Raw genomic sequence first — 230,686 nt, forward strand, 5'->3', positions numbered from 1 at the left:
TCAGCTTGGGCAGCTCCTCCTCAAACCGCGCCGGAAGCTCGGCGATCTGGGCAACACTGCTTGCCGGGCCGATTGCAGGTCCCGCAGCATAATCTGCGGCATCACCGCCTCCATAGCCGATGCTGCCGGCAGCCAGCACCGGCCTCTCGCCTCCCCGGCTCCATTCTCCGGTTATGCCGGTTCCGTCTCCTTGCTCCTGCATATATGATCCAGGCAGACCGCCGCCTCCGTGATCCCGCCGCTCGTTCCGGCGCTTGAGCAGCTTTTTGACCACATCAAGAAGGTAGCCGTAATCAATCGGTTTCGTCACATAATCGGCCGCGCCAAGCCGGATCGCTTTGCGGGCGAATTCAAAATCGTCGTGCGCGCTCAGGAAAACGATACCCGTATCCGGATGGCTGATGCGGATATGTTCCGCCATTTCCAATCCGTCCATCAGCGGCATCACGATATCGCTGATGACTACATCCGGAGCCTGTCGTTCGAACAGCTCAAGCGCTTCTTCGCCGTTGTCCACGGCCGCCAGCACCTCGATGCCGTGCTCGTGCCAAGCAATATTTTCGCACAAACCCATCTTTGTTATTTGGTTGTCTTCGACGATCACGATTTTATTCAATGGACAACACTCCCCTGGTCAAACTTGCCGTATTCGGAATCGTAACGGTGATCCTAGTGCCCGCGCCCGGGGCGCTGTCGGCCTGCAGCCCATACGCGTTCCCGAAATAAAGCTTCAGCCGGGCATTGACGTTGCCCAGGCCATAACCGCCGTCCGCCGCAAACGTGCCGCTATCGATCGTTTTCGCCACCCCTTCCAAAGTGCGGCTGTCCATGCCGACTCCATCATCCGATACGGCGATACGCATGATCTCGCCGTCCATGCTGCCGGTGATGCGAATAATTCCTTTTCCGCGTTTGTTGCGGATACCGTGATAGATGCAATTTTCCACGATGGGCTGCAGCGTAAACTTCATGATCAGACAGCGGTCCATGCTTTTATCCACGTCGATCTCCCATTCGATTTTATTGCCGTAATGCATTTTTTGGATGTGCAAATATTGCGCGATCATCTCCAGCTCCTGCCGCACCGTAATACGGTCCGCCCCTTTGCTTAAAGCAAGCCGAAAAAACTTCGACAACGACAGCAGCATATCGCTGGCCAATTCGTTGCGGCGGCCGTCCAGACAACTTTTGATCGAATCAAGCGTGTTGTACAAAAAATGCGGGTTGATCTGCGATTGCAGCGCTTCGAGTTTGGCCTGCGTTTCGTTCAGCCTGACCCGGTACACCTGCTCGATGAGACCGCGGATCCGGCGAACCATCCTGTTATACGTATAAATCAAACGGTCCATTTCATCCCCTTCGTGGGAAACCGCTTTCAATTCTACCTCCTCCAGATGCGCTTCGTCGCCTTCCTTCCAGCGGCTCGCATCCATGCCTTTCAGCAGCAGCTTCAGCCTGCGGGTCAAGCTGTGGGCCAGAAGAAAGCTGACAAGCGCAACGACAGCCAGCATAGCAACGGCTCCCCAAACGATCGAATCACGTATGGCCCGGCTTTCTTTCAGCAGCTGATTAAGCGGAATTTCGGAGACGATGCGCCAGCCGCTAAGCGGGATACGCCGGATGATGTTCAGGCTTCCGCCGGTTTTGTAGGCTCCGTCGGCATATTGACTGAGCGGCTGCGGCAGCGGGCTGCTCCATGCCGTGCGAAACCGCTGCGGCTCGGCGCCAAACGCGATCCGCCCCTCTTCGTCAATTACGATTGTGCGCCGTCCTTCCTCCATGCCGATGCTTTGCGTCAAGGCGGTCAGCTCGGATTCCTCTAGATCGATGAACAGCACCGCGGAAATCTCGTCATAATCCAGCGGATTATTGATGATTTGGTATGCCGAAACAAGCCGGTTCCCCTTCTCGTCGGTCAGCGCCTTCCAGTGGAGTCCATACGGTTCGGCCAATACGTTGCCAAAATCGCTGGTTGCAAGCAACTGCTGCAAGGAATACACGTTGGTATCGAGATAACTTCGGTTCATATAAAGCCGGATATGGAAAAACGAATACGTGCGCTGCAGCTTATCCATAAAGCTGTTCAGCTCCTCGTAGTCGCGGATTGCCTCATACAGCGGCTTGCCGGCATCAGGCATATTGGCCTTCCGGAACTCCTCGCTGCCAATGATAAGCCCGGCCGCGTCCGCAGCCTGCTGAAGCCGCTTGGAAATATTTAATTCATTCTGCTGCAGCGTCTGCGACATCGAATGAGTAATCTTGTCCTCCAACACGCCGACAAACTGCGAATAAGCAAAAAAAGCGACCACAACAATTGGAACTACGGAAGTGACAGCCAGGCTTAACAACAGCTTGTTCCGGTAATTGATATTAAGACGTAAGCGCTTAAACATAATCTCCCTCCCTTTTTTAGGAAACGCGCGCAGCTCAAATTATAAGTCCGGCCACAAGGTTAAACAATACGGCTAAAGTTAAAATCTTGAAATAATCCACCTTTTCTAGAAATTGTCTAACTTGCTCTACTAGAAAAAGACAACTAATATATGAACTGTAATGTAAGCGGATACATTACAGCAAGCGCTGTTGGACACTTGATTTCATTTGCCACTCATTCTAAAAACAAGGGAGTTTTGGCCATGTATTCTTTTAAAAAATATTGCTTAAAAAAATCCGGTACCTTCCTGTCTGCCGCCGTACTGCTGTTGAGCATGTTCTCCTTGCTGCTCATTCCTGCGCCGCTTCAAGCGGCCGCTCTTTCCGGCAAAACGACGGTGTACAATCTCGGTACAGGTTACTACAACCTGCGCACGGTTGATATTGAAAAATATGATTCGAACAATCTGGTCGTTGCTTGGCGCAACCAATACAGCAGCTCCAAAGGCGATATGGGCGACATTATGTATGCCTACTCCAGCGACGGCGGATCCACATGGAGCGCGGCGCAAACGATGGTCCAGCATGATGCGACCTGGGCCTACGGGAACGTCATTCTGTACCAGGACAGAGGCATGATCTATGCCTTTGTCGGCCGCGTGCCGGCGACGGCGTCCAGCTCGGAAACACAGAAACTGATCGCTTTTAAAAGCACCGACAAAGGCGTTACTTGGTCCAGCCATACGCTGACTCTAGGTTATACGGGTACAACCATCGGCGGCGGCAAAATTGTCAAACATAGCGGCGTTTATTTGATGCCGTTCCATACAAACGACGGCACGCGGATACACGGCGTTCTGAAATCGACGGACTTGTCGTCGTGGAGCCTTGCGGGTACGATTCCGAATTCGTCGGGCGCATTTTTGCAGGAAGGTTTTATCGCCGAAGACCAGGACAATGCCAGCAATCTGGTCATCAAGATGCGCGCCGCTTCCGGCGGTTACGTGTACAGCTCCTCCAGCACGGATAACGGCACAACCTGGTCCAATGCCGTTCAGGACACCAACATCCCCAATTACAATGCAAAAGGCTTCTTCGCCAAAGACAGCAACGGGCAGTATATAACGATTTACAATACGGCCTCCGACCGGAACACGCTTTATTTTAAAACAAAAAAACCGGGAGCAAGCTGGACCACGGGGCAGCTGTTTGCCGACGACAGCGGCTGGGATACGTATACGATGGCGATTGAATACAGCCCGGGGAAATTTTATGCGGCATGGGAAAACAGCCTGAACAAGGTAATGTTCCAAAAAATCGACCTCGATGCGACAGCACCGCTCGTCGATACGCAGTGGGATTCGACCGGCGGCTGGTCGATCAGCAATGACGGCGGCACCGTGGAAATCAATCCGGCCGGGCAGCTGCACCTGCTTAACCAGCAGGCGACCGTCTCCAAAATCTATACGGGTACAGCTCCAGCCTCTGCTCCGTTCACATTGGAATTCCGCGCCCAGGTTGCCGATTATACCGTAAACGATCCGACGACGGCCGTCAGTCTAGGCGCTAAGGTCGCTACCGGATCGAGACGGCTGATGATCGCCCTGCAGGCCGACGGCGTGTATTCGATGACCAGCAGCACGGCGGGCTGGAGCAAAGTGTACAGCATGACCGGCGATACCGGCTGGCATACGTGGAAAATTGCCGTAGACAGCAGCTGGAATGCGACGCTGTACAAAGACGGCGGGGCAGCGCTGGCCACTTGGCAAATTCAGACGAATACCGTCGCCGCCACAACCGAACATTGGGTCACGGGCACAACGTCCAATGCGGCCGAAGCGCGGGTCGATTGGACCAAATTGACCGCGGAGTAAGTTTCTTCATAAGTATGGCATAAACGGGTTGAGGCATCTGCTTCAACCCGTTTCTTTACGCCGGCGGAAGCCGGTTGCCTTCTTTTTCAAAATCTGCGGCCAAGCTTGGAAAATTGAATAGATCTCTTCTCGTAGAACCATTTGCTTATAAGCCTCTCGACTAAAAATATGAACTTTGTGTGAATTATTTTATAAAAATAATAGCTAAATAGGCATTGACAAATTTTAGTAGGCGATTATAAGATAGGGGTGTCGATAGTGAGTGCACACATTGTCGACTTTCTGAAGATGAGGTACTGTTTGTTAGCGCTGATCAGTCACCTCGGGCCGCAGAAATTTTTTTTACATCTTGAATGATAATGATTATCATTATCTATACAGAGCGCTTTTTCTGTGGCATCTTACACTCAGGAAAGTGGGGTGAAGCTAGCCGGTTCGTTCGTTTGGTTCGTTGTTTATTTATTCGAGACAATTGTCGCAGCTTATTCGTACCCGTTGTCGTACTACAAAAAAACAAAAAACCAAGGAGTGTGTCCAAATGAGATTGTCCATGAAAAAGTCGTTATCTTTGTTGCTGCTGGTGTTCGTACTTGCGCTTGCCTTTGCCGTTCCGGCCATGGCCGCAAGCAAATCTTATGAATTTTATTATGGCGGGAGCTCCACTTCTCCTTACAATTCGCATGTTAACGGTTATATCGTAGGTTCGGCCGATGTGACAGGAACAACCGTTACTATCACGCTGTCCGGAGACAATTACGGTGATTTACAAGCCGATGATGGCTCCGCCACTTTTGTAACTGCCTCCAAATCGTTTAATGGCAGCGGTGATTCGGTGTTCACTTTCACAAACTCCAACCCTACGAGTGATATCAATACATTGCTTTATGTGGATGCAGGTCCTCATTCGACGACTTACCCACTTACGATTCACTGGAACTAAGCCTGCTTCGGCAGTGCTGTAAAGATTAACCTAAGCCAAGGCGAAAAGTGGTTGTATCCCAACCGCTTTTCGTTTTGGCGTTTATGTTGGTCCAAGAGCGAATTTAAGAAGGAGTGTACTTAAAGTTGAAAAGCAACGTAAAGCAGTCCATCGCCGTATGGCTTGCATTAGCACTGTTTGTGTCTTCTTTTTTGTCTTCGTTTCAAATTGGCATCGGAACAGCCGAAGCTGCAGATGGGCTTAACAATGGCGAATATCCGGTCGGCTATCGATACTTAAAGGACGGAACTAACGATTCTTCCGCCGCATACTCTTATTTGTACGTAGAGAACTCAGGCAAGCTGATCGTGCAGGACGGGAGCTTCAAGCTCCAACATCAGATCCAGCCTAAATACTATAAATATTTCCAATACTTCGGCTTTCGCAAAGCGGGAGCGAGCAAAGCGGTCATTAACAGCGCGACCCAGCAGATTCAGGGTATGGACGGTTACCAGCAGGTCCCTGTTCAAGACGCTACCGACGGTTCGGGCAATAAAGTCGCAACGATCGATGTGGAGGCACTTACCCAGAACCCGGATTTGCTGATGCATATCGTGATCAAAGACGATCCGGACTACTCGCCGGGATTTGTATACGATTACTGGTACAATGTACAGCTGTCGATTGATCTCAGCACCCTGCCCGGCTTCGAGGGCAATAACTGTAATCCAGGTGCAGATACGCCTATGGCGATCACGCTGCCGCAGCTTCAAACACTTGTTGCCGATGCCAAGTCGGTCACAGCAAGCACTTATGAAGGCACCCAATTGGGGGCGTATCCAATCGGGTCCAGGCAACCTCTGCTTGACAAAATTACGATGGCGGATAATCTGATCGCCTCAAGCAACGTGAATTCTGAGTTGATCAAAGAGGTATACAATGCGCTGAACAGCGCCCTGAATAAGTATAAATACAGCATTAATTCCGTAGTCGATAAGCAAGCCCTTCGTGAGTTCCTGCCTATTGCTATGGAGGATTTCGCCAATATGCACGGAGCCGGATATGCAGAATGCAAGGAAGGATTTTCCTATCCTCCTGTCACGCCCGGGGAGTATGCTTCATTTAGCACACTAAAAGATTCCTGGCAAAAGAATATCATCAACGCACAAGACGTCCTGACGACTGTGCAAGCAAGTGAGTCGGATGTAACAAAAGCATTCAATAGGCTTAAAGACTATCAAGCAAGTAAATACATCTTTACCGAAAATCCCGTTAAAATCATTCCTTTGGATTCATTGAATCCAACAACCGTACCGTCGCAAAATGCACCGGAGCTCTCCCGCACTTCCGTATTTATCAATAAAGTAGACGGTCTCGACCCCCTAAGGGCCAATTTGACCTTCATCGGCGTTACCCCGGAAGAGCTGGTTAAATCCGAGCCCGACAAGTTATCCAAAAACAACGGAGCAAGCTTCTCCATCACGGGTCTGGATTATAACAATGAGTATTACCGAGCGATTCCGGTTCTGAAAAGCTCCGATACGCAAAAGAAAACGTACCAAGTTAATATCCGCAGGGCCGGTATTCAGGATCAATATTGGAATGGCCAATCCTACATCAGCTACAAGCTGAACGGCGTTACCAAAGAAATCTACATCAGCTACAACGGTAATCAGTTGGATGCTCTGACTCGTGCGGCGGATAATGCCCAAACGATACTTCAGCAAGCGACGGCCCAGCCCGGATTTGAGGCTGCCTACCAAACGGCCAAAACTTCGCTGCAAGCGAAGATTGACGCCGCCAGGTCGACCGCAGCCAACTTGGCAGCTACCCGTCCGCAAATCACCACAGCAAGCACGGCATTGTCCGATGCGCTGACCGCTTTTAAAGTAACGGTCACGTATCCGCTGTACTTCTCGGCCGTGGACGCCACGAAGGACACTTTTTCCAGCATGGAAAGCTACTTCCTGAAGCCTGCCGTCATCTCTACGGTCGGCAGCGTGACCTACTCGACCTATGCGTCCTTTACCGTCAAGAGCAGCTCGATCGTGAAGGAATTCAAAGTCAAGACAGGCGGACAATTGACAGATACCCAGGTTGTCAGCCAAGATACGGCGGCAGATACCCGGGTCGTCAAATTCAAGGTGGATGATCCGGCAGCGCTTGTCGATGCTTCGGTGCACATTTCCATACCGGCGCAAAATTATGACATGACGCACAGCATCCGCTTGAACTTTAACGGCGTGGACAACAGCGCGTTGTCCCAGGCCATTTCCAGCGCCAACACGTTATACCGTGCAGCTGTCGTCGGCACGCAGCCGGGACAATATCCGCAAGCGGCCAAAGATGCGCTGCAAGCTGCTATTAACGCTGCAGGCCTGGAGGCTACCCGCTTAAACGGCACAAGCGCTTTGTCCGCAACTGCGCTGCAAACGCTGCAGCAAGCCGTTAACACGTTTAAGGCTTCCGTCTTAACGCAATCGGATGAGCTTACGGACGGCAACTACACGATTCCTTTTACCATTTACAAAAAAGGCACCGATGAAACGTCGGTTATGTTCGATTACGTCGACAAAAACAGCGGGAAATTAACCGTAGCCGGCGGCAAAAAATACGTCTCGTTTACGCTCAAACAAAGCGAGGAAACCAAATCGTTCAAAACGGAAGTAAACGGTGTCCTGACGGAAACGGAAATCGTCAGCTCCGATACTGCCGCCAACACACGGATTGTGCGCTTTGAAGTTCCCGATTTGAAATCACGTTTGAACGGCTGGGTCAAAATTTACTGGCTGCTGCCTCCGCCGATCGGCTTGTACGACCATGAATACGACGTCGAGCTTGGCTTTGGCACACCGGTACCGGCAGGCGTCGATAAAAGCGAACTCTCCGGCCAAATTCAAACCGCGGAAGCGAAACTGGCCGCAGCTGTTGAAGGGAGTGCGGTTGGGCAATATGCCACAGGTTCCAAAGCCGTTCTGCAAACTGCGATCGATCAGGCCAAAACGGTAGCCAACAACACGGCAGCCACTCAGCTCATCGTCAACGACGCGGTTGTGGTTTTGAAGAAGGCGATCGCCATTTTCCTGGCAACCGTCATTTTGGAAAATAACAACTACACCTTAAGTTTGCCGTCCACGATTACCGACGCCACCGGCACACCGCTGACGAATTTCGTCTCCTCCAATGCCGGTCTGAAAGTAAGCAACGGCAAGCAAGTTGCAAGCTTTACCCTAGTAAATGGAACTACGCTGAAGAAAGTCCAAGTGAAAAAAGCGGACGGCAGCCGTGAAGACGTGCAGCTTACCGCAGCAGCCAAGCAATCCGGTCTTGTGCGGGTATTAAGCACGGATTCGACGATCTCTTTTGAGGTGGCCGATCGTACAGCCGTTTATGTGCTCACTTTGCTCGACGCCCAGCAAACGGAACGCGCCTTTGAGATCGGATTTTCCGAGCTTACACCGGTTCCGGTTACGAACCCTGGAACAGGCACCTATACCGGCTCCAGTTCCAGCTCGGGCGGAGGCGGAGGCGTCATCATCAAAACGCTTGCCGAAACGCTGAAAGAGGGCATCTATTCGATCGAATATGCGCTGTATGCCAAAGACACCATGCAGACGTCTCCGGCTAACGAATATGTCAAACATCCAGCCAAGCTGGAAGTGAAGAACGGCAGAAGTTATGCCGTCGTCACGTTGTCCAGCAGTGCGGTATCCAGTGTCAAATTGGTAGGTTCCGACGGTTCGTTAAACGATCCGGAAGTCGTCTCCAGCAACCCTGGAAACAATGAAAAAACGATTCGTTTCGAAGTCAAATATGCCGCTAACCGAGTGACAGCCCAATTCGCGTTGATCGTTGCCGGCAAATATGACGGCAAAACATTTGATGCCGACTTTGCTTTTGATGCCAGCAGCGCCCAGTTGGTCGAAGCGCCTGCCACCCAAACGCCAAATGGGCAGCCTGCAAGCAGCAGCTTTGCCGACACTCAAAATCATTGGGCCAAAACCGGCATCGAACGCGCCGTAGCGCTTGGACTTGTTAATGGCTATGAGGACGGCCGGTTCCGTCCCGATGCCGCCATCAACCGGGCCGAATTTACAGCGCTGCTGAACAGAGTGCTGAAACTGGAGCAAAGCTCGGCTCCGCTCAGCTTCTCCGATGCGGACCGCATTCCGGATTGGGTGAAACCGCTCCTCGCACCGGTCGTGCAAGCAGGCATCATCAACGGCTATGAAGACGGCACATTCCGGGCAGATTACAAAATCACCCGGGCAGAGCTGGCCGTTACCATCGTACGTGCGCTGAAGCTGGATGTAAGTGCAGATGCGCAAGTTTCCTTCTCGGACGCGGACAGCATTCCGCAATGGGCCAAAGCGGAAATTGCGGCTGCGCATAAGCAAGGCTTGATCAGCGGACGGGACAACAACCTGTTCGCCCCGAACGACAGCGCTACGCGTGCTGAAGCGATCACTCTGATTCTGGCGCTGCAAAGCAAGCTGGAACAGAAGTAAACTGCAAGCGGGATTAAGTAAGAGGCCCGAAGATGCCGGTATCCGGTATTTTCGGGCTTTTTGCAATGATTATACAAAATTACCCATATATGTATTGACGTAATATATGATAATGATTATCATTATCTATGTACAAAAATATGAGATTATAAAGGAGCCTGCTTAAAGTTGAAGAACTCTATGAAACAATCCATGGCAATATGGCTTTCACTGGCCTTATTTCTATCTCTGCTATTACTGCCCTCACTATCTTTCCCTAGCGGGATCGCAGAAGCAGCCGCTGCACAAGACGCGCTTCAGCAAACTGCGGATACGTCCAAATCATCCGCCAGTGCCAAGGCGGGAGAACTGGTTGACGGGCAATATACAATCGGTTTCACCATTTACAAGAAGGGCAGCGACGAGCCGTCGGTCATGTATGATTACGTCGACAGAAACAGCGGTAAACTTACCGTCAGTGGCGGTAAAAAATACGTCTCGTTCCTGCTGAAGCAAAGCGCGGAAACCAAATCGTTTAAAACACAGGTAAAAGGAACACTGGTAGAAACGGAAACGGTTAGCACGGATACAACCGCAAACGCACGTGTTGTCCGCTTTGAGGTCGACGATTTGCAAGCCCGCTTGAAGGGCTGGGTTAAAGTGTATTGGCAGCTGCCTCCACCGATCGGTTTGTATGACCATGAATATGACGTGGACTTGGGTTTTGGCGTGCCGGTGCCCGCAGCGGCAGATAAAGCGCAGCCGGCCAGCCCAGCTAAAGAAACGGAAGGCAAACCGACGGCATCCAACGGAGGAAACTTGAGCAATACGCCGTCTGCGAATGCCAATACTTCCGGTACGCCGCTGGCAGGCTCCGCTTCCTCCGAAGAACCTAACGGCAGCAATTTCACAGATCTTCAAAATCATTGGGCCAAAGATAACATTGGGCGCGCCGTGGGGCTCGGACTCGTCAATGGTTACGAAGATGGCGGATTCCATCCGAATACGACCATCAACCGCGGAGAGTTCTCAGCGCTGCTGAGCAGAGCGTTAAAGCTGGAGCAAGACCCGAACGCGCTGAGCTTCTCGGATGCGGACCGCATTCCGGCATGGGTGAAACCGCTCCTGACGCCGGTAGTCCAGGCGGGAATCGTAAACGGATACGAAGACGGCACGTTCCGGGCCGATCACAATATCACCCGGGCGGAGCTGGCTGTCACCATCGTACGCGCTCTGAAGCTGGATGTAGACACCGACGCACAAGTTACCTTCTCCGACGCGGGCAGCATCCCGCAATGGGCCAAAGCGGAAGTGGCCGCTGCGTATAAGCAAGGCTTGATCAGCGGACGGGACAACAATACGTTTGCCCCGAACGATAACGCTACGCGCGCCGAAGCCGTCACGCTGATCTTGGCGCTGCATGACAAATTGCAGAAGTAAGCAGCGGAAACATTAAGTTTACTTTCGCGTGAAACGGTAGTCATTACAAAACGCCTTTAATACCGCATCCTATGCGGACTAAAGGCGTTTTTTCGTTTCTAGAGCCATCGCATCACTCTTTCTCCGCAAGCAGTTGCAGAAGCGCCGCCGGTATTTGGCCCAGCCCGATTTGCCGTTCTACAGCTCCGATCTCATAAGCGACCTTGGGAATGCCGTATACAACGGAGGTTCTCTCATCTTGCCCGACCGTTCGCGCTCCCTGCTTCCTCATCGCCAGCAGCCCATTGGCCCCATCGCTGCCCATTCCGGTCAGCAGCACGCCAACCGCCTGTTTTCCCGATGCAGCCGCCACCGATTGGAACATCACGTCAATGGACGGGCAATGTCCATTCACCCGCTCCCCCGTGTAACATTCCACTTGCAAATGCTGGCCCCACCGCTTCACCTCCATATGCCGGTCTCCGGGCGCAATCAATACTTGACCGGGTATGATGAAGTCACCGGACTGCGCCTCCTTTACCGATAAAGGTAACGTATCGTTTAAGCGTTCGGCGAAAATCCGCGAAAATACCGCGGGAATATGCTGCACGATCACGATGCCCGGGAAGGATTTCGGCAGCTTATGAAGGATCCGGGAGATCGCCTCCGTACCTCCCGTCGATGCTCCAATTGCGACAACCTTAAAAGAGCTGGCCGCAGATGGCCGTATATCGCCCGCTAACGCGGCGCCCTCTCCTTTTTTCCCGGGATCGGCATTTGCTCCGGCGGCGATTTTGACTTTACCGATCAGCTCGGCCAGGAAATCGGACAAGCGATGGGCGGCGGGTTTGGCCACGAATTCAACGGCCCCGGCCTGCAGCGCCTCCAAAGCGGCTTCCCCCACCGTACTGACCACGATAACCGGAATCGGATATTGGGGCAGCAGCCGGCTGATAAACTCAATGCCGTTCATCAACGGCATCTCGATATCGCAGATCATGACATCCGGCTCCCACTGCACTATTTTATCCCTTGCCTCAAACGGATTTTCCGCAGTCGCCACCACTTGGATCGAAGGATCGGCAGACAATCCCATCGCCATGAACTCACGGTAAACAAAAGAGTCATCAACGACCAGCACCTTTATTTCGCCGCTTCTTTGAACGTAAGGCATATCAATCCGGCTCCTTTCGGTAAAAATGGCGGGTTGCACATATTGAAACGAGGATTCACCACACGGAATCGATTCGGAATGACCGATAAACTTCTATTTTTTATTATATGAAACTTCATGATTAGCAATTGTATGCCTGTACTCTATGAATCGCCCTTTTAGCGCGCTAACTTCTCGCGCAATTCTCGTAGAAAGGCAAGCAGTTCCGGCCGCATTTTCTGCAGGTCGTCCGCTGCAAGCGGGGCGCACAAATAGTAGCCTTGCACCTCGTCGCAGCCAAGCTGCGATAATATGGCGAGCTGCTCTTGCGTCTCGACCCCTTTGGCTACCGTTTGCAAACCAAGACTGTGCGCCATCGCGATAATCGCCCGAACGACCGCAATAGTCCCCCCCTTGTCGGAAAGGTTGTGAATATAGTCGCGGCCGATTTCGATCGCTTGAACCGGCACTTTCTTCATGCATTCTACGGAAAACACGTTTTTCGTCAGATTGGCCAGTGTTATGGCGATCCCGCCCTGACGAAGTTCCGTCAGCCGCTCCACTCGCATCACCGGATTAACTGCATCCCAGTCCGTCTGAATCTCTACAGCCATGCTGGGAACGGACAAGCCGCTTTGCGCCAGCAGTCCCTGCAATTTGTCCGAAAGCGAGGTGTCGTCAAGCTGTTCATTCCATAAATTGACCGACATATGCAGCGGCCCCCAGCCTAGATCGCTCCACATTTTAAGCTGAACCGCCGCTTGCTCAAAAATCCAAAACCCTACCGCAGGAACAAGCCCGGCCTTCACGATTTGCGTCAAAAAGAAGGAGGGCGACAGCAAGCCGTACTCCGGATGTTCCCACCGGAGCAAAACCTCCACTCCGGTCAGCGTATAATCGTTCAGCCGGATCCGGGGCTGAAAGATCAGCTTAAACTGGCCGTTATCTAATGCCGCTTGAAGCATGCCTTCCCCCATAGCGGATGCCCGTTCCGCAGCGGTTCCCCCACCGCTCAAGTGTTCCGGAACGGATGAATCGGCACCGGCATCCAGTATGAAAATGTGTACCGCCGGTTCGCCGTCCAGTAGAATTCGTTGACCTTCCAGCGTCACCTGCAGCAAATTCCATTCACAGGTGTGGATCGTCAGCCGGATGACTGCTGCCGATTTATTTTTAACCATATTGTCCATCCATAATTTATACGGAGTCTGGGATGACTTCGTAATCCATCGCGACAGCGGCTTCTGCAGCACGATATCGGGATAAGATACCTCCAGCAGCTGCAGTGCTTTGTGATTCGCCTTTATGATCATATCGCCCCGGCAGAGCAAATAACCAAGAGGCAGCCCTTCCACGAATTTTTCCGAGAGCCCCCGCGTTTCTTCGAGTTTGGCTTCCGCCCGCTTTTTACCCGATATGTCGCTGAAGCATGCCAGATATATAGGCGGATCTTCCCCCGATAACCGCACAACGGACAGTTCAGCCGGCAAACGTCCCCCGGGTGCCAAGCGCAATTGGACCTCATAGAAACGGTTGGTCATAGCCTCCAAGCCCGCTTGCTCCAATGCCGCCGTATCGGCATATTTGGCGTCTCCCGGTATGGCGGTAATCAACTCAAACAACGAGTGGCCGACCAATTGTTCCTGAGCGTAACCTGTTGTCCGCTCCGCCGCTATATTGCAGCCGGTAATCGTCCCCTTCTGATCGAGCAGCAAAAAGGCGTGCATCGTCGATTCCAGAATCGAGCGGTGGAAAGCCTGCCGGCTCGCGGTACGCCGGTCGGTAAAACAAGAGCTGATCAGCACCATCTTCAAAATGACAAATGCCGAGACGGCCACCAGCAAAGCTAGCAGAGATTGATCAATATGCGGCAGCGTACTAACACCCGATGCGCCGTCTTTGGCGGGATAATAAGAGGCCGCCGCCATCCCGGCATAATGCATGCCGGTAATGGCGATACCCATGACCATCCCGCTTGCCAGCTTGCGGACAAGCTCCGCTTTCGCATGCGATTCGCGGAACCGGAAAGCCAACATCAGCGCGACAACCGAAGCGAGCACGGCGATCAGAATGGAGACACAGAACAGCAGCGGGTCGTAGGTTACTTGCACTTCTTCGATGGCCGACATGCCGATATAGTGCATGCCGCTGATCGCGCCGCCCATCACCATGCTGCCGGCCAGCAGCTGGTAGCTTCTTATTTCATGGCGGCTGGCTATATAGATGGCAAGCAGAGACGAACCGATGGCAAATAAAATCGACAATATCACCTGGACTACTTTGTAGGTGACGCTTATCGGAAATTGCATGGCGAGCATCCCGACAAAATGCATACCCCAAATCCCGATGCCCATCGATACCGCACCGCAGCCCAGCCATATTTTCCGGTTCCCTTTGGCGGAATGCGTCACTCGTCCGGACATGTCCAATGCGGTGTATGAAGCCGTTACGGCAATCAGATACGACAACACAACCAAATACATATTGTACGAAACGTGCATTGCGTCGTGGATCATCCGCCATCACCCGATTTCTTCTCTTGATCCCGACCGGCAGCCGCTTTGGCCTTTTCCGCCCCGTAGAAGGGCAGCTTCTGCAGACTTTGAATGAGCTGAATCGCCGTATCAACCGCCTCCTTGGCAAAGCTGACTTCGTCGCTGTGCAGTTTGGACATATCCGGCCACTTGATATCTTCCGTTAAATGGCGCAGCACGATCTCCCGGCCCGGGATGTCTTCCGACTCCTGGTAAAACAACACGACCAGCATATATTTGTCAAAAATCGATTTTACCTTAATCAAATAGGTGGATGTATCTACAAAATGCTGATATTGCTTAAGAAACCAGGCGCTCAAAAACTCAATAAACAGAAACAAAAAAGAGCAGGAAGCGATCCCGTACACCATCTGTGTTTTGAATTCGCCGAGTGCCAGAGCTAATACTTGCCATAAGGCGATCGTGCAAACGTAAAATACGATGCCGAATTGCGCATATTTCGTTCCTTTGTCCAGCAGTACGGACGCTTTTTGATTGGCTAAGGAAGCCTTCTGCTCGAACAATTGCTTCATTTCCATAAAATACAGCTGAAAGCTGAGCGCGGACGGCGGAATTTCGGCCGGTTCCTGCTCGGAGGGGATACCGGTATAGCCGCCGGAAACGCCGGTATCCTGCGGTTTGATGATGTTGGCTCTGTCGAGATCAATAAAGGTTTGTGACGGTTGGCCCCACTGAAACAAGGGCGGAAGCCAATAATACGTCGTCCATAAAGCAATAGCGATGCCAAGCAAACTTAACGATTTGTCTTTCATATAACTATAAAATTGCTCCGGCCCGTAACCTTCGACCGATAATAAAATAAGCAAAAAGGAACATATGAAAAAGACAACGATTTTAAACGTAAATCTCCACGTTTTTTTTAATTGCTCCTGCGACGGGTCCGACGTTTTCATAGAGTTGCCCCCTTTCTCTCATTTATTTCTATAAGATATGCAGCAAACTTTGAGATGGTCCTTCCTATAGACCGCTATCGCTGCGGTTTCCGGCATAAGGCACGGGCAATTTCCCTTGACGCTGGATTACTAGAGTCGGGGCCGACTCTATGAAAATAGATGCACCAACCGCAGCGGAAATATGAAGGGACTTGGAAGAAAGCTTCTTCGGAAGCTTTCCCCAAGTCCCTTGACTTCTATATTTATAGAATCCGAACATGCGTCCGGGCGTCGCATTGAGGCGATCGAACTCGCGATGGGCCATGAGGTCTCTTATGCCCCGCCTTGATGCGGGTAACCGAGCTTTTGAAAATACGCCTCGTTGAATTTGACGCTCGGATGGTCCGGGACATGCATTTTGCACAATTCATGGTGAAGATACGCTTTATCACGTTTCCCCAGGCGGTCGTAGCAGACGCACAGCTGCAGATGCGGCAGCCACGTCCACGCCGCATGATCGATGGCCCCCCATGAATTCTCGGGTAACTTCAGCATCGTTGCCGTCTGATACCAATGAATCGCGACCTCCCAATTGCCCGCTTGCTGAAACCAATCCCCCAGCTTGCAGCAAAGCTCGGCGCGCGGCTTGTCGTAAGTAAGCGCTCTGAGCAGCGAAGCGAGCTGCTTCTCCTTCTCCTCCAGATGGGCATAACAGTCGGCCAGCTTGTAGCAGCCGTTGATGTTGTCCTCCACCCAGCCTTGCTTGCCTGACAGAAACCGTTCATACATGCCGGCCGCTTCGGCGTAATGTCCGTGATCGCGCAATTCGTTGGCAAAATAATATTGATCTCTGGGCGAGAACGGTACCCCCGCCTTTTGCTGATTGCGGTATATATCCAAGTTTCTGCTTGTATGCGGAACGTCCTTTCTATGCGTCACGGCAATGGCGCTGTCCATAATGCGTCCGCCAACAGCCAAATATTCATGAACGATGCCGTGCCAGCGGAATCCGCAGGAACGTTTCACCAGACGGTTGCGGCGGAGGCTGGAGGTTACTTTGCCGGAAGCGTCAAACGACAGGTGATAATGCATCGTCACGCTGTCATAGTCAAAATCCGGGGTCGCCTTCAGCTCGCGCAGCAGCACGCGGTCCTTTTCTTCCAGAACGTCATCGGCGTCAAGCCAAAAAATGTATTCCATCGTCGCTTGATCAAAGGCATAATTGCGGGCCGCCGCAAAGTTGTGAATCCATTCGAAATCAAATAGGCGGGCGTTAAAAGACGCTGCAATTTCTTTGGTCCGGTCGGTGGAGCCGGTGTCCACGATCACGATTTCGTCGACCAGATCGTGTACGGAGCCAAGGCATCGTCCCAAGCTGTTCTCTTCGTTTTTGACGATCAAGCACAAGCTGATCGTTATCATGAAGATCATCTCTCCTTTTGAACGAAAAATCTGTAGTAATCCAAAATATTCGCTTCAAACATATTGTGATCGGGCGGCGAATACAATACCCTGAATCCGGCATTGGGGAGGACGTGTATCCATGACAGACAACATCCGGTTGTCCTTATGCATGATCGTCAAAGATGAAGCGAAGCGGATTGCGGACTGTCTGCAAAGCGCAAGACAGCTTGTCGATGAAATCGTCGTTGTCGATACCGGCTCAACGGACGATACACCGGCCATCTGCGAGTCGCTGGGAGCGCGGGTTCTCTCCTATCCGTGGCACGACAGCTTCTGCGATGCGCGCAATTTCGGACTGGCGCAAGCCGGCGGCGAATGGGCGATGTGGCTTGATGCCGATGAGCGATTGAATCCGGCAGAACACACTCTTATCCGGCAGGCATTGGACGACCCGATCTTTGATGTCATATCCCTCTCCATTATTAATTATTACGGGGACAACCTTGAGCAGGTAAACGTCAATCATGCGCACATTATGCCGCAAGCGCGATTATTCCGTCTGGGGAGAGGCATCCGCTTCGCCGGCGATATTCACGAGACTGTGACGCTGCCGCCCGATTACGACACTTCACGTATTAAAAAGCTGGATGCCTCCGTTCATCACTACGGATATATGGAGCCCATCATCCGGGAAAAAGCAAAACATGAGCGAAATACATCCCTGCTGCTGAAGCAGGTGGAACAACCCGACCACAATCCATGGTTCGATTATCATTTGGCGGCGGAATATTACCGAGTGAGCAGTTGGCAAACGGCATTGGATTATGTAAACCGTTCGATCCTCGGCTTTTTGCAAAACGGATCCTTGCCGCCTTCCCTGCTGTATAAGCTGAAGTATGACACTTTGCTGCGCTGCGGAAGCATCCGCAGCGCCTGGCCCGGCATCCTGCGGGCGATTCAGCTTTATCCCGATTATGTGGATCTGCACTTTTATAAAGGCATCATTCTGATGCACATGGACATGGCCGCCGAAGCGCTGGCCGTGTTTGAACATTGTCTGGAGCTCGGCGAACAGCCCACCAGCTACCTCAGGCTGAAGGGACTGGGCAGCTTCTATGCCTTGCATTATATCGGCCGCTGCTTGGAACGGCTCGGACGGCAAGCAGAAGCGCAGCTGTATTATGCCAAATCGGGTCTCGAGCCGGAGGACATTTTTTCCGTAGTTGCAGCCGCAGCGGATATGCCGGATTCCTCTTCCGATTAGTTCCTGTATCGCTAAGAAGGCCAAAGGCTCCCGCCTCCATGAAGGAAAGCCGGAGCCTTTGCATGTGTCAAATCAGATTTTATGTCCGTGTCCGCAGCGAAGAATAATGACGAGCAGAATATACAGCACAAGAATAATGCCTGCAGAACCCCAGCCGCCATGATGCGGATGGCAATGATGATGGTGGTGTTTCGGTTTTTCATACAAATTGATTTGTTCGTAGCTGGCGGAAACGTTAATCGGCATCGTAGTCGGATAAGTTGCAGCCGGCGACGTCATCATCGGGGCTTGCATGTTAGGATGCATATTGGGCTGCATATTGGGCTGCATGTTGGGCTGCACATTAGACATATAAGGCATTGCCATCGGTTGATACTTTTCCATAAAACGGGACACCTCCATTAATATTGACCCTGTCTGCTCAGGGTTCATGTGTTTATTAACACACCAACAGTCTATGGAAATGCACCTATACCGACCACGGTAAACACCCATACGAATGAAAAAATGGACGTTTGCCCTCCGCTTGTCTGCGGCATAAGCCGTAACCAAACGGAAAGGACGAGGCCTTTGTCATGGACAAGCGGCGGGCGAGCTGCGCACTTGCACGGCATTCGTGCGTATTTGACAAGCATGGATTACGCGTGTAATATAACTAGTGTATTACATATGTAATCAATACAATAAAGGAGGCAGACCTGTGAGCCATATTCCCCAAATATCCGATGCGGAGTGGGAAGTCATGAAAGTGTTATGGTCCAAAACATCATGCACGGCAAACGAAGTCATTGAAGCTTTGGAACATCAAACCGATTGGAAGCCAAAAACCGTAAGAACGCTTCTGAACCGGTTGGTTCATAAGCAAGCCATTTCTTTTTCGCAGGAAAACAGGGTGTATACTTATTACCCGCTGGTGTCCGAAGACGAATGCGTGAAGTCCGAAACGGAGTCCTTTCTGAAGCGAATTTACGGTGGCGCCTTTAAACCGCTGCTCGTTAACTTTTTAAAAGAAGAACGGCTTTCGCCGGAAGAAATTAAAGAGTTAAAAAACATATTGGACGACAAATCGAAATGAGCGCAGCCGAATCAACTGCGGAAATGAGAGGGCGATTATGAACCGGTTAGCGGAGCTGCTTATCAGCCTCTTCCATTGGGTCTGCTCGGTCTCGGTTATGGCGGCCGTTCTGGCGGTGTTGATTATCGTCATGCAGCGCATGTTAAGGCATCGGTTGAAACCGAGATGGCATTATCTGCTGTGGATCTTATTGATGTTTAAATTAATGCTGCCATGGGGGCCGGAGAGCGAACTCAGCATCTACAATTGGATCGGGTTTACGGAGCCGGCACATCCCGCTCACTCGGCTGTTTCGTTTCAGGCGGAACCACTTGCGGACGATGTCCCGCTCCCGGACACCACCCTCGGCTTCATTTACCGGCACTTATTTGTCATATGGCTCGCCGGGGTATGTATATTGGGAAGCTACACCATTTGGGTCAATGGAAAGTTTGCTCGCACAATGAGGCAAGAAACGACGGCGATCACCGATGCCAGTGTCATTCAACTGTTTGATCAGTGCAAAAAACGGATGGCGATTCACAGGCACATTGTACTTGCCGAATCCAGCTCGCTCACTACGCCAACTCTCTTCGGATGGCTGAAACCTAGATTAATTTTGCCTACTAAAGTTGTTAGTCTGCTGGACGACAATCAACTACAGCATGTATTCCTGCACGAGCTTGCGCACTGCAGGCGAAACGATATCGCCGTCAACTGGATGATGCACATATTGTTGATCGTTCATTGGTTTAATCCGGTGCTTTGGTACGCTTACCGGAGGATGCGGGAGGACCAAGAGATCGCCAGCGACGCGCTTGCGCTCAGCTGCCTTTCTCCCGGCCAAAGCCGGGCATACGGACTTACGCTCATTACATTGCTGGAAAACCTCTCGTCCCCCATCCCAACTGCCGGCAGCGTGAATCTTACGGGAAACAAATCGCAACTGCAAAGGAGAATTCACATGATCAAACAGTTTAAAACAAATTCGTATCGCTGGTCGTTTCTCGGTATGGCGGCAATCATTTTCATCAGCGGCTGCACGTTGACAAGCCCCAAATCCGATCAAACGGCCACGCAATATGCAAGCGAAAAAACGTCCGAAGGTAAAACGGAAGAGTCCGCTTCCGCTGCCAAGGAACAAACAGCACTGACTGGCGATTCGGCAAAACAGACGGCTTCCGCCGATGGACAGCCGTCAAACCCGGGCGGTTCGGACAGTGCTTCGGTTTCCGCCGGCACGCAGCAAACGGCATCGTCTGACGCGCCAAAACCGGCCGCTCCCACGGAGACTCAGTCAGTCGCTTCTAGCGAATCGCCGCAACCGGTACCCGCTCAAGCCGCACCGCAGGCAGCTCCAGACAACGTGAAGAAGCCGCAGCTTGTTCCGCAGGATTCGAGCGTGAAGAAACCCGCTCCTGTTCCGCAGCAGCAAAATTCGGACAACGTGAAGGTATCGGCGCAACTGCATGCTGACGGGTCGCCGCAACCGGCGCCACCTGCTTCGGCACCGGCACCCGTACCGGCGCTGACTCCAGCGCCAGTGCCGGCAAACGATTCTTCCAAGCCTGCACAGTCCTCCATCAAGCTGCAAGTTTCGGAAGGAACTTCAATCACCGAGTCTTCGACCCTAAGAGTGCAGCATGTGCCATCGGACAATTCTCAGTATGCAGCGCCTGCCGTTAAAGTACTGCCGGCGTCTTCCGAGCATGCTGCGAGTCAGGAACCCTCCACTTTGATCGTCCGCAAGCAAGGGGACGGATATGAGGTTACGCCCGTACTCGTCCCTTCGGCGGAACAATAATGGGCAGGCGCCTCCAACCCCACTTGCATAGTGGTTTTGGAGGCGCCTTTGCACATCATTTGGAAATAACACTCTCTAGCAGCTATTCTTTGTGTATAGCCCTTAACCTCTTACCAGTTCCAAGCGTCGAGGCCGAGCAGCTTTCTGCCCAGGGCAGTCAATTCAGGGTCCTCCGGCGTATGGGTAAGCTCCCAACCGCGAGGATCTTTCGGAAACGGGTTAAATTTGTTGGACTGCTGGTGCATCGACGTTTTGTTCTTCAAGCTTTCGAACGCAAGTCTTCTCCGCTCCTCAAACATTTCTTCTTTCGCCGGGAACATCGTAATGTACTGCGCAAGACGGGGACGTTCGAACATATTTTCCCCGTTGCCGTGAGCAACCAAGACGTCCCACAGCAGCAGATCCCCTGCTTCGCCGGGAATAACCTTCACTTCGTGCCCCGTATAATCCGGATTGATCGAATTGCGGTCCGCCGGCTGATTTTTAATCCACTGCTCAAAATCCTTATAGATGCTCGGCACGCAGCGGAAACCGCCTTGATGGATATTTGTATCCTCCAAAAACAAGACGCCTTGCAAAGGACGCGGACGCGGCAGCGGGAACGTCAGGTTGGTTGTGTCCGTATCCCAGTGAATGAAGCTGGCGTTCAACTCGGGTTTGTCGTCCCGTTTCGGCGGCTTCATGTTCACCCGGTCCACTGTGACCCACAGCTTTTCCTCCTCCAGCAGCTCGGCAAACGCTTGATACAACCGTGGGAACTGGCGGTTATCCCAAAGCGACGGGTGATGGATAAAAGGAATCATGCCCCGCTGCTGATCATGCCACAATTCGTCCATACCGGCCGGCGGCGTATACCAGCCTTCCCGGTTCTCCGGATCCTTGCCCATAAACTCCCAGATCGCTTTTACAGTACGCTCGCAGTTTTCTTTTGGCACCGCATTTTTAATCAAGATATATCCATTTTCTTTAAAAAATGCTTTCATTTCCTCTGTAATCACTGCCATCTCTAATTTCCTCCCTGTATCCGAATAGGAATGGTGTTTACCCTTTTACCGCACCGCTTGTTGTACCGGTTGCGATATATTTCTGTACAAAAAATCCGATAATAATCATCGGCACCATCGTAATGGTGGCGGCGGCGCTGCTTTTGCCCCAATCGACGGAAATCGCGCCAACGAAGGTGGAGATGCCGACAGGCAGCGTATACGTATCCATGCTGGTCAGCTGCATCGAGAACAACAGCTCGTTCCAGGAATACTGCATGGCCAAAATAAACGCGGCAGCCATGCCCGGCAATACGATCGGAACGATGATTTTCCAAAAGGTCTGCATGGGAGAGCAGCCGTCAATTTTGGCCGCATCGCTCAGTTCATGAGGCACATCGCGAATAAATCCCATCATCAGCCAAATAATAAAAGGCAGATTCAAGGCGGCATGCGCGATCACCGGCCCGGCCAGCGTACCCAACAGACCCGATGCTCTAACCAAGGTGAAAAGCGGCAGCAGCATCGAGATCGCCGGCACCAGCTTTCCTAATAGAAAGCCGTTAGCAATTGCATTGGACCACCTTGAGTTGAAACCAACCAAGCCGTAAGCCGCCAAGGTGCCAAAAATAATAGCGATCAGCGTAGAGACAATAGCGACAAAAGCGCTGTTGCTGAAATATGAAGAGAAATCGCCCTTAAGAAACGCATTGACATAATTGACAAGTGTAGGCGTAAAAAACACCTTTGGCGTGGTCGTAAAAATATCCATTTCCGTTTTAAACGAATTGGTGATCACAAGCAGGATCGGGACAACGGTCCAGATGGTGAACAGACCTAACGCCAATGTTTTGAATCCGCGTCCGAGCCAGCGGTTCAGCATGTATGATTCCTCCTTTACCCTGCCTTGCCGGAAGCGGAGTTTTTCATCAACGAGCCAAAAATCAGCAGCAGGCCAACCAGCGTAATAACCGACACGGCCATCGCGTAGCCCATCTCGTTGTTTTCAAAAGCTTGCTTGTAGGCGTAAATGCTAAGCGACGACGTCGAGTTGGCGGGGCCGCCGCCGGTCAGCGCAAAGATGATGTCGAACACGCGGAATGCGTCCGTGCCCCGGATCAGCGTAATGACAACAATGACCTTGGATAACATCGGCAGCGTAATTTTCGTCAGTGTCTGCAATGCTCCCGCTCCGTCAATCTTGGCCGCCTCATACAAGTCGTGCGGAATGGACGTTAGTCCGGCAGAGACGACAAGGATCAAGAAAGGAGTGGCGTGCCAGGCGTCGGCGAGCACGATGCTGAATAACGCCGTGCTTGTTTTCTGCAGCCCGCCGAACGATTCCAGACCAAACCACGACAATACGTAATAAACAAGTCCATACGTCGGATCATACATATACCGCCAGATCAAACCTACGATGACGTGAGAAATCAGCAGCGGCATCGTAAATAAAGCTCTCATGACATTGGCCAGCTTGGCCGGAATTGTCGTCAGTAAGATGGCAATGCCAATCCCCAGCAACAATTCCAGGAATAACGCCAAACCCATAAACAAAAACGTATTCCACAAAGAGCGCAATGCCGTAGCGTCTTTGAAAAACCGGATATAATTATCGAAAAAGACGAAAACTGCTTTGGATTCCTGTCCCAAACCGTATTGAAAGAAGCTCATGTACATTGCGTATACAAGAGGCACAATCATCGCCACAAACACGATAACTGCCGCCGGCAGGACCAGAAATCCGGCCAGGAAACTGGCTTCATTTTTTTTCATCAAGCGGCGTTGCTGATGGTTCATCACTGCGGTTCCGCCTTGGGGTTTTTCCACTTTTACTCCCCCGTATGTCATTTTTAGAATTGTGAAGCCAGATCTTGCTGTACTCTCTCCAAAATTTCCTTAGGATCGGCGCCCGAAGTAATGATGCTCGACATACCGTTGCCCAGCGCTTCGACCAGCTTCGGCGCATTCGGCTGAAGCGGCGATGTGATGCCGTCTTTTAAAGCCGCTCCGACGGCCGGCAGCCAAGGCGCTTTCGACACAAGCTCCTGATCGTTAAACAGAGACTGGCGCAAGCTGATGTGGCTGGCGTTTTTGAGGCTCATCTTTTTCTCCGTTTCCTTGCTGGTCAGCCATGCCGCCAACTGGAACGCTTCTTTAGGATGTTTGCTGTCCTGCGGTAAACACCAGCTCCATACGTTAATTAAGCCGGCCGGGCTTTTCTTATATGGCAGCGGCGCGTACCCCAGCTTGCCGGCAACCTTCGACTTGGTTGGATCCTCCAGCTGCGAGAACAATCCCGACTGTGTAATGCCCAGCGGTATTTGCCCGAACTGCAAAGCTTTTGTAACTTCATCCCACCACCAGGTTGTGCTGCCCTTCATCGAATACGAAGCAAGCGTTTTCCAGAACTGCATCGTTTCGATGTTGGCCGGCGTCGCCAAATCGAGCTTGCCGGATGCATTGAAATAGTCCGATCCGTTGGTGCGTTTAAGAATCGTAAAGATGCTGACGCTGGCGCTGCCCTGCTTGCCGGGAATGCCGATGCCCGTTCCTTTGTCAAAAAACTGCTTCGCTACCTTCAGCGTATCGTCCCACGTTTGCGGCGGCTGCAATCCTTCCGCTTGCAGCATCTCCTTGTTGTAGACAAGCAGCGGCATTTGCTCGAAGTTCGGCAAACCGTATAACTTATTGTCTACAGTAAACGCTTTAATCGCGCTTGGATTCAAATCGGCCGCGTCGTATTTGCTGCCGGCTTCTTTCACCAGATCGTCCAGCGGGGTCAGAAATCCCGATTTGACGTATTCCCCAATCCACGATTCCTGGGCCCAGATCAAGTCGTATTGCCCCGTTTTGCCCGACATATTCAGCGTTTGCTTAGGCTTCAATTGACCGAAATCGATCGCATCCATCTTCACCTTGATGCCGGTTTCCTTCTCGAATTCCTTCAGCAGCTCGGCCTGGTCGTCAGCGTGCGGCCCCGCCCATCTGGAGATCGTCAGCGTCACATCGCTTTTTGGCGCTTCCGCCGGTTTGGCAGCTTCCTTCGGCGCTTCCTTGGCGGCGCTTGGCGCAGCCGCTCCGCCGTTTGCCCCGGATGCCGCCGGTTTGCTATCCCCGCCGCCGGCGCAGCCCGACAGCAGCAGCAAGGCGGAAAGGGAGCCCACAATCATTTGCTTTGTTTTCTTCATATAACATCCTCCCGAAACGTATGGTTTTGTTCGTTCAACAACGTCCTGAAGTAACCGGCAAACTCCCGAAGCATGTCTTTTGTCGCAAATTCACCGCTGTAATCTTCGAGGCCCAGATACCCTTTATAACCGGCCGCCTGCAAATCGCCTACGAGCCGAGGCCAAGGAACGCAGCCTTTGCGCAAGCCCGCCCATTCAGCTCTCCAGACAACGCCGTCCGCCGCATTGTCCACCCGGTTCCAGCTCACATTTTTCACATGAACGTGAGCAAGATAAGGCCCCATGATATCAATCCCCATCGTGAAGTCCTCGTACCCTTCATAGATCATGTTACCCGGGTCATATAAAATGCCGATATAACCGGGATCGAATCCGTCGCATAATCTGCGGGCCGCCGAAGCACTGCTGACGATCGTATTATGGTGAATCTCCACAATGCCTTTAACTCCGTAATTGCGGCATATTACTTCCGATTTGCGCAAATATTCCCGCGTTTGCTCAAACAGCTTGGCATACGGTTCGGTTCCGTCGTACAGCGGTACGCCCAAGCGGATGAAAGAAGCGTCCATAAAGCTGGCGGCCCGCAGAAGCCGTTCGGTGGTCACGAGATCACCGGCCGTCATATTCGGCAGAACGCCGACCGAGGTAATATTCGCTTCTTCCGCAGCCAATCTGTACTCGAACCATTTCGTCTTTTCGGAAGCGATCGGGATGGAGCAGCGGTTGTTTCTCCAGAAAGACGGCGCCTCGTTCAGCGCATCCGGGGGAACATCGGCGAACCGCCATTCAATGCCGTCTATGCCCGCTTCCTTTACTGCTGAAATCGTCTCATCCAATGTTAAGTCCGGCGTCGATGCTGTGAATACAGACAACTTCATTCATGCTTCCCCTTCCCATTCGGCTCGATCCAAGGCTTATGCCCCTAATTTTCATGAGCTTTAGCAGCAGACTGTATTAAAGAGTGCTAAATCTATAGCCAAACATCACCCCCTTGTTGAAATCAACTTTTTTTTAGAGCAAGGAAAGTTTAACTATATTAAAGCGCTAAAGCGCTTATTAAACTTTCTGCTCGCAAGAAAAGCTCCCGCTAGGACACGAATGTACCTCACCGAAAGGGCTTCGATCAGAAGCTTTTCTTATTTTTTCAAAAATGCGTCGATTTGCTTCTGCTTTTCGGCGATGATCTTGTCTACGCCGGCTTTTTTCAGCTTATCGATAAACTCGTTGTATTTAGCATCCTGCTGCGCATCGGTTCCCGAACCGCTTTCCAGCGTTTTGCGGTATTCCACCACGATCGTATTCACCTTGGATATTTCCGTTTTTACCGGATCGGGATTAAAATCAAAACCGGCAATGACCGATTTCGTAAAATTGTTCGGGTCGGTGCTCATCTGGATGAATTTCTTGTCCGTGGCCGTGGCCGATGCCGGAATGCGGGCATTGGACCAAGGCGTCACCATCCACCATAAATTTTGAAACACTTTGGACGGATCGGCGCCTTCCGGATATTTGAACTGCTTATCGCCTACGGGAACAAAATCCTTTCCCTGAATTCCGTATAGGTACAGGTCTCTTATTTCCTTATCTTTATACAGCACATTCAAAAACATCAGCACCCGCTCGGCGTTGCGGGAAGATGGCGTAATCACGATAAAATTGCCGGCTTTAAACGAGCTGACCATCTTGAAGCCTTCGCCTTCAATGGATACATAGTCCAGTCTCGCGCCGGGATCAAGCTTGGCCCGTCCGGCGCTGTTCTCGCCCATGTACCCTTCCGGGGCATTGCTGATGTAACCGAGGCTTTTCGTGTCGGAGATCAGCTCCGACTGCAGCGACGCTTTGCTGAACAGCGAATCTTTGTCGATCAGCCCCTCGTCCCACCAGCGTCTTTTTAACTTGAGAAAATCTTTGTACTGCTGCGTCTCGAATTGGTTAATCACAACCGGCTCGTTGTTCAGCAGAAAACCTGGTGAATTAAAATCGTAGCTGGGCACATATTCACGCTGCGTACCGAGAAAAGCCATCGCTTTATAATCGCCGGTATATTCGCCGTTGTACCTGATGCCCACCCTGCCGCTCGCCCGCTCGGACGCCAACGCTTTTTTCAAAAATGCCTCCACCTGCTGCAGCGAACCGAGGTTGCTTGCATTGTAGCCGTATTTCTCGGCGATATCGGCCCGGAAGTTAAAACCTTGCGGGTACTCAATCGGCCCCGGAATTGGAATCCCATACAACTTCCCGTTGTATTTGTTGGTATGGATATATTCGGGGGTAAGCCCCTTATATAAGTCGGGAGCGTACCGTTCAATCAAATCGGTGACATCCCGCGCCCCCATCCGGTTCAAAATCTGCGAATAGTTCTGCCAATATCCGTTATAGAAGAAATCGTAGTCTTCGCCGGCAGCCATTTTGACAAGCAGCTGGTTATTGTAGCTGCTCCAAGGGATGTACTCGATATCCAGCGCCGCATGAATGGATGCGGAGAGCTTCTCATTCAGCGCCTTCATCACTTCATTGTAACGAGGCGGCGTCTCGCCGGGTAAAACAAGCTTAAGCGTGACATCGCCGTTTCGCTTCCCGCCCGCCGCGGCTTCATTCAGTGCCGCCTGATTGCCGTCACTGCCGGGCAAGGATAAGGGACTGCTGCAGGCTGAGAGCAGGAGCAGCAGCGCTGTGAATAAAGGCAACCATGAAGCCAATTTCTTTCTGTTCACAAAGTTCCCTCCTGAAGACATTTGTGGGATGGGTTCTCGGGTGTTATCGTAGCTTTTTCGTGGCGAAAAATATACTTCAAAATATGATTATTCCTCAGAAATCCGTAAATCCGCGGTTTTTGTAGTAACTTAAGCTGCCGCATGATTAAAAAAAAACCAAGCTGCGAGGCCTGGTTCATTTGGCATTATTTTGTCTTCGGTAGGCGTTGGGCGTCAGCCCGTATTCCTTCTTAAACACATAATAAAAATAGTTGCTGGAATTGAAGCCGGCGGCATGTGCAATCGACTGGATGAGCATATCCGATTGCTCGATCAGTTCTTTGGCTTTTTGCAGCCGCTTGCGGTTGATATAGTCGTGAACGGATACCGACGTCTGTTCTTTAAACAACACATTCATATAACTGACCGAATATTTTAAATGATCCGCCACGTCGGCGGCCGAAAATTCCACCCGTGTATAGTTCTCGTCGATAAACGCCAAGGCACCGGCGACCATTTCGCTTGATTTGGTTTTTTTACCGTTGTCCTGCACATTTGCCGCATTCTGCACCACTCCATCGATCCAGACGGCGATTTCTTCCACAGATTCGAGCTTGATCAATTGGCCGTACAATTCCTGGTAAGACAGATCCGGCAGCGGATTGCCTTTGGCCGCGGGCGATAAGCTTTTGAGCACATTGATCGCCACTTCGCTGGCCGTTGCAATCATATCCCGGTACGGGTAGCCCTCCAGCCCGTAAAGCAAACTTTCGATAGCGGGTTTCACCTTATCCAGTTTCCCCAAATTCAGCTCATTGATGATCGCTTTTTCCTTATCGTGGGGATATTCCGGTTTCTCCGGCTGCCGCAAGCTGACGTAATCCAGAATGGAGCCGGCTCCGCGGTATATGCGGTGATGCGTAGCCGCCAGCGCCCCTTCATACGAATATTCGGCTTCATACAGTGTCTCCACCGATTCGCCGATGCCAATCGTTACGCTAACATTCAAATATTGCACGAAATTGGACTGTACCTCGGTTAATACCTCTCTTAAATGCTGCAGATCGTCCTCCCATTGATTCACAATAACCGCCACATGATCCGCGGCGATATTAACCGGCAGGCAGCGGTAAGTCTTCTCGATCGTTTCTTCCGCAATATTGCACATCGCATACCGGATTAAATATCGGCTTTCGCTGTCGAAAAGCTCCTCGAAGCGGCTGTAATGATCGATCCGAAACACGATGACCGCAGCTTGCTTGTCCGTTTCCAGCTGAATATGATGTTCCTTGATCTGCTCGTCAAACCGGCTTCGGCTGTCATGATAACCAAGCAGCAGGCTTTTCAAAAATTGCTCCTTAAGCAATACCTGCGTCCGGTGCGAGAAGTTTTCCAGCGATTCGTTCTCGACCACCACCTTGGAGAAGGCCCGCTTGACGATTTCAATATCCCCTTCCATCTCAAGGCCCGTCAGCCCGTTGGTCTGGCGTTTGACCAGTTGGATGAGCGACCGAATCGGAGAATAGATGACCCGCGATAAAATAACGGATATGATCAGACTGGCGACAAGCAGCACGGAAGTGCTGATTAACGTAATGTTTTTAATGTTGATCAAGCTTTTGAACATCTCGGTGTACGGGTAGATGCTCACATAATGGAATCCGGTGCTCTCCATGGTCGTTTTCTGGAAAGACACGACGTATTTGTTGCCGTTGACGCTTTCGATGAAAGAACCGCTCAATTCCGCGTTTTGCTCAATCCGGTCAAAGTAGGCGAATTTGCCGTCTTTATCGGTAAACAAGCTGGTGGAAGGTTTGGTCACGAATTCCCCGTCGTTCTGAACGATAAACATCTGGTTTAACGGGTCGTTCACCATCTGATCGATCAGCGCCTGGAATTTATGGCTGTTGATATTAATTACCATTGCTCCTTGAATCTCTTTGGAACTGGAGGATGGTTCGGTAATAATCAGCGACAGCAGCGGCCCGTCCGAATCGTTCCCCGGGGGCCCTTTGCGCAATATGTATTGAATTTTCGGGGAAGTGTACCGGTACCCGCTTAATATTTCCGTCATCTCGGTATCCGTAAAGTCGCGAACTCTCATATTCGCGTATTTGGTGGAAATGACGACATTTTGCTGCATATTGTACAAATAAATCGACTGCACGATCGGATTGAGCTGCAGCGTCATGTTGAGCCGCGTGCCGATGTTGCTTTGCGTGAATGTGTCGGTTTCGTCGTGCGAGAACATCGCCGCAAAAATGATATCGTTATAATAGAGGTCGTAGCCGATTTTCACTGTGGAAGTGTACAAGTAGTTGGAAATATTTTGCGTCTGAAACAGCATGTTGTGGGATAAATCTTGAATTTCCCGCTCCAAAATATGCTGCGATTTATAATAAAACAGCCCGAACACCAAATAAACATTCAGGATGTTCAATATGATAAACGAAACCAGCAGCTTCATATATGTATTTTTTCTTATGGACAGCGAGGTACGCGAGATTCCTAACGACTTCATACGCCGGACGGGTCCTTTCTCGTGAGCAGCGTTTGATGGGTGCTGGTATATATTTTAGCATGAAATCCCGCCGAGGTTCGAACTTTTCATTACACCCTCTCTGTCCGAGAAGAGCGAGCTCCCAAAAGAAATCAAGCAAGAGCTGCGAGAATTCCGCGACAATTCACCCTATCTTAATATATAAAATTCCGATATAATAGAGTCATGCTCGTCAACCAATTTTTGGGAGGGTATGATAATGGGTGGAACAAATGACAATAAGCGAATCTTCGTATTTACCGGCCCGGACGGTTCCGGAAGAAAAACGGTCGCCCAGAAGGTTGGGGCGCTTTGCGGTCTGCACAGAGTGATTTCCTATACCACCCGTCCCCCTCGATCCTACGAGAAAGACGGGGTAGATTACCATTTTATAACCCTGGAGCAGTTTACTGAGGCAGAACAAAACGGTGAATTTGTCGAATCCCTTGAAATTGAAGGCGTGCATTATGGCATCAAGTCCCGGGAAATCGACGTGATGTTTCAGCAGCAGCAGTTCGTATACCTTATCCTGAACCGCCAAGGCTCTGAGCTGGTCAAACAAGCTTTCGGCGACAAGGTCGTCCGGATCATGATTTATGCGGATCGAAACAAGGTGATGAGCCGTTTGTTGGAACGCGGAGATACAACGGAAGTTGTTTACAAAAATTTAGATCGTTACGAAGAAGAATTGAGCTATTTAAAAGAATGCGATGCTCATGTGGAAAACTATGAGTTGGACGAAACCGTCGACGAAGTAGCCGAAATCATAAAAACATATATTTAATCCTGCGGATTTAGCATATACAGGTATACGACAAGAAGGTGCCCCATCAGTCATGAACATGATTGTGGGACACCTTTTTTGCGATTGACCGAACTGCTAGCGGCAGAAGTATTTCCGAACGAACGGGCCATGTCCCCTATTCTGTATCAGAAGATCCTGCAGCCTGCTTCGGTTCTATATAAAACGCCACGCCTTCCGGCTCGTTGGCGGCCCGCACCTGCATCCCGTGATGCTCGGCTATTTGCTTCACAATAGCCAGGCCTAGGCCAAACTGGCCGTCTCCGCCGGATCGGAACGGCTCGAACAAGCTTTCGGCGATCGCTTCATCGAGATGCGGGCCGTCGTTGCTGATGCGTATCACCGGCAAAAGGCCTTCAGCCGTGCCCGTCTGCGCGGCGATCTGAATATGTCCGGCGGCATACCGCAGCTGATTGTCCAAAATATTTTCCATCATCACCTTCCATTGCTCGGCGTCGCCGCGCAGCCGGATATCCGGGTCCAGCGTCATTTCCCAACCGATCTCGGGCCGCCGGTAACGCAATCTGTCCACTGTGTCCTCGATAATTTCATTTAAATGAAACGGTTGAAACGGCTTTTCGCGGGCGGTCAAGTAATTCAGCTTATTGAGCAGCAGCAAGTCGCGGATCCGTTTTTCCAGCCGTTCGCCTTCTTTCATGATGACACTGACGCTTTCATGCAAAGTGCCTTTCGGGAAAATCCCGTCATAGATGGACTGCGCATAACTGCGGATGACCATGACCGGCGTCTTCAGCTCATGCGACGTATGCTGCAGAAAAAATTGCTGCGCCCGGTCCTGCCTGACCAGCCGCTGCCGCATCGATTCGATCGCTTTGGCCAAACGGCCGATTTCGTCTTTGCGTTTCGTTTCGAAAGGCTCATGCCACTCCCGCTCCGCCAGCTTGCCCACATGCCGTTCCATCTGCACAAGCGGCCGCGTAAAATAACGCGCCAATCCCAAGCAAGGAAGCCAGCTGAGCACGATCAGCCCGACCATCAGCAGCATCAGCCGGTAAAACATCGTCATCACCAAATCATTGCGGTAATTGCCCCATGCGTAAGACACAATGTAACTCGGCTCGTTCTGAATAAGCTCCTTGCGAATGACATAAAAAATACTTCTGTCATCGATGCTGAGCGTATATTTTTTGAGCGGCACCACTTGGGCCAAAGCATCTTGTTCCATCGCTTGGACAAAAGGCCGCTCGATCGAAGTGGCCGCTGTCAAAGTCGACATCGCGGTTGTCGTTTGCGCATCCGTGCTGCCGCTAATCATAAAATGCTGAATCGCCGGTCCTTCCGGCGCGCTGATCCGGGTAGCTAGAGCAAGCGCAGCCGGTTTCCCGGCAACGGCTATCGCCTGATCTTCTTTTTGATCCGCCGGCATCGTAATGAGTTGTTTCATGGAAATCGTAGTTGGTATCGTAGGAGTAAATGAGCTCATTTCCGTGATGGTGGAGGCTGCAGTTGCGCCTGTATTCGATGACGTTGTGGATGCCAGATCGGGCGGACCGACCACCGTTACTGCAGCAGCGGGAATAGAGACACGAAGCGCCGGCATAGCCGGTGCGGTCTGATCCACCCGCAGCCCCCTTTGCGTATCCAGCAAAATATCGTAAATCTGCTCGGTAAAAAAACCTTTTAACGTCCACGGCAGAAGTACGGCCAGCAGCGTAAAAATGAGCAGCGTCAACGCTGCAAATGCCCCCCACAACTTGACCGCAAGCGGCCATTGTCCGACTCGAGTTCTCATGCCTTCACCATCCTATATCCAAATCCGTACACGGTTTCCAAGCGCAGCTCCGGCAGCTTGCGCCGCAGCCTGCGCACCAGGTCGTCGACAACGCGGTCCGAGCCGTAATAATCAATCCCCCACACAGCCGCAAGCACCTGCTCCCGCTCAAGAATTTGTCCGCTATGGGAAACGAAAAAAACAAGCAGCTCAAATTCTTTGCTCGTCAGATCGAGCTTATTCCCGTCGCCGTCTTCGACGATACGCGCCTGCTCGTCAATCACATAGGTTCCCGCAGTCAGTTTGCTGCGGCGATCTTGAACGGCCGCGGCGGCTGCGCTGCCGTATACCCGCTCCAGCAGCTTGCGGGAACGGATGACAAGCTCGCGCGGCAGAAACGGCTTGGCCAAATAATCGTCGCTCCCCATCTCAAGCCCGACAATACGATCGATATCGGCATCGCGCGCCGAGATGAAAATAACCGGCTGCAGCGGATCCGCCGCTTTGATTTCTCTCATCAGCTGAAACCCGTCCACTCCGGGAAGCATGATGTCGAGGACCCACAAGTCCGGTCGCTCCGCAATCGCGGCTTGCGCCGACGAACCGTCGCGGAACGCACGCACGTGCCACCCCTCTTTTTCCAAATATGCGGCCAATACGCCGTTTAAATGTTCCTCATCTTCCACTAAAAAAATGCGATACATGAAGGTCCTCCCGTTACATCCCGCGATCCTGCGATATGGAAAAGGCGGACACGGTTCGCGGCTAGCGAACCGTTCCCACCTGATATATGATCTTTTTTCGGAATCTTATTGCTTGGCGGCTTCGGTTTGCTGTGCCGCCGCTTGAGCGGCTTTCATTTTTTGGCTTACATCGCGAAGCTGCTCCGTCTCTTGCTTATAGTCCGTCAACAGCAGCGGCAGCAAGCTCTTGATCGTTGCCGCATCGTCGGCGTCTACGGCCTCGGCCAGCTGCTGCTGGCGCTTAAACGATTCCGGCAGCTCCACTTTCATTATATCATCCGCTTTTATCCCCTCAACAGGAAGTGCTTGGGCAATATCTTTCAGTTCGGCGCCATCTTTTATAATGCGTACCTTGAGTGCGGGAACGGTTTCCGTTGAAGCCCCTTGACCATTAGGCGTTTCTCCCTCTTTCGGAGGCAGCGTCTGCTCAAAACGGACGATTTGGCTAAATGGGACGTTGTCCTTCGCTTCAGCTCCGTCTGCATCTTCGCTGCCCGTTACGGTTATCATTTGGGCTTTGCTGCCGATCTCGGCTCTCTTGGTAATCATGACAGCGCTGGTGATCTGCGGCTTAGGCATGTCCGCTTCTACTTGCTTGCGCTCATCCAGCGCTTGTTTCCACGCTGCCGACGTCTCCGGGGCGTAGGTCGCGGAAAGCAGCTTCCAGTAATTGCGCTGCAGCGCAGGTTGAATCAGCATCGCCGGTGCCGCAGCAGCTGCCGTCAATTTGACGGCCGGCTGACTTGTCGTTACAACTGCAGCAGGTGTGGTTGTTGCCTGATCCGCAGCCGTATCCGCGGCAAAAGCGCTGCCCGCACCTCCGATGGCCATTGTCAACATAGCGGTAAGCAGACTGGTTTGAGTTAAACGGCGTTTCCATTGTTTTTTCATGATTGAAAAACTCCTTCCGGTTTATGTAGTTCCAGGGGTGTCATCCCCTACAACCTTACTGTACCGAAAGATTGTGGACATCTTATCGCAACATTGTGGGAAATTGTGTGATGCACGGGAGGATGGAGAGGGCGGTTGCCCGCAATTAGATTTGCAGCAGAGCGATTCATCGCACGAACAATACAACAAACATACGTTCGCAAACCCATTTTAATTGCAATTGGATGAATGCTCTATATCAAGCTTACGACATAACCATAATCTATTAGTAAAGCTGGTCCTGAAGTTTCAAAAATAGCTTATCGCCAAAATCAAAACCAATGCGAGGTGAACCATTTGTTTTCCAAACTGCTGTCTATGGACCACAGCCCCGTCGCGGAGATCTACACTCCGGATTCCATTCTAAGCCACAGTAAAATAACTTTTCGCAATACCGAATTAACCAAAGGCAAAATTCGATACAGCACTTGTACGGATGTCGCATGGATCAACAAGGACCGCTATCTGGCCGTTTTAAATTACGCAGCTGAATCGCTGCATATCTATGCGTTTGATCGATTAAAACATACCGCTTCGCCAATCCAATCTCTGAACAATCAGAACGGTATGCAATTACATGAACCGGACAAGTTTGCGTTTTCGCCTAATGGATTATACATGGCCGTTACAAATAATAAGGCGGGATCTTCATCCGTCAACCTGTACCAGATGGATCCTCGCTCAAGCTTAGTTCATCCGGTTCCGTTTGGCGTCATTAAAGCTTCGGATTATCGTTTTCACGGAGTTGCTTTTTCAAATAATTCCCAGTATATGGTAAGTACTGTTACGAGCGATCAAGGGCTCATCTATCTTCACAAACTTATCCCCCAAGCGCATGGCGCTGTCAAGCCGGAGCTCGAGCAAACGGTTCAGAACGGATATTTCCCTTTAAAACCCAAATCGATAAACTTCTCTCAGGACGGATCGCTTATGGTCGTTTGTTTCAGCAGCACTCCGGGCAAGGAATCGCCGACCAGTAACGGCGGGATAGCCATTTATTCATTTGATCAACAAAATGGAATCGTTGGCACGGAGCCGCTGTGCGAGCTCATCGGCAACCCCGAAATGGCTTTTACCGATGACGTTGCTTTCTCTTGTGATGCCGCATCTTCGTATATTGCTATGACATCCCAGGCGAACGATTCCATCGTTTTTTATCCATTCGATAGAAAAGCCAATCAGATCAACCCCCAATTCTTCGCTCTTTCCAATCCGCAAGCGAAGATCAGCTTCCCGCACGGTCTAGCGTTGTCATCCGACAACCAATATCTTGCGGTTTCAAATTATGGCGATGATAAAGTAACCGTTTATTCATTGAACGGGGAAGCAAAACGTCAAGGGTAACATAGGGCATGGAATCATAACCGTCTTTATGTAACTGACGAGCGGCGCTCTTTTTTACATAAAGAGAGGTTATCGCTTTCGATTCCGAATGATTATGACATGTTGGACAATTGCAATAACAATGGAAACAATGCGAAAAGAGGCGGTGGGTTCGGTTAGTAACAAGAAAAACCGCCAGGATTTCACCCGCCGGCCCTTCATGAATAATTAAGTGTCTGTAATGAGACAACTGTCTCTGGTGGTTGAAGAATTTGGACTAGGACATTCAAATCGGATGTCCTTTGTAAGGTTGGTAATTGTTTACTTTTACCAAGTAAAAGTGGTATATTTAATATAGACAACACTAGACAACACTAGACAACACTAGACAACTTTGAACAAAATAATTTTCATAATATGACTTACATTCCCCATGATTTCCTCTATTCTTTTCCTATGGAGGTGTCCCATGGGAAAAGATAAGGAGGAGAAAGAAATGGCTGCTCCAGCTATGCCGATAGAACATATCCAAATCGAGATGTCAGAAAAAGATTATAATGATTTCGTTGAATTTGCAACGAAAAAAAAGACTTCTTTTACTCCTGAACAGCAAAAGATTAGAGATAGATTTAAAAAGTTTGAACAAAACCGTAACAAAAAGAAATAGGCTGTATGAATGAATTTTTGGATGTTACACCACTACATTTTGGTAAAATTAGTCGAGAATATTTAACTTTAATAAAAGATTTTGATTGCGGTAAAGAAGTGGTTAATAATTTTCTTAAAATAGAAGCCTTAAAACTTCATGAACTAAGAAAAGTAATTACCCATCTGGCTTTTGATGAAAATCAAAATTTAGTCGGGTATTTTTCTTTGTTTAATGAGTCGGTAACTATTGTGAAAAGCAAGAGAGAACAACAAAATTGGGATGACATAAGAAGTGAAAAGAGTATATTTCCAGCCATAAGACTCCACTTCTTAGGAGTTAACAAAGATTACCAAGGCCGTGGTTATGGAGAACAGTTGCTATTTGAAGCTATCGCTATTGTTAAATCAATCTCAACTGATAGTGGATGTAATTTCATTACTTTAGAGACTCAATCAGACACAATTCAATTTTATATAGATCGAATGTTTGTGCGCTTGAAACAATCTGACCATGACCATTCATATAATGATATGTGTTTAAGATTCGATTGGTATTATTAAGAATTAAGAATTAATGATTATAGGTCACCCAAATGGGTGACCTTTTGTATATTTATATTATGTCAGCGCAATATCGCTTCAATCTGCTCCAGTTCCTCCGGCTCCAGCTTCAGCCGGTTCAGCACGCCCACATTGTCTTCGATCTGGCTGACCTTGCTGGCGCCGATCAGCACCGAAGCAACCCGCTCCTTGCGCAGCACCCAGGCCAGCGCCAGCTGAGCCAACGTTTGCCCGCGGCTTTCGGCAAGCTCGTTCAGCAGGCGGATTTTGAGCAGCTTTTCCTCGGTGATGTCGTTTTCCTTCAAGAAAGGGCTGTTCGAGCTGGCCGCGCGGGAATCCACTGGGATTCCGTTCAAGTATCGGTTCGTCAGCATCCCTTGGGCCAGCGGACTAAAAGCGATGCAGCCCGCTCCGCCTGCTTCCAGCTCGTCCAGCAGACCGTCCTCGACCCAGCGGTTGAACATCGAATACGTCGCTTGGTGGATAAGCAGCGGCGTGCCCAGCGATTTCAAAATCTCGATCGCCTGCTTGGTCTGCTCCGCCGTATAATTGGATATTCCCACATACAGCGCTTTGCCTTGCCGTACGATTTGGTCCAATGTGCCCATTGTCTCTTCCATCGGCGTGTTCGGGTCCGGCCGGTGCGAATAGAAAATATCGACATAGTCCAGACCCATTCGTTTCAAGCTTTGATCGAGACTGGAAATCAAATATTTCTTCGATCCCCACTCACCGTAAGGTCCCGGCCACATGTAATATCCGGCTTTGGTGGATACGATCAGCTCATCGCGGTAAGCAGCCAAGTCTGACTTCAAAATTTTACCAAATGTTTCTTCTGCTGACCCGGCACTAGGTCCATAGTTGTTAGCCAGGTCGAAATGCGTGATCCCCAAATCGAAGGAACGGTGAATCATCGCTTTTGCGTTGGACAGCGTGTCCACATCCCCGAAATTGTGCCACATGCCCAGCGAAACGGCTGGCAGCTTAAGTCCAGAGCGGCCGCAGCGGTTATACACCATAGAATCGTAACGCTGCTCGCTTGCTTGATATATCGTCATGTTGAATAACCCCCTAAAAATTGTAAAATAAATCCATATCCATCGTTAAAAGGCCCCGAGTTCGACAACCGCCATGTGACTCCAGGATTTGCGCTCATAGGCGTATCGCTGGAACTGACGTTTGAGATAGGAACGTATAATTCCGCTTCCTGACTCGGGCAACCTCACATCCGCCCTCGGATGCGCACCTATCGGCATCCTTATCTCCGGCTATCCCTTCAGCCCTGTCGTGCTAATCCCCTCCACGATGTATTTCTGGAAAATAAAAAACACGGCAAAAACCGGCAGCAAACTCAGCGTCGACATCGCAAACATCGCACCCCAGTCCGTTTTCATCGTCGGATCGGAGAAGTTTTTGATCGCCAGCGATACGGTGGCAAGCTTGGGCGAGTTCAAGTACAGCAGCGGGCTGAAGAAATCGTCCCATGTCCAATAAAACTTAAAGATCGAAACCGTAATAATCGGTGGAACAAGCAGCGGCACCATAATGCGGAAAAAAATTTGGTATTTGCCGCAGCCGTCGATATACGCCGATTCGTCAAGCTCCCTCGGAATACCGCGCAGAAACTGAATAATCAGGAAGATAAAAAACGCTCCGCCAAAAAAAGCCGGCACGATCAACGGCAGAAACGTATTAATCCAGCCCATCTTGTGGAAAAATATGTACTGCGGAATCATCAGCACCTCGCCCGGCAGCATCATCGTCAGCATCATACAGCCGAACCAGAACGGCGCCCACTTGAACCGGATGCGGGCGAAGCCGTAAGCGACCATCGTGGATGAAATGACCGTCCCGATCACCGAAAGAATCGTAATAATAAACGAGTTTTTGAAGAAAACCGCAAACGAAATGCCGGCAAATCCTTTAAATCCGTTCACATAATTATCGAAGTTCCATTTGCTCGGAATCAGCTGATGCGAGTTGACGAAAATATCCGCCGTATCCTTGAAGGAGCTGGACAGCATCCACAGCAGCGGATAGACCATCACAAAGGCGAATGCCGTGACCAGAACATGAACGATGACCGATTTGGAATTTTTGAATGTTTTAACAGCGCCGCTCATGCCCTAGTCTCCCTTCGATTCGTAATACACCCAGTGCTTGGAGCTTTTGAACACAATCGCGGTAAAAAACGCAATCGTCACCAGCAGCATCCACGCCATCGCCGAGCCATACCCCATCTCATAGTAGCGAAACGATTTCTCGTACAAGTACAGCACATAAAACAAGGTTTTATCGAACGGCCCCCCGCCGGTTACGATCATGCCTTCGGTAAACACCTTAAACCCGTTGATAATGCCCATGACCAGGTTAAAAAAGATGACCGGCGTCAGCAGGGGCAGCGTAATATTTTTGAATTTATACCACGCATTTGCCCCGTCCACTTGGGCCGCTTCATAAAGTCCGGCGGGAATTTGCTTGAGTCCGGCGAGAAAGATCAGCATCGAAGACCCGAACTGCCATACGGACAACACGACAAGCGACATCAGCGCGGTAGACGGATGTGTGATCCAGGACACCTTCTCCGTAAATCCGAAGAAAGCTTCCAGAAAGGAGTTGAAGGCACCCGTAGCGCCGAACAGCTGACGCCACATGACCGATACAGCCACGCTGCCTCCGATCAAGGTCGGCAAATAATAGGTTGCTCTGAAAAATCCGAGGAACTTCAATTTCATATTCAGCAGCAGCGCAACGGCCAGCGCAAAGGCAAGACGCAGCGGAATGGCGGTAAATACGAAGATCAGAGTGGCTTTGACGGATATCCAATACCGTGTATCTTCGGTGAACATTTCCTTGAAATTGTCGAGGCCGACCCATTCGGGAGGAGTTAAAATATCGTATTTCGTAAAAGCCAGATACAGCGAGACGCCGATCGGAATAATGGAAAAGGCCAGAAACCCAAACAGCCACGGGAAAATAAATACATATCCCGCCATATGGTCGGATTTCCAAAACGGTTTACTGCCGGCTCTGCTCAAGTTTCATCACCTCGGGTTATGTCATGGGATAAGCCTGTAAGGTTGCAGGCTTATCCCCGCTGCAATTATTTTTTCTTGGCTAATGCCGCGTTTGCTTCTTTCCTGAACTTCTCGGCGGCTTTGTCCGGCGTAATTTTTTCATAGAACACTTCTGCGCGAATATTGGTGAAAATCTTGGAAACTTCCGCACCCGCTACCGGCGCCGGAGGATCGATCGTGCTGGAATGCTTCTCCACTATCTGCAGGTACTGGGAAACCCGTTTTTGCGTATCGCTGAACGTGCTTTGCATGCCTGCGATCAGTTTCGGATGATAGGGCATCCCGAAGTAAGCGTTTAACGATTTGGCGGCGTCGAGGTTATTCGTAAAGAACTCGATGAATTTGGCCGCTTCTTCCGGGTGCTTGGACGAAGCCGCGATGCTGTGGAAGAAGGAAGGTTTCATATACATTCCCTTGCCGTCGCCCGATCCCGGGTACATCGCCATGCCCATCGGTTTTTTCAGCTGAGTTTCCATGATATCGGCGTGGTTGCTCCAATAACCGAATCCGCCGAATGCCGCTTGGCCTTTAGGGAACGGTCCGTCTTCCAGGCCTCTGACCTCCAGCTCCACGCCCATCGGGCTGATCGTACCGGCCTTCTGCCATTTCAGCTGCATGTTCATGAAATCCGTGAACAACTTATCGTCATCGTAACCAATAGCATCTTGGGCTTGGTTGTACAAGGATTTTCCATGTTGTCTGAGCCATACTTCAAAATGACTCTGCATCAGGTGCGTATCGCCGTAAATGTTCAGCTTGTCTTTCGCCGTCTGCAGATCCTTCTCGTATTGATCCCACGTATAGTCCGGTCCCGGCGCTTTGATACCGGCTTTCTCCAGCTTCTCCGGATCGTAGAACATGACCAGCGCATTGTTGCCAATATTGATGCCGTAGTTTTTCCCGTTGATGATGCCGCCTTTCATGTTGACCTCGGCCACTCCGGTCATGTCGATCGTTTTGTTGGCGATAAAGTCGTCGAGTGGTCTGAGGATGCCTTTATTAACGTAGTTCTGAATCTGCGAATAATCGACGCGGACAATGTCCGGCAGGCTGTTTGAGGCGGCTTGAACGTTGATTTTGTCATTATAGGCGTCGCCTGCATAATATTCGGCTTCGATTTTAATGTTTGGATTCGCTTTCTGGAATAATTCGATGACCGCATTGTTTTTATCGACGGTCAATTGGGAACCGGCCCAATACGTCATTCTCAAAGTAACGGGTTCGTTTTTTTTCGCAGCGGTGCTTGGGGGGGCGGCGGCCGCAGGCTGCTGGCTTTTGGAGTCGGCGGCTGAGGGGGCGGGACCTTGCGAGCAACCGGCAAGCGCACCCGAAACGGTCATGAAAGAGGCTAACATCAACAATGGAATTTTTCGCATAACGACACTCCCAATATGAAATTTTTGATGCCAATTCGCTGTTCTTCCTTCATTTTAGCGGCTGCCCTTGGGGATGATAATGTAAAAAACAGATGCATTTTACCCGAAAATCAGGAATGAAGTTCTTGTTTCGCCATCGTTTTATACTCCATCGGCGTAAATCCCGTATATTTTTTGAAAATATTGCTGAAATACTGCGGATCATGCCCAAAGCCGGTCTGCTCGGCGATTTCGTACACCTTGGCATGGGCGTAATGGATCATCAGCTCTTTCGCCCACTCAATGCGGACCCGCGTCACATATTGCGAAAATTTCTCGCCCGTTTCCTTGCGGAACAGTTTCCCCAAATAATCGACGTTCATAAAAAAGAAATTTTTGGCCAGCCACTGCAGACTCAGCTCTTCATTCCCCAGATGATCGTGAATTTGCTGAACCATGCTGTGAACGAGCATGCGGTTTTTCTTTGAATAAATCTCATAATTTTCCTTCGTAATGACATGCGATACGTTAAATACGTATTTATGAATGTCTTCCAGTGTTTTCATCTGCAGAATGGGCACGATTTTGGCGATATTTTCATTGATTTTATCCGGCATCGTTTGCCTGACGATCGTCGTAATCAGCTCGATGCAGAAGCTGATCGCCACATGAATCTCGCAGCGCTGCTCCCTGAGCCGTTCGAAGAACAACGCCAGCTCGTCTTTCAAATCCTCGGCATTGCCGATTTTAATCGCCATCACGATACTGCTGTAATTCATGTTGATCGTGTCGAGACTGGACGAAGATGTCTCCAAATCAACTTCATCGCTTGTAATAATGCTGCTTTCGCCGAGATAAAACCGGTATTTCAAATACTGCTGCGCATCCTCGTACACTTTGGGAAGCTCTTCAAACGTGCATGGATCGCTGATTGACAACGTCAAGTCGATCTTATAGCGGCTCTCGAATTCGTATTTGATCCGGCTGGTCAGCTGAATGATATCCTGCACGTCCATGTCCTCGACCAAAATAATAAACTTATCCCCGACAATCGTGCTGAGCATGATGTTGCGTTCCTGCATCAGCTCTTCCGAAATGTTCTTGAGCGCATACAATTCAATAAACTCAAAGGCCGCCTCCAGTTGAAAGAGGATCAGCCTGATTTTCTCGTCATGGATGTGCAGCATGTGCTTGTAGTGGTCCATCTCGTATTTGAAAAAGCTGCGGTTCAGCAGACAGTCCCGCAGCAGCTGCTCTTTCACCTTAGGCAGCGCCTCCGCAAGCTGATCTTCCATATGCTGGTACAAGTCCGCTTGGTTCCGCTCTCCGTCCAGCCCGGCAATGACCTGCCGCAGCACTTCGGTGATATCCGTTTCGTCACATGGCTTCAGCAGATAATGCTTGACGCCGTATTGCATCGCTTTGCTGGCGAATTCGAATTCGCCGTGTCCCGACAGCACGATGAACTTCGTATCGGGGCGCAGCTGCAGCGTCAGCTTAATCAGCTCCAGACCGTCCATCTTCGGCATCTTGATATCTGTGATGATGATATCCGGACGCAGCTCCGGCAACTGCTCGTAAGCCGACAGCCCGTCCGCAGCGCAGCCGGTATAAGTCAGACCAAGCCGCTCCCAATCGATCAGCCTGGAAATCCCCTCGCGGATCACCCGCTCGTCATCCACCAGAAGCACTCTGTAACTTCTGTTGCGCAAAATCGCCCACCTCACCTGTCTGTGTTTATCCGCATTTATGCCGGAGTGCTCATGTAAGGAACAGAGATTTTAATTACAGTGCCCGAAGCCGTTCCGTTTTCGATGGCAATGCCGTAGGATTCTCCAAACAAAATTTTCAGCCGTTCATGGATGCTCTTCAGTCCGATCCCCGTTCCTTCGGCGCTAATCTCGTTAATCTCAAGCTTCTTCAAATAATCGGTATCCATGCCGGGGCCCGTATCTTCGACCACAATGACCAGCCGGTCCGGACGCTCTTCCGCGCGAATCGCAATTTCGCAAAACTCCGCAGCGGGCTCCACCGCGTATTTGATGCAGTTCTCCACGATCGGCTGCAAAATAATACACGGTATGTACAAATCCTGCAGATGCTTAGGTATATCCACCCGGTAAATAAGCCGCTCTTCGAAACGGAATTTCTGGATGTAAATATAATTGTAGAGATTGGCGACCTCTTCTTTAATTGTGATGAATTCTTTATCGTTGACGGTGCTCCGCAGCAGGTTGCCCAGCGCCTTAACCATTCCGGAAATTTGCAATTGTCCGTTCATCCGCGCCAGCCAATTGATCGAATCCAGCGTATTGTACAAAAAATGCGGATTCAGCTTGGCCTTCAGCATATGGTACTCGGCATCTTTCAGCATCAGCTGCTTTAAATAATTTTCCTTAATCAAGGTATCCAGCCTATCGATCATTTTGTCAAAGTTACGGCTCAATTGGCCGATTTCATCCCGATTCTCGGGAAATTCCAGCTTATCCAGCTCGAAATTCCCTTTTTCCACGATAGCCATCTTTTTGGTCAGCTTTTCGATCGGCAAGGTAATGCTTCTGGAGAACTGCAATCCGATAATTAAAATAAACACCAATACCACCGCATATAAAGCGAGCAGCACAACCTTCATAATCATCGTATCTTTAAAAATGGTCCCGTATGGCACCAGGTAGATGAACGTCCAGCCCGTGTAATTCAAATTGAAATGCGCCGCCAAATATTTGGCTTGATGCAGTGTGATCAAGCTGTAGTTGGGCTCGTCATGAATGTGCAGGTCCTGCACGCGAATCGCATTTTTCGGAGGATAAATCACGCTCCCCTCGCTTTCGATCAGCAAGGTGGAAGCGTAATTATCGCTGGCGTCCGTGGATGATTTAATGATTTTATCGGCAAAAGTACGGATAACCAAAGTACCAAGCGGCTCCATGCTTGTTTCGGCAATTTCGCGGATTTGGCGCAGCGAATAAAACGAATCTCCCGGTTCGGTGCCGCCCACCCAAATGCCGGCCCCTTGATATTTCGCCGCCTTATCCCGCATGTTCAGCATATCACTTGCGCTCAGGCCGTTAACGTTCAAACCGACGCCATGGGAACCGTTATGCGTATCCAACACCGTGATGGAAGCGATCGCGTAATCGGATAAATGATAAGACATCAGCTTTTTGATCAATTCATTGGAGGAGGAGTAGGACTCGTACGTTTCCGGCGACGTCTTGATCGTGCGCAAATATTTTTGAACATCGGCGTCGGACATGATGGACAGCGATAACTTATCGATGTTCAGCAGCCGTTCCTCGATGCGTTGTGAAAACAGATGCAGCTTGCCCGTCGCTTCCCGGTAAATCAGTTGATCGTACAGCGATTGCGTCAGCTGAACGAACAGCCAGCCCAGAAAGCTGGTCATAAATGCGCCCAAAATGACAAATATGAGCAGTTTGTGTTTGATTTTTAAGTTTCTCACCGTCATCACCCTGCAGTATTATACCATAGACGCACATCGACCAAGTGTTGTGCCGGAGCTGGAAATCCGCACCGTTTATCCCGACTTGCTGAACTTCTGCCGGCTTGGGAAGAAGGACTGGATGCTGTCCGCATCTTCAATCAGATCGGCCGGATCTTCCAAACCGATATTTAACCGGATCAGACTGACCGGATGTTCCGGTGTGGAATCGGGCGTCGGTCCGACGACAAGCGCCAAGCTTTCGTACCCGCCAAAGCTAAGCCCGATGCGAAAGTAACGCAGCTGGTCCACCCAATCTTTGGCCTGATCCACGGTTCCATTCACCTCAATGGACATGAGGCTGCCGTAGCCGCTCATCTGCCTGACGGCCAATTCGTGCTGCGGATGCCCGGGCAGCCCCGGAAAGTTCACTTTGCGGATGCAGGGCACCTTGCTGAAATATTCGGCCATCGTCGTGGCCGACCCGCTCAGCCGCTCCATGCGAAGCGGCAAAGTGCGCATGCCCCGCAGCAGCAATGAAGCGGAATGCGGCGTCATCACGCCGCCCAGCAGCTGATGATCGATCCGGCTAAGCTTATCGATCAGCTCGGCCGAACCGATGACCGCGCCGCCCAGCACATCGCTGTGGCCTCCGACATATTTGGTCAGCGAATGAACGACCAAATCGATGCCCAGCTTCAGCGGATTTTGGAAGCAAGGCGAAGCCCAGGTGTTATCGATGATCGTCATAATCTTCCGCGATTGCGCAAGCTTGACGCAAGCCGATAAATCCTGCAGCTGAAAATAATAGCTGGTCGGGCTTTCCAAGTAAATTAGCGATGTATTCTCGCGAATGGCCTCCGTTATGCTCTCCATCGAGGTGCCGTCCACATAGGTGATTTCTACCCCGTAACGATGCAGAAAAAATTCTAGAAACTCCCGTGTCCCGAAATACACTTGATCGACGCAAACGATATGATCCCCTGCGCGCACAACAGATAAAATCGCTGCCGAAATCGCCGCCATGCCGGATGCGAAGCATTGGGCTTTTTCGCCGTATTCAAGTGCCGCTACCCGTTTCTCCAATTCCTGCACCGTCGGATTTCCCATCCGGCTGTACTTGAAGGAATGACCGGGCTCGTCGCACCGCGCGTAAGAAAACAGCGTATTCTGGTAGATCGGAATGGTCACCGCTCCCTGATGCCTCTCATCGTGCCGATCGTGGGCTACTAACGTATAAGGCAAAGGGTTCTTTGGCAGGTTCATAATAAACGCCCCTTTCTCTTCTGACTGGTATGGATGATGCCATCATGCTGTCCGCCGCCATTAAGCTTGCTTCAGGGCGTTCACAACCCAGCCGATCCGCTGGCGGTCAATGTCGCCGGGAAGCGAGCAATCGGCGCCCAATATCATTCCCGTCGTATCTTGAGCGGCGATCAGCTCATTGGTGAAACGTTCCACTTCGTCCTTGGAGCCGCTGTACAATACGCTGTTTTTGGTGTTGTCGAATCCGCCGATTACCGTTTTACCGCCAAAAAACTCCCTGCCTTCCTTGAGGCCCAGACCTTCCACGTAGATCGCCCAGTTAAAAGCTTTCGCCGGGTAATCCTGCCAGCATTCCAGCCTGTTCTTGATCCCCGCCCATCCGCACAAATGTGCCATGTTGTTGTCGCTGAATTCATTGGCGTGCTCCAGCACATATTTGTCGCTAGGCGTAATCCAGCTGCGGTATTCGTCATAGCTGAAGCGGTCCATCTCGCCGCCCTGCAGGCAATAATACACACCTGTGCATTTTCCTTCGGTGATCAAAAGCTCCGACAGCATGGCCTGATCCTGGGCAATCACATTCAGCGCATACATGACCGCTTCCGGATCTTCTTTTAAGTGCCGCATCACCAGCTCGTCCGAAGTCCCAAAACGGATGCAGGAGAACGGCGCGAACACATTATAGAACGTGCAGCATTCCCCGTTCAGCTGCGCATTGATCCCTTTCGCCCGCTCCACCTGCCCGCGGATGTACGGGTGATCGGGGCCAAGCGGCTTCAGCTTGCGCCAGTCGGCTGCTTCTTGAATTTCCACGGCAATCGGGAATTCGAAATATCCGTCGCACATGATTTTAATAAAATCGATATCGCTGTTCTTATAATACTGCACGTGCGCGTCGATGCAGGCCTGGCCTTTCGCCTCATCCCCGGAAAAATGGAACCAGAAACCAACCGGAACCTTGTCGACAGCCTGATTGTTCATCGCGTTTAATACTCTCGTTTTTTTATCCATAGTAGTCACCGATCCTTTGTCAAATTCATTTTGTATGCTTGCTGCTGCAAGTGTACTACCTCAAGCTCCAAATAAATATAAAAAAAGGAGACATTTTCGTGGGAAAAACCGAAATCATGAGGGAACAGCCGGACAGCCGGCTTTATATAAACTTTGTAAAGTTTTTGTAAATATTTAGATTGACTTTGGAAATAGGCACCCATATAATGATAACGATTATCATTTGCATTATAATAGAAGAAAGAGGGGTCTTTATGTCTTCATACAAGAGAACATCCTTTGGTTTACCCATCTTGCTAGCCCTCCTGCTTGTCCTTAGCGCTTGCGGCGGGTACAAAAGCGACACCGCCAAGGAAGCTGCAGGTAGCAGCAAACCTGCGGAGCAAAGCGCCGCCGCGGAAACGAAAAGCGCAGCAACTCCGGCCCCCGCGCCGGCAGCTCCCACACCGGCAGCCGCTCCGGCGGATGCGAAGAAACGGACGATTACCCACACTTTGGGACAAACGGAAGTTCCGGCAGCGCCGACCCGGGTTATTGCTTTAACGCAGCATTTTACCGACCATCTCGTTTCTCTGGGCATTGTTCCTGTCGGTTCCGCCGTTCGGGAAGCGGGAGACTTCGAACCGTACATCGCTTCGCAGCTGAAAGGAAGCGAGTCCATCGGCCAAGCGGCTGCCCCGAACCTGGAGAAGGTGCTGCAGCTGAAACCCGATCTGATTATCGGGACGGAGAAATATCATGTGAAATCGTACGAAGCTTTGGGCAAGATTGCGCCAACGATCATTTACGGCGAGAAGGATATGGAGGGCGATTGGCCTAAAGTGTTCTTGAGCATCGGGGAAGCTGTGGGCAAAGCCGATTTGGCCAAGCAGAAGCTGCAGGAATTCAACGACAAAACAAAATCGTTAAAAGAGAAACTTGCGGCGAAAGTTGGAGATAAAACGGTTGTCTTCTTTAAAGTGTCGGATAAAGATACAAGAATACTCGGGAACAAAAGCCCGTTTGGCAAAATCGCCTACGAGCAGTTGGGGCTGAAATATCCGGCCGGATTGCCGGATGAAACCAACGAGGTGAAGATCGCGCTGGAGAAACTGCCGGAGATCAATCCCGACTACATTTTCCTGATGGACATCAATGTGCCGGAATATGTCGACAAGATGAACCAAACCATTCAGACTCCGCTGTGGAAAAGCTTGCGGGCCGTGCAGGACAAACACATGTATATGGAGCCTTACCGTTCTACAGGAACCGGATTCAGCTTGACCTTGTACAATATGATGGTTGATGCCGTGGGCAAGGAGCTGCTCAGCCCATGAGCCGGGGAACCGTCACCGGCGGCGGCAGCCCCCATGCAGCTGTACCCTTACAGAAAAGAAGGCTGAGTCCTTCTTTTCTTATTTTCATATCGGTTATGTTTATCGCAGCTGGGCTTGCCGTATCGCTTGCGGTAGGCGCTGCCAACATCAGCTTAACGACAATCTGGGAAGCGGCGGCGCATTACGATCCATTGAAGGTGCAGCATTTTACCGTACTCTCCGTGCGTCTGCCACGTTCCATCACCGCAGTGATTGTCGGCGCGTGCTTTGGCATATCGGGAGCTATCATGCAAGGCATGACGCGTAATCCCCTTGCCAGTCCGAGCATTATGGGCGTATCCGCCGGCGCCGGATTTGCGCTTGTGGTGGCTATGGCCTTTTATCCGGGCTTTACGTATCACGAGATGATCCTGGTCTCCCTGCTTGGCGCGGCGCTGGGGACGATGATTGTATACGGCATCGGTACAGGATCTTCCACGATATTTTCGACCGGACAATACAGCCATGTCAGATTCGCCTTAGCCGGAGCCGCAGTGACGGCGATGCTGCATGCCTTGTCCCACGGCCTTCAAATCTATTACGGCATCTCGATGCAGGTCATGTACTGGTACGCCGCGGGCATCGCCGGCGTAAAATGGGACGATGTGCTGGCTATCGCTCCGTGGGCGCTGGCCGGCATCGTTTCGGCGCTGCTGCTTGGACGCAGCATCTCCATGCTGAGTCTGGGGGACGAAGTAGCCGCAGGCTTAGGGAATCGCGTGAAGCGGGTCAAGTTATTCGGCGCGCTGACCGTTTTTGCGCTGACGGGGTCCGCTGTCGCTGTGGCCGGTCCGATCGGCTTTATCGGCCTCATTGTCCCTCATCTCACGCGCTTCCTGATCGGACTGGATTACCGGTATGTCATCCCGTGCTCCGGTCTCCTCGGCGGCGCTCTTCTGTTGACCGCCGATACGGTATCGCGCCTTGTCAATCCGCCGCAGGAAACGCCGGTCGGCGTCCTGACCACCATGCTGGGCGTGCCTTTCTTTCTTTATTTGGCGCGGAAGGAGAGGAGCTCGAACTTATGAGAAAATCGGCTTCTTTGTCTTTGGCGGGCAATAACCGAACGGCGGCCGGCGTTTTTACCGTCTTATTGCTTATTTTGTGCGCGGCAATGCTCATCAGTCTGAACTCAGGACTTATTCGCTTAAGTCCGCTTGAGGTCGCCAAAACCTTATTTGGATTCGGAAGCAGCGACTCTTCGATTGTGCTATACCATCTGCGGCTCCCGAGAATCCTCATCGCGGCGCTTGTCGGCGCGGCCTTTGCCGTATCCGGCTCTCTGATGCAGGGAATATCGCAGAATAGCCTGGCTGATCCGGGCATACTCGGCATCAATGCAGGCGCCGGGCTGGCGGTTGTATTGTACATTGCATTTTTTTACCGCAAAATCCAGCATGCTCCCGTATTTATGCTTCCGATGGTGGCGCTCATAGGAGCCATAGCCGCGGCGATTCTTGTCTTTGCCTTGTCTTACCGGCACGGCAAAATCGTTCCCGTTCGTCTCGCGCTTGTCGGCATCGCTACAGGCTCGGGAATCAGCGCTTGCATGCTGTTTCTGACGTACCGGATGAACGCGTACAATTACGATTTTGTGAAAATTTGGATGTCCGGCAGCGTATGGGGCAGCAACTGGACTTATGTATGGGTTTCCTTGGTATGGATCGGCGTACTTGTCCCTTATGCCATCTACAAATCGAACAGGTTGAACCTGCTGGAGCTTGGAGAGGAACTCGCCATCGGGGCAGGGGTTTCCGTACAGCGTGAACGCATCGTGCTGATGGCAGTGGCCGCCGGGCTAGCCGGAACCGCCGTCGCTGTAGCGGGAAGTATCGGCTTCGTCGGACTGATCGCCCCCCACCTGGCGAGAAGAACGGTCAGCCTGAATTATAAAATGTCGCTGCCCGCCTCCGCGATCATCGGCGCCATACTCGTCGTGCTCTCCGACACTCTTGGCCGGGTGATCGTCCAGCCCACGGAAATTCCGGTCGGCATCATTGTCGCCGCGTTAGGCGGTCCTTATTTCCTTTATTTATTAGCGAGGAAGCAAAAGTGAAGTGAACCTCATTCACTCCTCCGCGCATCCCAAAAGCCGCCGGTTCACGGATCGTGATTTCGGCGGCTTACTCCTACTAAAGGGCATTGTTTTGCAAACTCGAATTCTACGAGATCAGGCTGATTTTCTCCAACGTTTCCTGCTTCAGCTGATCCAGCAGCTTCGCTTTCTTCTTCTCACTGAGCCTCTGCCGTTTGACCAAAAGCTCCAGCTCATACAACGCCACATCTTTCAGCGTCTCTTTATCGGTATCCAGAAAGTAAAAGTAGTCCTCATTCATCTGGTCCCGGTGCCCGTTTACGATAAACTTTCCGTTTTTGCGGCTTAAAAGCAGGCGGTCATCGTTGCCGTTAATATCGATATGTGCCAAAACTTCAATCTCCAGTATGTAATCTTTAATGTATTTATTTTCCGCTTCAAAAAAAGATTTTCCTGTTTCCTCCATAATATTCAGAATCAAACCTTCCGTTTCTATGCTTGCATATTTCATATAACCGCTCCTTATTCCGAAATTGGCAACGCGGGTGCTGCCGTTGCTGTGCAAGCCTCACTCACGCATGTTGTGTCTGCCCGCCTCTGTCCAAATTTTATACTCCTTCGACAAATTTCACCAGAAAAACTTCGGAACATGTCATATCCTATTCATATATGATTCCCGGGAGGCGCTGTATTGAAAGTCATCGGATTTTTCCCTTTGTTTCAAACGCGGAGTACAGAAATCAATCTGATCAAAAACATGCTGGTCAAAGCAGGTTTCATCTATGCGGCCACCGCACGAACGGTGCAGGAGGTTAAGCCAATATTGGGGGACCATCCGGACGTCAAGGTCATCGCACTTCACGGCTTCAACAGCAGCGGGTGGAGCCAAATCGATAAGCTGCGTCTTACTATGCTGATATCCAGTCATCATCTGAAATGGGTTCACACGGGGCCTGACGACGGCTGCGATATGCAAAAACTCATCGCCGTCAAAGAAGAGCTGGCCTGGGAAGAGGCGGGACAACAGTAAAGTCCGGGAGGGCATAGTCACATTTTTTTGTACTCTTGGGGTGAGATGCCGTAATGTTTAGCGAACAGTTTGCTGAAATGGCTTGTGCTGTAAAAACCAACCTTTCTTGTCACATCGTGCACCGATAAGTCGCTCTCCATAAGCAGCCGTTTCGCCTCTTTCATTCTTAAATCGGATACATATTCAACAAATCGGCTGCCCGTTTCCTTATGAAAGAGAGCGCTCAAATAATTAGGGCTGATGCCAAACAGATCAGCCACCTTGGCGACGCTGATGTCTTCCGTGTAATAAGTGTTGGCGTAAGCAACGATAGAGCGGATCAGCTGGCTTCGTTCGGTTTGGGAGCCAAGCAAACGTCTGCAAAAATCAAGCAATTCGTTTTTGAAACGGGAGTACCCGGCATCCGGCTGGGCGAAAATGCCCAAGGTGGAGCGTAAAAATAAGCTTGCTGCCCGAATTGCCTGCGGGTTACTATGCATTTGGCCGGCTTCTGCCAGCGAGAACAAGTTTTCGGCCACGCGGTTAAACTCCACGTAACTTTGAGCCGCATGGCAGCGGGTCAACTCGACAAGCAGCTTGGAAACAGGCAAATAATCCGGCTTGTCCCGCACGATAACTTCCAGAAATGATTGTGAATATTCAGCGGCAGTACCAAGCAAAGCCCTTAAACAAGTTAACTTCAATAACTCCTCATAAGCTGTAGTAAACAACCGTATTGGAACCATACGGCCGGAGACCCATGTGACCGCTGCCGCCCCCTGTTTCTGACGCCAGGCTGCCGTCATATTTCGGATTTCAGACAAGCAAGCGGACAACTTGTCATTGCCTGCATCGCCAGCTGGCCGGCTGCCAAATACAAGCAGCCATTCGTTATCACGCGGCTTCAGCACTGCCATGTGAACATGGCGGCTCATGAAAGGGGCGGCGCATAGTCTCGCTTGCTCCAGCCAATCTTCGGAAGCCAGCCGGTTAGTCCCCTGGATACCGTCAAAAGAGACGGCCGCGAGCTGGCAGTTCATTCCGTCCGGCGGCAAAGGCTCGCCTGCGACAGTCGCCGTTGCTGCAATCATCTCAGCGATCTGCAGTGAAAAAAGCCGGTTTCTTTCGGCGGCTCGGCGGGCCAGCAGCAGCTCTATATTGTGCATCACCGTTTGGAGCTGCTCAAAACTAGCCGGCTTGAGCAAATATTCGTTGATACGCAGTGCAACCGCTTTGCGGGCATAATCAAATTCCGAGAAACCCGTCAAGATCACAAACTCGGTTTGCGGCGAAGTCTTCATGCCCTGCTCGATGGCGTCCAGACCGCTGAGGCGGGGCATCTTAATATCCACGAAAGCAACGTCGGGCTGCAGCACTTCCAGCAGCCTCAGCATGTCCAAACCGTCGGTCGCTTCCTCAATCCGCAGTTCCGGAATATTCAGCTTCTCCAGATTGTACCGGATTGACTGCCGGATCAGATGCTCGTCATCCGCTATGAGTATGTCCATGAAAGTTGGCCTCCGGTATTATGATGGCAATACGTGTCCCCGCCCCCGGGGCGCTCTCAAGCTCAAACCTGCTGTCGGGAAAACAAAGCTGCAGCCGTTCTCGTGTATTGGTCAGTCCGATTTGCCCGTATTCCTGCAGCTGTTCCGGATCAAACCCGATTCCGTCATCTTCGATCACAATCCGCACAAACGGCACTCCGGCTTCCACCACGGTATCCGCCGATATCGTCAGCCTGCATGGCCGGCTGAGCGGCTCAATTCCGTGAATAATTGCATTTTCGGCCAAAGGCTGCAGCAGCAGCTTAGGCACTTTATGCAAACGGATGCCGTCTTCGCACGACACATGAACTTGTAGTCGCTCCCCGAATCGGAGCTGCTGGAGAGAACCGTATTTTTCAATAAGGGTCAGCTCTTCCTCCAGGGTCGTCATGTCCGGGTGATTCAAAATGTACCGCAGCAGCAAGGTCAAATCGATGATCGACTTCTCCAGCAGCTCCCGCTCGCCGATCTGATTCAGCGCAACAAACCCACCCAGCATGTTGTACAAGAAATGGGGCTGGATTTGCGACTGGAGCGCTTTGTATTCGGAGTTCCGCTGCTTCAGCTTAAGCACGTATTCGACCTCGATTTTCTGCTTCAATTCTTCGATCATCGAATTCAGCGACCTGCCGATCACATCGAATTCATCTGTCGTTCGGGAGCGGTAACGGGCCGAAAAGTCGCCCTGCTCGATCTTGCCCATCGTTTTAATAATATCCTTGACCGGCCCCATCACTTTGCGTGACAACCCTTGATAAAACAAAAACGCAACAACAAGGCATACGATATACAACAAGGCGGAGTTGACATAAATCCACAGCGTCTTTTTTTCCAGAGCGGAATAAGAGAGCAGCACGACAAGCTCCCAATTATAGGGCGCCACCGTTCGCCGGATGACCATATAGGACTGGCCGCCGTCGCTTACAACCGAACGATTGTCGGGCATAGTCCGAAATAACGCCGGCGATACGTCATGATTGGCGTAGACGAAATGACGTTCTTCATCCAGCAGTACGATGTGCGACGGGACATGAAAATCGATATCCTGGAACATTTTCTGCAGTACAACGGTGTTGGCATCCGCTATAATGACGCTAATAGGCTGGCGCGACGGGATATCCCGGATCGTGCGCGCCACGGAGAAGACGGTTTCCCCTTTGGTGCGCGTGAAGTAATCCTGCTTATGGGGGTTGACGAACACGGCGTTCCCGGCAGCCTCAATCGCTTTGCGGTACCAATCGGTTTCGGCAAATTCATAATTGTCCGCCACATCGTTTAACGGATTATTAGTGGAATAAAACAAAGGCTTATTATCCGCGACAATCAAGGTACTCATAATATCCTTGCGTGTGTTCCTGACAAAACGCAGCTGGGAATCCAGCATATTGGTAATGCTGAGCACCTGGTATCTGCTCAGACTTTCATAGGATTCTGACGCCTTGACCTTCAACGCATAAATAAAATCGTCATTGTAATAAGGAATAAGGGTCAGCTGGTCCAACTCGTTTAAGTAACTGGAGAGGCTCTGCGATAAAGAAATCAGCGTATTATCGATAAGAATGCCGGTATCTTCGCTAGTTCTCTCGATATAAAAGCGCGCCCCGATATACGTAGTGAGCATAAGCGGCAGCAAAGTGCTCGCTACAAAAATCAGCACGAGTTTCATATTCAGCGGCCGGTATAACCCGAAGACCAAACCCTTCATAACTGAATCAACCTTTCCGCAAGCGGATACAGAGCCTCTTGTGAGACATATTCGCCTCTTGTGACACGTATTCGACATGGGAATGGGACTTCCTTCTTCAGCCCTTGGGCCGGAAGCCGGATCATAGAAATCAGCAGGAGAAGTGTAGTTTTGAGCGTAATGAAGCCGCTTTTCATCCGTTATACTGGCCTTGTGAACAAATACAAATCAAAGGAGATCAACATTTTATGGGCAAAATGACAAAGCTTGGCGTTATCGGTTTGACAGCGCTTTTGGCAGCGGCCTGCTCGAACGGAGGAAGCGGCAATCAGGCGGCTCCCTCCCCCGCGGGCGGAGCTGGGACAGGAGCTGCTGCCGCGAAGGAAACCAAGGAAGTCAAACTGACGATGATGACCAATGCCACCGGGACGACGTTTGACGCCATTCAAGCGGTAATTGACGGTTTTACCAAAGAAAACCCGAATATCAAGGTCGACTTCAGCACCCAAGGCAAAGACTATGAGCAGCTGATGAAAGCCAAAATGGCCTCCAACGACTTGCCGGACTTATTCGCCACACACGGCTGGTCCGTGAACCGTTACAGCGAGTATTTGCGCCCGCTCAACGATCAGCCCTGGTTCGGCAGTCTGACGGATACGATTAAACCGACCATTTCCGATAAGAAAGGCAATGTCTTTGTGCTTCCGCTGAATATCGACCAATCAGGCATCGTTTACAATAAAAAGGTGCTGAAAGACCTCAATCTGGAAGTACCCAAGACGTGGCAAGAGCTGCTGGCGGCGTGCAAGATCATCAAAAACGCCAATATCACCCCCATCTATATCGGCGGCAAAGACACCACCAAGCTGGCGGGTTTCTTTAATAAGCTGGCCCCTACCGTGCTCATATCGGATAAATCGCACAATTACGGCGACTCTCTCAAGGACGGCAGCTTCGACTGGAGCAAGTGGAATACGGTTTCGCAACAGCTGGCCGATTTGAAGAAGGAAGGTTACCTGAACAAAGATGTCGTCACAGCCGATCCTTTGAGCGCAGCGGAGAAGCTGGCTACCGGCAAAGCGGCCTTCCTGATGGAGAACAATGCCATTGTCGCCGAAGCCAAGAAGATCAATCCTGACGCCCAGATCGGCATGATGCCGGTACCCGCCTTCCATCCAGGAGACGAACCGATCTTAAACGGCGGCGAACGCGAAGCGTTTGGCGTATGGAAGCAATCGAAAAATACCGAAGCGGCGCTGCAATTGCTCAATTATATGGCCAAAAGCGAAAATATCGCCAAAGTAGCGGCAGCAACAGGGATGCCGGCAGGTCTCAAAAACGTTAAATACGACCTGGGCTCGCTGACCGAAGATTACACCAAATACAGCAATTTGCGGACGATTCCGGTATTTGATCGGGAGTTTCTGCCCAATGGCATGTGGAGCACGCTGAAAATCATCGGTCCTGCTATTCTCACGGGCGATATGACCGTAGAGGATTCATCCAGAATGATGAGCGACGACTACAAGAAGCTGCGCTCGCAAAAATAATGCGGCCGGCAAACACCCTATTTTCAGGCAGGAGAGTGCAATGAGACGCGGAATCCAACGTTTTCTACATTCGGATCAAGGTTTGTCCCTGATGTATGCACCCGCTTTATGTTTGTTTCTGCTGTTTGTCGCCTACCCGCTCCTTTCGGGCATCCATATTTCCTTCACCAACTGGAACGGCTATTCGCAAAAGTACGCATACATCGGATTTGAGAATTACAGCAAGCTTATGGCGGATCCGAGATTCAAAAAGGCGCTGCTGAATACGCTGGTGTACGGCTTTGGCAGCGCGCTGCTGCAAAATATGTTTGGCGTCCTGTACGCGCTGCTGCTCAACATGAAATTCGGCAGCCGCATGCTGGTGCGCACCGTCATTTATATGCCGGTTATCGTGGCACAATTGATCATGGGCTACATCTTTTATTTCCTCGTGCAATATGACGGCGGAGCCTTTAACGATCTGCTTGCCGCGATTGGTCTTGAGCCGGTGGACTGGATGGCCGAAGGCCGGCGAGCGGTCTGGATCATCACCGCCATCAATGCTTTTCAGTTCGTCGGCACCTCCATGATTATTTATTTGGCCGGCATTCAAGGAATCCCCCCTTCGCTGCAAGAAGCCGCCACAATTGACGGCGCCGGCGCCTGGGGACGGCTGCGCCGCATTACGCTGCCGCTGCTGATCCCCGCGATTACGACCAGCTTTATGCTCAATCTGATCGGCGGACTGGAGCTGTTCGCCGTCGTCATCTCGCTGACCTCCGGAGGGCCGGGATTTGAGTCGCATTCGATGTCATCTTTGATCAATTACTTTTATTTTGAAAATCAGAATGCCGGTTATGCAGCTGCGATAGGCCTGATTACGTTCATCCTGGTCCTGACTGTAAGCTGGGTGATGATGAACGTATTCAGAAAGCGGGAGGTGGAATATTGATGACCGCACGTTATGCAGGTTTGCTGAAAAACACAGCCGGACTTCTTATCGCCGCCGCCCATTTCGTGCCCTTCTATATCCTAATCGTGATGGCGCTGAAGAAAAACAACGACTTCTCCTCCCGCTGGGCATTCCCGGATTACATCTATCTCGACAACTTCCGGCTGGCGTTCGGCGGCGGCAAGCTGATGCAGGCGATGTTCAACAGCCTGATTGTGACGGTATGTTCGGTTGCGCTTGTGGCGTTGCTTGGGGCGATGGCGGCTTATCCGTTCGCGCGCGTCAAGACCAGGTTTAATCTCGCCATACTGAGTCTGATTATGGCCGTCATGATGGTTCCCAAGCTGACAGTCCTAGTTCCCTTGTATAAACTGGTCAGCGGGCTGGGGGGCGTGAGCACCTATTGGGGCATCGTGCTGCTGATTACGACTTATAAGCTGCCGGCCTGCATTTTCCTGTATTCGAATTTTATTTCCACGATCCCCCGGGCGCTGGATGAGGCGGCAACGATCGACGGCTGCAGCAAATTCAGCGTGTTCTACCGTATCCTGCTGCCCTCGATGATGCCGGTGACAGCTACCGTCATTATTATGAACAGCGTGTCGATCTGGAATGATTATTCGTTTTCGTTATACTTCATGCAGTCGCCACTTAAACGAACGGTGACACTGGCAATTTCGTCGTTTTTCAGCCAAAACAACACCAATTTAAACGCTGCCGCCGCCGCTGCTTTGCTGGCCATCGTCCCGGCCACGGTGCTGTATTTGTCGCTGCAGAAGCATTTTGTCAAAGGTATGGTGGACGGCTCGGTCAAATAGCAGGCTGGGCCGCTTCACCTCCTCATGTTAAATGAAAAGAAAGGTGGCTTCCCGTTCTCATGGACCATGCAAACACAAACCATCCCCTGACCGGCGGCACGCAAGCTGACCATAGTCAAGCTCAGACACTCCCTTCAGAAGCCGTAGGGCAGAGGCGAGCGTTCACCAAAGCGGTCGGCCGTAAATTTCACGAAGACGGCTCTGTCCGCTATTTCCCGGGAAACACCATCATCTGTCCGATCGGCCCGGACAATGAGGTCTACGCCAAACTCGTGAAGGCGGCCGAACGATTCGGCCAGCTAAGCTGCGCTCCCTGCTTTACGATGCTGCCCTCTTCAAGTTATCACATGACGGTCATTCAGGGCGTGTGCGAGGAAGACCGCAAGCCCCAGCTGTGGTCCAGCTTTCTGCCGCTGGATGTGCCGCTGGAGGCAGCAGACCGCTTTTTCAGAGAAAAGTGGCAGGCGGTACGCGTACCCGACGGATTTGCCATGACATTTGACTATTTGCATACGGACGGGGTGGCCTTGACCGTCAACCTGCAGCCGAATACCGCCGCCGACGCTCAGAGTTTAAGGCGCTTCCGCGACGAGGTTTCAGAGCAGTTCGGGCTGCGGTTTCCCGATCATGACGTTTACCGCTTCCACATTTCTCTTGGCTACCGCATTGCGGAGTTAACCGGTCGGGAAGAAGAGGAACTGCTCCGGTTCAAGCAGCATATGGAAGCGGAGTGGAGCGAGCAGTTTGGCGTATACCGTTCGGCGCCGCCGCAGCTGGTTTTTTTCAAAGATATGTTTAAATTCGCCGAGACCCGCTAGCAGAGAGTAAGAAAAACTTCTGATCGAAGCCCTTTCGATGGAGTACATTCGTGTCTTAGCGGAAGCTTTTCTTGCGAGCAGAAAGTTTAATTCGCGCTTTAGCGCTTTTAATATAGTTAAACTTTCTTTACTCTAAAAAAAGATTGCCTTCCGTCTGGCCTGTTAGGCCAAACAAGAGGCAATCTTTTTATTGCTCTGGCTTGCGGTTTTCCCGGGATCCTTTTTCCAGCTCAAGGTTGCGCATGCAACACGCCGCTAATCCCGCTCCACCTGAATATAATATGAGGTATCCGGATCCGCTATTACATTTCCGCCCAATTGTTCGACAATAAATCGGACAGGCACAAACAGTGTACCTTCGATATTTTCAACAGAACCGCCCATATCGACCGGCTGGCCATTGACTAGCGCAGTTTTGCTGTCCTGCTTGAACGTCCATTTGTTCGCTCCGACTTGCAGCGTCAACGTTCCGTCGCTTGTCTCTTCCATATTGGAAGCATAACCCAGCTTCGCGGCCAACATTTTTACCGGCGCATAAGCCATATTGTCAGAAATGTATCCGAACGGGAAAGCTTCCTCTAAAGATTCTCCCGAATCTTTGATTATTTCCAGCATGCTTGCCATATCCTCTTTTCTGTCCAGACTGACCGAAAAACTTTTCTTCGTCAGCTTCAGCTCGTATTTTAAATAGCGGAACAAATCGGACTTCTCATCCACTTGATCAAGCAATCGTTCCGGCGTATCCAGGTCATAAAGCATGACGCTTCCCTTTCCTTCGATGAGATCGGGCTGCACATTTTGGTCAATCTGTCCACGTTGGAAAGACAATGTGAACTTCCCGCTCTTCACTCCTTGATTCATACCCGGTTCATTTGCCCCGGTTACCTGCATCTCCAGTGCCCGCAGCACTTGGTTGGAATCCGCCGTTAACGAAATGTCTGTGCGGATACCGTCAAGATACCGTGCTTCCGATTCGTCCGCCCATGTCAACGCAAGGTAAGAGAGAATCGCTTTTTCCACACCATAAATGCCTTCCGAGGACATTTGTTTGTCCTCCAGCAGCTGTTTGAAGCTGTATGGCGTATCGTCAGCTTGTTCTGCAAAATAATCGTAAAGCACTGCGGCCATTTTTCTTAAACCTGGGTCATCAAGAGCGACGTTGCGCAGATGTGTCTTAATCAGCTGCTTTAGTTCTGCATCGTCCAGACTGAAGGCAACTTGGGTACCCACATAACCGTTATCATTTGTCCGGACGGTAAGCCCTTTTGGCGCAGGCAGGTTAGAGATGTTGAGTTTGACAAATTCCTGCCAAAGCTTTGTCAGGTCAGATTCCGTCTCGCCTGTAAAATAACCGGAGAGCAGTCCGATAAAAGGCACGTTATAAACCATTCTCGGCACCTTGACCAGATTGGCAATCCCTTTGTCGAGCACGAGCGGATGTTTGGCTCCTTCAATCTGTACAATTGCCGTTTCACCGCTTGAATAAAAATCAAATGGAATTTTCAGATTCCCTTTCTCCAAGAAACCTTTGACGGACCATCCCCCGGCTGCGTTATTCACCTTGATTGATGTAAGCGATAACTTCAAGCCGTTCAAATACCGGTAAATATCCAGATCTTTAACTTCATACGAACTAAGCTCGCTGACTGCCTTTTCGTCCATTTCAAACTCAAAACCGAAAGTCAGCTTCCCTTCGTATGATTTTAAATTGAACTCTTTTTCGGCCAATTTGCCGGGCTCCAGCTCACCCAGCGATGCGCAGCCGGAGAAAATCAATACGACGATGAGCAGCATTGCAACAAACCTGATTTTCATTTTTTTATTCACCTCCCCGCCATTGTAACAAACAACCATCAGAAAATTTGTCGTTTATTGTCGCTCTGTATATTTCATCATGATGGAGCTAAAACGATGCCCCGTTTACGAACCGGGAATGAAATAGTTCCCATCCCGTAAATCCTAAAAACGATTGATACAAAATCCGAACCGGGTCCGTCTTATATATAGCTGCAGCTGAAAGGAGGACAATCGATTGGAATCACAACAAACGACAGATTTTTTTCGCGAGGTGTTCTATATACATTACCCCACCGTGCGCCGCAAGCTGTTTGGGCTTGTACGCGACGAGGCGATTGCCGAGGATTTAGCTCAGGAGGTATTTCTGCGTCTGTACCGGAATCCGCCGGATGAACCGGCGTCGATGGGGGCTTGGCTGCACCGGGTGCTGACCAGGATCGCCTACGATTACTTGAACAAAAAGGCCCGCGAGCGGATGCTCCAGGAGAAGCAGACGCTTAATATGCTGGTTACCGGCGGAAGCGAACAGCCGTCCAACGAACAAGTTTTGATGAGGCAGCTGGACCAAGAGGAAGTCCGTGAGTGGCTGGAGGAGCTTCCCGAACGAGATCGTAAAGCGCTGATGCTGCGTTATTCGGGGTATAGCTACGCGGAGATTGCAGAGCAGCTGCAGGTGCGGCCGCCGCTTGTCGGCACACTGCTGCACCGGGCGACCGAACGTCTGAGAAGGCACGCCGAAGCTCAGACGCATGCGCAGCGGTAGCCGCTGCCGAGATCTGCAACAGTGGCTGTAAATAGTGCGGATTTACAGAATAGGAGGAATTTCGATGACCGAAACTAATCATAAAAACGAATTGGAACGGACTGACGCCGCTTGGGCCAAGCTGCAGCAAAAGTTGAAGCTGGAGCCCGAGCAGCCGCAATGGGCCCAGTGGTCGGAGACGTATTCGGCCGACGCCGCGCTTACCGGCAGCAACCGGGTCCGCGAAGCCGAGGAGAGTACCGCTTCCGCCGGGTCCATGCTCAGCTCGGATGCGCCCGCCGCGGCTGACGAGGCCGATCCGGCTGCACGCTACGGAACAGCAGCAGACAGCCGGGCTGACAGGAGCGCGAACCGCTCCGGCGCGTTCGGCAGCTGGCTGCGCAAACGCAAGAGATGGATCGCCGCGGTTGCGGCGGTGGCCGTAGTCGCCGTAACCGTCGCCACACCGACGGGCAACCAAGCGCTGGCCGCCATCTTGAACAGCTTCCGGATGCAGCAGCTTACCGTTGTGCAGCAGAACGACTTGCAAACGCTGCTCAACAGCGCTTTCGGAGACGGCAAAGAACGCGAAGCAATCAACAAATTCGGCACCTTCACGAATGTATCGGGTAAATCGATGCCGGAAGTCGAAGCAAGCGAAGCAGCCAAGGTCGTCGGCCACAAAGTGATTTTCCCCAAAGAATACAATATGAAGAAGGTGTACATCTCGCCGTCCAACAGCATCACGTTTAGAATGAACGTGGACGAAGTCAACAAAACGATGAAACGGCTCGGAGCCAAAAAGCTGCTCCCTGAATCTGTAGACGGCAAGCCGATTACATTAGAGATGGGGCCAATGGTCCACCTTTACGTCTTACAAGGCTCCGACGAAAAAAGAGACGTTCCCATTCCGGGTTATTCGTTCTCGCAAACGCCGGTCCCGACCGTCACGGTCGATCCTTCCATCCCCGTATCGGAAGCGCTTGACGCCGTGCTGCAATTCCCGCTGCTGCCCGAAGGTCTGAAGGAAAACTTGAAGACCGCAAGCGTCCTGCAGGGAGGATCCATTCCGCTGCCTATCATCGAGAATGGGCAAGTGGAAAAAGTCAAGCTGGCAGGCGTAGACGTCATCATCACCACTAACACCTACGATCGCGGCGTGGAAGGTCAACGCGCCTATTATTCGGCAACCTGGGTGAAAGACGGGCAGCTGTACAGACTGGACGGCAGCAACGCGCTGACCGACCGGCAAGCTGTCGTCAACAAAGCGACGGAGTTGATTCAATCTTGAGTTCCGCAAACATGATCGAAGCACACGGGTTAAGCAAAGATTACGGCAACGGCCGCGGCTGCCGCGGCATCACGCTTACCGTCGGAACAGGGGAAGCCTTTGGCTTCCTCGGTCCGAACGGAGCCGGCAAAAGCACGTTTGTCAAAATGCTCGTCGGACTCATCCGGCCGACAGGCGGACACGCAACAATCATGGGTGAGCCGATCGGTTCCATTGAAGCGCGCCGGCATATCGGCTATTTGCCGGAGCTGTACCGGTACCAGGAGTGGCTCAGCGGCGCGGAAGTCGTACAACTTCATGCCAAGCTGTGCGGCATCGGCCCGGCGGTTGCGGCAAAAAGGGTGCCCGAGCTGCTTGATCGAGTCGGTATCGGCCTCCGCGGCCGCGACCGGGTCAAGCATTACTCCAAAGGAATGCAGCAGCGGCTGGGACTCGCTTGCGCGATCGTGAACGATCCGAAGCTGGTATTTCTTGACGAACCCGCTTCGGCCCTTGATCCGATCGGGCGCATGGAAGTGCGCAACCTGCTGCACGAGCTGCGCAAACAAGGCACTACGATTTTCCTTAACTCGCACCTGCTGGAAGATGTCGAGCTGCTGTGCGATCGCGTAGCCTTGTTAAATAACGGAAACATTCTGCAGACCGGAACCGTATCGGACGTATTGCAGGAGAAAACCCGCTGGCACCTCCGTGTCGGCGGGTTAACGCCGTTTTTATTGGCGTGGCTCCAAGATATGGCAGCCAGTCCGATTGCAGTCGCGTTGCTCTCCGTTCCGGCGGGAAGCGATTCGGTATGGCTGGAAGCGGAGCTTGAGGACGACGAACAGATCGGCTGGCTGAACAGCCTTATAATCGAACAAGGCATGACGTTGTACGAGGTCAAACCAGCGAAAACAAGGCTGAATGAATGGTTTATGAGCGCGGTATCCGGACTCAGCCACAGGGGGGAACGCGCATGATGACGATCATCGGAATGACCTGGAGAGAGCTGCTGCGCAAGCGGGTTATGTTGTTGACGCTGCTGCTGACGGTCGTTTTTTTGCTTGCTTTCTGGTTTGTCGCCCAAACGCTGGGAGAACGTCTGAAAAGCTCGGCAAGGGATATGACAAGCACATCTTATTTGATCGACAGCTTTCAGACCGGCAGTGTGACGCTGACGCTCGGCTTTTTCTTTGGTTCTTTTGTTATTGCCTTTTTGTCCATATTCAGCTCTTTTTCCGTCGTCTCCGGTGAAGCGGAACAAGGTGTGCTGCAGGCGCTGCTGCCCCGGCCGCTGCCGCGCTGGCGTTGGTATATGGGGCGTTGGGTCGGCTATGTCAGCTTGGGTGTCGGTTATGCGCTGCTGCTGTTCGCCGCCATCCTTGTCATTACCAAAATCCATTCCAGCATTCCTTCCGATCCGGTATCATTAATCAAATCGTTCCTGCTTTTCGCTTTTTCCATACCGATGCTGGTATCGGCTTCCATGCTTGGTTCCTGCGTGTTTTCCGCGCTTGGCAACGGGGTGTTCATGACCATGCTGTACGGCGCCGGTTGGCTCGGCGGTATGATCGAGAAAGTGGGCACCATCTTGCACTTGGAAGAAAAAGCGATCAAACCCCTGCTTACGATTGCCGGCCTGATGTCCTTGGTGATGCCGTCCGAATCGGTCCAGCACCGCATGCTCGCGGAAATGTTCGCTTTATCCGAAATGCAGGATATCGTCAATGTGAATCAAGGTCTCGGACCCTTCAGCATAGGACTGATACCGTCCAATACCTTCCTGATTTATGCAGGCTGTTATACGGCAGCCGCATTAGTCATCGGCCTCCTGGTATTCCGCAGGAAAGATTTTTAACCGGAAATGAGGTGCTTTTCATATGGATAAAAAAGTGCTGGTCGTCGACGACGAGAGGTCCATCTCCAGCGCAGTCGTCTATGCCTTGGGTCGTGAAGGTTTTCAGGTCGAAACCGCAGCGAACGGAGAAGAGGCACTTATTGCCGCAGAGCGCTTCAGGCCGCATGTTCTCGTACTGGACGTCATGATGCCGGGCTTAAGCGGCTATGACGTATGCCGAAAGCTTGAGCATCGCAAGGGACTTGGAATTTTGCTGCTCACAGCCAAAAACGATATCGTTGACAAAGTTCTCGGTCTAGAGCTCGGCGCCGACGATTATATGACGAAGCCTTTCGATATACGAGAACTGGTGGCAAGAGTGCGCGCATTGGCTCGCCGTATAGAGAAAAGCCCGGACACGGGGACAGCCGATTCACTCGTCCTCGGCGCTTTGACGATTCAGCCGTCCAGCCGCCAAGCGGCAGTTCATGGCGAGCGGCTTCTACTAACTCCGAAAGAATTCGATCTGCTGTATCTCCTTGTCTCCCACCCTGAACGGGTATACACCAGGGAAGAGCTGCTGGAGCTCGTATGGGGCATCAATTATGCCGGAGGCACGCGAACGGTGGACATTCACATGCAGCGTATCCGCAAAAAATCGGGTCGGAACACCAGCAGCTTTTGCACACCGTTTACGGCATCGGCTATAAGGCAGGCCGGGGAGAATCCATATGAAACGGCGCTTTCATTTTAACTTAAACATCAAGTTTTCACTGCTGCTTGCGGTTCTGCTGCTGTTTACAGTCAGCGTATTAAGCATGCTTGTGCTTCGAGGCATCCGCGAAAACCAACGTGCCGGATTGGAGCGCGAAATGGCCGAACTGACAGGCCGGGCTGAAATGACGGTAAAGACAAGCTATCTCACGGGCGAACCCATCGCCTTGAAGCAATTTATGAAAAACCGCGGCATGGAGCTTGCTTATAAGCTGGGACAAGCAAGCGGGCTGCATATCAAGCTGTACGATGAGACCGGGACGGAGATCGGCAATTCGATGCCGATGGTGACTTCGCCGGAGTTTAGCGACGCCCGTCAGTACGCCCTGCAGCAAAAAATCGCTTATGTCGAAATGCAGGACACATTATATTACATCGCGCCGCTCCTGGTTAACCACAACATGGCCGGAGTTGTCGAGTTTCAGAAGCCCATCGGCGAGCTTAACGATTTTTACCGTCAGACGCAGCGTTTATTTATGCTGTTCGGCGCGGCGGTGCTGACTGTCAGCTTTATAATCGGGTTCCTCTATGTACACCGGCAGTCCAAAGCCATCGTGGCCCTAAATCATGCCGCGGGCGAGATCGGCAGCGGCCGTTATATTACACATGCGCCGCTGAAACGCAGCGACGAATTAGGAACGCTCAGCGAAGGCGTATACCGGATGAGCCGAGAAATAGAGAGCAGCATACAAGCGCTGGAATCGGAGAAAGCCAAGCTGATGGCAGCCGTTGGGAAATTGAAAGATCTGGAGCAGCAGCAAAGGCAATTTATTAACAATGTAAGCCACGAGCTGAAAACTCCGCTCACCGCAATCCTCGCTTACGCCGATCTGCTGGCGCTGTACGGGGATGATCCCGCCCTGCTCTGGCAAGCTCAGGAAAATATTCATAAAGAAGCTTCGCGCCTTTACGAGCTGGTGGAGAAAACGCTGCAGCTTACCAAGCTGGAAACGTACGCTTTCGAATATCAAGTTGAAGCGGTGGCGCTCGATGAACTGCTCCGCGACCTGTGTGCCCGGCTCCAAGCCAAAGCCGAAAAATTCGGGCTGACCATGCGCTTGAGCGCGCTTGCGGCGACGGTATGGGCGGAACGTGAAAGCCTTATTCATATTTTCGTGAATTTACTCGACAATGCGATCAAATACAACAAACCCGGAGGTTATGTGGATGTCGGATTAACAGCTTCGCAGGACCGGGCGGTTATCCGCATTGCCGACACCGGTATCGGCATTCCGGAAGAAGCCAGATCGCGTATCTTCGAGCCATTTTATACGGTGGATAAAAACCGTTCGCGCGAAACCGGCGGCACCGGCCTGGGGCTTGCACTGGTCAATGAATGGGTGGAGAAGCAGCGGGGCAGGATTATTTTAAATAGATCCGACGAGACGGGCAGCGAATTTGAAGTTACCTTTCCTTTGTATAAGAACAGCAGCGAGGATAAATAGTTTACAACTTAGAAACAATTCGATATATTGCCGAAATCTCCGGAAGTTAAGCTGATGTTATCGATATGAATTCAACTTCGAAGGAGACCTGCATCATGACTACTTGGTTGAGATTATGGAGTCTGGTCACGTTGGCGCTAATAACCGGGCTGACAGGCTGCCAAGAAAGCACGGAAAACGACGGAAAACGCACAACGATCCAAAAACCCGATCATACGGTTACGGTGATTGATCCCCCTGCTTCCTCGTCATCTTCATCAACCGGCAAGTCCGTCACCATGGATAAGATGGAACGGCTTGACGGGGTGTACGCGCTGGATTGGCTGAACGAGCGGCAGCTGCTAATCTCCAAAGAAAATCCGGACACGGCCCTTATCGATTCCGAGAACGGCAAGAAACGGCCGTTCCAAATCTACATCAGGGATATTGCCACCGGCCAGGATAAGCTGCTTAAGGGGAGTCAGAACCTGGTGGAATCCGGCCCTATCGTTTCACCTGACGGGAAACATGTGTTTCTGCACGAAAGCAGGACGTTTGAAATGGATGGAAACAGCGGGGTTCTCGTCGATGTGGTCAAAGGGGGCAGCCGGATCGTTACCCCTAACGATCGGGGCGGCCTGGAATTGGGGACATGGACTGACAGCGATCACTTTATCGTGCCAAACGGCCGCGGCTCCATTCTGGACGCCGGCACCGACGGACAAGATAACGTTCTGCTCACGTTAGACGAGTCTGCGGCGATTTCCTATGCGGCTAAATTAGGCCAGCGGCTTTATTACGTCACAAACGATACTTTGTCGTTGTACCGGCTTGATGATAAAACAACAGCTCATGTGGAAAACAATGTATGGCGTTTATCTGCGTCTCCGAATGGGAGCCAACTGGCCGTTGTAAAAAATACGGGGCAAACGGAACGCACGCTGCTGCTGCTTGATGCCGCCGATCCGGCGAAGCGTGCCATCCTTGGGATTGCGACGCAGTTTTACGCCTTCGACTGGTCTCCTGACGGGGCATATATCGCTTTCTCCGTTTACAGCAAAGAGAAAGACGGCTTGAACGGCGTATATGTCGTAAACGCCAAAACCGGCAAGATGGACCAGTTGGGTGATTTTCAGGAAACCGGATCTTTAGCCTGGAGCCCTTCGGGCAAGCAAATTATGGTGTCCTCCTCTGTTTTTGCAGACAATCAAATGAAATACGCCACCTATCTTCTGGATCTTAAATAGACGGCGCATGTCATGTAAAATAATTCAAAAAAAGCACGAAAGAACCCCCGGGTAACGCTTGTTTTAAGCGTTTGCCGAGGGTTCTTGCCGTTACACGTACGGATTGTTTTCTCGTTCGAAACCGATGGTTGTTTTTGCCCCATGGCCCGGATAAACCGTGACATCGTCGTCCAGCTCGAACAGCTTATCCTGGATTGAATCAAGCAGATCGTTCATGTTGCCGCCCGGAAGGTCGGTACGACCGACCGACATCTTAAACAAGACGTCGCCGCCGAACAGGTGCTTCTCGTACAGGAAGCTGACACTGCCCGGCGAGTGGCCGGGCGTGTGCATGACCTTCAGCTTTACGCCGAGGAAGTCCAGCACCTGACCTTCATCCAGCGCATATTCGGCCGGTTCAGCCACGATCGGTTCACCCAACTCGGGCCAACGCGCCGAGCCGTTCTTCTTCGGATTCGTCAGCCAGTCGGCCTCCAGGTCGTGGATATATACCGAGCAGCCCTTCAGCTTGCGGATCTCTTCCACGCCGCCGATGTGATCGAAATGCGCATGTGTCAGCAAAATCGCCTCGATCTGCATGTCCGCAATCCGGCGGACAAGCGATCCGGGCTTCATGCCCGGATCGATGATGATGCCTCTATTCTCTTCCGGCCGCGACAGCAGGTAAGCGTTTGTTTGCAGCGGTCCCAGCGAGAACGTTTCGATTTTTAACATGTTGTAATGGCGCCTCCGCTCTTAGAAAGAGGACAGCAGTTCGCGCAGCTCGGATGTAATAGTCGCGTGATAACCTGCCCCATCGCCGTATTGGCGGCCCATTTCCTGACGCGCTACAGCGATTTTATCTTGGTAATCCGCCGCGTTGCGGTCCGGATTTTCCTGTTTGAATTGGGTCATGACCGCTTGCACGTTAGCCGGGCGAGGTCCCCAATGACCAAGCACATGGCCGCCGAAGTCGGTGAAAATAACAATCGGAATCGCTTCGCCGCCCATGGTCAAAAACTGCGCCATTACGTCAGGATGCTCTTCTTTGATCAATACCTCGGTAGGAATACCGGAAATCTCCAACGCGCGGAACACAACCGGCACGTTGCGCACCACGTCACCGCACCAATCGGCGCAAAGAATAAGGCAGCGCAAATCATCGCGGTTGTTCAGCGATTCGAAGAACTCCTTGTCGCTTTCGCTTGCCCATTCGAAGCCGTTGTACCATTCTTCGAATTTCTCTTTATTTTTCGTCATCCCATCGATGAATTGCTGCGGAGTAATGCCGGTTTTAATTTTCGCCGCCAAACTAGTGCTCATATGTAACGCCTCCTATAAGTTTTTCCCGCAACCCTGCCAATAAGTGCAATGTGCAGGTATTCCGTGCCGAACACACGGACTTAAGCGTCTATTCCTATTTTACCTGAAAAAACGCCTTCCTCCAAGTAGCCCGGGTATGCCTATATCCCTTTATTTGCTGCTGCGGCCGTGCTCCAAGATGAGCTTGGCAATCGCCGCAACCTGCTGCGGAGACAACGTCTTCTTTGGCTTGTACGTTTTGATAAAATGTGCCAGTCGGTCCAGCTTGACCGTAGCAAACGCCGGGCTTTTGCCGACAATATGGCTGTCCGGGTTCGTGAAACAGATGACGCCGACGATATCGGCCTGTTGCTTATGTTCGCGCAGCAGCTCCTTAAGCACAAATTCGTGCCGGTACAGTTGAGCCGTCGGATCGCCCTTGTGGCCTTCCTTAGAGCGCTCCAGCCCCTGCTCGGTAAAGCGGATTTCGCCCGACCAGTTTTTCGAATCGATATGAAACACGCCGTTCGGACCAACAACGATATGATCGAACTCCTGAGAGCTGCCCCCGGCCTGCACATGGCGGCTGTTCAGCACCTTGTATTCGCTGCCGATGAATTTCAATTGATGAGCGGTATTTCTTTCGCCTTCATTGCCGGCTGCTTTAGCGGCCGAGCTTTTGCCCCGGCGGAACAACTTGTAGATCAAATAAATCAGGGTCAGCGCAACGGAAGCCCAAATAATCGGCTGCACGTAAGGACGTGCGATTTCATCGACTTGTTCCCAGTTGGCGCCCAACGTTTTGCCGAGATAAACAAACAGCACCGCCCAAGGAATCGTCCCCAGCGTCGTATACAACGTGAACCGCCATAGCGGCATACGAGCTAACCCTGCGGGAATGGAGATCGCCTGCCGGACCACCGGAATAAACCGTGCGGTAAACACCATGCCCGCGCCGTACCGGTTAAACCAGCCCTCGGCGATGTTGACAAAATGCGGCTTCACGCCCAAAAATTTGCCGTATTTCTCGATCACCGGCCGGCCGCCGTATCTTCCGATCCAGTAAAGGATTAACTGCTGGGCAATGCAGCCGATGGTGCCAAACAGCACGGCCCCCAATAAAGTAATGTTGCCCTGGGAGACCAAATAACCCCCGTACGACAGCACAAGTTCGCTCGGAATGACCTCCAGCATCAAACCAAGCAATATCCCCCAATAACCGAGCCCTTCGATAAACGTTAATGCCGCATGAATAAGTTCTTTTAACATGTGATAGGATGCTCCCTCGCATTCTTGATCGCATAGTTGGCCTGTACGCAGCCTTCTGTATTCTACCATATTCAGGAGCATTCCGACAGTTTGCCGCGCCGTTTACCCGAAATGCCGCCTGACTCTCCATTTTCGTGTCATGGCTGGCCAAGCCCGCGCATACACTTGTACCAAAATATGTACAAGGCGGGATGATAATGAATAAAGTGCTGATTATTACGAAAAAACATCTGTACCTGACGATTATGCTTGCCGTGCTGGCCGCGGGCACAATCGCTTACTTCGAAAGCGGGAACATGATTAAGGCGGCCACAGGCGCGGCAGGAGAACCCCGGACCATTCAGCTCGTCACGGGCGAGTTCAAATCCACAACGGCGGACGGCAAGAACATCGAAGCTTACCGCTGGGATCCGGGAACGATTTATGTGAAAAAAGGAGAGAAGATCAATTTAAGCATTTACGGCGTCAATGGGGACAGCCATCCTTTTGTCATCGAAGGGCTGAACGTGAAAGGTGAAGTAAAGAAAGGAAAAGAAACGATTGTCTCCTTTAAAGCCGATAAAGAAGGCGTGTACCGGATCATCTGTCTGACTCATCCCGATATCGCCCATAACGGCCCGATGGTCGGCTACATTGTCGTTGATTAGGGAGAGCAATTCGTCAAATGACGGCAGCGAACTGCTAGGGGCCAATACGGCATTCTCCGCATACCTTAGGGTAGGAAGGAGAATGGCCCATGAATCCGTTACATCAGCAAAAGCACGCCCCGGAATATCCGACAGCCCGCAAAATACGGCGCACCTGCAACAAAGAACTTTATCGCACCATCAAGCGGTTGAACAAATATATCGCCCCCGAGCTTGTGGAGCAAGCGGAGAAGCTGTATTTCAAAAAAGTCGCGCTTAATGTCCAGTGGATCTCTGAAAACAGCAGCAACCGCAAGCTGCTGTCCGATTGGTGGGAGGAGCACGTCGGTCCCGATATCGCCGAACTCTGGCAGGTGGAACCGTCCGCGCTCAGCAAGGCGTTTCGCGATGCATTCGGCGGCTGAATCAAGCTCGGGCGGGGTTCTATCGACGCCGGCTGCAGCAGCATAGACCGGCCAGTCTCGACTGTACCTTGCGCACCCTAGACGGCGAGGTTTGATCGTCCCTTACACACCTAGGAGTCTGTCCGACGGATTGATTTTCGTGAATATTTATTCGAGCGCCATCGTCCATACGCGCAAACAAACAAGCGCTCCTAGCGGCTCCCTGCACCAGGCAGCCGTTTGAAGCGCTTGTTCGCTGTTAATACACTTGAGGGAATATGTCCGCACCGGTTTCGCCGTTGAGCGGCGTCACGTCAAGCAGACGATCCGCTGCTTTCGCCCGACCGTACATCGTCAAGCAGGCTGCAGCGGCAGCCGGATATCGACCGTCGTGCCGGTTCCGGGAATACTGTGCAGCCGGATGCCGTATTGCTCGCCGCATAGATACTGGATGCGCCGGTGCACATTCAGCACGCCGATACGTTCGCTGGCCGCACGCGCTTCCTTGCGGGACATTTCCCTGCGGATTTCTTCAAGCCGCTCCGTTTCAATTCCCGGACCGGTATCGGATATGCGCACCACAAAGACGTCGTCGGCCTCGCGGCTGGCCGTAATGTGGATGACGGTTTTGTCGGCGCTTGGCTCAATGCCGTGAATCACGCAATTTTCCACGATCGGCTGCAGCGAGAAACGTACGATCGGCTGGGTCAACGCCCAATCCGGTATGTCGATTTCGTATTCGACTTTTTCCTCGAATCGGTATTTCTGGATCCGCATATACAGCTCGCAGACGCTGATTTCACTTTGCAGCGGCACGGTTTTGGACGTTTCCTTAATATTGAAGCGCAGCAGCTTGGCCAGCGAAAAAGCCATATCCGCGATATGGTCCATGTCGCGCTCCAGCGCCATGCCGCGAATCGTCTCCAGCGAATTGTACAGGAAGTGCGGATTGATCTGGGACTGCAGCATCTTCAGCTCGATTTCCTTCTGATTCAGCGACAGCTCCGTTTCTTTTAACCGCGAAAAATACACCTCGTCCAGCAGTTCCTTCAGTCTGACGACCATCTCGTTGAAGCCGTGCGTCAGCATGCCGATCTCATCTTGCGATTCCACGGCGAGACGGCTGCTGAACTCGCCCATCTGCACCCGCTTCATCAGCGAATGAAGGTTGCGGATCCGGCGAATCAGCCCCGAAGCAAACACGGCGCCAAGCACATACGCCGTCAGCAGCGCCACCGCCGTCGTCCAGAAGATCGTCTTGCCGATGTAGCTGATGCCGCCCATCAGATCGCTGTAAGGTCTCGTGGTGAGCAGCGTCCAACCCAAGAAGAAGGAATGGCTGTAAGACACAAAATCTTTCTGGTCCGTAAGCAGCGAACCGCTCTGCTGGTGCACCAGCGTGTCGAGCTGGTCGAAATCGGCCATTTCCCCCAGCATGTTCAGATCGGGGTGATACACATAATGGCCCTCCCGGTCCAATATGATCATGCTGCCATCCTCGCCGACCGTCACTTTTTCCGCCAGCTCCTGAAACCTTTTATAATTCACGTCCAAAATCAGCATGCCGATCGGCTCCAGCGTAAATGGGCTGACCAGCCGCCTGACAATGGAAAGCACCGGTTCCGGACGATCCGCGTATTTGACAAACCGGCTGATCAGAATCGGATCGCCGTTCACCGGCACCGACTTGTACCAATACTCGTCGCTCAATTCGCTGACCGGCTCAATGCCATTGACCCCAATCGTGTCTACGGTTTGAATATTGTCTAGCGTAATGGTAATCGCAGTGATGTCCGATCTGGAGTAAGACGCATTTTGCAGCATCTGCTGAATTTCCGCGCGGATGCCGCTCTGCTGCACTTCTTCTTGTGTCTGCATATGCAAAAACCGGATCATGTCCGGGTGGTTGACCATTTTAAGCATCAAAATTTCCAAGTCGTTGACATAATACTCGATGTGAGCTTTGACCTGCTCGATGATCTGCAGGCTGTACTGCTGCGCTTCCTTCTCCATTACATTGGCTGAACGCTGATAAGATATCGCTCCGACCACCAGCATCGGAATCATGATAAATAAAGCGGAAAAAACAAACAGCTTAATCGCCAGCGACTGGTCGTTAAGTAGCAATAATCTGAACAACTTGCGAAGTATCGGCCTGCTGACTGCCTTCATCCGGTTCCCTCCACCCGCTCCGCGGACATTAAAGCGCTCCCATAAATGATGTTTATTGGGATCCGTTTAATTCCTTGCTTTGTCGATTGCATCCAGCACATCCTTATAATCCTCGCGGTAACTGTCAATGATCGGCTTCACCGCATCCTGCCACGGCTTCAAATCTTTCACTTCCGTCACGGCGACACCTGCCGACCTCATCCGCTGCTCCGACTTCTTCTCAAATGAAGTCCACTGCTCCCGCTGGTAATCGACCGATTCCGCCGCCGCCTGTTTGATGACCTTTTTGTCTTCGGGGGAAAGCTTTTCCCATGTCACCTTGCTGATGAGCAGCACTTCCGGCACACGCTGATGCCCGTCCAAAATCAGATTCGGCGCGGCTTGAAAATGCTTGGAGGTATCGTAGCTCGGCCAATTGTTCTCCGCCGCTTCCACCGTTCCCGCCTTCAGCGCTCCCAATACATCGCCGTAAGACAACGGAGTGGCGCTGGCGCCTAGCGCGGTAATCAACGCGATATTGACTTTATTTTGCTGGACGCGAATCTTTTGCCCTTTCAAATCTTCCGGGCTGCGCAGGGGCTTGCTCGAGTAGAAATGGCGCGCGCCGGAATCATAATAAGCCAAGCCCAGCATCATGGAAGCGCTTAACCCTTCCAGCAGTTTATTGCCGTCCGCGCTGCTCAAAAAGTTCCACTCATGCTGCGCATTATCGAATATATACGGCAGGCTGAATACGCCGAATGCTTTATTAAACTCGGCAAGAGGCCCCGAGCTGACGCGGGAGAATTCAATTGCTCCGAGCTGAACCTGTTCGAGCACCTGCTTCTCCTCGCCGAGCTGGGAGTTGGGAAACACATCGATTTTAATGCGGCCGTTCGACTTCTGGCTGACTAACTCAGCGAACTTCTTATCGCCAAGCGTTGTCGGATAATCGGGAGGATGCGTCTCCGCCAAACGGAATGTAAAAGCCGATCGTTTCTCCGGCACCTTCCCTCCGGACGTCGTGGCAATATGCGGTTTAGCGCTGCCTCCGCAAGCGGATAAACCGGCTGCCACCGCCATGGCGGCTGCAAGAAAACCGATCACGGTGCGGAACCTTTTTTTCATTGCGTTTGTCCCCTTATGTCGGATTTTGCTACCGTTTTTGTTATTTTAAGTATAAATCAATCCGGCTGCAACGCAATAGGACATTGCTGCAAACGCCTAAAAAATAAGCTATTGAAGCCTGTGTACACATGAAGCATAATGAAGATTAGTCTGCTGCATCTTGGGTCCCATTGGCCGCAAATGACAAGTACGAGACTCCAGGAGGACGCCGATGCGCCGGATTATTTTATTTTATGTACCTATGGGAATTTCTTCGATGCTGGCCGGTTTGACGCATATTATCATTAACGGCGTGCTGGCCCGAGCGGAGCATCCGGAAGCGGCAATCAGCAGTTATGCGGTGGCGCTCAGCTTATCGTTTCTGCTTGATCTGCCGATGAATGCGCTGCGTCAAACGTCAAGCCGTTATGCCCTTGACCGCGTGTCGTTTCGGAGCGTCGCCCGGCTAACCTGCTGGGTTGCCGGCAGTCTGCTTGCGGCAAGCGCAATCATCGCCTTCACCCCCGCCGGAGCGGCGATCTTCCGCTATTTGTTTGGGGTGAGAGAGGAATTGCTGGCCCCTACCGTGCAAGTTTATCAGGTGCTTGCGATCATGTACGGAATCACTTCGCTGCGCAGCTTGTTTCAAGGCGTGATCATCAACCGGTTGAGAACCGGCTGGATGACGATCGGAATGGCGGTGCGGGTTGTGGTTATGCTTGCAATGTCATGGTATTTTGTCCGCAACGGGGTTCCGGATGACGGGCGAATCGGAGCATTGATTTTTATGGTGGGCTTGCTGATCGAATGCGCCGTAGCGGTCACCGAAGGGCGCTCTCTGCGTAAAAAGCTGCCGGAACGCCAAGAGCTGCATTATGTGGAAAATATACGCGAACTGCTGCCTTTTTATGTGCCGCTGCTGTACTCATCGTTAGCGACGGCAGTGCTGCAGCCTTCGATTCAAATATCGCTCAACTTAAGCGCCAATCCGACGTTATCCGTCGCTTCTTATGCGGTCGCCATTCAGCTGTCCAACATGGTCGCATGGTTCTGCTCGTCCGTACACCAGATCGTCATTCATTTCTATATGAAGGAACGGCGCAATGTGCTGATTATCGTTAGCGTATTGTCGCTGTTTTCCCCTGTTCTGCTGCTTGCGGTTTCCACGGATGCCGGAGGCAATCTGATTCTCGGGCCGGTTCTCGGCATGAAAGGAGCGCTGATGGAGGATGTGAAGATGCTGCTGCGTTTTTTTGCGGTGCAAAGTTTGCTGTTTCCATGGCTCGACTTTCTGACCGGCATATCGATGCTGAAGGGCAGGACCAAAGCGGCGATGATCGGCAAAATCAGCTCGGTAGCGCTATCGATCGCCATTCTGATCGCGGCCGTCTGGATGTCGCCGCAGCTGAACGGCAGATTAGCCGGGCTGGCTATAGCGGCTGCCGCTCCGGTGGAACTGCTTATCGTCTTCTGGACGCTGCGCAGAATGGACAAGCCGGCAAGGATGTGGGCCAGAGGGTAACGCAAGCGGCCCCTCTGGCCTCACTCACTTGCGGCTTAATTCGGCAATCCGGTCGGAATTGTAAACCGTCACGCCCCGGCTTGCCTGTTTGGCAGCACGGATCATACCCCGCGCCACCGCCGCGGCCTGTATAGGCTTGTACCGGCGGAGCGGCCCTATAAACAGAAACGGCAGCGCGCGCAGCACATACCCGGCAGCGATCTCTCCGATACGCCGCTCGTTCCGTTCCCCAAGCAGAAACGAAGGTCTGAAAATATGCAGCGAAGGCAATTGCAGTTTGCGCAGCGCTTCTTCAACTTCACCCTTAACGCGGTTGTAAAAAATCGACGAGCCGGAGCTGGCCCCCATCGCCGTAACGAGCAAATAACAAGATGCGCCGTACTTTTTGGCCCATTCGCCCAGCATCAGCGGGTACTCCAGATCGACCTTGCGGAACTGTTCCCTTGTCTTGGCCTGCTTGATCGTTGTGCCCAAGGCGCAGAACAGATGGGCTCCGCGCAGCAGATCCTTCAGCTCCGATTCCAGCTTATCCCGCTGCCAATCGGTAACAAGCTGCGTCAGCCTAGGGCTGGCGCTGTCGAGTGGACGCCTGACGATAGCGATCACGCGGTCATACCCCGAATTCTGGAGCAGCAGCCGCACCAGTTCGTTTCCGACAAGTCCCGTTGCCCCCGCCACGATAGCCGTACGTTTCATATCAGCCACTCCTTCATTGATTATAAGCGCAAGTTCAAAAAGCCGGCTTTTTGAACTACCCCTTTAATGAAATGTTTTGCTGCGGTTGTTCCTTTTTCCAGCCCGTTTGAAGTTCCTTAAACAGCCCGGTATAGCGCGTCGCCCACCAGAATCCGGCCACAGCGGCGGCGCTTAAGATCGCACACAACCCGAATGCGGAAGCGAACCCCAGCTTGGAGGCGTACCAGCCGCCAAGCACAGCGCCGAATATTTTACTGATCCCAAGCAAGGTGACCGCGTTCATCATCTGCCCGCTGGCCTTCAGCTCCTTCATGACATATTGGTTGACGTATTCGGCGAGGCACAAGTAGAACAATATATACGTTCCCCCATGAATCACCCACATCACCAGCACCGTTTGCGGCGTCAGCGCCGTCGCATACAGCAGCCAGCGCACCACGTGAATAAGCCCTGAGAACAGCAATATATTGATCATCCCGAAACGTCTGAATATCCGGTCGAAAAACAGCATGAACGGAAATTGGCTGAATGAACCGATCGCCAGCCCCAGTCCGATGACTTCCATGCTGATTCCCTGCTGCTGGCTGTATATCGCATGGAACGAAAAGAAGAACCCCAGCGTTGTCGAGCAAATAAACGTATAGATGTACAGCGCCATCAGCGTGCGGTCCTTAAAAAGCTCGACCAGCTTGACCTTCTTTCGCCCGCTTTGGTGCCCTTCCACCTTCGGCAGCAAAAACGTGTTGGCGAACGCTGCCAGCATGACCAGCGACGTTACGAGAAAGATGCTGTGAATATCGCGCGCAAAAATCCAACCTGCCACCCCGGTCATAATGGCATAACCGACTGAACCAAACGTGCGCACCCCGGAAAATTTCACGATGCCCTTGGACGACAGCTCCAGCGTAATGGCATCGCTGAGCGGATTGATGGCCACTTGAAAGAAGCTGAACACCGACATGCCAAGCAAGATAAGCCAGAAGCCGCTGCCGGAAAGCTGAACCAGCCAGACGCTTAAGGCCGACATCAGCGTACAGATGACGAGCACCCGGTTTTTGTAAGGCGAGCGGTCGCTGATTATGCCCCATAACGGCTGCGCGACAAGGCCGATAACCGCTCCAATCGAAGTGAGAATGCCGATTTGCAAATTGCCGAGGCCAATTTCGGTGAAATACAAGCTGATATAAGAGAAAAAGGCTCCGGTGCTCATATAAATCAAAGCGTAAAATAACGATGTGTACCCCATTGTTTTGCTCATTCCGGCAAACCTCCCATTCCTCCTTATTATTCCACCTTCTGCCAGCCATGCCAAGACGATATTCAGTAAAAAATGGTTTTTCTCTCCTCAGCGGTTAATCCGTACAGCAGCAGTGCCCTACGGCCTACGGCAAAAAGCCCTTGCTGAGACCGCGAGGGCAGCGAGGGCTTTTGTCCGAAACAAACATCGTTATGTACATGTGTAAAGCCGTAAGTATGCCAAGTTACTCCAACTGCAGTCCGGCGAACGTTTCTACAATATCCGGATCAAAGCTGATCCCCGCTTCGCTCACCACATAAGCCAGAGCATCGTTTTCCGTCCACATATCCTTATACGGTCTCCGGCTGACCAAAGCATCGTATACGTCAAGCACCGTAACAATACGCGCCTCCAGCGGAATTTGCTCTTTGGCTAGACCATACGGATAACCGGTGCCGTTCCATTTTTCATGATGATGCAAAATAATGTTGTGTGCCGTCGCCCAGTCCTGGGCCAGCCACGATTCGTTCATTTCTCCCGTTACCTTGGCCAGAATGTCGGCCCCGATCTGCGGATGAGTGTTGATAATCATCCGTTCATACGACGCCAGCGGACCCGGTTTATATAAAATTCCTTCGGGAATGCCGGATTTCCCGATATCGTGCAAAATGCTCGCATGGGTGATCGCCTGCATGTAATCGGTCGTCAGCTTTAACCCGCAGCGCTGATTATGAGCATAGACGAGCTGCTCGGTCCACCGCTGGACACGCATCAGATGCTGCTCAATGCCGGGATCGCGGATTTCACAAGACATCGCCAGCATCTTGAGCAGGGCGCCCTGTAAACGGTCTTTTCCGTCTTCGTCGATATACACGCCTTCATTCAACTGCTCCAGCTCGCGGAATACGCCGACGTAATACGTCTGATCGCCGATCAAAAACGGCGTAATCGTAATCGACGAATGCCAGATGTCATTGCTTTTTTTGCGGTTTACGAAAATCCCCGACCAAGCTTTTCCCCGGGACAACGACTCCTTCATTTTCTGAAACGATCTGAGCGGAGTATGTTTGGTCCGCAGCAGGCCGGCAGCGCGGCCGATCACTTCCTCGCGGTTATAGCCGGTCACACGTTGGTATGCCGCGTTTACCTCAAGGATGACGTGACGGCAATCGGTTATCACTACTGCGTCCGACAGCTGCAAAAACGGTCGCAACGGTTCTATCATCGGTGTCTCTCCCCTCTGTTTCGTCAGGTATATTTTACATGTCCTTAAAAACAGGCAACTGTGATAAAGGTCACAACGCAATAAAACCGCCATCTTTATCCCCAAGCAAAGGAAAAAGAAAGCGGTTACGGTGCGTTCCTGCAACCATACAGATCAATGACTATCCCTGCTTCGGCTCAAAATACTCCAGCCGCTCTCCGTCCGGCCCAAAGAAAAATGCGATTTTTACGCCGTCCAGAATGACACGCGGCGTCTCGTCAAGCAGCTTCACGCCAAGACCTTTCAGCCGCTCCACTTCCGCTTCGATATCGCTGACCGTAAACGCGATATGATGGACCTTGCCGTTATCCGGCTTGTCGCTTGAACCACGTCCGATGAGTTCAATCTCAATATTGTCCGAGCCCTCGAACGACATAAAACCAAGCTCCACTCCGTCCTCCAGACGTGCGCGGTGAACAAGCTTAAGTCCGATCACCTCGGAATAAAACCGCACCGAAGCGTCCATGTCATTGACAAACAGGCCGATATGCTCCAGCTTGTGAATCATTGTGCACTCATCCTCTCCACAATTTGGTTGTCCATTTCCGAGCATATCATGGACATCGCCTCATCGCAATCGATTTTAGCTCTTATATGGAAATCATTTGAACAAATCGACAATTGTCGACAACATGGCCCTGCTGTATAATGTAAAGGCATGTTTTCTAACCGGGAGTTGACCTTTTAGATGGATATTTTTCAATTGCCAAACCTCGATATGCTGTTATTTCTCGTCGCTGTTGGTTTTGTTGCCGCTTTTATCGATTCGGTGGTTGGCGGCGGCGGATTGATTGCCCTGCCTGCCTTATTGCTGACTGGACTTTCGCCCACCATGGTGCTTGGTACCAATAAGCTCGGCGGCACGCTGTCGTCGTTGACCAGCACCGTGAGTTTTTTATTTTCCGGCAAAATCAATCTGAAGCTGGTGCTCGCATTGTTCCCGCTGTCTTTCATCGGTTCGGGACTCGGCGCTTACGCCGTCAAACAGATGCCTTCCGAATTTTTGAAGCCGCTGGTTGTCGTACTGCTTGTGGTCGTAACCATCTACACTTTGCTGAAAAAAAACTGGGGCAAGGAATCCCGCTACACCGTGATGACCGGCTGGAAAAAGACGATTGTTGCCCTGCTGTCCTTTGCCATCGGCTTTTACGACGGTTTTTTCGGACCGGGCACAGGCTCGTTCCTACTCTTTATGTTCTTGTTTCTTGGCTTTGACTTCGTCGGCGCGTCCGCTAATGCCAAGGTGCTTAATTTCGCCAGCAATGTTTCCAGCCTGCTGATGTTTTTCCTGCTCGGCTCGGTACATATCGGCTACGGCTTGCCGCTGGGCATCGCTATGATCGTCGGTGCGCTCATCGGCACCCAAGTCGCCATCCGCAAAGGCTCGCGGTACGTCAAGCCGCTGTTTATCGTGGTTACGCTGCTGCTGGTCGGCAAGCAGATTTACGATTTGCTGCACACCGCGCTTGCTTGAGTTATGCGCTTTGATCAGCGCCTTGTTTGCATTATGCAGCTGCTGTCCGGTCAAAAAAAAGCGCCTATTCCAATCAGCTCGGAATAGGCTCGTGTATAACCCCGGCATGAGCCGACGTTTGTTACATAGACGGCATGGTTAACCGACGTTTGGCGGCGGACTTCATAATTAGCCCGCAAGCGGCACACGAATCGCAGCCAGATCTGCCGCCAGACAGCTGCGTTTCAGCCGCCGGCCCTCTCCGGAATCCGCTCGCCCGACGCCGCGCAGCCCGGCCCAATCAGCTGGTTATGCACATAATCGGCGGCTTCGAGGCCTGCCTCCGCAAGCAATCTGACCGCCACGCCGCCTTGATCCCACAGAGACGCCTCACGAATCGCCGCTTCGGCTGCCGCTGTCCAGCAGCCAATCGCAACGGTGCGGCCATCGGGAGTGGCTACCCAGGCTGCTGCGCCATCTTTTTGGCGAGCGTCTTCGCCGGATGCATTCAGCACAAAATCAGGCGTCGACCAGCTCAGCTCGCTGACATGGACCAGATCCCCGCATTCGAATCCGGTCTGCCGCTTCGTTTCCAGAAACACCTGTTCAAGCGCCCCAAGAAAGGCGATTTCCCCCCGCAGCTCCTTATCCGCAGCAGATACCGCAACGGTAATGGAAAACTCGTTCTCCCAGCAGCTTGGCGCGATGCGAATATCGCAAACGGCCTCGTCATAACCGCAGCGGGAGATCAGCGGTTGCTCCAACCGGTCCCCGTTGAGCGTCGTTAACGCCCAGAACGTGTGCCCGCTCTCTTTGAGAACCGACGTGCTCCCGAACAAGCTTTTGGCCAGCACCGCCGACTCCGTACAGTCTACCGCGATTTTGCATGGCACTTCCCACAGTCCTTCCCGCGTAGCGATTTGCACGGCGGCCCTACGTGTTCCTGCTTGCCTGCTTTCCGCAACGTCCATGTTGTCTGTTCCCTCAATCACACCGGCAGACTTCTCCGCCATTTCCGCTTCCGTCAGCAGCCTTACCGGAACAACCTCAAAGATGACATCGATACCCCGTTCACGAACCCATCTGTCCGCCAGCAGCTGCACCCATACCGGATCCAGAAAATCGCCTTGCGCCCCTCCGTGCCGCTTCAGCAGTTCCAGCCAAGTACGGACGACCGGATGACGCGCAGCCAGCTCGGCCGCAGCGGGAAACGGCAGGCGGCACAATCCAAGCTCCTGCATCAGGGATCCGCCTTCCGCCACAATGACGACCTTATGTCCGCGTTCGGCAAGCGAACAAGCATGAAAAACCGCTCCAATCCCTCCGCCCACAACCGCAACATCATATTGTCCTGTTCTCATCGCGCCGCACATCCTTTCTCTGTATGCTCAGCAAGATGAATTTTCATGCGTTCGATGCCGGCAGCAATGGCCAATCTGACATATTGCCGGGGATCGTTCAAATACGGCCGGCACAGCTCGATACCGCCAGGGTGCCCCGCCGCCGCCATAATAAGCCCGACCCAGCTGGCCATATTCCAGCGGATCGACGTCGTCACAAGATCGCCCTGCGCCGTATAATCGCCGCCCACGCCGGGACACTCGAACCAGCGCTGCAGCCGTTCCGTCAGGTCCAGCTGCTGCTCGCGGGACAACTCTCCGCACCGTTCATACAAATATTGCAGCAGCAATGTATTAAAGCTTGCCGAGTGGTTCTCCTCCAACGCCGCGAGGACATCAGTATACGCATCCTTGCAGCGCAGCAGTCGAAGCACGATAACGGCCGCAACCCACTTCGGATACGGCTTCAAATGCTGCGGACGGTCATCCTCCCGGCTTCGCAGCATACGCAGCAGGAACGGAACCGCCGTTTCGCTGCCCAGCAAACCAAGCGCGAAGGCCGCCGACCTGCGGCAGGCGTATTCCCCCTTGCCGTTCATCAGGCCAAGCAGCGGCGCTTCCGCCGGCTTGCCTAACTGAACCAGCCACCAGATCGCGAAGCCTTCTTCCTTCGCGCCTATATAAGCTGCCAGCTTTTGCGCCAAACGTTCCGCTTCAGCCGGGCTCATTTTACACAAGTATTCCCTGCTGATCGGCACCCCTGCAAGCTCGCCATGCTGAAACGTCAAATTGGCCGTTTCCGTGCGGGTCAAATCGTGCGGCTTCAGCACGCCGCGTTCCACAAGCCTGCGCTGCAGCTCGGCCACGGGCAGCTGTCTTGGCTCCAGCCCGCGGGCGGCGCTTATCGCGGCCGCCACCCCCGCCGCTTCGCCGACCTTTTGCATATCCCGCTGCATGCGAACTCCCATCGACACCTCGCGGTCGACAGACAACGCGCGGCTTGCCACCAGCATGCCGCTAACTCCTTTCGGCAGCAGGCTGCGGTAGGGGATATCGCACCAATATGAACCTTTGACGAACATATCAAGCACGACCAGCCAAATTTGTGCAAAATCGGATTCGTTGCCCAAATCTTTGGCATGCGTATCATAATGAGAGCACGCCCGCGATACCACATCGTCAAAGTGCCGATCATACAGGAAATCGTCCATGTTCATGACGTAATCGCCGGTAATATGCCGCCCTTCCCGCACGCCTAATTTCGGAGCCGCCGACAACAGATGCTGGCCTGAACCGGGACCTTCCGTCAAATACTTGGCAAGATGCGCGCGGCCTTCCATATAAGCGGCGCTCACGTCGAGCACGCTGGAGGAATGCACCCACCCCGCGTCAAAGTTGAGCTGCCCGAGCTGCAGCTTGCCCGTTCTCGGATGCTTCGCTACCGTCCGTGGGGTAAGCGAGTACAAGTGGCATATTCCGTCGAACTCCCGGCCAACCGTAAAATTCGCTCCGGCCGCTGCCGCGATATCTCCATCCGCCGAGCAATCGATCGTTACTTTAGCCCGGATGTCCACCACCCCGGCCGGACCGGCGGCAACAACTCCGGCCACCTGGCCGTCTTCGACCCAAACATCAAATGCCGTATGCCGGAGCAACACGCGAACGCCGTGCTCCTTCAGCATTTCGCTGTACACCGATCGTTTGGCTTCGGGGTGTGAAAGCGAGTCGCGTCCGCCAAATACCGCTTGCCGGGCCATGACCTTTTTGTCCACCAGATCCTGAAGCCCGCCGCGTGAACCGTAATGATAGCTGCTGATATTCGAACGTGTAGCGACTCCGCCGACCGCCGCGTCCATCTCCACCACAATGACGGACGCGCCTTCCTGAGCGGCGGCGATCGCCGCATTGCAGCCCGCGGTTCCCCCGCCTACGACAAGCACATCTGCGGATAACTGCTCTTTTGCCGGTATCATATGGATCAGCCTCCTAGAGAAGAAGGGGAGCCTTCACTTCCCTCCCATCATCGATTACTGGAACAGCTTTTTCTCCTTCAGCTGATTTTCCGCCGAAGTCATAAACGCATTAAACTTAAACGTCGTATCGAGTTCCTTCGTGAAGCTGTCGTATTCGGTTAGCGGCCGTTTTCCGAACAGGAACTTGATCGTTTCTTCCTTGACGTATCGGTCGGCATCCGCCTTGTTAAATCCGGCCGGATACTCGTAAATTGCGCCGTTCAGCATCTTGATCCGCGGCTGGTCGATCGCAAACTGCACATCCTTGCTGATATATGCGAATTTGGTTTTTAAGTATTCAAGCTCGTTCCGGCCGGCCAGCTGGTAAATCCAGAAGTTGGTGCCCTCTGTATCCAGCGCAGGCAATGCGGTCAGCTTGCCGCCATCCATCTTGTAATGCTTGTTCTCTACGCCGTAGCTGACAAGCCGCAGCCCTTCTTCCGTTGCGGTGTAATTAAATACGTCGATAATTTTTTGCAGCTTGGCCGGGTCCTTCTCGACCGACTTCGATACCATGAAATAAGCAGGACCTTTCGTATAGTCGAAACCTCCGGCGAATTTGCCTCCCGGACCGACGGGCGAATCAAACTGCACCCATTCGGCATTCGGATTGATGCTTTTGTATTTGTCATACGATGTCTTGCGGGAAATATTGTTCCAGCCTTTAAAAATAATGCCGGCCTTGCCCTGAAACGCTTTGTCGACGTCGGCATTGTTTTTGTTCGTGATGATCTCAGGATCGATCAGCCCTTCGTCAAGCAGCTTCTTCGCGTACGCAATCGCATCTTTCGCTTGCGGGTCGGTGGCTCCGCTGACGAGTTTTCCGTTTTTGACATAAAGCGCGTCGGGCGCCCCTACCCCAAATGCGCCGAATATGGAGGAAAATGCCTCGAACTCGAAGCCGGTGATCCCAAAAGTATCCTTTTTGCCGTTGCCGTCCGGGTCCTGCTCCACAAACGCCTTCGCCACCGTGTACAACTCGTCGAGATTGGTCGGCGCTTTCAGATTCAACTTCGTCAGCCAGTCCTGCCGGACCCAAAATGACGAGAACGGCACATCCGCATCCCGTACAATCGCATATTGTTTGCCTTGCAGCTTGCCCCTGTCGAAATCGGCTTGGCCTTGAAAATCGCTGACCGGCTTCAGCTTGGCGACATAAGGAGTTAAATCCAGCACCAGACCTTTATCGACAAACGCCTTCAGCTTGGAGGTCGAATCCACCTCGAATGCGTCGGGGAAATTGCCCGCTGCCAGACGTACGTTCAGCTGATTCTCGTAATCGTTCATCGCGACCGTCGACAACGTCAGATCAACGCCCAGCTTTTTGTCGATCGCCTGCTTCAGCGGATCTTCGGACGGCGGACCGACGGCGGTCCCGCGCAGCGCGATTTCGATTTTGGCCGGCTTGGCCGGAGCGGACGAAGCCGCATCCCCCGTGGCCGCCGTCTTGCCCGTCCCCCCCCGGCGAGCAGGCCGTCAGCACGGCCCCGCCTGCAATCACAACACTTAACGCTAGCCCAACTTTTTTGAACATATAACTCCCTCTTTCTTGTCTATTTTTATGTATATGAAACGCCTTGATCCTCACCCTTTGATGGCGCCGATGACCATCCCTTTGCTGAAATGCTTCTGAATAAACGGGTATACGACAATAATGGGCAGCGACGCATAGATCACCGAGGCCATCTGCAGCGACGTGGTAGGAATGACTTCATCGACGTTGTCGACAACGGTCTGGCTTTTGGTCAGCATTTCGCGGACGATGACCTGCAGGGGATGAAGCTCCCGCTTCGTAATGTACATAATCGCCTGAAAAAATTCATTCCAATGGCCGACCATATAAAATAGACCAACCGTAAACAAAGCGGGCAGCGACAGCGGAATCGCGATGCCCAGCAAAATGCGGAATTCCTTTGCCCCATCCATTCGGGCGGATTCGAATATCTCCTCGGGCAAATTTTCGAAGAAGCTTTTCAGAATCAGCAGATTAAATGCGCTGAGCGCCGTAGGCACGATCATCGCCCACACGCTGTCGAGCAGCCCGGTTTGTTTGACAATCAGATACGTCGGGATCATCCCGCCGCCAAACAGCATCGTAAATACGACAAGAAACAGAAAGAAGCTGCGCAGCGGCAAGTTTTTGCGGCTTAACGGATAAGCAAACAAGCAAGTGATCGCCAGATTAATCAGCGTCCCGACCACCGTGATAAACACCGTTACGTTAAACGATGTCAGCAAGTAGTTCTGCTTCAGCAGTTCGGCGTAAGCGGCAAACGTAATTTGCCGGGGGATGAGAATAAACCCTCCGTTGCGCATGACCTCGGCGTATGGAGTAATCGAAACCGACACTACGTACAGCAGGGGAAACAAGGCGGCGGCGCCAACCGCCATCAGCACGGCGTACATCAGAACGTTGAAGATGCGATCCAATCCGGGCTTTACCATACGCCTTCCCCCCATTTCTTGGAGAGCGAGTTGGCCCCGATGACCAGAACCATGCCGATCAGCGACTTAAAAAGTCCTACCGCGGCGGCCAAACTGAAGTCGAGCTGCTCCAGACCGGTACGAAACACCCATGTATCCAAAATATCCGCTACCGGATATACGCTGATGTTGTACATGATGTAAATCTGGTCAAAGCCGGCATCAAGCAAATGGCCGAGCTTTAGGATAAACATCAGCACAATCACGTTGCGGATGCCGGGCAGCGTAATGCTCCAGATCATCCGGAAGCGGCTCGCTCCATCCACCTTGGCCGCCTCATATAACGTCGGATCGATGCCGGACATCGCCGCCAAATAGATAATCGCGCCCCAGCCCAGGTCCTTCCACAAATCGGTGGCTACAAGAATCCCGCGGAAATGCTCGTTTGACGTCAAAAATGAAACCGGCATACCTCCGAAATCGGCAATCAGCTTGTTGATCAGTCCCGAGCTCGGGGACAGGAACGCAATGGCGATGCCGTAAATGATCACCCAGGACAAAAAATGCGGCATGTAACTTAAGGTTTGAACGAGGTTGCGCAGCCATAACAGCCGGCATTCGTTAAAAAACACAGCTAACGCGATATGCGGCACCATCCCCCAGACCAGCTTGTACAAGCTGATGATCAGCGTGTTGCCGAGCAGTTGGCTGAAATAAGGCGACATATAGAAGTCGCGGAAGTATTTGTACCAAGGATCAGCCCATGAGCTGCCCATAATGCCGTCCATCATGTTGTAATCTTTAAACGCAATAATGACCCCGTACATCGGAATGTACTTATAGATGAGCAAATAGATCAGCCCCGGAACCATCATCACAAAAAATGGCGCGAACCCCTTGAACTTCCGCATACGGCTCATTAAACCGTAGCGGCTGCGTTTCATAGGTTTCGTCGCCATCGTTAGATCGCTCATCTCTTTTTTTCGCCTCCCCTTTATCTTCTGTCGGTTACATTCGTAATGTATTCATGGCGCATGAGGGGGGCGATATGCATGAAAGCCGTCAAAGTGTCACGGTTTCCGAGATCGGCTGAAATCGGGAAATCAGGGGCACACGCACGCGGACAACCGTGCCTTTTTGCAGCCTGCCCCTTATTTTCAAACCGTACGGGGAGCCGTAATACAGCTGCAGCCGGCTGTTCACATTGGCCAAGCCAAGGCTGTTAAAGCTGCCGCTGCTGGGCGTGCCGCGTTCCGCTCCAAGCAGGCTGCGCGCCTGCGCTTCCTCCATGCCGATGCCGTTGTCGCGGACAAATATGTTCATCCCGTTCCGGCCGGCAACCACTTTGATGCCGATTTTGCCTCGCCGGCCGGTCGGAACGATGCCGTGAAAGATCGCATTTTCGATAATCGGCTGAAGGGTCAGCCGGGGAATCTGCTGTTCGCCCAGCTCCGCGGACATCTGCACATTCAGCGCGATTTGCTTGCCGTAGCGAATATTTTGAATCTGCACGAACATGTGGAGTCCTTGAAGCTCTTCTTTCAGCGTAATAAACGGCGTTTTCCTGCCGATGCTGAGCGACAGCAGTCCGGTTAACGAATGAATCGTCATCTGCACCTCGGCAATCTTCTGTTGAAAGGCCAGACTTTCGATACAAGCGAGCGTATTGTGCAGAAAATGCGGCCCGATCTGGCTTTGCAGCATCCGGATCTCGTAGTCCCGCTTCTGCTCTTCGATTTGTCTGACCTCCTGGCTCAGACTGCGGATCCGCTCCATCATGGCATGGTAGCTGCGGGCAAGCTCGCCGATCTCATCCCCGCGCGACTCCGGCGGCAGCACCGAATGAAACTCCAGCGCTTTCACCCGGTCCATGCGCAGCGCCAGCCGCTTGATCGGCAAGGTGAAATAACGGCTGAGCAGGTAGGACCCGACACACAGCAGAACAACCCAATACAGCGCCGCATCCCGGTAGTACGTATATAAGCCGCGTATATCGCGGAAGAAAGACGCTTCATCGAATATCGAGATGAGGCTCCACCCGAGCCGGTTCGTATTTGATTTAACGGCGATGATCGGCTTATCCAGCAGCTGCATCCGGCTTGTCCCAATCGGCAAATCGGCCAGCTGCCCGATCAGTTCTTCGCTGAACGTATTGCCTTGTCTGAGCTGCCGCGGAATCAGCCTGCTTTGCGGATTGCTCGCTACCACGCTTTGCTCGGCCGACAGTACGGTAAACGACTGTGCTTCCGTCTCCAGCAGCCTCGACAGCTTTGCGCTCAGCTGATTCAGATCAATCTCCAGCACGACAACGCCAAGCGGCCGCCCCTCCGGCGTCGATACCGGCGTAACAAAAGCCATCGTCCGCTGGGACAGCGGCGACTCGTAAGGCTCGCTCCAGTTGACCGCACCGTAATTCAGCTTAGCCAGCTTGACCAGACGGGTTAGATGCGGGTTGCCGAGAATGCTGTAATACAGCTGCGTACTGCTGACCACATTGCCATGGTCCGGAATAACGTACAACGTGCTGAGCACGGAGCCGTTGGAGCGAACGTATTCGCGCAAAATCGCTTCCTTCTCCTTCTCGTTAAGCCCTTCGCCGAACAGCTCCCTGCGGAAAGCGAGCTGAAGCATGATCGTCTGCACATTATCAAGATAAGAGTCGATAAATTCGTTTGTTCGGCTGATGATGATTTCGGAATCTTTCAGCGCCATGGATTTATACACTTCCTCCGCCCGGCCCAGCGTATTCCACGCTAATAAGGCAAGCACGAAGGAACTGGAAAAAAACAGAAACAGGAACATCTTAGTCGCCAGCCGGGTCGATCGAAGCCGGCGCAGCAGTTTGTGGAACGGCTTCATTCCGGTTCTCCCCTCTTGACGTCGGTCGGCGACATACCCGTCACCTTGCGGAATAACGTAGAAAAATAGCGGTAATTCGGAAAACCGACAGCTTCGGCAACGGCATATACCTTCATCGTTGAATTGCGCAGCAGCCACGCCGCCCGTTCAATACGACGGCGGGTCAAATAGTCCTTAAACGATTCTCCGAGCTGCTCCTGGAACAGCTTGCCGAGATAATCCGCGCTGAGCTCGACCTCCTCGGCCACCATGGCCAGCGTCACCGATTCCCCCAATCGCTCGTCGATAATTTGTTTGGCTTTCCGTACTTCCGGACGGGCTTGCCCCTTGAGACTTGCCTCCAGCAAATAAATCATGTTGGATACCAGCTCCGGCAGGGAAACCGATGCCTCGATTTTGCCGTCGTCCGCCGCCCCCCATTCGCTCAGCAGCTGCGCGGCAAAAACCTTCAGTTCGTTTGGATACAGGCGGACGGAGGCGATCCATTCCGCAAACCCCGAGCGCAAATAATCGACAAACACGTTTTCGCCCGCGGAGAAGCGGAGAAGATGGGCCTTCAGCCGCGCCTGCAGCGCAGACGTCATCCCCTGCATCGGAGCAAGAGATCCCGAAAATACGGTCTGCTTGGGCTGGTAAAAAAAATCGTGAAGCCAATAAAACGTTTCGCGAAATCGGTCGCGAAGCTGCTCCGGCGTCGATACCGGATCGCTTACCGCCGAGAACACGCGGATATCGCCGCTCAGAAAGGTAAGCCTTTCGCTTATGGTAGATTGGATCGCCCCGACTAACTGCATGGCAAATGCCGCCAAGCCGTCATCCTGCCCCATATGCATCGGAGCGACAATGAAATAGTCGCCAAGGTGTACCGGAAACCAGCTCATGTTGCCGTGAGCATGGGACTGCAAACCGTCACGCGCCGAAGCGCCACGCACGGAAAGCGGATCTCCGGTTGTATCCGCTTCCATCGTATTCAGCACAAAACTGACCTGCTCGTCTACCGCCAACTGATCTTCCCGTTCCGCCATGACAAACAGCCGGATGAACCGGAACGGGACTTGTGTTAGCTTCAGCATCTCCAGCCACTCGGCGTACACGCCGGCGTTACCGTCCGCGGAAGCAAGCAGCTGCGTGAACTGCCGGGACAGCCGCTTCCTCACAAGCTCCTGCTGATGCACGCGAAGCGACTGCTCATGCTCCAGCCTTGCGCGCGCCTTGCCCACCGTCTGCTCCAGCTCCTGCTGGCTGAGCGACATTTTCACCAAATAATCGACGGCTCCGAGCTTCAACGCTTGGTGTACATACTCAAAATCGGTATGACTGGTCAGCAAAATCATTTTCGTATCGGGAAACGTTTCGGAAACGACCCGCAGCAGCTCCAAACCATTCATCACCGGCATCACAATATCGGTCATCACGATGTCCGGCAGCCACTTGCTGCAAAGATCAAGCGCGACCTCGCCGTTCTCCGCCTCGCCGACGATCTCCACTCCGCATGCAGCCCAATCGTACATCAGCAGTCTTTGGCGAATCGGCAGCTCGTCATCGACGATCAGCACCTTCAAAATCGTTTTCTCTCTCATGGGAATCAACCGCCCTTTTCCCTGTTGAATTGCGCCCGTCTACATGCGTACACGGCAAACAGCCAGGTTCACAGATATACGTATTATCATCGTACAACCCGCCGGATCTGTAAAGCGCCGGATCGGCCGGGAAGAAAACCGTACCCGTTCGCTGCCGATCTTTAAAATATCTTCACATGCCATTAACAGCCGTTTTACACTACCGCGATACAATGGACGAGGTTGATGCGAAAGAAGCGCACAGCGGTGCCCTCATGAACCGGACAGGGTCGAGCCAAGACGCCGGCAGTCAGTCACCATGAAAAGCAGCAGCAAGCATATTCACGGTCCGAGTTCGATCAGGCCTATCGTAAAAAGGGAGGTTTGTGCAAATGAGCGTATTGGAAAACGACGTCCGCATGCGGAGCGTCAAGGCTCGTCCCGCCGCTACGGAAAAGGGGCGTTCGCGGAAAGCATGGAGGTGGAAGGAACATGCGCTTGCGTATTTTTTCCTGTTTCCTTCGCTGCTTGTGTTTATCCTGTTTTTGTTTTACCCGTTAATTAAATCGGTTTACTTGAGCTTGCACCTGACCGATCCACGCGGACGGATTGCCGATTTCGTCGGCTTCGACAACTATGCGGATATATTTACATCCGAGCATTTCCTCTCGAATTTGCTTGTGACGCTGCAGTTTATTTTGTACACGGTGCCTACCTGCATCGTCTGGTCGCTGCTGCTCGCCGCGCTGACCCACAATAAGCTGAAAGGCATGAAGGTGTTCCAATTCATCTTTTCGCTGCCTATCGTCATTTCGGTCGGCACCGGGTCGATCATCTGGTTTCTGCTGTTTCACCCGACCGCGGGCATGCTGAATTATTTCTTAAGTTTTGCGGGAATATCGAACATTTCTTGGCTCGCCGATCCGAACTGGGCGCTGCCTTCCGTATCTATGATGACGATTTGGATGAACATGGGGTTTGTCTATATCGTACTGCTCAGCGGCCTGCAGGGCGTTCCTGAGGAGCTGCTGGAAAGCGCCAAAATCGATGGTTCCGGTCCGATCCGCACGTTCGTCCGCATCGTGATGCCGCTGCTTTCGCCGACTTTGTTTTTTGTGCTGATCGTCTCCATTATCGGGGCGTTTCAGGCATTCGGGCAAATTCACATTTTAACCAAAGGCGGTCCGATCAATTCGACCAATGTGGTCGTCTACACGATTTATCAGGACGCTTTCGTGAATTTCCGCTTTGGAATCGGCAGCGCAGAAGCGCTTGTGTTGTTTGTCATCATCCTCGCGTTAACCGTTCTGCAATTTGTCGTATTGGAAAAGAAGGTGCATTATCAATGACGATCAAACCGTTAAACCGGACGCTGCTGTACATCGTGCTGGCCGCTTTGGCCGCGCTTGTGCTGTATCCGCTTATTTTTACCGTATTGTCGTCGTTTATGACGGAGAAGGAAGTGTCGAACTTTCCGCCGCCGCTGTTTCCGCATCAGCTGTATCTCGGCAACTTCCAGCTCGCCATCGCCACGATGCCGATTGTCCGTTTTATCGTCAACAGCGTCGTCGTATCGGGAGCGATTATGCTCGGCCAAGTCGTGACTTCCAGCATGGCCGCTTACGCCTTTGCTTTTCTGCGGTTCAAAGGGAAAACGGCGCTGTTTATGGTGTATTTATCGACGATGATGATTCCGTGGGAAGTGACCGTCATCCCCAACTATTTGACGATCAAATCGTGGGGTTGGATGGACAGCTACCCGGGTCTGATCGTGCCGTTTATCGCCGGGGCATTTGGCGTGTTCCTGCTGCGCCAGTTTTTCCTGCAGTTGCCCGGCGAGCTGTTCGACGCGGCCAAAATCGACGGCTGCGGCCATCTGCGCACCTTCGTTTCGCTAGTGCTGCCCTTGTCCAAGCCGGCGCTTTCCACGCTTAGCGTGTACGTGTTTTTGCACCACTGGAACAGTTACTTGTGGCCCCTGCTCATTACGAACAAACCGGCGATGCGTACCGTGCAGATCGGCGTCGCCATGCTGCAGCATGAAGAGATCAATTCGTGGAACCTGATTCTCGCCGGCGTCACCTTGGTGCTTCTGCCTTCTTTCATCTTGCTCGCGCTTGGCGTCAAGCAGTTGATTCGCGGCATCACCGCAGGCGCGGTAAAAGGGTGATCGATGACCAGCCCGCCGACCCCGGCGAAGCGGATTTTTACCCCAGCAACAACGTCGAAAGACGATGATGATATAAAGTCATTCCATTCCATTTTAAAATTAAGGGGAGAAAACGATGGTTTCTTTTAACAAATCCAAATGGGTAGGCATCTCTTTGACGGCAGCCATGCTGCTGACCGCGGCATGCGGCAATTCCGGCAGCAACGCCGGCGGAAACACAGCGGCTCCTGCAGATACGGGGGCGGCTAAAGACAGCAAACCTGCTGCCGCGGCAAGCACACCGAAAAAAGTAACGTTCTGGCACGCGATGGGCGGAACCAACCAGAAGGTGGTCGAGCAAATGGCCGCCGACTTCAACGCTTCCCAGAAAGATATTCAAGTAGAGGCCATCTACCAAGGCAGCTATGACGATTTGCTCAGCAAGCTGAAAGCTTCGATGGGTTCGCCGGACAGCCCTTCTCTGGTGCAGGTGTATGAGATCGGCTCGCGCTTCATGATCGACTCGAAAACGACAACACCGGTGCAAAAGTTCATCGACATGGACAAATACGACTTGTCCCAGCTTGAGCCGAACATTACGGGTTATTATTCGCACAGCGGCAAGCTCGATTCGATGCCGTTCAACTCGTCCAATGCGATTTTGTACTATAACAAGGACTTGTTCAAAGCAGCCGGCCTCGATCCGGAAAAACCGCCGAAAACGTTCGACGAATTCCAAAAGGCAGCCGACGCGATTACCAAAACCGGCAAAGCTTCCGGCGCAAACCTGGCGATTTACGGCTGGTTTATGGAACAGCTGCTGGCTAACCAAGGCGCCGAGTTTGTAAACAACGGCAACGGCCGCACCGCTTTGGCTACCGAATCTATAGTGAACAGCGAAACTGCGGTGAACACGCTGAACTGGTGGAAAAACCTCGTTGATTCCAAAGCTGCCGTGAACCTCGGCCGCAAAACGGATGACTCCAAGAAGGCATTCCTAGCCGGTCAAGTCGGTATGATTCTGGAATCCACCGCTGGACTGAAGGGACTTGTCGACGGCGCTAAAGATAAATTCGAAGTGGGCACCGGTTTCCTGCCGAAACCGTCCGATGCGAAGGAAGGCGGCGTTGTCGTCGGCGGAGCAAGCTTGTGGATTATGAACGACCGCAAGGACGACGAGCAGAAGGCAGCATGGGACTTCATCAAGTTCTTAACATCGCCGAAAGAACAGGCGTACTGGCACATCAATACGGGCTACTTCCCAATTACCAAAAAAGCGTACGATGAGCAAATCGTCAAGGACAACATGCAGAAGTTCCCGCAATTCCAAACCGCTGTTGATCAGCTGCACCAAACGAAATCGAATACCGCTACACAAGGCGCGGTCATCGGCGTGTTCCCGGAAGCGAGACAAATTGTGGAAGGCGCCATCGAAGAAGCGCTGAATAATAAAAAATCGCCTAAGGACGCATTGGACGGAGCGGCCAAGGAGATTACCGGAAAAATTCAGCAGTACAACAAAACGGTGAAATAACTAACCGGATAAATAGGGTGCTTCCTCCAATAGGGGGAGCGCCTTTTTTTGTCGGCATGCTTCAGAATACACCCGCTATCGGCTTCCGCTGGGCAGCACCCTTGCTGCTGCTCGGCGGTTTAAACTGCATGGCGGGCTGATGTGAGGCTGCGCCTCGCCAGCTTTGCTGCAAGCGCGCTAGCCGCCCTCCTCTCACCACTCATGTTCCGTAAACGATCAAACCCGAAATAAACGGAGGGGTCGTGATTTTGCGCTTCTGGTTTTGCTTGAATTCCTCGTAGGGATCCACCGCCGTATAAGGGCTGCCAATATCACGCATATCCTCCCATATGCATTCCACTCCTTGTCCATCCGCCGGGCCGGCATACATTTTGCATTGGGAACAGAATTGCCGCTCCTGCTGGTCATCCAGCTGTACCACTTTATTTCTGAGGCAGCAATAAACCAAGCCATCCTTGTTTCTCAGATTGATATGTTTTGTCGGGGTCATTTTCGCCAGCTCCTTTTTTGACAAATTGTCCGGAAAGTACTATTTATTATATAAGCCGCTTATTAAAAACAATATCGAACTTTGTCACGCCAATATTTTATTTATGTGGAGGTGCTTAATCATTCAGAATACAGGCTCGGTTCTCTATATCGTGCTTCTGCTCGCCTTTGTCATTTACCGCAGGGTCAAAAGAAGCATCGGGTTTCAAAAGCTGCAGCGAAGTCGTTTGATCATCCGGACCGTGCTCTTTGCCGTCATTGGCATCGCCATCTTTATTGCCGGGCTGCGCCATCCGCTTTATATGATCGGAGACGTCGCAGGGCTTGCCGTCGGTGTTTGCCTGGCCATTTACGCGGTCAAACACAGCCGGTTCGAAAAGCGGCAAGACGGCTGGTATTACCGTACGCATCTGGGCATCGAATTGTCTGTGCTTTTCCTATTTTTGGGCAGACTGGCTTACCGCATGTTCCTGATGTATTCGCAAGCACAGAACGATCCGAGCCATCCGTTTAACGCCAACCCTTATGACCCGCAGGCTCTGGCGAGCGATCCGTGGACGTCGGGCATCTTTTATGTCATTATCGCTTATTATGTTGGATATTTTGGCTATTTGCTGCGCAAGGAAAAGGAGCTGAGGAGCAGTGATGAACAATAACCGCCTGCATCGGGAAGAACGGTTTAAGGATGAAACGGCAGCCGGCAGCGCAACTGCGCACACAGACCAGGCAGGCCGCTCGGGCGCTTCGCGTGAAATGACATCCGCCTCCCCTGTCAAAGCGGTCTCGATCGATCTCGACGGGACGTTGTTCCGTTCGGACAAAAGCATTTCCCCGCGCAGCCGCAGGGCGCTTCAGCGCTGCCTGGAGGAAGGCATCGAATTGATCGTCGCTACGGCGCGTCCGCCGCGTTCGATTGCGATTCTCTGTCCGGAACTGCCCGGTATGGCGCATATGGTATATTACAACGGGGGATTGTCGGTGAATAAATATACCGGCGAACAGGAGCGGCTTTCAATCGACGGGGCGCTGCTCAAGGAAGTATATGATTACATACAAACACAGGAGCCGGCAAGCTTTTTTACGGCGGAAAAAGACAATGAGCTGTTTGCAACCCGCCCGCTGACTCCCGAAGAATCCGCTTTGTTTGGCATGCCGCCGGGCGTAGAGCAGCCGCTGCCGCTGGACATCGAGACGTTCGGCAGAACCGGCGCGGTGAAAATACTGCTTCCCGCCTTCGGTTCGTTTGACTCTTTCGCGGAAACGTTCGGCAGCCGCTTGAACATTATCCGTACGGACGGCGGCACGCTTGTGCAGCTGATGCACAAAATGGCCTGCAAATCGACGGCCGTCGCCCGGCTATTAAACGGCATGGGGATCAGCGTGCGGGAGTGCATGGCATTCGGCGACGATTACAACGATTTGGCGTTGTTTCGGCTTGTCGGTTATCCGGTGGCGATGGGCAATGCGGTAGAGGATCTGAAGCATGCCGCGCGGCGGGTGACGGAGAACAACGATAACGACGGCGTCGCCGTTGTGCTGGAGAAACTGACGATGAACAGCGGAGCCGATGGGGAGAGGTTACTCGGTTGAGGGAAGCCGCGACAGAGCAACCTCACGAGCGTCTGAGATGAGAAATGCTCGTTCAACGCGCGCGAATCCCAAACGCGCGTTGCAGCGCTGCGCGGCGGTCGGTCGAACCTCACGCAGGCCACGCTCGTTGTACCGGCGGATCATAGCGGCTCCGCTGATATGAAGCGGATTCGGCTTTCGGCCGGCAGGATTACCGGTTGAAACATTATACATATTTCACCAATTCGGACTTAAACACATCTATGGGCTTATTGTAGTCGATTGGCTTATAAATGATCTGGTTATTCCATTGATTTCTTTCTGTGTTGCTTTCATACCTATCATCTTTTTCCACTGCGTTCATCGTAAACATAATCTCATTTAACGTGCCTATCACGCTTCGGTTATCGGTGTTTGACACTACAAGGTTCGTGCAATGATCGAGGTAAGCCGTAACCATTCGTTCTTCAATACCCTCGCTGGTTAAATACTCCCTCAGCTCCGATTGGAAAATTTCATGCAAATTTTTGTACTGGCTGGACTTGATTCCATGCAGCGTCAAACTTAATCGCGACAGGTCATTCATCAGTACGATGCACTTCCTTCTGCGCAGCAAAAACATATTCGCATGCCAGCTGAAGAAAGGGTTGGAAATATCGACTTTCTGGGGCTGCAGTTTAAGTTCCTTTTGCAAAGATTTGGTCAAGCGAATTACGACCATCGGGTTGTCCCTCATTTATACTTTATTTTTGGCTCAGAGCCTCTTCCAAAATCAGCAGCGCTAACTCGTGATCGTTCATCACATACGGCACTTCGCCGGGCTCCACCCAAATGCGGCACAACGTTTCATGCTCTCTTGAAAAAGGCAGACAAGCCGTGATGTCCATTCTATAAAAAAGCTGATACCCGATAAACGGATATTTGCCGCTTGGATCGTACAGCGGATTGTCTTCGTTGCTCACTTCAATCATACCAAGCAAGCCGATGTCGCCTTCGACGCAGCCCTCTTCCAGCGCTTCGCGGTGAAAAGCTTGATCCGGCGTTTCGCCTTGCTCCACATGACCGCCCGGAATGTTGAATCCCCTGCCCGCAACATGCACCAAGAGAATTTTGTCCCCGTCCATGCAATAACCGTGAACGCTAGTCACCTTCCCGTGGTCGGGATATGTATTCCCAGGTATCCAAGTCAGCTTCACATGGTGGCCGCTCCAGTCGGCATAGATGGATTTAGACATCGTTTCCCTCCCGGTTTTGGTTATTGGCGGCTTGAAAATAAACGATCGGCCCGTCCCAGACCGGCGGGTACGACTCCAGCTTGTCATAGTTGCCGCCGGTATACCGGTCCACCGTCGACTTCCAGAATTGATGAGCGATCGCGTTTTCCTTCTCCTGCTTGACTTCCCAAAAGCCCGGATGCGTATCGAAAATGCGGAACGCCACTTCTCTGCCGACTCCTTGCTTTCTATACTTTCTCATGATGAAAAATTCGGCTATCGTTTTCACATCGGCTCCTTTAAGCACATAACTAAAATTGTTCACAAGCGCGAATCCGGCCAAATTTCCGTTTACTTTGACGATATAAGCAACCCGGCCTTCATTGTTTTTCCCGTGATCGGTCCAATAATGATCCAGATAATTGTAATTAAACAAGCCAAACGGGCTTGGATCCTCTTGATTGTATTCGGTGGCATCGTATTGGTAATACTGCATCAGATTTCTAATGACTGCCTTGTCCTGCTCTTCGGCTTGGATCAACTGAATGCGGTTGCTCTCATGCGCGGGGTTCATTTTTTCACCATCCTCATATTCTTAGGAGTCTGTCCGACGGATTGATTTTTGTGAAAATTTATTCATGCTGGTGTATGGAGGGTAAGGGAATGGTATGGAAAGTTTACGTCCGCCTTGAAAACCGTGTTTTTACCGCAAGGCAAATTCAAGAAAAACACGGTTTTCACGAGCGGTGGAATGCCATCCCTTTCCCGCAATAACCGCACTCATGAATAAATTTTCACGGATTTACTTTCGTCGGATAGCTCCTAACGGGCTTATGACACATCCTTCTAAACGCGCAGGAAATGTCCATATCGGCCAACGCAAGGATTGGCCGCCTCTATTCATCCAGCAGCTCCCTCAAGTACATGGCGCGGTTCTCGAGAAACCGGCGGGTGATCTGGTAATGCTCCGTGTCTTCGTATTGCATAGGCCGGATCGCATCGTCGCCAAAGTGGAAAATATCGGCATGCGGATAACCGAGCAAAATTGGCGAATGCGTGGCAATAATGAGCTGTGCGTGGCGCTGCAGTTCATGAATGAGGCTGATAAAAGCGAGCTGGCGGGCCGGCGACAAAGCCGCTTCGGGTTCGTCCAGCAAATAGATGCCGCGTCGGCCGAAACGATTTTGGAACAAAGCCAGGAATGATTCACCATGAGACTGCTCGTGCAGCGATTTGCCGCCGTAAGGCTCGTACGCCTTAATAGGATCTTCCTTGGCCAACTCGTCGATATGATTGGCAAACTGAAAAAACGACTCCGCCCGCAAAAAGAATCCGTGATTTACTTTCGGCATCCACGACAGCCGGATATAATCCCCCAGCCGGGCTTCGGAAGCGGCCAGCTCGTATTGGTTGTTGCGGCTGCCTCCCGCCGTATGAAACCCGCATTGGTAAGCGATCGCCTCCAGCAGCGTCGATTTGCCCGAACCGTTTTCTCCGACGAAAAAGGTAACGTTTTTGTTGAGCTTTAATACGTCCAGATGACGTATAGCCGGAATATGAAACGGATACCGGTCGGCATTTTCGATTTTGTCATGCAGCTTAGTAATTTGATGCAGCATAAAATAAGCGCTCCTGCCGTTATACGATATCGAGATGAACTTTCCGCGTCGGCTTCGGAAAAGCCTTGTCCAACTGCGCCAAATCTTCCTCCGTCAACTCGACTTGATCCGCCGCGGCATTATCCTTGACGTGATCTATGGACGACGATTTGGGGATCGCAATGACGTCGCCGCTGCGGATGGACCAAGCCAGCAGCAGCTGAAACGGCGTGATGTCATGCCGGCGCGCAACGGCTCTTACAGTTTCGTGTTCGACAAGACCTCTGCGCAGCGAACCTGCCTGGGCAAGCGGACAATAGGCCATAATCGGCACATGCCGCTCCTTAAGCCATGGCAGCAGATCGTATTCGATGCCTCGCGAACCGAGGTGATACAACACCTGATTGGTTACGCAATGCGTGCCCCGCGTTAGAGCGAACAGCTCTTTCATATCGGCCGTATCCAGATTGGAGACGCCCCAGCGTAAAATTTTGCCCTGAGCGACAAGCCGCTCCATGCCTTCCACCGTCTCGCTGAAAGGGATACTCCCCCGCCAATGCAGCAGATACAGATCGAGGCGGTCCGTCCGCAGCCGCTTCAGACTTTCCTCGCAGCTGCGGGTGATGCGGCTTGTCCCGGCGTTATGCGGATATACCTTGGATACAAGAAACACCTGATCGCGAATCTCTTCAACCGCTTCCCCGACAAGCAACTCGGACCTGCCGTCGCCGTACATTTCCGCGGTATCGATCAGCGTCATCCCGAGCTCTACGCCGGTTCGCAAGGCATCTATCTCCTGCCGTTTATTCGCCGGGGAATCCCCAACAAACCAGGTGCCCTGACCGAGTCTTGGCAGCAGTGTCCCGTCGGGCAATTTCACTCGGTGATTCGACCCGTTTGCGACATGGTTTACACGATCTTCCTGCATCATAGCCACCATCCTTAGGTTAATGTTTATTGGCCAAGCTGGAGCGTTCTTCGCAGATACCGCTTGAACAACTACTTCGGACGTTCTCCATCCTCTCGCACTTTGGCGAACTGCGTATAATACAGCCTTGCGTACAATCCGTTTAACTCCAGCAATTGGCTGTGCGTGCCCTTTTCCGCCAAACCGCCACTCTCCAGCACGATGATTTGATCTGCCGCGAGCACGGTCGATAACCGATGGGCGATGACCAGCGTTGTGCGGCCGCGCATCAATTGTTCAAGCGCCGCTTGAACGTATGCTTCGGACGCGGAGTCGAGATGCGACGTCGCTTCGTCAAGCACAAGAATACGCGGGTTTTTGAGCATAGCCCGGGCAATGGCAATCCGCTGCCGTTCGCCGCCGGACAAGCGGTGCCCTCGTTCCCCCACCATCGTGTCGTAGCCTTCGGGCAGCGATGCGATCAAATCGTGGATGTAGGCCCCGCGGCAAGCCGTCTCCAGCTCTTCCTGCGTAGCATCAAGCTTGGCGAACAAGAGATTGTCTCGCACGGTCGCATGAAACATAAACGACTCCTGCGTCACAAAAGCGACCTGCTCGCGCAGGCTGCGCAGCGTCACCTCCCGCATGTCGCGCCCGTCGATCAGCACCCGGCCTTCGGCCGGGTCGTATAACCGCGCGAGCAGCCCGGTCAGCGTCGACTTGCCGGCGCCGCTCGGGCCGACAATCGCCGCCACTTCGCCCGGGCGCACATCAAAGCTGATGCGGCGCAGCGCATATTGCCCCGGTTCATAGGCAAACGAAACATCACAAAACGAAACTTCGCCCCGCACATCGCTCAGCTCCGCCGCACCCGGCGCATCAACAATATCCGGCTTGGCGTCTTGATATTCAAAGATGCGCTGAAACACCCCCAGCGCAGTGGCCGCCTCCACATGCAGATTCAGCAATGTGCCGACCGGCCCGTACAGTCTGCCCAAATATAAGGTAAAAGCGACAATCCCGCCGACGGTCATCGTTCCATGCACGACATTGTATCCGCCGTACAAAAAAATAAGTGCCGTGCCAAGCGGTCCCAGCAGCCCAATAACCATCCCGTACCATCTTCCGACGAGATTAAGCCGCAGCTCCAAATCCATGACCTGCTTATTGGTTGCCTCGAACTGCCGCTGCTGCTCCGGCTCCCGCTGGAATATACGCGTCAGGAGCGCGCCCGACACACCGAATATTTCGCCAAGCTGGGCGGACATTTCCCCGCGCACCTTCTGCGTCTCGAACCGCAGCTGCTTGCGGATATTCGATACGCGTCTCACCGGCATAATAAACAACGGCAGAATGACCGTAGCAAGCAGAGCAAGCCGCCAATCCAAGAAGAACAAAATAACGATGGTTGTACCCACGATGACCGCCTGGGTTACCGATTGTACGACCAGCGAGGAGATGACGCCCTGAACCGCCTGCACGTCGCTGGTCAGCCGCTGGATAAGCTCTCCGGACTTGGAATGGGTAAAAAACGACATCGACTGCTTCTGCAAGTTGGCAAACAGCCCCTGCCGCAAATCCCTCATCACCCCTTGCGACACCTTTGTATTCTCGTGGTTTTGCCATACGCCGAGCAGCCCGCCGACGACCGGCAGCAGCACCAGCAGGAAAGACAATTCGAGCAGTTGAGGCACGCTGTGCTGCGCCAGCGCCTGATCGATGATCCGCTTCATGATAAGCGGAGGAAACAAGCCGAGGACCGCGCTGCCAAGCGCAAGCAGCAAAATCACCGCAAGCGGCAGCAAATAAGGACGGAACAACGCAAAGATGCGGCGCAGCGACACATCTTTAAGCGTTGCCTTGCTTCTCCCCTGCAGTTGCTTATCCAAGCCCCCCATGCGGATGCCGTCATCTCTCATCGCTGTCCTGTCCTTCTGCAGCAGGTTCGCCTAAAGGAAGGGCTGTACGGATCGCCCGGACAATTTCCTTGGCCATTTCCATCACCCGATACAGCGATGTGCTTTGCAGAATCGAATACTTATTCCCGCCGTCGCTGTTTACAATCGCCGCTACTCCAAAATCGCCGACCCCGGGAAGCCCCATGCCGACTGCCTTTCCAGGCTCGATCGGCTGGTTCGACACCTGATAGCAGCCGACGGAAGTCAGCTGGCCGATACAGGCATCGATGGCGACTACTTTTTTGCCGGGCGGAATTTCCTTCAGTCTCGTTATCATATTGCTTGCATCCAGAGGCTGCCGCAGCGTGCCGAAGACATGCGGATAACCCTCCTCCTCCAGCATCGTGCCGACAAGCGGTCCCAGCGCATCGCCGGTAGAACGGTCCGTTCCAATGCACAGAAACACAATCTCCTCCGCAGTCAGCGGTTCCTCGCGAATATATTGAAAAAATGCGCTTAACTCCGCGCCCTTCAGCTTTTTGCGAAACGTCCTTTTGTCATTATCCCCCATGGATTCCTCCTGCCAGGCTCCCGTCTGAAAAGCCGCTTCGTATGCCCTGCCTCTCGTTATGCCCCGGCAAAGCTTTATACCCCATATTGTACCATATACAATCGTTTAATTGTTTGTGTGCCCCAGGCGTGGTATAATGCCGACAAATTTATTACGCGAGGACGTGGTGGCGTCATGCACATATTACATACGGCATTGGCTTGGCTTAACGCCGCTTATTGGCTGCTGGTGCTGCTTGAAACCGTGCGGGCCATGCGCTATATGCTGCGGCTGCCTGCCTCCGGGGAACTGGCGGAATACCCGCTTGTCTCCGTTATAATTGCAGCTAAGGAAGAACAGCAAGCGATCGCTGAAACGATACGGCGTCTGCGCGGTCAAAGCTATCCCCATCTGGAAATCATCGCCGTCAATGACCGTTCGGAGGATGCGACCGGCCGCATCCTGGACGAGCTGTACGATGCCTCCCGCCGGCCGGGACGGGAAGAGCCGCCCCTTGAAGTGATTCATATCGGCAGCCTCCCGGAGGGGTGGCTCGGCAAAAACCACGCCTTATACCAAGGTTATCTGAAAGCCCGCGGCGAATACCTCTTATTCACGGATGCGGACGTTAGTTTCGGTGAACATGCGGTACGCGACGCCGTTGCCTTCATGCGCCGGGAGCAGGCCGACCATCTGACGCTTTCGCCGGATATTAAAGCCCGCGGGTTTTGGCTTACCGCATTTGTGCGCTACTTCTTTTTTGCGTTCAGCTTGTACATTCGTCCATGGAGGGCCAACGCCGATGAAGACCGTAAGCATGGCATGGGCATCGGCGCCTTTAATATGCTGAGCAGGCAAGCGTACGAAGCCATCGGCACTCATAAGGCGATTGCCATGCGTCCGGATGACGACCTGCAGCTCGGTTTGTGCATCAAATCGGCCGGTTTGCGCCAGCGGCTCGCTTCCGCCTCCAACTGCCTGGAGGTCGAATGGTATGCCAGTCTTTCCGAAGCTGTGAAGGGACTGGAGAAAAATGTGTTCTCCGGCTTTCAATACCGCTTCTGGTTAGCCGGACTGGCGGTAGCCGGCCAGCTTGCTTTATTCGTTGGCCCTTGGATCGGCATGTGGATGTACGGCGGCTTGGGCAGCATGTTGTTTGGCTTCTCCTCGCTGCTGATGGCCGTGTTGTATGCCGTGCATATCCGCTCGCTGACCGGCTCGGTTGGCCCCGAGCTTATGGCGCTGCCGCTGGCGGCGCTGCTGCTTACTTACGTTGTGTTCCGCTCCGTGTTTCTCACCTTGAGGCGGAACGGAATTTATTGGCGGGGCACCTTTTATCCGCTGGATTTGCTCAAGAAGATGACCCGCCGTTAGACCGTCTCCCATTCACGAAAACTTAACACTCCCGCTCTGCGCGATCGGCTACAATGGAATTAAGCCGCTTCTCTGCAGATTCTCCGGATTTGCAGTTTTTCCGCGGGAACCCTCGGAAATCGGCGTCAGCACCCGAATTCTCTGACAAAGGAGTTGAACCGTCATGATCCCTCTTTCGATCAAAAACGTTGTTTATGCTCTGGCCGCCACTGTATGTACATGGACGCTTCTTGCCATCTACCATTCCTGATAGATGCATTGTATACGCATCCGACGCGATTTCATACATGCGTCCCGGAACTGCATCCGCTTTGCCTCCAATGGTCAAAAGGGCGATCCTGACAAATTCATCAGGGGTCGCCCTTTTTGTTTTAACCTTATTGAACGCATCTGCCAGCCATCGGGTGAATCTCGCCCGGCGCGGCGGCCGGCAGATGCGCATCGTGCCGCTCTTTCGGATCCGCTCCCGTTCACAGCTGAACGTTTCTGACAAATTCGGTGATGACCGGATCGGGACTTGTCCCAAGCTCCCGCTGCAGCAGTTCCTCCAGCCACTTGTACTGCCGGAGCGCCTCCGTTCTCCTCCCCAGCTCCGCATACAGCCGGATGACCTCATGACAGATGTCTTCCCGGATTGGGTCAAGCTTCAATATTTCGCAATAATAATGCAGCGACCGTTCGTGCTGTCCGCCCGTTATACAACTTCTCGCTCCGGCCTCCAGCAGCTCGATATAATTTTGCTCCAGCCGCAACGTCTTCTCGTGCGCCCATTCATAAGATCGCCCCTTCAAAAAAGGTCCCGTATACAGCGACTCCGCCCGTTTGAACAACTCGGCGCTTCTCGCGGAGTCCTGCCTGAGCTGCTTCAGCAATTGTTCAAATTCATATAGATCGCAATATACCGAGCTTTGCTCCACCCGAATTTCATTTCGGCTGACGGCAAGCCAATTTTCCGTTGTCTCCGAGTTTGTCGCCTTGCGAATATAATACAAAGTCGAATTCAAATTATTCAGCGCTTTTTTCGTTTCCAAACCGCTCCATAAGGTCTCGGTAATTTCTTCTCTGCTGACGGCCCCTTTACTGATGATATAAGCAAACAGCTCTTCGGTTTTGGGGGTCCTCAGCATAATCGGATCGGGATCCGGGCCATTGCGGTATATTTTCAACCCGTTAAACAACTGTACCGACATAGAAGACCGCGCGACAGCGGTCCGCGTTCTTTTTATAGCTTTGCTGAGCGTTCTGGAGATTCGTTCCATAGTGACGGGCTTAAGCAAATAGTCCAGAGCGTCCAAATCAAATGCTTGAATCGCATATTCTTCATACCCGGTCACAAACACGATGTGAATGGTATCGTCGATTTCGTGAAGCAATCCGGATAACGTCATGCCGCTAATTTCCGGCATCGAAATATCCAGGAAGGCGATATCGATCGGATGCTCCATGGCAAATTCATACGCCTCCCGGGGGTTCAGGAAGGTATGGCACGTTTCAATCTCATCGTTATCGGACAAAATCCGTTTCAACCGTTTCACCGACAACTCTTCGTCATCCACTATAATAGCTCGCAGCATGGTATATCCTCCTATCCTGGAAATACGCGAAACCTTTACTTCGCGGTGACGGTACGGACATAAGCGTCTGTGCGCATTGCCGACTGAACCGGAATGTCAAAGGAAATCTTCGTGCCTTTGCCTTCTTCACTTTCTATATGAAGCCCTTTTCCGTAAAGCAGCTTAATCCGCTGGCTAATATTCCAGAGTCCTACGCCTTTCTTATCTTCACTTGGCCTCAGCAGCTCCTCCAGCTTGCTTGCGCTCATTCCGCTGCCATTGTCCTCAATTGCAAAACGGATCACCGCATCTTCTCCCTGCTGGATCGTGACGGTCACGCTGCCTCCGCGGAAATTGGACATCAGTCCATGACGGATCGCGTTCTCCACCAGCGGCTGCACGATTAACGGAGGGATCCGAGTATACGGATCTGCCGTCACGTTGTATTCCACCTGCACCCTTGCGCCATAACGGGCCCGTTCGATATTAACATATGCCGTCACCAGCTTCATTTCGCTTTCGATTGTCGTTAATGAGTCAAGCTGCTTAAAGTCAAAGCTGCTTCTCATATACTGCGACAGCTGCAGCGTCAAATCTTCCGCTTGCGCAGGTTCGTCTACGCACAACTCGGCGATGGAGTTTAATGCGTTGTACAGAAAATGCGGCTTGATCTGAGACCGCAGGAAGGCGATTTCCGCATCTTTGGCATGTTTAACGGAAGCCTTTAGCCGCGTCAAACTTCGGACCCGCGCCATAAGTTCGTCCGCTTCATACGGTTTGCCGACAAAATCGTTAGCGCCGTTTTCCATCGACAGTTTTATTTCGCCGAGCCGGTTCTGAGCGGTCAGCATCAGCACCGGCAGCTCAAACGGGGAAAACCGTTCCCGGATCTTTCTCAGCACTTCGTAACCTGACATGTCGGGCATCGAGATATCCAGCACAACCAGAAAGAAATCGGATTTTCGCGACAGTTCCTCCAGCGCCATCTCTCCGCGGTTGACGGCGACATAAGCATATTTCTCCAGCTTGAGCAAATTGGTGATGGATTGAAGATTGGCATAGTCGTCGTCCACAATCAAAATCGGCTCGTCGATTTCCCCTTTCATATAAAGCGGGAATTCGGTGATCGGAATGCTGAAACCGCTCGACGGCTGCGACTTTTCGATTTTCAAAGGCGCCATTTGGCTTGAAGCCTTGTCAAGCAGCGGGAGCGTAAACGTAAATACCGCTCCTTCGCCAGGGCTCGATTGGACGTTTATTTCTCCGCCGTGCAGCTCGACCAGCTTTTTTGTAATGCTTAAGCCCAAGCCGGTTCCGTCTTCGTTACGGATTTCCGGCGTATCCGCCTGTTCAAACGCGTCAAATATACGTTCCTGCATATGCTCCGGGATCCCGACACCCGTATCGCGAATGCGGATTTGCGCCATATCGCGGACAATCTCCGCGCTGATTTCCACTGTGCCTTGCTCGGTGAATTTAATCGCATTGCCGATCAAATTATGCAAAATTTGCACCAGCCGGTTGCCATCCGCGTATACCGCGGGAAAACTCGCGGATATCCCGTTCACCAGCGAGATCCGTTTACTGCCCAGCAGGAACATATGGATCTTGAGGACGGAGTCCGTCACAGCCTGCAAATCCATGCCGTTTCTGTACAATACGATATCGCCATGCTTCATTTTGGAATAATCAAGCAGTTCATTGACAAGCAGCGTTAATCTTCGGCCGCTTCCCATCACAATCTCCAGGTTTTGCGCTTGCTTTTCGGTTACCGGGCCTTCGACTCCCCGGAGCAAAGATTCGGATATGCTTACGATAGCATTCAGCGGCGTCTTCAGTTCATGGGATGTGTTCGATAGAAACTCATCCTTCAGCTTGTCCAATTGAAGCAGCCGGATCCGCATCGCGTCCACCGTATGGTAAGCCTCGAAAAAACGCAGAACGACGAGAAAAATAAGTATAATATTAAATACGACAATATACAGTTCCCCGAGCCAAAAGCTTTCTTTGAGCGAAAATGAAAACAAGATGAGGTCTATGGAATATAAAGTAAAACAGAGCATCGCCATAAACAGCAAAAATGCTTTTAACCTCTCGCCGTGCTCGCTTTGGATATACAATACGGCGGTCCTCAGCAGCAGCCAAATGGTCGTCGATTCATACAGCAGAATGATGTATGGCTCGGCTTTGGTGTAAATGGGGATGGGCAGCAGGACAATCGCCGTCATATAGACGCTGAGCACCACGATAAATGCTCGGGTAAACCAGCGCGACAGAATCCCTTTTTTCAACTGATAGAAAAAGAGCGCCAATGCGATAAAACAAGAAAACGTGCATAGATCTTTGACTTTAAACAACACTTCAAACGGGATTCCGTGCACGTACATTAACATGACACGTTCTCCGATCAAGCCGTTGTAAACGGCGTAAAAGAAGCAAATCAGCGCAAACAGCAGCAAAGAGCTGTCTTTTTTGCCGTAATAAGCCGCCGTCACGTAACATAGAAAGAAAATAAGCGCAAGGGTGGTCAGTATGCCGAATATGGTTAAATCCCGCGCCTTGGCTTTCTGCTGAAAGTCCATCATGGCCGCTTGTTCGCCGAAATATAAGGAGGCCGCTATGCCGGAGTTGGCGTAAGCAAAATTAGCCACTTGCACGATAATTTCCACATCGCCTTTCTCGGCGGAAAAAAAAGCGAATTGAGGAACGTTGCCGGCCTCATAACCCGCCGCTTTAACGGAAGTTTTCCCGTCTTCGAACAGCATTTGTCCATTGGCATAGACGGTGCTGGCAAAGCGGACATTCGTTTTTTTCAACGCGTATACTCCGTCAAACGGCACGTTTTTCAGCACAAGCCGGTACGTGGCCGAACCATAGGCAGGCAGCGGTTTTCCGTTCACGGTTTTTCCGTTCCATTGTCCCGGCACCTTCATCATTGTATCGGGAACAAGCCGTTCCGGGCCGTTTTGCCGGAAATCGTCAGGAGTAAGCAGCTGGTTCCAATAAAACTCCCATGTCCCGTCTAACGTAATACGTTGATCCTGCTCGTAATTCCATGCGGAAAGATCCAAGACGCCATCGCGCGCTTGAAATTCATTGGTTCGCTTATCGCTTTCGGAAATAAGGGAAAATGGAATGAATGAAAACAAGATGAGTGCGGATAGACAGACGAGTAAAATCCTTTTGAGCACTATGGTCCTCCTCTGCATGTCGTAAACCTGTGTATCTTGTCATATTGTAGCATAGTTTCTAGCATAAAGGCTTCCCGATTGATCGACAATAAGGCATGGAGCCGTATGCTCCATACCTTATTCGATGTATGACCGGACTGTTTACACCTTAATGTCGAGAAACATGGATAAGCCTGATGGCTGCTGCAGCTCGCGTTCCCTTTTTCATTCTCCATTAGTTATGGATTCTCTTTATATGATCGCGATCTACTATTCCAAACGATGCGGTCAAATAAAAGGTTGCGAATTAGCCGAATCCAATTTATGGTAAATAATGCGAATCTGACAGTCAGCTGGATGGTATTAATCGGAATTCAGTGACGACCAGCTTGTCTTCTTCAAGCCGGTAAGACGACCTATGCTCGATGCGATTGGCCGTTTGACCCAAACCGGTGCTTCCCGTCAGCTCGATGCAGTATTGGTCGGGGGCAGGCTGCCACCTGCTCAGCTCGTAATCCTCGATACCGCCGCGCAAAGCAAGCATCGTACCTGCGGCATCCGCCTGCGTACCGCCGGACAAACTGTCGTAATGATAATAATACGCGATCGCCCTGCCGGCCATTTCCGGCGAATACACCTTCAGCAGCTGCCTCCTGATCGACTCCAGCCCAAGCTCATCCAGTTCTCCGGAACCCGGCGAGGAAAGGACACGGTACGTCCAATCGTCGATGCCGGTCATCCATTCGGCAAGCTCGCCGTCGGATAAACTCATCACTTCCTTGCTCATGGAAGGCGGCTCCAGCGTTTTCAGCGTCAGTTCAAGCTGCCTTATCGTTTCTGCACGCTGCAGCGATTTTGTCGTTATGCCGTCGTCCTGTCCGGACTGCCGCTGGCATCCTGCCAACAAAATGGCGGCGACGGCAAGCAGCATCCATTTGTGCATAGCTTCCTCCTGAAATGCGGTATTTCCGTAGTGTTTTCCAATAACGGATGCATTATACAAGAGATAAGCCGGCAGGCGGATTGACGCAATAGATTACCCGAAAAAAGGAACAACCCGCAGCCGGTTCATATTTGAACCTGCCGCGGGCGCTCTGCCGTAAAACTTATGCTTTTATTTCGGCGTATTCCGTAACAAAAGAACGCAATGCCTGCTCGTCTATGTAAACGCCAAGCCCCGGATCATTAGGCACATCGATGTACCCTTTCTCCATTCGGAAAGCCGCATGGGAATACCGGGAAGCGGTCCGAATGGCATTAGGCTGGTATTCGAAAATCAGAAAGTTGGATACCGCTGCCGATACATGAACCGACGCCGCCGTACCTACGAGCTGATGCACGCTGAGGTGCGGTGCGAAAGCCAAGTGCCGCGCTTCCGCCATATGTGCGATGCGCACCATCTCCGTGATGCCGTTGCGGCCCAGATCAGGCTGGGCTACCTCCAGCGCTCCGGCGTCGATCCAGTCGCGAAACGCGTAGATCGTGCGCAGCGGTTCACCGATGGCGACAGCGGTATCGATGGCATCGGCCAACTTGCGGTGCCCTTGAATGTCTTCAAACGTAAGCGCGGATTCGAAGAACATCAGGTCCAGCTCCCCGATGGCGCGCCCCAGGGAAAACGCCTCCGACAGCAAATATTTGCCGTGACCGTCCAGCATCAGGTCGAGTTTTCCCGAATCGTAGCGGCTGCGGATGGCTGTGAGCAGCTCAAGATCGGCATGTTTTCCTTTGCCGAAGGTATGAATCTTGATCGCGTCATAACCTTCCTCCATAATCCGGTCGACGCTTTCCAGCCGCTCATCCGTCGATTGTCCGGGGACGCTGGAGCAATAGCAGCGCAGCTTGTCGCGGTATTTGCCGCCGAGCAGCATGTATACCGGCAGGCCAAGCGCTTTTCCTTTTATATCCCAAAAGGCTACATCAAGGCCCGCCATCGCATCGACCAAATAACCTCCGGTATACCCCCGCTCACGTAATGTGTCCAGCATTTTATCCCACAAATATTGGTTCTGGAACGGATTTTCTCCGAGCACAAGCGGCGCCAGATGGTTCTTGATGACGGTCGCCGCCACCTCGGGATTGGTCGGCGCAAGCAGCTCCCCCCAGCCTTCGATGCCTTCATCCGTTGAGACTTTGACGAAAATGGTCTCCATCTTATCCGAATAGATACATGAGCGCCGTCCTGCATTAATATAATAATCGCCCGTAATATAGCGCTTAGTTGGCGAAGCCGCTATTTGCTGCGGCGGAATTTTAACGATGTATACTTCGATTTTGGTGATCTTCATAAAAAACGCCTCCTCTGTTTGGCATCAGCTAACATCTACTTCTCGAGTTTATAAGTCCCGCTTTTCCAGCGCTTGCGCAAATCCGGCCGAAGAAGAGCGCTGACCGATTGCAGCGACATGCCGCCGTCGACGACAAGGTCCACTCCGTTGACGAATGCGGAAAGTTCGGAGGCCAGAAATAACGCGGCGTTTGCCACATCCTTGTATTCGCCGATTCGGCCGAGCGGATAACAATCCAGCAAAATATCCCGCTTCTGCGGGTCCATCCCTTCACCCGGCTGCTCCTTCTGCGTAAGCCCCGGCGAGATACAATTGACGCGAATCCGCTGCGCCCCATATTCCACGGCAAGCTGTTGTGTCAGCGAAACAATCGCCCCTTTCGAGGCGGCGTATGCCGGCAGACCCGGATTAAGATCAAAGGAATTGATGGAAGACATGTTGACGATAGAAGGAGCGCCGGAACATTGAAGCAGCGGCAGCGCATATTTGCAGCATAAAAAAACGGAGGTCAAATTGACCGCCAACGTCCGGTTCCAGTCCTCCAAAGAAATGTGAGCCAACGATCCCGAGGGCGTAATCCCGGCGTTGTTGATTAAAATGTCCAGCTGCGGGATTCCCGAGAACACGTTCGCAACGGTTGCTTCATCCGTCACATCAAGCGCCGCAAATTCGGCCATACCGCCGTTACGCACAATACGCGAAGCGACGGCAGCCCCTTCATCGCTCAGCACATCCGTCACAATGACACGGCCGCCTTCATCGGCAAACCGTTCCGCGATGGCCCGGCCGATTCCTTTCGCCGCCCCGGTGATCAGCGCCGTCTTCCCTTGCAACAACATGGCATTACCTCCTTGTCAGAGCTTTTTGCAAGTCGCTTCGTCGGACTGAATCTAGCACTGCAGTACCTTTCTGCGGTACTGCTTGGGCGAGCAACCGGTGATTTGCTTGAACAAGGTGCAGAAATAAGCTTCGTTGGCAATTCCCAGCGCATCGCACAATTCCTGATTCGTATAATCTTTCTGCTGAAGCAGCTCCAGCGATCTCTCGATTTTGCGTTGGTTGACATATTCCACAAGCCCCTGGTTCATTTCTTTCTTAAACAAGCTGCTGAAATAAGCCGGGGTTAAATTGACCGCATCGGCCACCTGCTGAAGCGACAATTTTTTCGCCATGTTCCGCTCGATATACAGCTTCGCTTTTACAATTTCCTCGCGCAGCTGAGAAGTATTCGATTTCATGCAAGCCAGCAGATGCTCCTTAATCAAAGAAAGCTGCTCACGGAACGGCAAATACTCCAAGGCGGCGTTCAATTCGGACGTTGAAGCGGATTGCCAGGCGCGCATTTTGCCCTTAGCCGTTTCCAAACATTCCCGCAGCAGCTTGGTCATCGCCTCGCGCTGCATCTTCAGCTCGGACGCATGAGATTGGAAGGCGGAGATCAGCTCCACCAACTCCTGTTCAGTGATCCCCGGCTCGATTTGCTGCAGCATACGCCCCAGCATCGTTTTCACATGCGGTTCATCCTCCGCATGATATTGGATGCTCTGGGACGGGGTGATGACAAGCCCGGCCCCCCAATAAAACGAGTCGTCGCAGGATGCTTTCGCTTGACGGTACGAATTCACTAGTTCGCTCCAGCCATGCGAGCGCCCGCTGAAGCCAACGGAGACGCTACGTTTTAAATACTGCTTCACATGAGACACGACTTGCCGCCCCAGCTCCTGGCATTGCCGTTCCCATTCCAAGGCGCTGTGCCTGGAGGGCCACGACACGAACCCGACAAACCGGTTCCCTTCCAATTCGCTGGCGAAACCGGCGCCCGCTGCGGCAATCGTTTCTTCCAAAATATTACTCAAGCCATACTTCAATACATTCTGGTCGGATAATCCATATTCCGTGCGAAATGAAGGATAATCGTTCATTTCTACAACAAAACAGCAATACGATTCCACTTGCAGATTAAGCTTGAACTTTGCGGCAAATTCGGCGGCCCGCTGCGGTCCGTGCGCCCCTTGCAGCAAATCCGTGAAAAATTGCTTGCGGATACGATGCTGATTTTCCAGCATCGAGATGTTCAGCTCGCGCACTTCGCTTTCTTTTTGCTCCGTTTCGGAAAGCCGCTTGGCCGCCTTATCCAAGCAGTCGCGCAAGTCGTCCTCATTCAGCGGCACCTTGATTAAATAATCGGAGACGTTGTTTTGGATCGCCCTTTTGGCGTAATGGAAATCGGAGTATGCGGACAAGATGATGAAATTGGCATGCGGCAGCCGGTTGCGAAGCTGCTCTATCATCTCCAGTCCGTTCATGCCCGGCATGACGATGTCCGTAATGACGATGTCGGGCTTCAGCTCCAGCGCCATCGCGATTCCCTCATGGCCGGAATAAGCTTTGCCCGCCAAGCGAAAGCTGCCTCTATTCATCCCAGGGCCGGCAAAAAACTGCTCCAGCCGCTGCAAGATCAAGTCCTCGTCATCCACAATCAAGCAGGAATACACTCTCAAGCCGCACCCTCCCTTTCCATTACACGTTTCAACATTACCCGGGAAATTCCGCCCTGACGACAGTGCCTTTGCCGGGCTCGCTGAGGATCGTTAACCCATACGATTCGCCATAATTCAACCGGATACGATCGTGAATATTGTGAAGCCCGATTCTTTTTCGGCTCACCTTTCGCTCATCGTCTTCACGCAGCAATAACCGCTGGGATTCTGCCTCCGTCATGCCGACGCCGTCGTCTTTCACTTCGACGATAAACCGCTCATTTTCCCGAAACGCGTTGATATATAATCTCCCTTCGATCCTGCCGCCTTGGTATCCGTGAAATATACTGTTTTCCACGATTGGCTGCAGCAGCATCCGAAACACCGGATATTCGAGCAGTTCGTTGTGAATGTGCTGTGACAGCTTGAACTCCTTGTTGTAGCGAATGTTCTGAATTTGCAAATAATCTTTCACATTGTCGATTTCTTCGTGCAGCGTCACCTTCTCCGAGGCGTCCGACACCCCGTATTCCAAAATGGCGATCAGCGACCGGATGACGGGGTCAACCTTGTCCAGCTGCCCGAGCCGAACCACATTGCTGATCGAACCTAATGTATTATAAAGAAAATGCGGATTGATTTGAGCTTGCAGAATTTGAATTTCCAGCTTGCGCTGAAGCTCCTTGCCTTCATCCAAATTGCGAATCAGCTCAACGATTTGTCTAATCATCAGATCGAAAGTATGCGACAGATCGCCGAACTCGTCGTTACGCTTCAAGGAAACTTGGACGTCCAGCCGCCCCTGTTTAATTGTATTCATCTTTTTCGTCAAATACATTAACGGCTTGCGGATATAACGAGTGACCACGGCGGCCACCACAATACTGAGCACAAGCCCGATACCGATGAGACCGATGAAATAAGCTTCGATCTTGCTCAGGGAAGCCAGAATCCGGGAGTCGTCGCTGATCGATACGATCAGCCAGTTGAACTTCGGCGTCGGTTTGATCATCACCGTTACCGGACGCCCCGTCGCGGTTTCGATCGGAATGGCGCCTCTTCCCGTTCCCAGCAGCTCTGCTGCCGTCTTGCTGCCAACCTTAAAGGTCCGCTGTTCCGCATTCACCTCAAGCAGTCCTTTGCTTTCCTGAAAACCGGCAACAATCATGCCTTTGTCATCGATCAACGCCAAATTCATCGATTCCGATTGTGTAATGCGCAGCAGCGAATCTTCGATGCGGTGAAGGTCGATGTCCAGCGCCACAACAATCGGCGGATTCGAGCCGGCGACATAACGGGCCATCGTCACCGTCCAACCGGAAAAAGTAGATTTATACGGCTTGCTGACCACGGACTGCAGTTTGTTGTTGAGCGCGAGATCAACGACATCTTGCCTTTCCGGGATCGGGTCGTCGAGCGTACGGGTAATCGGGCTTGCCCCGATAATCGACAAATCGCTGCGGATAATATAAATATTCGTGACATTTTCATAGTTCATTTCAAAAATGCTCCGCAGCGGGTTCCGCACACGGTCCAATTCGCTCAAATCGGACTTTACCATCGACTCGACGGAAAACAGAATCGTTTGTAAGGAGGAAAAATTAAGCGTTAAATATTGATCCACCTTGGACAAAAGCTGGTTGATATAATATCCGTCATTATCGCGGATCTCCTGCTCGACAAACCGGTACGACAGCTCGCTGATAATGGTCACGGAGCTGAGCACAAAAGCAAAACATATAATAAACAGTTTCCACGTAAGCCCGCCAAGCCAGCGCCTCACCGCATTCCCCCGCTTTCGCTGCGCGTCCTCTTGCTTCTTATGCATTATCTTATCACAGCGCAAAGCGAATGAGAGGGGGAGGGCGGCTGTTGCCGCGCCAGCTCTCCCGCCCCTGCCTTTCAATGTAAATTATTTCAAAATCCCCTGATCCTTCAGCTGCTTCGTGACGTTGTCGACGTAACCTTTCTGATTGAATTTGGAATCCAGCGTTTTGACGTAATTGTCCCAGTTAGCCAGCGATTCTTTGCCTGTAATGAATTTGAGCAGCATTTCGTTAACGTATTTTTCGCGGTCCTTAAACAGCGAATCATTGGTGTCCGGTACGACAAACCCGTTGGCGGTATTTGATTTGACGTATTTCTGATAAATTTTTTGGAACTCCTCGGTTCTCGGGTTTTGGAAATTGTAGTAGACGGCATCGTCGGCTTTGCGCGGCATTTTGTAATGTCCGGTCCACAAATATTTGTCATTGTCTTCCTTCGACGGCACCATACGAACGAGTTTACCGTCTTTCATGTCCCAGTTGATTCCTTTGATACCGTAGGAGAAATAAGGATAGGCGTCTTTATCGGTATACCAGTATGTCAGCATGTCGAAGATACGTTTCATTTTTTCCGGATCGGCGGCCGCTTTCTTGGAAATCGACCACATGTTGCTTTGCAAATTTTCGAGGCCCAATATTTGCTCGCCGGACGGCCCCTTCGGAGGCGCGATAGCGATCCAGTCCGGCACCTCGCCGCCGACTTCTTTCATTTTGTCCGTGGTGGCCGGCTCTAACGAGCGCCAGTCTCGGATAATGACGCCAACCTTGCCTTTGTAGAATTTCTGGGCAACCGCATTCGAATCGGAGATGGAAACCCAGTCCGGGTCGATGACTTTTTCCGACACCATTTTGTTCAGAAAGGTAACGGCTTCCTTCATCCGCGGATCGACGTTATCGATGACTAGTTTATTATCCTTAATGTCCACCGTATTCGGATTGACGCCAAACATCCACATGACCGTTTCGATGCCAAGCACCGCGTTTTGGTTTACAAACGAACCGTCCTTCAGCACCCCTGTGACAAACCCGTACGTATCGTCTTTGCCGTTGCCGTCCGGATCTTTGGTCGTAAACGCCTTCATGACCTCCAACAGTTCATCCGTCGTTGTCGGCACCTTCAGGTTCAGCTTCTTTAACCAGTCGTTGCGGATCCACCAGCCGTTGATGCCCTGTACCAGTTCATAACCCGGCGTACCGATCAGCTTGCCCTTGTATTTTAAAGCGTCCCAGGCGTTCGGTTTAAAATGGCCGTAAAATGTGTTGTATTTTTTCACGATGTCGTCCAGATCTGCCAATACGCCTTGGTCGTAATACTGCACCGCCGTCGTTTTATCCTTGAAAAAAATCATGTCGGGGATGTCGCCGGACGCAATTAACGTATTCAGCGTATTGTTCTCCTGCCCTGGCTGCGGTACCGTCATCTGCAGATCGATATTGGCCGATTTCTCCAGCATCGCGCGGATCGGATCGTCCTCGGCTTTTGGCACCGGCGCGGTCTGGCTGTAAGAGCCGGCTTGAAACATCGTAATTTTCACTTTCTTGTCGGACGAACTGCCGGATGCCGCGCCTGAAGCTACGCCGCCCGTTCCCTCCGTTTTCCCGCCGCCGCAAGCGGAAAGCGCGACACTGCAGGAAAGTACGGCAGCCATAAACGATATAAGCGATTTTTTGTTCTTCATGAGACCTCTCCTTTGATTTTATAATGATGGAGTCTGCGGGACGGGAGCTTGCGAGCATGTATTCATGAGCATGGCGATTACGGGAAGAGATGGTACTCCACCGCTCGTGAAAACCGTATTTTTTAGGAATTTACCTTGCGGTAAAAATACGGTTTTCAAGGCGGACGTAAACTTTCTGTACCATTCTCTTCCCTCCATCACATTACGAATACATATTCAAAAATTGACTTCGTCCCGCACACTGCCGCGATCACTTATGCCTAACCTTTGATAGAACCGAGCAGGACTCCTTTGGTGAAATGCTTCTGGATAAACGGATACACAATGAGAATCGGCAGCGTCGACAGTACAACGGCAGCCATCTGCAGCGCCAATGTGCCGACAGGCTGGTCTTCGTTATTCAGATCGTTGCTGATCGCCTGCACGTTAAGCAAAATGTTGCGGAGCACGACCTGCAGCGGCAGCTGATCGGCTTTGTGAATGTACATGATGGCGTCGAAATACGAATTCCAATGCCATACTGCGTAAAACAACCCGATCGTCGCCATCACCGGCAGCGAAAGCGGCACGATAATTTTCATCAGAATGGTCATATCGCCGGAGCCGTCGACTCTTGCCGATTCTTCCAGCTCAACCGGCAGCTGCTCAAAAAATCCTTTCATAATGACGAGATTAAAGGCGCTGAGCATCCCCGGCACGATCAGTGACCATACCGTATTCAGCAAGCCTAGATAACGTACAAGCAGGTAAGTGGGGATAAGTCCCCCAGAGAACAACATCGTGAATACGATATATAGCAGAAATGCGCTGCGTCCCGGCAAATATTTGCGCGACAGCGGGTACGCCGTGATTGCCGTGAAAAATAAGCTGAGCGCGGTGCCGACAATCGTCCGGAACAACGTGACTTGGTAAGCCGCGCCAAGTCCATGGCTGCTGCCGAGCATTTCGCGGTAAGCACGCAGCGTGATCGTATCCGGGATGATGACGATGCCTTTGCGGACGATTTCCGCCTCCGGCGTCAGGGACATAATCGTCACATAAAGCAGCGGGAACAAACAGAAGACGGACAATACGATCAACACGATATAAATGAACAGACCGCCTATTTTTTCACCTGGTGTCATGGTCAGCATTAAATGTTCCTCCTAAGGGCTTTTCCGAAGGAAAAGCCTGCATCGTAAGTATGGACCGGGCTTTTCCTTCGGAAAAGCTCGCATCTCTACCATATTTGTCCGTCGAATTTTTTGGCGAGCTTATTGGCCATAACCACAAGGATAAAACCAATCACCGCTTTAAACAGCCCGACGGCGGTCGCCAAACCGACCTTCAGCCGCTCCAGCCCTTCCCGGTACACCCAGGTGTCGATAATGTCCACTTTGTCCGTGTTAAAAGCATTTTCCATCATATAAATCTGGTCGAATCCGGCGTCCAATATGTGGCTCAGCTTCATAATGAGCAGCATAATCATCACAGTGCGGATGCCGGGTAAAGTGACATGCCACAGCTGCCTCCATTTCGAAGCGCCGTCCATCCGCGCGGCTTCGTACAAGCTAGGGTCAATCCCGGCGAGAGCAGCCAAATATAGGATTGCTCCCCAGCCGATTTCCTTCCACACATCGGAGGCAACCAGCAAAAATCGCGCGTAAGCCGGCTCAGTCAGAAAGGCGACCGGCTCCATGCCGTATTGTTTAAACAACAGATTGATGAACCCTTCCCCCGGCGCCAGTAAAGCGACCAGCAGCCCATACACGATCACCCAGGATAAAAAATGCGGCATATACGTAATGGTCTGCACGAATCGTTTAAACCAGTTGACGCGTACTTCATTCAGCAGCAGCGCCAGCACAATCGGCGCCGGGAACCCATAGACCAGCTTATACAGCGAGATCAGCACCGTATTGCTCATAATGTCCCAGAAATAAACGCCGTAAATAAAATCTTTAAAATTTTTCAAACCCGCCCACGGACTGTCCCAAATGCCGACGGACAGATTATAGTCCTTAAAGGCGATCACGATGCCCGCCATAGGAACATACTTGAACAAGCTGAAGTATAGCAGACCGGGGATAAGCAATACGTACATCATCTTGTACCGGGCTGCCGTTTTTGCGATGGCTTTCATCGTCATTCCCATTCAATCACCTTTTGTTTGTTGTTGGTGACTTTATCATAGCGGAGATGAAAGCGTTGTATTTCTGATATTTTTCGATGTTGTTTTAAAATTTATGGATTCCGACTGTCCATTCATTGTGCGTAGCCCAATATGCGATCAGAGCCTGCCCCTCTAACAGACATGGGAGACGCTATGTAAACAAAATCAGAGGTTTGCCAAATGGAAGGGACACCAGAGTCCTTATGTTGCCTATCACTTGTGGTTTCCCTGATTTTTTGAGCGAATAGGCGCGTCCCTGTCCGTTAAAATAGCAAACCTCGACTTTTTTGCCGAATAAGCTCGCTCATGTCCATTAGCGTTGGGCCGCGACGATTCGTATGTGAATGGTCTTCAGAGCTGCTATTCGGCGGCCTCCTCATAGGGTCCAGATGGAATCGCACAGGCACAGTACTGACGTTAAGTCCTGTCCGTTAGCCATCCTCACTGAAATTCCGGATCGTTCTACTAGGCCAAGAAAGAGATATTTTTCCGTACAAAAGACTACTGCCTCCGTAAATTTCGGAATAGGCCTACGTTTTGAAGCGATACGTAGAAAAGAGTCCTTGCCACGGATAAACTTTGTCAGTTGGACAAAGCTATTTGTCCGTTTATGTTGCAGTTCAGTGTAACTCGTCCCCGAACTAAAAAAACCTCCGGCACAGACATGATGCCATATGTCTGTACTGAAGGTTGGGATGAATCCTCGTGTTCAGGTTTCGCCGCGCGGGGTTCGACCACTGCCATGCGACGCCGTGACGCGTGCTCTGGATTCGCGCGCGTTGGAAACTGCGGTACTAGGCTTGCTCCGCGTACTGCTTGTAGATAGCCACCGCGCCTTTGGCGCTTAGCAGGTCGGATTGCTCGTCCGAGATGACGTCGACCGTGAGAGCCGGGTACGTTTCCCTTAAGACCGGCGCAAATATCGACGGGAACAGTTCTTTGCCGTACAATACAATCCGCTTGGTGCCGGGAACGATCATTTCGCCGACCATCTGCAGATCAAGTGCCAGCAGCGTGCCAAGGAAGAAGCTGGATGCCTCCTGCTTGCTCCTTTTTTCCATTGTGTCCAGCACACGGGTGGAAAAGAGCGCCCGGCCGAAGCCGGTATGCTTTGCAATCTGCAGCCCTTCGCGTACGCGAGCCATGTCAGGCATGATCTCTTCTACCGGCAGCAGACTGCTTTTGAGGATCGTATTTTGCGAAACCGCCATCATCAGTTCGCCCGTAATCGCCGTCCTGCAGCCCGTAATGCTGCCCTCTTCAAGCAAAATACATTTGTGGTGGGAGCCATAATGCATAAACAGAACCGACTCGTTCCGCTTATCGCCCAGACTGTCCAAATAACCGAAAATTTCCGCCTCTTCCCCGCGCATCATATCTTTGTCCTGCAGCCGGGTATCCGCCTGAAATCCGGTTTTGACACCAGGGATAAAAACAAACGGCCGGTCCGTAATCCCCGGAAAAACCTGGCGCACAAGCTGTGAGGCAAGCTGGTCCGCGTTCATCGGCGCTTCGAGATGCGGAATTTCATATAAGCCCATATTGGAGGAAATCATGCCGGACGCCACCGCCGCATCGATCCGATCGGCAGCGATCCCCGTTTGCTTCAGCAGCTCGTCGACGCATTCTTTTAACGCACGCTCCAATACGTCCTTGCTTCCGGTCATCGCAACATCTCTTGCCCCTACTTGGCGTTTGGCCGAGGCGATAATCGTCTCGCCGTCCGTCAGGCGAATCCGGCTTGTTGTTGTTCCTGCGTCTATGACAAATAACAGCATGTTGTTGTTCTCCTCGCTTTGTCTTTTATCCCTTAATCCCGGAGCTTGTAACCCCTTCAACCACATAACGCTGACCGAGCAAAAACACGATAATGATCGGAATGATGCTTGCCGACGCGGCCGCCATCATCCCGTTGTAGTCGATGTTGCTTTCCAGCACGAATTTGTTGAGTCCAAGCGGAATCGTGTACAACTTCTGGCTGTTGAGAAAAATTAGCGGGTTTTCGTAATCGTTCCAGTTCCAAGTGAAATCCAGAATCATAAACGAAGCGATCACCGGCTTAGCCAGCGGCAGCATAATTTTCCACCAGATGTAGAAGTGATTCGCGCCGTCTACCTTCGCCGCTTGGATCAGCTCATTCGGGAACGACACAAAAAACTGCCGCATCAAAAACACCCCGAACACACTGAAGCACTGCGGCAAAATAAGCGCCCAATGGGTATTATAAATCCCCATCCAATCGAACATGATGAACTTCGGCACAAACAAAATTTGATTGGGTACCATCATCATCGAAATGTACAGCAGAAAAAACGCATCCCGGCCCTTGTACTCCAGCTTGGCAAAGCTGTATGCGGCAAGGCTGCTTAAAAAAGCGGCCAAAATAACCGGGATCAAGGTTACTTTCAGCGAGTTCAAGTAATAAGTGATAAACGAGTCGCTTCCCGACCAGACGTTGATATGATGTTTGAAATCAAATGTAGCGGGAATCCACTGCACCGGGTAATTAAACACATCCGACGCCTTTTTAAACGAAGTCGAGATCATCCATATAAAAGGGATAATCATCTCGACGGCGATCACGAGCATGACAATGGTCAAAATCCACTTGCCCAAAAGCCTGGCAGCGGACAATTTGTCCTTTTGGGCCGCGTTTCGTTTCGCCGCCGGTTTCGAGCTTACTTCTATTGTATTTGCAGGCATGGCGTTCCTCCTAAGAGCTTTTCCGTAGGAAAAGCTTGCATCGTAAGCATAGACTGAGCTTTGCGAAGCAAAGCTGACTTCGTAAGCGATTCTGAGCTTTGCGAAGCAAAGCACTTTGTTTTAATAATGCACCCACCGTTTTTGGCCTTGCCACTGGATGACCGTTACAATCATAATCATCACAAACAGCACCAACGACATAACGGACGCGTAGCCCATGTCGTAGAACCGGAACGCGGTGGTGTAAATGTAATAACCCAGCACCGTGGTCGAATCCCCCGGTCCGCCCTGGGTCAAGGCATTTACGATGCCAAACACCTTAAACGAACCGATGATCCCCGTCACCAACAAAAAGAAAGTACCCGGAGACAGTAGCGGAAACGTGATATAGGTGAATTTTTGCCAGCCCTTGGCCCCGTCCACTTCCGCCGCTTCGTACAAGTCCCGCGGAATTCCCTGTAGATGCGCGAGGTAGATAATCGTGTTGAAACCGATATGCGACCAAATGTAAATGATGATCAGAGCCGGCAGCGCCCACTTCGTACTGGCCAGCCACATCGGCGGGTTATCGACGCCAAACGCCTTGAGGAATCCGTTCAGCGGGCCTCTGCGCGGCTCGTACAGCAGCATCCAGACAAAAGCGACGGCGATTCCGTTCGTGACATAAGGTATAAAGAACATCGCGCGCAGCGTTTTTTGAATAAACACCTTATCGTTCAGCACTACCGATACGATAAGCGCCAGTGCGACGGCCAGCGGCACCCCAATCACCGTGTACATGACATTGTTTTTCAGTGATTTCCAGAACGTCTCGTCGCCTGCCAGTTGGGCGAACTTCTCCAGCCCGACGAATTTCATCTCCGCAAGTCCGGCCATATGGTTCCATTCCATAAAACATAAGGCGAATGCAAAAAGACACGGGATCAGCATAAACACCGTGATTCCGATCAGGTTGGGAGCGATAAATAAATAGCCCAGCAGTTTCTCTTGTTTGTTCACAATCAGCCCTCCCTTGGTTTATTTCTATGGTAGCATCGCCCGAGAACGGCTGAAAATGAACATCGTTTTGAAATAAGGGGTAAAATATTTAGAAGTGGCGGCTATTTTGTCAACGCATTCGTTGACACTTGGATTAGGTATGTTACGATGAAAGCAAGTATAAAATAACAAAGAGAGCCGTGCTGGAACATGACTCTCTCGTGACAAGCGGTGGAAGCCGCGGCGCACATAAGCGAAACCTACGCGGAAACCACCGGGGCTCTAACCTTAACGGTGGTTTTTCCATTTGCGCCTACAAATAAAAAAACAGAACCGCAACTCGATTGCTGCGGCTCTGTCCTTTTTCATTTCACCAATGACGCCTTGCTCTACTTGCTTGACTTGATGGCATCGTCGGATTTTTTCTTCATGTTTTTGATCGCGTCTTCGACGGATTGTTCTTTCAGCAGCGCCTTTTCCGATTCTTCGGTCATGATCTGCAAAATTTTGGCCGCCCCTTCAGTCCGTACGCGGTCCAAGTTGCGGTGCATCGGGTTGTTCAGCACATACTTCTTGAACGAATCCAGATCAAACAGCTTATCGCGTTTGTCTCCGAGGAAATACTTGGTGATATCGTCGGTGTTCGCTTTTTTCCAGGCCGGAATGCGCACTGAATTGATCATCGGATAGTAACCGTCTGTGGCGTAATATTTCAGGAACTGATACGCCGCTTCCTTGTTGCTCGCCTGCGGCGACATGGAGATCCATTCGCGCAGACCGCCGCTCCAAATTTCATTCTGCTCAGGCGTCAGCGTAGGCATCGGCGCAAACGCGGTCACGAAATCATGAGGATACTTCTCCGGATCGCGGATATCCCGCAGCAGCGAGTTGTAGTTGTTGATCATCGCCACATGACCCTTCGTAAACTCGGAGGACATATCCATTTTGGATGCCTTCATCTCGATCAGCGGCACCTGCGACTGGTCGATGTTTTCCATTTGGTAGCGGATTTGCAGCGATTTCAGGAACGCCGGATCATCAAAGTTGGACTCCGGTTTGCCTTCCTTGTACGTATAGTCGCCGTTCAGCAGCGTCTGCGCCGGGCTGGCCCAATGGTTTCCGGCCGTCGCTTCGATCGAGCCGTAAATCTTGTTGTTGCCTTCACCTTTGGTCAGCTGCTTGGCGATTTTCATGTAATCGTCCCAGGTCCATTTATCGGGAATTTTGATACCTGCGGCTTCAAGCATATTTTTATTGTACATGATAAAAGCGTTGGAGCCCCCGTTGGTAGGCATAAAATAGCGCTTGCCGCCGGTTTCGTACGGGTGCTTGCCGAAATTTTCCTCGAGATTGAAGTTTTCCTTATCGAGGAACGGGTCCAGCGGTTCCAGCAGCTTGCTTGTAATCCGTTTTTGCATCGTTTCCCAAGCGTAATTGATGTATACGTCGACGTTTCCGGCCAGCAGCGCCGCTTCCAGCTTGGTGTTGCCGCTGTCGTCATTCACAAACCGGGTGTAGGTGACCTGGATATCGGGATGCGCCTTGTTCCAAGCATCGACCAGTTCCTGCGGTCCGGTTTCCGGCGGAATGGCTCCCCAGAAGTTCAAGTGAGTCACTTTCTTTTTCGGTTCGGCCCCTTGCTTCTGATCTCCCGACGCGGCTTTATCCCCGTTGCCGCATGCCGCCGTAGTCACTGCGAGCGCTGCCGCCAATACGCCAAACGATATTTGTTTTAAATGCGTTTTCAAAATGTACTAGCCCCTTCCCTTTTCTGTGATGTTACCAACCGGCTTCATACGCCTTGGTTGAAAGTATACCGCTTCGGGGGTGCCGGGCAGGATAGAAGATTTTTTTACAAAACGTGCAATTTATTTGGATGGGACGATGAAAATTTTTAGATCGCACTCCCGTGCCGGGTAAACTGAGCGCGGTATTCGCTGGGCGTCATCTGCAGCTGTCCGCGGAAAATTTTGCGAAAATAAGCGACATCGTTATAACCGACCTCTTCGGAAATTTCCGTAATATTTTTCGAGGAGTCTCTTAACAGCAGCTGCGCTTTCGTCAACCGGTAATGCGTCAAAAATTCGCTGAAGCCTTCGCCCGTCTCCTTCTTGAACAGGTGGCTGAAATACGTGCTGTTCAGCCCGATATGCTGGGCAACGTCGACAATGCTGATCTCATCGGCATAATGCCGCTCGACATACCGCTTCGCTTTCTCAATTTCTTCGCGCGAACGCAAGCCTTTGGACAGCTGGCGAATCAGCTCCTCCATCCGGATCGTATAGTCGATATACCAATTCCGCATATCCTCCAGCGTTTCCAGCGAATGAATCTGCTCGAACGGACTGACCGAACGGTCGTGCGATTCTTTCGCTGAACCGTCGTAACTCTTGTACATCCTCAGCCAAGGAATGACCCATTCGGTGAAATACGATTTGACATCTTCTGCGGGCCAAGCGCCTGCCGTTTTGATCGACTCGATACATTCCAGCACGGTGATACGTACCTTTTCAAAAGCAAAGCTGTCCAGGTCGGCAGCCATTGCCTTCTCATCAAGCATGGCGGACAGCGGCCCCAGCCTGTTATCCGCCGCCGCATCATCCCCGGCCGGATTGGAGTCCGGGTAGAACTGAATGGAACCGTGGCCGTGGTAAAATTTTTGTTCGAGCGCCGACGCGCTTTGCGAATAACCTGCGTAAAAATGCTGGAACATATTCATCCGCTCGCCGATGCCGATGGAAACCGAATAGTTCAAAAAGCGCAGCAGCGAATGCTGAATCTCCTTGGCGAGCAGGAAGGTTGATTCGTTGTTCCAGCCGTCCCCTACGGCGCATACCGCTAAATATTCGTCTTCATCAAGCTCCACGACATCCGTTGCAACTTCTCTGCCCAGCACTTCTTCCACGATATTAATCACCGAATATTTTAAAAGGTGGCCGCGCAGCTTCGGGTCGTTCTTATCCAGCCTGTACGGTCGGTCGCCACGAATAGACATCGCGATGTGCTCCCCCGGAGCAATCCGCAGCTTGAGACGGCCGCCGAGCTTCAAGGTTTGATGTTTATCGCGAACGGCAATCCGGTAAAAATGCTCCTTCAGCACCGCTTGCTCAGGCTGCAGCGGTTCTTCCGCCTGCACGGCAGGCTCGGCTGCTCCTTTTCCCGCGGCGCGCAGCTGGTCCAGTTCCTTGCCCACTTTTTCCAGAATGCCGATCAAGTTCTCCGGATTAAACGACAACTTCAGAAAATAATCGTTGACGCCCAAACGGAATGCCTGCTGCAGCACATCGAATTCGTTGACGCAGCTGAGCACAACGATTTTCAAATCCGGCCAGCGCTTTAACGCTTGTTCGATAAAAGCAATCCCGTCCATCTTGGGCATCCGGATATCCGTCAGCACCACATCGGGAGCAAGCTGCTCGCATAACGCCAGCGCTTCTTCCCCGTTGCCCGCTTCGCCGCACAAGGTAAACCCAATCTGTTCCCATTCGATAAACGATTTTAATCCGACCCGGACGATCATCTCATCATCCGCGATAAGCACTTTGTACATAAAGGCGTTCCTCCTTTCCCATGACCAGAGGCAAGACGATGCGCACAACGGTGCTGATGCCCTCAACGCTGGCAAACATCATCCCGTATTGCGGGCCGTACAGCATCCGGATGCGCTCCTGCACGTTGCGCAAGCCGATGCCGGATATTTGCCGATGTTCAGGCTGATTCCCAGCCGGCGTCTCGGCGAACAATTGCTTCAGCCTCTCTTCGCTGATCCCTTTGCCGTTATCCTTGACGAACAAAATCAGCTTATCCTCGCCGGCTTCCGCTTCGATTCTGATTTCTCCGCGGATTTCGTGCTGCTCGAACCCATGCAAAATCGCGTTCTCCACAAGCGGCTGCAGCACAAACTTGGGAATCATCGCCTGCTGCAGTTCATCAGGGACGTGTATCGACAAGCTGACCCGTTCCCCGAACCGCGCGTATTGCAGCTTCATGTAATGCTGGACGTAATCGATCTCTTGGCGAAGCGAGATGCGATCTTCCACCCGTGAAGTGCTCATTTCCAAAATTTTGCCGAGTGACGAAATTAAATCCGCCACATGATGCGCTTTGCTGATCGATGCCGTCCATTTGATCGAACTGAGCGTATTAAACAGAAAATGCGGGTTCACTTGAGCCAGCAGCGATTCGTAATATATTTCCGATTTTTTGCGTTCCTCTTCCCGCAGCTGCCCGAACAAATCGCCGATTTGCCGAACCATCCGGTTGAAATGAAGCGCAATATGGCTGACTTCATCTTTTGTCGTTATTGCAACCTCTGCGTCCCAATCGCCTTCTCCGACCCGTTTCATCGCCCATCTCAGCTGCTTCAAAGGCCGGGTAATGCGGTTGGTGACAAGCGCGGTGACGCCGATAAACACAAGCAGCGAAATCAGCGAAAATAACGTAAAACTTTTCATCAGGAAGCGAATGTCCTTGTACAGCTCGGCTTCGTCCAGCAGTTGAACGACCGTCCAGCCCTTCAAGGGCAAACCTTGCGAAATGACACGAAATCCGCTGCGATTGAACTGATGAATATCAACCGAGTTCCAGCTTGTAAAATGGCTCGCCAAATCTAGTTTCAACTCATCCGGCAACTCTTCGTCATGGCCGTAAATGAGCTCACCCTGCTCGTTATAAATAAGCGTTGCCCAGCTGTTTTTGATCTCGGAGAGCCACTTATCGATTTGCGACTGCTCGATGCTTGTACGTAAAACGCCGGAGTTTCCTTCTATAGCCTGAGCCATGGAAAGCATAGGGGACTTAGCGCTGCTGTTTCGCAAAAAATTGTTCTCCAGCGGCATCCATACCGGAAAAGGCGAATGCTGCACGGCTTTGCCGTACCACTCGCTTGCCGTTAGGCTTTTCCCCGGCAGCGATGGCCAGTTGCCGAACACCCGGCCGTCACGGGCGACCAGCGTAAAATAGATGCTGCTCACCCTTCCCGTATTTTGCGCCTCGTCGAAAGCCCGGTCCAGTGTGTCCATATCGAGCTGGTACTGCCAATCAGACTCTCCGCTGCCCCGCTCCACTATTTGCTTGGTGGCCGGATTCAAGATGATGCCGTTGGATACGCGGACCAGATCGAGCAGGCGGCTTCCCACCAGCTGGTACATTTGTTCGAACGATTTATTGGAGTAGTCCTGGACTTTGGATTCCAACGTGCTGCTGTACTGCTGATAAAGCAGCAGCAGCGCCAAATAAATGGGGATTAATACGAAAATGACAAAAGCGCTGATGAGCTTGATGGAAAGGGAAGAAAAAATTTTCACCGTGATCCTCCTCCCGGTTGGTTTAAGCCGATTCTGGTTGTCTGTGGTTGGGGGAGCCGCAAAAAAGCACAGCTTTCTGCAAATCCTCGCTTTAGAAGCGGGAATACCCTGCGGTAATATAACCCATCTTCATCGAGATGCGGTCTGTCGCCTCGATCAATATGGCCGACAGCTCGGCTTCCCTGCGGGACAAATCCATCTCCGACAGCGGCCCGGAGATGCTGATGCCGCCGATCACCTGCCCGGACCGGCCTCTGACCGGTGCCGCAATGCAAGCTCTCCCTAGCGCCAGCTCCTCGTTTTCGATGGCGTAACCCCGCTTGCGGACCTGGTCCAATTGAAGCAGCAGCTCGTCTTGAACGGTAATCGTTTTTTCGGTGTAGCCCTTCATACCTTCTTCTTCGAGAATTTGCGCCGCCTTGCCAGGATCTGCGAAAGCAAGCAGCACTTTACCGATTCCCGTGCAATGAAGCGGATTGCGGCGGCCGATCATCGTAAACATACGCGGCGATTTATGGCTGTCGACATGCGCCAGGTAAAACATTTGCCCGCCGTTCAAAATCGCCAGATTTGCGCCGAGCCCCAGTTTTCGTTCTAGCTCATGCAGCTCGGGCAGCGCTTGCTTGCGAATTTCATAATGATTAAGGGCGATGCCGCCCAGCGATATAATTTCCGGGCCGAGCCGGTAAAAGCCGGTCAGCTCGTCTTTTTCCACATAACCAAGCGTCACCATCGTGGTGAGCAGCCTTGATACGTTGCTTTGCGTTAAATTCAGCTTTTTGGCAAAATCTATGCCCCTGAGTTCCGGCTGCTCGTCGGAAAAGCAGGATAAGATCCCGAGCGCTCTAGTCACGCTTTGCGTAAGCATTGTAGCGGTTTGTTCCTGTTTCAAAATACCACTCCTTCATATCGAGGCCGCTAAAAAAGTGAACGCTGCATGTGCGAATCATTCTTACGATCGCTCATTGTCCCCGAATTTCTTGAATCGTACCCGCTTGTGGCATTTGAAATTCAGGGACAAAGGCGAACGCTGACGCTTCTCCAGAATGATTTCGCCCACTCCGCTACTTTTTTCGATGCCTCTTCATATCTCTCCTGTCCTTATATTGCAACAGCGGGCAGGATGCCGCGAAGACCGTACGGACATTTGTCTATAATGTCATTGTATAATCATCCGATACGATATTCAATTTTATTATTGAATTATGTCTTATCGTATTATACAATCAATTTGCACATTATGAAATACAATTATCGAAAAGCGGGTGAAGTCAATGAAAATTGAAAGCATTGAAGTGTATCCGTTAAAAATCCGGAAAGGCCCCGTCTACCTGGGCAATTCCAGCGGGTTAAGACAGGATAACGATTATTATATCCGGCCGGAGTACCGCTCCATTTATTCCCGCAACCTGGAAACCTTGCTGGTGAAGATCACCACGGACAGCGGTATTTACGGCTGGGGCGAGGCGCTTGCGCCGGTCGGTCCCGAGGTGACGGGAGAAATCATCAACCGGCTGTTTGCCCCATTCTTAATCGGCATGGATCCTAGAAACATCGACGTCATTTGGAACAGACTGTACGATTCGATGCGGGAACGCGGTTATTTCTCGGGATTTATGGTCGACGCCATTACAGCGGTCGACGTTGCGCTCTGGGACATTCTTGGGAAATCCGTCGGATTGCCCGTCTATCAACTGCTCGGCGGAGCTTACCGGAAAGAAATTCCCGCTTACGTCTCCGGCATCCCGCGGGAAACGAAGGAAGAACGCATCCAGCTCGCCCTGGAATGGAAGGCCAAAGGTTTCCAAGCGATCAAGCTGCACCTCGGCTACGGCGTCCATGAGGATGCGGAAGTCGCAACTTATATGAGAGAAGCGCTAGGGGAACGGTTCCGGCTGATGGTCGACGCCCACTGGCAATATTCGGTGCCGGAGGCGATTCAGCTTGGCCGGCGTCTGGAGAAGCTTGGCATCGAGTTTCTGGAAGCGCCGACAGCGCCGGAAGATGTGGACGGAACAGCGGAAATCGCTCGAGCCCTCGATATGGCGGTCGCCATCGGCGAAGCGAAGCGCACCCGCTACCAGTTCAAGGACCGCCTGCTAAAGAGAGCCGCGGATATCCTGCAGCCGGACGTCGGGCGCACCGGTATTACCGAGATGAGAAAAATCGCCAATTTGGCGGAATCGTTTAATATTCCGATCGCTCCACACTTAAGCGTCGGACAAGGGATTTGCATCGCGGCCACCTTGCATAACAGCGCCTCGATTTCCAATTTCCTGATTCTCGAATACCAGCCGACGGTCATGGAAGTGGCCAATACGCTGCTGAAGGAACCGATCGTTTGCGAGAACGGCTATTATAAAGTGCCCGAAGGCCCCGGCCTTGGCGTCGACATCAACGAAGATAAGCTGCGCGAGCTGATGAGCGAGTAGATTCGAACCATCATCCATCATTTTAACTATGCGGAGGGACATAACATGAGTAAAACGGACGTGAAACTCGAGGGAATATATCCGATTTTGGCTACACCTTTTAAGGACAATGGAGAGGTCGACGAAAACAGCCTGCGTGAGCTGGTTCGTTTCCAGCTGCACGCGAAGGTGGACGGCATCGCCTTGTTTGGAATGGCCAGCGAAATGTACACGCTGCTGGACGAGGAAAAAGCACGGATCGCGGAAATCGTCGTTGACGAAGTGAAAGGCCGGGTGCCGCTTGTATTCGGAAGTGGTCATACCGGGCTGGAAACCGCCGTTCAATTGAGCAAGAAAGCGGAAAAGCAAGGCGCCGACGCGCTGATGGTGCTGCCGCCTTATATGGCTAAGCCGGACGGAACAAGACTTTACGACTATTTTGCCGCGATTGCCAAAGCGGTTACGATTCCGATCATGATCCAAGATGCGCCGCTGGCGAGCGGAGTGAATATGCCGGCGCCGCTGCTGGCCCGTTTGTCCAAGGAGTTCGAGAACATCTCTTACGTCAAAGTAGAAGCCCCGCCTACCTCGCTTAAAGTGACGGACGTGCTGCAGCAATCGGACGGACGTTTGACCGTATTCGGCGGCATGAACGGGATGTATTTCTACGAGGAATTGGGCAGAGGCGCCGTTGGCACGATGCCTGCCTGCGAATTCCCCGAAGTATGCGTCAAAATTTATCAGGCGTTTAAAGCCGGCGATCTCGATACCGCGCGCAGAACATTTTATCAATATTTGCCGTTTATGAGAATCGGCACGATCCCCGGCTTTGCGATGTCGGTACATAAGGAAGTGCTAAAAGCGGGCGGTGTCATCGAATCCGCTTATGTCCGCAATCCGAACGCGCCGATGGATGATCTGCTGCGCCGCGAAGTGATGGATACGCTGAAGGATCTTGATTTGCTTGCGCTCCGCTGGAGAGAAGCGAGAAACGAGAGGCAATAAGCGCTTAGCATGAGCGCGTATGGAAGCAGCCCTGTCATTTGAGACTTTATCTCGAATGCAGGGCTGCTTTTTTGCAGCTATCAGATGCGGTGTGCCGCTGGTTAAACGAATATCCGGCTAGCTCAATGCCGGGGGGAAAGTTTTTATCGGCACTTAAGCCCACCGCTCGCTTTCGAATCTCTATTCGAAGATTCGGATATCCTTCACTTTCACATAACCGTTATCCGTCGAATAAAACCGGACTTTACTTGTTGTCACTGGAGTAAATGTCTGCAGCACTTTGGTGCTCGTATTGCCGGTGACCGAGGTACCCGGAATATCGACCCAAGCCGTGCCATTCCATGACTGCAGCTTGAAATTCGAAACCGCCTCGTTTGCCCCTTTACCGGTTGTAATCTCCGCGCTTTTGATCGTATAGTTCTGCCCCAAATCAATCGCAAGCCAATGCGGCCCGCTTGTATTGGCGCTGAGCCAGCGCGATTCGTCCGCCGAGATGCCGTCCACCGCATTCGCCGCAGCGTAGGTGCTGTAGGTGGAGTCGACGGTGACCGCTTTTTTCAGCGCGACGTTCGGACTGGTTCCGGCAACATAATGCGTCTTCATCTTTGTCGCCATATTTTGCTGCCATGCGATCATATCGGTCTTCAGCTGCGCGTCGGTGCGTGTGCCTGTTCTGAGGTCGGCCATAAATTTATCATATTCGTCAAACGCCCAGTTTTCGATGTCAAACGTGTAGTTTTGAATGCCGCCTTCAGCGTAATAATTGCTTGTCGAGCCGACCAAAGCAACCGTGTTGATCGTATGGTCCACGTTTCGCCCGCCGCTGTAGCCGACCGCGTCATCATTCGTGTAATCGTACACAAGGTGGCGCTTGGCATTGATAGCCAAATACATGTCGTTCAGCTCGCTCGGAATCGTACCGGTATAAGGGAACAACGGCACAAAAATACCTACCGTCGGCTCGCCCAAATTAACCCACATCGTCGTCAGCTTGCCGCCGTAAGGATCGCCGATTTTAGTCCCGACCAGTACGGTGCCGAATGTCGAGACGAAACGGTTGATATGCCAGCCGGTCGGCTTCTGATCGCCGGGCAGCTCGCCGATATTTTTATTCAGCGTCTCCAGGTAATTATCCGATCCGAGCGCGTAGGAGCCTACATTTTTATGGATGAAATAACGGTAATCTTTCTTATACGGATCGTCCAGACGGATGCCTGTGCGGGTATGGCGCTTCACCGCGCTCGTGGAAAATTCCCAGTCATGAATGCCGTCCGGCGTATATACCGTGTTAACGACGTTGGTGTCTTCGTCCTGCGAATACGGATCGGTTTCCGTCAGCACGGTTGTTGTCTGCTGATCGACGAAATAAGGAAAACCGTTCGATTTCGTCCAGTTCACTTTGCTAAAATTGTTGCGCCAGTCGTAGCCGCTGTATGCGCCGTCAGCCGGATTGGCCGCATCCTTGTCATCGGTATGAGCAGCCGTGTAATAACCGTTGGCATCCTGCACATATTCCTGCTTGATGTTGTCTCTTGTAAAGCTGTCTCCGTCAAATTCAAAAACCGCGGCATTGCCGCTGCGGTCAAATACGCTAATCATGGCCGATGTGTTCCGCGCAAAGCTGCCGTGAAATCCGCCGCCATTGTTTGTATCGCGCAAAATTTGCTCGACCTCGTCCACCGTCTCCGCCCGCGACAAAATGACATGGTTCAAATACCCGCCCGACATGCCGTTCGTCAAATCTTGCGAAACCGCAAAGCCGTGATCGGTTGCGAATTCGGAAGACAACGTGTGGCCCGCCACCTGCACCAAGCCAAGCCCTTTGTCGTTGGAGCCCGCCCATGGGATCGTCGTGTTCGTCACCGGATCGACGCCGGAATCGCCATGAGCGGTCACACCCATGTAGCTGAAACGCGCCGTGTAGCGGTCGCCGCTGCCAAACGAACTGTTATCCGCGGTAAAATAATACGGATACACTTGCCAGCCGTCCGGTGAGGACCAATGATCGCGATTTTTGAACGCCACCGGCCTTCCATCGATTGTGGAATTTCCCGTGCTGACCGCCATGCTGGATGCCGACACGTAATCTTCCGCCGGCAGCAGCACCGCAGCCGCTACCGAAAATGCCATTAACTTTACAACCCATTTCTTCATTGCCCCGCCTCCCAAAATTGTGATTTTGACGCCATTACGCCAGAAACGCTTTTGTGTCGGATGCCTGGTTGTTTGCGTATATGCCGGACTGGAAAACATGTCCCGCTTCTTCCATAGTAAAAAATGGACGGTCAATTTCAATCGACAATAATTTACTTGAGCCCGGCTTACCTCCATAAACGGACCAGTAGGCTTATCGGAGAAAGCCCAGCGTCATCCTGAAATGCTAAAAATAACCACATTTTTTTAAGGCGCAACAAAAAATGACGGTCACCGGACCGCCATTTTTTGACTCGTATGAAACAAGCGTCAATTCTAATAATTACCCGCCAATTAGCGGCGAATCGTACATTTGCCTTTACGGCGGGGATCGGCGATACCATGCACGGCTCCCTGCTCGCCAAGCACCATGCCGTGAATGCCGCCGTACCGGATCGGCACCGGATGGTATTGCAGCCGGTAGCCCATGCGCAGCAGCTTGGTTTTGTCCGCTTCCGCCAAATCTTCCTCCAGGTAGATCAGCCGCTCATCGGAATAAAACCGCGGCAGCCGCACCGCTTCTTCAAGGCTTACGCCGTTTTGCAGGAAACGGACAAGCAAGCGGGTCAAAATCGTCGGCACCCGATTGCCCCCTGACGAACCCAGCGTAAAAAACGGCTTCCCTTGTTGAAACAACATCGTCGGCGAAACGTAGCTGTGCGGTCTTTTGCCCGGCTCCGCCTTATTGGGCGAACCGGCGTCCGATGAGAAATTGCGCATCTGGTTGTTCAGGAAAAAGCCGCGTACATACACCCCGGAACCAAAAAAGTCGCTAACCGTATTCGTCACCGAAGCGACAACCCCCGCCCGATCGACAACGACAAAATGCGTCGTGCTGTTGTAGTCTCGCGGCGTTTCCACAGGAGCGTCGGCAAGCCGGTGAGGGCTTAAATTCCGCGCCAGACGCAAAGCGTAGTCCGACATTGTCATCTCTGCCGAAGGAACATGTACGAACGCCGGGTCGCCCATCACCAGCTTGCGGTCGTCGAAACATGTCTTGATGATGTCCGCAGTCAAGTGCACAAACTCAGCGCTTTGCTCCGCATAGCTGCTCAGCTTCACATACTCCGCCATTTGCAGCGCCTGAATGATCGTAATTCCGGCCAGCGGGGCCGGCGAACCTACGACGTCATACCCGGCAAAACGCCCGTATACCGGTGTTCGCTCCAGCATTTTATAATCCTTGAGGTCGGTTAACGACATCCCTTCGACAAGACGCACGATCTCCTCGGCCAGCGCCCCCTCGTAAAAATACCGCGAGCCTTGAAGCGCAATGTGCCGCAGCGTTTCCGCAAGCTCCGGCTGAACGAGCAGCGAACCCGCCTTCAGCGGCTCCCCGTCCGGGAAAAAATGCGGCATCGCCGAACGGTTCAAGTAAGCTACCGTCGTCAGCTGATACTCCAGAATATCGCTAGTGACAAAACCTTGTTCCGCGATCTCTATGGCCGGCTGGAGCAGTTCGCTCCACGGCAGGCTGCCCAGCTTGCGGTGCATTTCCTCCATGCCCCTGACAAAACCGCAGACGCCGATCTCCTTCGGCGAAACGATGCCCGAAGCCGGCAGCACTTCCCTATAGTCGAAAAAACGCGGATCTCCCGCTGCTGCGTCATACAGCATCGTCGCCCCGCCGCCGCCGACGCCGGAAGCGTAAGGCTCAACGACCCCCAGCGCAAACGAAACGGCGACCACGGCGTCAACCGCGTTGCCGCCTTGTTCTAAAATACGTATTCCTGCGTCTGTAGCAAGCGGATGCGCCGCGCTGACCCCGTACGATCCTTGGTTTGTGCAGTTCATGTAATGTCACTTCCTCCTTTATACGTTCGATCGCTCCGGCGAGCCCGTCGATAAGCTTGGCGAACGATCCAATGTCGGTGCGCGGACTGCGGTATTTGCCGTTAATTTCGACTTGCACGCACTGGATATTCAGATGTTTTGCGGTATAAGCGGTAACCGTACCCGCACCGGCGGCGGCAAACGTATCGTTCCAGCGTACGTCAGGCAATCCGCCGTTATGCAGCTGTTCAAGCAAAATAGCCGCCGCAGGTTCGCGCAGCGTCTTGCCATATTGGGTGCCGAGGTCGATGTCGAATTCCCGGGCGCTGGAGGCGCCGTGCAGATCGATCACCAGCCGTATCCCATGCTTTTGCGCGAGCTTCGCCAGCTCGGTTTTGTACACGCCGCCAAGCACAAAATTCGGGTCTTCGTCGTACAGCTTGGTCGTGTACATCAGATGGCAGTCGGTCAAACTTTTGAGCATAAGCCCGAGCGCCCCGGTATATTCATCCATCTCCTTGACACGCTCTTCCCGCCAATGGTTGACGGTATGCGGGCACGATACGAGGATCGGGCAGCTTCCCGGCTGGTAGGCGTACACGGTGCGTCCCAGCATGTTCCCATTATAGTCGTTCAGCGCAAAAGGCGCCTCCAGCGCTTCCGCCCACGCCAGAAGCTGCTCCTGCTCGGGGGTCAGTTCCACCGGATCGGTCGGCGGCTCAATCGAGTCGACCGGTTCCGCGGACTGTGCCGGTTCCATGAGTACACCGGGTTCCGCCGGTTCTATCCCCTGCTCCGCTAGGTCGGCCGGTTCCTCCCATTGCTCAAGCGCCGGATCGCCCGGCTCAGCCAACTCCGCAATCTGCTCAGTTTCGCTGTCCGCCGAATCCGGCGCAAGTCCGTCCGGCCGCTGTTCCTCATCAGATGAGCCACCGGACAGCCCCCGCGATAACGGCTCAGCTTTCCGTTCTTTCGTATCTCCGCCACTCGACGGCTCCGACCCTTGCTCTGTCATCTCGATTGACTCAACCGGTTCTGCGGACTGCATCCTTACTGCCGGCTCCGCCATCACTCCACCTACAGCCGCCTCGCTTTCCTGTCCGAGCTCCCGTTTAAGCGAGCACATGCAGCATACCTCCCTGTTCCAGCGGATAATGGCAGGCAGCCATATGGCCGGGCGCCAGCTCAGCCAGCTGCGGCTCCTCCGTGCGGCACCGTTCCGTCGCGTAAGGACAGCGCGGATGAAAACGGCAGCCGGACGGCGGGTCAATCGCACTTGGCAGATCGCCCTCCAGCAGCGCCGTTTTCTTCGCTCCGCGAAGGGACGGATCGGGGATCGGCACGGCCGCGAGCAGGCTTTCCGTATACGGATGGGCGGTCCGCTCCATCAGCTGTGCGGTTGGCGCGATTTCCACCACCTTGCCGAGATACATCACCGCGATATGATCGCTTATATGTTTCACCGCCGGAATGCCGTGTGCGATAAACACATAAGTCAGCTTGTATTCCTGCTTCAGCTTGGCCAGCAAATTCAGAATTTGCGCTTGGATCGACACATCAAGCGCGGACACGGGCTCGTCGCAGACAATCAGCTTCGGCTTCAGCGCGAGCGCCCGGGCGATGCCGATCCGCTGCCGCTGGCCGCCGCTGAATTCGTGAGGATATCGGCTTGCATACGAAGCATCCAGCCCCACCGCCTGCAATAACGCGCCGACCTGCTCCTTCAGCTCGCGCCGCTGCACGGTCCCGTGAGTTGTCAGCGGTTCAGCGATCAGATCGGACACCCGCATACGCGGGTTCAGCGATGAGAAAGGATCCTGGAACACCATCTGAAACTCAGCCCGCTTACGCCGCAGCGGCTCGCCCTTCAGCGTGTTCAAGTCCACGCCCTCAAACAGCACCTCGCCCGCGGTAGGATCCAGCAGCCGCAAAATCAAATTGCCCAGCGTCGATTTGCCGCAGCCCGACTCTCCGACGATGCCCAGCGTTTCCCCTGCGTAGATGCGCAGGTCGATGCCGTCCACCGCCTTCAGCTGCTTTTTTGCTCCAAACCACGATTCGCCGCCGATATCAAAATATTTTTTGACCCCTTTAAGCTCCAGCAGCGCCTGCCGCTCTCCCCGAATGCTCGTCATCCGCTCGCCGCCTCCTTTACCTCATCATAAAGCCAGCATGCGACTTCCTCCCGGGCTGATAAACGTGTCGTCCGGGGCGGAATCTGCCGGCATATATCCGTGGCATTGGGGCAGCGCGGATGGAAACGGCAGCCGGACGGCAGCCGCAGCGGGTTCGGGACCGAACCTTCGATGCTCTCGAGCTGCTCGGACAACTTATGAATTTTCGGCGTGCTATTCAGCAACCCGCGCGTATAAGGATGCTTCGGAGCGGCAAACAGGGTCATCACGTCCGCTTGCTCCACAATTTGCCCGGCATACATGACCATTACGCGGTCGGCGACTTCCGCCACCACCCCAAGATCATGCGTGATCAGTAGAATCGTCGTGTCGTTTAATTCCTTCAGCGATTTCAAAATGTTTAAAATTTGCGCCTGGATCGTCACATCCAGCGCCGTTGTCGGCTCGTCGGCGATAATCAGCTTGGGCCGGCAGGCGATCGCCATTGCGATCATAACCCGCTGCCGCATCCCCCCGCTTAATGCGTGCGGGAACGAGTGGTACACCCGGTCCGGGTGCGGGATGCCGACCTGCTTCAGCAGCTCGATTACCCGCTGTTTGGCGGCGTCTTTGCCGATCGCTTCGTGGATCAGAATCGTCTCCCGGATCTGATAACCGACGGTAAACACCGGGTTCAGCGACGTCAGCGGCTCTTGAAAAATCATCGCAACATTGTTGCCGCGGATGCGCCGCATATCTTTTTTGGACAACTTCAGCAGATCGGTTCCTTCAAATTCGATGCGGCCGCTGACCACTTTACCGGAAGCGCCAAGCAGCCCCATGATCGATAGCGAGGTCACGCTTTTCCCGCAGCCGGACTCCCCGACGATGGCTACCGTTTCACCGCGGCCGACGGTAAAGGAAACGTCGTCCACCGACGTCACCACACCGTGATCCGTGAAGAAGCAGGTTTTTAGATGTTCCACTTTCAGCAGCGCCTGTTGCTCCATCGTCTATTCACTCCTTTGCGTATTTCTGGCCTTGGGCGCGCGGATCAAGCAGATCGCGCAGCCAATCGCCGAGCATGATGATCCCCAGCACCGTCAAGGTGATAGCCGCCCCCGGAAACGTCGCCACCCACCAGCTTGTCGTCAAATACGTGCGGCCCGAGCTGAGCATGCCGCCCCACGAAACGGCGGGCGGTTGAATGCCAAGCCCCAGAAAGCTCAGCGACGCCTCAGCGATAATTGTGCTCGCCACATTCAGCGTTGCGATAACGATAAAAGACGAAAACACATTAGGCAGCAGATGGCGGATCATAATCATCCGGTCCTTCACACCGATCGAACGGGCCGCTTTGACAAACTCCCGTTCCTTGATGCTGAGCACCTCCCCGCGGGTAACGCGGGCGTAAGAAACCCAGTTTGTAATGCCCAGCACGACAATCAGCGTAGTCATACTCGGACCCAGCACACCAAGCACAACCAATGTGAACAAGATATGCGGGATTGCCAGGAAAGAATCGACCAGCCTCATCAGCACATTGTCGATGAATCCTCCATAAAACCCGGAGATCAGCCCCAAAGCAAGGCCGATCGCCCCCGCCACGACAACGGCGCTGGTGCCTACCAGCAAGGAGACACGCGAGCCGTAGATGATGCGGCTTAACATATCCCTGCCCAAATTGTCGGTACCCAAAATGTGCTCGCTGCTGCCGCCGATCAGCCAAGCCGGCGGCTTCAAGATCGCCGAAGGATTGATTTTGGCCGGATCGTAAGGAGCGAGCCATGGAGCAAATACCGCAATCAGCACCAGCACGCTGACGATAACGATGCCGACAGTGCCCGTCTTACTGCGAAGCAAAAGCGATGTCCCACGCGTTAAGCTCATTGTTTTCATATGAATCGCTCTTTCTTTCGTTTTTTGACCTACTGATACTTGATTCTCGGGTCCAGCCATTTATACACAATATCCGCAAGCAGGTTGGAGATGATAACGACCAGCGTAATGACACACACTGCTGCTTCGACGATCGCCATATCCTTGCGGCTTAGCGCCTGCACCAGCAGCTGCCCCAGCCCCGGCCAAGAAAAAACCGTTTCCGTAATCAACGCGCCGCCAATCAGCGCCGAAGCCTGCATCGCGATAATGGTCACCACCGGAATCAGCGCATTCCGAAAAGCGTGCCTGTAAATAACCAGCGTCTCGATAAGCCCTTTGCTGCGTGCGGTGCGGATATAATCCTGCTGCAATATTTCCAGCATGGCCGAGCGGATGAGCCGGGTGATTTGCGCGGCCACGCCAAATCCTAACGTAACGGCGGGAAGCACCAGATGAGACAACGTGCCTCTCCCCGAAACCGGCAGCAGATGAAGATTGACGGAAAATAGCAAAATCAGCATAATTCCGAACCAGAAGTTCGGCATCGCCTTGCCCAGCACCGACACGCCGCTGATGATGACGTCCAGCCATTTGTTTTTATGGGTGGCCGACCAGATGCCAAACGGCACCCCGATGACGATAGCGACGCCCATCGAGGCGGCGGCCAGTTCAAAAGTCGCCGGCAGCCGTTCCAGCACAAACGGCAGCGCCTCCTGCCCGTAATAATACGACTTGCCGAAGTTGCCGTGCAGCATGCCCCACACAAACGAGGCATATTGGACGTAAAACGGCCGGTCCAATTGAAGCGCTTCCCGCAGCGCCGCACGGTCGACTTCCGTCGCATTGTCGGGCAGCATCAGCAGCACCGGATCGCCGGTCAAAAACAGCAGGGCAAAAACGATAAAGGTGATGATAAAAAGCACCGGAATAATTTGCAGCAATCTTCTGGCAATGTAACGTTTCATGATACCTCCCCGCAGCGCAAGCGGCTGCTTGCGCGTCAAAACGCATGTGTCCCTTAAACAAGATGTCTCTAGGGTGCAAAAAGGACCGGGTAGGATAACCCGGCCCATTTTGAAAAATGAAATCTTTCAGCCCGCACGAAAAGCTTCCTCGTAAGACACAATTGCGCTTCGTTGAAAATTCTTCGAGCGGAAGCTTTTCTTGCTTGTTATGTCCGAAACCGCTTATTTTTTCGTAATTTCCGGCACGTACAACATCTCGTCGGTTCGTGGCTTGAAGTTGATCGTCTTTTTAACGCCGTACAAGCCCTGCTCCGAATACAAGTAGATATGCGGACGCTCATCGGCGACGATTTTTTGAATGCGCTGATATTGAGCCGTCCGGTCTTTCGGATTCATGTTGACCAGCGCCGCCTTCAGCAGATCGTCGACTTCTTTATTGCTGTAATCAAGCTCCGTTTTCGCCTTCTCCGTGCGGTATACGTCAAGCGCCGTATCGGCATCGAACAGCGAGTTCCCGTAGGAAGCCAGGAACAACTCTTTGTTTTTGCCGGCAGCCCGCATTTCCGTAAATTTCGTCCGTTCCATCAGCTCCAGGTTCACCTTGATGCCGACTTCGCCCAGCATCGCCTGAATCATCTCGGACACTTCTTTATCCTTCGTATAGACTCCGGTCGGCGAAGACAAGGTGATGGTCAAGCCGCTGCCGTAACCTGCTTCCTTCAGAAGCTGCTTGGCTTTTTCCGGGTCGTACAGGGAAGTGTTGAACAGTGACGGATCGGCGCCGAAGTTGCCCGGCGTAACGCGAGTGCGGGTCGGCGTCGCATAACCGCCAAGCACCGTATCGGCAAGCGCCTTTTTATTGATCGCCAGATCGATCGCTTCGCGCACTTTCGGGTCGGCCGTCGGCAGCCCTTTCGTATTGCGGACCGCAAGCAAGCCGACACGGTTGGAGGTCGCTTTGATCGCCTGCGTTTTATCCTGCGCATTAACGACATTGACCATATTGGACGGGACGTTGACGATCAGGTCCACCCCCCCGGCCAGCAATTCGTTGACACGGCTGGAGTCTTCGGGAATTTTGCGGAATACGACACGGTCCCAATCTTTAACCCGGCCTTCAAAATAGTTCTCATACGCTTCCAGCACAACGCGGTCGTCGCGCACCCATTCGACAAATTTGAAAGGCCCCGAGCCGACCGGTTTGGCAAGGAAGTTGTCGAAGCCGTTTTTCTCGATATAGGCCTTGGGTAGTATGCCCGAACCAATCCGGGACAAGCGGTTGAGCAGCGCGGGCTGCGGCCCGTCGGTCAATATTTGGAAGTTAGCGTCATCGATAATTTTCACTTCTTTAATCTGCTTGTAATTCGGGTTTTCCTTAAGCGCTTTATCTTTAGCCACCCGTTCCAGCGTATACTTCACGTCGGCGGACGTTAACGGATCGCCGTTATGAAAGGTAATGCCTTTTTTCAGCTTAAATTCCCATGTCGTATCGTCGACCACCTTGTAGCTGTCCACGAGATCCGGCTTAATCTCCAGATCGGAGTTGCGTTTAAACAAGTAGCTGAACATATTGATGTGGATCGCTTCGGTCAAAATCGTATTGTGGTTGTGGATATCAAACGAAACCATATCCGTTGGCATTCCAATCGTCAGTATCCGGCTGCCCTTGTCGGCGGCCTTGTCCGGGGTGGCGGGCGAGGCACTTGGCGTTTCCGCAGGTTTGCCGCCGCTGCAGCCGGCGAGTACGACAATCGCGCAGATCAGCATCAGCAGGCTGCGCAGTCCTAATTTATTTTTCGTATGGAGCAATGTAGTTCCCCCTTATTTAAAATATGATTGCAAGTAATTCAAAGCGCCTTGCGCCAGCATCGCCGACCCGATCGGGAGCGCTTCCTCGTCCAGATCGAACAGCGGATGATGCAGCGGATGCACGAACCCTTTCTCTTCGTTGCGCACGCCAAGCCGAAAAAACAGCCCTGGCACCTGCTCCGCATAATAGGCAAAATCTTCCCCGCCCATCGAAGGCTTAAGCTGAAGCGGCGTGCTTCCAAGCACATCGCTGACGGTTTGCTCCAACAACGGGATTAAAGCCGCATCGTTTACGACCGAAGGATAGCCGTTCCAATAATTCAGGCTGTAGCTGGCGCCAAAGCTATCGCATACGCCTTTGACGATCCTCTCGACGAGGCCTGGAACGGCGGCTTGCGTCGCACGGTCCAACGTGCGCACCGTCGCCTCCAGTGTGACGGAAGGGGCGATCACGTTGCGCGTGTAACCTCCGGTTATTTTACCGATCGTTACGACAATCGGCGAAAGCGGGTCCGTCATCCGGCTGGCGATGTGCTGTAGGGCGGTAATGACCTGTGCGGTCACCGCGATAGCATCGACCGTTTGATGCGGATGAGCCGCATGACCGCCTTTCCCGTGGATGACCAGATCGAACCGGTCCGAAAAAGCGGTGCAGGCGCCGGGGCATATGCCAATTGTGCCAACCGTCAGGCTTGGGTACACGTGCAGACCGATAACCGCATCGACCTTGGGCTGCTCAAGCACCCCGTCCGCAACCATCGCTTTCGCCCCCGCCAAACCTTCTTCGGCCGGCTGGAAGATCAGCTTGACGCTGCCGCGGGCAATACCGCGCTCCTTTAGCAGCGCAGCGGCTCCAAGCAGCATCGTCGTATGTGCGTCGTGGCCGCATAGATGGGCTTTGCCGGGAACTTGCGAAGCGTAACCGGCGGTTTTCTCATCCTGAATCGGCAGCGCGTCCATATCGGCTCGCAGCATGACCGTCGGGCCATCCTCATTTCCTCTTATCAGTGCTACAACACCGGTTTTGGCAATGGTGTGAATCTCGCTTATGCCCATTGCATGCAGTCTCTCTTTGACGAATGCGCTCGTCCGATGTTCTTCGAATCCGAGCTCCGGATGCCGATGAAGGTCTCTCCGCCATTCGATCAGCTGCTCCTTCAGCCGTCCGGCTTTTGACAAAAGGCTTTCCAAACTTACGCCCCCCTGCTGATAAAGTGTATCACCGGTTGATGAAATCATCTTAAAATGGTTCATTTCATGCGGCAACTGTCAATAATTTACCGCTACCCAGCCGTCGCCGCATCATTGCACAAAACCGCCATTTCTTTAGGCTTCAAGCGGTCCGACCGTCATTTTTTTCACATGAAAAATCGGGCAGAAAAAAAATGACGGAAGGCTGTGCAGCCCGTTGCAGCGGGATTCGGGGCCAGCGCCTCAATGTTGTCAGGATTAGCGATAAATGGCTGGTATTCAAATCGCGTATAGGTTGCGTTAGCGCAATCATATCGGGTTCATATAGTAAACCGAAAACATAACATGCTTGAAGGCAGCAAATGAAGCGATTAAACTAGATTAAAGTTGGTCTTGGCTAACTGTCTGTAACGGGCATCCTCGTCGCTATGGTTAGCCTTATGCGTACGAACGTCACGTTCCAACGCTAACGGACAGGCGCGCCGCTATTTGGCCAAGAAATCGAGGTTTGCTTCTTTGACGGACAGGAGAGCCTTTATTTACCCAAAAAACAGGAAAAACCGCGATAGTAGGCCGAATAAGAGCGCTGGTGTCCGTCCCATTGAGCAAACCTCAGATTGGGTTTATATAGCTGCGCTGATGTCCGTTAGAATGGGCTTCTACCCCGTTGGAGGATGCACAATGATTCGACAATCTCACTCAGAACGAAACTCCACTCGGACACCGGAAAATTCCCTCCCATGCTTCCCCTCCCCGGAACCGATTTGTCAGGAAACCCGCGTGCAGCAAAAAGGACGGTCCGTTGACCGTCCCAGACTGCCGATGCAGTCCCCTTAGACTTTGCCGCGCGTTAATTTTTATGCTGCACCCGGTAATTGGCGGGGGTCGTGCCGGTCACATTTTTGAACACGCGCCCGAATGTTCTTTCCGTATACCCCACCGCTTCGGCGATTTCGAATACCGACAGTTGGGTGGTGAGCAGCAGCTGTTTTGCTTTTTCTATTTTCAGATTGGCGGTGAACTGCACGAAGCTTTGCCCGCTCAATTTCTTGAACAACCGGCTTAAATACGAAGGATTGAGGCCGAACTGCTCAGCAACCGAAGTTAATGAATGCGTCTGCGTAACCGTTTCGTATAAATATTCTTTCACCGCTTCGATCGTCTGACGCCCTTTATTTTCATTCATCAGATCCATCGTTTTAAACACTTCGGGGAAAAACTCGCCCCTGAACCACTGCAGCAGATCCTCCATCGTATCCCAGCAGGGCGGGGATGCGACCTCCCATTTCACTTGAAGCGATGCGCCGTCCGACACCTCATCCACAACGCGAAGGATGGAAAGATATAACGCATACGCCGTCTTGATCACTGTAGGGGCGTTGACGCGGGCATCCAGCATTTGGCGGAACATCTCGCCGAAGATGCCGAGACATTCTTCCTGATTGTTCATCTTCAATTCCTTAAGCAAGGAGCTTTCCAGCTCATAGGGGTATGTGTAAATGAATTTCTGGTTAATGTCTCCCGTTGTAATAATCCGGCCCAATCCCAACACCAGCCGCTCGCGCAGGCATTCGCAGGATTGGCTGTACGTGTGGTGAATGCCCTCCCTTAAGGTGTAAGTATCACCGATCCCTATGGAAACGGATAACTTCAAATAATTGTCCACCGCATTTTGCACAGATTCCGCCACCAGCACCGTCACTCCGGTCAGCTGGCGTTCCCTCGCATGCAGCGGTGCGCTGCACAAAACGATAACATGCTTCATATCCAGCGACGGCAGGACAAAGCCGTCGAGATGATTCTGCCGCAATATCTCTTCGCATAGGTTGGAGATCGCAAATAACTGCAGCGACGGCTCGTCCTGATTGAAATTCGATTCCGATATCTCGGGTTCGGGTTCAACAACCAGCGTCCAATACTTATTTCGCTCATCGAGCCCTTGCTCCTGAATGAACGCGGCCAGATGCTCCGGCGCCGACTGCGCGTAAGAGCCGTGCAGCAGCCGGAACAGCGCCAATTCCTTGACCGAGACGCTCATCTTCCCGCTGCGCTCCTGCAGTTGCCTAAGCTCGGCTTCCGTTTGCCGGTGGCCTTCCCTCAGCAGCTCCCACTCGTCCGGGAACCTGCCGTGCTCGGCAAGCTCATCTTGCCCGATCGTACGGCGGATGCCTCGAATTAACCGTACAACGGGCGTGTACATATAAAAATAACCGGGAGGCAGAACAACAAGCGCCACCACCGCCACCGTAAACAGCAAAAACGCAGTGAACCGGAAAATATCATCTTTATATGAAAAAAAATCGCGGCTTGGGAAGCGCAGCGCCGTCACCCATTCCGTCGAAGAGGATCGGCTGAACGCCGTAAACGTGTCGGTGGAACGTTCCATGATATATCCGGTACGGTTGGGCGCATCCAATATATCTTTAAGCATCCGCTGCTTGTCGGAATCCAGAAATTTGCCAAGCATCGATTTATTTTCCGAGGAAATGACTTTGCCCGATTCGCTGATGACCAGCGCTTCATGCGGAATATCGGCCTTGCTGGCCTTAATGATATTATTTATCGCCCGTTCCCGGATGTGAACCGCCAAATACGCTTGTGGAAAATTCGACTGTACCGGCAGCGGTTGAAAAAAGGAAATGACGTCTTCGCTGGACTGCTGCTTCGTATACATCCACAGCGGCTTGCGCAGCGCCTCCACCGTCTGGTACAAGCGGACCGTCTCATCCGAGATCGCCGAAGCCGTTATAATCCCGTTGGTGCTCGATATAAGCAAGTTCGAAACGGGCAAATACAAGTCGGCGCTGTATATGTTTTTGACGTTTTTCGAATACGTGATCAGCTTGTGCTGAATTTGCTGCACACTGCTGCTTTGCTGTTCCATATCTTTAGCGTAAATCGCCTGCAATACTTCCTGATCCATAAGCAGGCTGGAAGCGCTTTTGACGACGCTTTCCAGCTCACCGTCCAATTGAGTGGTGATCAGCTCGGCTATTTTCACCTGATCTCCGATATGGTCGCGGTCGAAAGCCCCGGTTACAAACCGGAAACTCGATAAGCTGATAATTAAAGCCGCAGCCACCACGGCGACGAGGGACACAAGGACGTTCTTCATGAAATACCGCCCGACAAACAACCTCAACGTTATGTCCTCCCCGTCATTTTTAACCTATTGTATCATTAAAAATGAGGGCGGATTCAATTGTCAATAATTTACCGCCTTCCCCGCTTATCCGCCGGTACAAGAAGCCCGCAGCACCAAGGGTGCCGCCACGCCGAACCGCCATTTTTTGATTCCATAAAAACGGTAGCGGCAAAAATTTACGGTACGTTCTGACGGTACATTTATTGCGTATCCACGGCAAATCGAGTAGGAGGCCACCCATTAGTTGAGTAGCCGACCTCTCACACCACCGTACGTACCGTTCGGTATACGGCGGTTCAACCGTTTGAGTGCAATTGACGGAGACGCTCGTACTGGGCAGGGAAGTCATAATACCCTGCCTGTGCGAGCTTTTCGTTTGTAACAGAGCGATGCAGTATCGCACTACCGGCTATACGCCAGTACCCGAGCCTTGTATTTCCCCATTGGTAGGCCTGCCATTCCGGTACTCCCAGCTTCCGCAGGTTCTGCACCTTCGTTCTCGGCTTCTTCCACTGCTTCCAGATGTACATGCGCATTCGTCTTCGCAACCATTCGTTCCAGCTTTGCAGGATTCGCTTCATGTCGGCTATGTAGAAATAGCCGATCCAGCCGCGAATGTAGAATTTCACCTTTTCCATGACCTGCCGTGCATTCCTGCCTTGACTTCGACTCGTTAGCTCTTTCAGCTTCTTCTTTGCCTTGGCTAGGGATTGACGATGTACGCGTACGTATACGCCCTTTCCGTTCTTCCCCAAAGCGAATCCGAGAAATTTGAAGTGTTTCTGCGCCACGACACTGACTACCTTGCTCTTCTGCGTGTTCATTTGGAGTTTTAGCCGATTTTCCAAATAGGTTCGACTGGATTCCAGAAGCCGCATGGCTGCGCGCTTGCTCTTCGCCAGCACCACGATGTCATCCGCATAGCGGATGATCGTCACGCCTCGGCTTTTCATCTCCTGGTCGAATTCATTCAGATAGATGTTGGCCAAAAGCGGAGACAACGGTCCGCCCTGAGGCGAGCCTTCTTCCGTTGCCCGGCGCACTCCGTTTTCCACGACTCCGCTTTTCAGATATTTCTTAATCAGGTCGATGACGCGTTTATCCTGGATTTGTTGGCGCAAGAGATTCAGCAGCAGCTCGTGGTTCAACGTGTCAAAATATTTCGAAAGGTCGATTTCGACCGCATGGGCGTATCCTTTCTCCGCATACGATTTTACTTTTCGGATCGCTTGTTGCGCACTTCGCCCCGGGCGGTAGCCGTAGCTTCCGTCCGAGAAGAGCGGTTCGTACAACGGTTGCAGTTGCTGAGCGATCGCTTGCTGGATCACCCGATCCACTACGGTCGGGATGCCCAGCTTTCGCACGCCGCTTCCATCTGGTTTGGGGATTTCCTTGCGCCGTACCGGACTGGGCTTGTATTTTCCATCCCGGATACTTTTCAGGAGTTCGTCTCTGTTTTCCCGCAGCCACGGCAGCACCGCTTCGACGGTCATCCCATCGATTCCGGGCGCTCCATGGTTGCGCTTGACCTGCTTGTACGCTCGGTTTAGATTATCTCTGTCCAGTATGCGTTCCATCAGGTCGATTGCACCGTCTCTTTCTCTTCCTTTCCGAGTTTCGATGCTCCGCGCTCCTGCATACTCTTCACGTTCCACGCTATCCCTTTGCCGGCAGCCCTTTCGGTATTCTGCTTTCATCGCATCGACTCTCCTTTCAGTCCGTACTCGAGACTTACGATTGTTCAGCCCTTCCGCTCGCCGCTGTCGCGGCTCGCGTACTATGGCGTCTGCTGACTTCTCACAGCAAGCTTTACTCCGTCTTTCGGATTTTTTTTCCCCTACTCCACGTCTGTGAGACCTCCCCGGGTAAGAGCGATAACTTTCCCCTCATCCATCCGCCACATCTACATGATGAGGTTCGGGCAGTATTGGACTTTACTTTGGTTTGCAAGCTCGTCCGTCTCACCATGCCTTATATGTGATTTCTGTTCGTCAGACCGAGGGTTTGCCTCCGGCTTCCTTCAGATTCGGCCTCGCGACCGACACCCTTGCCTTCAGCTAACAGTTCCTACTGCCAAGCCTGTAGTGGACTTTCACCACCTAGTTATCGCCCATGCCGGGCGCACAAACAAACGGGACCGGCCAAGACCTTCCGGTCCAGCCAATCCCGTTGTGCAGCGCTAATCGCGCGCATATCCGCGTATATTTATAGTTCAAACGAGCTTTTCAGCGATACGATCCGGTTAAACACCAGCTCGCCTTTGGCGGCAAATCTAGAATCCACATTAAAGTACCCGTGGCGGAAGAATTGGAACTTGTCTTGTGCTTTCGCGTCTTTCATGTTTGGCTCCACAAATCCCTTCAGCACCTTCAGCGAGTTCGGATTCAGCTTGTTTAAGAATGTGCGGTCGACGGTTCCCGCCGTTTCCGTCTCTTCTTGCACCGCTTCGTCTGCGGCATCGGACTCCTCAACCGCTCCTTCGTCTTGCGCCTTGTCCGGGAACAACGGCTCGAACAGGCGGAACTCGGTCGGCACCGCTTGCGTCGCCTCCACCCAGTGGATCGTCCCCTTCACCTTGCGTCCAGTAAAGCCCGATCCCGACTTCGTCTCCGGGTCGTACGTACAGCGAAGTTCGATCACGTTGCCTGCTTCATCCTTCACGACTTCCTCGCATTTGATGAAGTAAGCATGCTTCAGCCGCACTTCATTGCCCGGATACAGACGATGGTACTTCGGCGGCGGCGTCTCCATGAAATCTTCGCGTTCGATATAAATTTCCCGCGAGAACGGAATTTGGCGGTGACCCATCTCTGGATTTTCGCTGTTGTTTTCCGCATCCAACTGCTCTACTTGCCCTTCAGGGTAGTTAGTAATAACAACCTTAAGCGGATCGATCACGGCCATCGTCCGCGGCGCCTTCAGCTTCAGATCCTCACGCACAAAATGCTCCAAATAACCGAAATCGACGGTGCCCTGATTTTTCGACACCCCGGTTTCGCGGCACAACGCGCGGATCGCTTCCGGCGTATAACCCCGGCGGCGTACTCCCGACAATGTCGGCATACGCGGATCGTCCCAGCCGTCAACGATACCTTCCTGCACCATCAGCTTCAAGTAACGTTTGCCCATCATCGTGTCGGTCAGACGCAGCTTGCTGAACTCGTATTGGTGCGGCACCGAAGGCATCTCGCTTTCCCGTACGACCCAATCGTAGAACGGGCGTTGGTCCTCGAACTCCAGCGTACAGATGGAATGCGTTACCCCTTCAATGGCGTCCTCCAGCGGATGAGCGAACGCATACATCGGGTAGATGCACCATGTATCTCCGGTGTTGTGGTGATGGGTATGCATGATCCGATAAATGACCGGGTCGCGCATGTTGATGTTCGGCGAGGACATATCGATCTTGGCCCGCAGCACTTTCTCCCCGTTGCCGAACTCGCCTGCGCGCATCCGTTCGAACAATGCGAGATTTTCCTCAATCGTACGGTTCCGAAACGGACTTTCCTCACCTGGTTTGGTCAACGTGCCTCTTGTTTCGCGGATTTGATCGGCGGTCAGGTCGTCGACATAAGCTTTGCCTTTGTTAATTAGCAGCAGCGCACGGTTATACATCTCACCGAAATAATCGGATGCAAAAAAAAGCCCGTCCCACTTAAACCCGAGCCACTCCACATCCTCCTTGATGGCGTTAACGAACTCGACATCTTCCTTCACCGGATTCGTATCGTCAAAACGCAAATTCGTGCGGCCGCCAAATTCGGATGCCAGCTCGAAATTCAGACTGATCGACTTGGCATGGCCGATATGCAGATAACCGTTTGGTTCCGGAGGAAATCGGGTGACCACCGTTTTCACTTTGCCGGACTGCAAATCTTCCGTCATAATGGTTTTAATAAAGTTGTTAGATGATGCCGGCTTGATTTCTTTCGTTTCCATGCTCCAACCCTTCCCCCGTGAAATTCGTTTTCATATGTTGAACTACCTCTCATAGTACTTAACATATATCATACACAAATTTTGGTCAAACTATAAGGCTATCGTGTGACAAAAGCTCTCTTAAATTGCCGTTTCCCCTCAGTCCGATCCCCTTTGTTTGGTGGAGTTGACCAATTCGTTTATTGTAAGATGATCTATATTCCTATTAATTATGAAAATAGCAGGTGAATTTTATGAAAAAAAAGCTGTTGGCGTCCATGCTGACGGTTATGCTTCTGACAGGCCAAATGACCGCTTATGCGGCCACGGCGACGGGTAGAGCCAGCACACCTACTTCCACAGCGCCAAGCAAACCTACAGCACCGACGGCGCCATCCAAACCGTCGATGTCAACATCGCCGCCATCGACGAATGCTCCATCTACATCATCCCGGACCGGGTCCTTCTCCACTCCGTCGAGCAGTACCAGCTCCGGCACGCCAGGAGCAGGCACATCGTCCGGGTCATCGTCTTCGGGCGCACCGGGCTCTGGCTCGTCGTCCGGCACCAACTCTTCATCCCAGCCACCCGGCATTTTCAGCGGCGGGGCAAACGGCATGCAACCCCCTAGCGGCTCGACAGGCGGTACGGGCGCGAGCACCGCTCCAGCCGCATCGCAAAGCGGAGGTTCGGGCTTTAGCGGCGCCGCTTCGAACAAAACCAATGTGCCAAGCGTGCCCAGTTCAGCTTCAAGCACCCCAGCGAAAGACAGGACAACGAACAGCGCAGACAACCAGCGCGTTTCGTCCAACGTATCGGGAGCGGCCGATTCGTCCAAAAGCGAAGCGACAGGCAACCCGACCACGCAAAAAGCCTACAACAGCAGCACATCCGCTTATCAGGGCAGCAAAACCGGCGGGAGCATCTGGCCTACCATCGGCGCTTTTGCAGCGGGCACCTTTCTAGGGTCCATGCTCCATCCGTGGGGCGGGGACTACAACGACGCCGCGGGCGGCAGCGCGCATCAGAATTTTTCGTTTTTCGCTTTGCTGATCGATCTTATCGTCATCGGCATGATCGTATGCGTCGGACTTTACATTTTTAGACGAGCGAAAGGAAGATGACCGTATGAAGCTGCTTTTTGATAGCAGGATGTAATCGGTTCCGTATGCGTAGCCATTGACGCGCGCAAGCCGTTTGCTCATCAATATCAGCTGGGATGAAATAGCCCACTTGTTCAGCTCGGAAATACTGTGGAAATATAAAGCGGCCGGCCCGAGCATTAGCTAAATACACTCTTAATACTGTGTATTTTTCACCCTTAATTATGCTATAATTTAAATGCATGAGCTAACCAAAGGAGTGAAACCATATGCCTACGATTCGCCCTATTTCGGATTTGCGCAATAACGCTAATGAGATTTCGGAGTTTTGTCATAGAGAGAGGGAACCGGTGTTTATTACCAAAAACGGCTCAGGCGACATGGTCGTGATGAGTATTGAAAGTTACGAGCAGCAGCAAGCTCTCATTGAGCTTTTCAGTAAATTATCCGATGCGGAAGCGGAAATTGCCAATGGTTCTGAGGGAGAGGACTTTCTGGAAGTGGCCAAAAAGCTGAGAGCAGGAATTCATGGAAAAGTCTAAAGTTCTCATTTTCCCTTCTGCTAAGCGGGACTTGCAGGAAATTGTCGACTATATCAACCAACAATCTTCGTTCGATGATGTTACACTATATGATGAGCTTGTAAATAGTATCGGGCTGCTTTCTCAGATGCCCATGCGGCACCCGTCGATAAAAAATCCCTTACTTCGAGCAAAAGGTTACCGTGTACTAGTCGTGCGCAGCTATCTTGTATTTTACGTTGTGATCGGTAATGTTGTTCAAATTCGGCGAATATTGCATGGCAAACGCCGGTATGAATTTTTACTATAAAATGGATCCATCCAAAAACGACCTCCAATCCTGCTGGAAAGAGCAGGGTGGGAGGTCGTTCGCATGAACCAACTTTATGATTTACCGGCCGCAGCTTTCATCCATTCCGGCTTGGAGAAACCTTTGAACTGCTCGTCGATGATTTTTTCAAAGTCTTTCGACTGCAGCGTTTCTTTCAGATCCTTGGCAAATTGGCTGTCGATGTCGCTTGTTTTCACGACAAGCACGTTGCGGTAGTTTTCCGCCATATTTTCCAGCTTGATCGCGCTGGTCAGGTCCATACCTGCGGCAAGCGCGAAGTTGCCCGGTACGGCGGCAAGCGCCGTGCTGTCAACGGTACGCGGCAATTGCGCCGCCTCAATTGGCTTAATGACAAGACCTTTCGGATTGCCTTCGACGTCTTTCTCGGAAATCGTCGCTTGGTTGGCGTCTTTCTTAATCGTGATCAGGCCGAAGTTTTGCATCATCAGCAGCGTGCGGGACAAGTTGGCAGGGTCGTTGGCTACTGTAATCGTGCTGCCTTTTTCGATATCGTCAAGGGATTTGAATTTTTTCGAGTAAATGCCCATCGGTGCCGTAGGCACGCTCAAAATTTCTTTCAAATCCAATTTATTGTCGGCTGCGAATTGTTTCAGGTATAAAATATGCTGGAACAGGTTGGCGTCGATCGAACCCGAAGCAAGCGCTTTGTTCGGCTGAACATAGTCGTTAAACTCGACGATGCTGATCGTATATCCCTTCTTCTCCATCAGCGGTTTGATCGCTTTGGTCACCATATCGCTGTACGGACCGGCGGTTGCGCCGATTTTGAGCGCTTTTTTGGCATCTTCCTTGGCCGGAGCCGGGGTACTGCTGGCGCCGCTGTTTGCCGCTTGGCCGGCATTGTCGGCGGCTTTAGGCGCACCGCAAGCTGCAAGCAGCATAACGGCAAATGCAAAAACGACAACTAACGATAATGCTTTTTTCATTTCTCTCCAAACTCCCTTTTCCTATGATGTGTCTCAAGCTGTAAAATATATCTCAGCGCTTATCGACCTTGCGCGCGGCCCAATCCCCCATAAACTGGATGATCTGGACAAGCACGATAAGGACGATAACCGTTGTGAACAAAACGTTGTTGTCATAGCGGTAGTAACCGAAGCGGATCGCCAAATCGCCGATCCCGCCGCCGCCGACCGTCCCCGCCATAGCCGAGAAGCCAAGCAGGCTGATCGCCGTAATGGTCAGGCCGGATATAATGCCCGATTTCGCCTCGGGCAGCAGCACCTCGCGAATAATGAGCCACGGCTTGGCGCCCGCAGCCACAGCCGCTTCGATGACGCCTTTATTTACCTCGCGCAGCGACGATTCCACAAGCCGCGCGTAAAACGGGATCGCCGCCACGGACAGCGGAACCGATGCCGCCGTAGGGCCAATTGTCGTGCCCAGCATCCACTGTGTGAGTGGCAGCAGCAGCACAAGCAGGATCAGAAACGGAACCGAGCGGACGATATTGGCGATCAATCCGAGCACCGAATTCAGCGTCTTGTTTTCAACAAACAGCCCTTTATCGGTGACGAACAGCAGGATGCCGATTGGAATGCCAAGTACAATCGCGATCACCAGCGATATGCCGACCATGTACATCGTCTCGTAAAATGCCTGAAGCATATCCGGCATCAGCTTGATTATTGCGTCAATCGACATCGGTGACCACCTCCACTCCGCACGATTGCTGGATAAGGAACTGCACGGCCTGCTTGATCTCCTCGGGAGTGCCCTTCACTTCCATTATAAAAGTGCCAAGCGGCTTATCCCCGATATATTCGATCTTACCGTGAAGGATGTTGGCGCTAATGCCGTTTTCCTTGAGCAGTCTGGATATGATCCCTTGCTCTGCGGCATCGTCGCGGAACAGCACCTTCAGCACTTGGCCCGCAGGATCGAGCTTGTCCCACAGCTTGCGGGGCAGCTTAAACTCCAGCGCGTTATGGATAAACTGCTTCGTCAGCGGCTGTACGGGATTGGCGAATACGTCGTATACCTCGCCTTCCTCGATAACCTTGCCTTGCTGCATAATCGCCACGCGATGGCAAAGGTCCTTAACCACTTCCATCTCGTGCGTAATCAGCACGATCGTTAATCCCAGCTCCTTGTTGATCTGCCGCAGCAAAGCCAGAATCGACTGCGTTGTCGTCGGATCGAGCGCCGATGTCGGCTCGTCGCAGAGCAGCACATGCGGATCATTCGCTAGCGCCCTAGCAATTCCGACGCGCTGCTTCTGACCGCCGCTGAGCTGGGCCGGATATTGGCCGGCCTTGTCGGACAATCCGACAAGCTGCAGCAGCTCCGTCACTCTGCCGGTGATCGATGACTTCGGAACGCCGGCGGCCTTCAGCGCAAAAGCGACATTCTCAAATACCGTCTTGCTGCTGATGAGATGAAAATGCTGAAAAATCATCCCGATTTTTTGCCGGGCCTTCCGCAGCTCCTCTTTCGACAGCGTGGTGAGATTGACGCCATCCACAAGCACTTGGCCAGCGGTTGGCTTTTCCAATAAATTGATACAACGGAGCACCGAGCTTTTCCCCGCGCCGCTGTAACCGACAATTCCGAAAATTTCTCCCTTGCGTATATGAAGACTGACGTGGTCTACACCCACGACGGTCCCTTGTTTGGTCTCATAGGCTTTGTGTAAATCTACCAGGCGGATCAACTCGTATTCCTCCACTCCAAAACTTTCAGCGCCAAATCCCTTACGGGAGGCGCAAAATAACCGGTTGGAAAATCGCCGCATTTAATTGAACAATAATCAATAACTGTCGAATTATGTCGAACATTTAAAATCATACCATCCAACTCGGATATCGTCAACAAAAAACATATTTACAAACCGATGGTTGGTTTTTATAATAGTGTTGCAAGGCCTTATTTTTTACAAGACCTTATTTTAAAGGAGGTTCGATCATGGCCCCGCTTTATGCACTTGTCTTTGCTTTTATCGTCTTTCGTCTGTCCGGATCGCTTGGTCTCGGCTACATGGACTCATGGCATACCTCGCTGCAAGCCGCCGCTGCCGTCATGCTGCTGCTCACCGCTTCCGCCCACTGGGGAAAACGGAGGCCCGATCTGATCAACATGGTGCCCCCGTCTTTACCGCGGCCGGACCTGATTGTCACGTTAACCGGACTGCTCGAAATAGCCGGTGCGATCGGCCTCCTGCTGCCCGCCACATCACGCGTGTCCTCCGTCTGCCTGATTCTATTGCTGATCGCCATGTTCCCTGCCAACATACGCGCCGCCAAAAAAGGCCTTACTATCGCCGGAAAACGCACTCCGAAGCTGCTTGTCCGCACGCTGCTGCAGGCGGTATTTATCACCGCCATACTGCTTGCAGGCTGACGCGAAGCAGGCCGCCAGGCGCTCCGCGCGGAGAGACATGTGCACGCATACGCGGTGCGCCTAAGGCAGCAGCCGAAACTCGGCGGAAGCGAGCTCTACGCCGTTAATGACGATGGCAATCCGATGGATACCGGGGTAATGCTTGCGGGTCGTCAAATCGGCAAACGCATGCGACCGGCTGAAGCCGGCAGCTCCGCGGTCATATACATTTTCCGTAATCTTGAACAGCTTTCTCGACGTCTTCCCGTTTGCCTTGACAAAATCGACGCCGTATTCCACCCGCAGCTTGCGGGGCTCATTCCCTTTGTTGCCCAGCTCAAACGCCAGCAGCAGCTTGTCCCCGATATGCAGCTCGCTGCGATCCAGATTAAGGTTGTCTACATAAACGCCTTCCATCGACTGAAACCCGAACAACGCCAGCATCTCGGCGTCCCCTTGCCGGAGCAGCCCCCTGCAGGCATGCTTGATGATCCAGTCCGTATGCGGATGTGTTCCGTACCAGCGCTGCGCGATCGATTTGACGAGATCGGGGTGATCCTTGGCAATGTCGTTTAAGTTGTTGGCGACGCTTTTGCGGACGTACAGCGACTCGTCTTGTTTCAGCGCCTCCAAAATCGGCAGAATCGGAGCTGGTTCCCGCTTCAAAGAGACAAGCGCCCGCCCCCACGGCAGCCTCGGCCGGCAGCCTTCGCTTGCCAGTCTGCGCACATGTTCGTTATCGCTTGCGCTCCACTCCAGCATGATAGCGAGCATCCGCTGCGGATCCCGCTCGATAAACGGACGCACGGCAAATTCGCCGGTCGAATACTCCGTAAACTCCTTAAGCGCTTCGACCGACTCGTCCCAATGCTCCAATCCGTACACCTCAACAAAGTCGGGGAAAAATAAAGCGCCAAGCCCGCTGCAGTGCGGCGCAGCCTGACGCAGCACTTGAATCGCCGCGGTATAATCTGCGGGCAGTGTCTGCCGCAGGGACTCGGCAATGTGCCGGATGCGTTGTTTTAATTCCTGCCGCTCCCAGTTCTCGTCAAATACGAGCTTCTTCCATAATGCCGTATCAAACGGCGCAAACGCCCGCTTGATTTCCGCAGCCGTGCGGTCGATCAGCGCCTCGTTATAAATATCCTTTAAAGCTTCAGCCATGAGGGGAACATCCTTTCGCATTTTACTCATAGTATAACACGAAATGAATGAAATGCCTCTATGCGATGCCGAGCTGCCGCATTTTCATCTTCACATCGTCGACCAGCTTTGCCGTATCCAGCGGTCTGCTTACCACATCGGTAAGATCCATGTCGACGACAAGCACCTCGGACGCTTTATAATGGTTCATGACCCACTCGTCATAACCCGACCACAACACCCGGTAATAGTCGATCAGCGACTCGTCCTGCTCAAAGCTGCGTCCACGCAATCCGATCCGGTGCAGCACCGTTTCGAAGGAGCCTTTTAAATAAATCATCAAATCGGGAGCCTTCTTGGGCAGTCCCGCCAATTCCTCCATCATGTTATCCGCTAAATCTTCGTATATTTGAAATTCCAGCTCGCTGATGCGCCCCAGCTGCCGGTTCACCTTGGCAAAATACCAGTCCTCGTAAATGCTCCGGTCCAGCACGTTGCTGCGGTGCACAAGCGCCCGCTTGATCGCCTGAAAACGCGTATTCAGAAAATGCAGCTGAAGCAGGAACGGGTACCGGTTCCGCTCGATTTCCTCCGGCGACGACGTATAAAACAGCGGCAATATCGGGTTATCGTCCACACTTTCGTAAAACACCTCAGAACCCAGCGCACCGCCGAGCAGCTCGGCCACCGACGTTTTGCCAAGTCCAATCATGCCTCCAACTACAATCACTGCCATATTCCCCTTTCTCCTTGTCCGCATTTCACTTATGAAGATCGTCCGGAACTACGATTTAACTTCCGGACAACTCCCGGGCTGTTCATCGATTTCTTTATCATAGGCGGACGTCCTATTATAACAAGGATTGCAGCGAAAAGGGACTCCCTGCTGCAAACAAGCGATATGCGGCGACACGTCAAAAATAAAGTCGCCCCAGCTCCTCAACGGGACATCCCGCGCGGAGTAAGCTATAGCAACGGCAATTACACAAAGAGCGGAGGATTTCGGATGAAGGCGGTCAACTGGGAACTGCAGCAGAACCATGCGCATTTTGTCGGAATGATGACTGGCGAGATTAAGGGGCACCGGCATTACACCGATTTGTTCGTATTTCCGGTAGGAGGCAGCAGCTACGACGAGCATGTGCATTATTACAGAGGATTTACAGAGGTTACGCTGGGACATGCGCACCGCTTTTACGATTACACCGGCCCAGCCATTCCGCTGCCGGACGGCATGCACTACCATGTGTTGGCAGGGGAGACTTACTACAATTATACTTCGCCGATCTCCGTTCAATTTCAAGGCAAAAACTATATCGAAGGCGTTCAATACAATCCCGGGCAAAAAGACGTGCACAGACACTCCTATTTCGGCTATACCGGGGGGCCGATCGGCTATCCGCCGGCGGATTGGTAACCGTTGACCGCCTGGCTGAGCGTATCTGAACGGATATCGGCCGGAGGTTACGTTGGATCGGAATATCAGCCACCCGGGTTGCTTCCACTGCAGCCGAACCCGCTTTACCTAATCTATCGCCTGCTCGCCTTTAAGAGACAGGCAAACTGGAGTTTGCCCATCCCTGCTGTTGCAGCCTAGCTGTACCGCTGAATAACAGCGGCTTGCCCTACACGCCGGCGTAGGACATGAAACCTCCATCAACCGGAATCGTAATGCCGGTGACGAAACCGGACATATTCTCGTCGGCGAGCCACAACATCGTGCCCAGCAGATCCTCCGGTTTGCCGAACCGCCGCATCGGGGTGTGGGATATAATTTTGTGCGAGCGTTCCGTGAGCGTCCCGTCTTCGTGCGTCAGCAATTTCCGGTTCTGCTCCGTCAGAAAAAAGCCCGGCGCAATGGCGTTCACACGAATGCCGACATTCGCCATATGAACGGCTAGCCACTGCGTCAAGTTTTCCACCGCCGCTTTGGCCGCGCTGTAAGCGGGAACCTTGGTCATCGGAGACGGCGCGCTCATCGAGGACATGTTGATAACGATGGCCCCTTTGCGGCCCATCATCTTTTTGGCAAAGATTTGCGTCGGAATGAGCGTACCCAGGAAATTCAAATCGAACACATAACCGAACCCGTCCTTGCTTAAATCGAAAAAGGTTTTGATTTCGTCGTTGTCCAAATCTTCCGGCTTTAAAGTCTCGTTTGTCGTCGAGCCGTCCGGATGGTTGCCCCCCGCTCCGTTAATCAAAATGTCGCAAATGCCGAGCTGCTGTGTGATGAGCTGTTCCGCCCGCTTGACGTTTTCCGCATCCAGTACGTTGCAGGAAATGGCTATCGCTTCCCCGCCCGCATCGATAATGGACTGGGCAACCTTCTGCCCTTTCTCCGCATTCAAGTTCAATATCGCCACTTTCACGCCTTGCCGGCCAAGCTCCCGTGCCATAGCCCCGCAAAGCACACCGCTGCCCCCGGTCACGACAGCGACTTTTCCTTTTAGATTAGCGTTTAACTGCAGCATGATAATCCTCCTTTTTTAACCTTTCGAATGCGTCCCACAATCCCCACAAATACATGATGCCAAGCGCCCTGTCATACAGACCGTACCCCGGCCTGCATTCTTCATCCCAAATATGCCGTCCGTGATCCGGTCTCGCATACCCCGTATAACCGCTCTCGCTGTAAGCTCTCACCACATCGGTAATATCTACCGTGCCGTCGCTCGTCCGATGGGACGTTTCGATAAAGTCGCCATTCTCATATACGCGCACGTTGCGGATATGGGCGAACGGAATGCGGTCTGCGAACTCTCTGACCATGGCGGCGATGTCGTTGTCCGGGTTGGCTCCCAATGCGCCGCTGCATAAGGTGACGCCGTTATGCGAAGAATCGACAAGCTTCAGAAATCTTCTGATGTTCGGCTGGCTGGTGATGATTCTCGGCAATCCGAAAACAGACCACGGCGGATCGTCCGGATGTATCGCCATCTGAATGCCGCTGGCTTCGGCGACCGGAATAATTTGCTCCAAAAAATACTGCAAATTCCGCCACAAATCTTCCTCCGAGACGTTTTTGTACGCCTCAAACAGCTTCGTCAGAACCGTTAATCGTTCCGGCTCCCAGCCGGGAATCGTAAACTTCGGGTTGTCGGATATTTTGCGGACCAGCTCTATCGGCTCCATATCCGCGAGCTTGGCTTTCTCATAGAAAAGCGCAGTTGAGCCGTCCTCCAGCTCCTTGTACAGGTCGGTGCGAATCCAGTCAAACACCGGCATAAAATTGTAGCAGATCACTTTTACGCCGATTTGCCCGAGCTTCTCAACCGTTTTTTTGTAATTTTCGATGTATGTATCCCGGCTCGGTAATCCCAGCTTGATGTCTTCATGAATGTTGACGCTTTCCACAACCTCGATGTGCAGACCGTACTGATCAGCCTGGCGTTTGACCTCGAGCATTTTGTCCATCGGCCATTCTTCCCCAACGGGAACGTCGTGCAGCGCCCAGACGATGCCCTCTACGCCGGGAATTTGTTTAATCTGCGCCAGCGATACTTGATCATTTCCTTCTCCAAACCATCTGAATACCATTCTCATGGTGTATTCCTGCCCTTCGGATCGTTCTTATTGCATAATGCGATCGCCTTCAGCTCACTCGGGAGGGTAACACAAAATCACGTTCAACGGCGCCTCACCCGAATTTTTCCAGACAGTTTTCTTTAGCGCAGCGGGGATAAAAAACTCATCCGCTTGGCCGATCTCCCGCTCCTGCCCCTGCCAACCGACGCTGCCCGACCCGGATACCACAATCGCGATGGCAAACGTGCCGCCTCCGTCCACGGCCAGTTCGGTGTGAATATCCAGCAGACGCATGCTGAATCGATCCGTATGAGACTTGCTAATTAAAGCGTATTCACTGCCGGCCTCGGTATGCCGCACAAGAGCCGGCTCTTTCTTCCAGCGCCGAAGCGTTTCTTGTTCATCCAACGCTTCATAATGAAAACATTCCATCATCTTCTCGAAGCCCAGTCCTTGATGGCAAGCCTTATCCGCAAGCACCAGGCCCCGCGGCGTCGTCCTCTCCACTCGCAGCGTATAATCCGTCGGCTCCTGAATCTCGATTAGAAAACAGCCGCTGCCGATCGCATGAGGTACCCCGCCTTCAACGAGAAATACGTCGCCTGCGCGAACGGGAATTTTGTGCAGCGCATCCCGCATCCCGTCAATATCTTGTTTGTCAAAAAGCGCCTGCCATATCTCCCGCGTCACCCCCGGCTTAAATCCGAAAAGCACATAAGGCTCTTCGCCGTCGATCGTGCGTCCTCCCAGAATGTACCAAGCTTCCGTCTTGCCGAACCTGGACTGAAATGCCGACTGCGCGAACTCCCGGTCCGGATGCACCTGAATCGTCAGCCGCTCCCCGGCATCCAATACCTTGACCAGCAGCGCCGTCTCTTGGCCGTATTGGGCCATGTGCTCCGGTCCCAGCAGCTCAGCCGGATGCATCGCGATCAAATCTTTCAGCGTAATGGAACTCCCATCCTTCAGCGCAATTTCGCTTAAGCCCTCCACTATGTCCTCCCTGCCCGCATTGGAGGCAATGACGGTCGAAGCCACCCATTCCTCGGGAAATGAACTGTCGGCAGGGCTCCCGCCCCCCTGCCACCGCTCGAGAAATTCCCCTCCGGCATATGTTCGCCATACGCGGTTTCTCGATAGTTTAAAAGGTTCGATTTGCACATTTGGTTCAGCAGTCAACTTGCCCACCCCTTATGTAAAATTGAAATTCTGCAATGAAAAATCACATTCCCTGCCGAAATGCACTTGCAAGCGCTTCCCTAAATAAGCCGGCTATCGAAGCATGAGCCCAGGCAGCCTCAACCGGACCGCCTGCATTTATTTGAAATAAGCGGGATACTTCATCTTTAACGCATCCTGATCGTGAATCACGAGACTCAAATGCTCGCTCATTACACGTTCGGCTTCGTCGGGGCGGTGGTCCCTAATACTTTGCACAATGGCTTGATGCTGTTCCAGAATGCCGTTCCAATTGTAGTCGGTAGCCAGTCTCAGCATACGGATACGGTCAAGATCAAGCTTCATGGATTGAAGCGCCTGCCAAGAACGCCTTTTATTGCAGCCGGCAAAAATCGTTTGATGAAACTGCTCGTCCAGCTCAAACAATTTCGTATAATCGTTTTCCCGGGTACATAACTCCTGCATCTTGACGATTTTATCCAGCTCAAACAGCTCTTCCATCGGAAAATGCCCGCAAGCAAGCCGCACAACGGCCTTCTCCACCTGCTCCCGCATAAACCTCGCTTCTTCAACGAGCTCCAGATCGATCAGCGAAACAAAAGTGCCTTTCTGCGGAAACACCTCCAGCAGCCCTTCTTGGGCCAAGCGAAGAAACGCCTCCCGAATGGGCGTCCGGCTCACCGAAAGCTTATCGGATATTTCATTTTCCGAGATGCTTGCACCCGGCTCCAGTTTCACATTCAGAATGATTTTTCTCAGCAATTGATACACGTAATCTCTAGTTGAACCGGCTGCCGGTCTTCTCCCAAGCTCAAACATACATCAGCCACCTTGCATAATGATATCTCTACTATACCTTAGAACTTGCATACTTGTATACAAGTAGTTTGGGAGATTGATGATCCTCCGGAAGACGAGTTTACATTTTTTTGAAGATATAAGGTTTACGCAGCATGGGAACAGGACAATCTAGTACTATGAATCTCTTATTTCACTTCGTTTAGGAGGAATACGATGAAGTCGTTTTACTCGAAACTCGCCGCCATGCTGCCCATGGCGATGCTGCTTGCCGCTGCGCTAACCGTGCACGCGGGCACGTCCTACGATTACGATGCCGATGACCGTTATGGAGTTTATGCTTATGCTTATAGCGACACTTTGTATGGCCCGCCGGATGTCACGAAGTGGGCTCCTCAGCCCAAACCGGCCCCAGCCGCTCCGCCCGTGCTGAATTATCAGGTGGGAAACGGCGATACGATGTACCAAATCGCACGGGATTTTAATATATCCTTACAAACGTTAATGGACTATAACGATATTACTCAGCCCCGCGGCTTGCAAATCGGCCAAACGCTGCGCATTCCGCAGCCTGACGAAAACATAGGACTGCCTCCCGGCGACGCCCCGGTTGTCAGTCGCGTGCTTTCCTCGACATTAACCGCGTACACCGCAGGGATTGAATCTACCGGCAAAACAGCCGCTCATCCCGACTACGGTATTACTTACAGCGGAAGCAGGGCCGAGGAAGGCCGTACGATTGCCGTCGATCCGAAAATCATTCCTATCGGCGCAACGGTATATATCGAAGGCATCGGCATACGCAAAGCCGAAGATACCGGCTCTGCGATCCGCGGCTCGCGCATTGACTTGTTCATGAACGATGTCGGACAAGCGCGCGAATTCGGGGTTAAGAAAAATGTGAAGGTGTTTGTGCTGAAGGAAGCTTAGCCCGCGAACCCCGGACGGCCGAAAAAAGCCTCCGAACATGCCTTGATTGGCAGGTTGGAGGCTCTTAGAGTTTTATCCGGGTCATCCGCCTTAATGCGGATTTTCAAATGAAATTAAGGAGTGGAAACCCATTGCTCGCTGCCGTCCGGCTTCGGCTTGTAGGTATGATCGACGGTTGCCTCCTGGATGCTTGCGAACGCCCAGTGGTTCTCGGGAACGTCCGACCAAGCCGGTTTGGCGCCGGATAACGTCCCTCTGCCGAGCAGCTTGTTTACGATCGTTACCGCTTCGGCGCGGGTCAACGTCCGCTCCGGCCGGTATGTGCCGTCCGGATAACCACCGATAATACCGGCCGTTCTTACGTTATCGATCGAAGCGCTAGCCCAATGTCCGGTTGTGTCGGAGAAGCCGCCTGCCGCTGCGTTTGCCGCTGATCCGGCTGCGGACAACCGGGCTGCGATGGCGGCCATTTCCGCACGGGTGACCGGTTGCTCCGGCTTGAAGCTAGCGTCCGGGTACCCCTGCATCAATCCCATTTTTGCCGCCTTCTCTATCGCTTCTTTCGCCCAATGCGACGCTGCGACGTCGGTAAAGGCGATAGCGGATTGCGTTGCTTCACGATCATACACGCGGGCGAGCAGCGAAGCCAGTTCGGCGCGGCTAATGTTTTTGTCAGGACCAAATGTTCCATCCGGATACCCGGTCATATAGGCTTTATGAACGCTTGAAGATGCTTCTACCTTGTAAACGACCGTAAACGTGCTGAAATGGGTGACGCCAAAGCGGATGCCAAGTATGCCGCTCTCGTCGTACGCAACAATTTCCCCTTTGACCCATTCCTTCGTTCCGTCACTGTGCTCGATAAATACACCGAGATCCTTCAACTGAGCTTCGCTGAGCTTGTGATCTCCCAATGGAAGCACCAGTGTAACTGGACGGCTTTGCAAATTCGTGTCGATAGTGAGCGGACGGCCGATGATCTGAAGATCGGCTCCGCCAATCATAAAGCTGCTCTGCACATTGTTTTTTGCTCGCTGCTCTATGGCCTTACGTTCGTCTGCTTCCTTGACCGGCACGACCCGGAAGTACACGTCATCCTGCAAGCCCTGCAGCGAGCCGCTGGGAACATCGATTTTCGCATGGCTTGCAGCTATTTCCATGCCGATGTTAGCGTCTGCCAGCTTGTCAGCCGACACTTTGGGGAGGTTGACGTTTAGCACGGAAACTTCATCCTGCGGATCGGGAATCACAAGGCGCGCCGAATGGGAACCTGCGCTCGTCAACTGGTCGACGACTTTGGTCGCCTGCTCGGATGTGAAATTAACGGTATCGGTTTTCCTGCCTGCCGCGTCTGTAGTACGGTTGATGACCGCGGTCGAAACAACGGAGCCGTCATTGTTGCCGCCGTTTTCCACATTCACCGTAATCGTTACCCCGGATGGAGCGGCTGTGCCGCTTGAACTGCTCGTATTGCTCGGGAATCTTGGCGTTACCGGCGCCGATGCGTCGGATGCTGCCGATGTGCCTTCAGCGTTCGTGGCCGTGACCGTGAAGGTATAAGCCGTGCCATTCGCAAGGCCGCTCACCGTGATCGGACTGCCACTCCCGGTAGCCGTGAAGCCCCCTGGGTTGGATGTCACCGTGTAGCTTGTAATCGCAAGACCGCCGTTATTCGTCGGCGGAGTGAAGCTGACCGTCGCTTGGCCAATACCGGCCACGACACTTACTCCTACCGGCGCTCCCGGCTGTCCAACCGGCGTTACAGCTGCCGATGCGTCGGAGGCAGCGGATGTACCCGCCGCATTTGTCGCTGTCACGGTAAAGGTGTAGGCCGTGCCATTTTCGAGGCCGGATACCGTAATCGGGCTGCCGCTGCCGGTAGTTGTTATGCCGCCCGGGCTGGACGTCACGGCGTAGCTTGTAATCGCGGTGCCGCCGTTATTCGCCGGCGGAGTGAAGCTGACCGTCGCTTGGCCGTTGCCTGCCGTCACGCTGATTCCCGTAGGCGCATCCGGTTTCGTGCCCAAACGCTCGATCGTGACTTGATACGTCAGCTTGTCGCCGTTATGCGCATAAACTTCCGCCGTCACGGTATTATTTCCTATAGAAAGCGGCTGCAGCGAACCCTGTTGGCCTGAAACGGCTGCGGCACCATTCAGCATAAGCGAAGCATACAAGTTTTGCGTGACTGCAGTTGTCCGCACGCCTGTCACATCATAAGGAACGGTCGCACTATAACCGAGCTTGGCCGCATCGAACTCCGGAGTCAGTGCAACAGGTTGACCGCTGCCGTCCGTCAACGCCAAGCTGCTGAGCTTGGCGTTGTCGCTGCGAACTACCGTAATATCCAGCGGCGAAGCGGAAATACCGGTCAAATAAGAAGCGCTGCCATTAAATACCGCGTTAAAGCTGTGTGTGCCAAGAGCGAGCCCGGACAAGGGCTGTGACGAAGCTTGTCCGTTAACCAAAGGCACCGGATCGCCGATCGAAGAGCTGTCCGCCGCATTCTGGAACGTCACCGTGCCGTCGGGTACACCGCTGCCCGGGGATTTTGCCGCAATCGCTGCGGTTAATTGCGTCTGCTCGCCGTAAACGAGCGCACTGACCGACGCCGTCAACGTTACATTCACTTGTGCTTTATTTACAGTTACCGCAGGGAAATTGCCGCCGTCTGCCGGATGCAAGCCGCCGCTCGCAGTATCGCCCAAGTAGTTAGCCGTTATCGTATGTGTGCCAACCGCAAGTCCGGCGGTTTTCCACGTCGCTCCGTAAATGTTATTCTGCATAAGCGCCAGCGTCGTTTCACTTAGCTTCGCCGAACCCTCCAAGAACTCCACTGTGCCTGTCGGCGCACCGCCCAGCATCGTTTGCGGCGTCATTTGAAACACAAAGCTGATCTCTTGACCATACACGCTGGATGAAACCGAGGTGGTGCGGGTGACCGTGGATCCTATCGTTTTATAAATGATAAGCGGAACGGCCGCCGAGCTCCCATTGTTAAACAACGCATCTCCGCTATATTCCGCTGTGATTTGCTCCGTAGCGGAGGTTTGCGGCTCCGGTAACTGCGCTGTTGTCAAGGAAGCGATACCGGCCGCGTTCACCGACGCCGTCCCGACGACAAAACTGCCTGCCTTAAATGTGACCGTACCGGTAGGCGTTCCACCGTTCGTGCTGTATACGGTAGCCGTCACGGTTACAGTGCGTCCGTAGATGACCTCGGTAGCTGAAGCCGCAGCGGTAACGGTAACCGACAAAACCAGAACGTTATTGGCCACTGCCTGATCGCTGAACACCTCAAGCGGATTGCCCTTTAAATCCGTTATCTGGTTGCTCCCTGCTTCATAATCGAGCGTAACCGTTTGTCCCTTCAGAACCGGAGCGCTTAATGTGAGGGTAAGCACTCTTCCGCTTGTGCTTAAACTTCCGCCGGCAACCGTCGCATTTTGCCCGTCTACCTTGACGGCAAATCGGCCGACCGCCAGATTGTCCAGCGCCATTCTTTCTACGAAGGTGACGATAACTTGATTCGGTGTTGCGTCTTCGACGCTTGCGCTTTTGACGACAGGCGGCATCGTATCGTACGCAATCAATTTCGGATAGCCGTCACGTTCGTCAAGCCCCCATAACGTGTCGAAGTTCCAGCCTACGTAGGTGGCCTCTTTTCCCATTTCCTCCGTTTCTTTGCCGAGGCCTTGGCCTGTATCGGAGCGGCCTGTCGTCTGCTTGTCATAATAGCTGGACGTAATGGGCCCTTGGGTATGGACGGTGCCAATTAAGCCGCCTCCGTCTTGTGCTCCTACAGCGCCTACAGCGCCTGTAGCATAAGTATTGCTAACATTCATGGCAACAAAATATCCTATCAAGCCGCCTTGGGTCGACGAGGCCGATACGGAGCCAGTGGCATAGCTGTCGGCTATCGTTCCGTTCGAGGCCATACCGGTCAAACCGCCCGCATACATATCTCCAATTACATTCCCGGTTGCATAGGAACGTCTGACTTGTCCGCCCTCCGTATTTCCGATCAGCCCTCCGGTAAAGCTGCCGGTACTGGTCACATTCCCGGTAGCATAACTGTCCGTTATAGTAGCGTTATACCCATCGCCGACAAGTCCGCCCGAATAATTTACGCCGTTTACCGTACCGCTTGCGCTGCTATTCTCGAGAGTGCCTAAAAGCCTCGAGACGATACCTCCGGCATAGTTGCCAGCTCCTTGTACATTAGCGCTTGAACGGACCCTCTTGATTTCAGAGCCGGTATTCGCCATTCCTGCCAAACCTCCGACCAGCGCCCCCCCGCTAACGCTGCCGCCGTTCACGACGACATCGCTGACTTTACCTTCCAATTGGCCTACCAAGCTTCCAAGAGATCCGTTTGTGGGGCCGGTGACGCTGGGGGAATCCAGCGTCAAGTTTCTGATCTCGCCACCAGCTCCAACAATGCCGAATAACCCCCCGTTCTCTTGGGACACAACGGTCAAGCCCGATATGTGCTTTCCGTTGCCGTCGTATTGCCCAATAAACTCATTCGAGGAGTCGCCTATCGGCGACCAATTGCCCGACAAAACGATATCGGCAGTCTGCTTGTAATAAGCTCCCAAGACATTGCGCACTTCGTTTAATTGCGCGGCGTTTGTCACCAGGTACGGGCTCAATTCCGTACCCGCCCCGCTCATGGAATTAATCGCCCCCGCAGCAGCGGGAATTGCTAGCCAAACCGTATTCATCATCAGCATAAGCGCTAAAAGTAATGCCAGTCCGCTTTTGCTCCGAAGCTGCCGCCAGCTCCCTGTTTTCCTTACTCTTCCTTGCACAGCCTCCACTCTCCTTTTGGTTATCGGACATCCCTCCCACTCTAGCACAGCGCTATAAACAAGCTCTAAACAGCCCAAAACGCAAAAAATCCTCCCCCCGGACGGAACCACGGCCTGCAGCCCTAGCCGGTCCCATGTCTTAAGAGAAGGATTCTTGTTTATTGAAATATTACGCCGATTCCCCCGGCAAACGAATCGTGACCTTCGTTCCTGTACCGGCTGCGCTTTCTATGGATAATTCCGTGCCCTGCATATATTTCAGCCGCTTGTGGATATTCCGCAAGCCCACACCCCCTTGCAGATCCGTCCGCGCTTCAATCTGATCATGCTCCAGCAGTTCCTTGATGTGTTCCCCCGTCATGCCGATGCCGTCGTCTTCAATCTCGAACACAAAGCTGCCGCCCGCTTCCTTCACTCTGACAAGCACATTTCCTCCTTCCAGCCGGTTTGCTATGCCATGCCGGATCGCATTTTCCACAAGGGGCTGGATAAGCAGCGGCGGAAGCTTGATCAAATAGGCCGATTTCGAAATTTCGCAACTTACGTTGATCCGGTCTTTAAATCGCGCTTATGCCCGGATCCGTTCTCGGCTCCGGCGTGTATCGCGTCTTTGCATGCCGGCGGTGCTTTATCGCGGATCAGACACAAACATAGATGTACCGGGCAAAACGGCCCTTTCTCGCCGTGCACCGGTCGGCCACGGTGAAACCCGCCGCGCCGAGAGACGGCGCGATCTCCTCCGTCGAGATAACCACCGCTTTTGCCGCGAGACGGCGGAGGCTGCTAAGCATCTCAAGCCGCATTTCCTCCGACAGCCTGGAGCACAAATTGTACGGCAAGTCGAGCACCGCCGCGTCGTAATGGCCGGCGAGCGTGCGCATATCGGCAAGCCGCACGATGTCCGGCATGCCGAAGTGCAGCAGATTGCCGCGGGCGCCGCGCACCGCCAGCGGATTGATGTCACAGCCGACGATGTCGATGCCCATCGCGAGCGCCTCGATCAGCACCGTGCCGATGCCGCAGCACGGGTCAATGGCCCGCGCGCCGGCCGCCGGGTCCGGCACGGCGATGTTGGCGACCGCGCGTGCCACCCGCACGCCAAGCGCGGTCGAGTAGCTGTGCGGCTTGGCGCTATGCGCCAGCCAAGCCGCGCCGCTCTCGCGCGCGTCGCCGAGCACCCAGCGGCCGCCGGCGCGCAGCAGGCCGAGCCGCCGCGCGGGCTCGCGCATGTCGGCGACGCCGCGGATGCGGGCGCCGACCGCGCGTTCGACGGCGCGCAGCTCGTCGTAGCTCGCACGTCCGTCCGCGTCGGCGGCGACGACCTTGAACGTCGCGCCGGCGAGCTCGACGCCGCCCGCGGCCCAGGCGGCGATGTCCTCGATGCTGCCGCTCTCGTACAGCACGTCCAGCCGCTGCTTCACGAACGGGCTGCGCCCGGGATCGACGCAGCGCGCGCTCTCCGCCCACGAACTCTGCGGCTGCACGCCAAGCAGCGTGCGCAGCTCCAATTCGCACAGCTCCCTTTCGTCCTCGTGACATACGAAGGTGTATATATGCTTGGTGGCGGAACTGTGCGAATGCACATCTTGATCGGCTCGCTCTTCCACGACTTCACCCCCGGGCCGCATCGTTAAAAAACGCCCGCAGCTCGGCAGGCACCTCTCTGCTTTTACGGGTTTCCGCGTCCATAGCGACGCTGGTCACAAGCGCATCGGCGCGCAAGCTGCCGTCCTGGCCGAAAATCTCCTGCTTCAGCACATAACTCGTCCGCCCGACCTTTTCCGGACTTGTGCGGATCAGCAGCACGTCGCCTTGTTTGCATTCCAACCGGTAATTGATGTTGATATTAACCGTCACCGTCTGAACACCCATCTTCAGAAACGTATCGTAATGAAGTTCGGCCCGTTCATACCATTCCTCGCGGCCCCATTCCAAATATTCGAGATATTTGGCATTGTTAACATGCCCGTTCACATCGATCTCCGTGGAACGGACAACGATTTCCAAATTAGCTATCATAAAAAGAGCAGCCCCTTTTCCTATGTTCTTGTTATAGCAGTAAGCTCAAGCTCACCGGCACCTCTATCTGCGCTGCGGGATCAGCGTCAGCCCGCCCTTCACCCGCAGCGATACAAGCGGCTCGGGTATGGCCGGCGGCGAAGCTGCATTCGCTTGGAAGCGGAAATGTTTGGCCAAGCCGTAAATAATCAGCACCGCCTCCATCATGGCAAACTGCGAGCCGATGCAGCCCCTGGGCCCGCCGCCAAATGGAAAATAGGCAAACCGCGGCCAGGCCGCCTCTTCGCCGGCAAATCGTTCCGGCCGGAACGAATAAGGATCATTAAACACCCGTTCGCTGCGGTGTATCGCATACGGGCTGATCAGAAAGCTGCTATTGGGCGGGAACACATCTCCAAGCAGCTCCACTTCCCGCTCCGACTCGCGTAGTATAATCCAAGCGGGAGGATAGAGCCGCAGCGTCTCCTGCACCACTTGCTGCGTATACGTCAGCTTGCGGTACAGCTCAAACGGCGACAAGCCGGTTCCTGCTTCGCCGTACTCGGCTTCACGGCCGCCGTGTGCAACGCCGGCCCCCTCCCTCACGCCGCCCAGGGATTCGCCGCCGAGTGCAGACCGCTCCTCGCCGTCGCGAAGAATCACGCTACTATCATCGGCGCCATCCTTACCGTCACGTCCCGCGCCGCCGCCGTACACGCCGGTCCCCTTCCTCGCACCGCCCACGGATCCGTCTGCGCTGCCGCTGCCATGAGCATTTATCTCCGCGGCTGCAAGCGCATCGATTTCCCGATGCAGCTTCTCTGCGGCTTCCGGATGCCGCGACAGCAAATACCAGACCCATACCAGCGCATTGGCCGTCGTTTCGTGACCGGCCAGCAGCATCGTCATCATCTGGTCGCGGATTTCCTTGTCCGGTATGGGCCTGCCCGCTTCGTCCTTCGTATCCAGCAGCAGCCCGACCAGACAATCGGCGTATCGGCCTGGGTTTGCCTTGGCGTCGCGGATCGTATCGTAGACCATATCCTCCAAGCGGCGTATTGCCCGGCGGTGGGTTATATTGCCGGGTGTTGGCGCAGCAAGCGGCAGCACAATCGGCGAAAACAACGTTTTGGCCGAACGCCGGATCGTGTCATCAACGGCGAAAGCCAGCTCCGCTTTCCGCTCGTCCAGCTCGGTAGCAAACATGCTGCGGGCGATGATGGAGAGCGTCAGCCGCATCATCGTCTCATGCATGGCCAGCGGTTCTCCGCCGCTCAGCGATTGCGCAAGCTTCTCCGTCTCTTCTGCAATCGTCTGCGCGTAATTTTGTATCCGCTCCTTATAGAAAACCGGCGCCATATATTTTTTCTGCGCCCGGTGCTGCTCCTTCTCCGCCGTAAGCAGACCGTCCCCGACCGTCCGGCGCAGCACCTCCGAGCTTCTCCCTTTGCGGAAATACGACTCCTTAGCGACCAGAATTTCCTGAATCACATCCGGCGCATTCACGATAAACGTCGGCCGAAACGAGCTGGTGCGCAGCGAAACGATATCGCCTTCCCCAAGTACATCGACCAGAAATTGCAGCGGGTCGCGCTGAAAGGCAATAAAATTGTGCAGCCGCGATGTAGAAATACCGACAACCCGGGACATAAATAAGCCCCCTTCCTTTCGTACTTTTGCTAAAGAATCATGCCAAAATCATGCTATAATCGAGAAAAACCGCAGCCATTTTTCTAAAAACGCCGCATGAGCTTAAGGATTTCATTAATCGGGACCGGAACGGTGATCGGATGAAAAATCTAAAAATCAAACACAAGCTGTTCATGTTTATTATTATAGGCGCGCTGACGACAAGTTTGCTTGGCTATCTGTTCGTGCAGCAGTCGCAGAAGCTGTACGAGCAAATCATCTATCGCGAAGCGGAGGACAGGCTGTACTTGTTTTCCGAGCGCATCGAGGAACGGCTGAAAGAAATCGACAATTTGTCGATATCGGTATTGGCCGATAGCGAGGTGCAAAGAAACCTCCATATCATCAAAACATCCCCCGATGTGTACGAGTCGTTCGACGCCGCCAATAAATTGAAGAAAAAACTGCTGTCATACCATCTTTCCGACTATTCGGTTTCTTTTATTATGATTATCGATTCGAACGCCAATTTGCATATCGCCGGAATCGACGCCCCGAACCTGGACGACCAAAGCAAGGCGCATTTCCGGGATCTCGGCTACCGCTATGAAGGCAAAAGCGTCTGGGTCGGCGGCGAACAGCAGGACGACAACTTTTATTCAGTACGGGATATTAAGGAAATTCCCGACCTGAAGCTGGAATCGCTTGGCACCCTGATGATCGGCATCAAGTCCAATAAGGCTGTCTTTTCCTCTTCGCGGGAAAGCAGCTATTACGATTCTTCCCTGATGATCCTGGCGGATAACCGTACGATTTTTCCAAGCCACAGCACGCTGAACCCGCAGCAGCTTGATCTGCGCGGACTGAGGCAGTACAACCTTGTTACCATCGACGGCGGTTTGTATTTGGCCACGCAGTTTACAATGGATTATACCGGGTGGACATTTATTCATTTTGTGCCTTACGGTTCCATTTTCAAAGACGTCACAATCATGAAATTTGTCCTGGTCGGGCTTTACTTGCTTGTGCTGCTGGTGCTGTTGTGGCTTGGCTGGCGGTTCTCCCGCGGTATCGCCCGTCCGCTGGAGGCGCTGATGAACAAGATGGCGCTTGTGGAAAAAGGCCGCTTTTCCGTCGATCATCCGGAAGCCTTCACCAATCGCGACGAGCTGACCTTACTGAACCGCAACTTTGACAAGATGACGGAAAAACTCGACATGCTAATCAAAGAAAACTATATCAAACAAATCCAGCTAAAAGAAGCGGAATATGAGGCGCTCAAAGCCAAATTGAACCCGCATTTCCTCTACAATACGCTGGAGTCGATCAACTGGCTCGCCAAAAGCAACGGCCAGCGCACGATCTCGAATATGGTGAAAGCCCTTGGAGACATGCTCCGCTATACGGTCAGCAAGAAAGAATTTGTTACCGTTCAAGAGGAAATGGTCAACTTGCAAAACTACATCACCATTCAGCAATTCCGGTTCGAGGAACGGCTGATCTACCAAATGGATATTCCGGCGGATATCCGGTCGCTGGAAATTCCGAATCTGATGCTGCAGCCGATTGTGGAAAACTGCATCAAGTATGGGGTCGATGCGGAGACCGGCAGATGCGAAATCATCGTATGCGCCAAAATGATGAAAGATAAACTGATCTTTATCGTTAAAGATAACGGACCCGGCATGGACCAAGGATATTTAATCCGCGCCAAGGAAACCGAAAGACTGAGCTCAGGCACCGGGATCGGGCTGCACAGCATCGACGAGCGGATCAAGCTGCTGTTCGGCGCCGCTTATGGCATCGAAATTGAAAGCGGCGTCAATCAGGGCACGGAAATCCGTATTTCCATACCGGTTATACCGGTCAAAACAATCCAATCCAGCGTGGGGTGATACCAATGACGGAAACTTATAAAGTACTGCTCGCCGACGACGAAAGAATGATCAGGGAAGGTATTGCGAGCACCGTTGACTGGGAACGGCTGCGGCTTGTGTTTGCCGGAGCCGCCTACGACGGTCGGCATGCGTATGAAGAAATCGTCCGCCTGCGGCCGGACATCGTGATCACCGACATCAAGATGCCGCGGATGGGCGGGCTTGAGCTGATTAAGCTTACGAAGGAGATGCTGCCGGACATTCAATTTATCGTGCTGTCGGGTTACGGCGAGTTCGAATTGGCGACGGAGGCGATGCGTTACGGGGTCAAGCATTATTTGCTTAAACCATGCAATGAGGAAGAGATCGAGCAGGCTTTGCAAAAAGCGATCCACGAGCTGAACGGCGAAAGAAGCAAAAGCTTGATGCTCGAATCCGCCCAGCGGCAGCTCGCCGAGGCGATGCCGACGGTACATGAGCAGCTTTTGCGGGATTGTTTGCTGAGCCGGGGAGGGGTTCAGCGGGAGTACGAACGCCTAGGCCAAGCCCTGAATTTGCGCACCGGACACGTGAGAGTCGTATTGTTTCAGCCGGCCGGTGCGTTTGACATCAGCGAGCTGTATGCGCTGAAGCGCATTGCGGAAGAACTGCAGACAACCGGATCAGCTATGCTGGGCACGATCATCGGCGACCAGTTCGCGCTGCTTGTCGAAGATGCGGGGATGGACGATGCCATCTCGATTTCCAGCCAAATCCAAGTCGCCTATGAAGCGCTCTATCACCAAAGCCTGACGCTTGCAGTCAGCGACAGCGGCCTTCTTGAGAATGCCGCCGCGTTATATCAGGAAGTGCAGGAGTATTCCAAGCGTAAATTTTATTTGGGCGTCAACCACATTATTACAAGCGAGTACGTTCCCGAAGAACCCGGCTCCGCAGACGCCTCAAATCTTCAGCACGAACCTATCGTAGCGGCGATTCAAAGCGGCGACACGGAGGGACTTCAGACGGAACTGCAGGTCTTTTTCCGCAAGCTGCACGACCGGCATGAAGAAATCAACGTTGCCGTCAGCTTGTGCATCGAGCTGATGATGGCTATCGCCAAGGAAACGAAATCGGATCGCGTGCATGAAGGTAAAGACAGTATTGCCCGCATTTTAAACATGAGCACTTTAGAGGATATTCATCAATACATCGCCGAACAGGCGCTTACCGCCACCAGATTAAACCATGAGTTGTACATGGACAAAAAAAACGCGCTTGTCCACCGGATGAAACAGCTCATTCAGGACCATTTGGGCGAGGAACAGCTGTCGCTGCCTTGGCTGGCCTCCAATTTCCTGTACCTGAACCCGGAATATATCGGCAAACTGTTCCGGAAAGAAACCGGCGAGAAATTTACCCATTATGTGGCCCGGCTGCGAATCGAACGAGCCAAGGAGCTGATCGCCGCGCATCCCGACTATAAAATGTACGAAATTGCCGGGATGGCGGGATTCGGCAGCGACCAGCAGTATTTTGGCAACGTGTTTAAAAAGTATGCCGGCTGCCCGCCGCTGGAGTATAAGAAAAATTTCTATCGCAGCACTTCAAAGCCGTACGACCGCGATTAACAATCGCGCTCTACAGCTCCACGCCTTCCGTTACCATCGCCTGCGGCATATGCCCGACATCATTGACCATCCGCAGACTCACCGCCCCGTCGTCCTCCAAGTCGGCCCGGGCGATGGCGGCATGTGCAAAGCTGAAGCGGTTATTGTCGCACGGCTCGCAGCCCAACAGCTCGTTAAGAAAAACGGAGCCAAAAGCGGCGTGGCACACGAGGGCAATACGGACGTCCTCTCCGGCGTGCGATTTTTTTACCGCATCGACGACTTGCCTGGCTCGGGCGTAGGTCTTCTCCCTTGTTTCCGCCTCCAGCTGCGGATGCCATACATCCGGCCACTCGAATAGCTCCCCGTGCGCCTGCGCCCCGGGAAACAACGCTCCAAGCTGCGATAACGGCGGATAATGTTCGCCTTGCTCGGCTTTTCTCGCCGCCTCTTCCGCGGCATATGCCGCGTAGCGTCCTTCCAGCTCCAACTGCCGCATGGCCGGCCAACCCCGGCGGTGCGTTTCGCACAACGCGGGCCATACGCGCCACGGCGGCGGCTCCGCCAGCCTGCCGTAAATCGCCTGCGCCGTTTGCAGCGCCCGCTGCAAGGAGCTGGAGTAAATCGCGTCCAGCTTCCCCCACTTCGCAAACTGCTCCCCCGCGCAAGCCGCCTGCGCTTGTCCGAGACGGCCAAGCGGCGCGTTCGGATGGCCCGGGTAATCGGGCTCTTGATCCGCAGGCTGGGCATGCCGGACTACATATATCCGTATCGTCATGAATATGACTCCTTTCTTGTCATGAATCTCCGGCTCAAGGAGCGCTTCGAGGGGCGGCTTGCCGCAAGCATACAAAACCTCCCCCGATCGCTCTACTTGCCGGACGTTTTCGCGTATTCTGCCGCATATTCCTCGATGATTTTGTCGCCGCCGTTTTTGCGCCACTGCTCGATGGCCGCGCGAACTTCGGGTTCGCCGATTTTGCCCATGACGTATTGGGTGACGGCGTCGCCTATGCCCTTGGCTAACTGCGCACCTTTTTCCACATCGGTTTGGGAGATCAGCGGGCCCACGGACGAGCTGACCATCACATTGGCATCGGCATCATTTTTCTTGAACAGTCCTAAATATTTCTCGACTTCCGGAGAAAGCGTGCCTTTCATCGCCAGCGAACCGTCATCGATCCTCAGCTGCATCATCGGCGTATAATCGTTGCTGTACAATTTTTCGTCCAGACGCACCGGCTTGCCGTTGTCCATTTTGTAATGTTTTCCTTCGATTCCCCAATCGAAAAGGTTTTGGATTTTTTCGTCCATCAGCTTATCGTAAACCGCCAAAATTTGCTTCAGCTGCGCTTCCGATTTGATGTTTGTTTTCGGGAAGGTGAAGATTCCGTTAAAGCCGGGATCGGCAGGGATTTTCCGCCCCTTCGGGCCTTCTACGGTGTCGATGACGTCCAGCTTCGCCTGCGGGTTCGCCTTCTGCAGCTCATTAAAACGGGTCGCCACGTCGTCGATTTTCCCGAAATAGACGCCGGCCTTGCCCTGATTGAACAAATCCGAGCTTGCTTTGACGACGGGGAAGTCTTGATTGATGACTTTCTCTTCGAACAGCTGCCTGTACAGCTTGATCGAAGCCATAAACTCATCTGTCATAAAATCGGGCACCGGCTTGCCGTCCTTCAGCCCCCATTGCGAAGGGCCGCCATTCCAGACGACCACCGTGCCCAGCCCGCTTGGCAGGCTGCCGCCTGCGACACTGATGCCGTAGGTGTCCTTTTTGCCGTTGCGGTCGGGATCGTCATTGGCAAATGCGCGGATCATCTTGACCATCTCGTCCAGCGTCTTCGGCTCCTTCATGCCCACCGCTTCGAGCCAATCCTTGCGGTATACGATGCCGTTGCGGGTTAATGGGCGCGTGCGGGGCAGCGCGTAAATTTTGCCGTCGATGGACAAGTTGTTCATCGCCGTCGGATTGAGCTTGCTTAAGTTCGGGTAATCCTTCAAATAAGGCCCGATTTCCCAAAACATACCCGAGCGCACGGCGTTCACCAGCGCCGTCGATTTGCTGTCTCTGGAAAGCAGCACCTGCGGCAGTTCTCCCCCGGCCATCGTGGCGGCAAATTTATTGTCGTAGGCTGTGGAAGGGGCCCATGTAATGTCGAACTGCGCATTGACGTACTTCTGGAGTTCTTGAAAAATCGGATTGTCCTTGCTTGGCGGCTCTGTCGTGTAATAAATGTTCAGCATGCTGATTTTCAGCGGCTCCGCTTTGGACGCCGTGTCCGGCTTGCCTGCGGCCGCGCCTTCGGTTTTCCCGTCCGCGCCCCCGCAGCCCGCCAATATGCCGGCAGCTCCGACAAATACGGAGAGCGCGGCGATCATATTCGACCGGTGCAATCTCATTATTTTTTTCCTCCCCGATAAGTTAGTCTATTATCCTTTAATCGAACCCAACATGACGCCTTTGGCAAAATGCTTTTGCAAAAACGGGTATACGCATAAAATCGGCAGCGTCGAGACGATAATGACGGCCATCTTGATCGTTTGGGCAACGGGGATATACGTTTCGCTAACTGCCTGAGCCTCCCCGATTCCCCCTTCGGATAAAATGACGATTTGCCTCAGCAGCACCTGTATCGGCCATTTTGTATGATCGTTGATATAGAGAATCGCGCTGAAAAACGAATTCCAATGCCCCACCGAATAAAACAGCGCAAAAGTAGCCATAGCGGGCATCGACAGCGGCAGCACGATCCGGAAAAAGATGCCCAGGTCATTACAGCCGTCGATTTTGGCCGATTCTTCCAGCCCGGTGGGCAGCTGCTGAAAAAAACTCCGTAAGACGATCAAGTTGAAAGGATTGATCGCCCCCACCAGAATGACGGACCAGTATGTATTCAAAAGGCCAAGCTGCTTTACAACAAGGAACGTCGGAATCATGCCGCCGCTAAACAGCATCGTAAACAGCACCAGCAGCATAACCGCCCGTCTGCCGTCGAGGTCCCTGCGGACCAAAGGATAGGCCATCAGCGAAGTCAGCAGCAGATTGACGAACGTCCCGGCGACCGTAATCCAAACGGTCACCAGCAAGCTGCGGATCAAGGTCGGCGTGGAAAAAATGTAGCGGTACGCATCAAACGAAAATGTTGTCGGAAATATCGTAAAGCGCTGGTTCAGCAGCGCTTCCGGCGCCGTAAACGACGCGGCGAGCACATACACAAACGGCACGATCGTAATGAGTGAAATGAGCAGCAGCAGGCTGCCGTTCAGCAGGTCGAACAATCGGCCGGAGAACGATTTATCTTGAAGCATGAATGCCAGCCCTTTCCTTGTCCACTGTACTGCAAATGCTAATAGATGCCGTCTTCGCCGAATTTTTTGGCCAGCCGGTTTGAGCCGACGACCAGCAGCAGCCCGACCAGCGATTTAAATAAACCTACGGCGGTGCTGTAGCTGTATAAGGCGTTTTCGATCCCCGTCGTATACACGTAGGTGTCGAACACCTCTCCGACCTGGCGGTTCATCGCGTTCAGCATCAGCCATATTTGCTCGAAGCCATTGTCCAGAAAAGAACCGAGTCTCAGTATAAGTAAAATGACAATGGTGCCGCGGATCGAAGGCAGCGAGATATGCCACATTTGCCGCCAACGGCTGGCCCCGTCAATGCGCGCCGCTTCGTACAGATCAATATCGACCCCGGCCAGCGCGGCCAGAAAGATGATCGTGCCCCAACCCGTTTCCTTCCAGATCACCTCCGCCGTAATCATCGGGCGGAACCATTCGGCGCTGACCAGAAAAGGGATCGGCTCAAAACCCAAAGCGGCCGCAGCCTCGTTGACGATGCCGCCTTCGGTCGTAAAAAAGATGTAGACGATGCCCACAACGACAACCCATGAAATAAAATGAGGCACATAAGTAAGCGTTTGCACAACGCGTTTGTAGACGGCCGATCGCACTTCGTTTAGCATCAGCGCAATAATAATCGGCAGCGGAAAGAAAAACAGCAGATTGTAGATGGCCAGCATCGTCGTATTGACGAACAGCGAAGAAAAGGAAGGCTCGCTAAACAACCGCTCAAAATGCTTCAAGCCAACCCACTTGCTTCCCGTCATGCCGAGAAACGGCTGATAATCCATAAAGGCGATGGACAACCCCCACATCGGCCAATATTTAAAAAGAATGAAGTACAGCAAGCCGGGAGACAGCATCAAGTAAAGCCATCGGTTTCTTGAGATGCGTCCAACCCATCTGGATCCCGGAACAATCAATCATTACACCCCCGCAGCTTCCACGGCAGGCGTAACCTGCCGCCGGAGCTTATTGCTTATTGTCATCGACGTCGACTTCCTTATCATAGAACCCGAACCGGTAACAATCTACAATCATCTGGGCGGGTGAGCGCAATACGATCATTTCGGCTTGGCGAATAATCAAAAGAGACTGCGTACGGACTGTGGCCACTGAAAAAGTGAGCGCTGGCGCTTCTCCAGCATGATTTCGCTCATACTGCTGCTTTTTCAGTGGCCTCTACGGGCTGGCCCGCACTGTCGGCGCCTCGTACAGTCAGCCTGCGCGATACGCGACAGAAACGCGACAGTTCTATTATTTCTGCTCCAGCTCCGCTTGGCGGAATTGCCCCGGCGTGACGCCGACGATTTTACGGAAGGAGCGGATAAAATTTTGCGAGTTGGTGTAACGCAGCTTTTCCGCAATATCGGAAATTTTCATATCGGTATCAACCAGCCATCTCTTGGCCATATTCATCCGGTAAGAAGATAAGTAGTCGCTGAAATTCATGCCGGTTTCTTTGCGGAACACCTGCTTGACGTAGCTGGCATGGTAATTGATCCTTGATGCACACAGCTCAAGCGTGAGATCCTGGTCGTAGTTGTCTATGATTTGGCCGATGACCTTCTCCGAGATCGATTTGTACATAACAGCCCGGCGGCGTTCGATGGCTTGAGCGGCCGGCATGATCACGCTGTGGCTGAACCAGGCTTCGATTTCCTGCGCCGTCGTCAGCTCGAATATTCGGTCAAACAGCGATTCCTCATCCGGGTAGACCGATTCGGCCGTTTCTCCGGCGTTCTGCACGGCGCTCAGCACCTCTGCGAGCAGATGCAGCAGCGCCGTCTGGTATTCGCGATGGGTCATCTCCTTGGCAAGCATCTCCTGCATAAATTGGCCGAACAACGGCCCCGTACGCTCCGTATCGCCCATCTGAATAGCCCCGAGCAATTCATCTTCAAACGGCTTGGCGACAAACGGATTTCTCCGGCGTCCCGGCTCAACGTCTTCGATAAACAGCACGGCACTCTTTCCAAGCCGTATCCGGTATTTCAACGCCTCGCAGCTTTCTTCATAAGCGGCTCCCGAATGCTCTAGCTTGCGGTAAGGACGGCTGACGCCGATGCTGACAACCAGCGCCAAATGGCGCTTCATCTCCTGCTGGATAAGATCGGCCGTACGATAAAGCAGCGTCTTGAATTCGGCCGCCGACTCCTGGTGAGTGCCTATCAGCACTGCGGGCATGTGGCGGATCAGCACCGGGTTCAGCCGCAAATGCTCGGGGATCATTTCGGCGATCAGCCGGTTTATGGAAAGAAGCGCCCAGTCGTAGTCGGGTTCCCCCTCACCTGCTGCTTCCAGTTCGTCGATATGCAGCGTCAGTACGCTCATCCAGCTCCAATCTGCGGCAATGCCCAACAAGCCGCATTTCTCCTCGATTTCCTCGGGCCGCATCGCTCCTTGAAGCAGCTTCAGCACAAACAAATCTTTCAGCTGCTGCCGGTCGCTCCGAATTTGCTCGGCCATCTGCACCTGTGTGCGCTGCAAGGAAAGAATGCGCTGCTGGATCATGCCGATCTCATCGCGGGAGGCATGTTCTTTCTCCTGCTTCCGTTCGCCTGCAGCGATCATATACAGCTTGCGGATCGGGCTGTACATGCCACGCGAGCCTTGGAAAACGATTACAAAAGTCAGCGCTAAAATAATGACCCCGTTCAAAATCAATATTTTGCCCATATCCCGCGATTCCTTGCCGATTGCCGCAAGCGGCACGATCGACATATATGTCCAGTCGTTGTAGGCCGATTTACGGAAAATAACTTCTTCGCTTGTCCTCTCAAGTTCTATGGAAAAATGCCCGTGATCGGCATTGGCTTGCAGCTGCGGATTCATATACGGGGAGGACGCAAGCGATGTGCCAAGCATCGTCTGATCGGAATGCGCCAGCACCTTGCCGTTCTCATCGACCACAATCGTCTCGCCCGCTCCGTCGCTTTGCGACAGCAGCATATCGTTCAGCGCAAAAGGAGACATTTGCGCCACGATCAGCCCTTTCGGATTCAAAGCGTACACGGGGAGCTTTTTGACCATATTCAAGCTGTAAAAGGGTGAACTGTTCATCGGCGGAACGTACAGCCCTTTCAAGTTGCCGGCCGCCCAGAACGAATTTTTCGGACTGTCCAAAAAGGCCGACAAGTCGTCAGCGAGCACAGCGTCGCTAAGTTGGGTCACCCCGCTGTTGTGCAGCAGCCAGCGGTGCTCCAGGCTGATTAAATATACATTTTGCACGGGCAGATCAAACGATTGCAGACGCTGCATGCCTTCGAGCATCATATCCGCCTGCCGGTAGTTGTTCGGCGTGATGTCTTGCTGCAGCGCATCGTACACCTGTGTGGACATGCTGAATTGGGTCATGGAGCTGTCGAGCGTTTTTAGCGCTTGCTCCATCCGCATTTGGGTTTGATGCAGCACCTGAACTTTTTCCTGAATGACCTTATCTTCGATTGTCGCTGAGGCGTTGGAGAAAGAGATGCCGCCAAATACAATCACGGGCAGCGTGCAAATCGTCAGACCGAATAAAATCAGTTTCGCTAAATAGTTGGATGAGCGCAGTTTGAACATGAATCCTCCTACTTTTGCAAATGGGTGTCATTTGCAGTTATTCCGTAAAAATGCACGGAGCTAAGCGATTTTCCTGCAAGTGAAAAAACGTTTTAATGCGTCAATATTAAGTATACCATGCTTGCCGCCCCCATTTTGTAAAAATCATGTTGACGGTATTTCACAAAAAAACATCCGTTTTTTGCATTTTTGTTTTGCACAAATGGGAGTATACTTGCGTTAATTCCTACTATTCTCATGGGTAATAAGTTTTTTAGTTTTTGCTGGCGCAAAAACTTTTAGGTTATGCTTTCGATGCCAGTTTTTGCTGGCGCAAAAACTCTTAGCTTAATCTTTCGATGCCAGTTTTTGCTGGCGCAAAAACTTTTAGATTATGCTTCCGACGCCAGTTTTTGCTGGCGCAAAAACTCTTAGATTATGCTTCCGACGCCAGTTTTTGCTGGCGCAAAAACTCTTAGGGGTGAACGTTCTTTTGACGATACCATCTGTGTTTGACCCATTTATCCGCAATGAACGTGAAGCCGCTATAGCCGAAAGATCCGACCAATTAGCCAAGCTGTTTGTCGAGAGGGCTGCAAAACATGATGCCGAAGGCAGCTTCCCGTTTGATAATTTTGCCGATATGAAAGCAACCGGTTATTTGGCGCTCACTGTGCCGCGGGCCTTCGGAGGCGAAGAAGCGTCCTTGTACGAGATGGTGCTCGCCCAAGAGCGAATCGCCCGGGGAGACGGCTCGACCGCCCTAGCGGTCGGCTGGCACATCGGGACCATGCTGCAGCTGCGCAGCACGCTCTCATGGCCGGAGAAGCTGTATGCCTCCTTCTGCCGGGAAGTCGTGACGGAAGGCGCCATGGTCAATCATTTTGCCAGCGAGCGGGCCACCGGCAGTCCAAGCCGCGGCGGCAGACCGGAAACGACGGCCGTGCGAACGGATGGCGGATGGCTCATTAGCGGACGCAAAACGTACAGTACGCTTAGCCCGATTCTGCGGCATTTTACCGTATCGGCAGGCATTGACGGAACAGAAGATACCGGCGAGTTTTTCGTCCGCGCCCAGGAAGGCGTTACGGTAGAAGAAACGTGGAACACGCTAGGCATGAGGGCTACGGGCAGCCATGACCTGGTGCTGAATCAGGTGTTTGTACCCGATGAGGAAGTGATCCGGCTTGGCGCCGGCGAACCTAAGCGGCCCGATGAAAGCGGCTGGATGCTGCACATCCCGGCCTGCTACATCGGCATCGCGTATGCGGCGAGAAATTACGCGCTGAACTTCGCCCGCACCTATAGGCCGAACAGCTTGCCGGGACCGATTGCCGAGCTGCCTCATATCCAGCGTCAAATCGGTGAAATCGAGACCGAGCTGATTACCGCGCGCACCCTGCTGTATTCAGTGGCGGAGCGCTGGGACCGCGACCCTACGATCCGGCCCTTCTACAAGCAGGAGCTGGGGCTCGCCAAATACACAGCCACCAATCAGGCGCTCCGCATCGTTGATCTGGCCATGCGCATCGTCGGCGGAGCCAGTTTATCCCGCAATCTGCCGCTGGAAAGAATGTACCGCGACGTACGGGCAGGTCTGCATAACCCGCCGATGGACGATTCTGTCCTCAGCGGCCTCGCCCGGCGCGCGCTTGCAGAGCAATCCGAAGTGTAAGACGAACCACCATTTTATTAGAAAAAGGGGAGTTTTTGTATGAAAAAATGGTCTACGATCAGTTTGTCCGTCCTGCTGGCTTCCGCAATCGGCATCACAGGCTGCTCCAATTCCGGCGAAACGGCGGCTTCCGGCGGCAGCGCCCAACCCCAAGGCTCGGGAAGCACCTCCACCCCGGCCTCCAAAGAACAGGTGACGCTGCGCATGACGTATTGGGCCGGCTCGCAATTGACGGTTGACCGCAACAATGCCGTTGTGCAGCTGTTCGAGAAGGCGTACCCGAATATCAAGGTCGAAGCTGAGTATTATTCCGGCGACGCCTATTGGGATAAGCTGAGCGTGCTTGCCGCTTCGAACAATATGCCGGACGTCGTGCGGATGGACTACTCCAAAATCACAAGTTATGTCAACAAAAACCTGCTGCTCCCGCTCGACGATTACGTGAAAGACAAAACGATCGATCTCGAAGGCGTCAACCCGATTCACAATGCCGGCGGCACGTTTAACAATAAGCTGTACGGCGTCAATATCGGCAACAACGCGCTGGTCATGTTCTACAATCCCGACCTGCTCGCCAAAGCCGGCGTCACGCCTCCCGGAGACAACTATTCGTGGGAGCAATACGAGAAAGATTTGAAGACGATCAAAGATAAGCTTGGCATTTACGGAGACACCCATTTGGCCCAGCTGCACTTTGGCGTATGGCTGAGACAAAAAGGCAGCGCCTTGTTCAACAAAACGTCCGACGGACTTGGCTACACGGATGACAAGCTGTTCGTAGACTTCTTCAAGCAGCAGCTGCGTTGGCAGAAGGAAGGCCTGATTACTCCGCTTGGCACCGAACTTGAAGTGAAGAGCCTTGAAGACGGTCCGTTCACCAAAGCTCAAGCGGCGTTCGGCGGCTTCTCTTATTGGAGCAACCATGTCGACATTATGGAAAAGCAACTGCAGAAAAAGGTCGGGCTGGCGATGTATCCGGGCGACGGCAAAGGTATGTACATCAAACCGTCCTTCTTCCACTCGATCTCGAAATCGTCCAAGCATCCGAAGGAAGCGGCGCAGTTCATCGAATTTTACACAAACAACATCGAAGCGGCCAAATCGCTGAACGCCTACTTCGGCATGCCGTACAATCCAAAAGTCATCGAAGGCATCAAGAGCACGTTTACCGATACGCAGAAAAATGTCGTCGACTATTTGACCAAGGTCGAGAAAGTCGCCGGCGTGATCGATCCTCCGGAACCGGCAGCAGGGGCCGAAGTCGCAAAAATCTACAAAAACATCAGCGACGAAATTTTATTTGAGAAAATTACGCCGGAAGCCGGAGCCGAACGGTTCCGCAAGGAAGCAACGGCCGTCTTGTCCAAGAAATAACCGCAGCGCCTACTGGCCCTGCGCGGTCTGATCGACAGGGCACAGCGCGTCTGTCCCGGTGCTAGAACAGAGAGACGCAACGCACCAAATCAATTTACAAGGAGATGTGCCGCCAGCGGCGCGTCTCTTTGTTTAAGGTGATGAGGCCAACTTACAATAGCAAGCAACGAAAGGAGAATGCCGGTTGCAGCAATCGCGCGCGAAACGGCTTAAATACTTCAACAATGCGGCGGGGTACGCTTTTATATCGCCGTGGCTGATCGGATTTTTCGTATTTTCGGTCGTGCCGATCCTGGCTTCGCTTTATTTGGCGTTTACGAAATACGATATTTTATCCGCTCCCGAATGGATCGGGGTCAAAAACTTTACAACGATGTTTACCGAGGATCCCCGCTACTGGAAATCGGTACAGGCCACCCTGCTGTTCGTGTTTATCGCCGTGCCGCTCAGACTGGCGTTTGCCCTTGGCGTTGCCGCACTGCTTAATGCGAAGCTGAAAATGGTCGGTTTGTTCCGCGCGGCCTACTACCTGCCTACGCTGATCGGCGGCAGCGTGGCCGTTGCGGTCATGTGGCGGCAGCTGTTCGGCAGTCAAGGCGCATTTAACTCCTTCTTGGGGCTGGTGCTCGGCTCCCCGGTTAAGGTAAGCTGGATCACCCACCCGACGACTGCGATCATCTCGCTGATGCTGCTGTCGGTGTGGCAATTCGGCTCCGCTATGCTCATTTTTCTTGCGGGGCTCAAGCAAGTTCCTGCCGAATTATACGAAGCCGCCACGGTGGACGGCGCAGGCGCATGGCAGCGGTTTCGGCGCATTACGCTGCCGCTCATTACGCCGGTTATCTTTTTTAACCTGGTTATGGGGATTATCAACGGGTTTAAGGTATTTACGGAAGGGCTGATCATTACGGGCGGCGGACCGTTCGACAAGACGTTGTTTTACGCGTTGTACCTTTACGAGAAGTCGTTCCGCTATTACGAGATGGGTTATGGGTCGGCGATGGCATGGGTATTGCTGACGACGATCGCCTTATTCACGGCGATTATATTTATGACATCCAAGCATTGGGTGTATTACGACTCGAAGGGGGATTAGAGCGATGGCCGGCAAACGCACATTCAGGCAAATAAGCAGCGTGCTGCTGCACATCTTCGTGACGCTGTTCGCCCTGCTGATGATCTACCCGCTGCTGTGGATGTTTTCCAGCTCGTTTAAAGATACAAGCGAAATTTTCGTCAATGCCCACCAGCTCATTCCGACGCATTTTAAATTCAGCAACTATACAAACGGCTTCAAAGGTTTCGCCGGCATTTCGTTTTCCGTCTTTTTCAAAAATTCGTTTATCATTACGATTTTATCGGTCGTCGGCACGGTCATTTCCTCTACTCTCGTAGCGTATGGATTTGCCCGCATTCGCTTTAAAGGCGCGGCGTTCTGGTTCGCCTGCATGATGATGACGATGATGCTGCCCAGCGAAGTGCTCATTATTCCGCAGTACATCTTTTTCCAGAAAATTAACTGGATCAATACGTTTCTGCCGCTGATCGTGCCTTCCTTTTTCGGCGGGGCTTTCTTTATTTTCCTGCTGGTGCAGTTTTTGCGCGGCATTCCGCGGGAGCTGGACGAGTCGGCGACCATTGACGGCTGCGGGGTATTCAGCATTTTCATCCGTATTCTCGTGCCGCTGCTTGTGCCGCCGATCATCACCGTCTCGATCTTTAAGTTTTACTGGACGTGGGACGATTTCTTCAGCCCGCTGCTGTATCTGAACTCGCCGAAGCTTGCCACAGTATCGCTGGCGATCAAAAACTTCTCCGACCCGACGATGCAGACCGACTGGGGCGCAATGTTCGCGATGTCCGTGCTGTCGCTGGTGCCGATTCTGGCCGTGTTTATCGCTTTCCAGAAATATATCGTGGAAGGCATCAGCACGACCGGGCTGAAGGGGTAGCCGGTTGGGAACATGTAAACCCGCGCTTATGTTTCCCGGCGCCGCGCGTTTTTGTCACATGACCTAGCGGTATAATTGTCTATACTTGCCGGGATTCATTCCTACCGTTTTTTTGAAGGATCTGGAGAAATTAGAGGCGTCGTGATAATGAAGTTTTCCCGCAATTTCGGCCAATGTCATTTCCGTTTCAAGCAGCCATTTCCGGGCCGTCTGAAGCCGGCATTCGGCAAGATGTTCGCTGAAGCTTTTTCCCGTCTCCCGTTTGAACACCCTGCCCAAATAAGTAGGATGGTAATTCAGCAGCTCGGCGCAGGTTTCCAGGGTGATATCCGTTTCCAGGCGTTCTTGGATCAGTCTGAGGACGCAGCCGGATATGCTTTGGAACCGGCGTTCGTTTACCTTCTCAAGCTGCTCGATCATAGGTTCAATCATGGATTGAAACAATAACTCCTCGACTTCCTTGCGGGAGTGGAGTCTGTACAGACGTTCCAGCCATGGCTGACTTTGACCGGAAATGTCCAAACTTCCGCCGGACTCCACAAAACAGCGGATCACACTGGAAACAAGCCGAGCCATAATCAGCTCATATTCGGTCGAAGAACGATACTCCGCAAATATTTGCTTCAGAAACAAATGCAGCCTTTCCTGCGCCTCGTGCCGGTCCGCGCTTTTGATAGCTTCAAGCAGTCTCTGCTCGAGATATTGAGGATACAGAAGCTGCCCTCTGCTTGAACGGTCGATGTCGCGGTAGTCGATAATCGCTTCCGAACCAAGCTTTAAACGGTAGGTCAACGCCTGCTGGCTTTCATGGAAAGAGCGTACCGCCTCCTGCAATTGATCAAAGGGAAGGCTGATCCCGATACTGACCGGCAGATTCAGCCAACGCCGAATCTCGCTCTGAATGAGGCTGGCATATCCATCAGCCAATTTCCCCATCTCGTCAAACGGAACCGCGGTCCTGCACAGAATCGTGACTATACTGGAATTTGTGAGAACCGATCCGATCTGCATGTCCTTCGGAATCAGCTCTTCGATGACATTGTGACAGGCAAACAACAATAAGTCGAAGTCTTTGCCTTCATAACGGGTTTCGTCCAGTTCGTCGATTTCCACCGATAAAGTGCAAAAGACGGATTCGTGCGCGTTAAATCCGAAATAGTCGATTTTTTCGGCAATTTCCTTTTCTGCGGCTTCCCCCTTAAGCAACTTAAGGATGAAAAACTGCTTCAATTGGGGCAACTGAAGCCTCCACTGCCGGCGAGAATGCAGAAGGTCGTCAACGCTGTCGTACATGACTTGAAACTCGTCGCGGCTCGTTGCCTCGCGTTCCGGCTCTTCTCTCTTGATTAACGAAGCGTACAGCCGATAAATCGGTTGATACAGGTTGCGCGAGCCGGCATAAGCTCCAATGGCAATTACCGCAAGAACGATCACGATCAGCACAAGCGTAATACGTCCGATCGACAAGCTGTCCGAAATAATAGCCTCTTTCGGTACTTCGGCTACAAACAACCAATCGCGGTTGGTCGACTTTCGGTAAAACACAAGCTGGTCCTCCGATCCGTCACGATAAGCCAAATGTCCGGAATCCTCGGCGTGCGCGCGAATGCTTTCAAGTAAAGACGGGTCGCCAGCCTCTCCCGTGCGCTTTCCCCAAGAATCGTGCACAACTTGACCCATGCCGTCTACGATCAGCAGCCGTCCTGCATGCTGCATCATATCGCTGCCGAGAGCGTCCAACGACAGGCTTAGCGTAAGCAATCCTGAAGGCTGTTCGGCATATTGGGGAATTTTCACAACATATTGCAGCAGCGTAGAGGAAGAAGTTGGACGGATGCTCCAAAATGCCGTTCTGCGGTCATCCAGCACATCGCGAAACATCTCGGAGTATTCTACCGCGTAGTGGGAACCTATCGTCCCATAAGTGCCGATTCTCCAATTTTTGTATAAACTGATAAGATTCGCCTCTTTGATATCAGACTGAGCGAACTGGACGTATTTGATGCCTTGTTCCAACTGCTGAATGATCTCAAAGTCCCGCTCATCCAGGCTCATTCGCATAGCCTCGGTGGTCAGAATCGAAGAGGCCAGGTGATTGGCCAGCTTCTCCGATACGGCTAGCTTCTCCTCTATGCGCAGTTGAAATTGCTGAAGCAGATTCATATTACTTAACTCGGATTTCTCCAAAGCCGATGCCGTCGATTTCGAATAAGCGAAGTAACCCAGAACAAGAACGGGAACGGATCCAATCAGCATAACCAAGGCAATCAACTTTAGAAAATAACGATTTCTCCACATGCCGCGCCCCTCCTTGTGCCTCATGTCCGTTCTTGCCCCGACTCGGCTGCACTTCAAACCATCACTTGCCGCGCTCGGCGTATTGCTTGCTGTACTCTTCGATCACCTTATCTCCGCCGGCTTTTTTCCAATCATCGATCGCCTTCTGGAAACCCTTTTCGTCAATAGCACCGAGCAAAAATTTATTCCGGGCATCCTCGATATTTTTATCCAGCGTGCCGCCCATCTCGGAATACGTCTTCGATTCAAGTCCGTTGGTCATATTCAAGACGGCAATTTTGTCGTTCTCCGCTTCAACCTGCGCATAACGCTCGGCGAGTCCGCTTAGTTCCGCAGGAATCAGCTTGTCCTCCAGCATGCGCAGCTGACGGTAGCTGCTGAAATGAACGGTATCCTTGGTCAGATCCTTGGCTTTGCCGTTCACCATAGTGTAATCGGTTCCCTCGATCCCCCAGCGCAGAATATTTTGAATCTCTTCCCCGCAAATTTTATCCAGGAACGCGAGCACTTTCTTCAAATCTTCCTCGGTCTTGACCGTGTTCTTGGGAATCAGGTTAATGCCGTTATGCCCGCTGCCGCCAATGACCTTCGGGCCGTTCACGCCTTGAATTTGAGTAATCAGCTCGACCTTGGCTTGCGGAAACAGCTTGGTCAAATTGCCGTAGGTGCGATCCAATATGTTGTACGCGCCTATAATGATGCCTGCTTTGCCGCCGGCAAAGTTCTCTTCGCTTTGGTTGTTTTTGGCGATAATAAAGTCCTGGTTAATCAGCTTCTCGTCATACAGCCGTTTAACCGACTTCATCGCTTGCATATAGGCAGGAGTCATGAAATTAGGAACAAACACGCCCTTCTCTATTCCCCATTTGTTATAGCCGCCTTGCCATAAATTCATATAGTTGAGAACGTATAAGGCCGAGGCGTCCGTGAAACCGTACGTATCTTTTTTGCCGTTTTTATCCGGGTCCTGTTCCGTAAATGCTTTAGCGATATTGTACAAATCTTCCGGCGTCTTTGGCAAGGGCAGCCCCAACGCGTCAAGCCAGTCCTTGCGGATAATGACAGCCTCGCGGGAGAGCGGCCGATAGCGGTAAATGCCGTATATTTTGCCGCCATATTTGGTTCCGTCCAATATTCCCGATTCCATCCTTTTCAAGTTGGGGTAAGCATCCAAGTAAGGCCCCAGCTCCCAAAAGACGCCCGACTTCACGGCGTTGCTAATAACCGGCATCCGGATATCGGAGACGCTGAGCACCTTGGGAAGATCGCCTCCGGCGATGGACGTGTTTACCTTGTCGGAGTACGCTTGGGACGGAACCCAGTTGATGCTGAGCTTTGTCCCTGTCAAAGCTTCCACCTTTTTGATCCGCGGATCGTCGGCTTTGATCGGTTCCGGCGCAAATAGCTCCGTCATCCAAGTTACTTCGAACGGCGCTGCGGTCGAGGCGGACGCCGGGCCCTCCTTGTCCGTCTTCGCCGGCGCGGCAGCGTTTCCGCAAGCCGATATCATGGACACTACTGCGAAACCCATACACAAGCGAAGAGAAGCTTGTTTCATATTCATATGAAGATCGTCTCCTTTTTCAAATTCGTGCAGTGAGCCGCTATCCTTTCACCGAACCTAAAAGCGCGCCTTTTGCAAAATGCTTCTGGATAAACGGGTATACAAGCAAAATCGGAACAGTTGCCACGACAATAACCGCCATTCGGACCGTTTGGGGCGGAGGCACAAATTCGCTGCTCCAATTGCTGGAATCGCCAAGCCCGCCGGTCGTCACCAAAACCACCTGGCGAAGCAGCACCTGCAGCGGCCACAAATCGGCTTTGTTTAAATACAGGATCGCGCTCATGAACACATTCCAATGACCGACGGCATAAAACAAGGATATCGTTGCCACGGACGGCAGTGATAACGGAATGACGATACGAAACAAAATACCGAGCTCATGGCACCCGTCGATCTTTGCGGACTCCTCAATGCCTTCCGGCAATTGTTGAAAAAAATTTTTCATAATAATCAGGATAAATGCTCCAATCAATCCGGGGACAATCAGCGCCCATAACGAGTTCAACAGCCCTAATGCTTTCACCAGCAGAAACGTCGGGATCATGCCCCCGTTAAACAGCATCGTGAACAGCACCATCAGCATAATGGCGCGACGGCCCTCCAGCTCCTTCTTGGCGAGCGGATAAGCCATCAGCGTAGTAAATATGACGTTCAGAACCGTTCCTACTACGGTCAAGAATACGGTTACCCCCAGACTTTGAAGCAGCTTCCCTGTCGAGAAAACATATTTGTAAGCATCAAGCGACCACTCGGTCGGGAACAAGACAAATTTTTTCGTCAGCAGCTCTTCCGGGGATGTCAAGGAGCTGGCGACGATATGCACAAATGGCAGCACGCAGAGCAGTGCGTACAATCCCAACAGGATCATGTTGAGTATGTCAAAGACGCCACGCTGATCACGCCTATTTCTGAGCTTGCCGCTAATCATATTAATAGATCCCTTCTTCCCCGAATCGTTTGGCTATGGCGTTCGCCGCCATGACAACCGCTAATCCGACGAACGCCTTAAACAAGCCGACAGCGATGCTGTAGCTAAATTGCCCCTGCTGAATACCTGTTGTATACACATAAGTATCGAACACTTCGGACACGCTCCGGTTCATTGAATTTTGCATGAGAAAAATATGGTCAAAGCTAAGCTCCAGGATGTCGCTTACCTTGAGAATCAGTAAAATCACAATGGTGCTCCGAATCGAAGGCAACGTTACATGCCACAGCTGCCTCCAGCGGCTTGCACCGTCAATTCGCGCCGCCTCGTACAACTGCGGGTCCGTTCCCGCCAATGCGGCAAGATAAATAATGGTTCCCCAGCCGGCATCGCGCCATATGATCTGCAGCACGTACAGCGGACGAAACCAGTCCTCACTGAGCAGGAAATTGATCGGCGCGCCGCCCAGCCGTCCCACCAGTTCATTGATGACCCCGCCTTCCGTAGTCAGCATAATATAAGTCAAAGATACGACAATCACCCAGGAAAAGAAATGCGGGATGTAAATAATCGTTTGTACGATGCGCTTGTACATCATCCGGCCGACCTCGTTCAACATCAGCGCAAGCACGATGGGAACCGGGAATACGAAGGCAAGATTCCAAATAAACAACGTGATCGTGTTTTTGAATAACAACCAGAAGTCCGGATCGGTAAACAGGCGCCGAAAATGCTTGAAACCGACCCATTCACTTCCCGTTACGCCTAACGCGGGCTGGTATTCTTGAAAGGAAATGACGACACCCCACATCGGCACATACTTGAAAAGCAGGAAAAAAACAAGCCCCGGCGCAAGCATCAAATAAAACCATTTCTGCTGAACGATTCTGCCCATTCTCCCTGAATAGGGCCTCCGTCTTTCACTCCGTAGCGCGGGATAGGCCTTCATTGCTTGCATATGTCGTCCTCCATTCTCATTCATCTGAGCGAAACGTCATGTCATCAATCAAACAATGGATCGCCTGTCTGCCGCTGCCACTCCTTGATCTTCTCTCTCATTTGAAAAACCCTCATCTGATATGCGGCATCGCCAATCAAATTGCACGTTTCGGCGGGATCGTCGTTCAGATTGTACAATTCGTCTTCGCCGATGCTGCTGAAGTTGTATTTCCACATATCCGGCGTTATAACAGTCCGCACTTTGGCGCCGATGGCCCGTTCCGCCTGCTCCTCCGTGGCCATATGATTCCAGCACGGGAGCATAAAACCTTTCTGCAGATGTCCCTCAAGTCCGCATTCGGAACCGTTCCATTCCACAAATACATGGTCGCGTACGCGCGCAGCTTGCCCTTGCAGAAAAGGAAGCAAGCTCTCCCCTTGCAGCGGCGCGGACGTATGCTGGCCAAGCGCCTCCAGCAGCGTGGGCACCAGATCGATTTGACTGACAGGCTCGCGAATGCGCGCCGGCTTCAAACCCGGAACTTTCAGCAGCAGAGGCACCTTGATCGCCTCCTCAAACATGACGCATTTGGCCAGCAGCCTATGGCTGCCCATCATATCGCCGTGATCGCTGGTGAACACAACAATGGTACGATCGGCCAGGCCGCAATCCTCCAACGTTTGGAGAATGACGCCCAGATGCGTATCGACCAAACTGACCAATCCCCAATAATGGGCGATCATCTTCCGCCAATCGTCTTCCGTTTGCAGGGATAATCCGCTATGCCCATATTCCAGATAGGCCTGATGAAATAAGCGCGTTTTCAACGGGTGCTCTTCGGACAACATGTGGCCAAAATTAGCGGGCAAAACGACCTTGTCGGGGTCGTATTGCTCGTCACGCGGCCCGAAATAGGGCATATGCGGCTCTAAGAAGTTCACATACGCAATAAACGGATTGTCCTCGTTCTCGCGGATAAATCGCGTAACTTCCCGCGCGGTATAAGCGGGTTTGCCGTGCTCTTCGGGCAGTCTCGCACAATAATCCCGACTGAAAAACTCAAATCCGTCCTTCGCAATTTTATCGGGTTTGAAGCCTTGTTCCACCAGATAGTGATGATAGGACGAATGGATCTTTTGGTCCCGTCCATTGGAGTAACCCATGCGATAGCTGTCCTCGTAGCTAACCCATTTCCGGAAACCATGTTGAGGAAACACCTCATCTCCTAGATGCCATTTACCGAAATAACCGGTGCGATAATCGGAGAAATCCCCCATTTCCGGCAGACAAGGCAGCTCCATATCCAGAGGGATGTTATTGGCAATGCATCCATGGACATGGGGGTACAGACCTGTCAATAAACTAGCCCGTGAGGGGGTGCATACCGGTTGTGTGACATAAGCATGCTCAAACACGACGGATTGATCGGCAAGCTTGTCCATGTTTGGAGTGTTAATGATCGCATTACCATAAGACCTCATTGTGGAAATACTCTGCTCATCGGTAAACACAAACAGTAGATTCGTTTTCCTTATCGTCAAAAAAGTCATCTCCTTTCTATTAGCATATTGCGATTGTTGCACAGGAACCCTTTACAAGCCATTGTCCGTTCCAAACAACTTAGACTTTGATATCATAAATTGTCTTCACACAACCTATTGTCATCAAGAAGACATTCCGGATCGGATGATGCTGGGGCTGCCGCTCCATAAAAAAATCCCCCGAATGGGGGATATATCTGGAAAAAAGGAGATCAGCCGAGTGTGATCCACTCCGCAGCGCGCTGCAGCGCCTGCACCCGGTTGTTTACCTCCAGCTTTTTGTACACATTTTTAATATGGGATTTTACGGTTTCACTTGTAATGTTAAGGCGGAGGGCAATTTCCTTGTTCGATAATCCTTGGCTGATCAACTGCATAATTTTTAGTTCCTGCACGGTCAGGTTGTGCGGTTGTTGTTCCGCATCAGGCGTAACACGCAGAGCTTGAAGAAGCTGCTTAACATAAGCCAGAGAAACCGGGCGGGGATTTTTAAGCCCGCTTCCTTGCTGCTGCTTTAAGTATCCGGCTAGCAACGCCTCCATGCCGGCCCCTTCATCCATAAAGCTGCGGATGTACCCTTCCGGTTCCGAGAGCTGCAAAGCAATTTCCAATTGAGCGAGCGCCGCCTCGGTTCGGCCTAAACGGTGAAGTATGACGCTTTGCAAGATAAGTGCCTTGATCCGGTCCCGGAGACGCCCCTCCTTGCTTAACAATGGATTCAACCGTTCCAATAAATACAGCGCGTCTTCCATCCTCTCACACGCTGCAAGCACTCTCGCCAAAGCCAAATGCTCCTGTACCCGATACAGCGAAACTTCATCCGTATGCGACAAACCGCATCTTTGCAGCCACTCCTGCGCATAGGAACGAGAGCCTTGGCGCAGTGACAGGCACGCCTCTTCCGCTTCGATACTTCGCATAAATAATTCATTGTCGGGAGAATCGATCTGCGCCTTCAACTGCTCAAGCAGCTCCGACGCCCGGCCCGGGTTGCCCAGAGCCTGCTGAATCCGCGAAGCGCTGATCATGTTATGAATCAAAATCCGCGCAAAAGGCTTAATATCCTGACGCCCTATTGCCTGACTCACGTACCGGTCCGCTTCTTCCAGCCGGTTCCACTCATACAGCAGTTTGCTATAAGAAGCATACAGAAGACCGACAAAAGGATAGTTTTCTTTCTGTTCCCATACAGCAATCCATTTGGACAGGAAAGCTCCGCCCGCATGCAGATCGTTGATAAACGCCAAATGATCGTCAAACGCATCATACCCTTGGTATCTGTTGCGTCCCATCGTTTGAAAGAAGCTGCCTTCCGGCATATGACGCTCCACCAGCTCGAAATATTCAGACGTGCGGGCCAGGTCCTTCTGAAGATAAGAAGTAATGGAACAGAAGAAGTAAATATTGCCCATCGCCCTGTTCCATGCGGTGTCGCCCCATCTTTCCCGCATCCCTTGAAACCGCACAGTCGCTTGTCCCACTCTTCGGAAGGCGGCTTCCCATTCTCCGACGCCCAGCAAAACCGATATATAGAACATCTCAATCATCGGCTTGTCCGCAAAAGCGTTCTCCGGCAGTTTCGAGACCCATCTATGAAGTGCGACACTTTTGGATTGCACTAACGTATGGAGATTTTTCTCAATAATCCGCACGGCATCTGCAAATTGTTCTCCTTCTAAATAATGCTCCACAGCCTCTTCGTCAAATCCGTGGTTCTCCAGCCAGATGGCCGCACGATGATGCGCCTGCAGCCACTCGCGCCGGTCTTTTTTGAACAATAGCTGCTGCAAAAAGTCGGAAAGCAAATGGTGATACCGGTACCAGTTTCTATGGTCGTCCAGCGGAATAATAAACAAATTCAGCTTCTCTAATCGTTCCAACTGCTCTTGGCCGTTCGTTTGGCCTGTCACAGCCTCACATAAGGAGTCGTTCATACGGTTTAAGACGGACGTTTGCAATAAAAAAGCAAGAGTAGCCTCCGATTGATAGCGAAGCACTTCTCTGAGCAAATAATCCGATATATCGCGCTGCCGGCCGCTAAACCGCTGAATCGTCTCGGTAATATTCTCGCTCCGCTTTAGAGAGATTGCCGCTAACTGCAGGCCGCTGATCCAACCTTCGGTTTGATCGAACAGCGCTGTCACTTGCTCATTGGTCAGCAATAAATCGGCCGTATCCCGAAAAAAGACAATTCCTTCATCCAATTGAAACCGTAAATCGTGTGCGAAAATCTGGTTGCATTCGCCTTTTCCCAAAAGCCTGGACGTAGGTATGGCCAATTCGGTACGGCTTGCGATATATACGTGAATATGTGACGGCAAACGTTCGAGCAGCTCGTACAATGAACGATGAATGTCAGGAAGCTCAATGAAATGATAATCGTCGATCACAATGGCCAGCTCGCCGGTTAATTGATTGAGTTCATTCAGTAATGCGGGGGTCGTATGCTCCAAATACACCAAAGCTTCTTTCTCAAGAGCATGGGTGACCGTTTGACCAAAACCCGGAACTTGCTCTTGAATAGCAGCGGTGAGGCAGCTCCAAAACTGGGTATATTCATTATCCCGCTTATCCAGCGAAACCCAAGCCGTAAGCGCCCCGTTTTGTCTGACCCATTCGCTTAACGCTGTCGTTTTCCCGTAACCGGCCTGCGCGGAAAGCAGCGTTAGCTTGGTCTCCATCCCTTCGTTCAGCTTCCGTATAAGCCGCGGCCGGGATACCAAAGCTTTACGCACATGAGGGACATGAAGTTTTGTGCTTGGAATCGCCGAGATGTCTACTTCAGCATTCCGTTCCCGCTCCACGGGCGTCATGCCAGGAGGCTGCTTCTCTCCATGCCCGGCAAGATTTCCCGGCTTTATCGCGGGTGGTGCCGTTGCGGTAACTTGCTGTTTTTTGCGGACTTTATCCAGCGTCTGTATCATTCGCTTGACGGTTACGGGTTTCAGCAGGTAATCCAATGCGTTCACATCAAAAGCTTGGACCGCGTAATTGTCGTATCCGGTCACAAAGACCACATCGATAGAAGCATCAAGTTCACGAAGAAGACTGGATAACCTCATCCCGTTAATTTCCGGCATGGAAATATCCAGAAACGCCATATCCGGCGGACTTTTCTTCGCATATTCATAAGCCTCCCACGGGTCCAGGGAGGTATGGCAAATTTCGATCCCGCCGATTTCGGATAAAACCATTTCCAGACGTTCCACCGCTAATTCTTCATCATCCACGATCATCGCTCGCAGCATCCGCTTCATCCTCCATTTTGCTTGGCCGTGTAGGCAGGAATGTTGAAAATTACCTTTGTGCCTATTCCTACCGCACTTTCAATGCGAATGCTTTTCCCGTAAAGCAGCTTGAGCCGTTGGCTGATGTTCCATAACCCGACGCCTTTCTTACTCGCATTCGATTGCAGTATCTCCTCTATTTGTCTTTCGCTCATGCCGCAGCCATTGTCCTCAATGACAAAGCTGACTGCGCCGTCCGCTTCCGTCCTTATGGATATTTCCACAGTTCCCCCGCGCAAATTGGACATCAGACCATGCCTTACGGCATTTTCCACCAGCGGCTGGAGGATCAACGGGGGAATCCGGGTATCCGGATTGGCGGTTACATCGTATTCTACAAACAATCTGGCGCCAAAACGCACCTTTTCGATGTTGAGATACGCTTTGACGAGCTCCAGTTCATTTTCTATCGTGGTCAGGCAATCCAATTGTTTGAAGTCGAAGCTTTTCCGCAAATACTGCGAAAATTCCAGCGTCAATTCCTCCGCCTTACGAGGATCCTTGATGCACAATACCGCAATGGAATTCAGCGTGTTGTAGAGAAAGTGAGGTTTGATCTGAGAACGCAGGAAGGCGATTTCCGCATCTCTCGCTTCGGCCTGCAACTGCCGGTTTTTCTCTGTTATTTCTCGCACCGTTTCTTTGATATATATGAAGAACAACACAGAGGATATGGAAATAATTGTATATATAACCTGAACCTGAAGAAACTTAAACGAAAATCCGTCAACCCAAACCCTCGTTATGCCTCCGACGAAACAGTAGCAGACGGACAGAAGCAGCGCCAGCAGCAGCCTCTTATTTTTCCCCGCCGCGGCAAAAAAGGTTTGGGCGTATATAATCGCTGCCATGCTGCAGAGAAGGGTCAGAATGGTCGTATAAACGCCCGAATCGACTCCAAGATAAATCCGGTACAAAATGATGAGCGCAGATAAACTGACGCCCGTTCTCCAGCCGCCATACAACGTCCCAAGCAATAACGGAACGATTCGTATGTCCACACGAATTCCGGAGGTAATATAGGTTGGGAAGGACATGCACAATAAGATGGACAACCCCCACGATACCGCCTGGATGATCGCTGCGTAGTGCTGTATTTTGGATTTTTCCGCAAAAAATATTTCGAAGGTGAAAATTAAAGTGGTTATTAGCGCAAGCTGCAGCAAAAAATCCTTCGTGATGTTGAGATCCATAATCACTGTATCACCTTTACCTGTTTAATGTACGCCATTCTGGATGGGCCGCGGGGCCGCTGACCGTTGAACATGTCTGCGTATACACCTGCACCCGTGCCTGCCTACAATTCGACCCTTACGATGCGGTCCTGCCTCCAGCGAAACACGCTATACAGCAAATAGCCGATCGCTGCGCCCAAATAGTTTAAAATCACATCGTCCACATCGCCGCTGCCCACCCGCAAAAACGTCTGCAGCAGCTCCAGCGCGACAATCGCCGCGATAAAAATGAACGAAAACTTCCAAAACCTTTCGCATCCCTTAAATATGTACGGCATTAACCAGCCGAAAGGCACAAAAACCCCGATGTTGCCTACAATATTGATAACCCACATCTCAAACTGAAAAGCATTAAAGTGCACAAAATACCGCTCGATCGTTCGAAACGGAATCAAGTTGTAGCGCAGCTCGGCCGCTGTCTGTTCGCCCCTGTGAAATCCGAGAAACATCCAGTACAGCAGACATGCGCTGTAGCCTATAAACACTATCCAAGCCAGCAGCTTGTTTAATCTCACGAAGTTCGCCTCCATAATCTGTACATGCCAAAAGTGAGCAGCAAAAACACTGCATAAACAAGCGCCGCAATCAGCACCGTTTTGATATCCGTCAACACGTTTTCCCCGACAAACGCATACAGCGCCATGCCGGGAATTTTCCCCAACGCCGATGCGGCCACATAAGCGCTGAACGGAACCGCGGCGACTCCGGCATAGGTGTTGACCAGAGCCTGCGGGATGATCGGAATCAGCCTGGCGAACAGGATCGCAAAGAAGGCGTTTTGCTCTATCATGCGGGTAAACTGCTCGAGACGACGGAATCGGGCGATGTACAACCTTCCCCTCTCATGAAAATAATATTTCACAACCGCGTACATCATGACTGATGCCGACAAACCGCCCAGCCAACTGATTAACGCGCCGCCGGTCAAGCCGTACACCAAACCCATAATGGCGATGACGATACTGTATGGAATAACGGGAATCAACGCAAAAAACGTAACAACCAAATACATCACAACGACCGGGGGCTGGCTGTTGCGGAGCCAAAATAAAATATCGTCCTTATATAACATCGTGAGTGCCGCAATTATCGCATACACGGCGACAACGTACCAACGCTTCATAGATGGCTGCTCCTGCTCCTGCTCCTGCTCCTGAATCGGCTTTTTGTCAACGTATGGCTCCTTAAGATGGCATCGGGAGAAGTCGCGTCCGAATGAAAAACACTTGGCCATTCCCCGTACTCCGAGAGTCCGTATCTCCATAGTGTATCCTGCCAAGCATCGCCATACAAGATCATGCCGGTTAAATATCGGAAAACGGTAAAAAATGCACCCTTTAGAATCATCGGATTCACCGGAGAGGGTTATCCGATATTCATTCTAAAGGGTGCATTTCAGACTTCGCATCCGGCCGCTTTTTCATGCGGGCCGGCATGTATACATAAAGACCTGTGCGGCTTAACGCTAATTTTTGGAGGCGGCCGCTTCTTTTTCCACAATCTCTAACTGCAGCGACCGGCTGTCTTTGGCGCTCTGCTCGGATGGCGTTTTGACCGCCCACCATCTGATGCGGACTCTTGTCCGTTCCGTCTTTTGCATGACGCGAACCCCGATTCGGAATGTGCCCTTCTTCGGGTAATGAATCATTCCGATCTTTACCTCGGGGAATTCGGAGGCATACTGGCTGTCGTGAAACACGTCCTGCGGGCCGTAATAAATGGCGTCGCTTTTATTCCACATCTGCGGCAATGCGGCTTCGCTGTCGTCCTGTTCGTCCGACAATCCGGCCGTAATCAATACGGCCCCGGCACCCAGGCCATGAACAATTTCTTCCGAGTGGAAATTTCTTTGGCGGCGCTCATACCATTTCTTTTTCTCTTTTGGCATAATCGATATTTCGACAATACCGGTTGCGATCTGCTCTTCCTTGGCCGGCTCCTCGTCTTGTCCGAACATCTCCCGGAAATCGTCTTTAATGTCGGGAAATCCGGACGGTTGCTCCGAATGGGGCTGCTGTTCCTCCACGGCGCGGACCAAGGACGGTTCAAAGCGGGCTGCCGATCTCAGCTGAGAAGAGAATATTTTATAAAGCATCGTCGGATTCAGAACATAATCATCAAACGGAATACGCTCGACACTATCTATCGCATAGGTCGCTCCCATCTGCAGCAAATTGATTTTGGCCAAATATACGCAGGGATCGGCCGGCGAATCGATAGCTCTGTCCAGCGAACGGGCATAATAGGCTTCAAGCATGCGGTGCTCGGACGGTTCGTCGCTAATTTCGACGTTTTGCCTGACTTGGGTTAAATCGTAAATTAACCTGTCGCCGACAACAAGACGCGACGTACCGCTTTTAGCGGCAATGGTTCCATGATCCTTGGTGCGTGGCGGCAACGCCGCGGATACCCGCATGCGGATCGTGACCGTGTAGACGGCCTGGCCCCCATCCGTCGGCTCGGCGAATTTCACGAGCCCCTCGGGAAGCAGATCAAGCGGCTCCACATTAGCCCACTCCGGTTCATACTGGAATTCGACATGAGGCGTCTGCAGCGTCTTCTCGATGGTCAACCGCAGATCGAAGATCTGGCCGGGCTGCAAGAAACGGGGCACCGACTGCAATACCCGCACATGCGCATCTTCGTACCAGATCGACGTATCTTCGATCAAATGGTTGTATTCCTGCAGGGCAGGCGCTGGCGGCTGCTCCCGAATGAACAACCTGTAGCTTTCGAGAATGCGGTTATGCTCACTCACTTCGTCGCTCCGGCCGGAGGCTCCGGCGATGGAATGAACGGGCTCCTTGCCCTTCTCATCATAAGCGATGCATAAATACACATTTTTGGCGTAATCGTTGTTAGTAAACCCTTCCATCATTGACAGCTTCATCGCTACCGGAGAAGGTACGACGATTTCGCGCCCCAGTTGATCGAGCGCCACGCCTGTCTCTACCGAGACCGACTTATCGTCGACAGCCACAGCCTGCAGACCGGATACGACACCGCTGCCGAACAGCAGACGGTTGGTCAACCTCCGCTTATCGGAGTAATAAGACTGCTCAGACATAAAATCCCGCACCGTCAGAAGCTTACCGTAAAAGTAACGGTTTCTTTCAAACGGAAAGTATCTCGGTTTGTTCATGTTCTTCCCCTCTTTGCTCATTATTCCAGACGAGAATCTATACCCAGCCTCGTATGTTCGTTGATCCGGCTATCCTGCCCGACATCGATGGTGATCGTATGATGCGGCATGGAAGAGCGCCCATCCAGCGTCAGTAAAGTCGGCTCCGACAACACTGTGTTTAAGCCCAGATAAGAGTGCAAATCCATAAATACCCATGGCTGCAAAATGACCAGCTTGCCGACGGCAAACGCGGGCTTAAACGATTCAATCAATTGCTGCAGCATAATCCGCTGCATATCCGTTTCGGCGTGCTCGGGTTTGACCAACACATTAAAGACACCCGGTTCTGCCGCATACAGCCGTTCTGCAACTTCGCCAAGCTCCGGGTTTTCCTTAAGCGGCTTTACCTGCTCATATTCGAGAATAATCGGCTTTTCTCCGGTATAGATCGAAATGACGGTTTCCATTGCATACTTGGTGCCGCGAAGCCTGTACAACGTCGGCGCTTGCTTTAACAGCGCCCTAAGCTTCTCCTCCGGCCAGTTTGCTTCCGCTTGAATGCCAAGCCAGCTAAACAGCCACCGCAAGGACACTCCGGTAGCCCCGTCGGCATCAAACGCACGCGCGGCTTGATCTATTTTATCGTCAGTTTCTTCGAGCATGGTCTGAAACAAACTTAAATACCGGTCGAGGAAGTCTTTGGATCGCTCGTCCTGTTGATAAATCGAAGGCAGATATTCCAAATACGACCTTCTTGGAAAATGGACTTCCAAACTGTGTATGACAGGCGTGTGCGCCTCGGAACCGATTAACTCCAGGTATACCCATATGTAACGTCCGCGGGCTCTGAACAACAAAGCGTCATACGGATCCCGCAGCGGTTCCGACCATACAGACGCCAGAGCCGTCAGTTTGGTCTCCGGCGCAACTTCCGTATCGGCCAGGTAACTGTCCAGGTTAAGCTTTTTCCCGCCTATTATGAATTCGGGCTCATCCGCTGCCAAAAACCGCACATTAATCTGCGTGTCGTGTTCTCTTCTGGCTTCCATCACAATCTTGTGCCACTCCGTTCCCGGAGCGCCGCTATCCAGCGAATCGCTGAACCATACGCCCAACCGGCGGCCGAACGGTTTCCAGACTGCGGTTTCCAAAGCCGGCTTCAGCATATGGATGCCTGTTTTGGAAGGGTCCCACAATTCCAGCGAATGGCTGCGGCTAATCAGACGCGTACCCGACCGGTTGCTGGTCACTCCCCGTTCAACCAACTGGCCGTCTCTTCGTACACGCAGCAGCTCATATTCAATAACCGCCTGCGGATTACGGATGAGCAGCCAAGCCGTGCCGGAGCCCGCATCGCATACCGCCAGCAGTTGTCCCGGCAAGGCCTCCGATCGCGGGACGATCGCCGCGTCGCCCGATTCCGCGTCAATGGCGGCGACAAGCTGCGCTTCCCTATCGATCAGCCAGCCGTGTCCGTTCTCGCCAAACGATAGCTCAAACCGGTCATCGGCCGTTCGCGGGCCTGCCGTTTTATCAAGCGGCAGAGCGAGTTTCCGTGCCGCCATACCCGCATGATTAAACCACAGCAAATGCAGCCGGTCTTCGTCCGCCAATTCGGCCAAAATGACCGTATCTCCGCCTGGGGTAGCGGCAATGGCATGTCCTCGAAACGGCGTATCCCGCCAAGCGGCCGCCGTCCACTTGAGCTGCGCTTGATCGGACACGATAGCCTGCAGCGGCTCTGCCGCTTCGGGGTCCATTATGACGACCGAATCGGCTGTCACCGCCAGCCGGGTTAACGGCCCCATGGCCGCCCCGCCGGATGTTAGCAAAGCCTCCATATGTCCGCTGGAGAGCTCCGCATGCCAGATGGTTCCCACCGCATCAAGCAACAGCCATCTTCCGCTAGGCTCCGCAACCGCATCGCGAAGCGGCAGCTTCAGCAGCGGATTAGCCAGCTGAAACGTACGCGCATACCGGTACAGCTGGTGCTTCACGATCGATAGTCCATGTTGAGCCGACACCAGCTGGTGAGCTTGACCCCGCCTCCAGTCGGGAGGACGGCGGAATGAAAAAAAACGTCGGTCACTCATAGCCAGTCCCCCTAACGATTCGAAGTGATAAACTCAATTTCATGTTCTCCCGATACCGCTAATCCGTTCGGAGGGATGCGGATATCTCCGCCTTCCTCACGAAGCACATTGTTGCCTTCCGCCATCAGCCAGACATCTTGAATGTAAAGAACGCCGGGAACGCGGTGAACGATGTCATAGACGTCGCTCTTATGCACCGTACGTCCGAAATCCCAGCCCTCAGACGACCCGTCGTCGCCGTATGGCTGCAGCCACTGTTTCAACGCTTGCACCACATCCGTTTCCCGCCCCTCATAACGGGGGTCGATGACGATCACGGCCCGTACTGTGATTTTTACATATTCGGGAGGAATTACATACAGCGTTGTCGTTAACAGACGGTACGGTTCAAGATGGACGCGAATGGTTTGAATCATCCCGTCGCTGGGCAGTGGACACGGCCGGTTGCTGTATGGAACGACAACGACGGATATAGATCCAAGCGACCGTTCTTCCGCGTGGCTGCGCAATGCCGGCTTATAACCCGGCAGGGCCTTTACCCTGACGACACGCAGGCCGGGAATTTCTTTGACCAGCCGTTCGATATCGTCGGCAGTGACCCCGCATTTCGGCTCCAGGACCATGCGTTTCACGCGGTTCATCGCTTCCTTGACCGTCTCGGCTTCCGCTCCGCCGTACGCAGGATACAAATTCGTCACCTGCAGAGGATACGTCAGATCCGTTTCGCGGATCTTATCCGCCATGACGTTGCCGGCGGCGCCTCCGCCGCTGCGGAAACCGATGATGCGGATATTTGGAAAAGGCATAGCCGGCGGCACAGCGCCGTGAAGTCCGTCCGAAAATCGGATAACCCCGTTTTCCCCATCCACCATATAATGGTAGCTGTCAGGTGAAGATTGATCGAAATCGGCTACCCGCTCCCAGTCATACCATACGATTTGGCTTGAATCGTCGGCGTACCATCCGACCTGAAGACGAAGCTGATCCGCCAGCATCAATTTGTTATTCACCGCAACGGTCTGCGCGGAAATCCCTGTTCCCCGGCCGAGCTTTGTACGTTCGTCAAACGAAGGAATAACGGCTATCGCCCGAATGCACCGCTCCCCCTCGGGAAGCTGAGTTTCGCCGTTAAACGATAACCACGCCTTCCCTTCAACCCGGTGAACCGTATAACGATCGGGTTCGATATCGATCCAGCCGCCGTCCTCCAGCTTAAATTGAACATAGACAAGACCGTGCAGAAACAGCGCATGGCGCAGCGTAAATGCCGGCGGCTCTTCCTCCGCCGGGTCTTGCTCGTCGTCCGAACGAACCGCTTTCGCCGTATGATCAAATCGTTCCTCGATGCAATGGGTTTCGACTTGCGCTGCAAATACTTCATTCCAGATGAGACGGCTAATTCGCGGCGGGTCGTCGTATATGCCTTCGCTAAATCGGGCCATCAGCCGGTATACCTGGCCCGCATCCTCCGGCAGCTGAAACAGAATAGGCCCGCTTTGGTGCAGCCCATACGATTCATCGCGTTCCATATCGATAAGCTCCCAGCTTCCTTCGCCGGCCTCTATTTCCCGCCAATACAACCAGTCTACTCGTGCGGAGGGAATAAAGCCGCCATAACGGGCGGGGATCCGGTAATCGGGCTGGCGATTGGCCAATTCGAACCATAACGATAAAGGCATCTGCACCGGCAAGGGCCGATCGCACACAAGCTCCATGCTGGTTCCGGCTTCCCCTTTGGATCCGAACGAAAAAAAAGGCGCACTGCCCGATTCGAAATCATCGGCAATTTCGCGAACGCCATCTTCGGAATGAACGAATACCCGCCAATTGGAGTCGGCAAGCACGGTAACCGGTCTGACCGTTTCAAACGGCAGCTCCCCCACGCGGAGCAGCGTACCCAACGGAATCAAAATCGGGTGCGGCGCGCCGGAAAAACTTATGGACGTACTCGCAGCTTGTCTTTCAAGCGGCGCCTCTCCCAGCAGTTTCAGGAACTTACGCTCATGGCCATCTGTTACACGGTCCAAATGATACTGCTGCATCTCGATGTGCCAAGCCAGCATTTCTAGCAGCGTGATGCCCGGATCGTGCGCGTTTTCGTCAGTCCACTCGGGCATGATGCCGGGGATCAAATCCCGCATCTCGCGAACTAGCTGTTCGAAGGTGCGGTCATCAAGATTCGGTAACGGCAGCATGGCAAGCTCTCCTTTCTGCTATCCTGCGAATTTTTCACATTTATAAAATAATTCCGCAGCACCGGCGCGTAGCTGCGTGTTATTTCTTCAATTCCACGGAAATCCGATGCTCGCCCGGTACGATAATGCCATGACGGATTTCCGCCATACGCTCAAGCTGCCATTCGATCCGTTCGCCGTATTCGGCCTTGTATACATGTATGGCAAGTTGAGGGATATGCACCACAGGGCTAACCGATTTCAACAGCGAGTAGAACATCGAATGATGCACCGCTTGGCCGATATCCCAGCCGCGCCCGTCCGCATTGCCGGTCAGCGGGTCCAAGAAAGCCTGCAGCTTGCGCACAATTTCACGTTCGGCAGGGACCACTTCATCCATGCCACGCACCCAGACCGTCGCTTGAACGCAAATTTCCAGCAGCGCGGGCTCCATCACCTGAAGGCTTCCGGGAAAGGCCATCGTCGCAGCGGACTGGGCAAGTAGCTTCTCTTCCACAGTCCGTTTCAATTCCTGAAAATGCGCGCCGTTGCCAAGTCCCGACTTCGGTAATACGACAATCGACATCGAGCCGGGCTCAGGCTCAAGTTTGACGTTGACATTCGGCAAACATTTGACCTTGGCTACGTTCTGATGCGCTTCGCGCGTCAACCATTCGTAATCCTCCGCCGTTACGGCACGGCGCAAGTGGGAGAATCGTTTGGGCCCGCGAACAATCGCTTCTTCCACCGTTCCCGAATCGCAACCGCCTGCCGCTGGCAGCGGATTGGTTACCTGATCGATAAAAGCAATGGAGTCCTGCAGCTTCGTTATGGAATGGACCGGCACATTGCCGCGTTTGCCGCCCCCCGTGGAATAGGTCACACGCACAGTGTCCTCCCCGGAAAGCGGCGGTTTGCGCCCGGCTGCGCCGTTTCCAAACATTAGCCGTCCGGTCGCCCGGTCGATCATGTAATGGCGGTCATTGGCGCGAGAACGCAGAAACTGGTCCGCCCGCTTATAACGGACCCACACGCGCATTATATTTCCTTCCGAATCGCGGATCACCTCAATTGCCGAATCGGCCCGTTCCAGCTCGGATATTTCTTCAGCAGGCAGTCCGCCGGTTTCGTCCACCCATACCTCTTCATCAAGCACGGGAGTTTCGGAAAGCACGAAATATTCGTTTGTATGTACCTCGGCGGTCTCATAAGTGGTTACGCGCTGCGGCAATTCATTGCGCACGGTCTTCTGCTGAACGGCAAGCGTCGTATTCAGCGTCATACTTAACGCCCTTGGCACATTGCCCGCTTCATGCGGCTCGTCGTAACGGCCGTCACGGTTAAGCACCCGAATCCAATACTTCTCGGCGCCAAAATAGGAAGCCAATGCAAAATCATGCGGCCCTATAAATTGCACGTCGCCGCTTCGAGTCAGCCCGTTGGTCCCATCCGCCACAGCCAGCGGCGCCCAGACGGCGGAATTGCCCGCAGCTCGTAAATACTCCCATTCCAAAAAGGGAATGTCGTCTGCCGTTGTACGGCGCTGGTTCAAGGTGACATACATGCTGATCGGACCACGCACCGGAGGCGCGTCGAATCCCAGCCACATCGCCGGATAACGCCCTTCCAGCCCGACGAATGGACGAAAAGTGACGCCGCCTGTGGACACTTCCACAGTGCGTTCCTTTTGCTCCAGATTGTTTTGCACAAACAGACGCTGCGGCGGATACAGCGGTTTGACGTAGCTGTAGCGAAGCCGCATCCCTTCCATGATCGGCGTGTAATAAATGGCGTTGGGCGAATAGGCATTCTGGATTTGCACAATACGGCCGCGGATCCAGAAGCTTTCTTCAGCGTTAACGAAAATCTCCTGCAGATCTTCCGGGCAGACAAAAGTGAGTTCGCGTTCTTCGATGCCTTCCCAAGGATCGCTGAACAGCTTTTGCGCTTCTGCGCTGACAGGCAGTTTCACCCATGCGGTGCCGTTCCAATATTCCCACTGCACACTCGATATGGTCACCGGATCGGGAATTTCTGTCTTGTCGACCTCGTGGCGCTTCATAATCATCTTCCAATTGATTTGCGGAGGTCTGCCGGGAATCAGCCGGTTTTGCTGAAAAGACAGCCGGAAGCGAACCGTAATGTCGGCGCCCCGCTTGGAGAACGCCTCTTTATTGGCGATGTAGAACAAGCCGTAATGCGCGAAGAAATCGCCGAACGGCTGACAGCCGTCCTCCGCATCGACCTGAATATCGTTAAAATACAGTCGATCGGGCAATATCCCGTCGGTATCGGCAGCTGCCGCAAAATCGCTTTTCATCACGAACCGGTCCATCTGCACTTTGCTTAATAGAGCGCCGCCGGACGATTCATCCAGCGACATCGCGCGGCAACGGATCCAATAACCGTAATGCCCGTTGAAATCAAAAGGATCAATGCTTCGTTTCTGCAGCTTGACGAGCCGGATGACCCCGTTGCTTCCGTAAACGCGATCAAAAGGCAGCCATTCTCCGGCATGATGATATTCCCACTTCACCTTGCCTCCATCGGTAAGCAGATCGACCGTTTCATTTACCGCATATTCATTCACCGCATTAAAAAACAGCAGCTCCACATACGCCGGATGATCCAACCGGAACAAAAATCCATGCTGCAAATACATCGCATGCGACTGCAGATTATCGCCTTCCATTCCGAATAAAGCAGTGCCTCGGCCGTCCCTCGCCCATTCCAGCGGCGTGCCGTCTCCCGCCAGTCGAACGATCCGATCGTGCCGCGGACTCATCGTCAGTAAATCGGTCAAACGCGCCGTAGTCAAAAGGACCGGGCGCGCAGTTTCGAATAGAATCGGCACCGATTCGCCGGGGACGGAAGCGGCCAGTTGCGTTCCCTTCTCCACATAGACGGATTCGGGGGTGCCTTCCGTCAAACGGAAGGTGACCTGCGCCATCGCCGGGCGAGCCTGGGCCAACTCCACATGGAAGCGATTCAGAAAAGAAAGAAAGCTTTTATAAGGAACCTGATTTAGCCGCCGGATATTGCCCTCAAGCATATGCGCGAACATCAAGGACAAAGCGGTCCCCGGATCCGGATCATCCGGACTGAAACTCCATTCCGGCGTATAAAAAGGCGCCATCAACCTGATTTGCTCCGTTAATCGAGCCATATTTCGTTCGTCTATGACCGGGTAATGGTTGCTTGTCCCCCCGCCCGCGCTTTGATTTGGCATATAGATCTCCCGTTGCTTTAATTTGATCCCTCATATAGGTAAAACGGATACACTTGGTTAAATAAATTGTTCGTGCTTCTCACTTCATATTGCACTTCGATCAGCAGCTTTTCCTCCTGCTTGCCATCCCGTTCGACGCGTACCGTCACTTCGTGAACACGGGGCTCCCAGGTGCGAATCGCCTCTTCGACCTCCGCTTCGATCAGGCTTAGCGTCTTGTCGTCATTCCCCTCGAACAAAAACCGGTCAATCCCGCAGCCGAAGTCGGGACGCATCAGGCGTTCTCCTCTGGAAGTCCATATAATGACACGTATGGCTTCGGCTATGTCTTCCTCGTAACTGGACTGCTTGATCCTGCCCGTCGTCTTATCCACTTCTATCGGGAATTTCCAACCTTTGCCCAAAAATTGTTTCGACATGGCCAGCCCCCTGCAGCATTAATTGATTTTGACCATCGTGCCCTTTAACGTAATCAAACCGTCCGATTTTATATTGACCGCGGCAGACCCTTTCAGATCAAGGGTGGCGGTAGCTTCAACGGCAACTTGCGTTGATTTCAGCTTAACGCTTTTGGTGCTCTCGATGACCGCATCGCCTTTATTGTTAATCGTAATTTTCGTTGTGCCGCTTTTAATCTCGATTTCGTTGGCGCTGCCGCCCTTAATGGTAATCACATTTTGGCCGCTGCTTTCTTCCAGCGTAATCGTATCGTTTTTCTCCTGCAACTCCAATTTGTGGCCTTTTTTGGTTTTGACGGATATTTTGCCTTCGTTCTCCTTGTCGTCAAACGTAACTTCGTGACCGGAACGAGAGGTCAGCTTGCGGATGTTATTTTTTTCGTCTTTGCCGGCAGGCGGCGGCTGGTTCTTGTTCCATAAGCAGCCGATCACAATAGGCTCGCGGATGTCTCCCATCTGAAAAGCCACCAGCACTTCATCGCCGATTTCGGGGATAAACAAGGAACCCCGGTCTTTTCCGGCCATCATCGTTGTCATTCTTGCCCAGTCAAACATCTTTTTATCGTCGATGATCGGTATTTTCAGCTTTAGGCGCCCCAGATTCTCCGGGTCCTTGTTGTCGGCTACAATTCCGATATAGACGCCGTTGACAATGCTCAGCATCTTGTCGTTCATCGCATTTAATGAATCAAAAAGCCCGCTCATCGCTTACACCGCATTTCCCTGCACCTCAAATTGGGTTAAATATCCGTCGCTGCCGATTCTATGAGAGGCGCTTTTAATATAATAAGGCTGATTTAACCTCCGCCCCAAACCGTCAAGCGTAATATACCGGCCTGCTCGTATTTCGGGCAGCCCTATACATTCCGCGCTGCCGGAAATAAGCTGCATGCCCCGTTCATTCATCACCGCGTCCGCTTTCGCCTGGGCATCCTGCGCATCTTCGGCATTGACGTATAACGTCTCTTCGAATGTCCCCAGCGTCTTCAGCAGATCGGCGCCGGTCGTACTGTTCGATCCGACTTTGTCTACGGTGCTGGAGGATGCCTCGATGACGGTCTGCGTTTTTGCATCCCAGCTCTTGACGATAACTTCCGTCACCTGATCGGATATGTTTTGTTCCAGATCAAAACGTATTAAATGCTTGCCCCAGGATAACGTCATCAGCGGCGTTTTATTTTTATTTTTCTTGCGGAAGTATAACGTCTTGCCCACGATAAAAAATTCATAGTTCAGCGTTTGGGCCAATGTTTGCAAAAATTGGTAATCGCTTTCCGGTTTATTTGGAAAATTCGGCAGCGGTTTGGATGTCTCGTCGATGTCGAAGCTGCTGGCGCCGTACTTTTGACCGATCTGCTTGACAATGTCGGAAATTTTCATGTTCGCAAAAGTCGAAGCGTGCCGCCCTCTCATCATCTTAAAGCTCAGGTCCATCCCGGTTACGGTTAATTGCGGCGTGCCGCCAGCGGGAAAGCTCATCTGGATCGACGTAATGTAGCCGAAAAATAATGGCGTCATCCGGTCCGTATAACCCATGTGCACTTCCAGCGTCTTGCCCAGCGCAAGCTGGTCGCCCAGCCAATCGAAATCCCGCTTCACCAAATTATAAGCATTGCTGACTGTAAACGAGACGGTGTCGGATTCTTCGGACGCCGTTGTATCGACGGAAAGTTCGGTAATGGCCATTCCTTCCCGGACGGCGTCGTCATTGTTCACAAGGAGCTTAAATCCGGGAGCGAGGAAGTTTCGGTAATTCTTCTCCAGCTCGTCAAAGGTATATTTGTCGGTTCCGAGTTTCAAATCGCTCATCGCTGTTTCCCTGCCTTACCCGTACAATCTCGGAATTTTGATGACCGTGCCCGGCACCAGCTGCTTCGGATTATGAATGCCGTTGGCCCGCGCAATTTCCCGCCATAGACCCGGATCTTCATATTCTTCAGCCGCAATTCGCCACAGCTGATCGCCTTGCTTAATCGTACGCTGCTTCGTCCGGTCGGCGGATTGCCGGGGAATGCGCTGGAATTGCTCCTTAATGCTCTGGACAGCGCGAAACGTCACATTGACGGTAGCTCGAACGGGAATGCCGGAAGAAAGGAACATCGTATATTTTTGCGTAGCCTTCTCGACAACGCCTTTAAATTGTAAAGACCCCCAGGTGAATTTACATAGCGGAGGAGCATGCAGGTCTTTGTCGACATCAAGCAGTCCGACAATTTTCGAAGTGTGTTTGCGTACATCCGTTCTGAGCTCGTAAGTATCGAAAAATAAATCCATCGTTAACGTCGTTGCTTCACCGCTGACAAACTGCGCGATCGGCTGGGATAATCCGGGAATCGTATGCCAGGAATATTGGTTGGACGAATCCAATGAATACTCATTGGGATTAAACAGCACATCCAGCCATTCGGTTTCATTTCCACGTTCCACAATGATCGTTGCTTTTTCGGTCACTGCGCATCACCTCATCTTTTCCTGGAGGCCACTGAAAAGTGAACGCTACATGAGCGAATCATGCTTACGATCGCCAATTGTCCGCGAGTTTCTTGAATCTACCTGCTTACGTTGCGGCAGGTGAAATTGGGGACAAAAGCGAACGTTGGTGTTTCTCCAGCATGATTTCGCTCACTCCGCTGCTTTTTCAGCGGCCTCTCTTTCCTGTCGGGGGCTCCCCAAAAAGTAATCTGAATCAGCCGCTAAGTTTATCTTCACTTTTGGGGGGTCCAAGAGGATCAAATGCCCCTCCGCTGCTGTTCAAATCGAACCCTCCGGGTGAACTCTTTATATACCTGATCGGTTATCCGGTTAATATTGACATTCGGCTGTTCCCACTGCTTCTTCGCTTGAAGCAAATTGGTTTCCACGGTTTTGACCGCTTGCTGCAGGCTTTGAAGCATCGGGTCTTGCGCCTGTTTGGCGTTTGCCGATTTGACCGCAACGTCCAGCGGTACGGCTTGTACCGCTCTTTGCCCGGGTAAGACAGCATTCGCGGCTACAGCCCGTGTCTGCCGGTTGACAAGCTGCAGGTTTGGCTCTGCGATAACCCTGCGGCTGTTGCCGATGGTTGCTTCCGCAGCTTTTGAAGGCTGTACCAGAGGCATGATCGCTGCCGGATGCGCCGTTTGCTGTGCAATCCGCTGCAGCCTTATTAACGGCGGACGCGAAACGCCCGATGCGGCTTGAGACTGCGCTGCACGCCGCCTTGCTAACGGAGCTTGGGCGGCGGCGAAACGTACCGCCTGCTGCAGCAATTCCGCTGCCGGTGGTTTGCGGTGCACCGGTGGCTGCGCTGCCCCAGCGGGGCGGACAAGTTCAACCGGCCGGGCGACGGCCGTGACATAACTTATCCGGCGCTGCCGTCCTTGCCCTTGGCTCGCCGCTGTAGGCTGCGGGTACAGATGCTCCACTCTATGGTTGAGCATCTGATTGTGCAACTGCACACGGCGCTCTATTCTGCGTTCGAGCGTCTGGTTGCGCTGTTTCACCTGGCGCTCCACTATGCGATTGAGCGTCTGACTACGCTGCTGCACTTGGCGTTCCACTTGGCGGTCGAGCGTCTGACTCTGCTGCTGCACTTGGCGTTCCACTCTACGATCGAGCGTCTGATTGTGCACTTGCACTTGGCGTTCCACTCGGCGCTCGAGCGTCTGATTACGCAGTTGCACTTGGCGTTCCACTCGGCGGTCGAGCATCTGATTGTGCACTTGCACTTGGCGTTCCACTCGGCGGTCGAGCGTCTGACTCTGCAGCTGCACTTGGCGTTCCACTCTACGATCGAGCGTCTGATTGTGCAGTTGCACTTGGCGTTCCACTCGGCGGTCGAGCGTCTGACTACGCAACTGCACTTGGCGTTCCACTCGGCGATCGAGCGTTTGATTGCGCTGCTGCACTTGGTGCTCTATTCGGCGGTCGAGCGTCTGACTACGCAGTTGCACTTGGCGTTCTACTCGGCGGTCGAGCGTCTGGTTGCGCTGCTGCACCTGGCGCTCTACTCGGCGGTTGAGCGTCTGACTATGCAGTTGCACTTGGCGTTCCACTCGGCGGTCGAGCGTCTGATTTCGCACCTGCACTTGGCGCTCTACTCGGCGGTCGAGCGTCTGAGTGCGTACCTGCACTTGGCGCTCCACTCGACGGTCGAGCATCTGATTACGCACTTGCACCAGGCGCTCCACTCTACGCTCGAGCATCTGATTGCGTAACTGCTCCTGACGCTCTACTATGCGATTGAGCGTCTGATTGCGTAACTGCTCCTGGCGCTCCACTCGGCGATCAAGCGTCTGACTACGCAGTTGTACTTGGCGCTCTACTATGCGATTGAACGTCTGACTGCGCACTTGCATTTGACGCTCTACTCGGCGGTCGAGCATCTGACTATGCAGTTCCACTCGGCGGTCGAGCATCTGGTTGCGCTGCTGCACCTGGCGCTCTACTATGCGATTGAGTGTCTGATTGCGCTGCTGCACCTGGCGCTCTACTCTACGATCAAACGTCTGACTGTGCAGTTGCACTTGACGCTCCACTCGACGGTCAAGCGTCTGATTGCGCAACTGCACCTGGCGCTCCACTCGGCGATCAAACGTCTGACTACGCACTTGCACCTGACGCTCCACCCGTCGATCAAACGTCTGATTGCGTACTTGCACTTGCTCCAGGCGCACGAATGGGGTTCGCAGCCGTTCCGCCAGCCGGTCTGCAAATGAAGGATCGGCTCCTGTGAAATGCAACGTCAACGGTCTTACAAGTGTATTCTTATAGGTGGAGTCTGGGCTTCGGTAAATCCTCGCCAGTTTTCCTTCGATATGACGCAAAACCGGAATGCCGGTTCTTCGGCTCATTTTTGTTCCGGCCGCAGCGGCGCCGGAATGATCCGGTAGTGTCCTCCGCCTTATACTGTCCGCGTAGATGTTGGTATAGAGGGCACCCATCTTCCGTGCGGCAACCATTCTGAACACCGCTGCGGTGTTGGTTTGTGGCGTATTGCCAAATATTCGCCGGGTTTCTGTTTCTGCTTTTGCTTGGACGCTCTGATTTGCAGGCAACCTGACGTTATTTATTTGTTCATGCCGATGTGATGACCGCTCTACTTCATAAGACCTGCGGGACAGCATCATTTGCCATTCCCGCCCAAATCTTGTCCGGGAACGGGCCATATACTCCATCGGATATGTGAATTTTCGAAGTGTTGAGTTTACTTTTTCCAGTAAAATAGGATGATTCATATATTTCGCGATGGGAGTAAATAAATGGAGCCGAACCGCAGTGCGAGCTATTTCGTCCTCCTGCCGGGAACCGCGCCTATGCTGCATGCGCAGCACTTGACCGCCTTTTTCCCACCGGTTGACCTGCTGCTGTTGGATCTGCGGAAGCAGTAGACCCAGCCTAGATAAAGCCAGCTCACGTTGTTCCGGTCCAAACATGTAAGTTTGCTTCAGCAAACCCGCTCTCAACGGCGCTTGTGAAGCTGGCTCTCCATTTGGCCGAACAGAAAGAAGGCTCTTAACCGCATACCCAAATGGATCCTGCTTTAGCCGGCGTAAACCGGAAACACTGTTGTTTATTAAGGCTTTCTGCAATAATTGCCGGTTGCTTGAAACTTGCGATAAAACCTCACGTAGTTGCCCATTTACAACAACCAGTTGACTCGTCTTGCCATACAATCGGCGGGTCACAAAAACGTGAGGGCGTGTTGCCGTCTCAAGTTTGGAATAAATCCGCCTGACGTTACCATTTTGCAAACTCGTTTCATGGTTTGAATCAAGGAAAGATAAAAGCTGCGATCGGGAGCGGTTCTCGCGTAATAAAATCCGCTGCTTCAACGAATCACCGTTAAGCGGTTTACTTAACTCGCGATGTGCCATTGTCCTTGTACGCACATACCGTTCAAGCCACTCGCTCAGATGATGTTGTCCACGAATCCGAACCACACTTTGCAATCGTTCGTCAACATGTGTTATATTCCGACGTTCCGTTTCCATGGACCTTACGATTAACGCCATGTTTTGTAAAACTTTTTGTTTCTGGCCGAATCCACTTTCTCCGGTCAGATAAAACATGGAGGCAGCCGGATAGCGGGCCAAGTTTGGATAAACCACGGAAACCGCTTGGGCCGTACGCCGCAGGCCAGGAGTACTGCTCCATCCGGCGTGCACCTCACTCAGCCCGGGTTGTGGCGCTGTTCGGCGGGTCATCAGCCGTCTTTGCGCCGTTTCGGCATCAACAGAAACCGTGCCCGGGTTGCCCGCCCTGACTACCGGTCTTATTGTATTTTCGCGACCAGCAGAACCACTGGTTTCCCCCGCCCTAAGCGGTCTTGAAACTACAGTGGTGACAAGCTGGCGTGGTCTGAAAAATATTCGTTGCGTATCGGTTTCAATCCGGATACGCCGTTCGGCGGGCAATCCCGCTATATGTATTTGTTCATACCGATTCAACAACTGCACCATGGGACGGGATGTGCGGGACTGTGGCAGCCCCGGGTTTCCCGCCGCTGCATGGCTTGCACGCGGACCAGCCTCCGGCTCAAGCTGCGGATTGCTCCGTGGGAGCAGGCCGCGATAGCCAATCACGGAAACCGCGCGTACTGCAATTTTTTGTATCGGATATGTTAATTTTCGAATGATGGTTTCGGAAGACTCATTTCGGCTTCGCGTGTTAGGAGTAAAGATTTGACTTTGTGCTATAACTTCTTTCAGCAGATCTGCAGTAATTGCCTCTCCCGGAACGTAATGCCGGGCATTCAGCGGGTTAGTGCGCTGCTCATTGGATACCGGTTTCACACGGGCTTCATCTTTTGAACGCCGTATCTCACCTTTGCTAACGGGAACTTCGCCCCTGGCGTTATTCGCCTTCTGCGACTGCCTTGTTTCAAGCTGCCGCCGCCGTTCTTGCATTTGCAGCATATTATAAAGCCGCATATTCAACTGAATAATCGGGTTGATGTTTTGCCTAAACAAATGAAAATGGAACATGGCCGTTGTTGCCGCCCGGCCAGCTTGATTGGACGCTTGGCGATGGACCATCGAACCCCGCTGCTTACCGGATGGGGACCAGCCGTATTTGCCGACCAGACGATTCGCAAAAGCAGCGTCTGACAGACGAATGGAACGCAGTTGATTTTTTTCGCTTGCGGATGCCATACTTTGAGTGCGAATACGCTTCGCGGACACTGCTGGGGACTTGCTTGGCGCCTTAGACGACACTTCTGCCTTACTGGACATCGCAACTGACACCGTTGGCTTACTTGGCGCCTTAGACGATGCTGCTGCCTTACTGGACTTCGCAGCTGACGCCGTTGGCTCACTTGGCGCCTTAGATGACGCTGCTGTCTTACTGGACTTCGCAGAGGACGCCGTTGGCTTACTGGGCACTTCAGGTGACGCTGCTGCCTTGCTGGACTTCGCAGCTGACGCCGCTGGCTTGCTTGGCGCCTTACTTGATGCCTCCGCCGCCTTGCCTGCTGCCGGAGTTTTGGCTGGCTTCGTAGATGCAGCGTTTTTTTTGCGCGAAGAAGTTGGCTTGGAGTCCGCGGAGTTGCGCTGGTTCTCCTTCTGATCATCCTTCTCCCGTTCGCTCATTCGAAGCCCTCCCTTCTATATGCAGCAGTACGCTTAAATTAATCTTATTGTGACTGGACGTATTAGACGGCTTTAAGCCCGTTATGAATCAGTTCTATAGATTCTACCGCAATTCCGCTGTTTGTTGCGTTTAGTTCCGGCCCTGTCCACTTCGCGGGGAATCCGTCATAAAAGTTCCAACGGCGGAATTCCTGATCTTTCTCGTTGTATAAAATAATAGACCCGCTCTTCCGCGTAATATAACCTTCCGTAACATCCGCATACCATTCCCAAAGCTCATTGGTAATCGTTACGCCCCGTTTGAGAATAAGCGGTTGAAGTTTCGTTCTTCCCGGGAGCCGATGAACGTAACTGTTAAGGCCGCCTTCCGGCACCTCCAGCAGTTCCGTCTCCACCGTCAGTCCGCTTACTTCCGAAAAGCTGGCTACGAACATACCATCGAGCTCGACCATAAATCGGTAAGCGCCTACGACGTTTGGGCGATCTTTGACTGTTTTGCGAATCAAGCGCTTCACCTCTTTTTGAACACATCAAATGGATTATGCTTATCCGGCTCGTCGTTCATTTTACGGTTAATCTTCGAGATTTCTTCACACCATCTGCGTCTTTCCCGGTGTTCCATATTCATCACCTCGTCGTGACTCCAATGGAAGTAATAAGCAATAAATCCGGTTTCTTCATACAGCCGATCTTCCGGATACAGACTTATGCCCCTTCCATCTCGGACAAAAAAGAAATATCTACCTCGTGCTCATGCTCGCATTTGGGGCAAACGGCCTTCACGGTCAACCGCTCGGTTTCGTTAATTTCACGGTATAAATTTTGCAGATAAGCCAAATCGGCAGTGAACAATCGCTCAATTGTTTTCGTGTCAATCGCACGCAGATCTCCCAGCTTCGTGATTACCCGCGCGAGCAAAATAATCGTCAAATAACCCGGATTTTGCTGGACCCGCTGATCGCGCATCGGCAATATTTCGTCGGCGGCCGTCGCAAGACGCATCGTTCCTCTGCGGTGCAAATTTCCATTTTCGTCAACGTATCCTTTTGGCAGCTCAAATTCGTATTCAGTCTTGAACGACATGTCGTTCCTCCTTGAAGGCATAGTTTAATTAGCGGCGATAAACCGATGAGGAACGCCGCCATAGCGGCCGTTCCTCTCCCGGCATCATATTGAACTTATGTTATTGAGTGCGAAGCATTCCTTCATGCGCCAGCTCAAGCAGCTCGATCGCCACTTCGGAAGCCGTTGCGTTAAAATCAGGGGCGGTGTACTTGGCCGGCCATGCTTCGATGACTTGCCATGTGGCGACATCTTCGCCCTCTTCGTTAATCGCAATAATAGTAACCGTTTTTCTTTCAATAGTTCCTTCGACAATACATTCCTGAATCCATTCGAACAGATCCATGGAATCCGTAGCGCCCCATTTCAAAGAAATGTTGCCGTATTTGGCGAGCCCGGGCAGCTTGCGCGGGGTGATTACATCAGTGCCCTCGCGATACTCAACGACGTCCAGTGAAGCGTCGAAACCGGAAACTTCGCTGAATCCGGCTTGTTCAATACCTTCAACCTCTACGCGAAATCGAAATTTGCGATATGGATCATTACGTTCGCCAGCCATCTATTCTCTTCCCCTCATTCTTTAATTAACGCCAGTCGTTATTGCTCATTCGTTTTTTGTGTAATGCGGAATACCACGAACTCTGCAGGTTTTACCGGCGCAATGCCGATTACGCAAATAAGGCGGCCGTTGTCAATATCATCCTGCGTCATTGTATTGGAGCTGATGTCGATGAAGAAGGCATCGCCTGGAGATGAACCCATCAAAGCGCCGCCTCTCCAAACACGTGTCAAGAAAGCATCGATGGTACGATGCACACGCGCCCATAACCGCTCGTCGTTTGGCTCGAATACGACCCAATTGGTTCCTGCTTTAATCGATTCTTCAACAAAAATGAAAAGACGGCGAATGTTAATATATTTCCAAAGGGCGTTCGAAGAGGTCGTGCGAGCTCCCCAGATACGGATGCCTTGACCGGAAAAGCTGCGGATCAAATTGACGCCTTTCGGATTCAAAATGTCCTGCTCGCCTTTATTATACTGTACATCCAGGCCTGTGCAGCCCCGGATAACCTCGTTCGCAGGCGCTTTTTCGACACCGCGCGTATTATCGCTACGCGCATATACGCCGGCTACCGAACCGGACGGAGGAATAAACACATTGCGTTTCTCCAGCGGATCGAATACTTGCAGCCATGGATTATACAACGCCGCATAGCTGGAATCGAACATATCGCGGTGTGTCAGTACGTCAGGCACCTTGGTTTTCTCTCTAGGAATGTCGAGAACCGCAAAACGGCTGCCCAAATTTTCGCAATGCGCCACAAGCGCCAACTGTACGGCAGGATCGGTCACACCCGGGATCGCCATGATGCTCACTTGGTCGTTGTCGACAAATGCCTGAATACCGGTCCGTTTGCCGGGTCCGTTATCTTCGCCGATGTAGTTGCCCGGGCTGATTCCGCCTTGGGAACCGTCCGAACCGCCTGCCAGTGTAATGACCAGCTTCGATTGTTCGGCAAACAGGGAGACAAGATCGGCATCGTTATTGACGGCTTGAATTTGCACCAATGCGGAGCGGGATGTAACTTTATCCACGTGATTGGCCGCCGTAGCGTTCAAGGAACAATTGTCGTAGGTTTCGACTTCATCGCCGTATACGACGTAAACCGTAAATTCAACGGTCGACAGCACCTTCACCGGGAGCAAACCGTTGTCGACAACGTCGCCGTCCAGTGCGCTTTCCAGTTCAATGATGTTGTCGCGCGACTGAACGACCTTGCTGTAAGTTTTCTCTGCGCCGTCAAAAAATGCGACGACATCGCCTTCGTTGAAACCGGCGTTGTTTTTCACGCGGTATTTGTTATCTCCCAAATCTTCGAAGATTTGTGTCTTCGCTTTGCTGGCGGGTTCGCAAAAAACTTGAACCGCATTTCCCCATGCTCCCGGATTTTTGGCAGCAATGTGAAAAACTTCTCCTTCATTCCCGGCAATCGCCGCATCCGAAGGCGCCACCCGCATGACATATGCGCGGGAACCTCCATTTGTGAAAAACTGATCGACGGCATATGCTAGGTAGCGGTATGTACCAAATTGATTTTCCGACAAGTATCCGCCATAGTTGCGTTTGAAATCATTCATGCTCGTTACAAGTACAGGCAGTCCTTCGACTGGCCCTCTTCCAGCAAGTCCGATAAAACCTGCTGTGCTTGTGCTTACGCCGGCTAACGGTTGTCCCGCGCTGTCAAACTCTTCAACGTAAACACCAGGTGATAAATATTCGGCCATTTTAGTTGCCCGATTGTCGGTAGAATGTTGTCATTTCCGTTTTCTGCCGAAACCGGTTCCTCCTTTCAAAATTGAAATATGCAAAATCGAACCGCCAAAAACAGCGTTCGATCGGTGCAACAAAGCAGGTTACTTCTTCTGCTTCAAATGAACTTGGCGCTCTCTTACGCGCGACGTCGTTTTCACTCTTGTCGAATCGACAAATACGGGACCTATTCGATAACAAAGCGAAAGTTTATACGGCATATTCGGAAACAAGCTGATTGCCGTGTCAAGCGGAATCTCTTCTTTAACGATCCGAAACTGGCCGTCCGTCCCCGTTAGCGATCCGACCAAATCGTCCCCTTTAAGTACATTATGATCATGAAGCACCTGCAGCGTCTTACCGAGCATCCTGTGCTCGTCGATCGAGCGGGACAGGACGTCTGAAGCCGAATGTGCGGTAATTAGATACGTTAAGTCCATGGCAATCGGCGGAAACCGCATGCGATCGCCTTGGTCAATCATTTCGTTGCTGCGAAAGTCCGTGTTCTCCTTCACCTCAAACAAATAGAGCGTTAAGTTCATATCTCCTTTGTCATGCGGGTGAGCCAACCCGACTCCGTCAGGATGCCCGATCAATTCGGGCACAAGCGCCCTTCTAAGCACCTTCACCAAAGACAAGCCGATATCGGAAATTACCGTATAATCCGCCACTCTCTACCCCCTCCAGAATTCAGCATACGCGCCAAGCCGTTCCTTAAGCAGCACCTTCCCGGTCTTCTTAAATTCCTGAACAGCCCCTTCAATAAACTGCTTCATGGATACGGCCACTCCCTCTTCGGCGGCAAGATACGCTGCCGTCACGACGATATTTTTAATCGGGCCGCCTGATAATTCGAAGGTATGTGCAAGAAACGGAAAATCGATAGGCTCCTGCAAAGGCAGTTCGGACGGAATGGATGATCTCCATAGCTGCTCCCGCTGAACAGGGTCGGGAAACGGAAACTTGATGATAAGAGGAATTCTGCGCATGAACGCATCATCCAGATTTTGCGAGAAATTCGTGGCCAGAATGGTCAGCCCGTCGTATTCCTCCATCTTTTGCAGCAAGTAGGATGTTTCCATATTGGCATATTTGTCGTGCGCGTCTTTAACTTCCGAGCGCTTGCCAAACAAAGCATCCGCCTCGTCGAAAAACAGAATCGCGCCGCTCACTCGCGCATGATCAAATATTTCGCTGAGATTTTTCTCCGTCTCCCCGATATATTTGCTGACGATTCTCGACAAGTCGATCCGGTATAACTCGGCGCTCATCTCTTTGGCCATCACCAGCGCCGACATCGTTTTGCCGGTTCCCGGAGGCCCCGTAAACAACATGCTTGTTCCTTTGCCGTAGGCCAGTTTACGATCAAAACCCCAGTCGTGCATCACCTTATGCCGATGGACGATTCTGCTGCAAGCTTGACGCAGCAAACCCATCGTTTCTTTCGGCAGGATCAGATCGTCCCAGGTGAATCGTCCTTCCAGCTTAACGGCCTTTTCCTGCAAACGGTGATTAATGAGATGGTAAGCCACCCGGTGCAGCTCGGAAGCGGTAGTAGGATCGGCTTGGCGGATTTGATCGTAACCATGCCGCTGCCATGCCCGGTGTTTGCACACCTCGTCCACCGCTGCCTGTATGGAGCCCGGCGTAAAGCGGAACTTCCCTGCCAATACGCCCGAATCGGCGTTTGTAATCGGAAGCCTATCGCTAGCCAGCATGCGCCACAACATCTCCCGTTCTCCGATATCGGGAACCGCCAGAGGAATGTGCATCCATAACATGCCCGACAAGGCGGAGACCGGCGGTCTTATCTCCTCTTCACCCATCATCAGCACAACATCTTTCCAAGCCTGCAGGCGCTCCATGAGCAGAAAACTGCGGCGGTTGGCATCCTGTAAAACATGTATGCAATCGAATGCGGGAATCGCGTCAATCAGTTGGGCTTCGCGCAGCATTCGGTCGACATCATCAAGGAAATCCCGGTCATTGTCGGGAGCACGGGACATATCGTAGGCGAGCAGCGGACGCTGGAGGCTTGCGCATAAATGGCGGGCATGCAGCGTTTTGCCACTGCCTCCCGGCCCGCTCAACATGCAGGCCACCGTTGTGTCGACGGTGCCGCTATATGCGGCGAGGCGTTCAAGACGTTCCTGAATCTCATGGTTGACCAGAAGCGGCGGCAGGGTTGATGTTTCGCAAGCATCCACGGATAAATGAGCCAGAGCTCCGTCATACCGATATTCCAGGCCTGTACAAAAATAGACGATCCGCTCATCCAAACGGATGGGTGCATGAAGCATTGAAGCGGATTCCGGCGAACGAATGAAAAGCGATTTATCCAAGAAAGTCCGGCAAAACCGCATTCCGGTTAAAATCTGCAGCGCCTGGATCCGCTCATCTTCGCTGCTGCAGCACAATTGCAGCAAGACATCTGCGGTGACGTATTGGCGGGTCATGTCATCCTGAATGAATCCGTACAGACGCAAATATTTTCCGTCTACATGGGGGGCAAGCAGGGTGACAAGCAGCCTCATCTCCAGTTCATTCAGCTTAAATAACGATTGCAGCCGAATGAGCGGAAGCATCGACAAACGCCTTGCGGTTAACGCCAGACGGGCCGATATCCACTGCTCGATCTGATGCAGACCCAGCTCTTGCTCCGCGGTCAGCTCCCCATCGGGGTCCGGATGATCCAGCAATTGCGCGGCTTCGGAATCGGTCATGTACACGCCATGGAACGTCCTGTCGAGCAAATCGCTCTTGGGGGTTGTGTTCCTCTGATGGATCCTGCATTCCAACATGAAATCGAGCTTCGTGATTTCATCACGCAGATGATCCATTGCATTCTCATACGGCAGCGCGGCTGAGAAGGTGTGAAGAAGTCCTCTCATCATCGGCCCGTTCCAATCCGCTGCAACCGGCCGGGCTTCGGCTGCAGATCAGGGCTAGGGACCCATCGCCAGCACCACATGCGCCCCACTCTCCTCTTCCGCATCACATTGCAGGAAAACTATGGTTTCGACAATTTTCAAAAATAAATTTCTTCATCTTTTTTATTTTTGCATGATGTTTCCCGATACGCAAGCGATATTTCCCGATTTCACGGTGATTTGACAAGATTTGTGGTAAAATTCACAGTCATGATGGCAATGTCGTCGGATTGCGGATTGCCATCGGCAAAAGTGTACACCTCGCTGCGGATCCGCTCGGCGATTTCCATCGGCGAATGCGACGCATAATGTTCCAGAATCCGGCATAGCCGGGCTGCTGTGAACCATTCCCCCCGCCCGTTCTCCGCTTCGGTTACCCCGTCGGTATACAAAACCAGCGTTTCTCCGGATTCCAGCCGAGCTTCGCCGTCGGCATACTCCCCATCGGCGAATATGCCAAGCGGAAGATGCTTGGTCGACTCCAGCTTGCGCACTCCTTCCGGGCCCAGGATGTACGGTGTGCAGTGTCCCCCGTCGCAATACCGGAGCTGCCCTGTCTGCGTATCCACAATCGCGAGGAAAATCGTCGCAAACATTGTCGAATCATCCGTGCTGACTTCCCGGTTAATCGCCTCCAGAATAAATGCCGGAGATTGGCGGTCCGCAGCTTTCGCCTGAATCCAGATCATTAACCCGGACATGAACAGAGCGGCCGGCATCCCCTTGTCCGACACGTCGCCAAGGCATATGAGCATCTGGTGGTTCCCCAGCTCGATAAAATGGTAGAAGTCTCCGCCGACTTCATTCGCCGGAAACAAACAGGCATGCAGCTCGACGCCGCCCGACTGCAGCGCGCTTCCGGGAAGAAAGTTCTGCTGAATGTCCCGCGCAATTTTCAATTCGCTCTCCATGCGCTCCTTAGCGGCCGTTGTCTGGCGCAGCGTGTCCATCGACCTCGCCAGCGCTTCGTACAGAAACATATTTTCCAGCGCAGCGGCTGTCGGCGAAGCAATCATCTCCAGCAGCTTCAGGTCGCGCTGATTAAACGCTTTGCCGCCCCTTTTGTTAATAACCTGGAGCACGCCCACCGTCTTGCCGTTCGAGACGACAGGGACACACAGCATATTGCGCGTAGGCACATTCACCTTCGTCGAAACCCGGTTCGACCAGCGGGGATCTTTGGCCGCATCCGCAATCAACACGGATTTGCCGGATTGTGCGACCCAACCCGCAATGCCCTCTCCCAGTTTCAGCCGGATTTCGCGCACCTCTTCATTTTTGTCCCCGGTCGTTACTTCAAAGTACAACTCGGCGCGTTCCTCATCCACAAGAATAATGGACGAACCTTCGGCTTTCATCTCGTCGGAGGCCGTCTCCATAATAATTTGCAGCAAGTCCTTGCGTTTAATCGTCGAGTTCAGCCGCATTCCAAGCGCAAACAACTTCTGCGTACGCCGCCATTCCTTCCACGCGGTAGCTGCGGCAGCGACGGCCAGCAGAAGTAGCAGCGCCATGATGAGCAGGGCCAGTTCGTGTATCATTTCGCCACCCCCGTCAACCCATTAAGAAGATACGTGCGCCAAAGCTTCCACATGGGTTGAGTAGATCGCAAATATCGTATGGAACCCGGATATTTGGAAAACCTCGTTGACACTGTCATTTAACCCGCAAAGTGCGATTTTGCCGCCGGCGGCGCGTGTCTTTTTGGCCCCTAACAGCATGACGCGTAATCCCGCGCTGCTAATGTATTCCAGCTTGCTAAGATCAAATACAAACGTCTTTTCCCCTTGGTCCGTCAGTTTCAAAAATTCGGCTTCCACCTGGCGTGAGGTCGTACCGTCCAACCTGCCGTCCAGTCCGATCAGCTTTACGTTTCCTTGCTCCGCGATTGTCACAATCATCGAGATAGCTCCTTTATATTGCTTGAGTAATGTTCTTGCGCAAAATCAGCTCATTGCGGCCGTCAATCCGCCGGTATTCACAGTTGTCCATCTTCTGCTTGATCAAATAGATGCCAAGCCCGCCAATTTGCCGCTCCTCCGCCGACAACGCGAGATTCGGCGCTTCATACGCCACCGGGTCAAAAGGCGGTGCGGCATCGACAAAACGGATGTTCAGCTCATCTTGTCCTTCCATCCACATCGCGACCTCGATGGGGGGATAGCCCGCTAAGGCATCAGGCCGATCGACTCGATAACCGTGTTTGACAATATTCAAAAACCATTCCTCGCAAACAAGCTGCAAGTCCAGCATGAGCGGCTCGTTCCACTGGCGATTTCGGCAAAAGTCGTCGATCGCCTGCTTGAATCGCTGCCATTCCGCTAGGGTTGGGGCCAAGCTTAACAGTACACGTTCCAGGGCGGATCCCCTCCTCCTAACCAAGCTTCAGCATCATGCGCTCCATGGTCCGCAGGCGGTTGCCGACGGAACGCAAAAGACCGATTCCAATGTCCGGGTATAAGCGGACCAGCCGCACCGTTTCGTTCCCCTCAATTTCCAGCACCCGCACATGATCGAACAAGGCCTGGGCGGAAACAAGCGACGGCCGGTCGTCGAAAAGCGCCGCTTCCCCTATCGACTGCTTTGATCCGAGCACGCTAATCGTGCCCTCGATCCCATCTTCGTTCACTCCGCTAATCTCTACGTGGCCTTCCACAATCACTTTTAAAGCCACGCTGGACTCGCCTTGCTTGATCAAATAACTGCCTTCCTCGTACACCTTCTCGCTGGCGATGCTGGCGATGCGGCCCAGCTCTTCAACCGAAATCTCGGCAAACAGAGGAACCTGTTTCAAAAACACGATTTTGTCAAGCGCGCTCAAGTATTCCCAATTATCTACCAAAACCGATTCTCCTTTCGCTGCGCCCGCTTTGATGGCAATGGCCTGCAGCCATGGATCCGATACCTCCGCCTTTAATTCTACCGCTCCCGATTCAGCCTGGGAATGGGCGCTTGCCTTGCGGGAGGCGGACGTTCGCTGATGCTGCTGGTAAAAAACCAGCAAAGCCGAAGCCAGCTTCGAATCGCCAAGTCCCTCCGACAAGATTTCTAGGCCGTGGTCGCGGATCTCCTCATCGCTGTGCTCTACCGCATGACGGATCTGCGGAATGGAACGTTCATCGCCGAAGCGGATCATAACCGTCCAGATCGTATCCAGCAGCGCCGATTTCACTTCGCTTAAGCGCATGCGCGCCAGCTGTGTCCATTCGTCCTGCCCCAACGCGGCAATTTGCGCCACGAACTCATCATTGGCCCGCAGCTCCCTCAGCTTTGCCACACAAGACGGCACGACGAGCTCCCGGATCATTTTCTCGTTGCCCAGCGCGTTGACGATGGCGACCGTCGAACGCCATATTTCTCCGTTCGGCGAATCGAGGAAGCGGATCATTTCCGGCAGCGCCTCTTCGCCTACGTCCATTAACGCAAGTTCAATTGCTGCGCGTAGCTCCATGTCCGCGCCAATGAGCAGCTCGCGCAAGTTGGTCGCGGCTTCGCTGCCGCCCAGCTTGCCGATCGCCCGAACAGCAGCGATTTTCACCAGCGGCGCAGGATTCAGCAAGCACATCATCACATCGAAGTACAAATTCGCCAGTTTCCTGGCTCCGACCACCTCGCAAGCCAATATGGCAGCTTCGTCTTTCCCTTGCAGCAAAAGGCGCAGCCCCGCCTCCATTTGCTCGATGGATTCCGCTACCATCAGCGCTTCCGCCTGAACCGCGGGACTGATGTCGGAAAGCGCCTCCTCCATCCAAGCTTGCTTGCCTCCGGGAGGATCGTCTTCGGCGAATTGCTTGCGGAAGGCGGCGGCACGCACATCCGGGTCCGGATTGCGCAAATAAGCCTCCCGCTTGCCTGCATCCAGACTCTTCCATCCGCTTGGATGGACGGCTGACAATGCAAGCGCAAGAAGCTCAGCGGAGCCGCGGGCCCCGCAATGCAGCAGCGCCGTTGTCGCAGCCGGCTCCGGATTGCGCTGAAACAACTCAATGGTTAACCGGCGCACCGTTTCGTCCGGATGCTCCAATTGGTCGATCAGCGTTTTCCGGACACGTTCATGTTTCATCGATTCCAGAAATTCGCCAAGGAAGTCCTTCATTGACGAAGAACCTACCTTCAAAAATTGGACCAGCTCTTTAATATAGAGATGCCTTCCGGCCCAAGCGAGCGCGACTAATCCGACTGCGGCGGCAATGCCGACCGCCGACTGCCCTGACAGCGACATCCCGGCCTGGGAATGCAGCATCGACAAGCTCGACCCGATGAGAATGCCCGCCGAAGCGGCGATGCCTTGCGCCGTCAAGCGGAAGCCGTCCCGGTGCTGGATGGACTGCATTTTGAAATACAGCTGGTAGCTCGGCTCGGCAAAATAATAAAGCAGCAAATACATCAGCCCGTACCCGATGGAAACGGCGGCCATCGCGAAGTGTGACTGCACAAACAACGCAGCCAAAATAAAACCTGCCAAAAACACAAAAGAAATCGCGAAAATCGTATTGCTCGCTCCCAGCCACTCCATCAGCTTCGCCGCAAACAACTGCAGCAAGAAAGCCGCGATGAATAGCAGCATAACCATCATGCCGTAAAAGGAGGTCAGTTCCGCTTCGGTCGTAAAAACCGCCTGCGCCTCGGTAAAGTATTGATATTCGATGAGCACATACAGCGCCGGCATCAACGTCATGATGCCTATGACGGTTAGCAGAAAGGGGGAACGCAACGTATGTTTGAGGTAGTATGTCGAGGAGGGCGAACTTGCTTCAGCCTCCGTCTCTTCCTTAAACGTAAGCGGGATGAGGAATTGCTTAAGCGAACTCAAGAAATTCGGCAGTCCCAGAAGTAAAATGACCGATGCCGACAAATACAGCAGCCCCGGACCCAGAACGGATGCCAGCGTGCTTGTGATCACACCCGCAACGATGCCGCCAATGATGGCCAGCAGCACAAAAACCGGCATGATCCGCTTCGCCTGCTGCGTTGGGCACAGATCGTAGGCGGTGCTCCACATCAGCAGCGTTTGCTGGCGGACAATCATGTTGGATGCGATAAACAGAAACGGATAAAAGCCAATCCATTCGTTACCGCTCATCTGAAAGAAAATCAGCACCGCGCTGTTAAAAAGACCGATCCCGAGAAAGATCACATACATCGTGATCATAAAGCGAAGCTTGGACAGCCGCTGCGACAACACGGACAGCAGCCATCCTTCAAAAGGCAGCAGGAACGCCTCGATCAGGTACATCACCGGCAAATATTGAATGCCGAAACGGCTATTGAACAGCGCCATAAACGAGGTGTAGTTGACCATTTCCGATACACCCGCCAGGAAAAATACGGTTCCCATGAACCATACTTTGCGCCAATCTTCGTATCTGAGATTAAAAAACGATTTTATACCTTCAAGCACTTGCAGCTCCACCTTATCGCTCTTAAGTCGTTTATGTCCGTACGTTGCCACGGAATAACTGCAAATTCACGGAATTTGCAGGAAAGAACGCAAGAACGCTATTTGTTAATGCAAATTCCACACTAGTATTATAATAAAGCATCGCTCCGTATCATGTCTGCAGCGGATGCCTGGCCGCTGGCGACAAGCCGGATCGAATCGATAAATTGCTGATGCACGTGTAAAATCAAACCGTTGCTCCGGTCGATCAAACCAACCGCCATAACTTGCGGCATAGCCAAATCGATCATCATATTCGCTTTGAAAACAACCTGCGATTGATCAAGCACTATAAAGGCGCCAACCGGCAAATTGAGATTCAGCCTGTCCAAATAAGTGTGAAGCTCCTGCAAAACCGCCCCGTCGGGGGAGCAAACCGCCTCAAAATTGGAAAACGCCTGCAGGATTTGCACGCCGCTTACCGCTTGCTCGGCCGGCAGGATGAAGGCCAGCTCCAAGCGGACTGGCACCCCATTCTCACCTACCTCTTCA

184 protein-coding genes and 2 pseudogenes (2 of these 186 cut by a window edge) are annotated in these 230,686 nt (G+C 52.6%); 51 read left to right on the forward strand and 135 right to left on the reverse strand.

The annotated features are described in order from the left end of the window. Positions 1 to 616, reverse strand: partial view of a response regulator transcription factor gene (locus EYB31_RS05150; protein ID WP_131012217.1) — the 5' end (the start) only. The gene continues 623 nt to the left of window position 1, outside the view; 616 of the gene's 1,239 nt are visible here — the first part of the coding sequence; its start codon is at positions 614 to 616; the stop codon falls past the left edge of the window. After that, complete coding sequence (locus tag EYB31_RS05155; protein ID WP_131012218.1) at positions 609 to 2,393, reverse strand: cache domain-containing sensor histidine kinase; 1,785 nt, start codon at positions 2,391 to 2,393, stop codon at positions 609 to 611. Before EYB31_RS05155 ends, EYB31_RS05150 begins: the two co-directional genes overlap by 8 nt. A 243-nt stretch (positions 2,394 to 2,636) precedes the next feature. On the opposite strand from EYB31_RS05155, the gene EYB31_RS05160 reads away from it, so the two are divergent. The 4 genes from EYB31_RS05160 to EYB31_RS05175 all read left to right on the forward strand — a co-directional run bounded on the left by EYB31_RS05160 (position 2,637) and on the right by EYB31_RS05175 (position 11,093). Next, complete coding sequence (locus EYB31_RS05160) at positions 2,637 to 4,247, forward strand: sialidase family protein (protein ID WP_165452221.1); 1,611 nt, start codon at positions 2,637 to 2,639, stop codon at positions 4,245 to 4,247. Positions 4,248 to 4,785: 538 nt separating this feature from the next. Beyond that, positions 4,786 to 5,187: a hypothetical protein gene (locus tag EYB31_RS05165; protein WP_131012220.1), complete on the forward strand. Its 402-nt coding sequence runs from the start codon at positions 4,786 to 4,788 to the stop codon at positions 5,185 to 5,187. Positions 5,188 to 5,312: 125 nt separating this feature from the next. Continuing rightward, positions 5,313 to 9,674, forward strand: coding sequence for an NEAT domain-containing protein (locus EYB31_RS05170; protein WP_165452222.1), 4,362 nt, complete (start codon positions 5,313 to 5,315; stop codon positions 9,672 to 9,674). Positions 9,675 to 9,854: 180 nt separating this feature from the next. Continuing rightward, positions 9,855 to 11,093 (forward strand): S-layer homology domain-containing protein, encoded by a 1,239-nt coding sequence (locus tag EYB31_RS05175; protein WP_131012222.1) that lies wholly within the window; start codon positions 9,855 to 9,857, stop codon positions 11,091 to 11,093. 112 nt (positions 11,094 to 11,205) lie between these two features. Here the strand turns inward: EYB31_RS05175 and EYB31_RS05180 are convergent, their stop codons facing one another. The 4 genes from EYB31_RS05180 to EYB31_RS05195 all read right to left on the reverse strand — a co-directional run bounded on the left by EYB31_RS05180 (position 11,206) and on the right by EYB31_RS05195 (position 17,074). Next, positions 11,206 to 12,246, reverse strand: a complete 1,041-nt coding sequence (locus EYB31_RS05180) for a protein-glutamate methylesterase/protein-glutamine glutaminase (protein ID WP_131012223.1) — start codon at positions 12,244 to 12,246, stop codon at positions 11,206 to 11,208. Positions 12,247 to 12,404: 158 nt separating this feature from the next. Beyond that, complete coding sequence (locus EYB31_RS05185; protein ID WP_131012224.1) at positions 12,405 to 14,741, reverse strand: EAL domain-containing protein; 2,337 nt, start codon at positions 14,739 to 14,741, stop codon at positions 12,405 to 12,407. Continuing rightward, complete coding sequence (locus EYB31_RS05190; protein WP_131012225.1) at positions 14,738 to 15,673, reverse strand: hypothetical protein; 936 nt, start codon at positions 15,671 to 15,673, stop codon at positions 14,738 to 14,740. The genes EYB31_RS05185 and EYB31_RS05190 overlap by 4 nt, the downstream gene beginning before the upstream one ends. Positions 15,674 to 15,985: 312 nt before the next feature. After that, complete coding sequence (locus tag EYB31_RS05195; RefSeq protein WP_131012226.1) at positions 15,986 to 17,074, reverse strand: tetratricopeptide repeat-containing glycosyltransferase family 2 protein; 1,089 nt, start codon at positions 17,072 to 17,074, stop codon at positions 15,986 to 15,988. A gap of 121 nt (positions 17,075 to 17,195) precedes the next feature. Between EYB31_RS05195 and EYB31_RS05200 the strand changes: the two genes are divergently transcribed. After that, on the forward strand, positions 17,196 to 18,320 hold the full coding sequence (locus EYB31_RS05200; RefSeq protein WP_131012227.1) for a glycosyltransferase: 1,125 nt from the start codon (positions 17,196 to 17,198) through the stop codon (positions 18,318 to 18,320). Between the two features lie 72 nt (positions 18,321 to 18,392). Here the strand turns inward: EYB31_RS05200 and EYB31_RS05205 are convergent, their stop codons facing one another. Beyond that, the gene (locus tag EYB31_RS05205; protein ID WP_131012228.1) at positions 18,393 to 18,704 is read right to left on the reverse strand and encodes a hypothetical protein; all 312 of its coding nucleotides are present in this window, start codon (positions 18,702 to 18,704) and stop codon (positions 18,393 to 18,395) included. A 358-nt stretch (positions 18,705 to 19,062) separates the two neighbouring features. Here EYB31_RS05205 and EYB31_RS05210 point away from each other — a divergent pair, with 358 nt between their 5' ends. Together EYB31_RS05210 and EYB31_RS05215 are read left to right on the forward strand one after the other, a co-directional pair. Then, positions 19,063 to 19,395: a BlaI/MecI/CopY family transcriptional regulator gene (locus tag EYB31_RS05210; RefSeq protein WP_420819426.1), complete on the forward strand. Its 333-nt coding sequence runs from the start codon at positions 19,063 to 19,065 to the stop codon at positions 19,393 to 19,395. Positions 19,396 to 19,432: 37 nt separating this feature from the next. After that, complete coding sequence (locus tag EYB31_RS05215; RefSeq protein WP_131012230.1) at positions 19,433 to 21,178, forward strand: M56 family metallopeptidase; 1,746 nt, start codon at positions 19,433 to 19,435, stop codon at positions 21,176 to 21,178. Between the two features lie 110 nt (positions 21,179 to 21,288). Here the strand turns inward: EYB31_RS05215 and EYB31_RS05220 are convergent, their stop codons facing one another. The 7 genes from EYB31_RS05220 to EYB31_RS05250 all read right to left on the reverse strand — a co-directional run bounded on the left by EYB31_RS05220 (position 21,289) and on the right by EYB31_RS05250 (position 30,566). After that, positions 21,289 to 22,182 (reverse strand): phytanoyl-CoA dioxygenase family protein, encoded by an 894-nt coding sequence (locus EYB31_RS05220; protein WP_131012231.1) that lies wholly within the window; start codon positions 22,180 to 22,182, stop codon positions 21,289 to 21,291. 37 nt (positions 22,183 to 22,219) lie between these two features. Beyond that, complete coding sequence (locus tag EYB31_RS05225; RefSeq protein WP_131012232.1) at positions 22,220 to 23,044, reverse strand: carbohydrate ABC transporter permease; 825 nt, start codon at positions 23,042 to 23,044, stop codon at positions 22,220 to 22,222. 14 nt (positions 23,045 to 23,058) lie between these two features. Then, complete coding sequence (locus tag EYB31_RS05230; protein WP_165452223.1) at positions 23,059 to 23,991, reverse strand: carbohydrate ABC transporter permease; 933 nt, start codon at positions 23,989 to 23,991, stop codon at positions 23,059 to 23,061. A 23-nt stretch (positions 23,992 to 24,014) separates the two neighbouring features. Next, positions 24,015 to 25,352 (reverse strand): ABC transporter substrate-binding protein, encoded by a 1,338-nt coding sequence (locus EYB31_RS05235; protein ID WP_131012234.1) that lies wholly within the window; start codon positions 25,350 to 25,352, stop codon positions 24,015 to 24,017. Next, a complete protein-coding gene (locus EYB31_RS05240; protein ID WP_131012235.1) occupies positions 25,349 to 26,230 on the reverse strand; it encodes a sugar phosphate isomerase/epimerase family protein in 882 nt (293 codons plus the stop codon). Before EYB31_RS05240 ends, EYB31_RS05235 begins: the two co-directional genes overlap by 4 nt. 258 nt (positions 26,231 to 26,488) lie before the next feature. Continuing rightward, a complete protein-coding gene (locus EYB31_RS05245) occupies positions 26,489 to 28,066 on the reverse strand; it encodes a DUF3502 domain-containing protein (RefSeq protein WP_165452224.1) in 1,578 nt (525 codons plus the stop codon). Between the two features lie 175 nt (positions 28,067 to 28,241). Next, positions 28,242 to 30,566: a helix-turn-helix domain-containing protein gene (locus EYB31_RS05250; protein ID WP_131012237.1), complete on the reverse strand. Its 2,325-nt coding sequence runs from the start codon at positions 30,564 to 30,566 to the stop codon at positions 28,242 to 28,244. Positions 30,567 to 30,804: 238 nt separating this feature from the next. Here EYB31_RS05250 and EYB31_RS05255 point away from each other — a divergent pair, with 238 nt between their 5' ends. Beyond that, the gene (locus tag EYB31_RS05255) at positions 30,805 to 31,368 is read left to right on the forward strand and encodes a guanylate kinase (protein ID WP_131012238.1); all 564 of its coding nucleotides are present in this window, start codon (positions 30,805 to 30,807) and stop codon (positions 31,366 to 31,368) included. A gap of 136 nt (positions 31,369 to 31,504) precedes the next feature. Here EYB31_RS05255 and EYB31_RS05260 read toward each other — a convergent pair whose 3' ends face one another. The 3 genes from EYB31_RS05260 to EYB31_RS05270 form a co-directional block, all read right to left on the reverse strand. Next, positions 31,505 to 33,139 carry a HAMP domain-containing sensor histidine kinase gene (locus EYB31_RS05260; protein ID WP_131012239.1) on the reverse strand — a complete coding sequence of 545 codons (1,635 nt, stop codon included), beginning with the start codon at positions 33,137 to 33,139 and terminating at the stop codon, positions 31,505 to 31,507. After that, positions 33,136 to 33,822: a response regulator transcription factor gene (locus EYB31_RS05265; RefSeq protein ID WP_131012240.1), complete on the reverse strand. Its 687-nt coding sequence runs from the start codon at positions 33,820 to 33,822 to the stop codon at positions 33,136 to 33,138. Before EYB31_RS05265 ends, EYB31_RS05260 begins: the two co-directional genes overlap by 4 nt. Positions 33,823 to 33,927: 105 nt before the next feature. After that, positions 33,928 to 34,752 (reverse strand): hypothetical protein, encoded by an 825-nt coding sequence (locus EYB31_RS05270; RefSeq protein ID WP_131012241.1) that lies wholly within the window; start codon positions 34,750 to 34,752, stop codon positions 33,928 to 33,930. Positions 34,753 to 35,088: 336 nt separating this feature from the next. On the opposite strand from EYB31_RS05270, the gene EYB31_RS05275 reads away from it, so the two are divergent. The 3 genes from EYB31_RS05275 (at position 35,089) to EYB31_RS05285 (ending at position 37,323) form a co-directional block, all read left to right on the forward strand. Next, complete coding sequence (locus EYB31_RS05275; protein ID WP_131012242.1) at positions 35,089 to 36,135, forward strand: beta-propeller fold lactonase family protein; 1,047 nt, start codon at positions 35,089 to 35,091, stop codon at positions 36,133 to 36,135. A 448-nt stretch (positions 36,136 to 36,583) separates the two neighbouring features. Then, complete coding sequence (locus EYB31_RS05280; RefSeq protein ID WP_131012243.1) at positions 36,584 to 36,781, forward strand: hypothetical protein; 198 nt, start codon at positions 36,584 to 36,586, stop codon at positions 36,779 to 36,781. A gap of 5 nt (positions 36,782 to 36,786) precedes the next feature. Further along, the gene (locus EYB31_RS05285; protein ID WP_131012244.1) at positions 36,787 to 37,323 is read left to right on the forward strand and encodes a GNAT family N-acetyltransferase; all 537 of its coding nucleotides are present in this window, start codon (positions 36,787 to 36,789) and stop codon (positions 37,321 to 37,323) included. Between the two features lie 62 nt (positions 37,324 to 37,385). Here EYB31_RS05285 and mgrA read toward each other — a convergent pair whose 3' ends face one another. The 8 genes from mgrA to EYB31_RS05325 all read right to left on the reverse strand — a co-directional run bounded on the left by mgrA (position 37,386) and on the right by EYB31_RS05325 (position 47,474). Further along, positions 37,386 to 38,381 carry an L-glyceraldehyde 3-phosphate reductase gene (mgrA, locus tag EYB31_RS05290; RefSeq protein ID WP_131012245.1) on the reverse strand — a complete coding sequence of 332 codons (996 nt, stop codon included), beginning with the start codon at positions 38,379 to 38,381 and terminating at the stop codon, positions 37,386 to 37,388. Between the two features lie 210 nt (positions 38,382 to 38,591). Beyond that, positions 38,592 to 39,446, reverse strand: coding sequence for a carbohydrate ABC transporter permease (locus EYB31_RS05295; protein WP_131012246.1), 855 nt, complete (start codon positions 39,444 to 39,446; stop codon positions 38,592 to 38,594). Positions 39,447 to 39,449: 3 nt separating this feature from the next. Then, a complete protein-coding gene (locus EYB31_RS05300) occupies positions 39,450 to 40,319 on the reverse strand; it encodes a carbohydrate ABC transporter permease (RefSeq protein ID WP_131012489.1) in 870 nt (289 codons plus the stop codon). Between the two features lie 107 nt (positions 40,320 to 40,426). Then, complete coding sequence (locus EYB31_RS05305) at positions 40,427 to 41,776, reverse strand: ABC transporter substrate-binding protein (protein ID WP_131012247.1); 1,350 nt, start codon at positions 41,774 to 41,776, stop codon at positions 40,427 to 40,429. A 110-nt stretch (positions 41,777 to 41,886) separates the two neighbouring features. Beyond that, a complete protein-coding gene (locus EYB31_RS41235) occupies positions 41,887 to 43,467 on the reverse strand; it encodes a response regulator transcription factor (protein WP_131012248.1) in 1,581 nt (526 codons plus the stop codon). Positions 43,468 to 43,502: 35 nt separating this feature from the next. Next, positions 43,503 to 45,218 (reverse strand): sensor histidine kinase, encoded by a 1,716-nt coding sequence (locus EYB31_RS05315; RefSeq protein ID WP_165452225.1) that lies wholly within the window; start codon positions 45,216 to 45,218, stop codon positions 43,503 to 43,505. A 75-nt stretch (positions 45,219 to 45,293) separates the two neighbouring features. Continuing rightward, positions 45,294 to 46,463, reverse strand: a complete 1,170-nt coding sequence (locus EYB31_RS05320; RefSeq protein ID WP_131012250.1) for a trans-sulfuration enzyme family protein — start codon at positions 46,461 to 46,463, stop codon at positions 45,294 to 45,296. A 60-nt stretch (positions 46,464 to 46,523) separates the two neighbouring features. After that, positions 46,524 to 47,474, reverse strand: a complete 951-nt coding sequence (locus tag EYB31_RS05325) for a uroporphyrinogen decarboxylase family protein (protein ID WP_131012251.1) — start codon at positions 47,472 to 47,474, stop codon at positions 46,524 to 46,526. A gap of 254 nt (positions 47,475 to 47,728) precedes the next feature. On the opposite strand from EYB31_RS05325, the gene EYB31_RS05330 reads away from it, so the two are divergent. The 3 genes from EYB31_RS05330 to EYB31_RS05340 all read left to right on the forward strand — a co-directional run bounded on the left by EYB31_RS05330 (position 47,729) and on the right by EYB31_RS05340 (position 50,885). Beyond that, complete coding sequence (locus tag EYB31_RS05330; RefSeq protein ID WP_165452226.1) at positions 47,729 to 48,790, forward strand: ABC transporter substrate-binding protein; 1,062 nt, start codon at positions 47,729 to 47,731, stop codon at positions 48,788 to 48,790. A gap of 95 nt (positions 48,791 to 48,885) precedes the next feature. Beyond that, a complete protein-coding gene (locus EYB31_RS05335; protein WP_240762079.1) occupies positions 48,886 to 49,857 on the forward strand; it encodes a FecCD family ABC transporter permease in 972 nt (323 codons plus the stop codon). Beyond that, positions 49,854 to 50,885: a FecCD family ABC transporter permease gene (locus tag EYB31_RS05340; protein ID WP_131012254.1), complete on the forward strand. Its 1,032-nt coding sequence runs from the start codon at positions 49,854 to 49,856 to the stop codon at positions 50,883 to 50,885. The genes EYB31_RS05335 and EYB31_RS05340 overlap by 4 nt, the downstream gene beginning before the upstream one ends. Before the next feature lie 106 nt (positions 50,886 to 50,991). Here EYB31_RS05340 and EYB31_RS05345 read toward each other — a convergent pair whose 3' ends face one another. After that, the gene (locus EYB31_RS05345; RefSeq protein ID WP_131012255.1) at positions 50,992 to 51,375 is read right to left on the reverse strand and encodes a hypothetical protein; all 384 of its coding nucleotides are present in this window, start codon (positions 51,373 to 51,375) and stop codon (positions 50,992 to 50,994) included. A 180-nt stretch (positions 51,376 to 51,555) separates the two neighbouring features. On the opposite strand from EYB31_RS05345, the gene EYB31_RS05350 reads away from it, so the two are divergent. Next, positions 51,556 to 51,894: a hypothetical protein gene (locus EYB31_RS05350; protein ID WP_131012256.1), complete on the forward strand. Its 339-nt coding sequence runs from the start codon at positions 51,556 to 51,558 to the stop codon at positions 51,892 to 51,894. 17 nt (positions 51,895 to 51,911) lie between these two features. Here EYB31_RS05350 and EYB31_RS05355 read toward each other — a convergent pair whose 3' ends face one another. After that, on the reverse strand, positions 51,912 to 53,381 hold the full coding sequence (locus EYB31_RS05355; protein ID WP_131012257.1) for a response regulator transcription factor: 1,470 nt from the start codon (positions 53,379 to 53,381) through the stop codon (positions 51,912 to 51,914). Further along, a complete protein-coding gene (locus tag EYB31_RS05360; protein WP_165452227.1) occupies positions 53,359 to 55,125 on the reverse strand; it encodes a sensor histidine kinase in 1,767 nt (588 codons plus the stop codon). The genes EYB31_RS05355 and EYB31_RS05360 overlap by 23 nt, the downstream gene beginning before the upstream one ends. A gap of 227 nt (positions 55,126 to 55,352) precedes the next feature. On the opposite strand from EYB31_RS05360, the gene EYB31_RS05365 reads away from it, so the two are divergent. The 4 genes from EYB31_RS05365 to EYB31_RS05380 are packed head-to-tail and all read left to right on the forward strand — an operon-like array spanning position 55,353 to position 59,221. Next, positions 55,353 to 56,654, forward strand: a complete 1,302-nt coding sequence (locus EYB31_RS05365; protein WP_131012259.1) for an ABC transporter substrate-binding protein — start codon at positions 55,353 to 55,355, stop codon at positions 56,652 to 56,654. A 40-nt stretch (positions 56,655 to 56,694) separates the two neighbouring features. Continuing rightward, a complete protein-coding gene (locus EYB31_RS05370) occupies positions 56,695 to 57,585 on the forward strand; it encodes a carbohydrate ABC transporter permease (protein ID WP_206105436.1) in 891 nt (296 codons plus the stop codon). Further along, positions 57,585 to 58,403: a carbohydrate ABC transporter permease gene (locus EYB31_RS05375; RefSeq protein ID WP_131012260.1), complete on the forward strand. Its 819-nt coding sequence runs from the start codon at positions 57,585 to 57,587 to the stop codon at positions 58,401 to 58,403. The genes EYB31_RS05370 and EYB31_RS05375 overlap by 1 nt, the downstream gene beginning before the upstream one ends. Positions 58,404 to 58,462: 59 nt before the next feature. Further along, positions 58,463 to 59,221 carry a DUF1868 domain-containing protein gene (locus tag EYB31_RS05380; RefSeq protein ID WP_131012261.1) on the forward strand — a complete coding sequence of 253 codons (759 nt, stop codon included), beginning with the start codon at positions 58,463 to 58,465 and terminating at the stop codon, positions 59,219 to 59,221. A 255-nt stretch (positions 59,222 to 59,476) separates the two neighbouring features. On the opposite strand, the gene EYB31_RS05385 is transcribed toward EYB31_RS05380, so the two are convergent. Beyond that, positions 59,477 to 61,036 carry a copper amine oxidase N-terminal domain-containing protein gene (locus EYB31_RS05385; protein ID WP_165452228.1) on the reverse strand — a complete coding sequence of 520 codons (1,560 nt, stop codon included), beginning with the start codon at positions 61,034 to 61,036 and terminating at the stop codon, positions 59,477 to 59,479. Positions 61,037 to 61,253: 217 nt separating this feature from the next. Here EYB31_RS05385 and EYB31_RS05390 point away from each other — a divergent pair, with 217 nt between their 5' ends. The 7 genes from EYB31_RS05390 to EYB31_RS05420 all read left to right on the forward strand — a co-directional run bounded on the left by EYB31_RS05390 (position 61,254) and on the right by EYB31_RS05420 (position 68,312). Next, positions 61,254 to 61,781, forward strand: a complete 528-nt coding sequence (locus EYB31_RS05390) for a sigma-70 family RNA polymerase sigma factor (protein ID WP_131012263.1) — start codon at positions 61,254 to 61,256, stop codon at positions 61,779 to 61,781. Between the two features lie 64 nt (positions 61,782 to 61,845). Then, on the forward strand, positions 61,846 to 63,051 hold the full coding sequence (locus EYB31_RS05395; protein WP_131012264.1) for a hypothetical protein: 1,206 nt from the start codon (positions 61,846 to 61,848) through the stop codon (positions 63,049 to 63,051). Positions 63,052 to 63,062: 11 nt separating this feature from the next. Further along, on the forward strand, positions 63,063 to 64,010 hold the full coding sequence (locus EYB31_RS05400; RefSeq protein WP_131012491.1) for an ABC transporter ATP-binding protein: 948 nt from the start codon (positions 63,063 to 63,065) through the stop codon (positions 64,008 to 64,010). After that, entirely contained in the window at positions 64,007 to 64,888 is an 882-nt protein-coding gene (locus EYB31_RS05405; RefSeq protein ID WP_131012265.1) for an ABC transporter permease subunit, read from the forward strand. Before EYB31_RS05400 ends, EYB31_RS05405 begins: the two co-directional genes overlap by 4 nt. Positions 64,889 to 64,910: 22 nt before the next feature. Further along, on the forward strand, positions 64,911 to 65,621 hold the full coding sequence (locus EYB31_RS05410; protein WP_420819424.1) for a response regulator transcription factor: 711 nt from the start codon (positions 64,911 to 64,913) through the stop codon (positions 65,619 to 65,621). After that, the gene (locus EYB31_RS05415; protein ID WP_131012266.1) at positions 65,599 to 67,086 is read left to right on the forward strand and encodes a sensor histidine kinase; all 1,488 of its coding nucleotides are present in this window, start codon (positions 65,599 to 65,601) and stop codon (positions 67,084 to 67,086) included. The genes EYB31_RS05410 and EYB31_RS05415 overlap by 23 nt, the downstream gene beginning before the upstream one ends. A 95-nt stretch (positions 67,087 to 67,181) precedes the next feature. Next, positions 67,182 to 68,312 (forward strand): TolB-like translocation protein, encoded by a 1,131-nt coding sequence (locus EYB31_RS05420; protein WP_131012267.1) that lies wholly within the window; start codon positions 67,182 to 67,184, stop codon positions 68,310 to 68,312. A 90-nt stretch (positions 68,313 to 68,402) separates the two neighbouring features. Here EYB31_RS05420 and EYB31_RS05425 read toward each other — a convergent pair whose 3' ends face one another. The 4 genes and pseudogenes from EYB31_RS05425 to uptA form a co-directional block, all read right to left on the reverse strand. Continuing rightward, a complete protein-coding gene (locus EYB31_RS05425) occupies positions 68,403 to 69,026 on the reverse strand; it encodes an MBL fold metallo-hydrolase (RefSeq protein ID WP_131012268.1) in 624 nt (207 codons plus the stop codon). Positions 69,027 to 69,047: 21 nt separating this feature from the next. After that, on the reverse strand, positions 69,048 to 69,614 hold the full coding sequence (locus EYB31_RS05430) for a thioredoxin family protein (protein ID WP_131012269.1): 567 nt from the start codon (positions 69,612 to 69,614) through the stop codon (positions 69,048 to 69,050). Positions 69,615 to 69,764: 150 nt separating this feature from the next. Then, positions 69,765 to 70,241: pseudogene (locus tag EYB31_RS40850) on the reverse strand (nuclease-related domain-containing protein); the annotation flags it as partial. 18 nt (positions 70,242 to 70,259) lie between these two features. Further along, positions 70,260 to 70,862, reverse strand: a pseudogene (gene uptA, locus EYB31_RS40855) (undecaprenyl phosphate transporter UptA); the annotation flags it as partial. Between the two features lie 296 nt (positions 70,863 to 71,158). Here uptA and EYB31_RS05440 point away from each other — a divergent pair. Then, positions 71,159 to 71,509, forward strand: a complete 351-nt coding sequence (locus EYB31_RS05440; RefSeq protein ID WP_420819427.1) for a cupredoxin domain-containing protein — start codon at positions 71,159 to 71,161, stop codon at positions 71,507 to 71,509. Positions 71,510 to 71,598: 89 nt separating this feature from the next. Next, the gene (locus tag EYB31_RS05445) at positions 71,599 to 71,913 is read left to right on the forward strand and encodes a dehydrogenase (RefSeq protein ID WP_131012272.1); all 315 of its coding nucleotides are present in this window, start codon (positions 71,599 to 71,601) and stop codon (positions 71,911 to 71,913) included. A 333-nt stretch (positions 71,914 to 72,246) separates the two neighbouring features. Here EYB31_RS05445 and EYB31_RS05450 read toward each other — a convergent pair whose 3' ends face one another. Together EYB31_RS05450 and EYB31_RS05455 are read right to left on the reverse strand one after the other, a co-directional pair. Further along, complete coding sequence (locus EYB31_RS05450) at positions 72,247 to 74,064, reverse strand: sensor histidine kinase (RefSeq protein ID WP_131012273.1); 1,818 nt, start codon at positions 74,062 to 74,064, stop codon at positions 72,247 to 72,249. A 66-nt stretch (positions 74,065 to 74,130) separates the two neighbouring features. Next, positions 74,131 to 75,171, reverse strand: a complete 1,041-nt coding sequence (locus tag EYB31_RS05455) for a TRAP transporter substrate-binding protein (protein WP_131012274.1) — start codon at positions 75,169 to 75,171, stop codon at positions 74,131 to 74,133. Between the two features lie 211 nt (positions 75,172 to 75,382). On the opposite strand from EYB31_RS05455, the gene EYB31_RS05460 reads away from it, so the two are divergent. Further along, positions 75,383 to 76,672 (forward strand): hypothetical protein, encoded by a 1,290-nt coding sequence (locus EYB31_RS05460; protein ID WP_131012275.1) that lies wholly within the window; start codon positions 75,383 to 75,385, stop codon positions 76,670 to 76,672. 24 nt (positions 76,673 to 76,696) lie between these two features. Here the strand turns inward: EYB31_RS05460 and EYB31_RS05465 are convergent, their stop codons facing one another. From EYB31_RS05465 to EYB31_RS05480, 4 genes are all read right to left on the reverse strand, one after another. After that, positions 76,697 to 77,368, reverse strand: a complete 672-nt coding sequence (locus EYB31_RS05465) for an NAD-dependent epimerase/dehydratase family protein (protein WP_131012276.1) — start codon at positions 77,366 to 77,368, stop codon at positions 76,697 to 76,699. A gap of 55 nt (positions 77,369 to 77,423) precedes the next feature. Continuing rightward, the gene (locus tag EYB31_RS05470; protein ID WP_131012277.1) at positions 77,424 to 78,626 is read right to left on the reverse strand and encodes an MFS transporter; all 1,203 of its coding nucleotides are present in this window, start codon (positions 78,624 to 78,626) and stop codon (positions 77,424 to 77,426) included. Positions 78,627 to 78,849: 223 nt separating this feature from the next. Then, complete coding sequence (locus EYB31_RS05475; protein WP_131012278.1) at positions 78,850 to 79,830, reverse strand: HD domain-containing phosphohydrolase; 981 nt, start codon at positions 79,828 to 79,830, stop codon at positions 78,850 to 78,852. A 160-nt stretch (positions 79,831 to 79,990) separates the two neighbouring features. After that, complete coding sequence (locus tag EYB31_RS05480; RefSeq protein WP_131012279.1) at positions 79,991 to 80,377, reverse strand: VOC family protein; 387 nt, start codon at positions 80,375 to 80,377, stop codon at positions 79,991 to 79,993. Between the two features lie 180 nt (positions 80,378 to 80,557). Here EYB31_RS05480 and EYB31_RS05485 point away from each other — a divergent pair, with 180 nt between their 5' ends. Further along, entirely contained in the window at positions 80,558 to 81,343 is a 786-nt protein-coding gene (locus EYB31_RS05485) for a TSUP family transporter (RefSeq protein WP_131012280.1), read from the forward strand. Between the two features lie 224 nt (positions 81,344 to 81,567). On the opposite strand, the gene EYB31_RS05490 is transcribed toward EYB31_RS05485, so the two are convergent. The 8 genes from EYB31_RS05490 to EYB31_RS05525 all read right to left on the reverse strand — a co-directional run bounded on the left by EYB31_RS05490 (position 81,568) and on the right by EYB31_RS05525 (position 91,537). Then, complete coding sequence (locus EYB31_RS05490) at positions 81,568 to 82,683, reverse strand: FAD-dependent oxidoreductase (protein ID WP_165452229.1); 1,116 nt, start codon at positions 82,681 to 82,683, stop codon at positions 81,568 to 81,570. Then, the gene (locus tag EYB31_RS05495; protein ID WP_131012282.1) at positions 82,680 to 84,635 is read right to left on the reverse strand and encodes an FAD-dependent oxidoreductase; all 1,956 of its coding nucleotides are present in this window, start codon (positions 84,633 to 84,635) and stop codon (positions 82,680 to 82,682) included. The genes EYB31_RS05490 and EYB31_RS05495 overlap by 4 nt, the downstream gene beginning before the upstream one ends. Positions 84,636 to 84,689: 54 nt before the next feature. Next, the gene (locus tag EYB31_RS05500; RefSeq protein ID WP_165452230.1) at positions 84,690 to 85,976 is read right to left on the reverse strand and encodes a type 2 periplasmic-binding domain-containing protein; all 1,287 of its coding nucleotides are present in this window, start codon (positions 85,974 to 85,976) and stop codon (positions 84,690 to 84,692) included. Positions 85,977 to 85,983: 7 nt separating this feature from the next. Continuing rightward, a complete protein-coding gene (locus EYB31_RS05505; RefSeq protein WP_131012284.1) occupies positions 85,984 to 86,208 on the reverse strand; it encodes a hypothetical protein in 225 nt (74 codons plus the stop codon). Positions 86,209 to 86,258: 50 nt separating this feature from the next. Then, complete coding sequence (locus EYB31_RS05510) at positions 86,259 to 87,119, reverse strand: carbohydrate ABC transporter permease (RefSeq protein WP_131012285.1); 861 nt, start codon at positions 87,117 to 87,119, stop codon at positions 86,259 to 86,261. Beyond that, positions 87,113 to 88,018 (reverse strand): ABC transporter permease, encoded by a 906-nt coding sequence (locus EYB31_RS05515; RefSeq protein ID WP_240762137.1) that lies wholly within the window; start codon positions 88,016 to 88,018, stop codon positions 87,113 to 87,115. Before EYB31_RS05515 ends, EYB31_RS05510 begins: the two co-directional genes overlap by 7 nt. Before the next feature lie 142 nt (positions 88,019 to 88,160). Next, on the reverse strand, positions 88,161 to 89,957 hold the full coding sequence (locus EYB31_RS05520) for a sensor histidine kinase (protein ID WP_131012287.1): 1,797 nt from the start codon (positions 89,955 to 89,957) through the stop codon (positions 88,161 to 88,163). Then, positions 89,954 to 91,537: a helix-turn-helix domain-containing protein gene (locus EYB31_RS05525; protein WP_131012288.1), complete on the reverse strand. Its 1,584-nt coding sequence runs from the start codon at positions 91,535 to 91,537 to the stop codon at positions 89,954 to 89,956. Before EYB31_RS05525 ends, EYB31_RS05520 begins: the two co-directional genes overlap by 4 nt. A 371-nt stretch (positions 91,538 to 91,908) precedes the next feature. On the opposite strand from EYB31_RS05525, the gene EYB31_RS05530 reads away from it, so the two are divergent. The 3 genes from EYB31_RS05530 (at position 91,909) to EYB31_RS05540 (ending at position 95,199) form a co-directional block, all read left to right on the forward strand. Then, positions 91,909 to 92,865 carry a carbohydrate ABC transporter permease gene (locus EYB31_RS05530; protein ID WP_131012289.1) on the forward strand — a complete coding sequence of 319 codons (957 nt, stop codon included), beginning with the start codon at positions 91,909 to 91,911 and terminating at the stop codon, positions 92,863 to 92,865. Next, entirely contained in the window at positions 92,862 to 93,686 is an 825-nt protein-coding gene (locus EYB31_RS05535; protein WP_131012290.1) for a carbohydrate ABC transporter permease, read from the forward strand. Before EYB31_RS05530 ends, EYB31_RS05535 begins: the two co-directional genes overlap by 4 nt. Before the next feature lie 115 nt (positions 93,687 to 93,801). Then, entirely contained in the window at positions 93,802 to 95,199 is a 1,398-nt protein-coding gene (locus EYB31_RS05540) for an ABC transporter substrate-binding protein (RefSeq protein WP_165452231.1), read from the forward strand. A gap of 199 nt (positions 95,200 to 95,398) precedes the next feature. Here the strand turns inward: EYB31_RS05540 and EYB31_RS05545 are convergent, their stop codons facing one another. Next, entirely contained in the window at positions 95,399 to 95,689 is a 291-nt protein-coding gene (locus EYB31_RS05545) for a hypothetical protein (protein ID WP_131012291.1), read from the reverse strand. Between the two features lie 103 nt (positions 95,690 to 95,792). Between EYB31_RS05545 and EYB31_RS05550 the strand changes: the two genes are divergently transcribed. Both EYB31_RS05550 and EYB31_RS05555 read left to right on the forward strand, forming a co-directional pair. After that, the gene (locus EYB31_RS05550; RefSeq protein ID WP_131012292.1) at positions 95,793 to 96,344 is read left to right on the forward strand and encodes a CcdC protein domain-containing protein; all 552 of its coding nucleotides are present in this window, start codon (positions 95,793 to 95,795) and stop codon (positions 96,342 to 96,344) included. Beyond that, positions 96,334 to 97,278 carry a Cof-type HAD-IIB family hydrolase gene (locus EYB31_RS05555; protein WP_131012293.1) on the forward strand — a complete coding sequence of 315 codons (945 nt, stop codon included), beginning with the start codon at positions 96,334 to 96,336 and terminating at the stop codon, positions 97,276 to 97,278. The genes EYB31_RS05550 and EYB31_RS05555 overlap by 11 nt, the downstream gene beginning before the upstream one ends. 205 nt (positions 97,279 to 97,483) lie before the next feature. Here EYB31_RS05555 and EYB31_RS05560 read toward each other — a convergent pair whose 3' ends face one another. The 7 genes from EYB31_RS05560 to yyaC all read right to left on the reverse strand — a co-directional run bounded on the left by EYB31_RS05560 (position 97,484) and on the right by yyaC (position 103,445). Continuing rightward, positions 97,484 to 97,993, reverse strand: a complete 510-nt coding sequence (locus tag EYB31_RS05560; protein ID WP_240762081.1) for a DUF6933 domain-containing protein — start codon at positions 97,991 to 97,993, stop codon at positions 97,484 to 97,486. Positions 97,994 to 98,000: 7 nt separating this feature from the next. Beyond that, positions 98,001 to 98,492 carry an NUDIX hydrolase gene (locus tag EYB31_RS05565; RefSeq protein ID WP_131012295.1) on the reverse strand — a complete coding sequence of 164 codons (492 nt, stop codon included), beginning with the start codon at positions 98,490 to 98,492 and terminating at the stop codon, positions 98,001 to 98,003. Beyond that, positions 98,485 to 99,045: a GNAT family N-acetyltransferase gene (locus EYB31_RS05570; RefSeq protein WP_131012296.1), complete on the reverse strand. Its 561-nt coding sequence runs from the start codon at positions 99,043 to 99,045 to the stop codon at positions 98,485 to 98,487. The genes EYB31_RS05565 and EYB31_RS05570 overlap by 8 nt, the downstream gene beginning before the upstream one ends. 322 nt (positions 99,046 to 99,367) lie before the next feature. Further along, a complete protein-coding gene (locus EYB31_RS05575) occupies positions 99,368 to 100,090 on the reverse strand; it encodes an AAA family ATPase (protein ID WP_131012297.1) in 723 nt (240 codons plus the stop codon). A 19-nt stretch (positions 100,091 to 100,109) separates the two neighbouring features. After that, positions 100,110 to 100,997 (reverse strand): aldo/keto reductase, encoded by an 888-nt coding sequence (locus tag EYB31_RS05580; protein ID WP_165452260.1) that lies wholly within the window; start codon positions 100,995 to 100,997, stop codon positions 100,110 to 100,112. A 71-nt stretch (positions 100,998 to 101,068) separates the two neighbouring features. Continuing rightward, on the reverse strand, positions 101,069 to 102,895 hold the full coding sequence (locus tag EYB31_RS05585; RefSeq protein ID WP_131012299.1) for an ABC transporter ATP-binding protein: 1,827 nt from the start codon (positions 102,893 to 102,895) through the stop codon (positions 101,069 to 101,071). Then, positions 102,885 to 103,445 carry a spore protease YyaC gene (gene yyaC / locus EYB31_RS05590; RefSeq protein WP_131012300.1) on the reverse strand — a complete coding sequence of 187 codons (561 nt, stop codon included), beginning with the start codon at positions 103,443 to 103,445 and terminating at the stop codon, positions 102,885 to 102,887. Before yyaC ends, EYB31_RS05585 begins: the two co-directional genes overlap by 11 nt. 174 nt (positions 103,446 to 103,619) lie before the next feature. Here yyaC and EYB31_RS05595 point away from each other — a divergent pair, with 174 nt between their 5' ends. Continuing rightward, entirely contained in the window at positions 103,620 to 104,798 is a 1,179-nt protein-coding gene (locus EYB31_RS05595; protein ID WP_131012301.1) for a glycosyltransferase family 2 protein, read from the forward strand. Positions 104,799 to 105,268: 470 nt separating this feature from the next. Here EYB31_RS05595 and EYB31_RS05600 read toward each other — a convergent pair whose 3' ends face one another. The 17 genes from EYB31_RS05600 to EYB31_RS05680 all read right to left on the reverse strand — a co-directional run bounded on the left by EYB31_RS05600 (position 105,269) and on the right by EYB31_RS05680 (position 129,825). Continuing rightward, positions 105,269 to 106,372, reverse strand: coding sequence for a BTAD domain-containing putative transcriptional regulator (locus EYB31_RS05600; RefSeq protein ID WP_131012302.1), 1,104 nt, complete (start codon positions 106,370 to 106,372; stop codon positions 105,269 to 105,271). 35 nt (positions 106,373 to 106,407) lie between these two features. Further along, complete coding sequence (locus EYB31_RS05605) at positions 106,408 to 109,542, reverse strand: ATP-binding protein (protein ID WP_165452232.1); 3,135 nt, start codon at positions 109,540 to 109,542, stop codon at positions 106,408 to 106,410. A gap of 328 nt (positions 109,543 to 109,870) precedes the next feature. Continuing rightward, the gene (locus EYB31_RS05610; RefSeq protein ID WP_131012304.1) at positions 109,871 to 110,464 is read right to left on the reverse strand and encodes a hypothetical protein; all 594 of its coding nucleotides are present in this window, start codon (positions 110,462 to 110,464) and stop codon (positions 109,871 to 109,873) included. Positions 110,465 to 110,627: 163 nt separating this feature from the next. Beyond that, positions 110,628 to 111,809, reverse strand: coding sequence for a mandelate racemase/muconate lactonizing enzyme family protein (locus tag EYB31_RS05615; protein WP_131012305.1), 1,182 nt, complete (start codon positions 111,807 to 111,809; stop codon positions 110,628 to 110,630). A gap of 35 nt (positions 111,810 to 111,844) precedes the next feature. Next, on the reverse strand, positions 111,845 to 112,648 hold the full coding sequence (locus tag EYB31_RS05620) for an SDR family NAD(P)-dependent oxidoreductase (RefSeq protein ID WP_131012306.1): 804 nt from the start codon (positions 112,646 to 112,648) through the stop codon (positions 111,845 to 111,847). A gap of 51 nt (positions 112,649 to 112,699) precedes the next feature. Then, positions 112,700 to 114,304 (reverse strand): response regulator, encoded by a 1,605-nt coding sequence (locus tag EYB31_RS05625; protein ID WP_240762139.1) that lies wholly within the window; start codon positions 114,302 to 114,304, stop codon positions 112,700 to 112,702. A gap of 40 nt (positions 114,305 to 114,344) precedes the next feature. Next, positions 114,345 to 116,117 (reverse strand): sensor histidine kinase, encoded by a 1,773-nt coding sequence (locus tag EYB31_RS05630; protein ID WP_240762084.1) that lies wholly within the window; start codon positions 116,115 to 116,117, stop codon positions 114,345 to 114,347. Between the two features lie 84 nt (positions 116,118 to 116,201). Next, a complete protein-coding gene (locus EYB31_RS05635) occupies positions 116,202 to 117,794 on the reverse strand; it encodes an extracellular solute-binding protein (RefSeq protein ID WP_131012308.1) in 1,593 nt (530 codons plus the stop codon). Between the two features lie 260 nt (positions 117,795 to 118,054). Continuing rightward, positions 118,055 to 118,927, reverse strand: a complete 873-nt coding sequence (locus EYB31_RS05640; RefSeq protein ID WP_131012309.1) for a carbohydrate ABC transporter permease — start codon at positions 118,925 to 118,927, stop codon at positions 118,055 to 118,057. Positions 118,928 to 119,013: 86 nt separating this feature from the next. Further along, positions 119,014 to 119,916: an ABC transporter permease gene (locus tag EYB31_RS05645; RefSeq protein WP_240762086.1), complete on the reverse strand. Its 903-nt coding sequence runs from the start codon at positions 119,914 to 119,916 to the stop codon at positions 119,014 to 119,016. Positions 119,917 to 120,740: 824 nt separating this feature from the next. Beyond that, positions 120,741 to 121,724 (reverse strand): 2-dehydro-3-deoxygalactonokinase, encoded by a 984-nt coding sequence (locus EYB31_RS05650; protein WP_165452233.1) that lies wholly within the window; start codon positions 121,722 to 121,724, stop codon positions 120,741 to 120,743. A 25-nt stretch (positions 121,725 to 121,749) separates the two neighbouring features. Continuing rightward, positions 121,750 to 122,649, reverse strand: coding sequence for a carbohydrate ABC transporter permease (locus EYB31_RS05655; protein ID WP_131012312.1), 900 nt, complete (start codon positions 122,647 to 122,649; stop codon positions 121,750 to 121,752). A gap of 120 nt (positions 122,650 to 122,769) precedes the next feature. Beyond that, positions 122,770 to 123,648: a carbohydrate ABC transporter permease gene (locus tag EYB31_RS05660; protein ID WP_240762090.1), complete on the reverse strand. Its 879-nt coding sequence runs from the start codon at positions 123,646 to 123,648 to the stop codon at positions 122,770 to 122,772. A 368-nt stretch (positions 123,649 to 124,016) separates the two neighbouring features. Further along, positions 124,017 to 125,375, reverse strand: coding sequence for an ABC transporter substrate-binding protein (locus EYB31_RS05665; protein ID WP_165452234.1), 1,359 nt, complete (start codon positions 125,373 to 125,375; stop codon positions 124,017 to 124,019). 146 nt (positions 125,376 to 125,521) lie between these two features. Next, complete coding sequence (locus tag EYB31_RS05670) at positions 125,522 to 127,177, reverse strand: response regulator transcription factor (protein ID WP_131012314.1); 1,656 nt, start codon at positions 127,175 to 127,177, stop codon at positions 125,522 to 125,524. Further along, positions 127,152 to 128,933: a sensor histidine kinase gene (locus EYB31_RS05675; RefSeq protein ID WP_131012315.1), complete on the reverse strand. Its 1,782-nt coding sequence runs from the start codon at positions 128,931 to 128,933 to the stop codon at positions 127,152 to 127,154. The genes EYB31_RS05670 and EYB31_RS05675 overlap by 26 nt, the downstream gene beginning before the upstream one ends. 91 nt (positions 128,934 to 129,024) lie before the next feature. Next, positions 129,025 to 129,825, reverse strand: a complete 801-nt coding sequence (locus EYB31_RS05680) for an IclR family transcriptional regulator (RefSeq protein WP_131012316.1) — start codon at positions 129,823 to 129,825, stop codon at positions 129,025 to 129,027. A gap of 382 nt (positions 129,826 to 130,207) precedes the next feature. On the opposite strand from EYB31_RS05680, the gene EYB31_RS05685 reads away from it, so the two are divergent. Further along, entirely contained in the window at positions 130,208 to 131,365 is a 1,158-nt protein-coding gene (locus EYB31_RS05685) for a mandelate racemase/muconate lactonizing enzyme family protein (protein ID WP_131012317.1), read from the forward strand. A gap of 45 nt (positions 131,366 to 131,410) precedes the next feature. Beyond that, positions 131,411 to 132,349, forward strand: coding sequence for a dihydrodipicolinate synthase family protein (locus EYB31_RS05690; RefSeq protein ID WP_131012318.1), 939 nt, complete (start codon positions 131,411 to 131,413; stop codon positions 132,347 to 132,349). Positions 132,350 to 132,529: 180 nt separating this feature from the next. Here the strand turns inward: EYB31_RS05690 and EYB31_RS05695 are convergent, their stop codons facing one another. The 13 genes from EYB31_RS05695 to EYB31_RS05755 all read right to left on the reverse strand — a co-directional run bounded on the left by EYB31_RS05695 (position 132,530) and on the right by EYB31_RS05755 (position 152,095). Further along, positions 132,530 to 134,503 (reverse strand): discoidin domain-containing protein, encoded by a 1,974-nt coding sequence (locus tag EYB31_RS05695; RefSeq protein ID WP_165452235.1) that lies wholly within the window; start codon positions 134,501 to 134,503, stop codon positions 132,530 to 132,532. Positions 134,504 to 134,836: 333 nt separating this feature from the next. Beyond that, positions 134,837 to 136,336 carry a gamma-glutamyltransferase family protein gene (locus EYB31_RS05700; RefSeq protein ID WP_131012320.1) on the reverse strand — a complete coding sequence of 500 codons (1,500 nt, stop codon included), beginning with the start codon at positions 136,334 to 136,336 and terminating at the stop codon, positions 134,837 to 134,839. After that, on the reverse strand, positions 136,236 to 137,441 hold the full coding sequence (locus EYB31_RS05705) for an N-formylglutamate amidohydrolase (RefSeq protein WP_131012321.1): 1,206 nt from the start codon (positions 137,439 to 137,441) through the stop codon (positions 136,236 to 136,238). Before EYB31_RS05705 ends, EYB31_RS05700 begins: the two co-directional genes overlap by 101 nt. Further along, positions 137,428 to 138,450, reverse strand: a complete 1,023-nt coding sequence (locus EYB31_RS05710; protein WP_131012322.1) for an ABC transporter ATP-binding protein — start codon at positions 138,448 to 138,450, stop codon at positions 137,428 to 137,430. The genes EYB31_RS05705 and EYB31_RS05710 overlap by 14 nt, the downstream gene beginning before the upstream one ends. Further along, positions 138,447 to 139,439: an ABC transporter ATP-binding protein gene (locus EYB31_RS05715; protein ID WP_131012323.1), complete on the reverse strand. Its 993-nt coding sequence runs from the start codon at positions 139,437 to 139,439 to the stop codon at positions 138,447 to 138,449. The genes EYB31_RS05710 and EYB31_RS05715 overlap by 4 nt, the downstream gene beginning before the upstream one ends. A gap of 7 nt (positions 139,440 to 139,446) precedes the next feature. Then, positions 139,447 to 140,319: an ABC transporter permease gene (locus tag EYB31_RS05720; RefSeq protein WP_240762092.1), complete on the reverse strand. Its 873-nt coding sequence runs from the start codon at positions 140,317 to 140,319 to the stop codon at positions 139,447 to 139,449. Between the two features lie 38 nt (positions 140,320 to 140,357). Further along, positions 140,358 to 141,275, reverse strand: a complete 918-nt coding sequence (locus tag EYB31_RS05725) for an ABC transporter permease (protein WP_131012325.1) — start codon at positions 141,273 to 141,275, stop codon at positions 140,358 to 140,360. A gap of 222 nt (positions 141,276 to 141,497) precedes the next feature. After that, positions 141,498 to 143,084: an ABC transporter substrate-binding protein gene (locus tag EYB31_RS05730; protein WP_240762095.1), complete on the reverse strand. Its 1,587-nt coding sequence runs from the start codon at positions 143,082 to 143,084 to the stop codon at positions 141,498 to 141,500. Between the two features lie 12 nt (positions 143,085 to 143,096). Then, positions 143,097 to 144,275 carry a M20 metallopeptidase family protein gene (locus EYB31_RS05735; RefSeq protein WP_240762097.1) on the reverse strand — a complete coding sequence of 393 codons (1,179 nt, stop codon included), beginning with the start codon at positions 144,273 to 144,275 and terminating at the stop codon, positions 143,097 to 143,099. Positions 144,276 to 145,125: 850 nt separating this feature from the next. After that, on the reverse strand, positions 145,126 to 147,417 hold the full coding sequence (locus EYB31_RS05740; RefSeq protein ID WP_131012327.1) for a helix-turn-helix domain-containing protein: 2,292 nt from the start codon (positions 147,415 to 147,417) through the stop codon (positions 145,126 to 145,128). Positions 147,418 to 147,716: 299 nt separating this feature from the next. Further along, positions 147,717 to 149,117, reverse strand: a complete 1,401-nt coding sequence (gene ltrA / locus EYB31_RS05745) for a group II intron reverse transcriptase/maturase (RefSeq protein ID WP_131012328.1) — start codon at positions 149,115 to 149,117, stop codon at positions 147,717 to 147,719. Positions 149,118 to 149,625: 508 nt separating this feature from the next. Further along, on the reverse strand, positions 149,626 to 151,359 hold the full coding sequence (locus tag EYB31_RS05750) for a glutamine--tRNA ligase/YqeY domain fusion protein (RefSeq protein ID WP_131012329.1): 1,734 nt from the start codon (positions 151,357 to 151,359) through the stop codon (positions 149,626 to 149,628). A 295-nt stretch (positions 151,360 to 151,654) separates the two neighbouring features. Continuing rightward, entirely contained in the window at positions 151,655 to 152,095 is a 441-nt protein-coding gene (locus tag EYB31_RS05755; protein WP_131012330.1) for a hypothetical protein, read from the reverse strand. Between EYB31_RS05755 and EYB31_RS05760 the strand changes: the two genes are divergently transcribed. The 3 genes from EYB31_RS05760 (at position 152,073) to EYB31_RS05770 (ending at position 153,272) form a co-directional block, all read left to right on the forward strand. Next, entirely contained in the window at positions 152,073 to 152,462 is a 390-nt protein-coding gene (locus EYB31_RS05760) for a hypothetical protein (RefSeq protein ID WP_131012331.1), read from the forward strand. The genes EYB31_RS05755 and EYB31_RS05760 overlap by 23 nt on opposite strands. Positions 152,463 to 152,710: 248 nt before the next feature. After that, on the forward strand, positions 152,711 to 152,983 hold the full coding sequence (locus EYB31_RS05765; protein ID WP_131012332.1) for a type II toxin-antitoxin system Phd/YefM family antitoxin: 273 nt from the start codon (positions 152,711 to 152,713) through the stop codon (positions 152,981 to 152,983). Continuing rightward, positions 152,970 to 153,272: a type II toxin-antitoxin system RelE/ParE family toxin gene (locus EYB31_RS05770; protein WP_131012333.1), complete on the forward strand. Its 303-nt coding sequence runs from the start codon at positions 152,970 to 152,972 to the stop codon at positions 153,270 to 153,272. The genes EYB31_RS05765 and EYB31_RS05770 overlap by 14 nt, the downstream gene beginning before the upstream one ends. Before the next feature lie 74 nt (positions 153,273 to 153,346). Here the strand turns inward: EYB31_RS05770 and EYB31_RS05775 are convergent, their stop codons facing one another. The 3 genes from EYB31_RS05775 to EYB31_RS05785 are packed head-to-tail and all read right to left on the reverse strand — an operon-like array spanning position 153,347 to position 155,967. Beyond that, positions 153,347 to 154,240: a MetQ/NlpA family ABC transporter substrate-binding protein gene (locus EYB31_RS05775; RefSeq protein WP_131012334.1), complete on the reverse strand. Its 894-nt coding sequence runs from the start codon at positions 154,238 to 154,240 to the stop codon at positions 153,347 to 153,349. A 52-nt stretch (positions 154,241 to 154,292) separates the two neighbouring features. Beyond that, the gene (locus EYB31_RS05780) at positions 154,293 to 154,958 is read right to left on the reverse strand and encodes a methionine ABC transporter permease (RefSeq protein WP_131012335.1); all 666 of its coding nucleotides are present in this window, start codon (positions 154,956 to 154,958) and stop codon (positions 154,293 to 154,295) included. Next, entirely contained in the window at positions 154,948 to 155,967 is a 1,020-nt protein-coding gene (locus EYB31_RS05785) for a methionine ABC transporter ATP-binding protein (protein WP_131012496.1), read from the reverse strand. Before EYB31_RS05785 ends, EYB31_RS05780 begins: the two co-directional genes overlap by 11 nt. Before the next feature lie 251 nt (positions 155,968 to 156,218). Here EYB31_RS05785 and EYB31_RS05790 point away from each other — a divergent pair, with 251 nt between their 5' ends. Continuing rightward, a complete protein-coding gene (locus EYB31_RS05790; protein WP_131012336.1) occupies positions 156,219 to 156,653 on the forward strand; it encodes a DoxX family protein in 435 nt (144 codons plus the stop codon). 60 nt (positions 156,654 to 156,713) lie between these two features. Here the strand turns inward: EYB31_RS05790 and EYB31_RS05795 are convergent, their stop codons facing one another. Further along, positions 156,714 to 157,796, reverse strand: a complete 1,083-nt coding sequence (locus EYB31_RS05795; protein ID WP_131012337.1) for a DNA alkylation repair protein — start codon at positions 157,794 to 157,796, stop codon at positions 156,714 to 156,716. A gap of 58 nt (positions 157,797 to 157,854) precedes the next feature. Next, entirely contained in the window at positions 157,855 to 158,511 is a 657-nt protein-coding gene (locus EYB31_RS05800; protein ID WP_131012338.1) for a deoxynucleoside kinase, read from the reverse strand. 270 nt (positions 158,512 to 158,781) lie between these two features. On the opposite strand from EYB31_RS05800, the gene EYB31_RS05805 reads away from it, so the two are divergent. Continuing rightward, positions 158,782 to 159,192, forward strand: coding sequence for a YmaF family protein (locus tag EYB31_RS05805; RefSeq protein WP_165452236.1), 411 nt, complete (start codon positions 158,782 to 158,784; stop codon positions 159,190 to 159,192). A gap of 208 nt (positions 159,193 to 159,400) precedes the next feature. On the opposite strand, the gene EYB31_RS05810 is transcribed toward EYB31_RS05805, so the two are convergent. From EYB31_RS05810 to EYB31_RS05825, 4 genes are all read right to left on the reverse strand, one after another. Further along, entirely contained in the window at positions 159,401 to 160,249 is an 849-nt protein-coding gene (locus EYB31_RS05810) for an SDR family oxidoreductase (protein ID WP_131012340.1), read from the reverse strand. After that, the gene (uxuA, locus tag EYB31_RS05815) at positions 160,230 to 161,321 is read right to left on the reverse strand and encodes a mannonate dehydratase (protein WP_131012341.1); all 1,092 of its coding nucleotides are present in this window, start codon (positions 161,319 to 161,321) and stop codon (positions 160,230 to 160,232) included. The genes EYB31_RS05810 and uxuA overlap by 20 nt, the downstream gene beginning before the upstream one ends. A gap of 54 nt (positions 161,322 to 161,375) precedes the next feature. Continuing rightward, positions 161,376 to 162,482 (reverse strand): type I phosphomannose isomerase catalytic subunit, encoded by a 1,107-nt coding sequence (locus EYB31_RS05820; protein ID WP_131012342.1) that lies wholly within the window; start codon positions 162,480 to 162,482, stop codon positions 161,376 to 161,378. A 138-nt stretch (positions 162,483 to 162,620) separates the two neighbouring features. Then, positions 162,621 to 163,301, reverse strand: a complete 681-nt coding sequence (locus tag EYB31_RS05825; protein WP_131012343.1) for a GntR family transcriptional regulator — start codon at positions 163,299 to 163,301, stop codon at positions 162,621 to 162,623. Between the two features lie 195 nt (positions 163,302 to 163,496). Here EYB31_RS05825 and EYB31_RS05830 point away from each other — a divergent pair, with 195 nt between their 5' ends. Then, positions 163,497 to 164,210, forward strand: a complete 714-nt coding sequence (locus tag EYB31_RS05830) for a 3D domain-containing protein (protein WP_240762099.1) — start codon at positions 163,497 to 163,499, stop codon at positions 164,208 to 164,210. 113 nt (positions 164,211 to 164,323) lie between these two features. On the opposite strand, the gene EYB31_RS05835 is transcribed toward EYB31_RS05830, so the two are convergent. The 5 genes from EYB31_RS05835 to EYB31_RS40860 all read right to left on the reverse strand — a co-directional run bounded on the left by EYB31_RS05835 (position 164,324) and on the right by EYB31_RS40860 (position 172,672). Next, complete coding sequence (locus EYB31_RS05835; protein ID WP_131012344.1) at positions 164,324 to 168,946, reverse strand: S-layer homology domain-containing protein; 4,623 nt, start codon at positions 168,944 to 168,946, stop codon at positions 164,324 to 164,326. A 247-nt stretch (positions 168,947 to 169,193) separates the two neighbouring features. Continuing rightward, positions 169,194 to 169,538, reverse strand: coding sequence for a sensor histidine kinase (locus EYB31_RS05840; protein ID WP_165452237.1), 345 nt, complete (start codon positions 169,536 to 169,538; stop codon positions 169,194 to 169,196). A 124-nt stretch (positions 169,539 to 169,662) separates the two neighbouring features. Beyond that, a complete protein-coding gene (locus tag EYB31_RS05845; protein WP_240762102.1) occupies positions 169,663 to 170,631 on the reverse strand; it encodes a TRM11 family SAM-dependent methyltransferase in 969 nt (322 codons plus the stop codon). 4 nt (positions 170,632 to 170,635) lie between these two features. Then, positions 170,636 to 171,043 carry an acyl-CoA thioesterase gene (locus EYB31_RS05850; protein WP_131012347.1) on the reverse strand — a complete coding sequence of 136 codons (408 nt, stop codon included), beginning with the start codon at positions 171,041 to 171,043 and terminating at the stop codon, positions 170,636 to 170,638. Between the two features lie 63 nt (positions 171,044 to 171,106). Continuing rightward, complete coding sequence (locus EYB31_RS40860; protein WP_240762104.1) at positions 171,107 to 172,672, reverse strand: cytochrome P450; 1,566 nt, start codon at positions 172,670 to 172,672, stop codon at positions 171,107 to 171,109. A gap of 140 nt (positions 172,673 to 172,812) precedes the next feature. Between EYB31_RS40860 and EYB31_RS05860 the strand changes: the two genes are divergently transcribed. Together EYB31_RS05860 and EYB31_RS05865 are read left to right on the forward strand one after the other, a co-directional pair. Next, positions 172,813 to 174,546 carry a sensor histidine kinase gene (locus EYB31_RS05860; protein ID WP_131012348.1) on the forward strand — a complete coding sequence of 578 codons (1,734 nt, stop codon included), beginning with the start codon at positions 172,813 to 172,815 and terminating at the stop codon, positions 174,544 to 174,546. A gap of 5 nt (positions 174,547 to 174,551) precedes the next feature. Further along, a complete protein-coding gene (locus EYB31_RS05865) occupies positions 174,552 to 176,138 on the forward strand; it encodes a response regulator (protein WP_131012349.1) in 1,587 nt (528 codons plus the stop codon). A 10-nt stretch (positions 176,139 to 176,148) separates the two neighbouring features. Here EYB31_RS05865 and EYB31_RS05870 read toward each other — a convergent pair whose 3' ends face one another. The 6 genes from EYB31_RS05870 to EYB31_RS05890 all read right to left on the reverse strand — a co-directional run bounded on the left by EYB31_RS05870 (position 176,149) and on the right by EYB31_RS05890 (position 183,026). After that, on the reverse strand, positions 176,149 to 176,895 hold the full coding sequence (locus tag EYB31_RS05870; protein WP_131012350.1) for a histidine phosphatase family protein: 747 nt from the start codon (positions 176,893 to 176,895) through the stop codon (positions 176,149 to 176,151). A gap of 92 nt (positions 176,896 to 176,987) precedes the next feature. Continuing rightward, positions 176,988 to 178,520 carry an extracellular solute-binding protein gene (locus tag EYB31_RS05875; protein WP_131012351.1) on the reverse strand — a complete coding sequence of 511 codons (1,533 nt, stop codon included), beginning with the start codon at positions 178,518 to 178,520 and terminating at the stop codon, positions 176,988 to 176,990. Positions 178,521 to 178,550: 30 nt separating this feature from the next. Then, on the reverse strand, positions 178,551 to 179,429 hold the full coding sequence (locus EYB31_RS05880) for a carbohydrate ABC transporter permease (RefSeq protein WP_131012352.1): 879 nt from the start codon (positions 179,427 to 179,429) through the stop codon (positions 178,551 to 178,553). A gap of 38 nt (positions 179,430 to 179,467) precedes the next feature. Continuing rightward, positions 179,468 to 180,325 (reverse strand): ABC transporter permease, encoded by an 858-nt coding sequence (locus EYB31_RS05885; protein WP_131012498.1) that lies wholly within the window; start codon positions 180,323 to 180,325, stop codon positions 179,468 to 179,470. A gap of 109 nt (positions 180,326 to 180,434) precedes the next feature. After that, complete coding sequence (locus EYB31_RS40075; RefSeq protein WP_165452238.1) at positions 180,435 to 180,578, reverse strand: hypothetical protein; 144 nt, start codon at positions 180,576 to 180,578, stop codon at positions 180,435 to 180,437. Between the two features lie 141 nt (positions 180,579 to 180,719). Further along, the gene (locus EYB31_RS05890; protein ID WP_131012353.1) at positions 180,720 to 183,026 is read right to left on the reverse strand and encodes an AraC family transcriptional regulator; all 2,307 of its coding nucleotides are present in this window, start codon (positions 183,024 to 183,026) and stop codon (positions 180,720 to 180,722) included. A gap of 472 nt (positions 183,027 to 183,498) precedes the next feature. On the opposite strand from EYB31_RS05890, the gene EYB31_RS05895 reads away from it, so the two are divergent. The 4 genes from EYB31_RS05895 to EYB31_RS05910 all read left to right on the forward strand — a co-directional run bounded on the left by EYB31_RS05895 (position 183,499) and on the right by EYB31_RS05910 (position 188,006). Continuing rightward, positions 183,499 to 184,680 carry an acyl-CoA dehydrogenase family protein gene (locus EYB31_RS05895; RefSeq protein ID WP_240762106.1) on the forward strand — a complete coding sequence of 394 codons (1,182 nt, stop codon included), beginning with the start codon at positions 183,499 to 183,501 and terminating at the stop codon, positions 184,678 to 184,680. A gap of 39 nt (positions 184,681 to 184,719) precedes the next feature. Then, on the forward strand, positions 184,720 to 186,054 hold the full coding sequence (locus EYB31_RS05900) for an ABC transporter substrate-binding protein (protein ID WP_131012355.1): 1,335 nt from the start codon (positions 184,720 to 184,722) through the stop codon (positions 186,052 to 186,054). A 184-nt stretch (positions 186,055 to 186,238) separates the two neighbouring features. Further along, positions 186,239 to 187,150, forward strand: coding sequence for a carbohydrate ABC transporter permease (locus EYB31_RS05905; RefSeq protein WP_131012356.1), 912 nt, complete (start codon positions 186,239 to 186,241; stop codon positions 187,148 to 187,150). A gap of 4 nt (positions 187,151 to 187,154) precedes the next feature. After that, the gene (locus EYB31_RS05910; RefSeq protein WP_131012357.1) at positions 187,155 to 188,006 is read left to right on the forward strand and encodes a carbohydrate ABC transporter permease; all 852 of its coding nucleotides are present in this window, start codon (positions 187,155 to 187,157) and stop codon (positions 188,004 to 188,006) included. Between the two features lie 63 nt (positions 188,007 to 188,069). On the opposite strand, the gene EYB31_RS05915 is transcribed toward EYB31_RS05910, so the two are convergent. From EYB31_RS05915 to EYB31_RS06000, 18 genes are all read right to left on the reverse strand, one after another. After that, positions 188,070 to 190,304 (reverse strand): helix-turn-helix domain-containing protein, encoded by a 2,235-nt coding sequence (locus tag EYB31_RS05915; RefSeq protein WP_165452239.1) that lies wholly within the window; start codon positions 190,302 to 190,304, stop codon positions 188,070 to 188,072. Positions 190,305 to 190,365: 61 nt separating this feature from the next. Beyond that, positions 190,366 to 191,868, reverse strand: a complete 1,503-nt coding sequence (locus tag EYB31_RS05920; RefSeq protein WP_131012359.1) for an extracellular solute-binding protein — start codon at positions 191,866 to 191,868, stop codon at positions 190,366 to 190,368. Between the two features lie 40 nt (positions 191,869 to 191,908). Next, complete coding sequence (locus EYB31_RS05925; RefSeq protein ID WP_240762108.1) at positions 191,909 to 192,739, reverse strand: carbohydrate ABC transporter permease; 831 nt, start codon at positions 192,737 to 192,739, stop codon at positions 191,909 to 191,911. A 61-nt stretch (positions 192,740 to 192,800) separates the two neighbouring features. Next, positions 192,801 to 193,694 carry an ABC transporter permease gene (locus EYB31_RS05930; RefSeq protein WP_420819425.1) on the reverse strand — a complete coding sequence of 298 codons (894 nt, stop codon included), beginning with the start codon at positions 193,692 to 193,694 and terminating at the stop codon, positions 192,801 to 192,803. A 107-nt stretch (positions 193,695 to 193,801) separates the two neighbouring features. Beyond that, the gene (locus EYB31_RS05935; protein WP_165452240.1) at positions 193,802 to 195,280 is read right to left on the reverse strand and encodes a sulfatase-like hydrolase/transferase; all 1,479 of its coding nucleotides are present in this window, start codon (positions 195,278 to 195,280) and stop codon (positions 193,802 to 193,804) included. Positions 195,281 to 195,492: 212 nt separating this feature from the next. Then, positions 195,493 to 198,528 carry a winged helix-turn-helix domain-containing protein gene (locus EYB31_RS05940; RefSeq protein WP_165452241.1) on the reverse strand — a complete coding sequence of 1,012 codons (3,036 nt, stop codon included), beginning with the start codon at positions 198,526 to 198,528 and terminating at the stop codon, positions 195,493 to 195,495. A gap of 5 nt (positions 198,529 to 198,533) precedes the next feature. Further along, entirely contained in the window at positions 198,534 to 199,760 is a 1,227-nt protein-coding gene (locus EYB31_RS05945; protein WP_131012364.1) for a sensor histidine kinase, read from the reverse strand. 104 nt (positions 199,761 to 199,864) lie between these two features. Further along, positions 199,865 to 200,317 carry a VanZ family protein gene (locus EYB31_RS05950; protein WP_165452242.1) on the reverse strand — a complete coding sequence of 151 codons (453 nt, stop codon included), beginning with the start codon at positions 200,315 to 200,317 and terminating at the stop codon, positions 199,865 to 199,867. Further along, the gene (locus tag EYB31_RS05955; protein WP_165452243.1) at positions 200,314 to 201,036 is read right to left on the reverse strand and encodes a TVP38/TMEM64 family protein; all 723 of its coding nucleotides are present in this window, start codon (positions 201,034 to 201,036) and stop codon (positions 200,314 to 200,316) included. Before EYB31_RS05955 ends, EYB31_RS05950 begins: the two co-directional genes overlap by 4 nt. 231 nt (positions 201,037 to 201,267) lie before the next feature. After that, entirely contained in the window at positions 201,268 to 202,944 is a 1,677-nt protein-coding gene (locus EYB31_RS05960; protein ID WP_131012367.1) for a hypothetical protein, read from the reverse strand. A gap of 20 nt (positions 202,945 to 202,964) precedes the next feature. Continuing rightward, a complete protein-coding gene (locus tag EYB31_RS05965) occupies positions 202,965 to 205,019 on the reverse strand; it encodes a phage tail protein (protein ID WP_131012368.1) in 2,055 nt (684 codons plus the stop codon). Positions 205,020 to 205,030: 11 nt separating this feature from the next. Then, the gene (locus tag EYB31_RS05970; RefSeq protein ID WP_131012369.1) at positions 205,031 to 207,214 is read right to left on the reverse strand and encodes a putative baseplate assembly protein; all 2,184 of its coding nucleotides are present in this window, start codon (positions 207,212 to 207,214) and stop codon (positions 205,031 to 205,033) included. A 79-nt stretch (positions 207,215 to 207,293) separates the two neighbouring features. Next, positions 207,294 to 210,422, reverse strand: coding sequence for a baseplate J/gp47 family protein (locus EYB31_RS05975; protein ID WP_131012370.1), 3,129 nt, complete (start codon positions 210,420 to 210,422; stop codon positions 207,294 to 207,296). Positions 210,423 to 210,439: 17 nt separating this feature from the next. Beyond that, positions 210,440 to 210,841, reverse strand: a complete 402-nt coding sequence (locus tag EYB31_RS05980) for a GPW/gp25 family protein (protein ID WP_131012371.1) — start codon at positions 210,839 to 210,841, stop codon at positions 210,440 to 210,442. An 18-nt stretch (positions 210,842 to 210,859) separates the two neighbouring features. Further along, positions 210,860 to 211,555: a phage baseplate assembly protein V gene (locus EYB31_RS05985; protein WP_240762110.1), complete on the reverse strand. Its 696-nt coding sequence runs from the start codon at positions 211,553 to 211,555 to the stop codon at positions 210,860 to 210,862. 33 nt (positions 211,556 to 211,588) lie between these two features. Next, positions 211,589 to 212,689 (reverse strand): phage late control D family protein, encoded by a 1,101-nt coding sequence (locus EYB31_RS05990; RefSeq protein ID WP_131012373.1) that lies wholly within the window; start codon positions 212,687 to 212,689, stop codon positions 211,589 to 211,591. A gap of 15 nt (positions 212,690 to 212,704) precedes the next feature. Continuing rightward, on the reverse strand, positions 212,705 to 213,331 hold the full coding sequence (locus tag EYB31_RS05995) for a CIS tube protein (RefSeq protein WP_131012374.1): 627 nt from the start codon (positions 213,329 to 213,331) through the stop codon (positions 212,705 to 212,707). A 278-nt stretch (positions 213,332 to 213,609) separates the two neighbouring features. After that, positions 213,610 to 218,106, reverse strand: coding sequence for a hypothetical protein (locus EYB31_RS06000; protein WP_165452244.1), 4,497 nt, complete (start codon positions 218,104 to 218,106; stop codon positions 213,610 to 213,612). A gap of 83 nt (positions 218,107 to 218,189) precedes the next feature. On the opposite strand from EYB31_RS06000, the gene EYB31_RS40080 reads away from it, so the two are divergent. Then, positions 218,190 to 218,360, forward strand: a complete 171-nt coding sequence (locus EYB31_RS40080) for a hypothetical protein (RefSeq protein WP_165452245.1) — start codon at positions 218,190 to 218,192, stop codon at positions 218,358 to 218,360. 153 nt (positions 218,361 to 218,513) lie between these two features. On the opposite strand, the gene EYB31_RS06005 is transcribed toward EYB31_RS40080, so the two are convergent. The 12 genes from EYB31_RS06005 to EYB31_RS06060 all read right to left on the reverse strand — a co-directional run. After that, positions 218,514 to 218,957 carry a phage tail protein gene (locus tag EYB31_RS06005; protein WP_240762112.1) on the reverse strand — a complete coding sequence of 148 codons (444 nt, stop codon included), beginning with the start codon at positions 218,955 to 218,957 and terminating at the stop codon, positions 218,514 to 218,516. Between the two features lie 5 nt (positions 218,958 to 218,962). Beyond that, positions 218,963 to 219,160, reverse strand: a complete 198-nt coding sequence (locus EYB31_RS41405; protein ID WP_131012500.1) for a DUF6760 family protein — start codon at positions 219,158 to 219,160, stop codon at positions 218,963 to 218,965. Continuing rightward, positions 219,157 to 219,534, reverse strand: a complete 378-nt coding sequence (locus EYB31_RS06015) for a phage tail assembly protein (protein WP_131012376.1) — start codon at positions 219,532 to 219,534, stop codon at positions 219,157 to 219,159. Before EYB31_RS06015 ends, EYB31_RS41405 begins: the two co-directional genes overlap by 4 nt. Before the next feature lie 100 nt (positions 219,535 to 219,634). After that, positions 219,635 to 220,072, reverse strand: a complete 438-nt coding sequence (locus EYB31_RS06020) for a phage tail protein (RefSeq protein ID WP_131012377.1) — start codon at positions 220,070 to 220,072, stop codon at positions 219,635 to 219,637. A 38-nt stretch (positions 220,073 to 220,110) separates the two neighbouring features. Beyond that, complete coding sequence (locus tag EYB31_RS06025) at positions 220,111 to 221,799, reverse strand: phage tail sheath subtilisin-like domain-containing protein (protein WP_131012378.1); 1,689 nt, start codon at positions 221,797 to 221,799, stop codon at positions 220,111 to 220,113. A 129-nt stretch (positions 221,800 to 221,928) separates the two neighbouring features. Beyond that, complete coding sequence (locus tag EYB31_RS06030) at positions 221,929 to 222,495, reverse strand: Pvc16 family protein (protein WP_131012379.1); 567 nt, start codon at positions 222,493 to 222,495, stop codon at positions 221,929 to 221,931. 3 nt (positions 222,496 to 222,498) lie between these two features. Continuing rightward, positions 222,499 to 224,718, reverse strand: a complete 2,220-nt coding sequence (locus EYB31_RS06035) for an ATP-binding protein (RefSeq protein WP_131012380.1) — start codon at positions 224,716 to 224,718, stop codon at positions 222,499 to 222,501. 206 nt (positions 224,719 to 224,924) lie between these two features. Continuing rightward, positions 224,925 to 226,295 carry a PP2C family protein-serine/threonine phosphatase gene (locus EYB31_RS06040; protein ID WP_131012381.1) on the reverse strand — a complete coding sequence of 457 codons (1,371 nt, stop codon included), beginning with the start codon at positions 226,293 to 226,295 and terminating at the stop codon, positions 224,925 to 224,927. A 21-nt stretch (positions 226,296 to 226,316) separates the two neighbouring features. After that, complete coding sequence (locus tag EYB31_RS06045; RefSeq protein ID WP_131012382.1) at positions 226,317 to 226,655, reverse strand: STAS domain-containing protein; 339 nt, start codon at positions 226,653 to 226,655, stop codon at positions 226,317 to 226,319. Between the two features lie 13 nt (positions 226,656 to 226,668). Further along, entirely contained in the window at positions 226,669 to 227,091 is a 423-nt protein-coding gene (locus tag EYB31_RS06050) for an ATP-binding protein (RefSeq protein WP_165452246.1), read from the reverse strand. A 37-nt stretch (positions 227,092 to 227,128) separates the two neighbouring features. Beyond that, positions 227,129 to 230,155, reverse strand: a complete 3,027-nt coding sequence (locus tag EYB31_RS06055; RefSeq protein WP_131012384.1) for a cyclic nucleotide-binding domain-containing protein — start codon at positions 230,153 to 230,155, stop codon at positions 227,129 to 227,131. Positions 230,156 to 230,283: 128 nt separating this feature from the next. Next, positions 230,284 to 230,686 carry the 3' portion of a hypothetical protein gene (locus EYB31_RS06060; protein ID WP_131012385.1) on the reverse strand. Its footprint extends 122 nt past the window's final position, so the window shows 403 of its 525 coding nt (coding positions 123–525); its start codon lies off the right edge, out of view — the gene reads right to left on this strand; the stop codon is at positions 230,284 to 230,286.

Origin of the sequence: Paenibacillus thalictri (genome assembly GCF_004307995.1) — a bacterium.
GTDB lineage: Bacteria > Bacillota > Bacilli > Paenibacillales > NBRC-103111 > Paenibacillus_AF > Paenibacillus_AF thalictri.

Coding starts and splice junctions, on each gene's coding strand:
- EYB31_RS05490 (WP_165452229.1), bottom strand. CDS start 82,683: ATGAGAACAGGACAATATGATGTTGCGGTTGTGGGCGGAGGGATTGGA.
- EYB31_RS05465 (WP_131012276.1), bottom strand. CDS start 77,368: ATGAAACGTACGGCTATCGTGGCGGGGGCAACGGGACTTGTCGGAAAC.
- EYB31_RS05215 (WP_131012230.1), top strand. CDS start 19,433: ATGAACCGGTTAGCGGAGCTGCTTATCAGCCTCTTCCATTGGGTCTGC.
- EYB31_RS05965 (WP_131012368.1), bottom strand. CDS start 205,019: ATGAGTGACCGACGTTTTTTTTCATTCCGCCGTCCTCCCGACTGGAGG.
- EYB31_RS05860 (WP_131012348.1), top strand. CDS start 172,813: ATGAAAAATCTAAAAATCAAACACAAGCTGTTCATGTTTATTATTATA.
- EYB31_RS05710 (WP_131012322.1), bottom strand. CDS start 138,450: ATGACGAGCATTCGGGGAGAGCGGCAGGCGCTGCTGGAGCTTAAAGGG.
- ltrA (WP_131012328.1), bottom strand. CDS start 149,117: ATGAAAGCAGAATACCGAAAGGGCTGCCGGCAAAGGGATAGCGTGGAA.
- EYB31_RS05265 (WP_131012240.1), bottom strand. CDS start 33,822: ATGTATCGCATTTTTTTAGTGGAAGATGAGGAACATTTAAACGGCGTA.
- EYB31_RS05520 (WP_131012287.1), bottom strand. CDS start 89,957: ATGAAGCCGTTCCACAAACTGCTGCGCCGGCTTCGATCGACCCGGCTG.
- EYB31_RS05750 (WP_131012329.1), bottom strand. CDS start 151,359: ATGGAAACGAAAGAAATCAAGCCGGCATCATCTAACAACTTTATTAAA.
- EYB31_RS05720 (WP_240762092.1), bottom strand. CDS start 140,319: ATGAGCTTAACGCGTGGGACATCGCTTTTGCTTCGCAGTAAGACGGGC.
- EYB31_RS05810 (WP_131012340.1), bottom strand. CDS start 160,249: ATGCTGCAGTTAAACGCTAATCTAAAAGGAAAAGTCGCTGTCGTGACC.
- EYB31_RS05380 (WP_131012261.1), top strand. CDS start 58,463: ATGGACCATGCAAACACAAACCATCCCCTGACCGGCGGCACGCAAGCT.
- EYB31_RS05795 (WP_131012337.1), bottom strand. CDS start 157,796: ATGGCTGAAGCTTTAAAGGATATTTATAACGAGGCGCTGATCGACCGC.
- EYB31_RS05550 (WP_131012292.1), top strand. CDS start 95,793: ATGTGGAGGTGCTTAATCATTCAGAATACAGGCTCGGTTCTCTATATC.
- EYB31_RS05565 (WP_131012295.1), bottom strand. CDS start 98,492: ATGTCTAAATCCATCTATGCCGACTGGAGCGGCCACCATGTGAAGCTG.
- EYB31_RS05200 (WP_131012227.1), top strand. CDS start 17,196: ATGACAGACAACATCCGGTTGTCCTTATGCATGATCGTCAAAGATGAA.
- EYB31_RS05470 (WP_131012277.1), bottom strand. CDS start 78,626: ATGAGCAAAACAATGGGGTACACATCGTTATTTTACGCTTTGATTTAT.
- EYB31_RS05330 (WP_165452226.1), top strand. CDS start 47,729: ATGTCTTCATACAAGAGAACATCCTTTGGTTTACCCATCTTGCTAGCC.
- EYB31_RS05160 (WP_165452221.1), top strand. CDS start 2,637: ATGTATTCTTTTAAAAAATATTGCTTAAAAAAATCCGGTACCTTCCTG.
- EYB31_RS05940 (WP_165452241.1), bottom strand. CDS start 198,528: ATGCTGCGAGCGATGATCGTGGATGATGAAGAATTAGCGGTGGAACGT.
- EYB31_RS05395 (WP_131012264.1), top strand. CDS start 61,846: ATGACCGAAACTAATCATAAAAACGAATTGGAACGGACTGACGCCGCT.
- EYB31_RS05515 (WP_240762137.1), bottom strand. CDS start 88,018: ATGAGCCGTATGCGGAAGTTCAAGGGGTTCGCGCCATTTTTTGTGATG.
- EYB31_RS05620 (WP_131012306.1), bottom strand. CDS start 112,648: ATGTTGTTGCAAGGGAAGACGGCGCTGATCACCGGGGCGGCGAAAGGA.
- EYB31_RS05530 (WP_131012289.1), top strand. CDS start 91,909: ATGAGCGTATTGGAAAACGACGTCCGCATGCGGAGCGTCAAGGCTCGT.
- uxuA (WP_131012341.1), bottom strand. CDS start 161,321: ATGAGAATGGTATTCAGATGGTTTGGAGAAGGAAATGATCAAGTATCG.
- EYB31_RS05640 (WP_131012309.1), bottom strand. CDS start 118,927: ATGCTGACCATGACACCAGGTGAAAAAATAGGCGGTCTGTTCATTTAT.
- EYB31_RS05890 (WP_131012353.1), bottom strand. CDS start 183,026: ATGTTCAAACTGCGCTCATCCAACTATTTAGCGAAACTGATTTTATTC.
- EYB31_RS05260 (WP_131012239.1), bottom strand. CDS start 33,139: ATGAGAACTCGAGTCGGACAATGGCCGCTTGCGGTCAAGTTGTGGGGG.
- EYB31_RS06035 (WP_131012380.1), bottom strand. CDS start 224,718: ATGATGAGAGGACTTCTTCACACCTTCTCAGCCGCGCTGCCGTATGAG.
- EYB31_RS05575 (WP_131012297.1), bottom strand. CDS start 100,090: ATGCTGCATCAAATTACTAAGCTGCATGACAAAATCGAAAATGCCGAC.
- EYB31_RS05600 (WP_131012302.1), bottom strand. CDS start 106,372: ATGCTGCGAGCTATTATAGTGGATGACGAAGAGTTGTCGGTGAAACGG.
- EYB31_RS05340 (WP_131012254.1), top strand. CDS start 49,854: ATGAGAAAATCGGCTTCTTTGTCTTTGGCGGGCAATAACCGAACGGCG.
- EYB31_RS05175 (WP_131012222.1), top strand. CDS start 9,855: ATGAAACAATCCATGGCAATATGGCTTTCACTGGCCTTATTTCTATCT.
- EYB31_RS05780 (WP_131012335.1), bottom strand. CDS start 154,958: ATGTCGATTGACGCAATAATCAAGCTGATGCCGGATATGCTTCAGGCA.
- EYB31_RS05800 (WP_131012338.1), bottom strand. CDS start 158,511: ATGGCAGTGATTGTAGTTGGAGGCATGATTGGACTTGGCAAAACGTCG.
- EYB31_RS05830 (WP_240762099.1), top strand. CDS start 163,497: ATGAAGTCGTTTTACTCGAAACTCGCCGCCATGCTGCCCATGGCGATG.
- EYB31_RS05375 (WP_131012260.1), top strand. CDS start 57,585: ATGACCGCACGTTATGCAGGTTTGCTGAAAAACACAGCCGGACTTCTT.
- EYB31_RS05695 (WP_165452235.1), bottom strand. CDS start 134,503: ATGAAGAAATGGGTTGTAAAGTTAATGGCATTTTCGGTAGCGGCTGCG.
- EYB31_RS05955 (WP_165452243.1), bottom strand. CDS start 201,036: ATGGCCAAGTGTTTTTCATTCGGACGCGACTTCTCCCGATGCCATCTT.
- EYB31_RS05700 (WP_131012320.1), bottom strand. CDS start 136,336: ATGAACTGCACAAACCAAGGATCGTACGGGGTCAGCGCGGCGCATCCG.
- EYB31_RS05555 (WP_131012293.1), top strand. CDS start 96,334: ATGAACAATAACCGCCTGCATCGGGAAGAACGGTTTAAGGATGAAACG.
- EYB31_RS05635 (WP_131012308.1), bottom strand. CDS start 117,794: ATGAAGAACAAAAAATCGCTTATATCGTTTATGGCTGCCGTACTTTCC.
- EYB31_RS05585 (WP_131012299.1), bottom strand. CDS start 102,895: ATGAGAGATGACGGCATCCGCATGGGGGGCTTGGATAAGCAACTGCAG.
- EYB31_RS05805 (WP_165452236.1), top strand. CDS start 158,782: ATGAAGGCGGTCAACTGGGAACTGCAGCAGAACCATGCGCATTTTGTC.
- EYB31_RS06020 (WP_131012377.1), bottom strand. CDS start 220,072: ATGGCTGGCGAACGTAATGATCCATATCGCAAATTTCGATTTCGCGTA.
- EYB31_RS05510 (WP_131012285.1), bottom strand. CDS start 87,119: ATGGTAAAGCCCGGATTGGATCGCATCTTCAACGTTCTGATGTACGCC.
- EYB31_RS05545 (WP_131012291.1), bottom strand. CDS start 95,689: ATGACCCCGACAAAACATATCAATCTGAGAAACAAGGATGGCTTGGTT.
- EYB31_RS05825 (WP_131012343.1), bottom strand. CDS start 163,301: ATGTTTGAGCTTGGGAGAAGACCGGCAGCCGGTTCAACTAGAGATTAC.
- EYB31_RS05385 (WP_165452228.1), bottom strand. CDS start 61,036: ATGAAAATCAGGTTTGTTGCAATGCTGCTCATCGTCGTATTGATTTTC.
- EYB31_RS05630 (WP_240762084.1), bottom strand. CDS start 116,117: ATGCATAAGAAGCAAGAGGACGCGCAGCGAAAGCGGGGGAATGCGGTG.
- EYB31_RS40860 (WP_240762104.1), bottom strand. CDS start 172,672: ATGTCCCGGGTTGTCGGTATTTCTACATCGCGGCTGCACAATTTTATT.
- EYB31_RS05505 (WP_131012284.1), bottom strand. CDS start 86,208: ATGTTCAAAAAAGTTGGGCTAGCGTTAAGTGTTGTGATTGCAGGCGGG.
- EYB31_RS05615 (WP_131012305.1), bottom strand. CDS start 111,809: ATGAAGATCACCAAAATCGAAGTATACATCGTTAAAATTCCGCCGCAG.
- EYB31_RS05250 (WP_131012237.1), bottom strand. CDS start 30,566: ATGAAGTCGTTAGGAATCTCGCGTACCTCGCTGTCCATAAGAAAAAAT.
- EYB31_RS06045 (WP_131012382.1), bottom strand. CDS start 226,655: ATGATTGTGACAATCGCGGAGCAAGGAAACGTAAAGCTGATCGGACTG.
- EYB31_RS05270 (WP_131012241.1), bottom strand. CDS start 34,752: ATGAAAAAACAATGGAAACGCCGTTTAACTCAAACCAGTCTGCTTACC.
- EYB31_RS05365 (WP_131012259.1), top strand. CDS start 55,353: ATGGGCAAAATGACAAAGCTTGGCGTTATCGGTTTGACAGCGCTTTTG.
- EYB31_RS05765 (WP_131012332.1), top strand. CDS start 152,711: ATGCCTACGATTCGCCCTATTTCGGATTTGCGCAATAACGCTAATGAG.
- EYB31_RS05335 (WP_240762079.1), top strand. CDS start 48,886: ATGTTTATCGCAGCTGGGCTTGCCGTATCGCTTGCGGTAGGCGCTGCC.
- EYB31_RS05790 (WP_131012336.1), top strand. CDS start 156,219: ATGGCCCCGCTTTATGCACTTGTCTTTGCTTTTATCGTCTTTCGTCTG.
- EYB31_RS05725 (WP_131012325.1), bottom strand. CDS start 141,275: ATGAAACGTTACATTGCCAGAAGATTGCTGCAAATTATTCCGGTGCTT.
- EYB31_RS05360 (WP_165452227.1), bottom strand. CDS start 55,125: ATGAAGGGTTTGGTCTTCGGGTTATACCGGCCGCTGAATATGAAACTC.
- EYB31_RS05405 (WP_131012265.1), top strand. CDS start 64,007: ATGATGACGATCATCGGAATGACCTGGAGAGAGCTGCTGCGCAAGCGG.
- EYB31_RS05370 (WP_206105436.1), top strand. CDS start 56,695: ATGAGACGCGGAATCCAACGTTTTCTACATTCGGATCAAGGTTTGTCC.
- EYB31_RS05210 (WP_420819426.1), top strand. CDS start 19,063: ATGAAAGTGTTATGGTCCAAAACATCATGCACGGCAAACGAAGTCATT.
- EYB31_RS06040 (WP_131012381.1), bottom strand. CDS start 226,295: ATGATACACGAACTGGCCCTGCTCATCATGGCGCTGCTACTTCTGCTG.
- EYB31_RS05400 (WP_131012491.1), top strand. CDS start 63,063: ATGATCGAAGCACACGGGTTAAGCAAAGATTACGGCAACGGCCGCGGC.
- EYB31_RS05425 (WP_131012268.1), bottom strand. CDS start 69,026: ATGTTAAAAATCGAAACGTTCTCGCTGGGACCGCTGCAAACAAACGCT.
- mgrA (WP_131012245.1), bottom strand. CDS start 38,381: ATGACGATATATCAAGCAAGCGAGCAGCGTTACGATTCTATGGTGTAT.
- EYB31_RS05525 (WP_131012288.1), bottom strand. CDS start 91,537: ATGAGAGAGAAAACGATTTTGAAGGTGCTGATCGTCGATGACGAGCTG.
- EYB31_RS05235 (WP_131012234.1), bottom strand. CDS start 25,352: ATGAAGAAAACAAAGCAAATGATTGTGGGCTCCCTTTCCGCCTTGCTG.
- EYB31_RS05875 (WP_131012351.1), bottom strand. CDS start 178,520: ATGAGATTGCACCGGTCGAATATGATCGCCGCGCTCTCCGTATTTGTC.
- EYB31_RS05295 (WP_131012246.1), bottom strand. CDS start 39,446: ATGAGCGGCGCTGTTAAAACATTCAAAAATTCCAAATCGGTCATCGTT.
- EYB31_RS05415 (WP_131012266.1), top strand. CDS start 65,599: ATGAAACGGCGCTTTCATTTTAACTTAAACATCAAGTTTTCACTGCTG.
- EYB31_RS05420 (WP_131012267.1), top strand. CDS start 67,182: ATGACTACTTGGTTGAGATTATGGAGTCTGGTCACGTTGGCGCTAATA.
- EYB31_RS05945 (WP_131012364.1), bottom strand. CDS start 199,760: ATGGATCTCAACATCACGAAGGATTTTTTGCTGCAGCTTGCGCTAATA.
- EYB31_RS05715 (WP_131012323.1), bottom strand. CDS start 139,439: ATGGAGCAACAGGCGCTGCTGAAAGTGGAACATCTAAAAACCTGCTTC.
- EYB31_RS05705 (WP_131012321.1), bottom strand. CDS start 137,441: ATGTGCTCGCTTAAACGGGAGCTCGGACAGGAAAGCGAGGCGGCTGTA.
- EYB31_RS05185 (WP_131012224.1), bottom strand. CDS start 14,741: ATGATCCACGACGCAATGCACGTTTCGTACAATATGTATTTGGTTGTG.
- EYB31_RS05960 (WP_131012367.1), bottom strand. CDS start 202,944: ATGAACAAACCGAGATACTTTCCGTTTGAAAGAAACCGTTACTTTTAC.
- EYB31_RS05225 (WP_131012232.1), bottom strand. CDS start 23,044: ATGCTGAACCGCTGGCTCGGACGCGGATTCAAAACATTGGCGTTAGGT.
- yyaC (WP_131012300.1), bottom strand. CDS start 103,445: ATGGGGGATAATGACAAAAGGACGTTTCGCAAAAAGCTGAAGGGCGCG.
- EYB31_RS05775 (WP_131012334.1), bottom strand. CDS start 154,240: ATGAAAAAAGCATTATCGTTAGTTGTCGTTTTTGCATTTGCCGTTATG.
- EYB31_RS05280 (WP_131012243.1), top strand. CDS start 36,584: ATGGGAAAAGATAAGGAGGAGAAAGAAATGGCTGCTCCAGCTATGCCG.
- EYB31_RS05300 (WP_131012489.1), bottom strand. CDS start 40,319: ATGGCGGGATATGTATTTATTTTCCCGTGGCTGTTTGGGTTTCTGGCC.
- EYB31_RS05910 (WP_131012357.1), top strand. CDS start 187,155: ATGGCCGGCAAACGCACATTCAGGCAAATAAGCAGCGTGCTGCTGCAC.
- EYB31_RS05325 (WP_131012251.1), bottom strand. CDS start 47,474: ATGGATAAAAAAACGAGAGTATTAAACGCGATGAACAATCAGGCTGTC.
- EYB31_RS05430 (WP_131012269.1), bottom strand. CDS start 69,614: ATGAGCACTAGTTTGGCGGCGAAAATTAAAACCGGCATTACTCCGCAG.
- EYB31_RS05320 (WP_131012250.1), bottom strand. CDS start 46,463: ATGAACCTGCCAAAGAACCCTTTGCCTTATACGTTAGTAGCCCACGAT.
- EYB31_RS05535 (WP_131012290.1), top strand. CDS start 92,862: ATGACGATCAAACCGTTAAACCGGACGCTGCTGTACATCGTGCTGGCC.
- EYB31_RS05475 (WP_131012278.1), bottom strand. CDS start 79,830: ATGATAGAACCGTTGCGACCGTTTTTGCAGCTGTCGGACGCAGTAGTG.
- EYB31_RS05880 (WP_131012352.1), bottom strand. CDS start 179,429: ATGCTTCAAGATAAATCGTTCTCCGGCCGATTGTTCGACCTGCTGAAC.
- EYB31_RS05410 (WP_420819424.1), top strand. CDS start 64,911: ATGGATAAAAAAGTGCTGGTCGTCGACGACGAGAGGTCCATCTCCAGC.
- EYB31_RS05355 (WP_131012257.1), bottom strand. CDS start 53,381: ATGGACATACTCATAGCGGATGACGAGCATCTGATCCGGCAGTCAATC.
- EYB31_RS05285 (WP_131012244.1), top strand. CDS start 36,787: ATGAATGAATTTTTGGATGTTACACCACTACATTTTGGTAAAATTAGT.
- EYB31_RS05540 (WP_165452231.1), top strand. CDS start 93,802: ATGGTTTCTTTTAACAAATCCAAATGGGTAGGCATCTCTTTGACGGCA.
- EYB31_RS05770 (WP_131012333.1), top strand. CDS start 152,970: ATGGAAAAGTCTAAAGTTCTCATTTTCCCTTCTGCTAAGCGGGACTTG.
- EYB31_RS05685 (WP_131012317.1), top strand. CDS start 130,208: ATGAAAATTGAAAGCATTGAAGTGTATCCGTTAAAAATCCGGAAAGGC.
- EYB31_RS05975 (WP_131012370.1), bottom strand. CDS start 210,422: ATGCCAAATCAAAGCGCGGGCGGGGGGACAAGCAACCATTACCCGGTC.
- EYB31_RS05455 (WP_131012274.1), bottom strand. CDS start 75,171: ATGAAAAAAAGGTTCCGCACCGTGATCGGTTTTCTTGCAGCCGCCATG.
- EYB31_RS05915 (WP_165452239.1), bottom strand. CDS start 190,304: ATGTGGAGAAATCGTTATTTTCTAAAGTTGATTGCCTTGGTTATGCTG.
- EYB31_RS05485 (WP_131012280.1), top strand. CDS start 80,558: ATGGATATTTTTCAATTGCCAAACCTCGATATGCTGTTATTTCTCGTC.
- EYB31_RS05670 (WP_131012314.1), bottom strand. CDS start 127,177: ATGTACAAAGTGCTTATCGCGGATGATGAGATGATCGTCCGGGTCGGA.
- EYB31_RS05990 (WP_131012373.1), bottom strand. CDS start 212,689: ATGAGCGATTTGAAACTCGGAACCGACAAATATACCTTTGACGAGCTG.
- EYB31_RS05165 (WP_131012220.1), top strand. CDS start 4,786: ATGAGATTGTCCATGAAAAAGTCGTTATCTTTGTTGCTGCTGGTGTTC.
- EYB31_RS05865 (WP_131012349.1), top strand. CDS start 174,552: ATGACGGAAACTTATAAAGTACTGCTCGCCGACGACGAAAGAATGATC.
- EYB31_RS05925 (WP_240762108.1), bottom strand. CDS start 192,739: ATGATCCTGTTGGGATTGTACGCACTGCTCTGCGTGCTGCCATTTGTG.
- EYB31_RS06025 (WP_131012378.1), bottom strand. CDS start 221,799: ATGGCCGAATATTTATCACCTGGTGTTTACGTTGAAGAGTTTGACAGC.
- EYB31_RS05835 (WP_131012344.1), bottom strand. CDS start 168,946: ATGCTGATGATGAATACGGTTTGGCTAGCAATTCCCGCTGCTGCGGGG.
- EYB31_RS05180 (WP_131012223.1), bottom strand. CDS start 12,246: ATGCCTTACGTTCAAAGAAGCGGCGAAATAAAGGTGCTGGTCGTTGAT.
- EYB31_RS05655 (WP_131012312.1), bottom strand. CDS start 122,649: ATGCCTGCAAATACAATAGAAGTAAGCTCGAAACCGGCGGCGAAACGA.
- EYB31_RS05610 (WP_131012304.1), bottom strand. CDS start 110,464: ATGCACAAATGGATGCTGCTTGCCGTCGCCGCCATTTTGTTGGCAGGA.
- EYB31_RS05240 (WP_131012235.1), bottom strand. CDS start 26,230: ATGAAGTTGTCTGTATTCACAGCATCGACGCCGGACTTAACATTGGAT.
- EYB31_RS05900 (WP_131012355.1), top strand. CDS start 184,720: ATGAAAAAATGGTCTACGATCAGTTTGTCCGTCCTGCTGGCTTCCGCA.
- EYB31_RS05870 (WP_131012350.1), bottom strand. CDS start 176,895: ATGACGATACGGATATATGTAGTCCGGCATGCCCAGCCTGCGGATCAA.
- EYB31_RS05480 (WP_131012279.1), bottom strand. CDS start 80,377: ATGATTCACAAGCTGGAGCATATCGGCCTGTTTGTCAATGACATGGAC.
- EYB31_RS06015 (WP_131012376.1), bottom strand. CDS start 219,534: ATGTCGTTCAAGACTGAATACGAATTTGAGCTGCCAAAAGGATACGTT.
- EYB31_RS05645 (WP_240762086.1), bottom strand. CDS start 119,916: ATGAAAGCCATCGCAAAAACGGCAGCCCGGTACAAGATGATGTACGTA.
- EYB31_RS05850 (WP_131012347.1), bottom strand. CDS start 171,043: ATGATAGCTAATTTGGAAATCGTTGTCCGTTCCACGGAGATCGATGTG.
- EYB31_RS05980 (WP_131012371.1), bottom strand. CDS start 210,841: ATGTCGAAACAATTTTTGGGCAAAGGTTGGAAATTCCCGATAGAAGTG.
- EYB31_RS05345 (WP_131012255.1), bottom strand. CDS start 51,375: ATGAAATATGCAAGCATAGAAACGGAAGGTTTGATTCTGAATATTATG.
- EYB31_RS05155 (WP_131012218.1), bottom strand. CDS start 2,393: ATGTTTAAGCGCTTACGTCTTAATATCAATTACCGGAACAAGCTGTTG.
- EYB31_RS05195 (WP_131012226.1), bottom strand. CDS start 17,074: ATGATAACGATCAGCTTGTGCTTGATCGTCAAAAACGAAGAGAACAGC.
- EYB31_RS05970 (WP_131012369.1), bottom strand. CDS start 207,214: ATGCTGCCGTTACCGAATCTTGATGACCGCACCTTCGAACAGCTAGTT.
- EYB31_RS05460 (WP_131012275.1), top strand. CDS start 75,383: ATGCGCCGGATTATTTTATTTTATGTACCTATGGGAATTTCTTCGATG.
- EYB31_RS05445 (WP_131012272.1), top strand. CDS start 71,599: ATGAATCCGTTACATCAGCAAAAGCACGCCCCGGAATATCCGACAGCC.
- EYB31_RS05650 (WP_165452233.1), bottom strand. CDS start 121,724: ATGCTGTTATTTGTCATAGACGCAGGAACAACAACAAGCCGGATTCGC.
- EYB31_RS05920 (WP_131012359.1), bottom strand. CDS start 191,868: ATGAATATGAAACAAGCTTCTCTTCGCTTGTGTATGGGTTTCGCAGTA.
- EYB31_RS05220 (WP_131012231.1), bottom strand. CDS start 22,182: ATGGCAGTGATTACAGAGGAAATGAAAGCATTTTTTAAAGAAAATGGA.
- EYB31_RS05930 (WP_420819425.1), bottom strand. CDS start 193,694: ATGGGCAGAATCGTTCAGCAGAAATGGTTTTATTTGATGCTTGCGCCG.
- EYB31_RS05570 (WP_131012296.1), bottom strand. CDS start 99,045: ATGAACCCCGCGCATGAGAGCAACCGCATTCAGTTGATCCAAGCCGAA.
- EYB31_RS05985 (WP_240762110.1), bottom strand. CDS start 211,555: ATGAACGACAAGATGCTGAGCATTGTCAACGGCGTCTATATCGGAATT.
- EYB31_RS05305 (WP_131012247.1), bottom strand. CDS start 41,776: ATGCGAAAAATTCCATTGTTGATGTTAGCCTCTTTCATGACCGTTTCG.
- EYB31_RS05255 (WP_131012238.1), top strand. CDS start 30,805: ATGGGTGGAACAAATGACAATAAGCGAATCTTCGTATTTACCGGCCCG.
- EYB31_RS05885 (WP_131012498.1), bottom strand. CDS start 180,325: ATGCTGTCTCCCGGCTTGCTGTACTTCATTCTTTTTAAATATTGGCCG.
- EYB31_RS05690 (WP_131012318.1), top strand. CDS start 131,411: ATGAGTAAAACGGACGTGAAACTCGAGGGAATATATCCGATTTTGGCT.
- EYB31_RS05580 (WP_165452260.1), bottom strand. CDS start 100,997: ATGCAGGAAGATCGTGTAAACCATGTCGCAAACGGGTCGAATCACCGA.
- EYB31_RS05560 (WP_240762081.1), bottom strand. CDS start 97,993: ATGAGGGACAACCCGATGGTCGTAATTCGCTTGACCAAATCTTTGCAA.
- EYB31_RS05450 (WP_131012273.1), bottom strand. CDS start 74,064: ATGAAGGCAGTCAGCAGGCCGATACTTCGCAAGTTGTTCAGATTATTG.
- EYB31_RS05205 (WP_131012228.1), bottom strand. CDS start 18,704: ATGGAAAAGTATCAACCGATGGCAATGCCTTATATGTCTAATGTGCAG.
- EYB31_RS05595 (WP_131012301.1), top strand. CDS start 103,620: ATGCACATATTACATACGGCATTGGCTTGGCTTAACGCCGCTTATTGG.
- EYB31_RS40080 (WP_165452245.1), top strand. CDS start 218,190: ATGACGCTGCTGTCTTACTGGACTTCGCAGAGGACGCCGTTGGCTTAC.
- EYB31_RS05190 (WP_131012225.1), bottom strand. CDS start 15,673: ATGAAAACGTCGGACCCGTCGCAGGAGCAATTAAAAAAAACGTGGAGA.
- EYB31_RS05440 (WP_420819427.1), top strand. CDS start 71,159: ATGATTAAGGCGGCCACAGGCGCGGCAGGAGAACCCCGGACCATTCAG.
- EYB31_RS05495 (WP_131012282.1), bottom strand. CDS start 84,635: ATGATACCGGCAAAAGAGCAGTTATCCGCAGATGTGCTTGTCGTAGGC.